Consider the following 174,874-nt stretch of genomic DNA (forward strand, 5'->3'; position numbering starts at 1 on the left):
GTGCTTTCTTATTATATGTCTTAAATTTAGTGTTTTTATTAAAATGCTAACTTAAGCCGTATATAATTTATTGCTGGTTATAGCTCACTTGGGAAATTCCTCCGGAATTTCGCCGTTCGTGTTTTATTTACTAAATTCACTGCATAAACAACGCAACAAAGCTTATACAACAACGTTGTAAAAAATAAACTAGAATAAAAGAAAACTGAAAATTAAATTAAAACAATAACTATGAAAAAAATTATTACATTATTTGTATTTACATTATTAACTATTTTTAGCTTGAGTGCTCAAAAAGAAATAGATTCATTAACTTATGAAAACACTCAGGACATTGAATTTTTTAAAAATATTAAAAATAGAACATTAGTAAAAAAGTATAAAACAATTAATGACAATGTAATTAGAATTGGAGATACAGTTGTATTAGGATATCCAACAAATCAAGAATTAAGTTCGAAAACTTATACTGGTAGTTATGGTAATCAAGCTAGAGGCGGAATTTCAAAAACCAGAAGCACAACCAAGAAAACTTATGAATTTATAAAAATGGGAAGACCAGCTGGATTTGGAAGTATTATGACAGCAATGAATGGAGATGCTCAAGTTATGGCTAGTAATAGTTTGAAAAATACTACAGCAATAGTAAACGAAATAAAAGCTTATCATAGAGGAAGTAAAAAGAAACCTTTATACCTTGTTATGGTATTAGGAGAAATGAATGGAAAAGCATTTGGAATCAATAAATATTTAAGTGTTATGGATACTGAATTAGCAATTGAATCTGGCGAAATTTTATTAAAAAACAGAAAAATGACTAGAGAAGAAGCTATTTTAAAGTTAAAAGAAGCTAAAGAATTAATGGAAATTGATATGATGTCTAAAGATGAATTTGAAAAATTAAAAAAAGAATTACGTCCTATAATAATGAAAAAGGAATAATTAATAAAAAATTACTTTTTACAACACCGTATAAACTTTATTGCTGGTTTTAGCTCACTTGGGAAATTCTTCCGGAATTTCGCCGTTAGTGCTTTATTTACTAAATTCAATGCTTAAAACGCGCTAACCTCATAGAAAAAATTTTCCACAAGCAAAATAACAAGAAAAAAAGACGAAAACTATTTAGTTTTCGTCTTTTTTTTCGATAAATTCTGACTGATATTTTTCTAAAAATTTCTTTTGTTTTACAATCATTTTTTGTCTTAATTTATCAATGTCCATAAAGTCCTTACCAAAATTACTTCCAAAAAAATTATCATTAAAGAAATGTTTGCTAAAAAGTGAATCTTGAGAAAAAACATGATCAAACCCTTGATTTTTAAATCCTGAATAGTTGGAGAAAAATCTTGATTTAAAAGATTGCATCAAACTATCTTTATCAGATAACGAGAGGTTATCGAACCCGTCTTTAGAAGACCAAGAATACAGACTGTCATATCTAATCAAGTTTCCGTTTTTATCAAATTCTTTATCAACTTTCCAAGTGCCTTTAGGCGCTTCAACTACATCCGTTTTATGAGCTCCCTTTTCAACTTTTTTAGTTTCATTTTCTTGTCCTTTACAACCAATACTTAACAGGCTAACCATAAATATTAAAATATACTTTTTCATTACTTTATATTTTAAGTTAAACTAAATTTTGGGTTTGTAGTATCTCTTTTTAACAAACTACAAGTGTCGATTATTTAATCAATTTATTTTGGCAGAAAACTTTCTTATCATATCATTATAATTTTAAAGAATTCAACTTATAATTAAGAGGATGCTGAAAAGAATCAGCATCCATCTTAATATTTTACTCTAAAATTTAGTAAAACAATTATAAAATCTTAATGCTTCTGGCAGGCTTTTGTTTTGCCTCTTCTTTTTTTGGTAATAGAATACTTAAAATACCATTTTCATAATTTGCATTAATCTTTTCATCGTTTACACTTTCTGGTAAATTAAAGGTTCTTTTAAACGAAGAATAACCAAACTCTCTACGAGTATAATTTTCTTCCCTATGTTCTTTTTCTTCCTTCGTTTCTGTAGAAATGGACAATACGAGATTATCGAGGTCAATATAGAAATCTGATTTTTTAAGACCAGGAACAGCCATTTCTACCATAAAAGCGTCTGCCGTTTCCTTAATATTTACTTTTGGTAAAGTAATACCAGTATTAAAGTTTGAAGTAAATACGGATGGTAAGTCTCTATTAAAAATGTCATCTAACCAATTTGACAAATTTGGGAAGTTTTGATTTGAATTGCTGTTCGCTAAACTTCCATTTTTAGGAACAGTTGTTAAATTGCTCATAATTACAAAATTTTAAATTAAACATTATTTCAAATTTGAAATCTCTACGACTTCATGATTAATTTAAACAAATAGAATACCAAAATAGATTCATTAGTTTTTATCGCAATTATTAGAGGTTATTCGCTGTAATTTTGTCATAATTATGAATAATTGTCGGTTTTAGAGACAATAAAATGACATATTTACATTTTATATTTTATATTTAAAACTAGAAATTATCTCTAGAAAACATAAACTGTAGAATCCATATTTAAGATAAGCATACACAAATCAACCTATATAATTTATTGCTTGGTTTTTTAGTTACAAAAAATTCTTGCAGATTTTCTATCTGTTATTTATTTACTAACGTTAGTATTTAACCATGCTCAAACACTTTAGCGGAACAAAACTAAAAAACTCCAAATACTTTTAAAAGTATTTGGAGTTTTTAGTTTTATTATAATTTAAGAATGACTCGGCTTTTTAATATTCAAAAACGCCATACTCAGTTGTAATTGTTAATTTTTTAGTTTCAGAAGCCTCTACTCTACCTACAATTTTTGCGTCTACATTAAACGATTTAGAAATAGCGATGATATCTTCTGCAATTTCTGGAGTTACATAAATTTCCATTCTATGCCCACAGTTAAAAACCTGATACATTTCTTTCCAATCTGTTTTAGATTGCTCTTGTATCAACTTAAATAATGGCGGAATTGGAAACATATTATCTTTTACAATATGTAAATTATCTATAAAGTGTAATATTTTTGTTTGAGCACCTCCAGAACAATGAATCATTCCGTGTACTGTATCCGAAGAAAAATTAGATAGTATTTTTTTAATTATTGGTGCATAAGTTCTAGTTGGTGACAATACCAATTTACCTGCATCAATTGGAGAATTTTCTACTTTATCTGTTAATTTTGTATTACCAGAATATACTAGTTCCTCAGGAACAGCAGCATCAAAACTTTCTGGGTATTTTTCTGCTAAATATTTATGAAAAACATCGTGTCTTGCAGACGTTAATCCGTTAGAACCCATTCCTCCGTTATATTCAGTCTCGTAACTTGCTTGTCCAAAAGACTCTAAACCAACAATTACATCACCCGCTTTTATATTTGCATTGTCAACAACATCTGTACGTTTCATACGAGCAGTTACAGTAGAATCTACAATAATTGTACGAACTAAATCGCCCACATCTGCAGTTTCACCTCCGGTAGAATGAATGGTAACTCCAAAACCTTTTAAGTCTTCGATTAACTCTTCCGTTCCGTTAATGATTGCTGATAAAACTTCTCCAGGAATTTTACTTTTATTTCTACCGATAGTAGATGACAACATAATATTATCTGTTGCACCAACACACAATAAATCATCAATATTCATAATTAAAGCATCTTGTGCAATGCCTTTCCATACAGAAATATCACCTGTTTCTTTCCAATACATATATGCCAAAGAAGATTTTGTTCCGGCGCCATCTGCATGCATGATTAAACAATAATCATCATCATTTGTTAAATAATCTGGAACAATTTTACAGAATGCCTTCGGAAATAAACCTTTATCGATATTCTTAATTGCATTATGTACATCTTCTTTAGATGCAGAAACACCTCTTTGTGCGTATCTTTTAGAAACTTCTTGACTCATGTTGTTGTGTTGTTAGCTGCAAATTTAACTTTCTTTTATCTGCCATCATAAAAAAACCAAATGATTTTTGATCATTTGGTTTTTTCTTATTAAATATTTCCGTTTTAATTACTCCCAATCTGGCATAATTGCTCCTGAAAAAATTTCCTCTCTACTATTATCACCATCAATTGGAGATGTAAATATTTTCTTTTCCGAAATACCATCGTTAGATGTATTTACATAAATTATTTCTGCTTCATTGGGTGAGAATCTTGGATCTAAATCATTAGACCCTGATGGTTTTGAAAGAATCATTTCTGTTTCTATCATTGTTAAAAAATTATATTTAAAAACTTTATTATTCAACCTTCTATAATTTGATGATTGAAAATCACTTACATCTTTGGTATAAATTAACAAGTTGCCATCTACAGATAAATTTAAGCCGCCTAATGCACCAACATTTGCAGAGACAACTGTATTTAGTACATTTCCACTCATATCAATGGTGTAAATAGCACCATCATAACCATCAGAATTATTTGTTCTTAACACTATTTTAGTACCGTCATTACTCCAATCACATTCGGTAATTAAGTGTCCATTTGCCGTTTTATATACCATTTGAAGACCGCTACCATCTTTATTAATTCTATACAACTTATCAAAACTTGGGTAAATAAGTTGATCTCCTGTTGTTGACCAAGAGAAATCTACCTCATTCAAATCAAAAGCATTAACAGGAATATTAGAAGTTACTCTTTTTACCTCCGAACCATTTGGTTTCATGGTAAAAATATGGGCCTCGTTGTTATACAATCTTAAAAAAGCAATTAAATTTACAGTGTTATTTTTTCTAGGCCTCCAAGAATTCGCGCTAGATTCTGTTAATTTAACAGTATTAATTTCATCAAAATCGGCATCTAAACTAGCTGAATAAATTACAGTATTACCTCCTTCAACCTTAACGTAAGTATACCTATTTTCTGGATCACCCTTTACTGTAAATGAATTTGAAGTACTTAACACTTCAGAATTTATATGATCTGTTACTGCTACTTGCCAAAAATATTTACCTCCAAATTTTAAATTAGGAACTACATAAGTTGTATCACTAAGATTTTGAACTTGAATTATATTATTATCAAAATCATTTTTAATCTCTAATCTATACGTTAACTCATCATCATCTACACTAGAAGAAGACCAAACCAACTCTACTGAACTATCGGTATCTAAAGCACCATCCATTGGCATTAACAATACAGGCGTTGTTGGCGGAACATTAAAAGCAGTTTCTACCTGCATTTCAAAAACAATATTTACTGTTGCACCTACTTCTACAGAAACTGGCTCAAAACTATTTAGAAAACCTTCTTTAGAAGCCTCTATAGAGTATTCATTTACCGGAACCTCTTCATAAGAAAACTCTCCATTCGCATCTGTAAATGTAGTATTATTTGTTGGAGATAAGGTTACTTTAGCATTTTCAATAGGTTCAAAATTACTTGTTTCCACCACCTTTCCTGTGATTACTCCAAACGCTACACTATCAATAGTATCGTCTTCTCCACAACTAAAAAATAGGCCTACTATTATAAGAATTAATATTTTTTGTATCGTTTTCATACTAATTTATTTTTTTAAAAATAGAAATTAATTCCTGCTCTAACATTCCAAATTTTATCATTTTTATTTCCCCTAACCAAACCATCTAAATTGTCTGTTGATATAATATTTTGCTCCCCCCTTAAGATAAGTCCCAATTTATCTGTAATAAGATACTCTAAACCAACACCATATTGATATTTAAAATAGTTATCACTTAAGTTTTTAGTTGAAATAGAACCAACACCAACATAAGCATAAGGAGTTATCCTATCATTAGGTAATAAATAGTATTCGAAATTTACATTAGAATCATAAATCCTTTTTTCAAATATATTTTTATTAGAAAGCGTGCTAGAACCTAACCCTAAAGAAAATGCAAATCTAGATTTATTTAGCATGAATTTAAGTAGCATATCTGTTCCCAAACCAAACTCAGCATCAGAATAATCACCAACAATTTTAGACACTCCACTCACAGCCCCAACACTAATCTTACCTCTTCTATATTCTTGTTTTCTATTAAATAATTCTGTTAACTCCGCCTCTTCTTGTTCTTTCTTGTAGTTCTTTTTTACAAAATCTACAACTTCTTGTCCTCCACTAGGTTCCCATATACCATCTATAATACCTTCTGTAATTAATAACTCTACAGCTTTATCTATAGCTTCTTTAACCGCTAATTGAGCAGGCTCATTTTTTGTAATACCTGTTTCTGCCTCTAACAACCTTCTTAAAGATACATACTTAAACAAATTAGCAGAAAGGCCTTGTGACAAAATAGTTTTAGATACGTACACATTTTTAAGAATTTGACCTGTTGATGTAGAAACGACTCTTAAATATACCGTTATTCTGTCTTGTCGATATTCTCCAGAAGCACCAACTCCAAAGTAACGCAAACCAGAACCACCTGTAATAATATTTGAATCATAAGACACAACACCACCTTCTACAATGTAATTTGCAAATAATAATGGTGGCATTTTTATAGGTTTATTATCTCCAGCATATTCTTGTCGAGTATTTCTTATTATTTGTCTTTCATTTAATAAATTACCAATATTCTCTCTTTCAATTGGCTTAAACCAATTAGACTCTTCTAATGATTTTAATAGTATAGAAGTACCTCCCTGTGTAACAGCTGTACTAAAAGTAGAACCATTTTCTACTGGTTTATATTGACCAGTATGATCTCTAAACTTATAAACACCCACTACCGTTTTTTCTTTTGGTAAAAAACTTTTTATAGACATTTCAGGAGATGAATTTTCTCCAATTCTAGCTCTTGACTGATCTAAAGGTTGGTTAAAATAAGTTCCACAACTCGAAAAAAACATTGCTATTAGGAAATAGCATAAAATAAAGTACTTCCTTTTCATAGATTTCAATTAATTGTTTGGAATAGTTATTTGAGTTTGTTCTCCTGTTGATGTGTTTAAAATACTTACGCTCAATCCACCAACACCTGGACTAACCTCTACAACCAAAGAGCCATAAACATAAGTTCCTTCTGTTAATCCCTGACTGCCAATTTGTTCCTGAAATAAGCCCTGTGAGAGTGAGTTTAATAATTGTCTATTTAAAGTATCTGTAAAATTATCTATCTCTGAAGATTGTGTAAATTGATTTGTATTTTCCTCTTGAAAATCATTTTGAGCATTTGCAGAAGCTAACAACTGCTGGTATGCAAATGAATCTCCTCCTCCAAAAAATGGGTTTATTGACTTATAAACCAATTGCTGAGAAAATGAAAAACCAGTAAAACAAACAAATAACACCAATAACAGTACTTTATCTTTCATAACAATTTTATTTTACATTTTACTTTTCTTTCTTAACTCTTCCCTTTGTTTTGCATAAAAGTATAATCGCTCTAATGCAACACCTACATTCAATTTTAAAAATTCTTCATCTGGTCTAGAAAAGAACTCATGTATTTTAATCTCCTCTACCTCTACCAGAATAATACTCGTTCTCCCCATACCTGGTTTTTCTTTTATTTTTATAATAAAAGGATGCTTTATTCCAGACAATAAATACGATTGATAAAAAAGATCATGATAATCTTTACCAATTTTAGTTATAGCCTCATCTACGACTATACCTTTAAGAAAAAAATCTTTCTCATCTGTTTTCTCAGCAACTTCCTGCTGTATATTTTTAGGTAATATCCAAAGTGAATCTTTAGATATTAATTTTTCATTTTTTTTAATAAATAAATAAACTTTTAATTCTTCGTCTTCATTTAAGTTAACTTTTATGATGGAAACCTCCATGTTTTCGTTTGGTTGTATAGAAAATTCCCCAGACTGTCTATTGTTAGAGTAATTACCTCCTTTTCCTTTTTTTAATGCTATTAAATTATAAAACAACTTATCTATATGCAACAAACCATCATTATTTACTTCTGCTTTTAAAGTAATAAAATTGTCTTTTTTATCAATATTAATCTTACCGTAAACATCATTTTTAGATTGACTAAAACTAATGCTACAACTTATTAAACATAAAATAAAAAAATAAATTTTAGCAAAATGCATTTAATAGTTTTTAATAATAAGTGCCTGATTATTGCTGTTTTGAATTATAGCAGCTCCGTTCATCATTGAATTTGTACCATAAATTTGTAACGAATTAGCGTTACCTTGTTGATGAACACCAAAGTTGATAGGATTACTATTATAGTAATTAATAAAACTATAATAGTTTTCATTTCCTATTTGGTTTACATTTTGAGAAGTCTGATTAGAACTCTTTATTTCTGCATTATTCTCAAACCCAACCTGGTTAAGTACTACACTATTTATGTTTCCTGATTGTTGTTTAAATAAGCTATTCAGACCATTCTCATTTGTCATTAAATTATTATTATCCATAAGTAAAGAAGTATTATATGGACCTAACTGAGATAAATTATTTGAAAAATACGTGGGTAACTTTTCTTGTTGCGCAGAAACCTCAGTTACAGATAAACTACAAAAGAATAACAGAAGAAAATACCATATCTTTTTATTTTTTTTCATGATAAAAGGCATTAGAAGAATAAGTAAGGAGAAAAAACCTCCTTACTTATTAAATTAATTAAATAATTTCTTGATTTTTAGTTACCAATTTGCTCTACACAAGCTTGATTACCTCCACCACTTTGCATAACAGTACTCATATTACTAGATAAGTTAGCTGTTTGAGTTACTGTAGCTGAGTTTCCAGGAGTCCAAGCATTTACACCTGCAACATTAGTCTGTGTAATTGAACTTGTGTTATTTCCTGCAACAGATGCTTGTGTAACACAAGCTAAGTTACTACCTAACCATGGAGTGCCAACAAAAGTTTGATCTACTGTAGAAGTATTAGAATAAGCACTACCTGCAACAGATGTTTGGTCTTCAGCAGAAGTATTACCTATACCATTTTGAAGAGAATACGCGTCATTATTACTTCCTCTTTGCTTTTGTTTTGCTTCGTTAAATGAACCAGTTTGGTCTATTTCTGCAACACTTCCTGCTACACCATTAGCCATACTGCTTTGGTCTTGTTCTGCATAATTTGCACCTAAACCAAATAAACCTGTACCTACTTGCGTTACAGTTGCTGTGTTATTATCATAACGTTGTTTTTGAAACGAAGTATTTAAAGTTCCTGTTTGAAAAGCACTTGTAACATTATCTTCCGAGTATCCAACACCAACGTCTTGCTTCGCATAGTTTTCATATCCTCTTTGTTCAACCACACCTGTGTTACGGTCTCCATGCTGCTTAACATCTGAATGGTTTCTTGTACCTTCTTGATAGACTCTAGAATTATTACTATCTCCTCCATTACCAACACCCATATTCTTACCATCTTGATCTATTATAGAGTAGTTTCCATTCCCTATTTGATAAGCATTTGCAGTATTTAAGGTACCATTTTGAGTGATATCACTCGTATTGTCAACAGCTCCTCGTGGCCCAGTAGTCATTTGAGTAAAAGAACAATCGTCACAATTTGCTTGTGGAGTTTGAGCATAAAATGCTCCTGTAGCTAAACACATAGCCATTATTACTAATTTTTTCATGATAAATAATTTAAAATACGTTAGTTAAAAATTAAGCATATCAAAATCCTATTCAATATAAATTGAACATGATATACTACAATAAATTTTTAGGGGTAATTAAAATTATTAGGGATAAAATGTAAAGTTATTAAGGATAACTTTTCATTTTCAGTCAACACTTAAAGTTAAGAGTTGTTGTAAACTATATAGTTTGATCGATTCTTTGTTTAAACAAGTCAAATATAGGTAATTATTTATCTAATTCCAAAAAAAAACAGAAACCACAAACAACATAGATATATAAATAACTAAAAATCAACCACATATAAATAAAAACAAAAGAAAAACAAAATAAAAACAGGGAAAAACACCTATAAAAATAGGGTTAAAAATGAATAATTATCATTATTAACCCTTACTTTTTAACAAAAAAACAATTTAACCCCTATTTATTTAGTAAATAACAACTCCCTATATTTAGTAAGTGGCCATAAATTATCATCAACCAAGGCTTCTAATTGATCACAATGATACCTAATATCTGTAAAAAAAGGTTTTATTTTATTACTATAATGCGTTGCTAATTTAAAACCAGAATATTTATTTACTTTCACTTTTTCTGCTTCCATTTTAACTACCAAAGCATTAATATTTGTAATATGTTTAGAAATTAGCATAATTAATTCTATTTGCTCTTTGGCAATAATTTTATATTCATCACCAAAAATTTCTTTTAAATTCTTAGTATTCTCCAACAAAGTGTTCTGATAAATTATTGCAGTAGGCACTACTTGATTTCTTGCAATATCTGCCAAAACACGCCCTTCTATTTGTACCTTTTTGGCGTATGATTCTAAATCTATTTCATAACGAGCTTCTAATTCTACTTTACTCATTACTTCCATTTCTTCAAATAAAGAAATTGTTTTCTCAGAAACTTTTGCTTTTAAAGCTTCCGGAGTTGTTTTATAATTAGTTAAGCCTCTTTTTTTAGCTTCCTTTTCCCAAGCTTCACCATAACTATCTCCATCAAAACGAATTGCCTTAGAATCTTTAATATATTCTCTTAGAATATTAAAAACAGCTTCATCTTTTTTAAGATCCTTTTCTTCTATTAAAGCATCTACCTCAATCTTAAATTCTTTTAATTGCTTTGCAACAATTGTATTTAAAACGGTCATTGGTATGGCACAATTTGCCAAAGAACCAACAGCTCTAAACTCAAATTTATTTCCCGTAAATGCAAACGGAGAAGTTCTATTTCGATCGGTATTATCCAATAAAATTTCAGGAATTTTACCTATAATATTTAACTTTAAATCGGTTTTTTCTTGCGGAGAAAGCTTCCCTTTAGTTACATTTTCTAATTCATCTAAAACTGCAGATAGTTGACTACCAATAAACACAGAGATAATTGCAGGCGGAGCTTCATTAGCACCTAATCGATATTCATTACTTGCAGAAGCAATAGAAGCTCTCAACAATTCTTCATAATGATATACCGCTTTAATTGTATTGATAAAAAAGGTAAGAAACTGCAAGTTCTTCATTGGGGTTTTACCCGGACTTAATAAATTAGTTCCGTTACCAGTAGACAAAGACCAATTGTTATGCTTCCCAGACCCGTTAATACCTGCAAATGGCTTTTCATGCAACAACACTTTAAAGTGATGTCTTCTAGATATTTTTTGCATCACATCCATTATTAATGAATTATGATCTACCGCTAAATTAGCTTCTTCGTAAATTGGTGCAATCTCAAACTGATTTGGCGCAACTTCATTATGCCTTGTTTTTACCGGAATACCTAACAACATACACTCTTGCTCTAGATCTTGCATAAAACTCATAGCCCTTGCAGGAATGGTTCCAAAATAATGATCATCAAGTTGTTGCCCTTTCGCTGGTGAATGCCCTAATAATGTTCTACCAGTAAACTGTATATCTTGCCTAGCAAGCACTAAAGCTTCATCAATTAAAAAAAATTCTTGTTCCCAACCAAGGGTTGCACTTACTTTATTTGCATTCTTATCAAAATACTTACAAACAGCAGTAGCATGTGTATCTATAGCTTGTAACGCTCTTAATAAAGGCGTCTTATTATCTAAAGCCTCTCCAGTATAAGCAACAAAAATTGTTGGAATACAAAGGGTAGTTTCATAAATAAAAGCAGGAGAAGTTGGGTCCCAAGCGGTATAACCTCTTGCTTCAAACATATTCCTGATTCCTCCGTTAGGAAAACTAGATGCATCTGGCTCTTGCTGAACCAGTTGTTCTCCATCAAATTTTTCCATAGCAAGGCTACCATTTATAGATTCAAAAAAAGCATCGTGTTTTTCTGCCGTTGCTCCTGTAAGTGGCTGAAACCAATGTGTATAATGCGTAGCACCTTTAGACATTGCCCAGTCTTTCATACTTACCGCAACTTGGTCTGCAATTTTTCTATCTATTTTGGTTCCATGATCAATTGCATTCATTACACTTTCGTATGCAGCACGTGTAAGATACTGTTGCATAGCATGTTTATTAAACACATTTCTACCAAAAAGAGTTGATCTTTTTTCATTCTGAACTACTTTTATAGGACTTCTACGTAGTGTTTCTTGTAATGCATTAAATCTAATCCTTGACATATTAGTAATATTTTCTACTTATATTTAACTTAATACAAAGATACCCTTTCAAATTTAGGGATAAAATTATTTTTTAGCTATTTTAAATATTTTACCCCTATTTTTTTTGATATCTAATGAAAATATTTGATTTTTGTAGAACGAACATCACATAAACACATATATATTATGGCAAAAATTAAATTAGAATACATTTGGTTAGATGGTTATTATCCAACTCAGAACATGAGAAGTAAAACCAAAGTTGAGGAGCATGAAGATTTTAAAGGAACAGTTGAAGAATTGGGACTTTGGTCTTTTGACGGTTCATCTACAAAACAAGCTTCTGGAGGAGCATCTGACTGTATTTTAAAACCTGTTGCTATTTATCCAGATCCAAATCGTATTAACGGTTATTTGGTAATGAATGAAGTAATGAATGCAGACGGAACTCCACACGAATCTAATGCACGTGCTACTATTGAAGATGATGATAACGATTTCTGGTTCGGTTTTGAACAAGAATACTTTATTATGAATACAAGTACAGGATTACCTTTAGGATTTCCAAGAGGTGGTTACCCTGCTCCACAAGGACAGTACTACTGTTCTGTAGGAGGTTTATATACACATGGTCGTGATATCGTTGAAGAGCATGCTGATTTATGTATTGATGCTGGTTTAAACTTTGAAGGAATTAACCAAGAAGTTGCTTCTGGACAATGGGAATACCAATTATTTGCTAAAGGAGCAAAGAAAGCAGGAGATGAAATCTGGATATCTAGATATTTATTAGATCGTTTAACTGAAGGAAAAGGGATGTACATTGAGTACCACCCAAAACCATTAGGAGATACTGATTGGAATGGATCTGGAATGCACGCTAACTTCTCTAACTCTATTTTAAGAGAATGTGGTTCTAAAGATAAATATATCGAAATATGTGAAGCTTTCCGCCCAGTAGTAAAAGAACACATTGAAATTTATGGTGAGTTTAACGACCAACGTTTAACTGGTAAGCATGAAACTGCTGCAATTACTGACTTCTCTTGGGGAGTTTCAGACAGAGGAGCATCAATTCGTATTCCAATTATCGTTGTAGAAAAAGGATATAAAGGATGGTTAGAAGACCGTCGTCCATCTTCAAACGCAGATCCATATAAAGTAGCTGCAAGAATTATTAAAACTGTAAAACCAGTTAAATAATTACAAGTAGTATAAAATCTTAAAAAGCACTTACAGCAATGTAGGTGCTTTTTTTATATCATTATTTTGGGCGTTACCAAAGGTCGGGCTATCCGTTATATCTTTTTTCTTTCTGGCTTATCGCCAAAAACAAAAAAGGATGCCACTACTATCCCTAACGCAAAAAAACAGTAAACAATAAACAAAAGCAGTGAAGTGCTTTTAAATATCACCTAAAATAATTACTTTTAATACATGAAAAACACTATAAAAATAGCATACTGCACACAATGCGGCTGGTTATTACGAGCCTCTTGGATGAGTCAAGAATTATTAACCACTTTTACAGATGAAATTACAGAACTCACCTTACAACCCGGTACCGGAGGTATTTTTAACATTACCGCAAATGACCAATTGGTTTGGTCACGTAAAGAAGAAAATGGATTTCCAGAAATTACAGAATTAAAACGACGTATTAGAGACGTTATCGCTCCAGAAAGAAACCTAGGTCATATAGACAGAAAAAAAACGCCAACAAATTAATGCTGGCGTTTTTTATATCTAAATTTTATATGCGTGCTACTTAAAGCACCATATAAATAAACAATGCATATCCTAAAAACAAAAAGACGCCTTTAAACCTGCTTAAAAGAAACTTCTTAGGCAAAAACACTAACAATAATAAAATAGCAGCAAAGCCTAACATCCAAAAAATATCTCTAGATAAAATTTGAGCTTCTGTAACCGGTATTTCTTTAATAATAGCTGTTAAACCTAACACAGAAGCTATATTAAAAATATTAGAACCAATTAAGTTCCCTAAAGAAATTGCTTTCTCTCCTTTCATGGCTGCAATAACAGAAGCAGCTAACTCGGGTACACTCGTTCCAATTGCAATCATAGTTATAGAAATTACACCTTCACTAACTCCCATATTTTGTGCAATATCTTTTGCGCCGTTCACTAAAAATTCCGATCCAAAATACAAAGCAACTCCACCAATTAACAGCCAACCAAATATTTTACCATAACCTATAGAAGCCAAAGCATCGTCTACCTCTTCTACAACCACATCTTCTTTTCTTGCACTTCTTATCAATACAAATAGAAAAACAGCCAACCCAACTAAAAGAATAATACCTTCTAACTGTGTTAAAACACTATCGTTCCATAAAAAGTAATACAAAACCAAAGAGAACAACATCATTACAGGCCAATTAAGCTTATAAAAGTCTTTACTCACCGCAATAGGTCCAATAATAGCCGTAATACCTAAAACCAACCCAATATTAGCAATATTAGAACCAATAACGTTATTTAACGCTATGGCTGGTGAACCATCTAAAGCAGCCTGTAAACTAACTAATAACTCTGGTGCAGAAGTAGCAAAAGAAACCACTGTCATACCAATAACCATTTTAGAGATGTTCAGTTTAAAAGACAACCCTATAGAAGATCTTACCAAAAACTCACCACCTACAACTAACAGTATTAATCCAATAATTACATAAAAAATACTCATACATTTTATTTTTGACGAAGATACATTTTTATCACTTTAAGAAGTAAATAAAAAATGAAAAGCCCAAAATTCTCAATTTAAAAAAGAGAATTTCCTTTGCTTAAAAAAAACAGCAACTAAACACCCTTTATTTACTTATAGTTATTTACAAAAAACACCAAATTAAGTTTCAATAAATAACTTAATTAAAGCAAATAAACCTACACATTATAACTAATACCACTTTATGAGTTATAAATAGAAAATCAATTTAATTAATAGTTATTTATTCATTTGGTAACAAGCCTTTAAGAGCTATATATTGATAAAACAATTTCGAAATTAACCTAAATTACTAACTTTAAAACCCAAACTATTATGATTCTAATTGTAACTAAATTTATTAAAGACCTGTCTGATATTATATTTCAAATATTATTATAACAAAAAAATAACAGTACTATATTATGAAGATAGATAAAAGAAGTTTATCTTTAAACAACTCAATCTTTAAACACTGAGTTGTTTATTTTAGTAAATTTGAAAGCTAATCTACAACTCATGAAAAAACAAGTTTTTAAAACACTTGCAAAGATTAATAAATTAATTTTACCTTCCTTTACAAAGAAAGGATTGGATATTTCTAAAGCCTCTAAACTTCAACTAGCAATTATTGGATGGAGAGCTTTTATAACTAAAAATGCATTAACCTAAAAAATAAAATTATGTCAGAAGATTATACTAAAGTATTTACTGATAACGCTATATTAGTAAACAGATTACATTTCTTATTAAATGAAGCATCTATTAAATCTAGAATATCAGACCGAGTAGAATCGGCAAGATTGGGAGGTTTTGGTGTACCTACAAATTCTGTTGAATTATTTGTATTAAATAACGACCTAGAAAAAGCGCAATCTATCATCGATTTATTTAAGGCAGAAATAAATTTATAAAAAAAAATGACATTTATCTTTCTAAATCAAAAAAAGGAAACTATATTTGCACCCGCTTAACGGCCTCGTGGCGCAACTGAATAGCGCACTTGATTACGGCTCAAGAGGTTGCTGGTTTGAATCCAGCCGAGGTCACCAATAAAACCAGTACTTTACAACGATTTGTAAATTACTGGTTTTTTCATTTTTACACAATTTGCCCACTTTTTTTAGAATTAATCCATTCACTCTAAAATATTTTAGGTGTTTTAAAGAGGCATTTACTACATAACTTTAAAAATAATCTAAGTTTTTCAAAAACAGCTTTTAATTAAACCGCCCTACCTACCGAACAACCACTATTTGATTTTCTGCATCGTATTTATACTCCATTATTTTTTCGGTTATAATGAGTGCTATTACTTGTTCTATCGCTTCTAAGGGTACTATAAACCATTCTCTAGGCGTATGTCTTCTTCCTTTTTCATCAAACACATCTACTTCTAAGCAAGAGTTTCCAAAGAATTTATGAATTAGTTTCTCAAATTTCTGAGCATTCATATTATAGCATTTCCAAGAAGATTCTATTTTTACAGCTGCCATTAAATAGGTGACTTCTTTTTCTGCATTTTTAATACGTTCTTCTACTGAATTTGTAGAATACCCTATTTTATATAAATTTTCTATAGATGCTATTTCTTCTTTTTTACTTTCAGATTTTAAAACATAGATATACCCTGCTTCTTTATCCTTTTCTGTAATATCGCTAAATTTTTCTATAAATTCTTCTGAAATATGGTCCATATTTTCTGTAACAACGCTACCGTTAGCGTATAAGTTTTTTTCTACAGAGCGTTTTAGAATATTAGATTCTGTTCCATTTTCGAAAATACACCTCGTTCTTCCGTCTTCTCTAACTCTTGTTCCATCTTTTCTGTAATGATCTTTTTTAGTATAATTGATGCTTTCTAATAAAAATAAGATGCCATTGTGAACATAGTAATTCCCGATTCTTAAATTCTTCTCTTTAAAGTCTACTAATTTGCGTTTGCCTAAATTCAAATCACTTTGGACTTCTTTAAACAAATCCTCATAATCTTTAAAATTTTTACAAGGAACTCTTTTACCAACAAAATCTGTTTCTGCTCTTTTAAAGTCTTTTGGTGTGTGTTTAAAATCAAATAAACCTTCGGCATCGTCATTAAAAATATCTAAAGCATCATCATTAAAAATATCATCAATAGAGTTAATTTCTTTTTGTTCCGTAGGTAATAAGCCGTATTTATCTTGTGGTTCTAAAGCTAGAATTTTTTCATTATTTTCTCGCAAGCCTTTTAAGGTTGAATACAATTGATACTCAGAAATATTCGTTATGTCTGGTTTTGGCTCTCTTTTGTTTTTATCAAAAAAATCATTGATGGCATCAAAAGAAGACGCTAATCTTTCATCAGAAGTACGAACCGCAGTTCTTACAGGCTTTACAACCAATAAACCTAACGGATCGTCGCTAAATATTTCGTCTAAAATACGTTCCTTATCCATTGTTTTGTGCGGCTCTTTTTTGTTTTTCTGCTTTTAAATAAATAATACATTCTGCCAGTCTTTTTTCTGAACCTATTACAGAATTTATATTTGGCTGGCGATTGTGTGTTTTTACAAACTCATTAATTTTAGGCCACAATATTTTTGCTTCTTCAAAATCCATTTTTATACGAGTAGCTTCAATAGTATCTTGAATTACTTTTAAAGTTTTAGATGATACTGATTTAGACAATACTTCAAATGCTTCTTGAAACGGATTTACACTGTCTATTAAATCGATATGAAGATCGTCTATATCTACAAAGGAACCTGCCATTCTTATAAATCTTTTGTCGGCTACTTCTTTAATTGTTCCGTTTTTAATGACTGAATCTGCTACCACATACTGCCTAACTTCTTCTACTTGCTCTTCTGTTAAATCTGGATACTTCATCCGTATCACCTTTGGTATTAACGACTTGTTTATTACCTTAGGATCTAAAGATTCATCTGGCATTGCTTTTAGCATTTCCTTATCTTGAAATATATCTGCTTTTAAATCGGTTAAATCTGCTTCAATAATATCTTTTACACGTTGAGAAGTAGGTTCTTTTAAACCTCTAATTCGTATTTCTCCTGGCTTTGCCTTTCTACCATCATCAATATCATGTTTGGTTTTAAAGGTCCAATTTGGCGCTAAAACTTGCTCCATTAATAACGATGCTGTTATTGCTTTTAGCATATTATTTACAGAAAGTTTTACCTCATCATCTTGTGCATCTGGTTGTGCGATTAAGTTAGTAAACTGTGCGTGTGTTTTATTAGTACTATCTCTTGTTGCTCTACCAATAATCTGAATTACTTCTGTTAACGAACCTCTATAACCTACGGTAAGTGCATGTTCGCAATACGGCCAATCGAAACCTTCTTTTGCCATTCCTAAAGCAATAATGATGTCTATAGCATCTACCGCATCACTTACACGTAAGTAGTTTTGTATTTTTTCTCTTTCTTTTGAGGTGTCTTCTACTAAATCGGCGATTTTTAGGATTTTACCATCAGACTTTCTTTTTACAAAAATAACGCCTGTTGCTTCATCTTGCTTTACCACATCGCCAATGGCATCAATTATAAAATTGACTTCGTTTTCTTTGTCTTTGGTAGATTCTCCTGAGTTTACATTTGGTATGTGTAATATTGTTTTTTTATCGGTATCTAACACTTCCATGATGGCAGAAGTATATTTACCTTGATAAAAATGATACCCAATACCTAATGTTTTTAGATAATTACAACCATTTAATTGTTCGTAATAATTGTACGTAACTTTTGTAAACTTCGCTTCATCTTCTGGCATTAAAATTGGTACGGAATCTCCTCTAAAATAAGAACCAGTCATGGCAACAATATGTGCCGTAGATGTATTGATGATATTTTTTAAAATTTCTCCTAACTTGTTATCTGCGGAAACAGAAACATGATGAAATTCATCTATTGCCAATAAGGTATTATTAAACTTCGTTTCGTCTAAACCTTCACAAGCAAAGCGCAATGTAGCGTGTGTACAGATTAAAATTTGCTCGTCATTATTCATAAAATTATGAAAAGCAGTTACTTTACTTTTACTGCCATCACTACCTGGTGTACATAAATTGTATGCTTCTTTTGGAGACCAATTAGCAAAAAAACCATAGGTTTTTAAATCTGTTACAGCAAATGAACTACCAATAGAACGCTCTGGCACCGCAACAATTACTTTTTTAATACCTTGATTGATGAGTTTGTCTAAACCCAAAAACATTAATGCTCTTGATTTACCAGATGCTGGTGGCGATTTTAATAGTATATACTGCGCATCTCTATACTCAAAGGCACGTTCTTGCATTTCTCGCATTCCGTACTCATTGGTACTTTTACTATTTCCTGTTTGGTGGTATGCTACGTTTACTAAATTTGGCATTTTCTTTTTTTTAGCTTTTTTTATTCTTGCTTAATTGATTTAAAATATTGCTTAGTAGATTTTTTTGCATGAAATGACGGTATTTTACTTGTACTATACCTGACATAAATGTCTAAATCTCGTCTAAAATGTCTAAAATTAAATTTCATAAATCACTGTTCTTAAACACCTTAATTAACTTTTATAACTAAAACTCAGCTAAAAACGTCTAAAGTTTAACTAATTCTCGTCTAAAAATGTCTAACTATTTTTATTTAGACATTTTCCAAAGTTTGCCTTCAACAACTATAACACCTTGCTTTTTTAATGCTTGAATACTATTTTTTATTTTATTTATTTTTTGAGAAATGTCTAAACCTTCGGATAATTTATTTAATAGAACATTTTCTAAATCACTTCTTTTAGCGCTCTCAAACTTTGTAAGATAATCTGTTATTATTTTTTGAATATAATCATTATCAATCCCTCTCATCTTTATATATTCTCCTTTTTCATCAACTACCGATGCTACTTTAGATGCTATATAAAAATTAGGTTTCCTTCCTTCAATTAATTTTTTTGAATATAAAATACCAGTTGTAAAGTAATTCTTTACAACTGAATTTTCTTCTAACTCTTTTTCTTCTAGTATGTTAGATGTATGCTGACCTATATTTTGTTTAGAGGTGTCAAAAAGTACTGCAAGCTGACTTTGGTTCATCCAAACATTGCCGTCTTTGGTGTATAAACGTACCGCAGTTTTACCATCGTTGGCAGTATGTCGGAAATTCCGACACACTAAATTTTCTTGTAATTCTTGGGTACTAAACAGATTTTTAAGATGTTCTGTAATGGTAGAACGACCTTTTTGAAACAACGCTGCTATTTTTTTTTGAGTTAACCAAAGCGTATCGTCCTTAAAATAAACATCTATATTTACCTTACCTTCTTCTGTACTAAAAATAACAAAATTGTTTACAGGCTGTAGGTTGCTATTTTGTTGGCTGTTTTCCATTAGGCTTTTTTGGTTTTACGTGTTTTTTTCTCTTTGGCAAAAAGGGTTTCTTTTTCCTTTTCTGCTTGTATCATTTTTTCATAGAGTTTAAACAAGTATTCTAAACGTTCTTCATCTGTAGTAAAAGGGGTACTTCTATAACAACGCTCTACCGCCAAATCATTTAAACGATGCGCTTCTTTTAAACCTGCTGGCATTTTATTAGGGTCGTATAATTGAGCCAATGTTTTTTCTGAATGTTTAGATCGTTCATCTAAAATAGCCAACGTACATTGGGTGAGTTCTTCTTTACGTTGTTTTGATATATTGGGGAATGGGAATGTGTTGTAAACAAGTGAAGATGAATATCTAAAATCTGTTTTCAACCTCCCTGCTACTGTTTTAACCCATTCCATATGCATTCGAGATGATAATAAACCCATTATAAATGGTTCTGGGTCATAAATCGCCTGATTAGGAGCGATAATAACACTACTTGTATCAATAAAACTTAATGGAATATATTTTCGCCTTTCAGAAGAAACTGTTGGAACAATTAATGCTGAAATTACACCTTCTTTCATTTCTCTAAATTGATGTGGTTTTTCAGCTAAGCTAATAGAACCTTTATCATTACCTGAAAGTCGTTTTTCCTTTACCTTAGATATTCTTTCTACTACTTCTGGAATTTTATTAGCCTCTTCTAATTGGTCATTTTTGATCCAAAGACAAAATCGCTTGATGCCATTTAAAAATTCTTGGGCTCCATATATTTGTTTAATTATTTCTTTCGCAAAAATATATTTATGAATTAATTCATTCTTCTCTTCTTGAGACAGAATTAAATAACCTCCATCAATAGCCATATTTCCATATTCCATTTTAAAAGGAAAAGAAAGTGAGTGGCTTCGTTTCTGAATAAAAATATTTCTTGAATTAGCTAAATAGTAATTTATATTTTTCACTTCAACTTTAGCCAAATTTGTAAATATATATTTTGGTGCGTTAATAATATTTCTAACACCAACAATAGCAACTGTTACTCCTGCATTATCCTTTGCGCTGTTTTGCCATTTAAAAGAAGTGTATGCAAACCCTATTTCTAATTGAGCGTTTAAAATATGAGGCCATATTAAAGAAACTTGTTCACCTTGGCAAATTGAATTTGTTGTTACAAAGGAATATTTAGAATTTATCCCTCGAATATATTCAGATGCCTTAAAAAACCAACAAGTTATGTAGTCAACCTTTTTAGGTTTCCCATATGGGAGATAAACAATTTCTAAATCAGATTTTTGTTCTTTATTTTGCATTCTCCCTCCCAAATAAGGCGGATTCCCTAAAATATACGTTTCATCATTTTCATTTTTAGGACACACTATTTCCCAATCTAAACGAGTAGCATTTCCTTGTACAATATTTCCTGCTTGCGTTAAGGGTAGTGCAGGGTTTGTGCGTCCGAATTCTTTAAAAAAGGCTACATTCATTTGGTGTTCTACCAACCACAAAGCTAAAATTGCTATTTCATGGGCAAAATCGTCTAACTCAATTCCGTAAAACTTAGATAAGGAAATTTCAGACAATGCCATAGTGCCTAATTCTTTAAAAACCTGCATTTCTAAAGTCCGAAGTTCTTTATAAGCAATAATTAAAAAGTTACCAGAACCACAGGCAGGATCAAATATTTTTATATTTTTTAATCGGAATAAAAGTTCGTTTAGTTTTTTATGATTTCCTTTTGCATCTTCAAACGCTTCCTTTAAATCGTTTAAAAACAAAGGTTCTATCACCTTCATAATATTAGGTACAGACGTATAATGCTGCCCCAAACTACCACGTTGGTCTACAGAAATTACCGCCTGAAACATTGACCCAAAAATATCTGGATTTATGTTAGACCAATCTTGTCGTCCGCTTTCTATTAATACTTTTCGAGATTTACTAGAAAAGGTAGGTACATTTATCTTAGTAGTAAATAAACTACCATTTACATACGGAAACGCATTTAAAAATGTTGGTAAATTTTCTCTTTGATTATTGGGAATGTCTAATACTTTAAAAAGATTTTCTAAGTAGCTATCTAAATCGCTACCATCTGTTTGGGTATGCGATTCAATTGAATTTGTAAACTGACTGTCTGTAAAAATATTGGTATCTTCTGCAAAAAAGCAAAACAATAAACGAGATAGAAATACATTTAACTCGTGTATAAATTCGGGTGAATCGTCTGGATTATCTTTTTTAATTTCATCGAACAAGCGTGCCATTTTAACGGCTGCTTTAACATCTGCAGGATTTTCTTCTTGATGTTGCGCTTTTTCCATTCCTGCCCACGGCAAAAAGAAATCGTAATTTTTAGGAAGATCTTTAAAAGGAATATCCAATCCTGCGCCTGTTCTGGTATCCATTGCCAAAAAGGTTTTATAATCGGTAACAATTACAAACCGCTGGTCGTGCTTTATTTCTTTTGTTATTTTAGAAATAGTAAGATGTAAATCTTCTTTATATTCTTCTCTAAAAAACAACTTTTTCTTTAAAGAGACTTCGCCTTCATTTTCAGATAAATTAGCCGTTCCTTTTTGCAATCTTGTAATGGTTGCTTTTGGCAAATTATACACTAACAATAACTTGTATATAAAGGTTTCTTTGTTAAAGTTACTAATTAAGTCTAGAAGTTTCTTTTCTATTTCTGATGCGTTCATTAATGTCTAAATAATAGTAACTATAAAAATAGAACTATAATTTGGTTTTACATTATGGTTATCCGTATTTCTATTAGGTTTCTATCTTAAAAACAAACCTTAGCTGCAAGCAAACAAAAATTATATATTTATGTAAAACATATTGCTATTTTTTTACCTTAATTGAGTAAATAAAAAAGACCTTGAATAAATTCAAGGCCTTTTCGTCTAACCAAACTTAGTATAAAACTAACTACTACTATCTTTAAGGATCTTTTTAGAACCGTATATTAAACCTAAACTTATTAAAAATGACAAACCAATTAAATTATCTATAGGTAAACCCGGAGGTGGTGGTGGCCCTGCAGGAGCAGGTACATTTTGACCAAACACAATAACCGGAATAATAATAAAAAGTACTAATAGAATATTTTTTTTAACCATCATTTATTTATCTCTTATCTATATGACACCAATTTGTTTAAAAGGTCACTGCAAATAAAAAATAAAATAGGTATTTCTAAAAAATTATTCGGTAAGAGGTACTTTAATGAAGATACTGCTTAATCATTATACGATGAGCGGGAATACTTTTATCGTAGTTTTCTACTAATAACTCTAATATTTCTGGAGCATTCACACCAATATCTTTTTTGTTAAGATATCTTGATACATATAAATTATATGCATCATTATTTTTTTCAAAAATTAAAAAATGAGTATCATTTAATTCAGAATAACAAATTTCATGTCCAGAAAAACTATCTGATGTATCTAAAAAGAAAGGTGAAAACTCGTAATACTTAAAAACATTTTCCATAAACTACAATTTTTCAATTACACTAATTCTGCAGACAAACCTAACTGTAACAACTTAGAACATCTTGGTTCTAAATCTTTAAGCTCACCAGATTTAACAGTACATTTTCCTTTATAATGTACTAAAGTTGCACATTGCTCTGCTTGCTCAAATGAGTGCTCACAAACATTTACAAGAGAATCTATTACATGATCAAAAGTATTAACATCATCATTATGTAACACTATTTCATGCTGAAAAACTTCTTGCTCTAAAACATCAATGTCTTCTTGTACTTTTTCTTTTGTGCTCATAATTACAAAATTACAATTTATTGTATTTTAATGCAACCCAATTATTCCTTTCTATAACAGTATCTAATTTTAAATTGTACTTAGAAACTTCTGCATCTATAATTGGTATATCTTCTTGGTAAAAACCACTTAATAAAAGCACTCCATTATCATTTAAACAACTAGTATACGCCTGCATGTCCATCAACAAAATATTTCTATTGATGTTGGCAATAATAACATCATACTTTTTATTGATTAAAAGTGCCGCTTCTCCTTCAAAAACAGAAATATTTTTACAATTATTTCTCTCAACATTCTCTATAGAATTTTCATAACACCAATTATCAATATCGATAGCATCAATAGGGTTTGCTCCTTTCATTTCAGCAAAAATTGCTAAAATACCAGTTCCACATCCCATATCTAATGTTTTTTTACCTTCTAAATCTAATTGTAATAAATGTTGTACCATCATGTGTGTAGTTTCATGATGACCTGTACCAAAACTCATTTTTGGTTCTATTACAATGTCGTATTTTAAATTAGGATTTTCATGAAAAGGTGCACGAATACTTACAACATCTTCCACCTGAATAGGAGAAAAATTATTTTCCCATTCTGCATTCCAATTTGTTTGTGCTATTTCGCTATGGTTATATTCAATAGAAAACTCTTCAGAATTTAAAACAAAGATGTCCTCTAAAACGCTAGCGTTCCAATCATCTTTTTGAATGTAAGCGGTTACTCCGTTTTCATTTTCAACAAAACTCTCAAAACCAACTTCTCCTAATTCTGCAATTAAAATTTCTGTTCCAGGTACTTTTGGTGTAACTGTAAAATTGTATTCTATATATATATTGTCCATAAACTTCTTGTAAAAAAAATGCATCGAGATTTTAAAATCTCGATGCAAATTTATTGTAAATATCTTTAAGTACGATGCTTAAATAGCTTTAATAATTCCTGTAAAATCATCTACATTTAAAGCAGCTCCACCAATTAACCCACCATCTACATCTGGTTTAGAGAAAATTTCTTCTGCGTTTGCAGGTTTTACACTACCACCATATAAAATAGAAACAGCATCTGCAACTTCTTGATTGTATTTTTTAGCTACAATACTTCTAATAAAAGCATGCATTTCTTGCGCTTGTTCTGCACTTGCAGTTTCTCCCGTACCAATTGCCCAAACTGGCTCGTAAGCTAAAATAATGCTTTTCCAAGCATCTGCTCCTAAATGGAATAATGCATTAGAAATTTGGCTTTCTACTACTGCAAAATGGTTTTCAGATTTTCTGTCTTCTAATAATTCTCCAAAACAAAAAATTGTTTCTAAATCATTTTCTAAAATAGCATCTACTTTTGCTGCTAATGACGCATCTGTTTCATTAAAATAAGTTCTTCTTTCCGAGTGTCCTAAAATAACCGTTTTAATTCCGATTGCTTTTAACATATCTGCAGAAATTTCTCCTGTATAAGCACCATTTTTAGCTTGGTGCATATTTTGAGCAACTACCTCTATAGCAGAATCTTTCGCTGCTTTTAAAGAAGCTGATAAGTTTACAAAAGTAGGAGCAACAATAACACGAGTGTTTTTTAATTTCTCATTTTTAATTGCTTTTTTTAAATCTTTGATAAGTTTTTTACTTTCTTTCTTATCATTATTCATTTTCCAGTTACCTGCTACTATTTTTGTTCTCATAATTCTTATTTTATCACCTAAAAGGTTCTTGTTAATGTTTTTATTAATTTGGATGTAAATTTAAGAAATGGAAAGACAAAAATCACTTAGAAAAGCAAATAGTTACGATAACGTTTTATATGTTTTTTTTTAATGGTATAAATAGGCCTTTAAACCGCTATCGCTGATAAAAAAAACACACACTCAATTATGATTACTATTAAAGTATTTATTCTTTTAATGCTTCAATTATATTTTCATCAGAAGCATCTGTTGCATTAAATAACGCTATTTTTCCGTTTTCATCAACTACAACATATCTAGGAATCCAATTAAGGTTTAAGAAATTAACCAAATCTCCTTTTTTCATTCCTTGTGGTAAATTGTAGTGCTCACCAATAACATCATAACGCTTTACACCTCTTTTCCACGAGTCCTTTTTTTCATCAACCGATAAAAATAAATACACTACTTCTGGAAACTCCTTTTGCAATTCTTTTACTTTTGGCATTCCTACCAAACAATCTCTACACCAAGAAGCCCAAACATCAATGAATATCTTTTTCCCTTTATGTAGATTAATTACTTCTTTAAACGTACTTACTTCGTCGTTTAAATTATATACTTTTTCATTCAGTGCTTTTTCTGAAAATTCAGATTGAGCTTCTAAACTACAACTCGTTAAAAACGATACAAAAACTAAGACTATTATTTTTTTGAACATTACTTATTTTATCTTTTTTGTCATCTAAAAACCCCAAAACTTACAATTAGACGCTTTATTTAAAAACAAAAATACCTACTTTTGCGTAACTTTTAGAAAACAAATGACAACACAAGAACTTATTGCCCAAATTAAACAGAAAAAATCATTTTTATGTATCGGATTGGATGTGGATTTAAACAAAATTCCGCAGCATCTTTTAAAAGAAGAAGATCCTATTTTTGCATTTAACAAAGCAATTATCGATGCTACGCATCATCTGTGTGTTGCCTATAAACCAAATACCGCTTTTTATGAAGCTTACGGAATAAAAGGATGGCAATCTTTAGAAAAAACTATCCAGTATCTAAATAAAAATTACCCAGAAATCTATACAATTGCAGATGCAAAACGTGGCGATATTGGTAATACCTCAACCATGTACGCCAAAGCTTTTTTAGAAGATTTAGCGTTCGATTCTGTTACCGTTGCGCCTTATATGGGAAAAGATTCTGTAGAGCCATTTTTAGCGTTTAAAAATAAGCATACTATTATGTTAGCCTTAACTTCTAATGAAGGTGCTTTCGATTTTCAAACTAAAGAAGTAAACGGTAGAGAACTATACAAAGAGGTTTTAGAAACTTCTAAAGGATGGAAAAATTCTAAAAACTTAATGTATGTTGTTGGCGCAACAAAAGCAGAATATTTTACTGAAATTAGAAAAATTGTTCCTAATTCATTTCTTTTAGTTCCGGGAGTTGGCGCTCAAGGAGGTAATTTACAAGATGTTTGTAAATATGGTTTATCAGAAAATATTGGTTTATTAATCAATTCGTCTAGAGGAATTATTTACGCTTCTAAAGATGAAAATTTTGCTCAAAACGCTGCTTTAAAAGCCGAAGAATTACAACAAGAAATGGCGACTATTTTAGCACAATAAGTTCATGGAATTTCAAGATCAAATAGGGCGGATTTTAACGTTTGATAAAACGCCGAAACGTATTATTAGTCTTGTACCAAGTTTAACAGAATTATTAGTCGACTTAGGTTTAGAAGACTCAATTGTTGGTGTTACAAAATTTTGCGTTCATCCCAATCATTTAAAAGAAACTAAAACGATTGTTGGTGGTACAAAAAATATTCACATTGATAAAATAAAGGCTTTACAGCCTGATATCATTCTTTGTAATAAAGAAGAAAATACTAAACAAATTGTTGGGAGCTGCGAAAAAATTGCGCCAACACATGTTTCTGATATTTTTACAATTGATGATAATTTAGAACTGATAAAACAATACGGAATGTTATTTTCCGTAGAAAATAAAGCGACAGAAATTATTCTAAAAATTAATTCTGAATTAGCAATTTTTAAAGAATTTATCAAAAATAAAAAAGCAAAAAAAGTAGTTTATTTTATTTGGAAAACTCCTTGGATGGCTGTCGGAAACTCTACGTTCATCAATTACTTACTGCTTTTAAACAAGTTTGATAATATTTATCAGCATAAAGAACGTTACCCAGAAATTGATTTGGAAGAAATGAAATTACATGAAGAACTAGATTTCGTGTTTTTATCTTCCGAACCTTATCCTTTTAAAGAAACACATCTTCTAGAAATAGAAAAACATACCCAACAAGCAAAAGCAGTTCTTGTTGATGGAGAAATGTTTTCTTGGTACGGAAGTCGGTTAATAAAAGCATTTGACTACTTTAAAACGCTTCATTAAAAAAAGAACTTTTAAAATAAAATCACAACAAAAAAAACTCTTTGCTTTACAAACAAAGAGTTTTTTAATATCTATTAAGCTTTAATCATAAAAAACCACCTTAAGAAAGGTGGTTTTAAATATTTAATAAAGTTAAAAATAACTTCTTAATTTTGATCTGCTTCCGTTAAATTTGGGTTTGCATCAATTTCATCTTGTGGAATTTTCCAAATCCAAGCATCATTTAAAGAAGGCTTTTCTTGAATAAAACCATCTCTATATAAATTATCATCAGCTCCAGAATTTGTTAAATCGATTCCTTCATCCCAACGGATGTGATCATGAAAACTAAATCCTTCTCCATAAAGCTCTACTCTTCTTTGCCATTTAATATGCGCCATTAAAGCTTCTTTAGAAGTATATACAGAAGCATCATAAGCAGTATCTCTACTAGCTCCAAAAACCTGAAGAACAGCTTGTGCTCCAGTTACATCATCTAACATCGCCTTAGCCTCTGCTTCTATTAAATACATTTCTGAAGAACGCATGTAAAGAACATCATCTGGATCTATTGATCCTGGATTCTTTTGTAAAAATTTAACTGCCATATACGGATGAGTATTATGTGCAGAAGTCATACCATATTTCTCTAAAACTTCTGTTTTAGCAGCAAAAAACTCTTCTGCTGAAGTATAATTTGGATCAGTCTCAAAACTACCACCTTCTCCGTTAGATGCAGAAGAATTTGTATTTGGAGCCAATGGTAACGCCATGTTAACTCTAAAATCTGTAGACGGTATTGCATCGTAAACCTCTTTATTAATTAACTTAGGGTTTGATCTATTTTGACTACCATTAAAAGTTGGTCCAATAAAATAAAATAAAGATTGAAAAAAGTTTGATTCTGCTTCAATAACAGTACCTCCCCAAATTACTTCAGAAAGTTCTACCGTATTAAAACCAGATAACCATTTAGTTTCATCTAACAATGGAAAACCTTCACGTGCTGCTATTGCAGCATCTGCTGCACCTTGCCATTTACCTTGCGTTAAATCTATTCTAGCTTTTAAACCTTGAGCTGCATTTATAGATAAATGAGATTTATTATCTGGTTTAGAGGCACCATCAAAAAAGCTTATAGAATTTGCTATATCTGCATTTATTTGATCATAAACAACCTGAACTGTAGATCTAGGAGCACTTGTATAAGGAGCTCCAGTAATTAACAACAAAGGAACACCTGCATCTGTAGCAGGAGTACCAATTAAATACCCTTTTGCAAATGTTGAAATTAATTGATGATATGCCCAAGCTCTATACGCATACGCTTGACCTAGAATATTTCTTACATCTTCATCTGATTCAGAAAAACCTTTTTCTTCAATTAAATTAATTAGATTATTAGAAGTAGCTATAATATGGTAACGCATATACCAAAAATTATTTACTGTTGTAAAGTTTGCGTTTGTATGTGTTAACCACCTTAATTCACTTCTCATCCAACCATTTCCTGGTGATGAGTGAATCATTTGTCCACCCATAGCATCTAAAGCTGGGATATAAAAACTCTGTCCACTTCTACTTGATGTCCCTCCTGATATAGGATTTTGAGCATACATTACTCTATGCAAACCATTTAACACCAAAAACATATTGTCTACATTTGCAAAAGCTTCTACTTCTGCAATAGAATCTGTTGGTGTTGTTTCTAAAAAGTCATCTTCACAACTGGTAATTAGCATTACTAGTAATCCTAAAATTAATAGGTTAATTTTTCGTAACATAATATAATGTTTTTATTTAATAATTTATATAATTTAATGACTTCTAGAAAGATAGATTTACTCCTAAAGTTACTGTTCTAGAAGGACTATAGTCAGATGCAGTTTGTGTTCCTGATAAACTATATTGAGGATTTAACCCAGTTCTTTCCGTGTTGATAAAAATATTCTCACCAGAAAGAGAAACACGTAAATTACTTAAACCTAACTTCTCTGCAACATCCTTATCAAAACTATATCCTAGGTTTACATTTTTTAAAGCCACATAAGATGCATCTGTTAAAAAACGAGTAGAACCTGCAACTGTTTGGTTAGGGTTTCCGTTTTCTAAACGAGGTACATCTGTAACATCTCCAGGAACTCTCCAAGCATTTTTTGCATCTACATGTAAAGCATTCCCAAAAGTTCCTGGGTGCATTAATGAAGTATATCCACTATCTAAAATCTCTCCTCCAATACCAAAAGTAAATAATAAGTCTAGTGTAAATTGTTTATATCTAAATGAGTTAGAAACAGACCCTAATAAATCTGGAATACTACTAGTATCTGTAAACGCCTCTCCAGCATCCTGAAAATCGTTAGTAGTGGCTTGTGTACCATCTGCGTTTAAAACAGCTACTCTTCCACCATCAACTGCATCTTCAAACATATAATATAGTGCATCTCCATTATCTACATCTACTCCTGCATAATGATAAATATAGTAATCATATATAGACCTACCTTCTTCCCAACGTTTTGAACCGTTATCTGCAGGACTATCAATTTTTGTAATTTCATTTTTAAAAGTACTAGCCTGTACACTTAAATCCCAATTAAAATCTTTTGTTCTTAATAAGTGACCTGTTAAACTAACCTCTATACCTTGGTTGTAAAGATCTCCTAAATTTGTAGGGAATACATCTAATCCTTCTGAAAGAGGAATACCTAATTCATATAATAAATCTTGAGAAGATTTTTTGTAAAATTCTACAGAACCATCTAATACATTATTAAACATACTAAACTCTAAAGCAACATCCCAACTAACTTGGTTTTCCCACTCTAACTTTTGATTTCCAGTATTACTCCAAATAATACCAGGTGTACCCGCATTTGGTATTATTTCATATAATGCTTGAGAAGCATAAAAAGAACCTACTCTTTCATTACCAATTTCACCGTAAGATGCTCTTAATTTTAATCTATCTATAAAAGAAATATTTTCCATAAATTTCTCTTGGTCAATTCTCCAAGAACCACCTACTGAATAAAAAGTTCCCCAACGTGCATCTTTAGAAAACCTAGATGTACCATCTCTTCTTGCAGAAGCACTTAAGTAATATTTGCTATCAAAGTTGTAGTTTAATCTTGCAAAATAACCTTCAATTCTATGATCTGTACTGTTTCCATTTACATTATCTCCTGCAGCAAAATTATCAAATTCATAAATGCCTGCAGCAGCTTGCGTATTAGCAATACCTCCTAATGTAGAAAAACTTCTATCAAAACTTTCATGACCTAAAGTAACATCTATATTATGAATATCCTTAATAGAAGTATTATAAGTTAAAATTTGATTAAAATTCTCTACAACTCTCCTAAATCTATCTTCACTATATCTACCTGTTGGTGCTCCATCTCCTACTGTTTCGTTTTCATAACCTTTAGTGATGTTATCTTGAATATCTCTACCGTAAGTTACCTTAGCCTTTAATCCTTCTGCAAGTTTTACTTCAAGGTAGTTTCTAAACCCATATAAGTTTAACTTATCTTGATCTTCATTTAAAATTAACTCTGCAATACCATGTCTTCCTGGATTGTAAGGTCTTGTTTGAATATTACTATCTGGATACCCTTCTCCTAAATCATATAAAGGATTACCTGATATATCATTTAATATTTTACCATCGATACCTACTTGATAAACTGGGTAAATAGGACCTAAATCATTAGCCCAACTAAAAGGATTTACTGTAGAGTTATCTCCTCCACTAGTTGGCCCATGAGAATTTGTAGCTGTAATATACACACTACCACCAACAGTAATATTATCGGTTGGAGAAAAATCTGCATTTAATCTATTCGTTACTCTTTCATAATCACTTTCTATAACATAGCCTTCTTCTTTTAAATAAGATGCAGAATAAAATATAGAATGATTTTCGCCACCAGAGGCAACATTTACAGAATGACTTTTTCTACTACCAGATCTTTCTAAATAATCGAACCAATCTAAAGACTCATACTTAAGTTTCGCATTAGGATTTAATTTACCATCTGTTCCTACAATTTGATCATTTGCAACATTAAATGGATTATAACCTAATTGATTAAATATTTTTGCAGAAGCTTCAATTTCTGGATTTGCACCACCAATTGTATTCTTATAACCTTCCCACATTAACTCATAATAAGAACCAGCTCCTACTCTATCATAATTAGGTACAGATCTTGTAATAACACTGTATTGAGTTGATGCACTTACAGTTGTTTTATTATTTCTTCCTTTTTTTGTTGTAATAATAACTACACCATTTGCTGCTCTAGAACCATACAATGACGTTGAAGCTGCATCTTTTAAAACTGTCATAGAAGCAATATCATCTTGATTGATAGAACTTAATGAACCATCAAACTGTATTCCATCTACAATGTATAATGGAGTTGAACTACCATTAAGAGTACCAACACCACGAATTACAATTTCTGGAGAAGAACCTGGTTGACCTGATGCCGCAACAAACTGAACACCAGTTGCCTTACCTTCAATAGCTCCAATTGGTGATGTTACAGATCTAAGTGCTAAATCTTTTGCACCTACAACATTTGCAGAACCTGTAAAAGCTTCTTTGGTTGTTGTACCAAAGGCCACAACTATAACCTCTTCTAAGACACTACTATCTTCTTGTAAAACTACATTAATAACAGCCGAAGCTCCTACTTTCTTTTGTGTAGACTTGAAGCCTAAGTAACTAAACACTAACACGTCTCCACTTTTACTAGCAATTTTGTAGTTTCCATCAAAATCTGTTTCTACTCCTGTATTAGTACCTTTTACTAAAACACTTACACCAGGTAAACTCCCTGACTCATCTGAGACTGTCCCAGAAATAGTTTTCTTTTGAGCAAAAGTAACTTGCACAATCAACCCCAAAAATAGTATGAGGGATACCTTAAAAAATTTTTTCATTGTAATATCTATTTGAATTAATTATGTTCCAAAAATCTTAAAATTTTCTTAATATAAAAAAGAAAGATTAACATTTATTTATTTTTTAAATAAAAAACCATAATTTTATTGAATAATATTCAGTATATTAAACAATACCTTAAACATTACTTAACAAATAACTCTTTTTTTTATTTAACAATAACTTAACAGATTTCACAATATTTTTATAAGAAAAGTAAGTAACCAATAATTTTAAAGTTAATTATTTAATGAATTATCGGATTGAGTATTATTATTTTTAAAACCATTAACTTCATTTTTCTCAATTAAAGCAAAAATTTCATGAACATCTTTTTTATTTCATTTTGCTAATTTCTTCTTAAACATCACAAAAAAGACTAATTAGGTTAATACTAAACAGTAACCTACTGAAAATGATAGTATTAAAAAAATATACCCCTTTTAAAATTCATTTTTATAAAGTTGAAACTAAAAGTGCTTTTTCTTTTATTATCACGAAAAAATAGAGAAAACCGCCTAAAAAACTCTTTTTAATACTTTGAAAATTAATGATATTTAGTAAAATTTAGTGATAGAATAGGCACATTATTTACAGGAAAGAAGATAAATAATAAATATGAAGAAAAAAAAAAGACTCACTATTTATAAATAGTGAGTCTTAAATGCCTTTAAAAATATAAAGGGGTATTGTTATTTATTGTCCTGCAACGCAAATACTTGTTTTAATAAAGCAGTACTACGCAAACCTACATTTTCTCTAATTCCTTTTTCTTCTACTTCAATCATTGTATAAACTCCTTTTAAAGCTTCTGCAGTTACATACTGTGTTAAGTCTGGGTTTACACTTTTTACAAAAGGAATAGAATTATATTTTGTAATTAAATTACTCCAAATTTTATCTGCTCCTACTTTAGAAAAAGAATTTTTAATTACAGGGCTAAAACTTGCTGTTAAACTAGTAGTCGTTTTGGTTTGTAAATACGTAGTTGCTGCATTTTTATCTCCTAAAAGAATATTTTTAGCATCTGCAAAAGACATGTCTTTTACTGCATTTACAAAAATAGGCGTTGCCGTTTTAACGGCATCTTCTGCCGCTCTGTTTAAAGCTTTAATTCCTTCATCTGCTAAATTACTTAAACCAATATTACGCAAACCTTTATCTACAGCTTGTAACTCTTCTGGCAACATAATTTTTACCAACTCATTTTTATAAAATCCGTTTGTTGCAGTTAATTTAGAAACTTGGTCCTTTATTCCTTTATCTAAAGCCGCACGCAAACCATTACCAATTTGTTCTTGACTTAAACCTGTACTTTGAGTAACTTGGTTTGCTACTTTTTGTAATTCTGCACATCCTGCAAACTGAATTGCAATCATTAAAATTAAAACTTTTTTTATCATTTTTTCTAAATTTATCTATTCTTATGAAACTCTTTTCTACAGAAAGTCACCTTTTTATTTAAAAGTATCTGTTTTTTTATCATATCCATAAGGACAATGTTTACAACCGCTTTTACAGCAATGACCTCTTTTTAGATGAAACTTTTCTGTAAACACTTTATAACCTTGTTCGTTTACATAAAAATCACCTTCTTCTAATGCTACTCTTTTATTATACACACTGCAAAAATAGTTTTTAATCCATTAAAAAAGCGTTCCTAAGAACGCTTTTTTAACTTTTATTTTTCTCTCTTTGGTGGAAATCTAGAAATAATCTCTTTTACAAACTCTTTAATTCTAGCCTCTTTTTTTTCTCTATTTTGAAGCTTTAAAGCTCCTGTTCCAATTCCTTGCCAAATCAATTCTTTTTGCTGTTTATCAATAAAATCTACAAACAACGTACCTTCTGTATATTGAGAAACACTTATGTTATTTCTTCCTCCCATCATCCAAGGGTTCCAGCCCCAACCGTAACCATAGCCAAAATTTCTATTCTGGTTTACGTCTACTTTTTCTCTAGATTTAGTAAAAATACTCACTAACATATCTGGATTCTCAGATTTTGTGAATCCTTGTACTAGTAATTCTGATTCTATGGCACGTAAAATTCGTTTTTTATCTAAATCAGAAATCTCTGCTTTATCGATTCCTGGTTTATAAAAAGCAAACGTTTTATATTGAGTAAAATCTACTTTATTATCATAATCGGTTGTAACCTTTATAGCACTACAAGATGCTAAAAGTACAGTACTAAACAAAAGTAAAAATGTTTTTTTCATGAGATTTGTTTTATATTATTAATTCAATTAAAGCACTGTCTGCAAAATTGAAAAATAGACCAAACAAGTGTTTTACAACTTGCATTACCTTTCAAATGATATACAAGACTACTTTTTTTTCACCTAACATCTTCTTAATACCACATTGTTTCCTTTCAAAAAAAATGTAATTTCTAAATGCTTCTACACTTCTTATAATCAGCAATAAACATGCCAAAATAATCGTAAAACTCTTATTAACAAGCAAAAATGAATCTTATAACAAATAGAAATACATTCATTGTAAAAAAAATCTGCTTCTAAGTTTGATTGATAATTGCAAAATAAGATTTAAAAAACTCCTTACTTCATTATCTTATGTGAAGAAATTTACCCAAATATATTTATTTTGTAATGAATATTGTTTAACTTTAATTAATGATTCTAATTGCTAAATATTTAATACCAAAAGGTTTTGTGGGCATCACTTTGTTTCCTTTTATTTTTCTAAAAAAGAAAGATTTAAAAGATGATCAAGTTTTAGTAAACCATGAAAAAATACATTTAAAACAGCAAGCTGAATTGTTACTGATATTCTTCTACATTTTTTATATCCTAGAGTGGGTTTTTAAAATTTTAAGACATAAAAACAGTTACCTTGCTTATAAAAATATAAGTTTCGAACGTGAAGCTTATCAAAATGAAAATAATTTTAACTACATAAAAAAACGGAAATTTTGGGCATTTATAAAGTACCTTTAAAACTAATAGGTATTCTTTTTCTCTTCGGATGTTTTAATGGTTGTAAGCCTACACCAAAGAAAATTGCAATACAAACTACTGAAGTTGTTGAGGAAAAAAAATCCATTCCTATATATCCAAAATATCTAAACACAAATTATGTTTTAGGAAAATTTAATTACACAGAAAATTCAGATTTTACAACGGTACCAAAAGAAAACTCATCAAAAAAAATATACTTAAGAAAAGACGTTTTAGAGGCTTTTTTACAAATGAATAATGCCGCTTTAAAAGAAGATATTTCATTTACCATACTATCAGGAACCAGAAATTTTAATCATCAAAAACGTATTTGGGATTACAAATGGAATGATAAATATAAAAGTTTACCTCCATTAGATAGAGCAAAAAAGATTTTAGAATTTAGTTCTATGCCTTCCACTTCTCGTCATCATTGGGGAACGGATATAGACATTAACAGTCTTAATAATGCTTATTTCGGAAATGGAAAAGGACTAAAAGAATACAATTGGTTGTTGCAAAATGCACATATATTTGGTTTTTATCAAGTGTATACTTCCAAAGAAAATGGAAGAACAGGTTATAGTGAAGAAAAATGGCATTGGACTTATTTACCACTGTCATCTCTCTATTTAACATATTATAATGCAACAGTTCGCCTAGAAAATATCAACGGATTTGAAGGTTATTCTTATGCAAAGGAACTGAACGTAGTTAAAGAGTATGTAAATGGAATTAACTCTAAAATCCTTGAAAAACAATAATACATTAAAAAAATATGTATTTTTTTAATAATTCACTAAATTGCAGTACTAATTTTATATAAATTTTACGAATGAAACAAATTACATCTTATAAACCAAAACACAAAGTACGTATTGTTACTGCTGCTGCTCTTTTTGATGGGCATGATGCTTCTATAAATATTATGCGTAGAATTATTCAGGCCACAGGTGTAGAAGTGATTCATTTAGGTCATGATAGATCTGTTGAAGAGGTGGTAAATTGTGCCATACAAGAAGATGTTAATGCCATTGCAATTACTTCTTACCAAGGAGGACATAATGAGTATTTTAAATACATGTTTGATTTATTGAAAGAAAAAGGTGCTGGACATATTAAAATTTTTGGCGGCGGTGGTGGCGTAATCCTTCCTAAAGAAATAAAGGAGCTGATGGATTATGGAGTAACAAAAATTTATTCTCCGGATGATGGTAGAGCTTTAGGTTTGCAGGGAATGATTAATGATTTGGTAGCAACTTCTGATTTTGCTATTGGAGATAAATTAAATGTTGATATAAAAGAATTAGCAAATAAAGAAATTGGTAAAATTGCTAGAGTAATTTCTTCTGCAGAAAATTTTCCTGAAATTGCAAAAGATACTTTAGATAAAATTCATACAAAAAACAAAGATTCTAAAACACCCGTTTTAGGAATTACTGGAACTGGAGGAGCAGGAAAATCTTCTTTGGTTGATGAATTAGTTCGTCGATTTTTAATCGATTTTCCAGAAAAAACTATTGGTTTAATTTCTGTAGATCCATCAAAAAGAAAAACAGGTGGTGCACTTTTAGGTGATAGAATTAGAATGAATGCTATAAACGATTCTCGTGTATATATGCGTTCTTTAGCAACAAGACAATCTAATTTAGCTTTGTCTAAATATGTAAATGAAGCGGTACAAGTTTTAAAGGCTGCAGAATTCGATTTAATTATTTTAGAAACTTCTGGTATCGGACAATCCGACACCGAAATTATAGAACATTCTGATACTTCTTTATATGTTATGACACCAGAATTTGGTGCAGCAACTCAGTTAGAAAAAATTGACATGCTAGATTATGCAGATTTAGTTGCCATTAATAAGTTTGATAAACGTGGTGCTTTAGACGCCGTTAGAGATGTAAAAAAACAATATATGCGCAACAATAATTTGTGGCATATTCATCAAGATGATTTACCTGTTTATGGTACCATTGCTTCTCAGTTTAACGATCCTGGTATGAATACTTTGTACAAAAGTATTATGGACAAGTTGGTTGAAAAAACAGGTGTAGATTTAAAATCTAAAATGGAAATTACCAAAGAAATGTCTGAAAAGATTTTTGTAATTCCGCCTGCAAGAGTTCGTTATTTATCTGAAATTGCAGAAAGTAACAGAGCGTATGATAAAAAAGTAGACGACCAAGTTGTAGTTGCTCAGAAGTTATACGGAATTTATCAAACGATACTTTCTTTAGGAGAAAATGTCTGGTCGAGCACAGTCGAGACCTCTTTATTAATAAAAACAGGACTTGATAATGATGAGATTCTGAAACAAGTTCAGAATGACAAGTTAAATGTCATTCCGACAGAAGGAGGAACGACTGACGAGGAAACTAAAACATTCTTCTTAAAACTACTACTAGCTCAATTCGAAAAAGTAAAATTAAATTTAGATCCTTATAATTGGGAAGTTATTTTGAATTGGCAAGAAAAAGTTCAGAAATATAAAGACCCAATTTACACGTTTAAAGTGCGTGATAAAGAAATTAACATAGAAACACACAGCGAATCGCTATCGCATACACAAATTCCTAAAGTTGCGTTACCAAAATATAAAGCTTGGGGAGATTTATTACGTTGGAATTTACAAGAAAATGTCCCCGGAGAATTCCCGTACACAGCAGGTTTGTATCCGTTTAAAAGAACAGGTGAAGACCCAACAAGAATGTTTGCTGGTGAAGGTGGACCAGAAAGAACAAACAGACGTTTTCATTATGTAAGTTTAGGAATGGACGCAAAACGTCTTTCTACGGCGTTTGATTCTGTTACATTATATGGTAACGATCCTGGAAAAAGACCAGATGTTTATGGGAAAATTGGTAATGCAGGGGTTTCAATTTGTTGTTTAGACGATGCTAAAAAATTGTATTCTGGTTTCGATTTAAGTCATCATATGACTTCTGTTTCTATGACTATAAATGGCCCAGCACCTATGTTGTTAGGTTTCTTTATGAATGCTGCCATTGATCAGAATTGTGAGAAATATATTATAGAAAACAAGTTAGAAAAACGTGTTGAAGCTACTTTTTTAGAAGTTTATGATTTAAAAGGATTAGAAAGACCAACCTACCAAGGGAATTTACCTGAAGGAAATAATGGTTTAGGGTTGATGCTTTTAGGTTTAACGGGGGATTTAGTTTTACCATCAGACGTTTATCAACAAATAAAAAAAGACACCCTAGCACAAGTTAGAGGAACGGTGCAAGCGGATATTTTAAAAGAAGATCAGGCACAGAATACGTGTATTTTTTCTACAGAATTTGCGTTGCGATTAATGGGTGATGTGCAAGAATATTTCATCGAAAAACAAGTCAGAAATTTTTATTCGGTTTCTATCTCTGGGTATCACATTGCAGAAGCGGGTGCAAACCCAATTACGCAATTGGCGTTGACATTGTCTAACGGATTTACCTATGTTGAGTATTATTTAAGCAGAGGAATGGACATTAATAAATTCGGACCAAACTTATCTTTCTTTTTCTCAAACGGAATTGACCCAGAATATTCTGTAATTGGTAGAGTTGCTCGTAAAATTTGGGCAAAAGCGATGAAAATTAAATACGGAGCAAACCCAAGAGCACAAATGTTAAAGTATCATATTCAGACTTCTGGTCGTTCTTTACACGCGCAAGAAATCGATTTTAATGATATTAGAACTACGTTGCAAGCATTGTATGCAATTAACGATAACTGTAATTCTTTACACACAAATGCGTATGACGAAGCAATTACAACACCTACAGAAGAGTCGGTAAGAAGAGCTATGGCTATTCAGTTAATTATTAATAAAGAATTAGGTTTAACGAAGAATGAAAACCCAATACAAGGTGCATTTATTATTGAAGAATTAACCGATTTGGTTGAAACTGCAGTATTAGATGAATTTGATAGAATTACAGAACGTGGTGGCGTTTTAGGAGCCATGGAAACGATGTATCAGCGTTCTAAAATACAAGAAGAAAGTTTGTATTATGAAACCTTAAAACACAATGGAGAATTCCCAATTATTGGTGTAAATACTTTTTTAAGTTCTAAAGGCTCTCCAACGGTTCAGCCTGCAGAAATTATTAGAGCAACGGAAGAAGAGAAACAATTTCAAATTAAGACGAAAGATTTATTGAATAATGCAAACCCTACTGAAGTTGCTGCTCAAATTGCAATTTTACAGGAAGCTGCAATTCAAAATGAAAACTTATTTGAGAAGTTAATGGAAGCAACTAAAATTTGTTCTTTAGGGCAAATTACAGAAGCGTTGTTTAAAGTTGGCGGACAATATAGAAGAAATATGTAGAAGGCAATTTTTCTATAATTTATAAAAATCCACATATAATTTATGTGGATTTTTTGATTTAAATAAATAAAATAAATCTGCCATTTTTGTTGATAGTATGTTCAGCAGAAAATTACTCAAACAAGAAGTTTCAGTCGCTTTAGGGTAAAAAAAAAGGCAGTAATATAAAATCACCACCTTTCTAACTAACTGTAATAAGGATCCCCCAACCCTTAAACAGGGTTTATTAATTATGCATTAAACTCATTATGCATCATCAATAATAGGGTCTATAACAACCAAAATTAAATATATTAGAAGCATAAAAGTCTTTAAAAAAGGCAGTAATATAAAGTCACTACCTTTCTAATTAACTGTAATAAAAGTCCCCCAACTCTTAAACAGTAACTATTTATTTTTTATTAAATACCTTGTGCATCACCAATAACACGATCTATGAAATCTGTATTGATATATAAAAGCCTTGCTAAATTGTACAAAACATTTACTTCACTATCATCTATTTCTCCATCAGCATAAGATATAATAGATAAATCTCTTAAAATGTTTAGCTTCTGCATCACAGACAATACAACATCTAAATCTTTGGTAAGTTGTTGTACTTCGCTAATCATTTCATCTTCTGTAAGACCTTTTATGGTCATCATACAATTGGCAAAAACTTTCGGAGCCACAATACTACTTAAAGCCTGTATTTCTGAATCATCTACAACACCATCTGCATTTGAAATTAAATAGCCTCCTAAAAACATTAAACGTTGTATTTTCTCAGAATGTTCGCTTTCATCTTCTAAGTTTTCTGGTTCCATTAAAGACATAATTCTTTTAATTTCTACCTCCATAGCTTCCTCAGTAATTTCACCTGAAACAGATGTATTAAAAGCAGCATACGTTTCACTTTTATTAAAAAGCTCTAAGGCTTTAATTCTTAACGGACTAAAAGGATGAGTGCTATACCAATCTGAAGGATCTAAATTAGAATCGTTTAAAACTTCTTCTAAATCTACAAATTGTTCTATGTAAGCATTCAATTGAAAATCTAAAGAATCTGTAGTTACGCCGGATGATAATTTAAAGAAAGTACGACCAACAGCTTCAAAATTCTGGCAACATAACAATCCTGCTCTATCGGCACTTATTTCTGCATTTCTGTTCCAAGCATACAATTTCATTGCGTGAATTGGCGCTAAATCATTTTCTCCAGTATCTAAAATTTGTCTTACAGGATAATCAAAATGTTCAAAAAGTACATGTCCTATTTCATGACCAACAACAAAAGTTAATTCCTCTTTAGAGAAACGCTCTAAAATTCCGGATGATAAAATAATGTATAATTTATTATCGTCTGGCGGATAACAAGAAGCATTAAAAGTATCACCTTGGTACACAAAAAACTCAATATCTGCTTTAAGCTTTAACGTCTTTTTACAATGCTCTCCTATTTCATGAAGCATAGGCGCTAAAGTTTTTGTCAACCTTAAACTAGATTTTAATAAATGTTTTCTAGACTTAAATTTACCACTATTCTTATTTACTTTTTCTAACGTTTTTTGTATTAAATCGTCTTGTTGAAAAGCGATCACATAATCTCTATCTCCATCATAAACTAATAGGTTTAGGTCGATATCAGCTCTATTATTTGTATAGATTCCTTCTACGGTTTCTACTTCTGCTTTATGATTTAAAGCATTTATCTCTTCAATACGTTTGGTATATTCTGCCGCTAGTTCTGTTGTTAAATTTTGAAAAACAATACTCGCTTCTTGTATTTTATCGAAATTCCCTGACGCTTGTGCATCATTTAAATCGGTTAACATTTTTTCTTGCGCCGTATTTAAAGCCGCTTGATGTTCTTTTTCTAATTCTGAAAGTGTTTCTGCTATATATGACATACTTTTTAGGCTTGAACTGTTATTTTTGAATTAGAAACTTTCATCAATCGTCCTTTTAAATCAAATATTCCTAAAATTTGATCTTCTCCTTTTTTCGCTACAAGATTATTACCTGGCAACGCTACATCGTAACCTTTAGCTGTTAGATAAAAGTACAGGCTAAACTTCTGCGGAAAAGTATATTCAGATGTTACCTTTAAAATATGAGAACATATTGATTCTGCTGTATTTTTAGCTTTACTATCTGCTTCTTCAGATTTTATGGTTACATAAACTATTACACCTTTAAAAGCTAAGGGTACATAGCAGCTTTCACCTATAGACGCAGTTGCGATGGTAGCGAAAAAAGCACCAGGATCACTTTCCACCTCAAACTTAGGAGTAGTAAAATCAGTTATATTTAATGCTTTACCAAATGCTTTTACTGCTAATGAGGTCTGTAAAAATGTTTCAGATATTCCGCTTTGGGTATTTGCCCATGCCCACATCCAACTTTTTTCATTCTCAGAATACGTACCAAATATTTGAATATCAAACACCTTATCTTCACCGAAAGTCAGTTTACCTTCAGCCATATCACAGCTCCAGTCCAACCCTGATACCATTTCGTTAAAAATCTCTTGTTTCTCCTTTGATGTTACAAAAGATCGGTTGTACATTTCATTAATGTCGATTGTTTTCTTTTGAGAACTTTCAGTGGTTTTATTTTCTGAGCTCTCGGCAGATTCCGAAGTAGTATTTGTACCTCCATTCTCAGCAAATTCTTCTAATTTTTCTTCTAATAAAGAAATAATACGAGCAGATCTACGATCTACTTGATCTGCGTTAACGATAGGACTATGGTCAATTTTTAAAACACCATCTTCAAAAGTAATTGCACGTTCTAAATTATGTTCGTCGTTTTCATTAACAATAATAACTTCTTTTAAACCAGACTTTAAAAGTTCAATTCCCATATCATCTACACAAATAGCTTTAAAAGCTTCTATTAATGGCAGAAAATAGATTTTCGGAAACGTATCATTATATAAATGAGAAAATCGATCTTCCATTAAAGTGTTCCAAGAAATATTTAAAGGAACCGTAAAACCGGCTGCCGTATTAATTTCTGTTTCTAATGCTGGAAATAATTCTTTTTGAAATGCTTGGATAATTCTTTTTTCTTTAAGTCCCATAATTGTATTGTTTTAATTTTATTAATTTTTTATTTACTTTATAATATTTGAAGTAGTTTTTCTTCTAAAATAGTCGCTAATTTTTCTGGTAAAGCTTTATCAATATTTATTGATATGGTTAGTGTTTCTCTCTGATATTTAAGATCTAATTTATCTGCTTGTTGTAGAATAATAATTTCTACACCTTGCCAAGCTTCTTTACCTAATTCGTCTGTTATAACTTGATGTATCGCACTTTTTAATGCTGTAAAAACATCCTGAATATTCAGTCTGGTATTTATTTCACTTAGAGAAATATCATTTATATCAAATTCTTTTATATGACTTCCAAGTAAACTTTTTTCACTTTGCAACCAACGTTTTAGTTGCAAAACAGTTAAATCTTCGTTTTCTGATGATAAAGGCCTGCTTATAGTTCCTTTAGATAGTTCTACAACCATTTTTTTAGGTTGTTTTACAGTAATCATTGTAATATTATGCAGGTTAAAAAAACTTATTTCTTCCTGCTGAGAAAGCATACAAACCGATTTTTGATGGTTATTATCTTCTTTAAAATCTAGAATTATACCTTCTACATAGCCTCCATTATTTAATGAAATAGCAATTAAAATGTCTTCTTCTTTCTTAAAAACAGAGCGTAAGATTTCCTCTGGCGTCTGGGCTACAAACGCTTTATAGTATTGTGTGTGTTTCATGATAAAAAAGGGTGTTATAAATCTGCTATGAGATATTGGTAATCTTGTGGTAATTGTTTTATTAAATAAAGGTAAATACCATCTCTATCTGTAGTTTTGTAATCATAATAGGTTAAAGTTTTCTTTTCTAAATTAGGGTAATTCATTTCAATCAAATACATACCTACTACTTCAGTTAAAGATTGGTCTCGCTCTTGTATTTTTCGTGGTTCATGCTTTTCGAAAGCGATGTAAAAAGAATTTAAATCTTTTTGATTGACCCAAATGTTACTTAAAAAAACAGGTGAATTTGGTTTCGAAAATTCTTTTCTTATAACATAATCTATAGTTGCTGCTTTTTCAGATCCATAATTATTTGCAACAATAGCATTTTGCTTATACCTAAATGATTCTATACTGTCATTAAAGATACTAGGCTTTACAATCAATTCGTAAAAACCCTTTGACTCTCTTTCAATTTTAAAATCTACATGCGCTTCTCTTGTCCAGGTATTTGGATATTTATCTAAAACACTACCTATTTTATTTGAAAAATATTGAAACTTATTAAATGTAGGTTCAGATTCTAAACCAATACTAATAGAGTGATTAAAGACATTTACATCCATACTAAAAACATCATTATCTAACACTTCGTACAGTTCTTCTCTCAATACAATTTCTTGTTTTTGATAATCTGTTAACGCCTCAATACTCCTATCTTCAGAATCATGAAACGGAAGATAAACTGCTTTGTCTTTAGCATTCCATTCAAAATTAATAACAATTTTAGAATTTTCTTTAAGCGCTAATTCTACTCTGTATAAATTAGGATTCATATTGGCAGTATTAAAATTTCTTTTAAAAGTTAGAATTTCATACTTGTTATTATGGTGCTCTCTTAAATACGTTACAAACCCCTTTTTTGCGTTCGTATTAGAAACTCCACAACCAACAAACAAAAATAAAATTCCGATGAAAACACTATATAAAATGATTTTATACATACCAATATCTTTTACCAATTACACTAATTTTAAACGCTGCTTATAAATTATTCTCTAATAACTCTACAAGCACTTTAATTCTACTATTAACGTCTGGTGCATTTATAATAGGACTATGATCTATCGTTAAAACTCCATTAGAAAATGTAAATCCATTAGCAGGATTGTGATGGTCTTTGGTATTTAATATGTGTATTTCTTTTAAGCCTTCAGATAAAGCTTCTTTTCCCATATCGTCTGTAGCAATAGACTTAAAGGCTTCAATAATTGGTAAGAAATATATTTTTGGATACGAATCTGCATAAAGATGTAAAAAGCGATCTTCAAATAAAGTACTCCATTCAACATTTAAAGTAACATCGAAACCTGCAGCTTCATTTATTTGTGCTTTTAATTGAGATAATTGTTCTTCTTGAAATGTTTTTGTAAATCTGTTTTCTTTTAATCCCATGATATTTTAATTTAAAGGTTATTTCTTTGTATACCTCAAAACTAAGATTTGATTAGGATGTTTTTAAAACCGTTTTACATTTGCTATTTTTCGTTTTGTATTTGCACTTATAAGGTGTCTAAAACCTGTTTTAAGTACGATTTTTTACGGGTCGCAACAGGAATTATTTCACCGTTTGTTAAGTAAACAGTGTTGTTGGCGTTAATGGTTTTTATGTATTTTATATTTACTAAATGCGATTGATGTATGCGCACAAAGGTGTGTTCACTTAAAATATTCTCGTAATATTTTAGATTACGAGCACTCATTATTTTTTTATCAACCGTATGAAAAATGGTATACGCACCATCAGACTGACAACGAACAATGTCTTTTGTTTGAAGAAAATATTGTGCATCTGCGGTTTTTATCAATAAGGTTTTATCAATTTCCTTTTTATTAATTTCAGACACTTTGTCTAATGCATTTTTATAAATCTGTTCTTTTTTAAAACCAACTCTAAAACGATCTATACACTCTGATAATTCTTCTGAATCTATCGGTTTTAGTAAATAATCTATCGTATCAAACTTTATTGCTTTTATTGCAAACTCATCATAAGCAGTTGTAAAAATTATTTTAAAATCGATACTATCTAAAGCTTCTAATATCTGAAATGCATTACCACCAATCAACTCTATATCTAAAAAAACTAAATCTGGCGTCTGCTCTTTTAAAAATGAAATAGCATCTGTAACATTGTCTATTTTAGCCACAACCTCAATGTCTTTTTGAGTATAGGTAATCAATTTATCTAATGTATTTAATGCATTAAATTCGTCTTCTATTATAACTGCTTTTATCATTAAATTTTTAATTTAAATACTACTTTTGTTCCTGAAGGTGTGTTGTTTTCATCAAATAAATCTTGGAGTTTAAATGATTTTTCTTCTCCCTTTTTTCTCATTTTTAACCGCTCTTTAAAAATAGTTGTTGCATGCAGATCTTCCGTAACCTCTTCTTGTTTTGCTTTTGCAGACCTACCTACTCCATTATCTAAAATAACAAATAGTAATTCTTGTGCATCCTTTTCTATTTTAAGTTGAAGTTTTCCTCCTTCTTTTTTCTCTTTTAAACCATATTCAATTGCATTTTCTAGAAATGGCTGTAACAACATTGGTGGTACTTGAATTCTAGAAGTATCAATTGAATCATCAATTTCTACGGAATACGTAAAAACATTATTAAAGCGTAATTGTTGTGTTTCTATATAGTTAGAAATCATAGAAATTTCTTTATCAAGTGAAATAGATTCTTTTCTAACATAATCGAAATTTTGTCTAATCAACTTAGAAAACTTAGCAATATAATTAGAAGATTTTATAGCATTTCCTTCTAAAGTTATATTCTGAATAGCAGCTAACGTGTTAAATATAAAATGAGGATTCATTTGAACACGCAACAAACTTTGTTCTAAATTTGAGGCTTTATTTGCCGCTCTTAATTTGGTGTTATATACATAAAAAGCAGTTGCAATACCAAGTAATACAAACAACAAAATAGTACTTATTAAAAGCCATTGATTTCGTGTATTTATTTCTTTTTGATGATTAATTTCTGTCTCCTTTTTCTTTACTTCGTAATTAACATTCGAAAAATTTAAAAGTCTATCTTTTTCTAAACGACTCACTTTTAACTGCAAACTATCTCTAATTATCTGGTTATCTAATGCTTTCACATAATCTTCTTCTAAAATAGAAATAGCAATAAGCTTATCTCTAACCTCTATTTCGTCTTTTACATTTTTATTAGCAACATAAATATCTAAAGCCTTTTTATAATTAACTGCTGCAGAATCATATTCAGATTTCAATAAAAATAAATTCCCTAAGCCTTTATATGGAGCAGCATTTATTGCTTTAATATTCTTATTTAAAGTAGCAGCTCCTCTTAAAAATTTTTCTGCATTTTCATATTTTACTGCATCAATATAAGTGTAACCTATATTATTTAAAATACTTGCTAATAAAACAGGATTCCGTATAGATTGACTTAAACTCATCGCTTCAGAATAACTATTTAAAGCTTTGTTATAATCCTTTAGCTGTAAATAAACACTGGCTTTGTTATTTTTTATTGAAATAATAGAAGTCGTATCAATTCCTTTAGAAAACAAGCTATCTGTTATTTTTATATAAGACAAAGCTTTGTTGTAATCTTTTAATTTAAAATGAAGATTAAATAGTTGATTATAAGCTTTACCTTCTATTCTTTTATCTTCTATTAACTGTGCCAAATGCAATGCTTTAAGCGCATATATTTGAGATGTTTCTACATCTCCCATATGCAGTGCGGCGCCACTTAATGTTATTAAACTACGCCCTTGATTATAAACATCTTTTAAATCAACAAATAAATTATAACACTTTAAATGCGTATTAAATGCTTCTTGATATTTAAAATTTAGATATAAAACCTCTCCTTTTTTAAACAGCACCATAGCATGTTCTAAGGTTGTTAAATCTTTACTCTTTTGTAGCAAACTATCTAATTCTAAAAAAAAGACTTCTGGTTGCGTTGTCGCAATACTATCTAAGCTAGCAAGTTTATTTTTTATATTCGGGTGAATAATATCTTGTTTAGAGCAGGCTAAAAACAATAGTAATAAAGACATCGCAAAACTTAATTGCCATAATCTTTTCTTTTTTAAAATCATAAAAGCTAAAATAGTAAATGTTAGAATAAGCTAAAATAAGCAATCGTCAATACTCTAATAAAAAAATCGTTTTATTTTTGTAAAAACTAACTATTTTATTGGAACAAAATTGGCTTGGTAATAATAGTTTTTTTTGTGATTTTCTGCATCTTTATAAATAATGCTTTGTCTATTAGAAAAACATGAGATTTCAAAAATTAAAATCAGAATTCTATAAACAATTAAACATCGCAAAAATAGCACTAGCTAAAAAGGAATATAAAACAGCTTTTTATCATTTAGAAAACGCACATGTTTTAGGTCAAAATAATTTGTACAAACATACTTTAAGCCACTATTACATGCTTATATTTGGTATTAAAACCAAAAACAGTAAAGAAATTATTGGGCAAGTCTTAAGAATATTTGCAGCTATTTTATTTACAGTAATCTGGGTTCCAAAAGGTAACACAGGGGGCACCAATATATCTCCTGTAAAAATAATACCTATTAGAAAAGAATTAAAAAAAATTTATTAAATTAATGCATCTTTTTAAATAAAACTCAGTCTATTAGATGAACATTAAAATATAATATTATGAAAAATACAAATTGTAACTGTAATTGTGATGGTTGTAAAACCGGAGATTGTAAGAATTGTACTTGTACAAACTGTACATGTAATAATTGTAACTGTTAAATAATAGTCATTCCGAATTAATTTTGAGAAGGAATTTCATCAAAAAAACTTCAATCATTCTTTAATTCGGAATGTCTTTTTAGAAATTAAAACACTGCATGACTACAAAAGAAGTTTGGACTTTATATTCTGAAGATTTAAAACGATTTATTATCAGCAAAGTAAAAGACACTGCTATTACTGATGATATTTTGCAGGATACTTTTATTAAAATTCACACAAAACGGCATACTTTAAAAGATATTACAAAGCTAAAACCTTGGTGTTTTACAGTGGCTAGAAATTCTATTTTAGATTATTGGAAATCTAACAATAAAACTTTTGAAATAGCCAATTTTGAAGCAGAAACGACTATTCTAAAAGAAGAACATACAGAAAAAGATTGTTTAAGAGGCATACTAGAACATTTACCAAAAAAGTACAAAGATCCTTTATTTCTTTCGGATATAAAAGGGATGAAACAACAAGAAGTTGCAGATCAATTAAAACAATCTTTACCAACTACAAAATCTCAAATTCAGCGTGCAAGAAAATTAATAGCACAAGGTTTTATGGATTGCTGTGGTTTTGTTTTAAATGAAAAAGGTAATTTGGTTGGTGAAATTAAAGAAAAAGGAGATTGCAAAGTTTGTAAGTAATTTAACGACAAATTTCATCTTATTATTTATCTTAGTTGAAATTATAATAGCAAAAAACGTACAAAATGGCAGCACTTAAAAAAGAAGATATAAGTCAAGAAGTATTTGACTTATATGATGATTATGCGCATAACAAAATAGACCGAAAACAATTTCTAAAAAAATTATCATTGTATGCGGTTGGGGCAATTACATTACCTGCTTTATTAAGTTTTATTTCCCCTAACTATGTAGATGCTATTTTAGTATCACCTACAGACCCAAGATTAACTTCAGAAACCATTCATTACGAATCTCCTAAAGGTGGAAAAAAAATGACAGGTTTACTCGCCATTCCTAAAGATGCCAAAGGTAAATTACCTGGTATTATAGTTGTTCATGAAAACCGAGGCTTAAACCCATATATAAAAGATGTTGGTAGAAGAGCTGCCTTAGAAGACTTTATTACCTTAGCACCAGATGCACTTTCTCCAATGGGAGGATATCCTGGTAATGATGATGATGGTAGAGATATGCAAAATAAAAGAGACCAAGGAGAAATGTTAGAAGATTTTATTGCTGGCTACAACTACCTAAAAACGCATAAAGATTGTAACGGAAAAGTAGCTGTTGTTGGTTTTTGCTTTGGCGGATGGATTTCTAATATGATGGCAGTAAGAATACCAGAATTAGCAGCTGCCGTTCCATATTACGGAAGACAACCAGAAAAAGAAGATGCTGCAAAAATTAAAGCTCCACTGTTACTTCAATATGCCGCATTAGATAAAAGAGTAAATGAGGGGTGGCCAGATTTTGAAGCAGTTTTAAATGAAAATAATATTGAACACGAAGCTTATTTTTATCCAGATGTAAACCATGGGTTTCATAACAATACAACACCTAGATATAACGAAGCTGCTGCTGATTTATCTTGGAAAAGAACCATCGATTTTTTTAACAAGCATTTAAAAGGATAATTTTATCATTGCTAGCAATAATAGCAAAGCAATATATTTATACACAACCATTTCTCCATTTATATTGAGAAATGATTGATACCTCTGTTTTTTAAATAGATTTCTCTTCATTCTTTCTTTAGAATGACAATTTAATGTTTATAATTATTTACTTTTATCTTTTAAACATTTAAAGTGAAAAACAAAACTCTTATCAGTAAAGAATTAGACAATTTTTACAACAAAGCATCAGAAGAAACCAGACTAGAAAAAGGTATGGGTATTTTTGAATTTGAGCGTATAAAAGACCTCATACAGTTACATATTTCTAACCCAAAATCTAAAATTATTGATGTTGGTGGTGGAACCGGTAAATATTCTGAATGGTTGGCAAAAAATAACCATACCGTTCATTTAGTAGAACCTGTTTTAAAGCACATAAAATTGGCCGAAAAAAGAGCCAAAAAATTAAAAAATCCTTTTTCTGTTGCCATAGGTGAAGCTAAAAATTTACCTTTTGAAGACAATGTTGCAGATTTGGTAATTTTACACGGACCTTTATATCATTTACAAAAAAGAGAAGACAGAGTTGCAGCTATTATTGAAGCGAAAAGAGTCTTAAAAAAAGGCGGAATTATTTTAGGCTTTGCTATTAACGCAACAGCTTCTACTGTTGTTGGTCTAATGAATGGGATGATACATGCCAACTCTTTTTTTAATATGTGTAAAGAAGAATTGACTACAGGAGTTCATGATGCGCCAAAAGATTTTCCTTTTTTATTAGCTGATGCTTTTTACCACAAACCAGCAGGACTAAAAGCAGAGTTTTTAGAGCAAAACCTCAACTTTATAAACCTTTTTGCTGTTGAGGGAATGATCTGGTTAGACAATGAGTATTTTGCAAATATGTTAGATAAGAAAAAATCGAAAACATTAAAAGCATTGCAAAACCTTACTCAAAACGACGAATATTTGTTACCTTTTAGTCCACACATGATGATTGCTGTAAAAAAATAGTGGAAAGTACTGAACACATAAATAATTATTGGAATACTTGCAAAAACTGTAAAGGCACAGGTAAAAAAAGGAAAAGTCTTCCTAAAAAAACACGACTCCTTTATAAAAACTCATTAGAACAATTTGAAAAATCTAATGGAAAAACACCCACTCCAGTTTTACCTAAAGGACAACTACAAACGTGCGGTAAATGTAAAGGAACCGGACTTATGAAATCAAATAATCTTCCGGTTGTTGACACAAAAAACTACCCACATATAGCTATTATTGGTGGTGGAATCGGAGGCGTTGCACTCGCTGTTGCATGTTTACATCGAGGAATTCCTTTTACACTTTATGAACGAGATGTTAATTTTGATACTCGCTCACAAGGTTACGGACTTACTTTACAACAAGCAAGCAAAGCAATGGCAGGTTTAGGTATTGTAAATCTAAAAGACGGAATTACATCTACCAGACACGTAGTTCATACTACTAAAGGAGAAATAATTGGCGAATGGGGAATTAGAAAATGGGGAAGACCAGAAACAAAAGCAGCACCAAAACGAACCAATATTCACATAGCAAGACAATCTTTACGTTTGGCTTTGCTAGAGCAGTTGGGCAATACCGATAGCATAAAATGGGGACATCAATTATTAAATTACAAAGAGCCAGAAGATAGAAACATTCTTCTAAACTTTAACATAAATGACCAAATTATAACAGAAAAAGCAGACCTAATTGTTGGTGCAGACGGAATTAGAAGTACTGTAAGAAAACTGTTAATTGGTGACGATATTTCTCCTTTACGCTACTTAAACTGTATTGTTATTTTAGGCATTTGTCCTCTAAAAAATCTATCAGGAATTGAAAGCCCTTTATTAGATTCCGCTACCGTTTTTCAAACAGCTAATGGTAATGAGCGTATCTACGTGATGCCTTTCGATTCAGAAAGTATTATGTGGCAACTTAGCTTTCCTTTATCAGAAGAAAAAGCAAAAGAACTTAATGTTAAAGGAACAAAAGCGTTAAAGGAAGAAGCGTGTAAAAGAACGCAATGGCACAGCCCTATTCCTCAAATTGTTGCAGCCACCAATGAAGCTCAAATATCTGGTTACCCTGTATACGATAGAGAATTACTAAGTGCTAAATTGTTAGAAAAAGAAACTAAAGTAACACTAATTGGAGATGCAGCTCACCCAATGAGCCCCTTTAAAGGACAAGGTGCAAACCAAGCTTTGTTAGATGCACTTTCACTTGCAAGAAGCGTTGCTAAAAACTGCAAATTATCATCTAAATGGAAAGAAGTTGGAATACGAAAAAGTGTACTCATTAAATTTGAAGATGAAATGTTAACACGTAGTACTTCTAAAGTAAAAAGTTCTGCAGACGCGGCACAATTACTACATTCTAAAATTGTACTTTATAAAGGTGATGGGCCTAGAGGCAAACATAGAAAGGAAAAAGAAGTATAATATTCAACTTTAAAACAGGTTTTATTGCTGATTTTCAACCTCTTGTAAAATTCTTCTAATAAACATGATTCCTTATTCTATTTATTAAAGAAGCTTTCCGTTGCTCACATTTAAATTACCGCTTATCATATTATTAAATTAAAAAGGAACTGTCTTATCTACATTTACAATATCATTAAAAAATAATAAATTATGATTATAATTGTAACAGCAGTAATAGAAATAGTTGAAACAACAATTCAATTCGTTTTTCAAATATTAATCTAATACATCTATTAAAGATGGAAATAATAAATTAGAAGAAAATAATCTTTAATTTAAAATTGTAAGTTTGATTAACAGAACTCATAATACATGAATTTATCTTTAAAAAGATTTTATATACTATTCAACCTCATTGGATGGTTCCTTTTGTTTACCTCTACATTAGCAGGACCAAAACTATTTCTTTCTGGAGAAGTACTGCCACCAGAACGTGTCTTATTTTATTGGCTAGAAACTATTGCATGTACTATATTGGCCTTTATATTTTCATTTACAATCTCTTTTTTTATTGATAAAAAAATAAATTTTAATAGCAACTGGAAAAGAATCACTTGGAAAATTTTTATAATCTTTACAATTGTACAAGCTTTGTATTCATTGTTTATTTGGCCTATACTAGATTTTGTAAAAGCATACACAAAGTATCAACCTACTTCGGAAGTAACTTTTACTGGTAAAATTTATAATGTATTTTATTTTGCAACCTTATTCGTTATCTGGCTGTTTATTTTTTTAACCATTAAGATTTATCATCAATTAAAAACAGTGCAGATTAAACAACTGCAATTAAAAGCCACCTTAAAAGAATCTCAATTAAACACTTTAAAAGGACAAATAAACCCACATTTTATGTTTAACAGCTTAAATAATATACGTGGACTTATGTTAGAAGATGTTACTAAAGCTAGAAATATGCTTACTAGTTTATCTGAAACGTTACGCTATTCACTTACAAAAAGTGATCTAAACGCTATTTCTTTAGAAGATGAATTAGAAATGGTAGAAAATTATATTGCTATTTCTAAAATTCAGTTCGAAGATCGTTTACAGTTCGAAACTCATATTGATAAAGATTCTTTAAGCAAACAAATTCCACCAATGATTATTCAAATGTTAATTGAAAACGCATTGAAACACGGAATTTCTAATTTAAAACAAGGAGGCTCTATAAGCTTATCGACTGCTATAGAAAGTAGTCAATTGCAAATTGAAGTTATAAATTCTGGAACCTTACAAAAAGGTGAAAAAGGAACTCAATTAGGTATAAAAAACATTAAAAAGAGGTTAAAACTACTCTATGGTGAAGCCGCTAATTTTAGATTAGTAGAAGTAGACAATCAGGTCATTGCAACGATTAAGATTCCATTAATATGATAAAGTTAAAAGCAGTTATTGTAGAAGATTCTCGTTTGGCTCGTAATGAGTTAAAAGAGCTCATGAAAGTACACAAAGAAATTGAAATTTTAGGAGAAGCAGAAAATGTAGATGACGGTTTTAAGCTGATAAATGAAACAAAACCCGACTTACTCTTTTTAGATATAAATATGCCTGAAAAAGATGGTTTTGAACTCTTAGAAATGTTAGATGAAGTTCCTCTTACTATTTTTACCACTGCTTTTGATGAGTATGCAATTAAATCTTTTGAATACAATGCTTTTGATTACCTATTAAAACCAATTAATCAAAAACGTTTTTCTAAAAGTATTGAGAAAATAATTGAAAGTATCAATAACAACGCAACACCTATCATTAAAAATGAAAATACCTTAAGTTTAGATAAACAAATTTTTATTAAAGACGGAGAAAATTGTTGGTTGGTAAAGTTAAAATATATTTCGTTATTTGAAATTGTTGGCAATTACACACGAGTCTACTTTGAAGACAAAAAGCCATTAATTTATAAATCTCTAGCACAAGTAGAAGAAAAACTACCAACTGAAGTATTTTTTAGAGCTAACAGACAACAAATAATTAACATTAATCATGTTAAAAAAGTAGTTTCTTGGTTTAACGGAAAGTTAAAAATAGAAATGAATTCTGGCGAAGAAATCGAAATTTCTAGAAGACAGTCCTATTTATTTAAAGAACAATTGAGTTTCTAAAAAAAAACTCCAAAAAAAAGCTTTATTTTTTTTAAAAAAAGTTTTAAATAGGTTCTTTTTCTTAACCTTTTATTAAAGGAGTAGTATTTTCTATAATTAATAAACTAATTTTCAGTACAATTAGAAAAAAGATTACAAACATCTAAACTATCTTTATGTTTTTATGTTACTTTTTATTATTTTATGTGTCTAATAAGTAACAGACATAAAATACAATTATGAAAAAAATACAATCCCTATTAATTTTAATATTTCTTTTTTTAGCAGCAACCTCTTATGCACAAGAAGTAGTCTATAAAGACACCACTTATACTGTTAAAAGGAAATCTATTTATTTATCAAAAATTGATGTAACAAAAACTTTAAAACCAGAAAAGGTAAATGAAATTTTTGTTATTCATAAAATAAATGAAGATAAAATAGATGCTATAAAAAAAGCAGCCAAAGAAAAAAAGGCGTCAGAAAAGAAACTTAAAAAAGCTGAAAAAGCTTTAAAAAACAAGGTAAAGGCACAAAAGAAGTTAAGTAAAGCAAACGACAACTTAAAAAGTGGTATCAAAAAATTTAATAAACTTAAAAAGAAAGGCGACTTATCTCCTAACGACAACCAGAAATGGTTAGAAAAAATAGAGAAACTAAAAAAGAAAGTAGCCAAAGCAGAAAAGAACTTTAAAAAATCATAAGTTCTTCTAATGTTTTAGTCATAATAAAAAGAGCACTGTCTCTTAAAGTGTGTAGGTTTTAAAATCTCAGGTTAATTAATTAACCTGAGGTTTTTTTATTAATTTTAAATTTCACATACTTATGAAACCAGAAAACATTTTAAACGAAGATTTTTTAAAGTACTATAAAAGCGTATCAAACCTTTACTAATTTTCTAGAACAGCTTCATAAACAAGTCATAGAAAAGATCCTTGAAGGAGAATTAGATGCTCACCTAGATTATGATAGACATCAAAAAAGTATATCAACTAATATTAGAAATGGGTATACGAAAAAGAAACTAAAAACAACTTTAGGAGACACAGAAATAAATGTTCCAAAAGACCGTGAAACTTGCTTTAACCCAATGGTTGTTAAAAACAAAAAAAAGAGAAAGTACTACAGAAAGTATAGAAAACATTATAATTTCCCTTTATGCAAAACGGATGAGTAATAGTGATATAGAAAACAAACTCTCGTTCCCAACCAATTAAGCTGTCATGAAATCTGTTTTTTTAGCCCTGAGAAAAAGCACTAAAAAGTGGACAATGCCAATTAGAAATTGGGGAGTTATACTTAATCAAATTTCAGCTATATTTGAAAACAGGATTAAACTATAAATAATTTAACCCTGAGTTTTTAACTTAAACATATTTTAGGATAGTGTCATTATAATTATCATATTTCAATTAATCTTCCTTTTCTAAATACACATACACAGGAAAATGGTCTGAAAAGCCTCCTTGATACCAAGGACCAATATAAGTTCTAAACGGACTGCCTTTTAATTTCCCTTTAAATATTTTTAACCATTTTTTATTAAAAACTTCGGCATGTTTAAAATGGATTTCCCCCTCTTTTTTGTCTAAAAAGTTTTTGGTAATAATTATCTGATCAAACAAATTCCATTTACCTTCATAGGTTAAAGAACCAATAGCATCTCTATCCAATATTTTTTCCATAGGATTGTAAAAATCATCAGTCATTAAATATTCTTTAATAGATTTATTTGTTGGGTCGTCATTAAAATCGCCCATAATTATAATTTTTGCATCAAAATTTTTGGCTTGTAATCCTTCTATAATAGTTCTTGCTAATTTTGCTGCATCAATTCTTTTTGGCTCAGATTCTTCTATTCCTTCTCTTCTAGATGGCCAATGATTTACCAAAACATGGACTAATTCTCCGTTTAAATTACCAGAAACCACTAAAATATCTCTTGTATAATCTCTCTTTCCTTCTTCATCTTCTAAATACAAAGGAAAATGTTCTGAGTCTATTAATTCAAATAATTCTTTATTGTATAAAAGTGCTACATCAATACCTCTATCATCCGGAGAATCATAATGTACAAAACCATAATGGTGCTTTTTTAGATCTTTTGAGTTAGCCAAGTCTTTTACCACTTTTGCATTTTCTACTTCTACCAAACCAACAAGTGCTGGCACAGTATAAGATCTTTCTTTACCTAATTGAGAAATTACAGAACCTAATTTTTTAATTTTATCTCTGTAACGTTTATTATTCCAATGATTTTTTCCGTTGGTGGTAAAGTCATCATCAAATGTTTTAGGATCGTTTACCGTATCAAATAAATTCTCTACGTTATAAAATCCTACAGTAAAAATATTTTTACTCCTTTTTGATGATGAAAAAAATGATTGCATGTATCTTTTTTATTATGAAAAGTAAAAATAAGGAAATAAACCTTTTTTACTGGTAACTTAAATTATATGTTTTGTTAACGTTTACTTATAATCTATTCCTTTTTTCTAATCTAAGTTTGCAATGATAAAAATCTAAACTAATAATAAACCTTTAAAACCATTGCTATAAGAAGAAAGAGTATTGAATATGAATTTGAATTAATTATTAAAATCCTTAATTTTATTGAGGATTTTTTTGTGCATTTACAAATCAAATCTTTGTATTTTTGTAGTCTATGATAGACGAACGCGAAGTAATATCGGAAAAAGCTGTTTTAATTGGAATTATATCTCAGAAACAAGATGAAACTCAATCTACAGAATACTTAGATGAATTAGAGTTTTTAACGCTTACTGCAGGTGGAGTTGCCGTTAAACGTTTTGTCCAAAAGATGGAAAAACCAAATCCTAAAACTTTTTTAGGTGTTGGTAAATTAGAAGAAGTTAGAGATTATATTGAATCGAATCATATTGGAACTGCCATTTTTGATGATGAATTATCTCCTGCTCAAATACGTAATATTGAAAAGGTTTTAGATTGTAAAATCTTAGATAGAACCAACTTAATCTTAGATATTTTTGCACAAAGAGCACAAACAAGCTCTGCAAAAACACAAGTAGAATTGGCTCAATGTCAATACTTATTACCACGTTTAACAAGATTGTGGACACACCTTGACAAGCAAAAAGGTGGTATTGGTATGCGTGGACCTGGAGAAACAGAAATAGAAACAGATAGACGTATAATTAGAGATAAGATTTTTCTTTTAAAGCAAAAATTAAAAACCATTGACAAACAGATGGGTGTGCAACGTAAAAACCGTGGAAAAATGGTTAGAGTTGCTTTAGTTGGTTACACAAATGTTGGTAAATCTACCTTAATGAATGTAATTAGCAAGAGTGATGTATTTGCAGAAAACAAGTTGTTTGCAACCTTAGATACTACTGTTAGAAAAGTAGTAATTAAGAACATCCCTTTCTTATTAACAGACACTGTTGGTTTTATTAGAAAGTTACCTACACAATTGGTAGAATCTTTTAAATCTACTTTAGATGAAGTACGTGAAGCAGATTTGTTGTTACATGTGGTAGATATTTCTCATCCTAATTTTGAAGATCATATTGCCTCTGTAAATTCTATTTTAGCTGATATAAAATGTGCAGACAAACCAACTTTAATGGTTTTTAATAAGATTGATGCATATGCTCATGAAACAATAGATGAAGATGATATTGTTACAGAAAGAGAGAAAAAACATTATACTTTACAAGATTGGGAAAAAACTTGGATGAATGATTATGAGGTAGAATCTATCTTTATATCTGCTTTAAACAAAGATAATTTAGAAGATTTTAAAGAAAAGGCTTACCAAGAAATAAAGAAAATTCACATTCAGCGTTTTCCTTATAATGACTTTTTATATTATGAATATAAAGAGGAAGAGTAAATAATTATGATTTGATAAAATAAACTTCAAAGAGATGAACAAGAGCTCCACAGAATTAGTAGACCATTTAGACAAACACTATATACATAGAAGTAATTGGCTAAGGGCAACTGTTTTAGGAGCAAATGACGGAATTTTATCTACCGCAAGTTTAGCTATTGGAGTTGCTGCTGCAAGCGATTTAAGAGAACCTGTAATTCTAGCAACTTTAGCTGGCTTAGTTGCTGGGGCATTATCTATGGCAGCAGGAGAATATGTTTCGGTAAGTTCCCAAACAGATATAGAGACTGCAGATATTGAAAGAGAAAAAAAAGAACTAGAAGAAATGCCAGAACTTGAGTTACTAATGTTGGCAAGAATCTACGAAGAGAGAGGTCTTAAAAAAGAAACAGCTTTACTTGTTGCTAAAGAATTAACAGAAAAAGATGCGTTAGCCGCGCATATTAGAGATGAATTAGGTATTAATGAAATTAGTCAAGCAAATCCTATACAAGCTGCAGTAGCATCGGGAGCTGCTTTTACAATTGGCGGATTACTTCCTTTTTTAGTAACTCTTTTTCTACCTTTAGAAAGCTTAGAATACTCCATTTATGCTTCCTCAATATTATTTCTGATGCTTTTAGGAGCCTTAGCTGCAAAAGCAGGTGGTTCTAATATTGGAATAGCAATTTTAAGAATTACTTTTTGGGGTACTGCCGCAATGGGTTTAACCGCTTTTGCAGGATACTTATTTAATGTAAATATCTAAAAAACCATCAAAAAAAAATTAAAACACGTTAAAAACAGAAGACTATTCTTCCTTGTTATCATCATTAATTCCCATTTTTTTAACTCGGTTTTTCCAAGATTTTTTAGCATGAGCTTGTAAGTCTGCCACAGAATCGCTTTCATCCATTATCTCTAAACCTAATAAAGTTTCTATTACATCTTCTTGAGAAACAAGTCCGCTTACAGAACCATATTCATCTACAACCAAAGCAATATGTTCTTTCTCTTTAATTAATTTTTCAAATAAATCAGGAATCGATAAATCTCTATCTGTAATTATTATATTTCTTTTTATAGAAGCTAAAGGCTCTGCTCCTTTTCCACTAATTATAGCTTCAAATAAATGGTCTTTTAAAAAATACCCTGTAATTTCATCTGGGTTTTCCGCAAAAACAGGAATCCTAGAATAACGTAATCTTTTATGTTCTTTATAAAAAGCTTCTATCGTTTGGCTTTCATCTGCTATTTCTAGTACAGATCTAGGCGTCATTACATCATTTACTTTAATCTCTTTAAAACCTAATAAATTTCTAATAACCTTACCTTCACTTTCATGAAAAACACCATCTTTTTCAGCCATTTCTGTCATCACCAAAAACCCTTCTCTACTTAAAATACTACCATGTCCTTTGCCTCCAATTAATTTTGTAGTTAATTGTAAAACCCAAATAAAACCTGTCCATTTTAATGGAAAAATCATAATATTTAAAGTCTTAGAAGTAAAGTTTGCTAACTGTCTCCAATAAGTGGCTCCAATTGTTTTAGGTATTATTTCTGATGCTACTAAAATTAAAATAGTCATTATTGTAGACACAACACCCACCATAACATCTTCTGTTAATTTAATACCCAAAATAGTTTTAGTAGAAGTACCATACATTTCTGCATAAGCTACTTTTGCTTGTACACCAACTAAAATAGCACCAACTGTATGTGCAACTGTATTAATTGTTAAAATTGCTATTAAAGGTTTATCTACATCTTTCTTTAACGCTTCTAATTGTATTGCATATTCTAGCCCTTCTTTCTTTTTTAGATTGATAAAAGTTGGCGTAATACTCAATAAAACTGCTTCTAGAATAGAACATAAAAATGAAAAGAAAACAGAAACGGTAGCGAAAATTATTAATAATGTCATCAACAAAGATTTAGAGTGTAAAAGTAAGCAAAATAAAAAACCTCAAGAATTTCTTCTTGAGGTTTAAATAAAATATTATTTGATACTACTTAAAAAGCATAACTCAAACCTAGTAAATAGTAAGATTGTAATTTGTTATCTATATTATCAAAAGTAGCTGCAGGAACAACAGCATTATCTAAAGCATTGTTTAAAGCTTCTTGTTTATTTTGACGTAAACCTAACTCAAAACCAACTCCAATTCCTTTCCAAATTTTATAAGCAAAAGAGTTTGTAAAAGTCCAGTTAGATAAATCTGATGTCTCATAGCTTTGAAACATAGATAAATTAGACTTTACACTTAGTTTACCATATTTCTGTGTGTAATCTGCTACAACTTTAGCACCTAAAGAAGATTCGAAAACTGTATCTCCACTACTAAAAACAAAATTGTAGTTTCCTGGATGTATAACAACCACTAAATTATTTGTAGGTGTCCAAGTTGTACCAATACCTAAATCTAAATATCCAGGGTCGTTAAAATTGTCTATAATAGTGGTTCTATATTCTGCTAAACCAGAAAGTGCCCATTTTTTATTTAATCGCTTACCATATAAAGAGCTAATTGTAAATACATCTGTAGTAGCTTCAAAACCTTCATCTCCAGGAACTCCTTCTTCATCTAGTTTTACCCAACCTAAATTAACCGCAGCAGAGTTTCTCCAGAAAAAATCTTCTTTAATTAAATTAGCAAAACCATTTACTGTAATACCTATATTACCAGCAGTTGCTGTAGGTGCAGTTCTAGAATACCAGTTATTAAAACCAGAAAAACTACCTCCAATGGTACCAAAAGCACCTTTTCTCCATCCTGGAAGTGCATCTATTTTTGCTTGTAAAGCTTTTATTTCTCCATTTAATTTAGCAATTTCTGCTTTTTTAGGAGCTTGTTCTTTTTTTAATTCTTCTGCTGTTTGTCCGTTAATAGATAAACTAGCCAATACCAATAAAAATAAAATTGATAACTTCTTCATTTTTTTGTTTTTTAAATTTAAGCGTGCAAAAATACACCTTTTCTTCTTTAGACCATAAAAAAATTAATAAGTCACTTTTTGGTGGAAACTATAATTTAATCCTAAACCAAATAGTTGTCTAAATTGCACTTTACTAGAAGCATTATCATCTACAATAGTATGAAAAGTCATTTGCATTTTAATATTATTATTTACTTTAAAGCGAATGTTTGTTTGGTTTTCTACATCTACATTTTCTGGCTGATCTAGGTAATCTGAGTAGAGTGCAACAATATTTTCCATTTCTACATTCTCCATTATACTAAACTTAAAATAACCAGATAGGTTAAAACCTAAACTAAAATTGGTATTATCCCCTTCATCTACACCAAATTGACCAGAAAAGAAATCGCTAACCATGGTTAATCTAGCTGTAGCCGGAGCTATATTTATATTTGAATTATCAGACTTTTTCCATAACATACCAGTACCTAAGCTTAAATAGGCTGGTGAAAAAAGATCTGAAACAGGCAATGCAGGTTCTACTTTATAATTATAACCTCTAGAATATTGCGTCTTAAAATTAATAAATTGTGATAAAAACCAATTATTACCCGATTTTATCCCTAAAAGAGAATTTAATTCGAATCTATCATTTGTTTTTCGATACCCTTTGTCATTTAAATGGCTAGATCCATAAGCAGTTACTATTCTAGTATCCCAATTGACATTATTTTTTTTGTAATTAAAATCGTAGTTTACATTTATGTCTCCTGCAACCGTGTTTTCTCCCCCAGATGTCCAATTAGAGAAGGTAGATTGATTGAAAATAAAACCAAACTTTCCATTAATTTTCCATTTAGGAATAGGTAACGTATCTTTTTTCTTTTTTTGTGCATAAAAAGAAGTGGATAAAATAAGGAACAAAAGAAGTAATACTCTTCTCATTTTAAAGTTATTTTATAAAGACAATCTACCCAATAAAGTAAAATTATCTTTTAGTTTTATATAAAGGCACTGTAGAGCAAGCTTCTCCAAACATGATAGACCTTGCTACTGGTTGTAATTTTTCTATTAAAAAGACATACGCAGAATTAGGGATTGGTTTATTTGCGCACCCTTTTATAATAACAGGTGCATCTATAAATTCTTTAAAATCTAAAAAACCAATTAATTCTTGATAAAGTACAGTTTCTAGCAATTCTAAATTACCAATAACCACTTTATTTGCAAACGGAATTAATTCTGATGCAACTAACATAAAAGCCCAAGAAGGAATTATTGCATCTACAGAACAAGAAATAGCTACAAAAGTATTTTTGTACTGAGACCAATCATGGTTTTGTACAGATTCTCTAAAGTCTTTTTCTTTTAAGATTAACTCTTGAAACAACCAATCTTTCACATCAAATTCAACTCTTTTCCCTTCCGGATAGATTTCTTCTAAATCAAAGGTTTTAAGTTTACTATTTGTAACTCTATTTATAATTTCTTCTTGCATTTTTAAAGTTTCAAAGTTGAGATTTCTCAATCGCTTAAAAAAGCTCATTTAGAAATGACATTGGTTGTTTTATTCTAAAATTGGTACTAATAACAGAGAACTGTTTTACAGCATTCCTAATTCTAATTTTGCTTCTTCACTCATCATATCTTGTGTCCAAGTAGGATCGAAAGTAATTTCTACTTCACAGTTTGCAATTTCTTCTAAAGTTTTTACTTTATCTTCAATCTCAACTGGCAAACTTTCTGCTACCGGACAATTAGGTGAGGTTAATGTCATTAATATTTTTGCATTATTATCTTCAGAAACAAAAACGTCATAAATTAAACCTAATTCGTAAATATCTACTGGTATTTCTGGATCGTAGATTGTTTTTAAAACATTTACAATTTTATCTCCTATTACTTCTAACTCTTTATCTGTCATTATATTTCATTTAACAATTAGTTTTAACCAATTGTATTTTAATTTGCTAATTTAGTTTGTTGCGCAATGGCATACATTTTTATGTACTTTACCATAGAAACTAACCCATTTGCTCTGGTTGGCGATAAATGCTCTTTTAAACCTATTTCATCAATAAAATCTGTAGAGGCACCTAAAATATCTACTGGTTTTTGATTTGAATAAACCCTCAATAACAATGCCACAATACCTTTGGTTAAGATAGCATCACTATCCGCAGAAAACTTAATAATATCTCCCTCTAATTCAGAAAATAGCCAAACTTTAGACTGACAACCTTTTATTAAATTTTCATCTAACTTATTTGCTTCCTCTATAATTGGCAACGATTTCCCTAACTCTATAATGTACTCATAGCGTTCCATCCAATCATCAAACATAGAAAACTCATCAATAATTTCTTCTTGTATTTCTTTGATAGTCATTTTTAAAACTTATTTTTGCACTTTTTAAAAAGCATTTTATAAAATGCAAAATTACGTATAAAATCTAAGAAATGAGTAAATTATTAGCAGTTGGTACAGTAGCTTTTGATGCAATTGAAACCCCTTTTGGGAAAACTGACAAAATATTAGGTGGATCTGGAACCTATGTAGGTTTAGCTGCAAGTCAATTTGGAGTAAAAACAGGCGTTGTTTCTGTAGTTGGTGGAGATTTCCCTGCATCCTACTTAGAAATGATGAATTCTAAAGGAATTAATACCGATGGAATTGAGGTAGATAAAGAAGGTAAAACTTTTTTCTGGAGTGGTAAATATCATAATGATATGAACTCTAGAGATACTTTAATTACAGAATTAAACGTATTAGAGACTTTTACACCTGTTGTACCAGAAAACTTTAAAGATGCTGGCATTGTAATGTTAGGTAATTTACACCCGTTAACACAGGCATCTGTATTAGATCAAATGACAGAAAGACCAAAATTAGTAGTTTTAGATACTATGAATTTTTGGATGGACATTGCTTTAGATGATTTACATACTGTTTTAAAAAGAGTAGATGTAGTAACTATTAATGATGAAGAAGCACGTCAGTTATCCGGAGAATATTCTTTGGTAAATGCGGCTAAAAAGATTCATGAAATGGGTCCTAAATATGTAGTGATTAAAAAAGGAGAACATGGTGCTTTGTTATTTAATGAAGGAGATATGTTTTATGCGCCTGCATTACCTTTAGCAGAAGTTTTCGATCCTACTGGAGCTGGAGATACATTTGCGGGTGGTTTTTGTGGTTATTTAGCAAAAACAGAAGATATTTCTTTTAACAACATGAAAAATGCAATTATCTACGGTTCTAACCTAGCATCTTTCTGTGTAGAGAAATTTGGTACAGAGCGCATGCAAAACCTTACAAAAGAAGACGTTAAAAAGCGATTACAAGCTTTTAAAGATTTAACACAATTTGATATAAAAATATCTTAATTTTAATCCGCGGTTTTTTGCTGCGGATTTTTTTTTACAACAACACAACAAAAAAACTATAAATACCAATGAGTGATGCTATTAAACATGAATGTGGAATTGCACTTGTTAGATTAAAGAAACCGTTACAGTTTTATAAAGACAAATACGGTTCTGCTTTTTACGGAATTAATAAAATGTATTTATTAATGGAAAAACAACACAATCGTGGACAAGATGGTGCAGGTTTTGCCAGCGTAAAATTTAATGTAGAACCAGGTACAAGATATATTAGTAGAGTGCGTTCTAACCAATCACAACCTATACAAGATGTTTTTGCTCAAATTAACCAACGTTTAAATAGTGTTTTAGAACAAAACCCTGATAAAAAAGACGATGTTGCTTGGCAAGAAGAAAACATGCCCTATGTAGGAAATCTATTTTTAGGACACGTACGTTATGGTACTTTTGGTAAAAATAGTATAGAAAGTGTACACCCGTTTTTACGCCAAAGTAACTGGAAACATAAAAACTTAATAGTTGCTGGTAACTTTAACATGACTAACTCTAATCAAATACTTGAAGAATTAGTTGAGTTAGGGCAACATCCTAAAGAGTTTACAGACACTGTAACTGTAATGGAAAAGATTGGCCATTTCTTAGAGGACGAAGTTGGAAAATTATACCAAGAAGCAAAGAAAAAAGGACTTAATAAAAGAGATGCTTCTCCTTATATAGAAGAAAACTTAAAGCTTAAAAAAGTGTTAAAAAGATCTTCTAGAAACTGGGATGGTGGTTATGCAATGGCTGGTATAGTTGGTCATGGTGATGCTTTTGTTTTAAGAGACCCGAACGGAATTAGACCTACTTATTTTTATGAAGATGAAGAAGTTGTCGTTGTTGCTTCAGAAAGACCAGTTATTCAAACTGTTTTTAATGTAAAGATAGAAGACGTTCAAGAATTAGAAAGAGGACATGCTTTAATTATTAAGAAAAGTGGCGTAACTTCAATTAAGAAAATTATAGAGCCTAGAGAAAAACTAGCTTGTTCTTTTGAACGTATTTATTTTTCTAGAGGTAGTGATGCTTCTATATATAAAGAACGAAAAGACTTAGGAAAAATAGTGTTTCCAAAAATTTTAGACTCTATTAATAGTGATATTTCTAACACTGTGTTTTCTTTTATACCAAACACTGCAGAAACTTCTTTCTACGGAATGGTAGAAGCTGCTGAAGATTTATTAAACCAACAAAAAACAGCAAAAATTTTAGCTGGTGGAACAAAATTATCAGCACAAAAAGTTACAGAAATTTTATCTGAAAGACCTCGTTTTGAAAAAATAGCGATTAAAGATGCTAAATTAAGAACTTTTATTGCAGATGATAGTAGTAGAGATGATTTAGTAGAGCATGTTTATGACATTACCTATGGTGTTGTAAAACCTACTGATAACCTGGTTATTATTGATGATAGCATTGTTCGTGGAACTACTTTAAAGAAAAGTATTATTAGAATTTTAGATCGATTAAAACCTAAAAAAATAGTAGTAGTTTCTTCTGCTCCACAAATTAGATACCCAGATTGCTATGGTATTGATATGGCAAGAATTGATGATTTTATTGCTTTTAAAGCAGCTTTAGAATTATTAAAAGATACTAACCAATATCATATTATAGACGAAGTTTACAAGAAATCTAAAGAGCAACAAGGTAAACCAGACACAGAAATTATAAATCACGTAAAAGAAATTTACAGTCCTTTTAAAGCTGAAGAGATTTCTGCTAAAATAGCAGAAATGCTAAAAACAAAAGATATTAAAGCAGAGGTAGAAGTAATTTATCAATCTATAGAAGGCTTGCATAAAGCATGTCCAGACAATTTAGGAGATTGGTATTTTACAGGAAACTACCCTACTCCTGGAGGACATAGAGTTGTAAACCAAGCTTTCATTAATTTCTATGAAGGTAATAGCGAAAGAGCGTACTAAATAAATTTCATCACACTTGTGTGATAAAACACTTATCAATAATATCTTGATTCTAGTAATATTTTAATACTAAAGTCAAGATATTATTTTTTTCTTTAACTTCACTTTAACTAAAAGTAACATTTACCATTTCTCTTTAACATCTAAGAAAAATCAGTTAAAAGCACATTTAAACACATTTCCCTTTAACATATCTTTAAGTTTTCTTTAAGACTCCTTTTTTATTGTTTCCCTAAATTGGTCCGTAATTCAAATAACATTTTAATGATGACAAAAAAATTACTTACTAAATTATTTTTAGTTGCTTTTGTTTTTGGTTTTACAACTCAAACAGAAGCCCAATTTTGGAAGAAAAAAAAGGACGAAACTCCTAAAGAAGCTCCCAAAAAGAAACCCGAAAAAGGAGACATTCAACCTTACAGCAAAGTAGTAACCAAAGATTATAAAACAGACGAAGGTTTATTTAAAGTTCACACAAAAGGTGATTCTTATCTTTTTGAAATACCAGATTCTCTTTTAACAAGAGAAATGTTAATGGTAACAAGAATAGCAAAAACAGCAACCGGAATTGGTTTTGGTGGCGGAAAAACAAATACGCAAGTATTACGTTGGGAAAGAAAAAACAAACAAATTCTACTAAGAATTGTTTCTCATGACATTGTTGCAGATACTGTTTTACCAGTTCATAAAGCCGTTGTAAACTCTAACTTAGAGCCTATTCTATTTTCTTTTCCTATAAAAGCAATCAGTAAAGATTCTACAGCTACAGTAATAGATGCTACTCCTTTATTTGCTACAGATATAAAACCTTTAGGTTTTCCTGGTTTTTATAGAAAAGCGTATGGTGTTACAAGAATGGATAAGGACCGTTCTTACATAGAAAGAGTTAGTAGTTATCCGAAAAATATAGAAACGAGACATGTAAAAACATACTCGGCAAGCAAAGCTCCTTCTAATAGTGCATTGGGTTCTATTACTTTAGAAATGAGTAATTCTATGGTTTTACTTCCTAAAGTACCTATGAAACGTCGTTATTTTGACGAACGTGTTGGTTGGTTTGCTCGCGGACAAGTAGATTATGGTTTAGATGCTCAAAAAAGTAAAACAGTTACGTATCTAGACAGATATCGTTTAGAAGTAAAAGATGAAGATATTGAAAAATTTAAAAGAGGAGAATTAGTAGAACCTAAAAAACAAATTGTTTATTATGTAGATAGCGCAACTCCAGAAGAGTGGGTTCCTTATATTATACAAGGTGTAAATGATTGGCAAGTTGCTTTTGAAGCAGCAGGTTTTAAAAATGCAATTGTGGGTAAAAGAGCTCCTACTAAAGAAGAAGATCCAGAGTACAGCCCAGAAGATATTCGTTATTCTGTAATTAGATATTTAGCATCACCAATTCCTAATGCAAACGGTCCTCACGTTAGTGACCCTCGTTCTGGAGAAATTTTAGAATCAGATGTTAACTGGTATCACAATGTAATGTCTTTATTACATAATTGGTACTTTATTCAAACTGCAGCCATTAATACTGAAGCAAGAAGCAATAATTTTAAGACAGAAATAATGGGTGAATTAATCAAATTTGTGTCTTCTCATGAGCTAGGTCACACATTAGGTTTACCACATAACATGGGGAGTTCTGCGGCATATCCTGTAGATTCTTTGCGTTCTGCATCTTTTACTAAAAAATACGGAACAGCCCCTTCTATTATGGATTATGCTCGTTTTAATTATGTTGCACAACCAGAAGATAAAGGTGTTGCCTTAATGCCAAATATTGGTGTGTATGATAAATATGCAATCTCATGGGGATACAGACCTATTTTAGATATAGACGCTAAAGATGAAAAGCCAATTTTAGATGCTTGGATCTTAAAACATGCTGGAGACCCAATGTACAGATTCGGACATCAGCAAGCAGGTAATGTTGTAGACCCTAGTTCTCAAACAGAAGATTTAGGAGACAATGCAATGAAAGCTTCTATGTATGGAATTAAAAATTTACAAAGAATTTTACCAAGATTAGAAGAATGGACTTCTGAAAAAGGTGAAAATTATGACGATTTATCTACGATGTACGGACAAGTTTTAGGTCAGTTTAATAGATATATGGGGCATGTAACAGCTAATGTTGGTGGTGTATATGAAAACTATAAAACTACAGACCAAGAAGGAGCTGTTTATACTTATGTAGACAAAGCAACTCAAAAAGAAGCATTACAATTTGTTATTAATGAGTTATTTAAAACTCCTAATTGGATGTTAGATAAAAACATTTTTAGCAAAACAGAGTTTTCTGGTTCTGTAGAAAGAGTTCGTGGTTTACAAGCAAGAACTTTAAATAATATATTAGATGCTGGTAGAATGGCTCGTATGATAGAAAATGAAACGGCTAACACAACGAGTGCATACACCTTAATTAGCATGATGAGCGATTTAAGAAAAGGTGTTTGGAGTGAAATCTACACTGGTAAATCTATTGATACTTACAGAAGAAATTTACAAAGAGCTTATTTAGATAGGTTAGATTATCTTTTAAACAAAGCTTCAGACCAAAGAGGTGTAAACAGTGGCTATAGAAAAAGTACTGCTATTAACATCAATCAATCTGATGTAAAATCTGTTGCTAGAGGAGAGTTGAAACGTTTACAACGTGATGCTAAATCTGCTTCTAACAGAGGAAACACTTTAACACGCTACCACTTACAGGATGTTGTAGATAGAATTGAGACTATTTTAGATCCTAAATAATATAAACATTATTTTATATATATTTAAAACCTCATCTTAATTGATGAGGTTTTTTTTATGCGTATTAATTTGGATTGTTTCTAAACCCAAAAAACACTAATTTCGTTATCGTCTGATATATCGAATTAAAACTCGGCATATCAATAAAGTTGGCAATAATTATGAAAAAACTACTACTAACAACTTTTTTACTAATATTTACAATTCAATTCTTCGCTCAATCTGACGAGGGGAAAATTGTAAATCAAAAGTTTAATTCAGAATCTTTTGGAACTGAAAGAGAAATAAAAATATTTCTACCAATTGAGTATGAATTAGAACCTGATATGGAATTTCCTGTAATATATTTACTTGATGCTCAAAATGAATCTCTATTTAATTTAGCAAAATCAACAATAGATTATTTAATAGGCTCAAATGAAATACAACCATCAATATTAGTTGGAATTATTTCAGAAAATAGACAATTTGAATTTTTATCAAAAAACGAAAATAAAGAAACTTTGGAAAGATATGAAAAAGTTGGTGGTTCGATTAACTTAATGGAAAGTTTAAAAAATGAAGTGTTTCCCTATATAGATAAAAACTACCGAGTGAAATCCAATCGAATTGGAATTGGACATTCTCTTGGCGGAACATTTCTCACAGAAACATTAATAGACAAACCAAAACTATTTAATGCATTAATTCTTATTAGCCCAAACTATGTTTATGACAATGAGAAAATACTTAAATCTATAGATAAAATTTCTATCAACATAAAAAGCAATAACAATTATATCTACTCAATTAGTGGAACTATTGGAAAGTTTGAGAATGAATTTAATCCTGTCACAAAAAAAGTAGACTCATTATTTAAACTAAACAAATTAAAATCAACACAGTGGAGTTATAGAAAAATTGATAATTATAATCACGGTACTATTTTACTGGAAGGCATACAAAAAGGGTTAATTGATTATTCAAATAATTTCGACTTATCAAAAATCAATAATAATGGATACGAACAATTATCAGTTAATAATTATGAAAAAGCTTTTGAGATTTTTCAACGTGGTATCGAATTATTTCCGAATGACTCTAATATTTATGATAGTTTTGCCGAAGCTAAAGAAAAAAGCGGAAATCGAAAAGAAGCTAAAGAACTTTATTTAATCGCTTTAGCAAATTTGAAAAAGGAGAAAAAAAAATACAAAGAAAAAGAATTTTTGAGACGAAAAAATATTTATAAGAAGAATATAAAACGTGTGAGCAATTAACTATTGCCAACACCGTGTAAAAAAAATTGCTAAATTAGTGCTTTACTAAAGGCAGTTGCTTTTTTGCAAACAACAATTTTCCTACGGAAAATAGCCGTTCACAAAAATCGCAACTTTCATTATACAACAACGATAACGAAACCATAATCCCTAAACAACTTAAAATAAAAAAAGTCAACAAACAACTTGTACGTATTAATGATAATATCTACAACTATGTTTATCAAACGCATTAAAAAGTATTCTATATTTGCAGCACAATATTTTTTATGAGTCAGACACTTTTATCATCTCCTTTACAAGGCTTTACAGATTACAAATTTAGAAACGCATTCAATCATTTTTTTGGTGGAATAGACACTTTTTATTCGCCATACATCCGTTTAAACGGAAAATTAGTGATTAAGAATTCTTACAAAAAAGACATTGAACTCGAGAATAATACGGACTTAGAGGTAATTCCGCAAATTATTACCAATGATGTAGAAGAATTTCTGTTTGTTTCTAAATACGTCAGAGAATTAGGTTACAAAGAATTGAATTGGAATTTAGGCTGTCCCTACCCGATGGTTACCAAACGCGGAATGGGTTCTGGATTAATTGCAGATCCTGAAAAGATAGATAGCATTCTTCATAAAATTCATAATGAATCTGATATTTTAGTTTCTATGAAAATGAGAATGGGCTATGATACTCCTGAAGAAATTTTAGAGGTTTTGCCTGTTTTAGATAACTATCCATTAAAAAACATTGCTATTCATGCAAGAATAGGAAAACAATTATACAAAGGCGGAACAGATTTAGATTCATTTCAAAAATGTGTAGACAATACAAAGCATAAATTGTATTACAATGGAGACGTTACTTCTGTTGCAGCATATAAAAAACTACAAGAACGTTTTCCGTCTATAGATCATTGGATGATTGGTAGAGGACTAATTGCAGATCCTTTTTTACCAAGTATGATAAAAGCAGAAACTACTGAATACCCGAAAAATAGGTTCGATATTTTTAACGAATTTCACGATCGTATTTTTACTGAATATGATGCAGCACTTTCTGGTCCAACGCCTATTAAAATGAAGATGCTTGGTTTTTGGGAATATTTTTCTCAAAGTTTTTCAAATCCTCAGAAAACCTATAAAAAAATTAAAAAAGCAGGTAGTGTAAAAAATTACGAAATAGCTGTTAGAGAAATTTTTAAAGAGGCTAAAAATGGTTAAATAAATTCGTTATTGCGAGGTACGAAGCAATCTGTTTAATTAAAAAGTAGACTGCTTTATGAACACGTAATGAGATTCCTTTTCGTGCCTCATTCGGAATGACACTCGTTCTAAAATTAACTTCTAAGATTGAGGATGCTAAGCTCTAAACAAATCGTAAAAAGGGATAAATTAGATAGAATACATCGCTATATAATATTCCTCCTTGTTCCTCATTCGGAATGACATTCGTTTTAAAATTGACTTTTTTAATTGGCAAAATACACTCAAAGTATATCATATTAAGTGATAATTTATACAAAACTATCACTTAATATGATTTCTCTCATTCCTCATTCGGAATGAAAAATCGTTTTAAAATTAAAGTACCTTAAGAAACAGTTTCATTAGGATTCTCTTTATTAAAATCACTCACAACTGTAGCAATCACAGTATCTATTCTTTCTTTACTAATATCATATTTAGGATTTAATCCTTTTTTCTCTGGAAAATTCTCGATAGTAACCGTTGTAGATGGAAAAGCAAAATCTACACCTAATTCTTTTGCTAATTTTACAATAGCAATATGCAATCTGTGTTTAGAAGATTGCTCTACACCCCAAGTTAAACTCTTAAAATACACGTTAACCATCACCAATAAAGCTGAATCTCCAAAACCTGTAAACTCTACATTATAAGAATCAGATCGTGTTTCTGGGTGTGCAATAATAATTTCTCTAACCCCTTTTACAAAAGCTTCAATTAATTCTGGAGGTGTATCATAACGCAAACCTAAGTTTGTATTATATCGTCTAAATAAACGCAATCCTTTATTATTGATCACCAATTCAGACAATCTACTATTCGGAATTTGAAAGATAGAAGTATCTGCTGCACGTACTTGTGTAGACCTAAACCCTACTCTTTCTACAGTACCTACTACTTCTCCTGCCTCAATCCAATCATCTATATGAAATGGTTTGTCAAGAAAAATCATAATGGTACCAATCAAGTTTTTTACAGTATCTTGAGAAGCCAAAGCAAATGCCAAACCTCCAATTGTTGCACCAGCTATCATTGTTGTTGTATCTACACCAAAAAGCACCAACAATCTTAAAGCACCACCCACAAGAACCACACCTGTTAAGAAGCTGTGTAAAATAGGCACTAATTGATCATCTAACCTGCCATGAGTTCTTTCTGTAAACTCACCATAAATGCGCATTATAACTTGTACCAATTTTAAGAAAACGTAAATCCAGAAAACGGTTTCGGCAATATTTAAAGTTAAAAATACCCACGTATTTGTGGTTAAACCAAATTGTAATGAAGGAAAAGCTTTATCTATAAAAGTTAATGCGACCAATAAACTTATTGGATGCGCCAATTTTTTAATCACTTTATTAACCTCTAAATTGGTGTTCTTTGTAATTTGTTGTTGTAACTTTAATAAAATAAAAAACGCAATCCTCTTTACAATTAAGAAAATAAGATAGGCTATAATAAATAGGATTAACAATCCTATAATTTTCCACAATTCTATATTCAGTATCTTTTTATACCCAGAAAGAGGTATTATATCCTGTATTTTTTGAATATACCAAGGATATACAGATTTGTATAAACCTTCTATTTTAGTAATTGTTTCTGTAGAATAATACCAATTTTCTCCAATTTTTTCTACATAAATTTGTGGCATTCTTTCTGGAAACAATACATATTTAGAATAAGAAGAATAGCCAACTGTATCTTTATAATTAGCATCGGTAGGTATTTTGTCTAAATCTACATACAAACCTTTACCGTCTAAAACCTGCTTTATTTTTATTGCTTTTTCAATAGCTTTCTCTTCAGAGAGACCTAAAATAGTTTTTGCCGCTTTTTTAGGTTCATAAGAATCCGATTGCAAAAAGTATAAATGTGTATAAACAGTAGCGTGAGGGTTACTCATATCTACACGTATACTATCTTGTGCTATGGTACATATTGGTAATAATAAAAGGAGCCACAAAAAATTTTTCATCTTTATTTCTTAAAATCGTGTTAAACAGAAATGCAAATTTAAACCTTTTCATTTTTTAAGAGTCCAAGAAGCGTAATTAAAAAATAACAAAACAAAAAAAATGAAAAACATAGTAACAATTTTAGTACTTGTAATCGCTTTTACATTTACTACACAAGCACAACAAAGAGGCGGACAACAAAGAGGTGGACAAGTTTCTACTGAAAAGATGTTAGAAAAAATGACAACCGATTTGAATTTAACAGAAGATCAGCAAAATAAAATTAAACCTTTATTAGAAAATCAAAAAGCAGAGAAAAAAGCCTCTATGGAAGCAAGAAAAGCTGCAAGAGAATCTGGAGTAAGACCAAGCAAAGAAGAACGCGAACAACTTAACGCTGATAGTAAAGAAAAAGCAACTGCTTTTAATACAGAAATGAAAAATATTCTAGACGAAGAGCAATTTGCTAAGTTTGAAGCAATGGCTAACGAGAAAAAAGGAAATACTGAAAACAGAGGTAAAAAGAAAAAAAATTAATAACATATAGTTTAGGTTAATTTGTTTATTAAAACTCGGTTTCTTTATAGAGACCGAGTTTTTTTTTAACACACACTCTATGTTAAATACTTGTTAAACAAAATTTCACATTAAACCATTCAATTTTATAACTGTCAAAGAAGTATACATTAAAACAATTAAAACATATAGATATGAAAAAATTAGCAAGCATTTTAGTATTAGTATTTGCAATTACATTTACTACACAAGCACAGAAAAAAAGAGGAGGAAACGGTGAAAGAGGTTCTAAATTAACAACAGAACAACACGCTACTTTAACTGTTAAAAAAATGACATTAGCTTTGGATTTATCTGAAAAGCAGCAAAACCAAATTAAGCCTATTTTAATGGCTCAAATGGCAGAAAGAAAAACTATAATGGCAGAGAGAAAAGCAAATAGAGCTGATAAGAAAAGACCTACAGCAGATGAAATGTACGCAATGCAAAACAAACGATTAGATAACAAAATTGCAATGAAAAACAGAATGAAAGACATTTTAAGCAAAGAGCAATTTGTACAGTTTGATAAAATGCAAAAAAACAGAAGCAAAATGGGAATGCATAAAATGAAAGAAAAAAAAGGATCAAAAAACAACAAGGAAGATCAAAGAGGTGGTAGATCTAAAAAATAAAAGTAAACTAGTTTTGGTTGATTAGTTGATTAAAAAAACCCGATTTCTTAATTGAAATCGGGTTTTTGATTTTATAACGAATTGGTTAGCGTTAGGGATTGAGCGGTCTGTTTGAGCTCTTTTTTGTGTTTACAAAAAAAGCGAGTAGCGAAAGCCCGACCTTGTGTAACGCCCAAACCTTATTCTTTAAACCAACTAGAGTATTTTAAATAATTATTGGCAATTCTATCAATCTCTCCAGAAATTAATTCTTGCGAAATATCTTTTACTTTTTTAGCTGGTACTCCTGCATAAATACTTCCACTTTCTACTCTTGTATTCTTAGTAACTACTGCTCCTGCTGCAATTATGGAGTTAGATTCTATAACACAATCATCCATAATAATAGAACCCATACCTACCAAAACATTGTCGTGAATAGTGCAACCATGTACAATTGCATTGTGGCCAATGGATACATTATTGCCAATGGTTGTAGGTGATTTTTGATACGTTGCATGGATAACCGCGCCATCTTGAATGTTGACTTTATCACCAATTTTAATGTAATGTACATCTCCTCTTAGCACTGCGTTAAACCAAATACTGCATTCTTTTCCTAGAGAAACTTCGCCAACAATTGTCGCATTTTCTGCTACGTAACAATCTTTTGGTATTTGCGGATGATTTCCTCTTACTGCTTTTATAATTGCCATAATTTATAAATTTAAATTGTATTTTTAGTATTATAAAATTGTATTACATATAACTTCTTAGAAAAAATTGAAGTTACACCTCAATAGAAACCACCAAACCTTCGTTACTTCTTACATTAAAAACAGTTTCGTCATCAAAAATTAAATATTGTCCTTTTATTCCGACTAATTTACCTTTATAAGTTGGTGTTTTAATCAAGTTTAAACTTTTAGGCTTTTCTGGATATTTAACTACAGGAAAATTAATATGTGTTTCCGTATTATTTTCGATAAAGTATTCTTTTGCTTCTTCTGGAATAAATTCTTTTAATTTTTCTCGCCAAGCTACCAAATCTACATCTTCAATATCATTTTTTAGCATTTTGCGCCAATTGGTTTTATCTGCTACATGGTCTTTTAAAGCAACCTCGGTAATACCTGCTAAATATCTATTTGGAGCTTCCAAAATTTCAATAGCTTCATGCGCTCCTTGATCTATCCAACGTGTTGGTACTTGTTGTTTTCTGGTAACGCCCACTTTTACATTGCTCGAGTTTGCCAAATACACAATATGTGGTTTTAGTTGCACTGCTTGCTCATACGCCAAATCTCTATCTTCTATACCTAAATGTGCTTTGCTTAATTCTGGTTTCATAATCCAATCTGCAGCACTCGGTATTTCAAAAAAACAAGATTTACAAAAACCTTGTCTATAAATAGTCTTTTCTAAATGGCAGTTTAAACATTCGTAGGTAACAAAATTAATTGTTATTTCTTTATTTATTAACTGATTCATATTTATAAAATCAGTTTTCATATCTAAATAATACTGAATTTGTTCTGCTTTTTCAGTCATCATTTTTTTTAAAACTCCTTGGTAAATCATCGCACAAATTTTAGTATTTTTAACAAAAAATTATTCGTCATTACGAGTAGAACGAAGTAATCTGTTTTTTTTTTAAAGAGAGATTGCTTCATGACGCAAAAAAAAGCGTAATTCGCAATGACTTTGTACAAATTTACGAATTTCTATGGCTTTTCAAATTATCAATTCTATAATTTCTTGGTTTTTAAAGAAACGGAAACATCAAATAGAACTCTTTTTAAAATATCCTATTGATGTGCAAGATGAATTACTTTTAAAACTTGTAAATCTTGCCAAAAACACTCAATTCGGTAAGGAATATAAATTTTCTAGCATAAAGAATCATAAAGATTTTACAACAAATGTTCCTATTCAGAAATATGAAACTTTTGAGCCTTTAATTGAACGTTGTAGAAAAGGAGAACAAAATTTATTTTGGCCAACAGACATTAAATGGTTTGCAAAAAGTAGTGGAACAACCAATGCTAAAAGTAAATTTATACCTGTTTCTGATGAAGCTTTAGAATATTGCCACATGAAAGCTGGCAAAGATATGTTGTGTTTGTACATCAATAACAATGAAGATACGCAGCTTTTTACAGGAAAAGGATTGCGCTTAGGTGGAAGCTCTGATATGTACCAAGATAACAATTCTTATTTTGGAGATTTATCTGCTATTATTATAGAAAACATGCCTTTTTGGGCAGATTTTAGCTCTGCTCCTAGTCAAGAAGTTGCTTTAATGAGCGATTGGGAAACAAAAATGGATGCTATTATAGATGAAACCATAGATGAAGATATTACCAGTTTAGCAGGCGTACCAAGTTGGATGTTAGTTTTACTTAACCGAGTTTTAGAACGTTCTGGAAAAGAAAATATTTTAGAAGTTTGGCCTAACCTAGAAGTCTATTTTCATGGAGGCGTAAACTTTAATCCTTATAGAGAGCAGTATAAAAAAATTATACCTAAAGATAGTTTTAAGTACTACGAAATTTACAATGCTTCGGAAGGTTTTTTTGCCATTCAAGATAGAAATAATTCAAAAGAATTGTTATTAATGTTAGATTACGGAATTTTCTATGAATTTATTCCGATGAGTGATTATAAAGGTGAAAACTCTACAACAATAACACTTGCTGATGTTAAAAAAGACATCGATTACGCTCTAATTATTACTACAAATGGAGGTTTGTGGCGTTACTTAATTGGAGATACCATTCGTTTTACCTCTTTAGAACCGTATAGAATTAAAATTACCGGACGCACCAAACATTATATAAATGTTTTTGGAGAAGAGTTAAATATAGAAAATGTAGAGGATGCTTTAAAATTAGCCTGCGAAAAGACAACTGCTACTATTGCAGATTATACAGTGGGACCTATTTTTATGGAAGGCAAAGAAAAAGGTGGACATGAATGGGTTATAGAATTCACAAAAAAGCCTGATTCTATGGGCTATTTCTCTGAAGTTTTAGACAATGCTTTAAAATCTATCAACTCAGATTATGAAGCTAAACGTTATTTAAATATTACTTTAATGGCGCCAAAAGTGCACCAAGCACAAGAAGGATTATTCTACAAATGGCTAAAACAAAAGAACAAATTAGGGGGCCAACATAAAGTACCTAGATTGTCTAATTCTAGAGATTTTGTAGATGAATTAATAGTGTTAATGAAACCTTAAATTTATTGTAATTTTAACTTAATTAGGCATGATTGTTGATAAATAGCTTAGAGATTTATCAACATCAAAAACCTAAAAATGATTAAAAAAATTACTTTTATTTTTTTCCTTTTACTCTTAAACTACACTACAAGCGCTCAAATTCTTACAGTACTTAACAAAGAGACTAAAGAAACCTTAGAGCAAGTAACCATATTTAACAAGCTAACCAATAATTACGTTACTACAAACGGAGAAGGACAAGCAGATATTAGTGATTTTATAAATGCGGAAACATTAGAAGTTCGGTTTCTTGGTTTTAAAACTAAAATTAAAAGTTACGAAGCTTTTAAACAAAATAACTTTCTAGTACACCTAACTCCTACTATTTTAAGAATAGATGAAATTGTAATTTCCGCTACAAAATGGAAGCAAAAAACATCTGATTTAGCTACTAAAATTACTGTTATATCTCCAAAAGCCATAGCATTAATGAACACACAAACGGCTGCAGACTTGCTTACCGTTTCTGGAAAAGTGTTTATGCAGAAAAGCCAACAAGGAGGCGGAAGTCCGTTAATTAGAGGTTTTGCTACCAACAGATTGTTATACACTATTGACGGAGTTAGAATGAATAATGCCATTTTTAGAGCTGGTAATATTCAGAATGTAATTTCTTTAGATCCTTTTGCCATAGAAGAAACCGAAATAATTTTTGGTCCTGGTTCTGTTATTTATGGAAGTGATGCTATTGGTGCTGTAATGAGTTTTAAAACCTTATCGCCAAGTTTGTCTTTAGATGATGAAACATTAATTACAGGAAATGCGTTAACACGTTTTTCTTCTGCGAATGAAGAAAAAACCTATCATGCAGATTTTAATCTAGGCTATAAAAAATGGGCATTTGTTACCAGTTTAAGTTATAATGATTATGGAGATTTGAGAATGGGAAGTGATGGACCTGAAGAATATTTAAGAAACGTATATGTAGAAAGACAGAACAATGAAGATATTATAATTACCAATAAAGACCCAAAAATTCAGACGCCTTCTGGATACACACAAACCAACTTGATGCAAAAAGTGAGGTTTAAACCAAATGAAAAATGGAATTTTGAGTATGGTTTTCATTTATCAGAAACCTCTAGTTATTCTAGATACGATAGACATTTAAGAACAAAAGATGGAAATCCTCGTTATGGAGAATGGAGCTACGGTCCACAAAAGTGGATGATGAATAATTTTGAAATCAACAAAAAAGGAAGCAATTCTTTTTATGATGATGTTACTTTAAGATTAACGTATCAAAAATTTGATGAAAGTAGAATTAGTAGAAATTTTAATGATAATGAAAGAGAAACAAGAACAGAACGTGTAGATGCCTATTCTACCAACTTAGATTTTTCTAAAAGCTTAAGTGCAAAAAGTAAATTATTTTACGGAACAGAGTATGTTTATAATGATGTAAATTCTACTGGAATAAACACAGATATAGATACCAACATTTCTCAAGCAGGACCTAGCAGATATCCAAATTCTAATTGGTCTTCTTTAGGTGTTTATGTTTCTAACCAATATAACCATTCTAAGAAATGGGTTTTACAATCTGGTTTGCGTTATAATTTTTACAGCTTAAACGCTACTTTCGATACTACTTTTTACCCTTTACCTTTTACAGAAGCAAATATAAATGACGGTGCCTTAACGGGTAGTTTAGGTTTGGTTTTTAGACCGGAAGAAGATTGGTTATTAAGTACAAACTTCTCTACGGCTTTCAGATCGCCCAATGTAGATGATATTGGTAAAATTTTCGATTCAGAACCTGGTTCTGTAGTGGTTCCAAATCCGAATTTAAAAGCAGAGTACGCTTATAATACTGATGTTTCTGTTGCAAAAACTTTTGGTGATTATTTAAAAATTGAATTGACCGGTTTTTACACCAATTTAAAAGACGCCATGGTACTAAGAGATTTTACTTTAAATGGTAAAACTGAAATGCTATATGATGGTGAATTAAGCACAATACAAGCAATACAAAATGCAGCTGTTGCTAATGTGTATGGATTTCAAACTGGTTTTGAAGCAGATTTAGGAAATGGCATTGGATTTTCATCAACAATTAGTTATCAAAAAGGAGAAGAAGAGTTAGACAACGGAGAAAAAAGTCCTTCTAGACACGCTGCTCCTTGGTTTGGCACAACACGACTATCTTATAATGCGAGTAAATTAAAAGCGCAATTATATGCAGATTATAGTGGGTCTGTCGCTTATAAAGATTTACCAGAAAGTGAAATAGCAAAAGATTATATCTATGCAATTGATGCAAATGGAAATCCATATTCTCCTTCTTACATTACGATAAACTTAAAAACGTCTTATAAATTTACCGATAATTTATTAATATCTACAGGTTTAGAAAATATTGCAGACAAACGTTACAGACCTTATAGTTCTGGAATTGTTTCTCCCGGTAGAAACTTTGTAATTTCTTTAAAAGCAAATATTTAAAAGTATCCTAAACTATATTTTACGTTTTACCACGTAATCTATCATGGTTAATAGCGAACTTTTATATTCAGATTCTGGGTAATTTTCTAAAATAGCTATTGCTTTATTTTTGTAGTCATTCATTTTAACGGTGGTATATTCTATACCGCCATTTTCTTTTACAAAAGCAATTACCTCTTTTACGCGTTTTTTGTCTTTATTGTGTTTTTTGATAGAATTGATCAACCAAGATTTCTCTTTTTTAGAACAGGTGTTTAAAGTATAAATCAAAGGCAGTGTCATCTTCTGTTCTTTAATATCAATTCCGGTAGGCTTACCAATTTTATCGTCGGTATAATCAAACAAATCATCTTTAATTTGAAATGCAATACCAATATATTCTCCAAATTTTCGCATTTGCTGTACCGTGTCATTATTTGCACCAACCGAAGCTGCACCAATACCACAACAAGCTGCAATTAAAGTAGCTGTTTTTTGTCGAATTATATCAAAATAAATATCTTCTGTAATGTCTAATTTTCTTGCCTTTTCTATTTGAAGCAATTCCCCTTCGCTCATTTCACGAACAGCAATAGAAATTAGTTTTAGCAAATCGAAATCTTCATTATCTATGGATAACAACAATCCTTTTGATAATAAAAAATCACCAACTAGAACTGCAATTTTATTTTTCCAAAGTGCATTTACAGAGAAAAAACCACGTCTTCGGTTACTTTCATCCACCACATCATCATGCACTAAAGTAGCAGTATGAATCAATTCTACAACAGAAGCACCTCTATATGTTCTTTCATCAAAACCACCATCAGAAACCATTTTTGCTACTAAAAAAACAAACATTGGTCGCATTTGTTTTCCTTTTCTACGAACAATATAATAGGTAATTCTGTTTAAAAGCGGAACTTTAGACAACATAGAATCTTTGAACTTCTCTTCAAAGAGTTCCATTTCATTTTTAATGGGAAGTTTAATAAGTTCTACTGGTTTCATTTTACGAAAAATAAATTCGAAGCAAAAATAATAGATTAATAATAAAAACAGAGTTTTAAACAAAAAAACAATAATTTTACACTAAAATTTATCTATTTATTAAGACTAAAAAAACAATGAGAAAAGCATTTATCTATTTTATTATTTTATTTCTATTTCAAAACGTAATTTTTTCGCAAGAAACAATGCTTTGGAGAGATGTTGATATTCAAAAATTTGGAAAAGAAACCATTTACAAAGATTTAAAAGGAGACAAATTAAAAGGTACTTTTAAAATTGCTGAACATGATGGATCTTATTCTGAAATTTCATTTACAGATGGAATTATTTTTAATATGCGCATAAATTATGATAGTAATGGTAACTTACTTTCTGAAGTAAATTATAAAGATGGCCTTAAAGAGGGAGGTTTCACTACTTATTTTGAAGATAAATCTATAGAACAAAAAGGAAATTTCTCTGCTGGTAAAAAAACTGGAGAATGGATTACCTATAATAATGAAGGAGAAAAAATAGAGAAAGAAAACTATAAAAATGATTTAAAACATGGAATCTTTTGGAAAAAATCTAACTACAGAAGAAATACAGAAAAAATTATTATCAGTCAAGAAGAGTATCAAAATGATATTCCTAAAGGAACTTGGTTTAGTAAAATTGAAGGAGAAAACCTTCTTTTTGAAAAAAAATACACTGCACCAAAAACGTATACTTTAAAAGCATATCATACAAACGGAAATCTAAAATATGTCCAAAACTATAAAGAAGGTAAAAAGGATGGTTATTGGTTTGAAAAAAATGATGAAGGTATCTTAAAATGGGAAAAAACATATCTTTCTGAAGGTGATTATACTGAAAAAAGGTTTTATGACGATGGTACTTTACGCTCTAAAAAAACATATAAAGACAGACGTGTTGATGGCGAATATGTTCAATATAATAAAGAAGGAGAAAAAACAAAAGTTGAGTTTTTTAAAAATAACAAAAGACACGGCAAGTGGTTTAGACAATATTCTGGAGGTACTATTTATTTAGAAGAATATAATTTAGGAGAACCTAGTGGTAATTGGGTTGAAAAAGATAAAGATGGAAACGTTACCTACGAAAAATCTTACAAAAGCCCTAAAAGTTATGCTTATAAAAGATATCATATAACAGGAAAATTAAAAGAATCTGGAACCTATGAAGATGGAAAATTAGAGGGAGATTATTTTAAATACAATGTAAACGAAATGGTTTTGGTTAAGCGATTCTATGAAAAAGGGAATCCAATTAATTTAGAATCTTATTTTGAAAATGGAAATAAAAGAGAAATTATAAAAAGAATAGGAAAATCTGACAATGCTACTGTAGAAATATATAATAGTGATGGTGTTTTAATTAAAAGTGGAAATTTTTTCAAGAAATATAAAAACGGATTGTGGAAGTTTTTTGATTCTAAAAAAGGCAGATTACTTGAAGAGATTACCTATGAAAACAATTACAAACATGGCCTTTACAGAAAATATAACGCAGCTAATACCCCTTCTATAGAAGGTAATTATGCAAATAACGATAAAGATGGTATTTGGAAACACTATAGTTTGGCGGGAGATGTAACTCAAGAAATTCTTTATAAACTGGGTAAAAAAATATCTACAAAAACTTTTAATTAAACAATTATAAAGAAGATAAAACTCATTTAATAAGTTACTGATTTTTAATTTTCTACTATCTTAGAGCTAAAAATTTACAAACTAAATTACTATGCAAAACATTCATTTTCCAATTACTTTCGAATTTAAAATATCTACACTAGCCAATGATTTTACCGCAAAAGATAGCAGCGGAAAGCCAATTGCTTACGTGCGTCAAAAAATGTTTAAATTAAAAGAAGATATTCGTATTTATGAAAATGATACAAAAGCGAAATTAAATTATCAAATTAAAGCTGATAAATGGTTAGATTTCTCTACTGCGTATTCTTTTTTTGATGAAAAGGGTGTAGCGTTTGGTAAAGTTGCTAGAAAAGGATGGAAATCTCTTTGGAATGCTCATTATGAAATTATAGATCAGCATCAAAAAAAACAATATGTAATTAACGAGAAAAATCCGTGGGTTAAGGTTTTAGACTCTATGCTTGGAGAAATTCCTGTTTTAAGTTTTTTTACTGGGTATCTTTTTAACCCAACCTATTTGGTAAAAAACTCAAAAGGTGAAACTGTTGTAGAGCTTAAAAAATTAAAATCTTTCTTTGGGAAAAACTTCGAAGTTTCTAAAATAGGCGAACTAGATAGCGATGATGACGATAGAGTTATCTTGTCTTTAATGATGTTTGTTTTACTAGAAAGAAGAAGAGGTTAAATCTGTTTCTTAAAAACATAAAAAAGAGCAAAACAAATTTTAAAAATTTGTTTTGCTCTTTTTTATGTTACACTATATTTTTCTAAAACTTAAGATTTGTTTGCCAACTGACCGCAAGCAGCATCAATATCTTTACCTCTACTTCTTCTTACATTTACAGTAATATCATTCATTTCTAAATTAGAAATATAATTATTAATTGCAGACGCACTAGCTTGTTGAAACTCTCCATCATCAATAGGGTTGTATTCTATTAAATTGATTTTACAAGGCACCGCTTTACAAAACGCAACTAAAGCCTTAATATCCTCTTTTCTATCATTAATTCCACCCCAAACAATATATTCATACGTAATTGCTCTTCCTGTTTTTTCGTACCAATATTCTAAAGACTCTCTTAAATCTTTTAAAGGAAAAGTAGCATTAAAAGGCATTACTTTAGTTCTAATTTCATCGATTGCAGAATGTAATGAAACGGCTAAGTTAAATTTCACCTCTTCGTCTGCCATCATTTTTATCATTTTTGGCACACCAGATGTAGAAACTGTAATTCTTTTAGACGACATACCTAAACCTTCTGGAGATGTAATCATCTCTATAGATTTCATTACGTTTTTATAGTTCATAAGAGGTTCTCCCATTCCCATAAAAACAATGTTGGTTAGTTTCTTGTCATAATACAATCTACTTTGCTTATCAATTACTACAACCTGATCGTAAATTTCATCTGGGTTTAGATTACGCATTCTTTTTAAACGTGATGTTGCACAGAATAAACAATCTAAACTACAACCAACCTGACTAGAAACACAGGCTGTTGTTCTTTTTTCTGTAGGAATTAAAACAGATTCTACAATTAAACCATCGTGTAATTTAATTCCATTTTTTATAGTTCCATCTTTACTTTTTTGCATAGAATCTACTTTGATATGGTTAATAACAAAGTTTGCTTCTAACATTTCTCTGGTTTCTTTAGAGATGTTTGTCATTGCATCAAAGGTATGTAAAGACTTACTCCAAAGCCATTCATATACTTGATTTCCTCTAAAGGCTTTGTCGCCATTTTCTACAAAAAAATCGCGTAATTGTTCTTTAGTTAAGGCTCTTATGTCTTTCTTTTTAGTCAAGTTTTCTAGTTTTTAAAAATAGAGTTGCAAAAATACGCATATAATTTTAGCTTATTACTATATTTTGCTAATTGGCTGCGTTAGTGATTGAAGTGGCATCCTTTTTTGTTTTTTTAACAAAAAAGATATAACGGAAAGCGCGACCTTTTTAGGGAACGCCAAAAAACAGAAAAACTGACAATTAAAATAACTGTCAGTTTTTAGTTTTTAAATTCTTAACGGTTCGTATCTTAAAACTAATCGATTTAAAAGCATCAAATTTTTCGGTAAGCACAGAGTTTAACTCAGCTAAAAACCTTAAACGTACTACTGCTTTGCCTATTTTTATAGATACTTTATTACCTGTCTTCTTTTTTATGTTTCTAAAACTTATACAAGTTTAATCCAGTCTCTTTATCAGAATAACGATCAACAGTACCATCAAAACTTTCTATAACAAACTCTCCAGCTCCATTAATTTTAGCGGTAAGCAAATGTCCTGCTAACGCAGAATAATCGTAACGACCAAGTGTTATGTGCATGTGTATGTAGTGCTTCTCATTTTGTTGAGAAATATTACCTGTTATGTTGGTAATTTCCATTTGTTCAGAAAAAGTTTTATCTACAAACTTTTTAGTCGCTGGATCAAGAATTCGTAAAGTTGCTTCATTTACAGCACCAAGACCAGTAATTGTTCCTGCTTTTATATCTTGTTCTTCAACAAACGCAGTAATTGCTTTTGTAATCTCAGAATGGTTTAGAATACTTATAACATACTTGTTACCAAACTGCTTGTAAGTGTATAATTTAGAATTTGATTGTGCGTTTGCTAAAAAAGATACTGTAAGACACAGTACTATTAAAATTGAACGTTTCATTTTGTATACTATTTTAAGTTATAAAATTAATAACACTCTTTTATGATATCTATTGTTAAACTATCTGCCTTTTTTCCAAGATCATTCTTTAATACTAAAAAATGCGCTGTTTGATTATGAAAGTCGATTGCTTCTTGAGATTTCCATTCTTCTAAAATGATAACCTTTAAGCTGTTATTAATATCTTCATGTAATACATATGAGATATTACCTTCCTCTTTACGTGTTGCATCAGTTACGGTTTGCAACATGCTTAAAACTTCTTCCTTAAACTCAGGTTTTACAATAATTGTAGCTATAATTTTTAATTTACTCATAATAAATACTATTAAAATTAATTTTTACGATATATTTTCTTTTATGCGTCTAAACCAATAATATGAAATTTTAAATAAGGTTAAACAGTTTCCGTTGCCTTTTTTATTATTTCATATTATGTAAGATATTTGTTTACCAACACCCACTAACAGCACTATATAATTAACATAGCATCTCCGTAAGTAGAGAATTTATAACCTTCTTTTATTGCTACTTTGTATGCTTCCATAACAAAATCGTAACCACCAAAAGCAGCTGCTTGCATTAATAAGGTAGATTTTGGTGTGTGAAAATTAGTAATCATTGCAGTTGCAATACTAAAATCATGCGGAGGAAAAATAAATTTATTTGTCCAACCTGTATAACCGTTTAACTCACCTTTAGAAGAAACTGAAGATTCGATAGCTCTCATTACTGTAGTACCAACAGCACAAACTCTTCTTTTTTCTTTTTTAGCTTTATTAATTTTATCGGCAGTAGCATCTGAAATATCAATTTGCTCAGAATCCATTTTATGCTTCGATAAATCTTCTACTTCTACTGGGCTAAATGTGCCTAAACCAACGTGTAATGTAGTTTCTGCAAACTCAATTCCTTTAATTTCTAAACGTTTCATTAAATGTTTAGAAAAGTGTAAACCAGCAGTTGGTGCTGCAACAGCTCCTTCATGCTTTGCGTAAATAGTTTGGTAACGCTCATCATCTAAAGGCTCTACATCTCTACCAATTGCCTTAGGTAATGGAGTTTGACCTAATTCTAATAATTTTGCTCTAAATTCTTCATAAGAACCATCAAACAAAAAACGTAAAGTTCTACCTCTAGAGGTTGTGTTGTCAATAACTTCAGCAACTAAACTATCATCGTCTCCAAAAAATAATTTGTTTCCAATTCTAATTTTTCTTGCTGGATCTACTAAAACATCCCACAATCTATTTTCAGAATTTAGTTCTCTTAATAAAAACACCTCTATTCTAGCGCCTGTTTTTTCTTTATTACCATACATTCTAGCAGGAAAAACTTTGGTATTGTTCAACATCATAACATCACCTTCTTCAAAGTAATCTATAACATCTTTAAAAACCTTATGTTCTATGGTTTGTTCTTTCCTGTTTAATACCATTAAGCGAGACTCATCTCTATGTTCAGCAGGATACGTTGCTAACAATTCTTCTGGTAAATCAAATTCAAAATGCGATAATTTCATATATATATTTGCTTATAACAACTGCAAAGATACGATATCGGGATAGGCGTTGTCAAGTGTTTGCCTAATTATTTACACTTTATCTATTTTAATGCCAATTTGTTGCATGTCATCCCAAAACTTTTGATACGATTTTGTAACCACTTCAGCATTTAAAATTTTAATAGGAACTCTTAGCGCCAAAGGTGCAAATGCCATTGCCATTCTATGATCGTTATACGTTTTAATAGCAATATTAGAATTTATTGTCGAAGAAATATCTAAATGTAAACTTTTATCTGTAACAGAAATTGTAGCACCTAAATTTGTTAATTCGTCATTTAGAGCGACTAACCTATCTGTTTCTTTAATTTTTAAAGTATGTAAACCCATTAAATTACACGCAATATTTTCTGCAAAACAAGTTACAGCAATTGTTTGTGCAATATCTGGTGCATTTTTTAAGTCGATTTCTAAAGTTGCCTTCTTTGTTTCTTTTACTTTTTTTAAGGTGATAAAATTTTCACCGAAAACAGTTTCTACTCCAAAATGTTGATAGATTTCTGCCAAACAAGAATCTCCTTGTAAGCTTTCTTTTTTATACGCTGATAAAGAAATTTCCGATCCTATTTCTGCCAAAGCAGCAATTGAATAAAAATAACTTGCAGAAGACCAGTCTGATTCTACCACAATCGTTTGCTTTTCTACAGATTTCTTAGGCAATACTTTAATGATATTTCCTTCAAAATTAGTTTCTATTCCTAATTGATTTAACAAACTTAACGTCATGTTTATATAAGGAACTGAAGTAATTTTACCCAGCAATTCAATTTTTAATCCGTTTTCTAATTTTGATGCAATTAGCAACATCGAAGAAATATATTGACTACTTACGTTTCCGTTAATTTGGACTTTATCTGTTGTAATTTTAGCACCTTTAATTCTAATTGGAGGATACCCAACTTTATCTTCGTAAGAAATACTTGCACCTAAATCTGATAAAGCATTTACCAAGATTTCAATGGGTCTATTTTGCATTCTTTCAGAACCTGTAAGAACCACTTCTCTACCTTCTTTTACAGCAAAATAGGATGTTAAAAAACGCATTGCAGTACCAGCATGACCAATATTTACAACTTCATCTGTTGTAGAAAGTGCATGTTGCATGTGCACAGAATCATCTGAATCTGATAAATTTTCTATAGAAAGTTCTGGAAATAAATTTTGAAGAATCAACAATCTATTCGATTCACTTTTAGAACCAGAGATTGTTATTTTCTCATTAATCTTTTTATCTCCTAAAACATTTAATAATATATCCATCTCCGTAAGTTCTATAAATTGATTTTTTTAACAAAGTGCCAAAGTTACTACTCAAAAGAGTTTTAACAAAGTTTCTTTGCTTTAAATAAGTGTAAAAATTGAATGCTTTTACTAAGAATTAATAGAGATATCACTCTTTAAATCCAATTCTATTGCATTTTCTAAATCTTGCAAATGTGGTTGTCTTACTTTTAATTTTGTTGCTGCGTGCGCTTTCTTATTCAACTTAGCAAACATGCCTGCTACTTTTATTGTAGTTGGTAACAAATGGTCTGCAGGAACAATTAGGTCTAAAAAACCAGCTTTTACGGCATCTTTTGGGTTGTAAATTTCAGAATTATTTACACTTCTGTTTAAATACACCTCAGACAATCTAGATTTTGCAATCGCAATACCAGCATTGTGCATGGTCATCCCAATCATTACTTCATTTAATCCGATTTTAAAATCGCCTTCTACTCCAATTCTATAATCTGCAGAAAGCAATAAAAAGGCCCCTTTAGCAATAGCGTGACCAGAACAAGCGATAATTATTGGTTGTGGAAAAGACAACATTCTCAAAGATAATTTAGAACCTTTTGTTACCAGTTCTTTTGCCGCTTCTGGTGATTTTGTCATCACTTTTAAATCGAATCCTCCAGAGAAAATTCCGTTTTGTCCCGTAAGAACAACTACTTTATTTTCGGTTGCTGCTTTGTCTAACCCAGCATTCAAACCTTCTATTACTTCATGAGAAATCGCATTTGCTTTTCCGTTATTAATCGTAATTAAAGCGTAATTTTCTTCTGATTGATAGGTAACAAATTCGTTCATTATTTTTATATTTTAAAACAAGTTACAATATAATCTAAAATTACAACATCAACAATTCATCCTTCATCATTCATTTTATTTGGGCGTTACCTAAAGGTCGGGTTTGGAGTTTATCTTGAGCGAAGTCGAAAGGCTACAATCTTTTTATTCGTACCTCAAAAAAAGGATTTCCACTTCACCCCCTAACGCAACCTACTTGCCAACAATCTATAATTGAAGATTTATTAGTTATTATTTGTTTATTTTTGCCAAAAGGAAAGAATTTAAAACTCCTTTTATATACAGAGGTTTAAAACACATGGATAAAATTAAAAAGTTTTTTCTTCAATTTCAACAAAGTTTCTCTTTCGTTTTTCTATTAAAATGGACTTTTATTTGCTTACTTATTGGCGCATTAACAGGTAGTACTTCTGCCGTTTTTCTATGGACTTTAGAATGGGCAACAAATTATAGAGAAGCAAACCAATGGATTATTTGGTTGTTACCTATTGCAGGTTTTGTAATTGGTTTATCGTATCATTATTATGGAGAAAGTGTTGTAAAGGGGAACAATTTATTACTAGAAGAGTTCCACAACCCTAAAAAAGTAATTCCTTTTAAAATGGCTCCTTTGGTCTTTTTAGGTACTATTCTTACGCATTTGTTTGGAGGATCTGCAGGACGTGAGGGAACTGCCGTACAAGTTGGTGGCGCTATTGCAGATCAGTTTACAAAAATTTTTAAATTAAATAATTTAGATCGAAAAATTATATTGATTGCTGGTATTAGCGCAGGTTTTGCTTCTGTTTTTGGAACGCCTTTAGCTGGTGCTATTTTTGCACTTGAAGTAATGGTAATCGGTCGTATAAAGTTTGATGCAATAATACCGAGTTTTCTTGCCGCTGTTTTTGCAACCTATTTTTGCAATGTTTGGCAAATTTCTCATCACACACATTACACTATTTCTACCATTACTGCATTAACGCCTGCGAGTATTTTATGGGCTTTGTTAGCAGGTATTATTTTTGGATTGGCAAGTATGCTATTTTCTAAATCTACGCACTTTTGGGGAGTATTTTTTAAAAAACAAGTTAAATATGCACCACTTCGTCCGGTAATTGGTGGTATCGTTATAGCCGTAATTGTATATCTTATGGGAACTACAAAATATATAGGACTTGGTGTACCAACAATTGTAGATGCTTTTAATATCGATTTAAATTCTTATGATTTTATCTTAAAAATTCTATTCACTTCTTTTACTTTGGGAGCTGGATTTAAAGGAGGGGAAGTAACACCTTTATTTTACATTGGTGCAACTTTAGGGAATGCTTTAGTATGGTTTATTCCTTTGCCAATGGGGTTATTAGCAGGTATGGGATTTGTTGCTGTTTTTGCAGGAGCTACAAATACGCCAATTGCCTGTACTATTATGGGAATTGAATTATTTGGTGTTGAATCTGGTGTTTTTATTGCCTTGGCTTGTATAACTTCTTATTTATTTTCTGGGCATACGGGGATTTATACTGCTCAAGTTATTGGAAGTCCAAAACACTTATTTTCTAAAATTGAAAAAGGATTAACACTTACTGAAATTGAAAATAATAGAAGTAGAAAATAATTTACTTAGAAGAATTAAAGTCAACGGTATAAAATATACCACATAGTCACATAGTAATATATTTTCTATGTGTCTATGTGGTAGTCAAAATAATTTTTACGCTTATAAAAAACTATGTTTTATCAGGTTCTGATTTGTTTCTAACACTTTAATCACCTCGACATTAACCTTTAAACATTCTAAATATTGATAGTTATTTGTAAAATAGATTACAATTCTATCTCATCAACATCTACCCAATTTTTCTTTTCTACAACAGTTCCTTTATCTAAAATAACAACTCCAGGATTTCCTCTAATAATGGTTTTTAGTGTTGTTTCGTCACAGAATAAAAAGTCGAAAGGCAAGTCATACTTTTCTTTTGCAAGAATTAAATCATCAGAAAAAGAAGCCGAAACTCCATAAACTGTATATCCTTTTGCTTTCGCTTTTGTAGCAATATCTTTAATTGCCGGAAAACCATTTTCATCAGCTTTATCTAAATTATAGACAATTACCAACATTACTTTTTCCTTCTTTAATAATTCTGGTGCTAAATCTGCTTGTTCATCTTCTAACATAAAATCATGCACTGGCGGTATGCTACCATCTTTAGGAAAAACCATTCCTTCTGGAATACTCTTACCAATTGCGTATGCTCTAAAATCGATGATTGGTAAATGTGTTAATACATGTTGTACAATAAACAAGAAAACACCTAACGATAAAAACGTAATCATCTTTGGTATTTTACCTCCAAAAATAGGTTGAATCAGTTTTACTTTTACCAATAAAATAATTATCAATGCAATTAAAATAACGTTTTTATAGAAAGTTCCCCAAGTAGATAATTTCACAGCATCTCCAAAACAACCACAATCGGTAACTTTATTATAGTAAGCAGAGTACCAAGTTAAAAACAAGAAGATAAGAGTTAATAGAAACAAACTAAAAACCGTAAACTTTGGTTTGTAACCTATTAAAATCATCACTCCTAATAATATTTCTGCAACAATAAGTAAAACTGCAAACGGTAATGCAAACGGAATTAAAAATTCCATGTTTAAAACATCCGCAGAAAAATATTCTTGAAACTTATATTGAGAACCAATTGGGTCTACCAATTTCACAAAGCCAGAAAAAATAAATAAGGCTCCGACTAATATTCTTGATAATTGTACTAATATTTTCATTTATTCTAATTTAAACTTTTCTTTAAAAACTATTTTTTTTATTCCTATTCTTAAATACAGATTGCTTCGTTACTCGCAATGACTAAGACTCTGTTACTTTTAAGCTTTGAAACTTTGCAACTATTTTTACCCCAAATGAATCATTGCAAAAATTGCGTAATTAATCATGTCTTGATAGTTCGCATCAATTCCTTCAGAAACTAAGGTTTTCCCTTTATTATCTTCAATTTGTTTCACGCGTAATAATTTCTGTAAAATCAAATCTGTTAAGCTAGAAACACGCATATCTCTCCAAGCTTCACCATAATCATGATTTTTATTCATCATTAATTCTTTGGTAATTTTAGCATGTTTATCATACAAAACAGTTGCTTCTTCCGTATTCAAATCTGGGTTTGCAACAACACCATTTTCTAACTGAATTAACGCCATTATAGAATAATTGATGATTCCAATAAACTCAGATTTTTCTCCTTCATCAACTTTTCTAACCTCGTTTTCTTGTAATTGACGAATTCTTTGTGCCTTAATAAAAATCTGATCGGTTAAAGATGGTAAACGTAAAATTCGCCACGCAGAACCATAATCACTCATTTTTTTTATAAATAAACTTCTGCATTCTTCAATTACAGCATCGTATTGTTTAGATGTATCTTGCATTTTCTCTTGTTAAAAAGTATTTGCTCAAAAATACTAAATCCTATAGGCATTTCATTAATTTTACAAAAGAATTTTAAAACTCATAAAGTTGAAAAAAGTTGTTGTTTTTTGTGGTGCAAGTCTAGGTTTTAATCCTATTTATAAAGAAGCTGCAATAGAGTTAGGAAATCATTTTGCAAAGAACAAAATTGGTTTGGTCTATGGTGGCGGAAAAATAGGAATGATGGGCGCAATTGCCGATACAATTCTTGCTCATAATGGCGAAGTTATTGGAGTAATACCCCAATTATTAGAAAAGGAAGAAGTTGTACATGCTGGTGTAGAAGAAATGATTGTTTGCAAAACCATGAGCGAACGTAAGGTAATAATGAGCCAATTAGTAGACGGCTATATTACACTTCCTGGAGGTTTTGGTACTTTAGATGAATTGTTTGAAGCGCTTACTTTAGGCCAATTATATATTGAACAAAAACCAGTCGGACTTTTAAATATTAATGGATTTTTCGATGCTGTTTTAGTACAATTAGACAAAATGATAGCAGAAGGTTTCTTAAAACAGACCAATAGAGATATGTTAATCGTTGGCACTTCTGTAGAAGATTTAATGCAAAAAATGAACGCTTACAAAGCACCAAAAATCACACACGTAATTAATAAAGTAGTTAGTTAAATGACCATAAATTGCAAAGGTACTTTAGTCGATTTAACATCACCAAAAGTGATGGGGATTTTAAATATTACACCAGATTCTTTCTTTGACGGCGGTAAATATAAAAACGAAACCGATATTCTTTCTCAAACAGAAAAAATGCTTTTAGATGGTGCCACTTTTATAGATGTTGGTGCCTATTCTTCTAGACCAGGCGCTAAACATATTTCTGAAGAAGAAGAACTGCAAAGAATTGTTCCGGTAATTAATTTATTAGTTCAGAATTTTCCTGAAATTATTATTTCTGTAGATACTTTTAGAAGTAAAGTTGCCCAAGAAACCATAAATGCGGGTGCAGCAATTGTAAACGATATTTCTGGCGGAAAAATGGATACTAATATGTTTGCAACCGTTGCCAATCTGCAAGTTCCTTATATTTTAATGCATATGTTAGGTACGCCGCAAAACATGCAGAAAAATCCTATTTATAATAATGTAACGCAAGAAATTATTTCCTTTTTTGCAGAACAAATTCACAAATTACATCAACTTAAATTAAACGATATTATTATAGATGTTGGTTTCGGTTTTGGAAAAACAAATGTTCATAATTTTGAAATTCTTAAAAATTTATCACTTTTTAAAAGTTTAAACGCACCCATTTTAGCCGGAATTTCGCGTAAATCTATGTTGTATAAAACGTTGGATATTTCTGCCCAAGAAGCTTTAAATGCAACTACTTCTGCAAATACTATTGCCCTTTTAAATGGCGCGAATATTTTACGTGTTCACGATGTTAAAGAAGCTGTAGAAGCTGTAAAAATTGTAAATCAGGTTAAATAATCGTCATTGCGAGGTACGAAGCAATCTTATAATTATTAAGAATCTTTTTTTTAGAAGCTATTTCCTGCTTTCCACTATATCTTTTTTACGGCTAGTTCTCGATACAATTTTTCTTCCTTCGTCAGAAAAACCACTCGAACTAACAGTAAAAAAGGATACCGTTTCAATCAGGGCTAAACCTGTTTGCGTACTAATAGCCTAAATTAAATTAGCTTGTCATTCCGAAATAAGCTTTTTCAGCGATTGAGAAAACTCATAATAGTAAAATTAAGTTAATCATAAAAAACATCAAATCTTATTCTCTGGTGCAGAATTTAATAATTGATATTGCTGGCAACAAATTTATTAGTAATTTAGCCTAAAATCAGTCAATTTTCATGTTCGATTTTATTGAATTTTCTTTATTAGATGCTTTAGACATTGTATTAGTTGCCACACTACTCTATTACATTTACAAGCTATTAAAAGGTACAGTTGCTATTAATATTGTAATTGGAATTGCGTTTATTTTCTTAATTTGGAAAATTACACAAGCCTTAAAAATGGAAATGCTGAGTGGTATTTTAGGTTATTTACTTTCCGGTGGAGTTATTGCATTGATCATTGTTTTTCAGCAAGAAATACGAAAATTCTTATTAATGATTGGTACCACAAACTTTACCAATAAACGAAGTTTTTTAAAACAACTGAAATTTTTACATACAGAAATAGGTACAGAGATTGATACAGAAACAATTTTAGATGCATGCAAAAACATGGCTAAAACTAAAACCGGTGCTCTAATTGTTATTGAACGTACCAATGCTTTAGATTTTTTAATAAACACAGGAGATAGCATGAATGCTTTGGTAAATGTGGCTATTTTAGAAAGTGTATTCTATAAAAATAGTCCTTTACATGATGGAGCTTTAATTATTAGAGACAATTATATTGTGGCAACAAGAGTTATTTTACCCGTTTCTGACAGTACTAAAATCCCGTCTAGATTTGGATTAAGACATAGAGCAGCAATAGGAGTTTCAGAAAAAACAGATGCCGTTTGCTTATTAGTCTCAGAAGAAACCGGAGAAATTTCTTACATAAAAGATGGTGGATTTGAGTTGTATGCTGATTTTACTGAACTGGATGAAAAGCTGAAAAAAGATTTAATGTAAGCTTATTAAACATAAAAAAAAACATAAAAAAAGGTTCTCAAAATTGAGAACCTTTTTTCATTTATAATGATTATTTTCTAGTTAGCTGCTGCCATCTTAGATTGAATAGCTGCTAAAACACTTTTGTATTTTTCTACTTCACTTTTATCTAACCCAGAAGTTAATTCTTTTCCTTCTTTTAGTAAAGAAGCTCCCTTAGAAGCCATACCTCTAATTTTCACAAAATCACCCTTAGCTTCTATATAATTTTTAGCATATTGCGCATAACCTAATAGATTCTGTGTTACAGCTTCATTAGAAAAACTAGGAATTGTAACTCCTTCTACTGCAGAAGTTAACTCTTTACTAACTTCTTGTTCAATTTCTTCCTCCTCAATTAACTCTAACTCTTCATTAGCAACCGTTTCGGTTTCTACAACTACTTCTTTTACATCTTTCTTTTCAGATTTACAAGAAGAGAATACTAATGCTCCTATTACGAAAATTGATACAACGATTTTTTTCATTTTTTTTTGATTTGTATTATTAGTATTACAAATGTAAATCAAAAAAAATGATTTTAAGAAGCATTTTGTATGCTAAATTGCTTGTCGTACAGGTTTTTATAATACCCTTTCTCTCTCTCTAACAACTCATTATGAGTTCCTTCTTCCACAATTAAACCCTTATCCATAACAATAATTTTATCTGCTTGTTTTATGGTTGCTAATCGATGTGCAATTACAATTGAGGTTCTACCTTTTGTAATGGTTTCAGTTGCATATTGAATCATTTGTTCTGCATAAGAATCTACAGAAGAAGTAGCTTCATCTAAAATTAAAATACTTGGCTTGCTTACATAAGCCCTTAAAAAAGCAATTAATTGTCTCTGTCCAGAAGATAACATAGCACCACGCTCTTTTACATTGTATTGATAACCTCCTGGAAGTGTCATAATAAAGTCATGAATTCCAATTTGTTTTGCTGCTTTCTCCACTTCTTCTAAAGTGATATTTTTATCTTTTAATGTAATATTATTAAAAATTGAATCTGAAAACAAAAAGACATCTTGTAAAACTATAGCAACTTGGCTTCTTAAACTATCTAAAGTGTATTGATCTATAGAAACATCATCAACACAAATAGTACCACTATCTATTTCATAAAAACGGTTTATTAAGTTGATTATGGTAGATTTCCCTGCACCTGTTGCGCCAACAATAGCTACCGTTTGTCCTCTTTTTACATCCAAAGAAATTCCTTTTAAAACTTCTTCTCCTTCAATATAGCTAAATCTAACATCTTTTAAATTGATATCTCCTTTTAAATTTCTAGCTGTAATAGTTCCGTTCTTAACAATACTACTGTGGGTATCTAAAACCTTAAAAACACGTTCTCCAGAAACAATTCCCATCTGTAACTGGTTAAATTTATCTGCAATTTGGCGTAAAGGTCTAAATAACATTTGTGCCATTTGCACAAAAGCCATCACCGTACCAGGACCAGGAACAGCACCTCCAATAATTTGTTTACTTCCAAACCAAACAATTAAACCAATACCAATAGATGATAAAATTTCTGCAATAGGAAAGAAAATAGAAAAGTACCAAATGGTTTTTACGTACGCTTCTTTGTGTTTATTATTAATATCATTAAAATTCTTATATTCTATTTTTTCTCTATTAAAAAGCTGCACAATCTTCATTCCGGTAACTCGCTCTTGTACAAATCCGTTTAGATTTGCAACTTGATTTCTTACCTCTTGAAAGGTAGCTTTTATGGCTTTCTGAAAAATTCTCGTAGCATAAATTAAAATAGGCAAAACGGCTAGCGCTATTAAGGCTAGTTTCCAATTAAAATAAAACATTAAAACAGCTACAGCAAACATTTGTAAAATATCACTTACTATTGTAAAAACACCACTACTAAAAAAGGCTGCAATAGTTTCTATATCTGAAACCACTCTAGTAACTAATTTACCAACAGAATTTTTATCGAAATAAGACATTTTAAACTGTAAAATGTGCCTAAATGTTTTTGCTCTAATATCTCTAATTATATGCTGACCAACCCAATTTGCAAAATAAATAAATGTAAAACGTAGCAACACTTCTACAAGTACAACTACAAGCATTAAAATTATATTATTTACTAGCCCTTGTGCGTCTTTTTCTGTAATGTATTTATCTACCGTTTCTTTTATTAAATAAGGATTTAATAGCGCTACAAGCGATAATAATACAGTAGAAAAAACAGCAATAAAAAAATTTAACTTATAACGTTTTGCAAAAGACATTAATCTTAAAAAGATTTGTAAATCAAATGCATTTCCTGTTTTACCTGCCAAAACTTAATATTTTATATTTGTTAAAAACAATCCTTTTGCAGGAACTGATAACCCTGCGTTGCTTCTATTTTTACTTTCAATAATTTTTCTAAAATCTTCTTTTGATATTTTTTCTAAACCAACATCAACTAAAGTACCTACAATGGCTCTTACCATATTTCTTAAAAACCGATTTGCTGTTATATAAAACACCAACTCCTTTCCATTTTGTTTCCAAACAGCTTCTGTAACATTACAATTATAGGTATACACATCTGTCTTCACTTTAGAAAAAGTCTGAAAATCTGTATATTCTAACAATAATTTTGCAGCCTCATTCATTAAATCTATATTTAATTCTTGTGAATGTATTTGCCACGAAAAATCTAATAAAAAAGGGTTTCTACCCATCCATATTTTATATTCATAACTTCTGCTTAGTGCTCCAAAACGTGCATGTTTTTCATGATCAACGGCAAACACATTATAAACCACAATATCCATAGGAAGTAATGAGTTTAACTTGTGCGGAATATCTCCTTTTAATGTTTTTTCTATATCAAAATGAGCAAACATTTGCGAAGCATGCACTCCGGTATCTGTTCTACCTGCTCCTACAACTTCAATTTTTTCTTGAAATATAGTACTAACCGCTTTGTTTAATTTTTCTTGTACAGAAATTACATCTGGTTGAATTTGCCAACCATGATAATTTTTTCCGTTATAAGAAAGTTCTATAAAATACCTCAAGAAAGTCTGTTTTTGTAGTCATCAAAATTACGGAATTTATTTTGTTATGATTACATTTGAAGCTAATAGAGACGTTAAACTTTTCTAACTATTTCTTTTTATGAAGAAAATCTTATTATTATCTGATACTCATAGCTTTATTGATGCTCAAATATTAAAATTTGTAAAACAGGCAGATGAAGTTTGGCATGCAGGAGATATTGGAAATTTAGAAGTTACCGATACTATAAAAAAATTGAAACCTTTACGTGCTGTTTTTGGAAATATTGATGGAGCTGATGCTAGATCTGAATTTCCATTAGACACAAAATTTGAAGTTGAAAATGTAACTGTTTGGATTACACATATTGGTGGTTACCCCAATAGATATGATCTAAGAATTCGTGAAGAAATAAAAGTGAATCCTCCAAAAATTTTTATCTCGGGGCATTCTCATATTTTAAAAGTACAATATGATAAAAAATTAAATTTATTACACCTAAACCCTGGTGCAGCAGGAAATCATGGTTTTCATAAAGTAAGGACCATGTTGCGTTTTACTCTAGAAAATGGAGAAGTAAAAGATATGGAAATTATAGAATTGGCTAAGCGAGGTTAGTTTTTATTTTTTCTAAAATTGGCAAAACAACTTTAACAACAGTACCATTTTTAAGTGAAGTATCTATATTAAATTCTCCTTGCATCATTTGTATTCTTGCATCAATCTGATTTAAACCGAGTCCTTCTTTACTTATTACCTTCTTTTTATCAAACCCAATACCGTCATCAGAAATTCTTAAATATAACTTTCCATCTGCTTCATCTAACTTAATCATTGCCGTTTCCGCCTTACTATGTTTTAAAATATTATTAATAAATTCTTGAATAATATTATATGCTTTTATTTCAAAATTTTGTTCGTACCTCCTTGTTTCACCTATTCTGGTATCAATCTTAATTTGAGAATTAGAGTATTTATCCGCCATATCTTTTATGGCATATTTTAAACCAAATTTTAACAATACAGACGAAACCAAAGTATGAGATAAATCTCTTATAGTTTGAGATGCTTCCTTAATAATCTTTTGCGTCTTGTCTATTTCTACAGGGGTTTCTCCTTTAAAAAGACCTCTTGTAGCTTGTAAATGAAGGTTTGCAGATGATAAAAGCGCACTTACACTATCGTGTAATGTTTCTGCAATTTGTTTTCTCTCTGACTCTTTACCATCTATTGTCGCATTTAAAATTCTTACTTGAGAATCTGATTTTATTTTTTCTAAATTTTGAAGTTGTACCAATTGGGTTTGCGATAACTGTAAGCTTAAATTTTTTTGGCGAAGTTTATAAAAGTTTAAGGCATATAATAATGTTATAATTATAATTAAGCCACCTATACCAAGTGACCCAAATGTTCTTTGATTTTTTAGGCGTTTATTTTCCTCTTCTTTTAAAACTAATTTTTTAGCAGTATCAACATCATATTCAGCATTAATTGTTTTTACAATTCCTCTAATTTCAGTATCCCTTAACTCATCTTTTATATCATAAGATATTTCTTGAAACTCATACGCTTTGTAATCTTTTAACTTGTACATAGCCCAAGATAAATTAGCATATAAACTTGCTTTAAACCTTATCGCTTTTGCACTATTATCATTCTTAATTAAGTCTAAACCTTCTAAATATATTTTTTTTGCCAGGTTAAAGTCTTCTTTAATTAGGTAAATACTCGCTAAGTTACCTAAACCTGCAGCTTGATTAAGTTTATCGTTATTAGATTTATGAATACTTATTGATAAATTTACATATTTTTCTGCCAAATCATACAAAGAATCATTTATATAAAAAGCAGATAAGTTACTATAAGTTTTAGCTTTAGCCTCTAAAGAACTATTATCTAAATCATTAAAATCTATTACTTTATTGTAGTAATATAAAGTACTATCTCTATACTTTTGTAAAAATTCTCTTTCTTTAAGTTTGTGATAAGAACTGCCTAAGCGTAGGTAGTTTTGAAGTAATAGTTGATTTGAATCAAAATTAAACTTATTAGTATCTAATAATAACGAATCTTTTAACAAACCATTCACATTAGCCCTAAAATATTTAATCCCATCTTTAAAACTTAGAGTTTCATAGAAAATGCTACCTATTAGATAATTTGTTTTATAAAAAATTTCTCTATTATTATTTCTAGAGCTATCTAATAAAACAAATGCCTCTTTTAAAGCTAAGTCAAATTTTTTTTCTTCATAAACTTTATTAATATCCTGTAATTTTTCAATTAAGGTACTATCATTTAATTGCATATAAAAAGAAGCTGTATTAGATACAGCTTCTTTTCTATTTGGTAATGTTTTAAAAACAATCACCAAAAACAAAAACAAAAATATTTTATCTTTAAAATTCAATACTTATTATATTATAATTACTTCTGGTCTTCTTTCTTTTACGTACTTATATTCTTTTTCATCTTCACTATTAGATCTAGCAGAAGTATTATTATCAATAACATATTTTACGAAATCAATTTTTAGAGTTTCACCTTCTATTTTTTCAAAGGTTTTAGAAAAAACTGATTGTTCAGACTTTCCTTCTTCTAAATGAACTTCATATATTTTTAATTCTTCATTAAAAACAAAATCTACTTTCACTGTACTTCTTACACTAAAGTTTAAAGTATAAGTTCCGTCTTCGTTTCCAGAAATACTGTACTCAGATAACATATCTTCATTTTCTGTTCTAGCAAATGTAGCATCTTGATCTTTAATAGTAATTTGTGGGTTCTTACTAGAATTAGTATCTACAAAACCAATTTTAAGTTGGTTTCCATCAATAGTAAAATCTTGAGTAACCTTATTACTAAGACTATTTTCTGATGTGTATAAATAGATATAATTTGTATTAGTAGCCTCATCAACAACGTTTTCTGTTTCTACATTTCCATTTAAGCTATAATCTAAAGAATATGCTCCGTTAATATCTCTTTTAATTGTATGCGTTTTTAACAAATCGGTAGATTGTTCTTCTGGCAATACTGTTTCATTGAATGAGCAAGAAGTTAAAACAAATGTTAACGAAACTAATGCTGCAAATAAGTTAATTTTTTTCATAAGGGAGAGAGTTGTAATTAATTTTATATTTAATTAGGGTTAACTATTCATATTTATAGTAAGCTAGAATGCATGCAACAATTAGTGTTCTTAGGGCTAACTATTAAACTTTTTAGGGGATCGATTTATAAATAAATCAAAGTTTAATCGTTACTTTTTTAGGGGTATAAGAACTATACTATATTGTTTTTTACTGCATACATTGCCAAGCCTACTGCATTTTTTACTTTTAATTTTTTTAACAAACTTTTTCTATATGTTTCTATAGTATTTCTACTAAGATGCATTAAATCTGCCATCTCAATAGTACTATACTCTTTTGTAATTAATTTTAAAACATCTAATTCTCTTTCCGTTAAACTTTCTAACAAGTATTTGTCTGGCATGTCTCCTTTAGGAACCATTTGACCGGATAAAGATTTTAATAACATTTTCTGAATATCATCACTAAAATATTGCTCGCCGTTTGCAACCGCTTTTATAGCATTTACAATATGTTCTCCAGCATTATTTTTAGAGATATAGCCATTACAGCCAAGGGACAAAACTTCTTGAACAATTTTAAGATCATCATAACTAGATAAAACAATAACTTTTTGGTCTATTTTTCTTTTTCTAAAGTGTTTTAACACCTCAAACCCATCTAAAACAGGCATTGTAATATCTAATATTAAAACATCTGCCGAGTTTTCTTTATCATCAAACCAATCAATTACCTCTTGCCCTGTTAAAGAATATCCTTTAATTTCAATCTCTTTATCAGTATTTATTACAGCGATGATACCTTCAATTAAAATTTTGTGATCATCTGCTACGTGAACGTATATTTTTTCTTTCATTATTATATTACAAATTTAGAGTACAGTTTAAAAACCTACAATACCCATTTTCAGTGAAATTTACATCTCACTGTTTTCGGTGAGGCCTCTCACTGAAAACAGTGAGACATAATTTTTATTTAATTGATTAACAAGGAGTTAAATTACGTAAGATTCTATTATTTAAGTTAATAAAAATACAAATTAAACATTCAAATTAGATTTATATTTTAGAAAGATGTAGAAAACAAAAAACCGAGAAATAAATTCTCGGTTTTTTTTCGCACTAAATATACTAATATGTAAGGTTTATCGCAATCTATCTACAGATTTCACAAGATCTTCATCCTTTTTAATAGCTTTATTTGCCAAAACAATAAGCAAAATAACTAAAATTGGTAAGAACATCCCAATACCTTTCTCCGAAATCGAAACTTCTCCAGGTAAAGTTAGAGATACATAAATCAATAATCCTAATAAAAAAAGATTGATCAAAATTACTAAACGCCCTACTACAAATTGTAGCTTTCTATTTTTAAACAAAAAAATAGTTGCAAAAGATACAATTGCGGAAAGCAAATATAACAAAGGAATTACTTTTAAAAGCATAGAATCTCTAGAAAATAAGTCCAAAGCAAAAATTTCTTCTTTAATACTACTCCAAATATCAAATACAAATATTAACCCACCAGAAACTGCGGTTGCTAATAATAAGTATATACTCTGTATTCTTTGAATCATATTAAAAAATAAGACTACAAAAGTAGAACTTTATTTTTTAAAAAGAAAACCTAAAACTTAAAAATTTTGTATATATTTGTAATATTAAGAACCACCTATTAAATATTGTGTAGTACTATATACAATATATAAACTCTAAAAAAATTATAATTAATCTTATCTAAAATAAGGTTTACAATTTAACTTAACATATAACGAATGTTCGAAATCTCAGAACTAAAAGCAAAAACACTTGCTGATTTACAGGTAATTGCAAAATCTATTGGTCTATCTAAGACGAGTCAACTTAAAAAACTAGATTTAGTGTATCAAATATTAGACACACAAGCAGCAAACCCTGTAGATACTTCATCTTCTCCTGTTACTGAAGTAAAACCAAAAACAGAGAAACCTAAAAGAAAAAGAGTTTCTAAGGTCACTGATTCTGTAACAGCAACGAACGAAACTGAAGCAGAACAAACTACTTTAGAAATACCAGAAGAAAAGGTAAAACAAGAAAAACCAGTACAACGTAAACCTAACCCTAGAAAACCGGTTAAGAAAGAAGTTGTACTAAAAGAAGTTGAAGCAGAGACAGAAACGAAACCAAAGGTTAATAAAGAAAGAGTTGTTAAAAAAGTAGATAAACAGGAGCAAAAACCTGCAAATACTCAAAATAAAACACAACCAAATAAGCCTCAGCCAAAAACAAATCTACCAAAGAAAAACCCTAACCAAACTAGAGACAAAAACAACTCTAATAGAAGTAACGGTAATAAATCTACAAATCGTTATAAAGATCCAGATTTTGAATTTGATGGAATTATTGAAAGTGAAGGTGTCTTAGAAATGATGCCAGATGGTTATGGTTTCTTACGTTCTTCTGACTACAACTACCTATCATCTCCAGATGATATTTATGTTTCTCAATCTCAAATTAAATTATTTGGATTAAAAACAGGAGATACTGTTAGAGGTAATGTACGCCCACCAAAAGAAGGTGAAAAATATTTTCCATTAATTAGAGTGTCCAAAATAAACGGTTTAAACCCTAACTTAGTTAGAGACAGAGTTTCTTTTGAACACTTAACTCCGTTATTTCCTCAAGAAAAATTCAATTTAGCAGAAAAAGGAAGTTCTTTATCAACAAGAATTATCGATTTATTTTCTCCTTTAGGAAAAGGACAAAGAGGTATGATTGTAGCACAACCTAAAACGGGTAAAACCATGTTATTAAAGGATGTGGCAAATGCAATTGCAGCAAATCACCCAGAAGTTTATCAAATTGTTTTATTGATAGATGAGCGTCCGGAAGAGGTTACAGACATGAAACGTAATGTACGTGGAGAAGTTGTTGCATCTACTTTTGATGAACCTGCAGACAAACACGTAAAAGTGGCCAATATTGTTTTAGAAAAAGCAAAACGCTTGGTAGAATGTGGGCATGATGTTGTTATTCTTTTAGATTCTATTACACGTTTGGCAAGAGCTTACAACACCGTTGCACCAGCATCTGGTAAAATACTTTCTGGTGGTATCGATGCAAATGCTTTACACAAACCAAAACGTTTCTTTGGTGCAGCTAGAAACATAGAAAATGGAGGTTCTTTAACTATTATTGCAACGGCACTTACAGAAACTGGTTCTAAAATGGACGAAGTAATTTTCGAAGAATTTAAAGGAACAGGTAACATGGAACTTCAATTAGATAGAAATATTTCTAATAGACGTATTTATCCTGCTATCGATTTAATTAAATCTTCTACAAGACGAGACGATTTATTATTAGACGCTAAAACTGTGCAAAGAATGTGGGTTTTACGTAAATATCTTGCAGATATGAACCCTATTGAAGCAATGGAATTTATCAATGATAAAATTAAATTCTCTAAAAATAATGATGAGTTTTTAATCTCTATGAATGGTTAGAAATAACATTTATACTTTTAAATAATACTTTTTACAAAACCTTTTTGAGCAATCGAGAAGGTTTTTATTTTGAAGCTATTTCCTACTTGGAGTTTATATTGAGAGTAGTTGAAAGGCACTCGCTTTTATTATTCAGAAAAAGAATAATAAAGAGCTTAAACAAATGCTTCAATCAAAGCTAAACTTAGTTGCCCTTTCTATTAGTTAAATAAAAGGAGGACTATCTAAATACTCTTTTACAGTATCTAATTAGCTAAATATAGAGCATAAAAAATCCGTTCAAAAGACTTGAACGGATTTTTTATTATTAAATTAAACTTATACTAGTTACTAGTGTATAAGTTTGATCTGTAATCTTCTACATCAGAAGCATTTTTAATAGCCTCATAAATTGCAAAAGTTTTAGTTTTTATAGACTCTGCAATACTTTTTCTTGTAGTTTCATAGTTTGGTAAAGCAGTTGGTAACTCTTTGTTTGTTACTGCAAAAGCATACACACCTCTATTACCTTCTATGTTTTTATACACTTTATTAATTTCTGCATTATACATAGCACCTACAACTTTAGGTTCTGAACCAGCACCAGATAATGTAGGACTTTTTAAATTAATACCGCTTGCATTTCTAACGTCTGTATTGTTATCCTTAGCAATATCAGCTAAAGTACTTCCGTTAAATTTATCTCCAATTAATTTTGCTTTCTTTTGGTTTATCAAAATAGGTTTAACACTATTTGTAGCTTTAGCAGCAGACATTAATCCTTTTTCTGTTTTAGCCGTTACAAAAGCAACAACGTGACTACCTTCTAAATCAAAACGTTTAAAATCTCCAGGTTTAGTATCATTACTAAAAGCCCAAGAAATAATTTGTCTTTGGTTACCTAAACCAGGTACATTTTCATCTAAAACTTTTAAACCAATAGCAGGTCTTGCAACATAATTATTTTCTTTTGCTACATCAAAGAACTTTTTATCTTTAGATGTTGCTAAAGCAAATTGTTCTGATTTTTGAAAAACAGCACTTTCCGTAGCCTCAGAAGCTATAATTTGTCTACTTAAAGTAGCTAACTTTAAAGCTGTTTGCTTGTTCTTTTGTCCATCTATCTTAATAATATGAAACCCAAATGGAGTTTCAACAACATCAATATCACCTGTATTGCCTTCAAAAACAAAATCTCTAAATTCTGGTGTCATTCTATTATAAGTAAACCAATCTAAATCTCCTCCTTTTGCTCCAGAACCAAGATCTGAAGACATTGTTTTAGCTAAGTCTTCAAATTTATTTCTATTGCTTTTTACAACATTTAAAATACTATCTGCTAAAATCTTAGCTTCACCTTGCGTTCTTGTTATATCTGCAGCAGCTCTTTGAGCTCCTAAAAAAGGAATTAAAATATGACTTGCTCTAGCAGAGTCTGGCATGCTAGTAACGTCTGTAATTTTAGATATTTTAAAATACCCTTGTTCTTTATAAGGACCAAAAACATCTCCTTTAGCACCTTTAAAAATTTCTGAAGCTACTGTTGCATTAATCTCTCTTTGAAATTTAAAACTATCATCAATACTAGTATCAGAATCATTTTCACTTAAAAATACGCTTTCATTAGATGTATTTTTAAAATCTTCAATTAATTCAGAAAGACTCGCTTTAATAGCATTTTCATCTTCTGTAGTTGCTGCAATATTAAACTGCACATAAGAAATATCTCTAGATTCTTCTACTTTAAAATCATTAGAGTGTGCTTTAATGTACGCTTCTATTTCTCCTTTAGAAACGGTAACTAAACTATCTGCAATTGAAGTATAAGGAACAAATACAAACTGAGAAGTTAGTTTTGTGTTATCTGCAAAATATTGAGATTCTCCTTCTTTTAAAGAAGCACCAAGACCTGCAGTAACTAAATTATTATATGTATTTCTCTCTCCATTATCTCTAATTTGAGTCATGTAGTTAGACCAAGCTCCCCACATTTCTGGATTATTTAATTTTGTGTCTGCTAAAAATTGTTTGAACTTTACTTCGTCAAAAAAGCCTACTTCATTTTGAAATTGAGGATTGTCTTTAACAGAAGGAGCATTAATTACTTCGTTCCAAACATCTGCTTCACCAACAGTAATACCTGCTTGTGCTAATTGATTTTGATAGATTTTTTTTCTAACAATATTATCCCATACACTTTTAGATGCTTGCATTTCAGTAACTCCGTTACCTACTTGTTGCTTATATGCCTCTAACTCTGCAGTAAACTCTTGTAAAGAGATAGACTCTCCATTTACTTCACCTACTTGATTTACTTTACTTGAATTGAAAAAATCACCTAAAGTAGATGGATCTAATACAAAAGCAAAAAGTGCTAAACCAATTATAATGATTAAGAACATTGAACGTTCTCTAATTTTTGATAAAATTGCCATACGAATTTATTTAATTTTCAGTTTGCGAATATACGATTTGGGTTTTAATATTGCAACCGATTTTATACTTATTAGCAGTAACTAAATTGACTTATAGATAGTTCTAAAAACAAAGACAACTTTTAGGCGTCTTCATCTACAATTTTTAAGCGGACTTCTTCTATTTTAGCACTACTCATTTTTAAGATTTTAATTTCAAAATCTTCAATATCAACAACTTCATTTTCTATAGGAATACTTTCTGTTTGCTCTATAATAAACCCTCCTAAAGTTTCATAAGCTTCAGATTTAGGAATATTCAAACTATACTCTTCGTTTAAATAATCTACTTCTAATCTTGCAGAAAAGTTAAATTCTGTTTCAGATATTCTCTTCTCTAAAAACTCTTGAGTATCGTGCTCATCTTCAATTTCACCAAATAATTCTTCAACAATATCTTCTACAGTTATCATACCAGAAGTACCTCCATATTCATCAACAACAACAGCTACGCTTTTACGCTTTTTCATTAAACTGTTTAAAATATTGTTAATCATCATAGACTCTGGTACAATCTCTACTGGTAATAAAATAGATTTAATTGTTTTTGGTTTCTTAAATAATTCAAAAGCATTTATGTATCCTATTACATCGTCTAAAGAGGTTTTATAAACCAGTACCTTAGACAGTCCAGAATCTATAAATATATTTTTTAAGTTTGCTACTTTTTCATGTAACTCAACCGCAACAATTTCGGTTCTGGGAACCATAACCTCTCTTGCTTTTACATTATGAAAATCGAGTGCATTTTGAAAAATTTGTATTTCAGAATCTACTTCATCATCATTATTACCAGTTTCTAGTTGTTCTGTAATATAATACCCTAATTCTTCTTTACTAAATTCTGTTTGTTGTTCTTCTGCATCTGTTTTAAAGAATACACGCAGAAAAAAATCTGAAATAAAAGAAATAATTTCAGAAAAAAAATGGAATAAAACGTAAAAAAAATAGGCAGGTACTGCAAATAATTTTAAAACCTCATTTGCATAAATTCTAAAAATAGCTTTTGGTAAAAATTCTGCTGTAATTAGTATTACTATGGTAGATATAATTGTTTGTAAAAGTAGTGTAGTAAACTCGTTAAAGGTGTTTTTAGGTAGAATTCTAATTAAGAATCCTCCCATATAATAACTATAAATTACCAAAGAAATATTATTACCAACTAACATGGTAGTAATAAATTTTGATGATTTTTGAGTAATTTTATTAAGAACACTAGGTATAAAGCCTTCTCTTTTCTTCTCTAATTCTATATGCAACTTATTAGCAGAAACAAATGCAATTTCCATTCCCGAAAAAAAAGCGGAAAGAATAATAGAGGTTAATATTATGATAATTTCAATTTCCATTAAGAAATTTATAATCTATTTTTGGTTATTTCTGGTTTCTACTTTTTTTCTAAAATGTCTTTTAAAGAAAAAAACTAAGGTAATAAAAATAGAAGCACCAAAAAACAAATAAGCTTTCTGTCTATCTTCTGCCCAAATAAGAAAACCTTCTACCAAACATATTAAAGCGACTACTAAATAGCCATATTGAAAAAACTTCCAAATTGTATTCATTTTATTCTGTTTCTGATGTTACTAACTTACCTGTTGTTTTCTTTGCTAAATGCTTACTTAAATCTTCTTTACACTCAAACCCAACACCATATATAGTATCTTTTAAAGTGGTTAAAGTAAATGGTTTTTCTGAAAAAAAATACTTAGTGTTTTGATCCCAAAATAATTGTTCTGTTTCTAATTTAGAGTTTTCTTTAGGATTTACGACCACTACATTTCCCTTTATTTCAGAAATTTGAGTATTTGAATATGATAATGCATAATTTCCTGTAATCGTTACAGAATCTATTCCATCAAAATTTATAATTTCAATTCCTTCAGGAAATTCATTATAGGGATGTTGTTTTCTATTACTAAAATCATAAAGTAAAGGCGTAATTAGTTTTGATGTAATTCTACCAGAATCTTTATATACATGAAATGCATTTTTGGCAATACCGATTGGCAAGTTTTTAGACACCAAAAAATCTCTCACTTCTTTTGTATTATTAGAGCAAGAAAAAAGCATTACTGTAACAAATAGTACAGCAATGCTTTTATAAAATATTTTTTTTATGTTTTTCAAAAAATTAATTTGAAGGTACTCTTACTGTTTCACCAATCCAACATTTTATAGTATAGCTACTACCAGGTGTAACACCTGCAGTAAAAATAACTTTAGAACTTGGTACATTACCTCTATAACTTCTAATATAAGAACTTGCAGTAGACGAAATACTTGGATCTACAGATGCAGCTCTTTGTGCTTGGTTTAATGCAGCAACATATACCATTCTCTTTTCAAACTCATTTCCACCACAATTATTTACACTAGATTGGTATAATCTTGCAATAAATAAATATGCTTTACCATAGTTAGGGTTAAAGCTTAAAGCTTCTCTTGCTAAACTTCTAGCTTTACTTAATTGACCTCTAGATTTAGCTGCTTGCGCAAATTTTAATTTATACTTTGCTTTCTTTAATGGGTCTGTTTCTAAATTAAAAGATTTCTCTCTCATTTCATTTGCCCCAGCATTATCTCCATTATCTTCTAAAACACTCGCTAAGAAAGAGAATGCCTCTGGTGATGGAGACGCATGAGCATACGCTCTTACTAATTCTTGGTATAAAGGATCTTCTTGACATCCTTTGTTAAACATTCTAGATACAGATCTTTTTAACCAAACAGCATCATCTTTATTTGCTTCAAAATCTCTTTTGTAAATAGGTATTAATCTTTCACAAGTTGCTATTTCAGAAATAATATTATCTAAACCACCTTCTACAGTACCTAATGCTCTAGAGTTTGTAGAATATGCATGAATCAATCTTTTATTTGCTACAGAATCTTTAGAAAGATCTTTTAATTTTGCTGCATATCCATCTAATTTAGAACTTACAGACTCTAATACATCATCATAAGTATCAAATACTTTTTGAGGATTTGTATCTTTATTTCTATCTGTAACTCCTTGAAAATAAATATATAAGTTTTTTACACCCATTTTAGTAGGGTCTATATTATATCCTTTTTCTAAAATAGCAAATACTTCATCATCAGAAGCCAATTTATTATCTAACAAATAAGTAGCATAATCACTATGTAATTTTGCTGGATTGTCTTTAGGAAAATACTGTAATCTTTGCTCGTAAACTCTTTTTGCTAGAACAGGATCTTTTCTAACATCTTCTGCCAAAGTAGAACCTAATTTGTAAATATTTACAGATAAATCTTTACAGTTATCCATTAAATAAATCCAGTTTGTATAAGCTTCTTCATACTTTTTAGATTGGAAATCTCCTTTAAAAAGATTATACTTAATAGTACATTCTCTTTTTGCATCATCTTGCGCATTTGTTTTTGCTGATGCCAATAACAACATTGCAGCTAGTAAAAACGTAATTTTCTTCATTTTGTTAGTTTTTTGTTAATCTATTTTTCTTTTCTGAAACCAATTAGTATCTGTCAAAGATAAACTTAATCTAAAATTAAAATAATTTTCTTTAATTAAATTATTAGCAGTGGTACCTCTTTGACCAAATTCGAACCCCATATTTACTGAGGATAATTGCTTCAGTGGTAAACCTAAACCAAAAGATATGCCAAAGTCGTCTACATCTGTATAATTTGTGTAAGGATCAGATCCATCTACTAACAATCCTGTCTTTTTTAAACGGACACCAGCTCTATAAGTAACTCGCTCCCAGTAACTTGAAATTGAATTGATTTTAGGAATATAAAATCCACCTAAAGAAACTCTATTCGACTCACCATAAGTATATGCACTGTTAGATGTATTTAAAAAACCTGTAGTTTCTATTGCATCTTGTTTTTCATACTCTAAACCAACATACCATTTATCATCTTTCCCTACTCCTGCTCCTAAAATTGCTTTTAAAGGCAATTTATAATTTCCGCTAATTTCAGATTGAGAAAGAGTATCTCTTCCAAATTCTCCTCCAGAACTAGTAAAAGAAAGAGAGTTTAAATATTCATCTCCAGTAACTTTTAAATCATTCCCCATTTTAACAGTAGCTCCTCCGCTTATAACCAATTTATTTTTAAGCGCTTTTTTATATTGTGCTCCTAATGCAACCGATCCGCCTCTAACAATAGTCGCTTCTTTATATTTTGTAGCTAAAGAAACACCTGCTTTTTCGTTAATAATACTATTATCTATACTACCAAATTTATAATCTACTTCTATACCTAAAGATAATTCTTTATATACTTTTATACCAAAACTACTGTAAATTCTACTTACACCTCCTTCTCCAGAAAAGGACGTTCGCTCTAAAATCGTTCCATTGTTGTCTAAAATAGAATTAGATAAAGAGTATCCTACAGAAGATACTGGTTGTAGTCCAAAAGACATACCTGCTTTATTACCTATAGGAAATGCCAATGCAAAATAACTTAAACTAGTAGAGTTAGAAGATTGTTTTACGCCACCATTCTCTACCGTTAATTTATTATTTAATAAACCAAAAGAATAGGTTGTATATCTTAAGTTAGCGTACGCCGCAGGATTTGTAAAGTTTAAGTATTTATAGTGGCTAAAAGCAACTCCTATACCTCCCATTGCACTTTGTTCTACTGTAATAGGATTAAATTCATCTCCTATACCAAAAAAAGAATATGGTGATGAACTTGTTCTTTGAGCTGTTATAGCTGAAGAGGTTATTAGCATAAAAACTAATAATATGTTTTTAATCATTTGTCTATATTAAATATCAATATTCTATTTAATCCTTTAAGAAGAAAATTTTTCTTGGCAAATATGCTACTTTTTAATTGCTTTGACAAGAAATTTGTGTCTCCTCCTGTTAAAACGACTGTTAAATCTATATATTTCTTTTTATATTGATTAATTACACCTTCAATTTCTTGAACCACTCCATTTACAACACCAGAATTCATACTCTCTTTAGTATTGCGACCAATAAAACTGTTTACTTCATCTTTTTCTAGTAATGGTAAATTTGCTGTAAAATGATTTAAAGAATCAAACCTCATTTTTATTCCTGGAGATATTGCACCACCTAAATATTCCGATTTACTATTCACAAAATCGAAAGTAATACAAGTACCAGCATCAATAATTAGTGTGTTTTTGTCTGGAAACTCATTTACGGCCCCCACCACCAATGCAATTCTATCTACTCCTAAGGTTGTTGGTGTTTTATACAAATTGATAAAAGGAACGTTTGTAGAAGAAGACAAAACCGTCAATTGCATTAAATCTTGAAGCTTAAGTAACGTTTTTTCTGATATAAAACTTACCGATGACAAAATTGCACAGGTAATTTTATATTTTTTTAAAATTTTTTTTATTTCTGATAAAATTTTTTTTCGATCAACAAAAACCACTTCTAAAATGGTATCCCCCTCAAATACAGCTACTTTAACTCTTGTGTTACCTGCATCAATTATTAAATTCATCTTTACAATATTTATAAAAATCAAAAATACAATACATTTTTTAAAAAAATGCTTGCACATGTTAAAAAAGGTTGTATATTTGCCACCGCTAAGGGAAAGATATTAATCTAACTTTCTTTTAAAGTAATGGTACCTTAGCTCAGTTGGTAGAGCAAAGGACTGAAAATCCTTGTGTCCCTGGTTCGATTCCTGGAGGTACCACTTAAAACCCTATAAACATTCTGTTTATAGGGTTTTTACTTTTTCGAATACTAAATAAAAAAAGGTGTACTCTAAAATTCAGAAACACCCTACCCCTATTAATTAAACAAACCTTAGGTTGTTTAATTAAAATAAAACCTGTTACTTTAAAAAATATTAAAGCAAATTTAATCTTCTCATTAATTCACTTTTATTAGATCTACTAATTGGAATAACACTTTTTTGAATAAGTACACTGTTATCCTCAATATCTACTATCTCAGAAACATTAATAATAAAAGACCTGTGTATTCTAAGAAATAAAGAAGTAGGCAGCTTATCTTCTATTTTCTTTAGTGTAGAATGTACAATATAACTTTTACTATCTGTCTTGATATTAATATAATCTCCCTTTGCTTCTACAAAATAAATACTCGGAATATTAATTTTAACAAGTCTTCTCTCTACACTTACATAAATAAAATCAGAATCTTCGTTGGCAGCAACTGTTGTGTTTGCAGTAGTATCTGTTTGCTTTAAACTGGCTAATTTCTGCAAAGACTTGTTAAACCTTACTTTAGCAATAGGTTTTACAAGATAATCTACTACACATTCATACTCAAATGCTTGTAGCGCAAAATTTTTGTCTGATGTTGTTAAAATTATTTTAGGAGGCGATTTTAATGCTTGAATAAAGTCAAAACCAGAAAATGTAGGCATGTGAATATCTAAGAATATTAAATCTACTGCATTTGAATTAAGATATTTCATAGCCTCTATAGCTGAATCAAACTCCTCTAAAACAGTAATTTCCTTAAAATCAGCACATAGCTTCTTAATAATTAATCTTGCAGTTGCATCATCATCTATTACTATACAATTCATACTATTTATAAAAATTATTAGACTTTTAAATATACATGAATTTTGTTTAAAACATTTACAAAATCGTTATATAATTTAGTTTCATTGTTTTTTAAATCTAGCTCAAATCTAGATGCTAATTCAAATCCCTTTTTTAAACCTAAAATACTAATTTTATGTTTTAACTTATGTACTTTATCTGCAGCCTCTGCGTACTCTTTATTCTTAAAATCTTCATTAAAAAGTAAAAATTCTTCTGGAAATTCATTTTTTAAAACTATTAAGATACTTTCTTCAAATTCCTTATCTCCTCCAGAAAGCTCTTTTATATAATTTAAATTTGGTTCTTCCATATCTGTTAATCTTATTTTAATTAATTATATTTATTCTCTTTCCAATAATTTAATAGTGATTCTACTTTTACAGCGTATTTAGAAAATTGTACTGGCTTTGTAAAAAAACCAGAAATTCCAAAATCATAACACTTCTTTAATTCTTCATGATCATCAGAATTAGACATCACTATTATAGGTATATTTTTATACCTAATATCAGCTTTTAAATTACCTAAAAACTCAAGCCCATTCATTTCAGGCATATGTAGGTCTAGAATTATAATATTAAATAAATACTCTGCTTTATTTAGAATACTTAAGGCCTCTTTTCCATTTACTGCTTCCACAATATTAGAAAGGGAATTATTATCATAACAAACCTTTTTAAACTTCATTCTTTCTATCTCATCATCATCAATAAGTAATATGGTGAGGGAATTCATATTTTTTTTACATTTTTGTTTTCGATGATGTAAAAATGAACCAATAAAATTGAAAAAAAATATTTGTTAGCTTACATGAAGCAAAAACACGTTAAGTGGTAAAATTTTAATGTTTAATATAATTCTAGATATGTATTTGTCTATCAATTTGCTGATTGAGAGAAATAAATGTTTCAAATTTAGTAACACCATTAATCATTTTTATCTTGGTATCTAACAAACACATTAAATCTACATTGTCTTTGCACAATACCTTAATAAAAATTGTAAAATTACCAGTTGTATAATGGCATTCTACCACTTCTCTAATCTCTTTAAGTCTTTTTATGATAGATGATAGTACTGCTGTAGTTTCTAAAAACACACCTACAAAAGCAATTGTAGTATATCCCAAAGCTTTTGGGTTTATTACCATCTGATAACTATCTATTAATTCAGATTTCTCTAATTTTCTTAATCTTTGATGAATTGCTGCTCCAGAAATACCAACATCTCTAGCAATGCTTAAAATAGGTATTCTTGCATCTTTTACTAAACTTCTTATAATTTTTTTATCAATACCGTCTATTTTCATCTTTATATCTTAGACTATAAAGGTAAAAAAAAATAGAGAACACAAATTGTGTTCTCTATTTTAATATCAAGTTTAAACGAATGATTTATGTTTTATTTCATAACAAAATCTTCCATAAATTTAGTTGTATAGTTTCCTGCAACATAATCTGGATGATCCATTAATTGCCTATGAAAAGGAATTGTTGTTTTAACCCCCTCTATCACAAACTCATCTAATGCGCGTTTCATTTTATTAATAGCTTCTTCTCTTGTTTGAGCAGTAGTTATTAACTTAGCAATCATAGAATCGTAATTTGGCGGAATCATATAACCAGCATATACATGCGTATCTACTCTTACTCCATGACCTCCTGGAGAATGAAAAGTTGCAATTTTTCCTGGAGCGGGTCTAAAATTATTATATGGATCTTCTGCGTTTATTCTACATTCTATAGAGTGCATTTGAGGAAAATAATTTTTCCCAGAAATAGGCACACCTGCAGCTACTAAAATTTGTTCTCTAATTAAATCATAATTTACTACTTCTTCTGTAATAGGATGCTCTACTTGTATACGCGTATTCATCTCCATAAAGAAGAAATTTCTATGCTTGTCAACTAAAAACTCTACAGTTCCTGCACCTTCATATTTTATAAATTCGGCTGCTTTTACAGCTGCTGTTCCCATCTTTTTTCTTAAAGCATCTGTCATAAAAGGAGAAGGAGTTTCTTCCGTTAACTTTTGATGACGACGTTGAACAGAACAGTCTCTTTCTGATAAATGACATGCTTTTCCGTAAGAATCTCCAACAATCTGAATTTCTATATGTCTTGGCTCTTCAATAAGCTTTTCCATATACATATCATCATTACCAAAGGCTGCTTTAGATTCATGTCTTGCAGAATCCCAAGCTTCTCTTAAGTCTTCTGCTTTCAAAACAGCACGCATACCTTTACCTCCACCTCCGGCAGAAGCTTTTAACATTACTGGGTAACCGGATTCTGCTGCAATTTTTTCACAATCTTCAAAGTCTACAATAACACCTTCACTACCTGGTACACAAGGTACACCGGCAGCAATCATAGTAGATTTAGCATTTGCTTTATCTCCCATTTGATCAATCATCTGACCAGAAGCACCAATAAATTTTATGTTATGCTCTTCACATAATCTTGAAAATTTAGCATTTTCAGACAAAAACCCATAACCTGGGTGAATTGCATCTGCATTTGTAATTTCTGCAGCTGCAATAATATTAGACATTTTTAGGTATGATTCAGAACTTGGAGCTGGACCAATACAAACTGCTTCATCTGCAAATCTTACATGCAAACTTTCTGCATCCGCAGTAGAATATACTGCCACAGTTTTAATCCCCATTTCTTTACAGGTTCTAATAACACGAAGTGCTATTTCTCCTCTGTTGGCAATTAATATTTTTTTAAACATAATTTAAGAGTTATAAGTTATAAGTTATAAGATTTGAGTTAGAAAATCTACACTCAAAATCTAAACTCTTTCTATTACGATGGATCAACTAAGAATAATGGCTGATCAAATTCTACAGGAGAAGAATCATCCACTAAAATTTTAACGACTTTACCTGAAATTTCAGATTCTATTTCATTAAATAATTTCATTGCTTCAATAACACAAACAGTATCTCCTACAGAAATATCTGTTCCTACTTCTACAAAATTAGGTTTATCTGGTGATGGTTTTCTATAAAAAGTTCCTATAATAGGAGACTTTACAGTAATATATTTAGAATCTTCACTTTCGGCTTGTGGAGCTGCTTCAGAAGCTGCAACCGGTTGAGCAATAGGTGCTGCTACTTGAGGCATACCTGCCATTGGAGCTGCTTGTAAAATTGTAGTTTCTGTTTTACCAGAACCTGTTCTAATAGTAATCTTTACATCTTCCATTTCTAACTTTACCTCGCTAGCGCCAGATTTAGCTACAAATTTAATAAGATTTTGAATCTCTTTAATGTCCATACTCATAATTATTTATTTATTGTATTTATGAATTATACGCCCATTTAACGTAAGCTGCTCCCCATGTGAAACCGCCACCAAATGCCGCAAAAATTAAATTATCTCCTTTTTTTAATTGACTTTCATAATCTGCCAGTAAAAGTGGTAAAGTTGCTGATGTAGTATTTCCGTATTTTTGAATATTCATCATTACTTTTTCTGATGGCATCCCTACTCTTTTAGAAATTGCTTCAATAATTCTTTTATTAGCTTGATGCGCTACTAACCATTGAATATCATTTTCAGTAAGATTATTTCTTTCTAATACTTTTCCGGCAACATCTGCCATATTAGAAACTGCATACTTAAAAACAGTTTTACCTTCTTGATATACAAAATGCTTATCTGCTGCAACAGTTTCTTTAGTTGTTGGCATTAAAGACCCGCCTGCCTCAATTCTTAAGAAGTCTCGCCCTATACCATCGCTTCTTAAATACTCGTCTTGTAAACCTAAACCTTCATAATTAGGTTCAAACAATGCAGCTCCTGCTCCATCACCAAAAATAATACAAGTAGCTCTATCTTTATAATCTATTATAGAAGACATTTTATCTGCTCCTATTAATAATACTTTTTTATACCTACCAGATTCTATATAACTAGCTGCAGTAGACATACCGTATAAAAAGCTAGAACATGCTGCTTGTAAATCATAACCAAAAGCATTTATTGCTCCTATTTCTGATGCCACATAAGCCGCTGTAGATGCTATAGGTAAATCTGGAGTTGCAGTACCAATAATAATTAAATCTATTTCTGCAGGATCTACGTTTGATTTTTTTAATAATTCTTCGGCAGCTTTTATAGCCATGTAAGAAGTACCTAAACCTTCTCCTTTTAGAATCCTTCTTTCTTTAATCCCTGTTCTACTGGTAATCCACTCATCATTAGTATCTACCATAGTTTCTAACTCTTTATTGGTTAGAACATATTCAGGAACATATTTCCCTACTGCTGTAATTGCTGCAGTGATTTTTGTCATAATTTTAGTTGTTTTCCATGTGGTTAGGAAGATCAAAAGTAGTGAAATTTATTTCACTTTTTAAGGTAAAAATTATCAAAAGAAATAATTTCTACTTTAAAAACGCAAAAAAACCCTCAATTAATGAGGGTTTTAAAAAAAACTTTTAATTCTTTTATGCTTCTATTGCAGATGCCGATTCTAAGACGATCTGTCCTCTATAGTATAATTTACCTTCATGCCAGTGAGCTCTGTGATATAAGTGAGACTCTCCTGTTGTAGGGTCTGTAGCAATCTGCTGATAAGATGCCTTATAATGAGTTCTCCTTTTGTCTCTTCTAGTTTTGGATATTTTTCTCTTAGGATGTGCCATTTTATGTCTTTTTTTCTGTTATTAAATTCTTTAATTTATCCCACCTTGGGTCTGTCTCTTCAACAGTCTTTACTTCTTTTATTTCTAATTCTCTTAACTTCTTTAATGCTTCAGAGTCCATTGTTCCGTCTAAAACTTTTGGATGAACTCTTTTATTAGGAACTGATAATACAATCATTTCATAAATAAACTGAGCTACACTAAACTCATACGCCTCATGAGGCAATATTAATATCTCCTCATTGTCATCACTAAATTCTGGCCCAAAGTTTACAACTAAAGGTAAAACTGCTTGAACATCTTGTTTATAAAGTTCATTAGAAACATCACATGGTACTTCTACATAACCACTGGCTGTAAAAGTTAAATCTAGTAACGTACTCTTCTTTATAAAATTTAATGATATTTTAATTGATGAACTTTCAAATTCATCAAAATTAAAAACATTAAAGAACGTATTATTAATTTCATATTCAAATAAATGAATTCCTTCTTTTAATCCTACAAACTGTATGTCGAACTCCTTTAAGTCTTTCATTTCCAAATATCAATTAAGCGTGCAAAGATATAAAATTTTATTATTCTACACTCTTTTCTATTAAAAGTTTTTTATTTTACTAAAAGAGGACTTTTTGTAAGCTCTTTATATTCTTTTCTTGTCTTATAAATTTCGATTGCAGCAAACAATGCTTCTTTAAAAGAAGATGGGTTTGCTATGTTTTTTCCAGCTATATCAAAGCCTGTACCATGGTCTGGAGATGTTCTAATTTCACTTAAACCTGCCGTGTAATTTACACCACTACCAAAAGACAATGCTTTAAATGGTGCTAATCCTTGATCATGATATGTTGCTAAAACACCATCAAATTGCTTATATGTTTCCGAACCAAAGAAACCATCTGCCGCATAAGGTCCAAAAACCAACTTACCAGACTCTTTTATTTCGTCTATAGTTGGTTTAATAATTTCATCATCTTCTACACCAATAACTCCTTTATCTCCGCAATGTGGATTTAGTGATAAAACTGCTATTTTGGGTTTATTGATACCAAAATCTTGCACCAACGAAGCATACATTGTACCTACTTTTTCTTTAATTAAGGTAGGAGTAATTGACTCTGCTACTTTAGAGATAGGAATATGACCGGTTATCAATCCTATTCTTAATGCATCTGTCATTAAAATCATCAAGCTCTTCCCTTCTAACTTATCTTCTAAATACTCAGTATGTCCAGGGAAATTAAAAGTATCAGATTGTATGGTTTCTTTATTAATTGGAGCAGTTAATAAAACATCTATCTTTTTTTCTTTTAAATGAGTCGTTGCTATCTCTAAAGATTTTGCTGCATACGCTCCAGATTCTTTAGTTGCTTTGCCTAATTCGATTAAAACATCTTCTTTCCAAATATTTAATACATTAATTTTATTGTGATTAACTTGCTCTAAAGAGGTAATTCCATGAACAGGAGTATCTGACTGCAATGCTTTTTTATGAAAAGTAACTACTTTTGTACTTCCAAAAATAACTGGCGTACAAAAATCTAGCATTCTTTTATCTTCAAAGGTTTTTAGAATTACTTCTAAACCAATTCCATTTAAATCTCCTATTGAGATACCAACTATAATTTTATCAGATTTATCCATAGTAACTATTCTATTATTCCTATTTTTGAATATCACAAAAGTAACTAAATTTTACAAATATGTTTACCGGAATCATAGAAACACTTGGTACAATTACAAATATCACCAAAGAACAAGACAACATTCATTTAACTGTAAAAAGTAATTTTACTAATGAGTTAAAAATAGATCAAAGTGTTGCACATAATGGAGTTTGCTTAACAGTAGTTAATATTAAAACTGATGAATATACTGTAACTGCTATTAAAGAAACGTTAAACAAAACAAATATTGGAAGTTTAACTAAAAATGATTTTGTAAATTTAGAAAGAGGAATGAAATTAGGAGACCGTTTAGACGGCCATATTGTACAAGGGCACGTAGACCAGACAGCAACTTGTGTAGGTATTAAAAACGAAAATGGAAGTACTGTTTACACTTTTAACTATGATGCTTCTAATAAAAACATTACAATAGAAAAAGGTTCTGTTACCGTAAATGGAGTTAGCTTAACAGTCGTAAACTCTAAACACAATGAATTTAGTGTTGCTATAATACCATATACAAGGGAAAACACAACCTTTAAGTTTTTAAAACTAAATGATTGTGTAAACTTAGAATTTGATGTTATTGGAAAATATGTTAGTAGACTAACTAATTCTTAACTTTTTTTATTCCATAAACAATACCTGAAACTACTAAGAAAAGTAAACCTCCATCTATCGCCAAACCAGGTGGCGGTGGTGGTCCTGCAGGTTGAGGTACACTACCTCCCTGTGCGTTAACTACGTATACAAATGCTAGCATTATTATAAATGCAAAATATTTTTTCTTTATCATTTTATATCCCCCCAGATTAAAAATTAATATTAACAATGCTTATTATAACAAATATTTTTTTTTGTTAACAAGAAGCAAAATGAAATAAAGTGGTATCAGTTGATATAATCACATCAAACATAGAAACCTCCTCTATAATTACTTATAAAAATTAGCTATTTTGGGAATCAAAATAGTCTATAATTATTTATCAGGCAAATATATATACTTTTCTTTATTAATAGCAATTTTTTCCTCCCGTTTTAAAAATAATTTTTCCTATGATTAATAATCATCTGAAAAAATGAATTTATTAAAAAAAAGAGTTTAAGCAGTATGCATAGATGCTAGCTCATTCTATTTATCAAATAAGCACTTCATCTTACTTTAAATAAATTTTCAAATACTTGTTTTAACCGATCTTGATCATCTAACGTAAGGGAACGACTCTTTAAATTAAGGTAAAGTAAACTCCATTAAAAGATTATTTAGTTCATTCTTAACAAATAATTCAACAGAATCCTTTTGTCTATGATAACGTATTTTTAAACATGAAACAATATCATAAAATTCTTACCACTTTAATCAATTCTAGTTTCATAATAAATTACGTGCTTTTTCAAGAATTAAAACAGTTTCTTTTCCAATAGAAATTAAGGTTTCTTTCTCCAAACTTATATAATGAGGTTTTAATCATCTATTAAATGTCTTTTTAAAACAAAAAAAAGCCTCTACATTTCTGTAAAGGCTTGCTATTAAATGTGGTCCCACTTGGGCTCGAACCAAGGACCCTCTGATTATGAGTCAGATGCTCTAACCAGCTGAGCTATGGGACCAAAATAATTGGCTGCAAATGTAATACTTTTTATTACATTATTAAATAAAATATTAGTTTTTTTTTTAAACTGTTCTATTCATTAGCCAAAGTCCAAAATTCTTTAAACTTTCTTTGTTTTTTTCTGTGATATCCATTGCGTTTAAAGTATCAAAAGATTTCTCAGTATAACTCTTAATTTGTTCCTTTATTAAAACAGGAATATTATTTTTCTCAAAAATATGTGTTACTTCTTTAATTTTTATTGAATTCTCTGTTAAATTTTGATTGTAAAAAACACTCAACGCATTCTTATCTTCCTCAGAGGCAATATCTAATGATTTTAAATATAAAAAAGTCTTCTTATTCTCTATAATGTCTCCTCCTATTTGTTTCCCAAATGTTTTTGGATCACCAAAAGTATCTAAGTAATCGTCTTGTAACTGAAAAGCTAAACCTAAATTTAAACCAAAGTCATATATTAAGTCCGCATTTTCTTCACTAGTTTCTACTACTATTGCTCCCATTTTTAAAGCAGCTGCAACTAAAACAGAAGTTTTTAAACGAATCATATTAATATATTCTTCAATAGTTACATCATTTCTAGTTTCAAAATCGACATCTAATTGTTGTCCATCGCAAACCTCTAAAGCAGTTTTACTAAATAACTTTGCTAATTTATGAAAAACAATAGGCTCATAATTCTCAAAATACTGATACGCTAAAATTAACATTGCATCTCCAGAAAGAATTCCTGTATTCAAATCCCATTTTTCATGCACTGTCGCTTTTCCTCTTCTCAAAGGAGCATCATCCATAATATCATCATGAATTAAGGTGAAATTATGAAAAACCTCAACAGCTAATGCTGCTGGCATTGCTTTTTCATATTCTCCAGAAAAAATATCTGCCGCCATTAATGTTAAAATTGGGCGCATTCTTTTACCCCCTAATTTTAAAATATAATCTATTGGCTCATATAAATTTCTAGGTTCATTAACCCACTTTTTAGATTCTAAATAATTGATAAAATCTTTCTGATAATGTAAAATCTCCAAATCTGTTATTTTTTTGTAAAAATAACGTAAAGTAATTTTACATCACAATTACAATGTTAAAAAATAAATAAAACTTTGGAAACTTTTTTTGTTTCTAAAGTTTCCATTCGTACATTTGCACCCGAATATTATTTTTTTTTTACAGAATTCAATATTTATATTCCCGTGTTCACGAGAATGACAATTTTAAAGGAAACCTTTAGAAAAACTAAAGGAAACTTTTTTATAATTATGAGAGAAAAAATATTAGAAAAATCCAATGAGCTCTTCTTAAACCTAGGCTTTAAGAGTGTTACTATGGATGAGATTGCTAGCGCATTAGGTGTCTCTAAAAAAACTATTTACAAGTATTACAAGAATAAAACAGAACTTGTAAACGGTGTTACACTCTCTATGTTTAACACTATATGTAGTGGAATTGATGATATATGCGAATTAAACCTAAATCCTATTGATGAATTATTTTCTATAAAAAAGTTAATAATGGATAATTTAAAGGATGAAAAATCCTCTCCACAGTATCAACTACAAAAATATTATCCTAAAATTTACGCGTCATTAAAGCAAAAGCAATATCACATAATGCAAAATTGCGTTGTTAATAATTTAAAAAAAGGGATTGAATCTGACTTGTATAGAAAAAATATTGACCTAGAATTTATTTCTAGAATATATTTTAACGGAATGATCAGTATTAAAGACAAAGATCTATTTCCTTTAAAAAATTATTCTATGAACTCCTTAATGACCTATTATTTAGAGTATCATTTACGCGGAATTTGCACAATTAAAGGAATACAACAATTAGAAAACCAATTAAAACAGAAATAAAAACACATGAAAAAAATAATTCTGGTATGCATAAGTACCTGTTTTTTCTTAATTACAAATGCTCAAGAAAAAACAATGAACTTATCTCTAAAAGAAGCAATAACCTTTGCCTTAGACAATAGTTATAACACCAAAGCTTCTAAAAATGATGTGGAATCTGCACGTAAAAAAGTTTGGGAAACAACCGCTACAGGTTTACCTCAAATTTCTGGTAAGGTAGATTATCAAAACTGGTTAAAACAACAAGTCTCCTTATTACCTGCAGAATTTGTTGGAGGAACTGCTGGTACTTTTCAACCAGTTACATTTAGTCCAAAACAAAACGTAAGTGCATCTGTTACTTTAAATCAGTTAATTTTTGACGGCTCTTATTTAGTGGGGTTACAAGCATCAAAAACATATTTAAAAATATCTAATCAAGCCAATGAAAAAACAGAACTCCTAACCAGAGAAGCTGTTATTAACGCTTACGGAAATGTATTAGTTGCAGAAAACAGTATTACCATTTTAGAAGGAAATATTAAAATTTTAGAAAAAAACCTATACGACGCAAGAAAAATCTATGAAAACGGATTTAATGAAGAAGAAGATGTGGAACAATTAGAAATTACTACAGGAAATCTTAAAAATCAACTAAATAGCGTTAAAAGAATGAAAGACATCGCATATAAAATGCTAAACCTTTCTATAGGAAGTTCTATTGACACAAAATTAGTTTTAACGGATTCTTTAGATTCCTTGGCAGAAGAAAACATTAATCTAGGGTTAATTGCAAGTGAATTTAACATAAATAATCATATAGATTATAAAATTGCAGAGAACGATAGAGAATCTAAACACTTACTGGTTAAATTAGAAAAAAGCAAAGCGTTACCAAGCTTATCTGCTTTTGTAAACTACGGTGCACAAGCTTACGCTAGTGATTTCTCTTTTTTTGAATCTGATAAAAGTTGGTATAACTCTTCTTTATTAGGCGTTAGTTTAAACATCCCTATTTTTAGCAGTTTACAAAGAAGCTCTAGAACAGCACAAGCTAAAATTGCTTTAGAAACCGCAGATATTAGATTAGAAGAAACAAAGCAACGTTTAAAGCTACTAGCAGAAAAAGCAAAAAGCGAATATCAACTAAGTATAGAAAACTACAACACTGCTAAAAAGAATGTTGGTTTAGCTGAGAGAATAGAAAAGAAACAAAGAATTAAATTTTTTGAAGGTATTTCTACTAGCTTCGATTTACTACAAGCACAAAACCAACTATACACACAACAACAAGCGTACATACAATCTATGTTAGATGTAATTGCTAGTAAAGCAGTATTAGAAAACGCATTAAACACACCAATTAAACAATAATTAGGCATGAGAAAAATATATACACTATTAGCATTCACACTTGTTTTAATCTCTTGTGGAGAAAAAAAAACAACATCAGTTGCAGCGATTATTTCTGGAGGAGATTTAAAAGAATTAACTGCTAAAAAGAAAGAAATTACAGAAAAATTAGAAACTATAAATGCAGACTTAGAAGCTATAAATAATGCGATTGCTGAAAAAGATACGCTTAAAAAATTTCCTTTAATAACCACTTTTACTGCAAAAGAGGCCGTTTTTAAACATTATTTAGAAATTCAAGGAAGTGTAAAAACAAAACAAAATATTTTAATTTACCCAGAAATGCCAGGTATTTTAAAAAGAGTATATGTTAAAGAAGGTCAAAAAGTATCTAAAGGACAATTATTAGCAACTATAGATGATGGTGGTATTGGCAACCAGGTTGCACAATTAGAAGCAACCACACAATTAGCAAAAACAACTTTTGAACGTCAAAAACGTTTATGGGACCAAAAAATAGGGTCAGAAATTCAGTTTCTACAAACTAAAACAAATTATGAATCTCAAAGAAACTCTTTAAAACAACTAAAAAGTCAGCAAAATAAAGCATCCATTAGAGCACCATTTTCTGGAGTTATAGATGATGTTATGAAAGAAGCTGGAACCGTAATTGCTCCTGGTCAAGGTTCTGAAGTTTTTAGAATTGTAAATTTAAACAATATGTATGTAGAGGCAGAAGTGCCAGAAAGATACATTACAAGTATTCAAAAAAATAAAGAAGTAAAAATAGAATTTCCTGTACTTGGCACAAGTGTAGATAGCAAAGTAAGACAGGTTGGTAGTTTTATCAACCCAAATAATAGATCTTTTAAAATTGAAGTTCCTGTTGAAGATAAAAGTGGAAATGTAAAACCAAATTTAACAGCAAAACTTAAAGTTAATGACTATACGGATGCAAATGCTATTTTAATTCCGCAAAGCATTATTTCTGAAAACGCAAATGGAGAACAATTTATTTATACCATTAAGAACAAAAAAGAAAACAACGAAGCTACAGCAGAAAGAGTTATTATTAAAACTGGTAAAACTCAAGGAAATCTTATTGAAGTTTTAGAAAACTTACCTGCTGGCACAGAAATTATTGATGAAGGTGCTCGTAGTGTAAACAATGGGCAAACAGTTAAAGTTATCAATAAATAAAAATAGTAACGATGACAAAACAAAAAAAACAAGTCGATAAAGAGTTTAAATTATCTGCTTGGGCAATTCATAATAAAACAACCATTTACGTACTAATGGCTGTATTATTTTTCTATGGTGTTTCTGCTTATTTAAGTATGGCTCGAGAAAATTTCCCAGAAGTTAAAGAAACCAAGATATATATTAGCACCGCCTACCCTGGTAATACCGCAGAAGACATAGAAAAACTAATTACAGACCCTATAGAAGATAAGGTAAAAACAATTAGTAATGTTGTAGAAGTTACCTCAACATCTCAAGAAGATTACTCTATGGTAATTGTTGAGTTTGATGAAAATATTTCTGTAGAATTAGCAAAACAAAAGATAAAAGACGAATTATCTACAGAAACTGCCAGTGAGGATTGGCCTACTTTTAATGGCGCTAAAATAGAACCTAATGTGTTCGATTTAAGTTTATCGGAAGAAGTACCCATCTTAAATATTAATATTTCTGGTGATTACCCTGTGTATAAATTAAAGGAATTTGCAGAATATTTACAAGATGATATTGAAGATTTATCAGAAATTAAAAAAGCTGATATTCGTGGTGCACAAGAAAAAGAAGTAGAAGTAGCAGTTGACATTTATAAAATGATGGCAGCTAAAGTTAGTTTTAACGACATAACTTCTGCTATTAATAATGGAAACGTAACCATGTCTGCAGGTAACTTTATTACCTCCGGACAACGAAGAACGGTAAGAATTATTGGTGAAATTGATAAACCTAAAGCCTTAGAAAGCTTTGTAATAAAATCTGAATTCGACAATCCTATTTATTTAAAAGATATAGCAACAGTATCTTTTAAAGACAAAGACAGAACAACATTTGCAAGAGAAAGAGGGCAAGAAGTTGTAATGTTAGATGTTAAAAAACGAGCTGGAGAAAATATGGTTGCCGCTTCAGAGCAAATACAAGTAATTGTAAGCGATGCTATTGAAAATTATTTTCCGCATGATTTAAGTGTTACCATAACAAACGATCAATCTAACAAAACCATTGGTCAGGTAGATGATTTAGTAAACAACATTATTTTCGGAGTTATTTTAGTAGTAACTGTTTTAATGTTTTTCTTAGGATTTAAAAATGCCGTATTTGTTGGTTTTGCAATACCAATGTCTATGTTTATGTCTTTAATGATTTTAAACTTATTAGGCTACACCATGAACACCATGATTCTTTTTGGGTTAATTATGGGACTAGGAATGCTGGTAGATAACGGAATTGTCGTCGTCGAAAACGTCTATCGTTTAATGGATGAAGAAGGAATGGGCAGAATTGAAGCTGCTAAAAAAGGGATTAGCGAAATTGCATATCCTATTATTATTTCTACTGCAACAACCGTTGCCGCATTTATCCCTTTAGGTATGTGGCCTGGAGTTATGGGAGATTTTATGGTTTTATTACCAATAACATTATCTACCGTTTTAGGGTCTTCTTTATTAGTTGCAATATTCTTTAACTCTGTATTGGTTTCTCAATTTATGAGTGTAGAGGATGTAGATATGCCAATTAAAAAAATTGCTATCGTAACAGGTGTTATGACTCTAATAGGAATTTTAATTTTAATTGCAGGCGGAACTTATAGTGCTATTGGAGCATTAATGATTTTTATAGCTATAATGCTTTGGGTGTACCGTTTATTCTTAAGAGGATGGGCTAATAGTTTTCAAAATAAAGTTTTACCCGTTTTAGAAAAATGGTACGAAAGTAGTTTGCGTTTTTCTTTAAGAGGTAAAACTCCTTACTTATTAGTTTTTGGTACCACTATTCTTTTAATTGCTTCATTCATGGCATTTGGTTGGTCTTTAGGTACTCAAAGAACTAAGGTTGAGTTTTTCCCTGACAATAAACCAAATCAAATAATTGTTTATATAGAATACCCAGAAGGAACGGATATTCAGAAAACAAATAATATAACCAAAAAAATTGAAGAGAAAGTAGAAGGTGTTCTATATGCTGATGAATATATGGACGGCGACTATAACTTTATGGTAGAAAGTTTAGTTTCTCAAGTAGGTGAAGGAGCAGGAAACCCACAAACTGATGGTGGTTCTGCAGCAGAAATGCCTCATAAAGGAAAAGTAACAGCCTCTATGAGAGAGTACAAATACAGAAGAGGCTTAGACAGTGAATTAATGCGTCAGAAAGTACAAACTGCACTGGTTGGTATTTATCCTGGAGTTTTAATTTCTGTTGAAAAAGATGCCAACGGACCACCAGCAGGATCTCCTATTAATATTGAAATTGAAGGTGATGATTATGCAGAATTAATTCATGTAGCGCAAAGAATGCGAGACTTTATCAACACAAAAAGTATTACTGGTATAGATGAATTAAAGATTGATGTAAACCGAGATAAACCCGGAATGGAAGTTATTGTAGACCGTAAAAAAGCCGGTGAATTAGGCGTATCTACAGGTCAGGTTGGGCAACAATTAAGGGCTTCTATTTTTGGAAATAAAGCAGGTGTTTACAAAGAAGATGGAGACGATTATGATATCTACGTTCGTTTTAACAAGGAAAATAGATACAATAAAAGTGCTATTTTTAATCAGAATATTATTTTTAGAGATATGGCTTCTGGTAAAATAAAAGAGATTCCGGTTTCTACGGTTGCAACACAATCTAATAATTCTGGTTTTAGTGCTATTAAGCACAAAGATATTAGAAGAGTTGTTACTGTTTATTCTGCATTATCTCCTGGAGAAACGGATGCTGGTGCTGTGGTTGGTAAGATTAGAGAAGAAATGAAAAACTTTAAAAATTTACCTAAAGGAATAAATATTGATTATACAGGTCAGTTAGAAGAACAAAACAAACAAATGCTATTCTTAGTAGGTGCGTTCTTTACTGGGTTGGCTTTAATTTTCTTTATTTTAATTTTTCAATTCAACTCGGTTTCTAAACCAGGAATTATCATGTTGGCAATTTTCTTAAGCTTTATTGGAGTTTTTGGAGGAATCGTTATTTCTGGTAGTTCTTTTGTTATTATGATGACCATGATGGGAATTATTTCATTAGCCGGAATTGTAGTAAACAATGGAGTTGTTTTATTAGATTACGCACAACTACTAATTGACAGAAAGAAAGGTGAATTAGAAATAGAACATGAAGATTATTTAGACAAACAAATGTTATTTGAAGCAATTGTAAATGCTGGTAGAGCACGTTTAAGACCTGTTTTGTTAACCGCAATTACAACCATTTTAGGATTAATACCGCTAGCAATTGGTTTAAACATTAACTTCTTTAGTTTATTTACAGAATACAACCCGCACATTTATATGGGTGGAGATAACGTTGTTTTCTGGGGACCTTTAGCTTGGACTGTTATTTATGGTCTATTAATAGCTACTTTTTTAACACTAATTGTTGTACCTGTTTTATTTTACTTAGTAACCTTATTTAAAATGTGGATTAGAACCAAAACAACTTCAAATGAAATGGTTACTCAAAAAGTAATTTCTGCGGATAAAAGAATAGATGAAAAGAATCAATTCTAAATTTTAAACATATTTTTTATATAAAAAAGAGATGAAATTCATATAATTTCATCTCTTTTTGTATTTTCGAACCAATGATAAAAAAGAAATCTTTTACGGTAGATGAATTAAAACGCAAGTTAGAGAACTACTGCGTTTATCAAGATAGATGCCACAAAGAAGTGGAGCAAAAAATGCGTGAATTCAGCCTGATTCCTGAAGCTAGGGAAATGATTTTATTAAGCTTAATGAAAGATAACTTTTTAAATGAAGAACGTTTTGCTAAAAGTTATGCGCGCGGAAAATTTAGAATTAAATCTTGGGGAAAACAACGTATTGTAAGAGAATTAAAGTTTAGAGATATTTCTGCTTACAATATAAAAACTGCTTTAAAAGAAATTGATGCAGATGAGTATATAAAAACAATTTACAGAATTACAGAAAAAAGAAACGAAGTAATTTCTGAACCAAATATTTACAAGAGAAAGAAAAAGTTAATTGATTTTTTAATGCGAAAAGGTTTTGAAAATGAGTTGATTTTTAAAGTTGTTGGAGAGGTAGTTTCTTAGTAATCTGCAAAACCTATTAATAACTAACTGCTTACAAACAAGTTTAACTCTGATTGAAACGGCATCCTTTTTACTTTTTCGGCAAAAAGATATAGTCTTTCGACACCGCTCAAGATAAAACCCAAGCAGGAAATAGCTTCTAATAGTACTAGTTAATTGTACTTAAAAAGATAGAATCACTTTTTTTCTTTGCTAAAATAACCGCTTGTATATCATTATTTGGTATTTCTACAGACAAAACATAGTGCTTAATTTTCCAAACATTTTGCTTCTTTTCTAAAACTCCAGAGCCTCTACAAGTCCCCATCCAAGTTGTTAACAACTCATCAAACCAAACAAAATCTTTGGCTTCGTTTACATAAACATTTCTTTCTAAAGGTTTAAAAGACCATGCTTTGCCTTTATCGAAAAAAGGTTTGCTAAATTTTTGAAATTGTGTCTTACTCCAGTTTTCTGTAGCATCTGTGCCAATAAAAACCGAAAGACTGTCCATCTTACCAAAATAACCTTCGTAATTTGCTTCGGAAGCCGCTTTGTGCCATGCATCTAATAAGGTATTCGCATTGGTTTTTATCGATGCAATTGTTCGAGAATCTTTAACCTCTTTTTTAACGCTACAGTTAAAAAAAGAAATAAGTATTACTAAGATTAGAAAACAGTTTTTCATTTATTATTCTTTCTTTAATACCCTTTGCTTTTCTGGCGAAACCTTGATAAAATCTTTTCTTTTTACCAACTTTCTTTCTTTTCGTATTGAGTCTTGTTCTAACTTTTTTAAATTGATAGATTTCTTAGAAATACTATCCATTTGCGTAGAATCTATACCTATAAAATTAAAATCTACATCAATTTCTTCTTCGAAACGTTTTTTGGCAAGTATGCTATTTATTTTTGAATTTACTGTAGAAAAAGCAGCGATTGTTTTATCTACCTGCAAATTAACTTCTTCGGGGGTAATTGCGGGTATAAAAGTTAAATCTGCCAATCTCAACACCTCATTATGCAAAACATTAATTCTCGTTTGAAAAGGAGGAGTATCGAAAATCTCTGGCTTTACACTATCTTTTAAACTGATAACCAAATCTCTTAATTCTAAAGCATTACTTAATGCTTCGTTAGGCGATACTTTATCGAACTTCTTTAAAAAAGAATTTACTGCTTTTAATTCTTTCCAATTTTCTATTTCAGATGCATAAATAGTCTTAACATTTTCTACAGAAATATGCTTTACAGGAATACTTAATTTTGGAGTTTCTTGAAGCTCTTTGTTTGTTTCTTGCTTATTATTACCACAAGAAAACAAAAGAACAGACAGTAATAAGTATATGGTTTGTTTCACGATTTTATATAATAAGTGGTAAAAATAAGCATTTTAGAAACATCTCTTATTTATTTAAGTAAATTGTAACAAAAGTCTTTATTTAATTTAAACGAAGAATGTAAGATATTCATTTTTTCTCGTCTACATTAATAATAAAAAACAAGAGATTTGTAACAAAGGTTACTGCTTTTTACAATGAATAAAAATACCTTTGTATAAAATATTAGGAGATGAAAAAAATTATTAAAAAAAGTTTAGAAAACGTATTATCTTATAGAGAATATAGAGATTTAGTAAGTAACTTATTAGCAGAAGGAAAAGCTACAGGAGTTAATCAATCTGAAGCTTTAACAAATTATAGTTTGTTAAACGATAAAAGAATGAAGCGTTTAGATAAAACAATAAAAATTTCTGAAGAAACAATAACTAAAATGCAAGAAATTAACGAGCCTCAAACTTGGCTAGTACTTGCAGAAGGTTGGTGTGGAGATGCTGCGCAAAACTTACCTGTTATAAATAAAATTGCAGAAACAAATAGTCGTCTTATTAATCTTAAATTGGCTTTAAGAGATGAGCACGAAGATTTAATGAACTTGTTTTTAACTAATGGAGGTAAATCAATACCTAAATTAATAGCTTTAGACAAAGATAATAATGTAATAAATACTTGGGGACCTAGACCAAGTGAAGCTACAAAAATGGTTGCAGATTATAAAGCCAAACATGGTGTTATAGATGCTCCGTTTAAGGAAGGTTTACAAGTTTGGTATAACAAAAACAAGGGACAAAATATACAAGAAGATTTTATAGAACTTGCTACAAAATCTCTTGCAAAAGAAGTATAAAAAGAAATTTTAAATAGGTGTCTTAAAAGAATATTTATTATCACCATAAACTTATTTCAGAATCTTATTATTATTGAGTTTTTAGTAATTTAAGATACTGAAGTAAGTTCTATAAGACAATGTGAAAACTTTTTAAACAACCACTTCTCTTTTCTGTATATTTGCACAGAAAATTATATATAAATGTTTGTAGATTATTCCACAATTACCGAAGAAGCAAAAGTTTGGGTATACCCTTCTAGTAGAAAATTTTATCCGAATGAAATTGAAGGTATTGAAAGTAAATTAAAAGACTTTCTAGAAAGCTGGAAATCTGACGATGAAAACTTTAAAGCTTCCTACCAATTTTTATACAACAGATTTATTGTGCTGTTTGCAGATGACGAAAATTCTACGTTAACAAACTCAGATATAGATGCATCTGTTTCTTTTATCTTAGAACTTCAACAAGAACATGACGTAGAATTGTTAGACAAAATGAATGCTTGTTTTAAACAAGGAGAATACGTACAATACAAAGATTTAAAAGACTTTAAAAAACTACTTAAAAATAAAGCTGTAACAGCAAAAAGCATCATTTTTGATAATTTAATAACTACAAAAGTGGACTTTGATAACAATTGGGAAATTCCTCTTGAAGAAAGCTGGTACAATAGGTATTTATAACATTCTATCTTGTTTACATTGTAAAATCTAATTTGTCTTTATAATGTTATTACAAGTTCCTTTTATAAAAAACTTGTATCGAGGAATAGCTACAATTAATTCTCGATACAAATTTCACTTTCTATAATTGCCTATTTATCTAAAATAGCACCAATATTTGGTTTAAAATAGTTAGGTCCTTTTAACACTTTACCATCTTCTCTGTAAATAGGTTTACCGTCTGCACCCAATTTACTCATATTACTACGCTGAATTTCATTAAACACTTCTTCTATTTTATCTTGCATTCCGTGTTCTATAATTGTGCCACATAAAATATACAGCATATCTCCTAAGGCATCTGCAACCTCAACCAAATCATTATTTTCTGCTGCCTCTAAATATTCTTCATTTTCTTCTTTCATTAAGTTAAAACGAAGTGTATTTCTATCTTTACCAATACTTGCAATTGGTTTTTGATTCATATTTAATTTAAAAGCGGTGTGAAATTCAGTTACTGCTGCTATTTTGTTTTTCATTATATATTCGATTTATTTTATAATTTTATTGTTTATTTTAATTTAGCAAGTAATATTCAATTTTAGAAGTTACACCAAAAACAATGACGTTCTTCATTTAATTTGTAATTTTGCAAAATAGAATTTTATTAATTTTAGTTAGACAATATATAGAAACTTTCTGATAAAATAAAAGCTTCTTGTTTACCATTAACCCACAACTTATAAAGAATACAAATTATGTTTTTAAGTGCTTATTTTACAACAGGAAGAATTGTTTTTATGATCTTATTTTTGATAGCTTTTGTAGCTTTAATGATTTATAGTTATAAAAAAGATATAAAAAACCACCAACGTTATTATAAAGGAACTGGTAAGAAAGTACTTATATATAGCCTAATTGTTATTGCTATTTTTGTTGCTATTAGAATATTATGGGGTCAATAATTTAATTTACACTATTTTACAACATAAAAAAAAATCAAAATAAACCCTTATTATTTGTACTAATTTTAAAACGCCAAAAAAAAATTAAAATAAAAACAAGTACTATTTAAAATATTTTTCTGTACATTTAACAATATATTAATAGAAACATATAATCATTTAATCCCCCAAAGAATGATACCCTTAAATAAAAACAAATACAATATACTTGTATTCTTCATATTTTCTTATCAGTTTGCTACTGCAACTTCTGTAGCTACAGCAGATAATTACATTATAAAAACAAACACCTCATTAACAATTAACAACCCAGACCTTCCGATTAATCACATAGGTCTAAATGAATTTTTTCAGTTGTTAACTAGTTTTTATTCAAGTTACCTTGTTTGTTAAAGACCATAAAAAACAAAACATAATACATTTTACTAATAATTAATAGAAATATTAAAATCATTTAATCCCCTAAGAATGATATCCTCTAAAAAAAACAAAACCAGTACATTTATATTATATGTAGTATCCCTTGCGCTACTATTTTTAGTATTCTTTTTATTATTCAATAAGTTTGCTCTAGCAGATCCAGAATCCAAAAAGGATAATAATGCTGTTCAAAATAACACTACTTTAAAGAAGAACTCTTTATACTTATCTGTTAGCACAACATATTTAGGTATAAATTATTCCCTACCCAAAACATAACAAACTATCTGACAATATTTACACTTTTTTATTAAAATCATTTAATCCCCCTAAAGAATGATACCCCCTAAAAACTATACATATAAAATATTTATATTCTTTTTACTTTTCTATCAATTTACTTCTGCTCAAACAGCACCTGTAGCAATAGATGATAATTATACCACTACATCAAACACCCAATTAATAATTGAAACTCCTGGTTTATTAAGTAACGATACGGATATAAATGACGACGATCTAGAGGTTACAGAATTTACATTAGATAGTATCACATATGCTGCAGGTGACACTGCCAACTTAACCGATGGAACCATTACTATTAATGCAAATGGTAGTTTTATTTTTACACCTGCTACTAATTATAATGATATCTCTCTTGCAATTAACTATGTAATTTCTGATGGCACCTATACTGCTTCTGCAAATTTGACTCTTAAAGTTAATAACCTATATGCGCCAGATCCTAAAAATGACAATTATACTACAGAAACAAACGCAACACTTAATGTTGATGCGCCTGGTATATTAAGTAACGATACTGATAAAGACAAAAGCTTCTTATCCATTACAGAATTTAAAATAGATACTGTTAGTTATCATGCAGGTGAAAAAGCAAGTTTTACTGAAGGATCTATTACCATAAATGAAGATGGTAGTTTTTCTTTTATACCTGCCGCTAATTATAACAACAAAATTCCAACAATTAAGTATACCGTTTCAGACGGAACTTTTACAAGTACTGCTAACTTAACTGTAAAAATTATTAATTTATATCCGCCAGATGCTAAGGATGATTATGATACTGCAAATATAAATACTACTTTAAGTGTAGAAGCTCCTGGTGTACTCGTAAATGACAGTGACCAAGATAATAACGCATTATCAATTATCAATTTTATAGTAAACGGAACAACTTACAACACAGATCAAAAAGCAATTTTTGCAGGAGGAAGCATCTCTTTTAAACCAGATGGTAGCTATACTTTTATCCCTACTAAAAATTACACAGGGAATATTCCTGTAATTAAGTATATTATTTCTGACGGAACTTTTACAAATTCTGCGAATCTATATTTAACGGTAGAACACATAACCGACTTACTAGAAATAAGCTCTTTATCTAGCTGTAACCAAGGCTATACGGTAGACGGAGTCTATAAAATTAAATATAGCTTAACACTTAGAAACACAAGTACTGCAAGAGATTACCATGCAGAAAACCTTATAAAAAACATCAATTTAACAAATGATTTGAATAGCATTTACGGCAATGGATGTGTAGAACAAATAGAAGGCGTTACGGTGAATACAACTGATGTTCATGATTTTATAGACAACCCATACCCTACTGAATTTAATACAGATGCTGTAAATAATGATTTTTTAAATGCTACATCAAATTCTCTTTTTAACAAAGATGCTATAGATAATTTCATTTTATACCCAAGGCAATCTATAAACATTGAATTTTGTGTAACAGTAAATCCTTTTTGTGGTGGTAGACCTACCCCTACTCCTTCTGGTTCTGGAATCGATTTTAATCATGTAGCAGAGGTAACCTCTACAATAGGTAACCATTCTAAAAGTCTTTTACTTAAAGATTTTCATACTACAGAAGCTGTTGTAGCTGGAGGATTATATGTCCCAGAACGAAATCCAAACGTAAACCCAGACGGTACTTTTGATTATACCAATAGAGTTATCTTAACAAATGAAGGTACCGCTACAGCTAATAATGTTAATTATAACATGGGCTTAGGCGATTTCTTAAGCAAAGGTATTGTTTTTAGAAAGCTTAAAGTTACTCAGGTTTCTGGTCCTGATGTTACTGTGAACACTTCTTATAACGGAGGAACAAACACAAAATTACTAATGCCAAATAATTCTCTTGAACCTGGAGAAACTGTAATTTTAGAAATCTATTATTTAACAGAACCTTTCTCCTCTACTAGAGTTAACCATTTTGATCAATTAAAACTTTCACAAACACAAGGTGGTTTAGACGGATTCGATGAGTCAACCTCATCTAACAATAAAAATTTCTCTTTTGTTAATTGGTCTGATGGTTTAGGAAACCATTTAGATAGATATTACCCAACAAATTCATCTACAGCACCAGTAACATCTGCAATGCAATGCAGTTGCGCTTCTAAGGATATGGTGTTTTTATTTACCTCTGCCAATAATAATGAGAAAGCAATTTCTGAGGTTAATAAAATTCCTAATGGTATTCTAGAACATGATGAAATTACGTTTCAACTTACCATAAAAAACAATAGTAACATTGTACAATTAGAAAACTTAAATCTACAAGACGACTTAAATAAAATTTGTTCTGGTAATATTGTTTCTGTTACAACTCCTTTTATAGAGAACTCAACAGCAACAGCAGACCCAATATTAAACCCTAATTACAACGGAACATCAGATATTAATTTTTTTGATGGTACTTCTGGTATATTAATGCGAGGAGAAACTATTACTGTTCAGTTTACAGTGGTTTTTTATGAAGACTGTATTGGCAATAACACTTCTAGTTTTACAGCAACAGACCCTTTAAATAAAATTATAAGCTCATCTGGTTTTGTAGCTGTTAATGCCACGACAGATTCCGATAATGATGGTATTTCTAACGCTGTTGATATTGATGATGATAATGACACCATACTAGATGTTGATGAATACAACGGATTAAATCCTTTAGATGACCATGACGGAGATTTTACACCTAATTATAGAGATACCCATTATGGTATTGATGCTAATACTGATGGTATTGTAGATATTTTTGATTTTGATAATGATGGGGTTCCTAATCACTTAGATTTAGACAGCGATAACGATGGTATTTTAGACATTGTAGAAGCCGGAAATGCATCTACAGATAGAAATCGCTCTGGTAGTACAAATAATAGTGTTGGTACAAACGGCTTTGACAACACACTAGAAAACAATGATACTATCAATGCCTCAATTAAATACATAGTACTTAATACAGATACAACTGGCTACCCTAACTTTATAGATATCGATGCAGATGGAGATGGAATAGTAGATAATATTGAAGGACAAACCACCGCTAACTATAAAGCACCAAACGGTATTGTTAATATTTTAGGTATAGATACTGCCTACCCAAAAGGAATTACTCCAACAAATACAGATCGTGATGCTGAACCAGATTATATCGATTTCAATTCTGATAATGACATTCGTGATGATGCTATTGAAGCTTGGGATTTAGATAATGATGGAATTGCAGAAACGACCCCACTAAATTTAGACATTGATAATGATGGTTTAGATGATGCTTATGACAATAATACTGCATTGGTAAACCCAACAAATAATCAAGTACCTACAGATTTCCCTAATAATGATGACCCTGATACATCAGAAAGAGACTGGAGAGAAATTATAGCGATTGTTGTACTTATTGATAATGTATCCGTAATTGAAGGAGAAGATTTAGAATTCACAATCTTGTTAGTTAAAAAGACAGATCAATCAAAATTAATTCAAAGTGCATCACCAATTACAATTCTTTTTTCAACAAAAGACGGTACAGAAACTGCAGAGCAATACAATATAGCAATTGCGCCTTATGATTATAAACAAGTAACTTCTAAAGCCTTAACAATAGACCCTTTTACAGATACAAATACGTTTACGATAAATTCTTTAGATGACAAGATTGATGAGCTAGATGAATTATTTACTTTAAAAGGTAACATAACTTCTAACAACACAATTAACACAGAAATAAGTGGGGTTGGTACTCTTTTAGATGATGAAGATGTACCATCTATTACCATGAATAACTCTACAACTGATGAAGGTGATGATTTAGAACATAAAGTTACTTTAAGCCACCCATCTTCTAGACCTATTTACATAGACATACATACCACAGACGGAACTGCAATTAGTCCAGAAGATTACCAAAGTTTTTATAAATCTTTAACCATTACCGAAACAACAGATCCTAATAACGCAAATACAGAAAGCACTTTTAATATTCCTACTTTTATAGACAATATAAACGAACCAGATGAATTTATAAACGTTGTCGGCGTTGTAGCGTCTGCTCATATTGGAGCGCAAGATTTAACTAAAACAGGTATAATTTTAGATATAAACCCAGACCCTAAAGTTATAATAGACAATGTTACTGTTATAGAAGGACGTACTTTAACTTTTACAGTTTCACTCGTAAATCCAGATTCGGATGAGTCAATGCAGAACTCTTTACCTATTAACTTTAATTTAGAAACGGTTAATGAAACAGCAAGTGATTTAGAAGACTATAATGCAGAATTTACCACCGCTTCCATACCCGCATTTGAAACATCTACAACTCAAGATGTAAAAACTATAGATGACACTATAAACGAAGATACAGAAACAATGCGCCTAGAGGTTAAAATAATATCTACAGGTGTTTCTAATCATTCATCAACCGTTTTTGGTACGGGAACTATAAAAGACAATGATTACCCAAATCTTTTTTCGCCAAATGGCGATGGAAAAAGTGACCTATATAAAATCTCTGGAATTGAAGAATATCCAAACTTTAGAATAACGATACTTGACCGTTGGGGAGGTCAAGTATTCGATTATAAAAACAATGGTAATGCAAATCCACTTTGGTGGGACGGAACCAACCACGGAAAACCTGTTACAGAAGGCATTTATTATTACTCTTTAGATTATAACGATGGTGTTACAAAACCTAAGAAAAGCTTTATCCAATTAATAAGATGATACAAAAAAGCCCCCAAAACAATTTAAGAATCACAGATAAAACGCTTTTTACATGTGTCTTACTAATTCTTTTCTTTAGCACATTTAACTACGCACAACAGACACCACATTATACACAATACATGTATAATATGCAGGTAATAAACCCTGCGTTTGTAGGTTCTAGAGCAGATTTAAGCATCTCTTTATTAGCGCGTCAGCAATGGGTTGGTGTAGAAGGAGCTCCAGAAACTAAAACATTCTCCATAAACGGAAGAACAGCAGCCGGTTTTGGTTTTGGAGCAACAGTTATAAACGATAAATTAGGTTTAGCAAATAGTAATAATATAAATTTAGACGTCTCTTATACATTGCCTATATCTCGCTATGAAAGACTCTCTTTTGGATTAAAAGGTGGTATTACTTTTTTTAACAACAATTATGCAGGAGGCGTAACACCAGACAATGAAACCTATGCTTCTACAGATGGAAGTTACCCAAATATTGGTTTTGGAGGATTGTATTATACTGAAGAATTTTTTATAGGATTATCCATTCCTAATATATTAAAATCTAGTCAGTTTAAAACACTAGAAAATCTTGATGAAAACTTTGGAATAAGCAACCAAAACTACTTTTTAGCATCAGGATATATCTACGAAATGTCTGAAGAATTAAAATTTAAGCCTTCAACGATTATAAAATACACTCCTAGCTTACCCGTTTCTGTAGATCTAAACGCTAATTTTATTTATAAAGAAAAAGTTGAGGCAGGTTTATCTTATCGTTATAAAGAATCTATGAGTGCTGTGTTTGCTTTAGTTATCAATAAAAAATATAGAGTTGGTTATTCTTATGATGTTAGGTTGGCTAATTATGGAAGTAACTTAAGCTCTCATGAAATTATAGTTACTTTTGATTTAGATTTAAAAAGAAATACGCGCTGGTTGTTTCATAACCGTTGCTATTTTTAAAGCATTCTCATTAACTTAAGACTGTTTATTGTTCACCTAATAAAGGATAAAATAAGCTCACAATTTAATAATCATAAAAAAACCGACTCTCTTCAGAATCGGTTTTTTTTTATGATTATTTAAAGACATTCCTTATCAGGAATAAATGATTTTAATTTTCAGTTCCTAAAAAATTATAATTTTTAGAGTAAAATAACATTTGCTCCTCAAAATCTTTTGGTTGCGTTACCTTCACGTCTAAAATCTGTCCATTTTCATCTAAATCTGGAACTAAAACAGGGTTTACAAAACCACTATAAGGAGCCGATTTAAACTGCTCGTTTCTTTTTAAAACCTCCGCATGAATTTGTTGATCTACTTTAACACCATACCCTTCTACTAAAGCTTTAGCAGCCTCAAAATCACCTTCAGATTTTATACGTTGCGCCTCTTTTAATAAGCGTCCAAATATTTCTCTTAATTTATCATAATCAGTTATATTAAAGTACGTTTTACCATCTCTAACAACCTTCTCTATAACATTGTCTTTTTTACCTTGCTCAAAAGCCCAAGCAGAAACCCATTGTCTGTTTACCATGTGGTCTTCTTCAATATCATCTCCTAAATTAATTCTCACCAATTGTGTCATTAAACCATTTCTAATATATCCATCATAGGCAGCCATCCCTAACTCCTTGTAATTATCTGTCAACCCTAATTCGTCTAATTTGGCATCCATTAAATAATATAAACCAACTAAATCTGCACGACCTTCTTCCATTGTAGAAGCATAATTTTGAAGCGTTTCTTTTGGTTGTCCTATACCTTCATTAATTACACCAGAAGCATGCCCAATAACTTCATGTAAAGAAGTATGTAATTTATCTGCAATCTGACCGTATTTTTCTTCTAAACGAACTTCCTCCTCGTCATTAGCAAATTCTTTTAAACGATCTGTTCCACCTACACTATTATATGCTCCAATAATGTTTCCTAAAGAAACAGATTTAGAACCATGTTGTTCACGAATCCAATTGTTATTTGGTAAATTTACACCAATGGGTGTGCTTGGAGACGAATCTCCTGCTTCACCTGCAACATTTACAGTTTTATAAGAAACCCCAACTACATTTTCTTTTTTGTGAGAAGGATCTAAAGGAGCATTATCTTCAAACCATTGCGCATTGTCCGATAAAACTTTCATTTTACGAGACATGTCAAAATCTTTAATTTGAACAACCGTTTCATAAGAACCTCTATATCCTTTTGGATCGTTATATACTTCTATAAAACCATTTATCCAATCTATATTTCCTTCGGTAGAAGTTGCCCAAGCAACACAATACTGATCCCAAACATCTAAACTTCCTGTTTTGTAATATTCTATTAATAGCTCTAAAGTATGTGCTTGTTTATCGTTTTCTGCAACTCCTTTTGCTTTTTCTAACCAACCAATAACAGCATCTAATGCAGCACCATACATTCCGCCAGATTTCCAAGTTTTTTCTACCAATTTTCCATTTTCTCTTACTAATTTAGAGTTTAAACCAGCTTCAATTGGTTGCTCTTTAGAGCCTTTATAAGCTGTTTTGTAAAAATCAACAACATCTTTGTCTGTAATATCTGGTCCATAAAAATTAATTGCTGATGACAAAATATTGTCAACTCCAGATTTCTTATTTACTTTTTTATTATCAGCATCATTAAATAAAATTTCAATTATTTCTGATGACAATTCTGTGTTTGAATTTTTTAATAAGTCTTCTGTAAAATATTCTTTTGTAAAAGCTGGTTTTAATTTATCATTAGAATAATGATGATGAATACCATTAGAAAACCAAACTCTTTTTAAGAAGGTTTTAAACGATTTAAAGCTCTCACTTTCTCTATCTCCAGTATAATTTTGGTTGATGTTTTCTAAAGCCTTTCTAATACTTAAATTATAGCGATAGTTTTGATCCCACATAATATCTCTACCAGACAAACCTGCTTGTGTTAAGTAATAAACAAGTTCTTTTTCTTTTAAAGTAAGCTCTTCAAACCCTGGGATTTTATAACGCAATACTTTAATATCTGCAAATTGTTCTACAAAATGGTTAAATTCTACTGCTGTTTTCTCTGTTTCTTTTTTGGGTTCTGCAGTACAAGAAGCCAATAATACAGCAACTGAAAAACTAAAAATCGTCTGTTTTATATTCATTTTATTAAGTTTATTATTGATGTATAAAGGTACAAATTTTAAGTACTCTTTCTGCGGATACTTTTTAATCTAGACCATGCTATTTTGTGTCTTAAAGTATACAGATAAAAGCATCCAATATCTAATAAAAAATAAAACAAACTAATACCACTTGGTGGATTATTACTTGGTAAAAATTCTATAAAACCAAAGGCTGTACTTGGCCATTTCCAACATTCAAATGCCGTACCTCCAATTTCTAGAATTGCTACTAAAATATACATTGCATAAAAAAATAATCTATCCTTAGGCCTTTTCCAAAGTAAAAGAAAAACACCTATTGTCATTACAAAACCAAAAACATCATTAAAAAATACTAAATAAATTGTAGACAGTAAAGCTATAAATACTGATAAGAATTGCTCTACAGCTTTATCATATTTTCTAACTATTGGCGCAGTGCTAAATTTAAAAACTCTACCGTATAAAGCTGCATGCCCTATTGGCACATATAAAGGCACGTTTTCTAATCTATAGGTATACATTTGTAATCCTCTAGAAAACAGGTATTCTCCACCAATTCCTAAAAACACAGCATACAGCATTAATTCTTTTACGCGTGGAGTAGATCTAAAGTACAGGGCAATAAAACCCGCAAACATTATTAAGTTAATTGTAATTTGAGAATTCGATACTTTTTCAGAAAAAAAGCTACTATCAAAAAATAAAACAAATACAAAAAAAATAAATAACCCTATTTTTCTATTAAAAACAGAAATTATTTTTTTTAGATCTTCTTTTGGAATCTCTAGTAACTTCATTTTAATGGACATTTAAAACAATCTGTGGTGTGGTCATTTACCAGACCAACAGCTTGCATGTACGCATATATTACAGTAGATCCTACAAATATAAAACCTCTCTTCTTTAAGTCTTTAGAAATTTTATCTGATAGCGCTGTTGTTGCCGGTACTTCTTCTCTATTATCGAACTTATTAATAATTGGTTTGTTATTAACGTAAGACCAAATAAATTTAGAAAAAGATCCAAACTCTTCTTGAATTTCTATAAATAATTGTGCATTTGTAATGGCACTTTTAATTTTAAGTTTATTTCTAATAATTCCAGAATCTAGTAGTAAAGATTCATATTTACTTTCGGAGTAAGTTGCAATTTTTTTATAATCGAATTGATCAAAAGCAACTCTAAAATTTTCTCTTTTATTCAAAATTGTAATCCAACTTAAACCCGCTTGAAAGGTTTCTAATATAAGAAACTCAAATAAAATATTATCATCATAAACGGGTACTCCCCACTCTTCATCATGATATTTTTTATATAAGTCACTGTCTGTTACCCAAAAGCATCTTTGTTTCATTTATTTTTTATTAAGGTTGAAAATTAATGTTAAATCAATTAAAAACCAACCTATTTTAGAATATTTTTCGCAACTTTACTCTAATTAAAATGATTGATTATGAAACTATTAAAACAACTTCTTATTCTTTTTTCTTTTGGATTGTTTCTTTATGCTTGTGGTTCATCACCCATAAAAAAGAATACAACTACAGAAGAAAAACCTGTTGTTATTGCAAATGATAGTTTAGAATACGAAGTAATTATTATAGACCCTGGTTTTAATGCCTTTTTAGCCTCCGTAGCGAAACCAGAAGGTTATTATTCTCAAAACTACCTAGAGGCTAGAAATAGAACTTGGATTTTAGAATGGAATAACAGAGCTAGAAATCCTATTCAGTTCAATGCTAATATCTATGAAAACATCGTTGACTACCAATCTACTATAGATTACGGTTACGAGGTAAACTACAAGTTATTTAATTACTTTTTATTTGCTCAGCAAAAGTATAAAATGAGTTTGGGTGGTGGATTTTCTAGTAGAATTAGATAGTTTTTTTCGTGTAACTTACAAAACTAAAATCAAATTTATTCTTTTCGTCTGCAATAAAATTTTCTCTTGAAGCTTCTTCCCAAATGGTTAAATCTATTTCAGGAAAAAAAACATCTGCTTCAAATTCATGATGTACTAAAGTAATATCTAATCTATCTGCCAATTTTTTCTCTATAGTTTCTTTATAAATTTGAGCACCACCAATTATAAAGATTTCATCTTTATTTTCTACCATCTCTATAGCTTCTTCTATACTATTTGCGATTAAACACCCATCTTTAAAATATTCTTTATTTCTGGTGATAATAATTGTAGTTCTGTTAGGTAAAGGTTTCCCTATAGATTCAAAAGTATTTCTACCCATTAAAATGTGATGTCCAGATGTAACCTTCTTAAACCTTTTTAAGTCTGCTGGTAAATGCCAAATTAAGTCATTATCCTTTCCTAAAGCATTATTTTTTGCAATTGCTGCTATAATTGTAATCATAGAATCCTAAAATTTTAACAAAATTAGAATATTTATACTAAGATTAGACGTTTTAAAGGCACTTTAAATCAATATATCATATTTACGAATACGTTTTCGAACAGAAAACACTGAAAATCAAGCAGAAAGAAATAAGTATTATTTTATATAAACAATAATTTAAATTCCCTTTCATTTTGAATTATCAATAATTTATATAACCATTTTACTAAACTGATAATTCTTTTATATTCTAACAAAATAATGATGTTTATAACCAAGTAGTTACATATTTTTACTTAAAATTTTTAATTATATAATTATGGCAATTAAAAAACAATTTTTGAAAAGCAAACCAGTTTGTAAAGTAACTTTTACGGTACCTGCTGAAGAAGCTAAAAAAGTAGTGGTAGTAGGATGCTTTAATGAGTGGAATGAAAAATCAGCTCCTTTAAAGAAATTGAAAAATGGGTCTTTTAAAGGTACAATAGATTTAGAATCTGGAAAATCTTACGAGTTTAAATACTTAATAGATGGTACTTATACAAACGAACAAGAAGCAGATGGGCTTGCTTGGAATGACTTTGCAGGAGCAGAAAACAGCGTGTTAAATTTATAATAACAGCGTTATTGATATAAAAAAAGAGCTTCCAATTATTATTGAAAGCTCTTTTTTGTTTTGTTATAATGTAAGTTTTATTTCTAAACGGCAACCTTTCCTTTAATATTAGGGTGAGGATTGTAGTCTATCAGCTCAAAATCTTCGAAAGTAAAATCTTCGATATTTTTTATTGCTGGGTTCATCTTCATTTTTGGTAAAGGCCTTATATCTCTAGCCAACTGAACTTTAAATTGTTCTTTATGGTTATTATAAATATGAGCATCTCCAAAAGTATGAATAAACTCTCCTGCTTCATAACCACAAACTTGCGCAATCATCATTGTAAACAATGCATAAGAAGCAATATTAAAAGGCACTCCTAAAAAGATATCTGCACTTCTTTGATATAGTTGACAAGATAACTTACCATCTGCTACATAGAACTGAAAAAAAGCATGACAAGGCGGTAAAGCTGCTTTTCCATTGGCTACATTTTCTGAAAAAGACACAGAAGTATCTGGTAAAACAGAAGGGTTCCAAGCAGAAACCAACATTCTTCTTGAGTTTGGATCGGTCTTTAAAGTAGTTATTACATCTTTTAATTGATCTACCTCATCACTATTCCAATTACGCCATTGGTGCCCGTAAACCGGACCTAAATCTCCATTTTCATCAGCCCAAGAATCCCATATTTTAACACCGTTTTCTTGTAAATATTTAATATTTGTATCTCCTTTTATAAACCAAAGTAATTCGTAAATAATAGATTTTAAATGTAGCTTCTTAGTCGTAACCATAGGGAAACCTTTACTTAAATCGAAACGCATCTGATACCCAAAAACACTTTTTGTTCCCGTGCCTGTTCTATCTCCTTTTTCGTTTCCGTTTTCTAAAACGTGCTTTACTAAATCGTGATATTGCTGCATTATTTATTCCTTTATTTGTTTATTCATGTAAACGTTTAAAAAAATAAACAATTACACGATTACACTTTTTAACCTATAATCATACCTGCAATAGTTGCAGACATTAAAGAAGCAATGGTACCTCCTATTAAAGCTTTAATTCCAAATTCTGACAAAACTTTACGTTGTCCTGGTGCTAAAGATCCAATACCTCCTATCTGAATACCAATAGACGCAAAATTTGCAAACCCACACAACATGTAAGTTGCCATAATTATAGATTTGTTATATGTTAAATGCGTTGCACTTGCAACATTTTTTAATTCTGCTAACTGAATATAACCTACAAATTCACTTGCAGCCAATTTTATACCCAACAACTGCCCCATTAAAGCCATATCTTCTTTAGCCACACCAATAAGCCACATTAAAGGAGCAAATATATATCCTAAAATAAACTCTAAAGAAAGACCGTCATAAAGCGTGTTATTTGCGATAAGTTCGTTTACAGAAACAAAATGCCATTCTAAGTTTAAAAATTCTATTGTAAAACCATCAAAAGATGCAACGGCTCCTAAAATACCATTTAACATTGCAATTATAGCTACAAAAACTAAAAGCATTGCTCCTACATTTACAGCTAAACGTAAACCTTCTGTGGTTCCATTTGCAATGGCGTCTAATATATTTGCACCTATTTTTTCTTGAGAAACAGTAACATCAGAATTTACTTCTTCCGTTTGTGGATATAATATTTTAGAAATTACAATAGCTCCTGGTGCCGCCATTACAGAGGCTGCTAATAAATGTTTTGCAAAAACCAATTCTAATTCTTTATCTCCACCACCTAAAAAGCCAATGTAAGCTGCCAATACTGCACCTGCAACAGTTGCCATACCACCAATCATTACCAATAGCATTTCCGACTTATTCATTTTTTCTAAATAAGCTTTAATTAGAAGTGGCGCTTCGGTTTGTCCTAAAAAAATATTACCAGCTACAGAAAGACTTTCCATACCTGATATCCCTAAAAATTTAGACAATACAATTGCTAAAACTTTTACTACTTTTTGAATAATTCCTAAATAAAATAATAATGATGTTAAAGCAGAAAAGAAAATAATGGTTGGCAATACTTGGAAAGCGAATATGTATCCAAATTTATTCATATCTCCAACAATACCTGCAAATAAGAATTCACTACCTGCTTTTGTATAAGCTAATATTTCAATAAAGATACCTCCTACAAATTCAAATATAGACTGTATAAATTCAACTTTTAAAACTCCAATTGCTATTATTAATTGTAAAAACAAACCAATGGCTACCTTTTTCCAATCGATGGCTTTTTTGTTGGCACTAAATAAGAAAGCGATCAATATTAATGAAAACATTCCTAAAACTCCTCTCCATAAACTGCTAAAAGAAAAACCTTGACTAGGTATAATTTCATTTATAGCTGAAACTGTTTCTGTATTCTGAGAAAAAACGGAAATTGATAACAGACAAAAAACAACAATAAATATTTTTTTCATAATGTAGATGTATACTATTAAGAGCGTTTACTTATTTCGTCTCTAATTTTTGCAGCTAATTCGTAGTTTTCATCAGAAACTGCATTGTCTAATTGGTCATGAAGCGCTTCTAAACTAACGTCAGAAAAAGAAGATTCTTTTTTAATTATTAACGCATCTATGTCTAAAGCGTCTTCTTCAGATTCTTCTGTATCTTCAATACCAAATTCTTCTTCTATCTTTAGAAAAATACCTGCTTTTTCTAAAATATTTTCATAAGTATAAATTGGTGCTTGAAAACGAACTGCTATTGCAATTGCATCTGAAGTTCTAGCATCTAAGATTTCTTCTACACCGTCTTTTTCGCAAACTAGGCTAGAAAAAAATACACCATCTACTAATTTATGGATAATTACCTCTTTTACTGTGACAGAAAAGCGGTCTGAAAATGTTTTAAAGAGATCGTGTGTAAGTGGTCTTGGAGGTTTAATTTCTGTTTCTAAAGCAATTGCAATAGATTGTGCTTCGAAGGCTCCAATAATAATAGGTAAAGTTCTTGTGCCTTTCATCTCACTCAAAACCAGCGCATAAGCACCACTCTGAGTTTGACTGTAAGAAATACCCTTTATAGTTAATTGTATTAAACTCATAAATTTATTTACGTAAAACTAAAATATATTTGCAAAACTTTTTGAAGTCATTTTTACAAACTTTTAGAGGGGCACAATTTAATAAAAATAATAGGTTAATGCTGATATTTCTCAAAAAAGTGAGTTTTACTCTTGCGTGAAGGATTGAAGCACCTGTTTGAGCTCTTTTTATTTTTCTTTTAAAATAAAAAAGCGAGTGCGGAAAGCCTGACGAAATTATTTTGACTTTGATAAAAGTTGATAAAAAAACTTATCAAAATTTTATTTCTGATAAGTTTCTAATATTTCACTTTAAATAATTTGGGCACGCCCAAAAAAGTAATTATTTATAATTAAGATGCTTTAAAAGCTTTTAATTTTTCGATTAATTTTGGTACTACTTCAAAAGCGTCACCAACAATACCATAATCTGCTGCTTTAAAAAACGGCGCTTCTGGATCTGTATTTATAACTACTTTTACTTTTGATGCATTGATACCTGCTAAATGTTGTATTGCTCCAGAAATACCAATGGCAATATATAAATTAGCTGCAACTGGTTTACCTGTTTGCCCAACATGTTCTGAGTGTGGACGCCATCCTAAATCTGAAACTGGTTTAGAACATGCTGTTGCAGCGCCTAAAACCTCAGATAATTCTTCTATCATCCCCCAGTTTTCTGGTCCTTTTAAACCTCTACCTGCAGAAACTACAATATCTGCATCTGCAATAGTTACTTTACCAGTAACTCTTTCTATTTTTTCTGATTTTACTCCTGGTGCTACAATTGTAGCTTCAAAAGTTTCTGTGTTTCCTGCCACTACATTTTCATGAACACCATAAGAATTTTTAGCAACTCCAATAACTTTATATTCTGTAGAAATTACAGTATTTGAAAACGCTTTGTTAGAAAATGTTTTTCTTTTTACTGTAAACGGACTTGTACTTGACGGTATATCTACTACGTTAGAAACACAACCGGCTTCTAAATTTACTGCAATTATTGGCGCTACATACAAACCATCTATACTAGAATCTACAACTACAACAGTGGCATTTTCTGCTTTGGCTACTTCTGTAATTACAGCCGCATATTGTTTTGCATTAAATGTATTAAAAGCATCGTTAGTTACGGAAACTACTTTTTCTGCTCCGTAGGTATATAATTCTGATGAATCGCTTGCATTTATTGTGATTGCAACAACATTAGTACCTAATTGTTCTGCAACCTTTTTTCCATATGAAACTACTTCTAAAGCAGTTTTCTTAAATTTTCCTTCCGATGAATCGGCAAAAACTAAAACAGACATATATTTATTTTTTTTAATTGTGTAATTGATTATTCGTTTAATTGTGTAGTTTTTGAGTAATCTTTTTTGCAGTTACACAATTTAACACTTAAACTGTTACACATTATATTTATATTACTTTTGCTTCGTTATGCAATAAGCTAATTAACTCATCTACATTATCTGCATCTACTAATTTTACTGCTCCTTTTGCTGGTAGTTTTTCAAAAGATTTAATACTTGTTGATGCTTCATTACTAACTGGCTCTACCACTTCTAATGGTTTTTTACGTGCCATCATAATTCCACGCATATTTGGTATACGTAAATCTTTTTCTTCTACCACTCCTTTTTGTCCACCAATTACTAAAGGTAAACTTGTAGATAAAGTTTCATTTCCTCCATCTATTTCTCTAGTTGCAGTAACAGCTGTTCCGTCTACTTCTATACCAACACAACCATTTATAAAATTAAAATCGGTTAACGTCGCTAACATTCCAGGAACCATTTGACCATTATAGTCTGCAGATTCTTTTCCTGCCAATACTAAATCATATTCGCCATTTTTTACAACTGCTGCTAATTCTTTTGCTACTTGAAATCCGTCTGTTGGGTTTACATTTACACGTATTGCATTATCGGCTCCTATTGCTAAAGCTTTACGCAATGTAGGTTCTGTTTCTGGACCACCAACATTTACAATTGTTACAGAAGCACCTTGTTTTTCTTTAAACCACATGGCTCTTGTTAAACAAAATTCATCGTAAGGATTAATAACAAACTGTACACCATTTGTATCAAATTTTGTATCGTTTTCTGTAAAATTAATCTTAGATGTGGTATCTGGAACATGACTAATACAAACCAATATTTTCATAAAATTCTATTTTTATACTTTTTATCTGCAACGAAAATACGTAATTTTTTAAAAAAATACTATGCATGCATAGTATTTTTTTCAATTATTTAACTTTTTCACATTAAGAAGATACATTTATTTAATAAAATGTAAAAAAAGTATGTTCTTTACAGTTAAAATAAAATTAATAGTAAAATAAAATTTCAAAAAAATATCAGCGCTCTAATTTCAAATCAAAAAAGAATAAATTGGATTGACCAAATTAAAGGTTTTGGTATCATTCTAGTTTTTTACGGAGATAGATTTCTTTAATTGAGAATTATATTTATAGTTTACTTTCGTTTTTTTTATACTAGCAGGCATTTTTCATCAAGAAAACTCTAAAAAGCTTAGGATTCATTGGAAAAACACAAGAGTTATTTTAGCTTTAATTCAACCTTTATTAAAAGATCTTATTTTATTATTAATCAACAAATATGTACCCTTTTTAAATGGAAAAAATAAAAGTTTATAAAAAAGAAATTCAGTTTCATTTACTACTAAATATCTTTGTAGCTCTATTTATAACGATTGCCTGTTATGTTCATGTACCTTTTGGTACTGTAAAAGCATTTTTTATCTACGTAATACATTTTCTGTTACTTCAGTTTTCTGTATTTGGTTTTATATATATTTTAAGTTTATTTAAAAGAGTATTTATTCTACTTTTTCCTATTCTATTTTTAATATGTGCTTGTTTATCATTTTGGGTGTACACTCAAGATATTAGTATAGATTTTGGCATGATTCAAGCCATTTCTGAAACCAATTTAGATATTGCAGTAGATGTATTTAGTTGGCTATTTTTAATATATATATACTGCTTGCTATGCTTGCTGTATTTATCATTTTAAAAACATATACAAAACTTAAAAAGAATACTATAAAATCGCCTTTATTTGTTTTATCGATACTTGGAATAATTACATTTTTTATGGTTGAAAATTATCGTTTTGGCGCTCTTAAACGAAGATTACCGTACTCTGCATTTTTTAGTGTGAAACAATATTTAGCAAAAGCAGATTTAATTTTAGAAGATGTAGATAAACATATTGTAAGTACACAAGACGACTTACATATTGTTTTTGTTCTTGGAGAATCGGTAAGAGCAGATCACCTTTCTTTAAATGGATATCACCGGAAAACAACTCCTTTATTAGAGCATCAAAAAAATATAATTAGTTACAAAAATATCTATACTCCATTAACGTACACCGCTATTAGCGTACCACAAATTCTAACAGATAAGTCTATTATAGACACTTTAAACACCGCAACTAGTTTGTATAGTGTACTTAACAAAGCAGCTTTTAAAACAACATGGATTGGAAATCAATCATTAGAAAAAAGCTACGAAGACATAGTGAACACCAATGATAAAATACAAATTATAGATAAATTCCATTCCGTTTTAAGCTTTAAAAAAGAAAAAGATTTAGAAATATTAAATAACATAGATCTTACTAAAAATTTTAAAGGAAATAAAATAACAACCCTTCATATGATAGGGAGTCATTGGTACTACAATAGTAGATTCGATGAAAATTCTACCGTATACAAACCAATAGTAACCAGTAAATATGTAGGATCTTCCTCTAAAACAGCACTTATAAATTCTTACGATAATACCATTTTGTATTTAGATTCTTTTTTAAATAAAATTATCGAAGATTTAAAAAAATCTTCTAAGAATACCATATTAATATACCTTTCAGACCATGTAGAAATTTTAGGTGAAGACGGTAAATGGTTTCATGCTCAAAAACATAAAGCCTCAGAAAATCCTGCAATGTTGGTTTGGTATTCTGAAAATTTTAAACAAAAAAATCCTAAAAAAGTAGAAAATCTTAATTTGAACAAAAACAATTCAATCTCCACAGATTTCCTCTTCTACAGCATCCTAGATTTGTCTGAAATAAAAGGATTTGAATACCCTAAAGAATCCAGTATATTTCATTTTCAATAGAAACCGATAAAAACATAATATTGATATTATTATTTTCTTTTTTTGACTATTTTTTTTATATATAATTCCTTACTTTTGCAATTGAAATTACTAATTACAATAATACTAGATGAAAACAGTTCAATTCAGAGAGGCAATTTGTGAAGCCATGAGTGAAGAAATGCGCAGAGATGAAAGCATTTATTTAATGGGTGAAGAAGTTGCAGAATATAATGGTGCCTACAAGGCATCTAAAGGTATGTTAGATGAGTTTGGTGCTAAACGTGTTATAGACACACCTATTGCTGAGCTTGGTTTTGCTGGGGTTGCAGTTGGTTCTGCAATGAATGGTCTTAGACCAATTGTAGAGTATATGACTTTTAACTTCTCTTTGGTTGGTATTGATCAAATTATAAATAATGCTGCAAAAATTAGACAAATGTCTGGTGGACAGTTTAATTGCCCAATTGTTTTTAGAGGACCTACAGGTTCTGCTGGTCAATTAGGTGCAACTCACTCACAAGCATTTGAAAACTGGTTTGCAAACACACCAGGTTTAAAGGTTATTGTACCTTCTAATCCTTATGATGCAAAAGGTTTATTAAAAGCAGCTATTAGAGATGACGATCCGGTTATTTTTATGGAGTCTGAACAAATGTATGGTGATAAAATGGAAATCCCAGAAGGAGAATACATTATCCCTATTGGAGTTGCAGACATTAAAAGAGCAGGAACAGATGTAACTATCGTTTCTTTTGGTAAAATTATTAAAGAAGCTTATAAAGCTGCTGATGAATTAGCTAAAGAAAATATTTCTTGTGAAATTATTGATTTAAGAACAGTACGCCCAATGGATCATGCTGCTATTTTAACTTCAGTAAAAAAGACAAACAGATTAGTTATTTTAGAAGAATCTTGGCCATTTGCTAGTATTTCTACAGAAATAACTTACAGAGTACAAGAAGAAGCATTTGATTATTTAGATGCTCCTATTAAAAGAATTACTACTGCAGATACTCCTGCTCCTTATTCTCCTGTATTATTTGAGAAATGGATACCAAATTATAAAGACGTTATAAAAGCGGTAAAAGAAGTAATGTATAAAAAATAAGACAACTTCAATAAATTGATAAAAAAGGCTAATAAATATATTTTATTAGTCTTTTTTTTATTTGGCAATTTTACACAGTCAGTACTTCTACAGTATCTAAATCTCACGTATTTTCTACTTCTAAATACTACACAACAAACATTATACCTTTTTTTTAGTAAGGGCGTAAATAATACACCGACTAGGAAATAATTAATGAACGATTACGTTATTTATTCACAAAAAAACATCAAGAATTATTCTTACTAATGAAAATAAAATTCGCTTTAATTTATACTCTACTATTTTCTATTTCTTTATTAGCACAAACAAAGGTAAAAGGAATTATAACAGATGCAGACAACACTCCTCTTCCCTATTGCAGTATACAATTTAAGGGCTCCATAGAAGGAACCACAAGTGATGAAAACGGTGGTTTTTATTTTGAATCTAAAGAAACTTGGAAAGAAATAGAAGTTTCGTTTATTGGTTATAAAACACAAATAGTACCTTTAGAACACAGAATTAGCTACAACTTAAAAATTATACTTGAAGAAGAAACAGATGCTTTAGATGAAATTATAATAGCAACAGGCAAACAACCCAAAAAAAACAATCCTGCAATAGATATTCTTAGAAAAATTTGGGCTCAAAAACGTAAAAATGGTTTAAGTCATTTTAATCAATATAGCTATAAGAAATATCAAAAAGTAGAATTTGATTTAAATACTATTGATGAAAAATTAAAAGGAAAAAAAATATTTAAAGGATTAGAATTTGTTTTTAAAGATATAGATACCTCTAGCATAACTGGGAAAACTTTTTTACCTGTTTTTTTAAACGAAAATCTTACGCAAGTATATGGAGACAATACTATAAATAAAGAAAAAGAAGTTTTAATTGCAAACCAAAACTCTGGTTTTAGTAAAGACCAACAACTTATCGATTATGTAGATGATTTATATGCTAAATATGATATTTATGACAATTATTTAAAAATATTCGATAAAAGCTTTGTGAGCCCATTGTCTAAAACAGGAATCAATAATTACAATTATGTTTTGGCAGATAGCTCTTATATAGGTAAAAAATGGTGCTATAATATTATTTACTATCCTAGAAGACAAAATGAACTTACTTTTAAAGGTAATTTCTGGGTAAATGATTCCACATTTGCTGTAAAAGAAATTAATTTACAAGTCGTAAAAAATGCCAATATAAACTGGGTAAAAGATGTGTATATAGAGCAAGAGTTTGAATTGTTAAACGATTCTATTTTTGTCTTAAAAAGAGACTATTTATTATCTGATTTTGCACTTAGTAAAAAAGATAAATCGAGAGGAGTTTATGGTAAAAAAACTACCATTTATAAAGATTATGTTTTCAATAAACCATTAAAAGATGAAAACTTTTATGATAAAAAAGTTTTTACCCCAAACAACGATTCCATATATAGTAAATCTAGAGAGTTTTGGGACAATAATAGATTAGAAGAACTCAATAAAAACGAAAAAGGAATCTATAAATTAATAGATACTTTAAAAACGGTTAAAAAATTTAAAAACATCAACAAAGCTGTTCAGACCATGTATTCTGGATATTTTGAAATAGAATCTTTAAACATAGATTATGGCCCTATTTTTTCTACTTTTGGATATAATGACGTAGAAGGATTGCGTGTAAGGGTTGGTGCTAGAACTTATAAATCTTCAAATGATTTATTTAGACTAGAAGCCTATACTGCTTATGGTTTAAAAGATAAGAATTTAAAATATGGATTTCAAGCAAAATGGCTTGTAAATAAAAAAAATAGATTTGTAATTACAGGTGGTAAGAAAAATGATATTGAACAAATTGGAGCTACTTTAACCGCAAATACAGATGTTTTAGGCAGAAGTGACGGTTCTTCATCATTAATTAGCACTGGTACAAATGACAAACTAACAAATATTAATATTACTACACTTACAGGAGAAATAGAACCAACTCCAAATTTAATATTAAAGCTTTCTGCAAATTACAAAACACTAAATTCAGCTTCAGATAGTTTTAGTTTAGATTATAATGATGTTACCGCTCCATCTGGAATTTCATCTAACATAAGACAATTAGAAACTGTTTTTTCTTTGGGCTATTATCCTAAAAGAAAAATGTCTGGTTTTGGAGTACAGAGAGAAGCTGCAAACACTAATTACACACAATATTTCACCCAAATAACAAGAGGAACTAAAGATATTTTTGGTAGTGATTTTGATTATACTAAAGTGCAAGTTTCCTTATTTAAATTATGGAAAATTGGTGGTCTCGGAAGGTTAAAAACTTCTTTAGAAATGGGACAAACTTTTGGCGAAGTTCCTTTAGGCTTATTAAGTGTTGCTCCAGGAAATCAAACTTATTTTATGTTTAACAATACCTTTAACCTACTAAATTTCTACGAATTTGTAACAGATAGATATGCTTCCTTTCATTTAGAACATAATTTTAATGGTAGAATTTTTTCTAGAATTCCACTATTAAAAAAGACTAAGTTAAGAACAGTAATAGGTTTTAAAACATTTTTAGGAGATATCTCTGACAAAAACGTTGCATTAAACACAACTCCTAATAGTTTTCAGATACCCTTAACAGCTCCTTCTCAAGAACCTTATTATGAATACAGTGTTGGAGTTGCTAATATTTTTAAGGTATTACGAGTAGATTTTAACTTTAGAGGAAACTACTTTGATAATTCTGAAGCAAGAAAATTTGGAGTAACAGCAGGATTGCTATTTAATTTTTAAAATAAGATATTGATGTCTTTTAAGAACTCAATCGAAATCCTTTGCGTAAATTTACGCCCTAAAAACTGAAATAAAATTTAATTTATAACTATTTTTGTGTAAAACCAAAAAATGAAAGAACCTAAGACAATGAGTAAAGAACCAAAAAACCCAATAACTTTTGATGTACTTATAGAAATACCAAAAGGAAGTAGAAATAAATACGAATACGATTTTACATTACATAAAATTAGATTTGATAGAATGTTATTTTCTTCTATGATGTACCCAGGTGATTATGGATTTATTCCAGAAACTTTGGCTCTAGATTCAGATCCTCTAGACGTTTTAGTTTTAGGACATCAACCAACCTACCCAATGGTTGTTATGGAAGTTAGACCTATTGGAGTTTTTTATATGACGGATGAAAAAGGTCCTGATGAAAAAATAATTTGTGTACCTGTTTCTGATCCTATTTGGAGTAACAAAGAAGATATTGCAGATTTAAATCCTCACAGATTAAAAGAAATAGAGCATTTCTTTCAAGTTTATAAAGACTTAGAAAAGAAAAAAGTTGATACTGGTGGTTGGGGAGATGCTACTGCAGCAATTAAAATTTATGATGAATGTGTTAAACGTTATGATGATAGCGAACACAAGAAAAAAAGAACATTTACTATCTAAGTAAATTTCAATAAAAGTAAAAAGCACCTTAATTTTTTAAGGTGCTTTTTTTTGTTCAAAATTTAAAAACTCAAAACGGTTTATATTGATTATAGTTATTATAACAAGCAAAAGAATATCTAAATTTGATAGAATTTACTAAAAAAGCTGACATAAGTCATAGTATAGATAATATAAAATAAACAACTTTTAAATACATTATCTTTAAATTATATAGTCTTTTTTTATTAAGTTGATTTTATTACTTTTACTTAATAATAATTTAATAAAAACAATTATATGGAATCAATGATGATTTATATGCCAATAGCAATGGCTATTATTGGATTAATCTACATGTGGATTAAACAAAACTGGGTAATGAAGCAAGATGCCGGAGATGGCAAAATGAAAGAAATATCCGATTACATCCATGAAGGAGCACTTGCTTTCTTAAATGCAGAATATAAGTTACTTGCTATTTTTGTAGTTATTGTAAGTATAGCCTTAACAGCAGTTTCGTTTATGGTGCCTACAACACATATTTTAATTGTTGTATCCTTTATTTTTGGAGCATTTTTTTCTGCTTTTGCAGGAAATATAGGAATGAGAATTGCCACCAAAACAAATGTAAGAACTACACAAGCGGCAAAAACTAGTTTGCCAAATGCTTTAAAAATATCTTTTGGAGGTGGTACCGTTATGGGGCTTGGTGTAGCCAGTTTAGCTGTATTAGGATTAACCGTTTTTTTTATCATTTTCTACAATTACTTTATGGGTGGCGCAGAAGAAACTTTTTCTGTAGATAAAATGACAATTGTTTTAGAAACATTAGCTGGTTTTTCATTGGGTGCAGAATCTATTGCCTTATTTGCAAGAGTTGGTGGTGGTATTTATACCAAAGCAGCAGATGTTGGTGCAGATTTAGTTGGTAAGGTAGAAGCTGGTATTCCAGAAGATGACCCGAGGAATCCTGCTACAATTGCAGATAATGTTGGTGATAATGTTGGTGATGTTGCTGGAATGGGTGCCGATTTATTTGGTTCATATGTAGCAACTGTTTTAGCTGCAATGGTTTTAGGAAACTATATTATTGAAGTAAACGACATTGCTATATTTAAGAATTTTGGTTCTATTGGTCCTATATTATTGCCTATGGCAATAGCTGGTGTTGGAATTATTATTTCTTTAATAGGCACCATGTTCGTTAGCATTAAAGATAATAACGCTAAAGAATCTCAAGTAATGGGAGCTTTAAATAAAGGAAATTGGTTTTCAATTGCCTTAGTTGCCATTTCTTGTTACGTTTTGGTAAACTATATGTTGCCAGAAACAATGAAAATGAATTTCTTTGAAACAGGAGGAAATGTATCTAAAAATATATCTTCAATGCGTGTTTTTTATGCAACTTTAGTCGGTTTATTTGTTGGAGGTATTATATCTGCAGTAACAGAATATTATACAGGTTTAGGTAAAAAACCAATTTTAAATATTGTTCAAAAATCTGCAACTGGAGCTGGTACAAATATTATTGCTGGTTTAGCAACAGGAATGATTTCTACTTTTCCTACAGTAATATTATTCGCAGCGGCAATTTGGTCTTCTTATGCATTAGCAGGGTTTTATGGTGTTGCAATGGCAGCATCTGCAATGATGGCAACTACAGCTATGCAATTAGCTATTGATGCTTTTGGACCAATAGCAGATAATGCTGGTGGTATTGCAGAAATGAGCGAACAAGACCCTATCGTAAGAGAACGTACAGATATATTAGATTCTGTAGGTAATACAACAGCAGCAACTGGTAAAGGCTTTGCTATAGCTTCTGCCGCATTAACGTCATTGGCTTTATTTGCTGCCTATGTAACTTTTACAGGAATAGACGGAATTAATATTTTTAAAGCACCCGTTTTAGCCATGTTGTTTATTGGTGGAATGGTACCTGTAGTATTCTCTGCTTTAGCAATGAATGCTGTAGGTAAAGCTGCAATGGAAATGGTTTATGAAGTAAGAAGACAATTTATTGAAATTCCAGGAATTATGGAGGGTACAGGAAAGCCAGAATATGATAAATGTGTTGCTATTTCTACAAAAGCTTCTCTAAGAGAAATGATGTTGCCAGGTTTATTAACAATTGGTTTTCCTTTAGTTATTGCATTTCTACCTATGCTATTTGGCATGGATAATTTAATGATAGCAGAGATGTTAGGTGGTTATATGGCTGGTGTAACAGTAAGTGGTGTTTTATGGGCCATATTTCAGAATAATGCTGGTGGAGCTTGGGACAATGCTAAAAAGTCTTTTGAAGCTGGAGTGATGATTAATGGAGAGATGACTCATAAAGGTTCTGCTGCTCATGAGGCTGCAATTACCGGCGATACAGTTGGTGATCCCTTTAAAGATACTTCTGGGCCATCTATGAATATATTAATTAAACTTACTTGCTTAATTGGTTTAGTAATTGCCCCTATTTTAGGAGGACATTCTGATGCAAAAACTCATAGTGAAGAAATTAAAAAAGAAGTTAAGCTTGATATTAAAAAAACTACTGGAGAATTGTCAATGACTACAAGTAAAACGGCTAAAATTGTTACTACTAAAGGCATTCAAAAAACAGAAATAACTGTTCCTGAAATTGAAAAGAAATCAGAAGAAGCAGGAAAAGTAACATCTGTAAATATCATAAAAAAAGAAAAAGAGGTTACTCTTAAATAATAATTAAAAATTCTCACATCATTTCATAAAAAAAAGCATCCATTCGAAACCTTCGAAATGGATGCTTTCTACTTTTAACAAGTATTATATGCCAATATCTAATTGGAATTAAAATAAGAATTATACTTTTTTTCTTCCTGTAATTAAAGATATTAAGAAAAGAATAATGAAGATTACAAAAATAATTTTAGCTATTCCTGCTGCAGCTCCTGCAATTCCTCCAAATCCTAAAACACCTGCTATTAATGCGATTATTATAAAAGTGACTGTCCAACGTAACATAATTTTAATATTTTAAATGAACGCTTGCTTACTTTAATGATGCCAAACGATGTACATCTATCTAATTTTTTTTCAACTAACTAACTAACTAACTAACTGTTATACAAATATATTCCAATTAAGCTTTAGTTGTGATTGCATATAATCTAAATTTTAACTCATTTAAGTTTTTCTCTAATACTTAATAACTACCATTACAATTTTTATAAGAATAGAGAAAAATATAAATATTGATAAAAAAGTCAACTTTGTTATTAAAATTTAAACTATTTTTATTCTTTGAACTGAACATTAAATAATTGTTCCTTTAAAATACTTTGCTACAATGATTGAGATTGAAATAATTGCTGATAGTGACAAAGATTTACTTGAGCAAATTGCTATAAAAATAGGAGGTTCTGTTAATAGTAATTGGAGTGAAAATGTACTTACAATTAATAATGAAAACGCTATTGGAACTATTCGTTTTATACCTTTCGATTGGGGTGTAAACTTGTTAGATTTTGATCTAAAACTACACAAAGAATTTATTTTTAAAATTCAAGCAGTTCCAGAATTTAATCCTCTTCGATTTATGTACCCTTCATTTGGTTCTTTTAAACACCGATTTGGCATTGATAATAAGGAAAGTAAAATAGACCAATTTCAATCCTTAATTTTCACCAATAAAACAGATGGTTATAATTATATCCATTTACCTAAGAATGAAAAAGTAGAAATTAATCTTATAGAGATTGTTAGAAAGAAATTTTTAAAAAAAAGAACTACAAACGTTTCTACATTAAATGAAAAATTATACGAAGTTTTTGTAGATACCGATCATGATCATAGATTTATAAATTACGGTACTCTTAATTTAAAAATGGCTGACATTATTACGCAAATAAAAAATGTAAAGGGAAAAGGAATGCTGCGTATTCTAAAAATTGAAGCGAGAGTTTATGAAGTATTATCTTTACATATTCAACAACACAATAGACTTCTAGAAGGTGTTACTTTACCTAAGTCTCTTGCCAAGGATGAGTTAAAAATTGTGCGTAAACTAGGTAAAACAATTGTAAAAAATCCTGCTAAAAATTACACTCTAGAAGATCTTTCATTAGATTCTGGATTAACACAAGCCAAACTACAAGATGGTTTTAAGTTTTTATACAATAGAACTGTTACAGAATATATAAGACATATTCGCTTAGAGTCTTCAAGAGATCTTTTAAAAAACACAGATTTAAATATATCTCAAATTGTTTACAGTATTGGTTTTAGTAGTAGGAGTTACTTTTCTAAAATTTTTAGAGAAAAGTATGGTATTACCCCAAACAGTTTTAAGAAAAAACTGTTAACAGTGGTTTAGTTCCCTTATAAAAGGGTGCTATTTAAAAATTTTCTTTATAAACATTAAAGTACCAAACTTACCAAAAAAGCTAAGTCCGTTACTTATTATGTTCATCGGTTTTAAACTTTCTTCAAAATCACTTTTCACTATTTTAAGTTGTTCTAAAGCTATTTGTTTTTCTAGAGACAACTGCTTTAAATCTATTTCTATTTCTTCAAAACTTCTATATGTTTTCATTGCGTGTTGTTTAGGTGCTATTAATTAATCAAAAAATATCTTAGATACTATGGTGATTACTTTTTTATCAAAAGATTTTCTAAGAAAATAAGATAATAAAGAAATAACTAAGAAGAATGATCCAACAATCAAATACCCAAAAGCAACATTGCCAAGGTATTGTCCCAATCCTACTGATGCAGAAATTGCTAAAAATAAAAACCCTAAAACTATCAAACTTCCAATAATAAAAAGTTTGATAATCATACTAAGGGTTAAAGCAGTTACTTGAAAAGCTTTTAACTTTGTATGTTCAAAAGTTTTAGAAATAAACTGCTTGCTTGCATCTGTTCCTGTATCTGCAGAACTTTTTAAATTATCTAATATGCTCATATTAGGCAGATTTTTGTAATTTTTTATTTTGTTCTTTCAGTTCTTTCAATTTTTTCTCTAAGGTAGAAATTACATCTTCTGCTTTATGACTAACATTAGATACTACATTTTCTAATTGCGTGTCTAAACTTTCTTTCTGACCTACTACTGAAGAGGAAACTCTGTCTGTTAAATCACTTGCTGTTTCTACAATTTTATCTTTAGCATGTAAAGCCTCGTCAGAAATTCTTTTTCTTGTTTTTACTCCTTTATCTGGTGCAAACAAAATACCTAAAGTTGCTCCTATTACTGTTCCTGCTAATAATCCTACTACTGTGTTGCTACTATTGCTCATGTCTTTATTTTTTTTAATGTTAAACTAATATGTGTGTTTCACTTGTACAAAGTTACAGTATTAATACCTTTAAGCTTAACTCAAAAAAATCTAATATTAACGCAAACAAAAAAAGCACCTCAAATTGAGGTGCTTTCCTAAAAAACAAAAACTACTAAAATGCGTATCGTTGAGGTCCTCCCCTACGTATGTCTTCACTTGCAGCTTCTTCAAACTGTGTAAAATTATTTCTAAATGCGTTAGACAGTTTAAAGGCTGTCTTATAATAAGCTTCATCATTATTCCATGTAGACCTTGGACTTAACAGTTCTGTTGGCACTCCAGGACAAGATCTTGGTTGTGCAACTCCAAAAACAGAATGTATATGATAATCTTCATATTTATAGCTTCCTAAATCGCCATTTAAAACAGCCGTAATCATTGCCCTTGTATATTTTAAAGGCATTCTTCTACCTACTCCGTATTGGCCTCCAGACCAACCTGTATTTATCAACCAAACATTTACACCAGCATCTTTCATTTTCTTACTTAGCATTTCTGCATATCTTGTTGGATGTAATGGCATAAAAGGAGCACCAAAACAAGCAGAAAAACTTGGTGTTGGTTCCGTAACTCCCGCTTCTGTACCTGCTACTTTTGCGGTATAACCAGAAATAAAATGGTAAGCTGCCTGATTGGGTGTTAATTTAGAAATTGGAGGCAAAACACCGAAAGCATCCGCAGTTAGAAAGAAAATATTCTTTGGATTTTTTCCTATGGATGGTATTTGTATATTCTCTATATGATGAATTGGGTAACTAACTCTGGTATTTTGAGTAATAGAAGTATCTGCAAAATTGATAACTCCTTTATCATCCATAACCACATTTTCTAGAATTGCACCTTTTTTAATAGCTGCAAAAATTTCTGGTTCTTGTTCTGCTGATAAATTAATCACTTTTGCATAACAACCACCTTCAAAATTAAAGACCGTGTTTTCTGCAGTCCAACCATGTTCATCATCACCAATTAAACTTCTTTCTGGATCTGTAGATAACGTTGTTTTTCCGGTACCCGATAATCCGAAGAAAATAGCAGTATCACCCTCTTTACCAACATTTGCAGAGCAATGCATTGGTAATGTATTTTTATAAACAGGTAGAATAAAATTTAAAGCAGAAAAGATTCCTTTTTTAATTTCACCAGTATATCCCGTTCCTCCTATTAAAGCAATTTTTTTACTAAAATTTAAAATTGCAAAATTGTGTTGGCGTGTTCCATCTACTTCTGGATCTGCCATAAAACCAGGAGCATTAATTACAGTCCATTCTGGAGAAAAAGTTTCTAATTCCTTTTCTGTAGGACGTAAAAACATATTATAAGCAAACATATTGCTCCAAGGAAACTCGTTTACAACTCTAATATTTAATTTATAATCTTCATCTGCACAAGCATAACTATCTCTTACAAAAATTTCTTTTTCAGACAAATAATCAACAACTTTTGTATATAAAGCATCAAACTTTTTAGAATCAAAAGGAATGTTAATATCACTCCACCAAACCTCATCTTTGGTTACTTCGTCTTTTACTATAAAACGATCTTTTGGGGAACGCCCAGTAAATTCACCGGTATTTACAGCAATTGCTCCTAAAGAAGACACAACTCCTTGCCCTTTTTTAACAGTTTCATTATGTAACTCATCTGAAGTTAACTGATAACGAACTGTTGCATTCTTGATTCCTAGACTATTTAACGAAATCGATTTCGTACTTGTATCTACCATATCAATGTTTTTAATTTTTATAGATTAATTGCTTACAAAATTACACTTTAATTCTAAACGGCAGTCTATTTGATGTAAAAAATATGAAATCACATATTTTTCCTTAATTTCTTAAAGAATACCATAATCATTAAAAACCAACCAATTATTAATGTTAATCCTCCTAATGGCGTAACAAACCAAATAGATTTTGCTGTGATTGCTGTTAAATGAATCGCATAAATAGAACCTGAAAATAATAGAATTCCTAAAAAGAAAATATAACTAATCTTATTTTTTTGTGAAGTAGTAAATCCATCGTACGTATTAACAAATAACAATACAATTACATGATACATTTGATAACGAACAGCGGTTTCAAAGCTCAATAATTCTGTAGCAGATAAAATTTCTTTTAAAGCATGTGCTCCAAAAGCACCTAAAACAATAGCAAACATTCCTAAAAAAGAAGTAATAATTAAATTTTTAAACATTTTTAATGGTTTTTGTTAAATTTTAAACAATTAACGTATCTTCGTATGCTACACAAAAATACATCTTTTATCTTATGAAAAACATTCTAATTATTGGTGCAGGAAAATCGAGTTCTTTTCTAATAAAGTATTTATTAGAAAAATCTGATGAAGAAAAATTAAAGATAATTATTGGAGATATTTCTACAGTTAATGCAGATAAAATTATCAATAATCATAAAAATGCAAAGAGCATTATTCTAGATATTTTTAATAAAAAACAACGTCAAGAATTTATTGAAAAAACTGACATTGTAATTTCTATGCTACCCGCAAGACTTCATATTGAGGTAGCAAAAGATTGTATTCTTTTTAGTAAACACATGGTTACGGCTTCTTATGTTTCTGATGAAATGAAAGCTTTAGATAAAGCTGCAAAGGAAAAAGGATTGGTTCTTATGAATGAGATTGGCTTAGACCCAGGAATCGATCACATGAGTGCCATGCAAATACTCGATAAAATTAGAAACCAAGGTGCTAAAATGTTATTATTCGAATCTTTTTGTGGAGGATTAGTAGCCCCAGAAAGCGATAACAATTTATGGAATTATAAATTTACATGGAACCCAAGAAACGTGGTTTTAGCAGGACAAGGTGGTGCTGCAATGTTTATTCAAGAAAGTACTTATAAATACATTCCGTACCATAAATTATTTAGAAGAACTGAGTTTTTAAAAATTAATGATAGCAATTTTGAAGCTTACGGCAATAGAGATTCTCTAAAATACAGAAGTGTTTATGGCTTAGATAATATACCTACAATGTACAGAGGAACTATTAGAAAAGTGGGTTTCTCTAGGGCTTGGAACATTTTTGTACAATTAGGCATGACCGATGATTCTTATACTATTGAAGATTCTGAAAACATGAGTTATAGAGATTTTGTAAACTTATTTTTAGCCTATTCTCCTTCGGATTCTGTTGAGTTAAAATTACGTTCTTATTTAAAGATAGATCAAGATGATGTAATGTGGGAAAAATTAGTTGAGCTTGATCTTTTTAACCCGAAGAAACGAATTCTATTAAAAAATGCGACTCCTGCACAAATGCTACAAAAAATATTAGAAGATTCTTGGACTTTACAAGAAGATGATAAAGATATGATTGTAATGCAGCATCTTTTTGGTTATGAAATTGATGGTAAAAAGCATCAAATAGAAAGTAGTTTAGTGGTTATTGGAGAAAACCAAACATATACAGCCATGGCAAAAACAGTAGGCTTACCTGTTGCAATTGCTGCTTTAAAAATTTTAAAAGGAGAAATTAAAACCCCTGGTGTTCTACTACCTATAACAAAAGAAGTTTATGAACCTATTTTAAAGGAATTAGAAATTTACGGAATTAAATTTATAGAGAAAGAAGTTCCTTATTTGGGATATAACCCTAATTATGTGGTTGGATAAAGTTTGTTGTTACACAGAGTATTTTCGCAGAGATTCACGGAGTAAAAGTCATTTTCTTTGCGTCTTTTGCAAAACACTTTGCGCCCTTAGCGTTTAACTAAACTACATTTTCAAATAAAAATCCTTCGTTAAATTAATATAATCCTCTGTATATTTATGACGTTCAATTTCTATAATTAAACTCTCTTCTTGTATTTCAGTTTCATCAAAAGAAAAGGCTAACAAGCATCTTTTTATTTCTGATGTTTTATTGCCTTGAACTCTACAAATTCGATTCAAGAACAAATTATTTTCTTTAGCTAGGTTGATAAAACTTTCTTCTTCTTTAAAAGGAATCACTACAGAAAAGTTACCGTTTTTAGATAATATTTTAGATACACCTACAATCAATTCATCAAAAGACAAAGAAGAAGTAAAACGCGCTTTATTTCTTGCAGTATCTTCAGTTTCAAAATCATCCGTGTAAAATGGCGGATTCGAAACTATTAAGTCATACGTTTCTTCCTCTTCTGCAATTTCTTCTGCAAATTCTGTAAAAGTGGCATTGTAGCAATACAAACGGTCTCCCCAATCAGATTCTTCAAAATTTGCAACGGTTTGTTCATAGGCATTTTCATCAACCTCAACAGCATCAATTGTCATAGCATCGCAGCGTTGTGCAATCATTAAAGCAATTACTCCTGTACCAGCACCAATATCTAGAATTGTATCCGGATAAGCATCCACAGAACACCATGCACCTAATAAAACTCCGTCTGTACCAACTTTCATGGCCGTTTTATCTTGCTGAATTGTAAATTCTTTAAATTTGAATGGTTTTGACATTATGAAATAATTTTAAATAAAAAATTCTGTGCAATTTAACACAGAATTTTTTAACCTATATACTTTTTTCTATAAATACTTTCTTGTAAAAAGTAAGGCATTAGAACCTTTTATATCTTAGAGATTACCACAAAAAAAACTAGGTGATATCTTAATTTAAGTTTAAGTAGCCCTAAATAAACTATTTACTATTCATCTTTTGCATTCTACCTAACACATCTAAACCTTGCTGGTATAAATAGTACAAAACATCAATATATACCCAGTTTTCTGCTAGTTTATTTCCCTCTCTTCTATAGATATCTACAACTCTCATTTCTGCTTTAACATCACTCTTAGGAAGCCCTAAAAAGCCGCCACTATTTTTATTAGACAAGTTTGGCCATCCAAAGAAACCACAATAATTGCCTTCTGCAAAACGTGCAATATGACCATAAAATACTTTCTCTGTTAAATTCTCTCTAAAAGGATATTGATGCTGCTTTTGATATCTCTTAATTGTATAAGAAGCGCCTATACCAGTAGGGCCGTACCAAACCATGTCTTCATTCCATGTTTTTGCTAATAATTCTGGAGGACAATTGTCATCACCAGATTTATTAATTTCATCTAAATCTGCAATCATTTGATTTAGAACGCTCATCGTTTTTTCTGCTTCTTTAGGATCTTGCTCTTCAAAAAGGAGTCCATCATGAGTTCGAGGTCCAGGATAAACAAAAGCAGATCCCGTCATAGGAGGTAATGGATAATGACCTGCATGATCCATAACACTTAATATATCACAAAATAATGCTGTTTCTGCAATTTTATCACCTTCTACTCTATGAAACTCAGCATATCGTAAGAAAATCATTTTACCCGTGTGCGGAATACCTAACCAATCGGCATCAAACAAACCAACTAAATGCCCTACACTAACCACCCACTGAGTTTTTCCTGAATCACAATCGTTATCTCCAGCAAAAAACATATCTTCTCTTCTTTGTAAAGGAGCAAACGATTTTCTAAAGGGTTTCCAAAAACTAGATATTACATCTTTAGCACCATATTGTTCATAGAATGGATGCATTCCTCTCCAATGGTAATCGTTAGTTGTATGTTCTTTTAATACCTGTTCTAAATTGTTATCTGATGCATTATCAAAAGATTCATAATATGCACGAACTACGCTTTTTGCGTGTTGAAAATTATTTTTCATAAAAATTAAGTTAAAGGTCTTCCTCCATCTACTGGAAAAATACAACCTGTAGAAAATGTAAATGATTCTGCAATGGTCACTAAAGCTTTTCCAATATCTTCAGCCTCTGCAATTCTGCCTAATGGTGTTTTGTCTTCTTGTTCTTTAATGTATTCTTTTGGTAAGTTTTTAGCGTAAGCACCATTTACCCAACCAGGAGACAAGGAAACTACTCTTATTTTTGGAGCCAATGCGCGCCCTAAACTCATAGTTAAAGAATCTACAGCGGCTTTTGAAGCACAATATGCAACATTGCTACCAACTGCCGTTTTTGCAGCAATAGAAGATATATTAATTGCAATGGGGTTTTTTCCTTTTTCTAAAAGACTTCTAAAAGCTCTTATGGTAGCAAAAGTTCCTCGAAAATTAACTTTCATAATTTGATCTATAAAATCATCCTCCAAGTCATCTAAATTTTCATGCGGTACTGCTTTAGTAACTCCTGAATTATTGACTAACACATCTAAAAAACCAAAAGTTGTTTTTACAAAATTAGCCATATCAGACAATTCGTTGCTATTTGTTATAGACGCTTTAAATATATGATGTTGCTCAGAATTTTTAAGGCTGTGCAATGTTTTTAAAGCATTTTCTTTGTTGCTGTTATAATTTACAATAACTACATAACCTGCCAATGCCAATTGTTTGCATATTTCTGAGCCAATGCCTCCACTTCCTCCTGTAACTAAAGCTGTTTTTATTGGTTTCATTTTAATTAATAAAGTTTTCAAATGATAATAAAAATATGATTGTTACTACAAAAAAGCCTAATAAATAATAACTTACTTTGTCTAACTTTCCAGGAACAACGTACCAACCATTTTCTTTTTCTGGTTTATTTTCTGATTTAAATTTTGCTTTCTGACCAGGAATTGAATACAGTGACCATTCTGTTTGTTTACCATCAATAATAAGACTTGCAATGATGGAAACAAAAATATTAACTACCCCACCAATAACGGCATACCAAGTCCAAGCAATATCTGTATATTCATGTACAAAATATAACACGATAAAACCAAAAGCGACTCCAACCAACAGTCCTTTTTCTGTTGTTTGTTTAGAATAAAAACCTAACATATACATGCTTAGTTTTGCGCCTACAAAATAAGAACCTATTTTGGTAATCAGTTCTAATATAGAACCTGTAGTACTAGAAAAAGCAATAGCAGGTATAATTATTAAAATAGCCCAAAAAACAGTTGAAATTCTTGCAACCCTTAAATAGTGTTTTGATGATTCATTAGGTTTAAAATACTTTTGATAAAAACCACTTGTAGAAATTGTAGAAAGCGAGTTTAATGCTGATGATAAACTAGACATACTTGCAGATAATACTGCTGCGGCTATAATACCTATAAAACCAGGAAACCCTACTGTTTCTGCAAATTCTAACATAATTGTATTGTCATTATCAAACTCTCTACCTTGGTAATACTGGTAAAACAACACACCTATAAATATGAATAAAAAATAGATAAAAAATGCTGCAAACCCCATTAAAGCCAACGATTTTTTAGCATCGCCTATATTTTTAGCTCCCAATGTTCTTTGCATCATCATTTGGTTTGCTCCATAAATAGTTACGTGATACACAGTCATAGCAATAATACCTGCCCAAATAGTAGTATCTACAGTTGGGTCTGTACTTAAATTTATAGGATTAATCTTTCCTTTTGTTTTTAAGCTAGAAAGCGTATCTATTAAAGAGTCTGGTAATTGATTTATCAGCACAAAAAGGACGATAAAACCAGCTACCAAAAATATTCCTGACTGAAATACATCTGTCCAAATTACAGCCGTAATCCCTCCTAAAGAAGTGTAAACTAATGTAATAATTGATACTACAATTATACTAGTAACTACGTCTATCCCCGTTATATAACCAATAACTAGCGCAGACCCATATAATACAGCCGCAGAAGATAATAATTGAGTGACTAAAAATATCACAGAAATAACTGTTCTTGATGCTTTTCCGAAGCGTTTCTCTTGATATTCATAAATAGAAATAACACCTGTTTGCATAAAAAAGGGAACAAACAAAGACATTACAATTATAATAACTAATGGATAATTAAGATGAATTGCAATAACGGATAAACCAGCTTTATAAGACCAGGCAGGAGCGCCTAAAAAAGTCATAGCACTTACATAAGTTGCTAAAACAGAAATACCAATAGCCCACCAAGGTGTTGTTTTTCTACCAATATAAAAATCGTTAGCAGTATTCACTTTTTTTGATAAAATAAACCCCAATAATAAATTAGCGATTAAATAAACTATAATAATTGACCAATTAAGCACTCCAAACTTGTCCATAATATCCTTTTCTAATTAATAATGAAAATAACCTTTGTTTTCTAAAAAACTACTTAAGAACTAAGCTTATTTACTATATCTCTCAACACGGATATCAGCTTGTTTTTTATGCCCTTCAAAACCTTCTATTTCACATAAACGTGAACAGTAATTACCGACTAAAACACTCGCTTCATCTGTAATTATATTTTGATAAGAACAAGTTTTAATAAATTTACCTACCCATAAGCCTCCTGTAAAACGAGCTGCTTTTTTTGTAGGCAAGGTATGATTGGTACCAATTGCTTTATCTCCATAAGCAACGTTTGTTCTATTTCCTAAAAACAAAGCACCATAATTGGTCATATTGTCTTTAAAATACTGAGGATCTTTAGTATTAACCTGAACATGTTCACTAGCAATATCATCTGCCACCGTTACCATTTCTTCATAACTGTCAACCAAAATAACTTCTCCATAATCGTCCCAAGACTTACTTGCCAAATCTGCCGTAGACAATACTTTTAATTGTTTTTTTACTTCATCTTCAATTTGTAACGCCAAAGTTTCACTATTTGTTAATAAAATAGCAGGAGAATTAGGGCCATGTTCTGCCTGACCTAAAAGGTCTGTAACCACCATTTCTGCATCTGTTGTATCATCTGCAATTACTAACGTTTCTGTTGGTCCTGCTAGTAAATCAATACCTACTCTTCCAAATAATTGTCTTTTTGCTTCTGCTACGTATTGGTTTCCTGGTCCAACAATCATATCTACTTGATCCATACCTACGCAACCATAAGCCATTGCTGCCATTGCTTGGACTCCTCCTAAAATATAAATTTCATCTGCACCAGCCAAATACATTGCTGCTACTGTTTCTGCCGGTGGCACTCCTGTTTTTGGGTCTGGAGGTGTACAAGCGATCACTTTTTTTACACCAGCAACTTTAGCCGTTAGTACACTCATATGAGCAGACGCAACCATAGGATATCTACCACCTGGCACATAACAACCAACACTATTTACAGGTACATTTTTATGACCTAAAATTACTCCCGGAATGGTTTCTATTTCTATATCTCTTAAAGCAGATTTTTGTATTTGAGCAAAACGACGCACCTGTGCTTGTGCCCATTTAATGTCTTCAATTGTTTTGTCTGATACTTTAGAAATGATCTCTTGAATTTCATCTTTTGAAAGTCTAAAAGCTGCTGGACTCCATTTATCGAATTTAGCAGATAATTCTCTTACTGCTTCATCTCCTCTATTTTCTACATCAGAAAGAATACTTTCTACTATTTTTCTTGTTTTTAATTGATCTGCTGCAGATTCTTCTGCTGCCATTCCTTTTTTAATGTATCTAATTGCCATTTGTATTGGTGTTTATTTATTGTTATTGAAAAATGCTAAATCTCTTTATACTGCTGTACTGCTATTTTTATAATTTAAATACTATAATTAACTATTTACAAGAAACCGACGGTTTTACTGAGCTCTATCTAAAATTATAGAACAAGTAAAAAATGAATGATGATTCTATCTCGTTTATTTTTTTCACGAAACCAATTGTGGTGCTTTAGGATAATCTTCTCCTACTACCAAGTATGCGAATCCGTATGTTTTAGCGGTAATATTCCTTACAGATCCTTTTGGAAAAGTAAAAATATCACCATCATTTAACGTTTCCGTAATTTCTTCTCCATTATGTGAACAGAAAATCTCAAACTGACCACGATGTATAAACAAAACCTCTACCTCGTTACGTTTATATTTTCCTGTAGTTCCTGTAGCGTCACTTTGTAAGCCAAATACATTAAAACCATCTCCGTTTGGGTCTCCTTGTTTTACCGAAAATTTGTGATCATTGCTATCTTTAGGTCCCAAAACATCAATCCATCTTAACGTTTCTGGTGTTTTATTTGGAAAACCTTTAAAATTAGATGCTTTATACGTACCAACAAAACCTACATGCTGTTTCATATCTTCTACAGTATATTGATCAAATTTATTTAAGTCACTTTCTGTTAAAGGAGCTATCGCTTTTGATCCTTCAGGAATTTTTTCTCCAATAGTAGTGTCTACTAATTTTCCGTTTTCTAAAAGTATTAAACCATAATCTTTGGCTTCTTCTATTACACGTGGTAACCAAACTACACCTCCACCAGCATCATCATGTCCTAAAACCGAAAAGATCATTCCGTATTCATCACCTACATTTTCAAAACCTCTAAACATGTTGGTTGGTAATGATATAATGTCTCCCGGATGTAAGATAATTTCACTTTTTTCATCATTGTTCCAATAAAATCTCCAATGACTACTATACACAATAAAAACCTCTGCTGTAAAATGAGAATGTGGAGAATTTTTAACTCTAGGTGGTTGCCCTCCAGCACCAATGCAAAAACCATGTTTTTCAGAAAGATTTACCTTTTGATGTGTGCTCTCAGATACTCCACCACCAATAATGCTATAATTATCTTTTAAATGACTCCCTGGTGTTTTAGCATCTATAAATGCGGCTTTACAGGGCATTAAATCGCTATATCTTATTAATCTTTCTTTAAGCATACTGTATATTTTTAGTTCAGTTATTTTGTGAGTTTCCTCTAATTAATGCAATTACTTTAGACTTTAAAAAGATAATTATTAGTCCTTTTTAAGATTTTTAAGTTCTTTAAATACATCAATTCCCAATTGCTTTAATACATGAGGCATATCAATAAATACCCAATTTTCTTTTAAGTGATCGCCTTCACGCCTCCAGTAATCTACTACTCGTAAGGTTATTCTTTTTCCCGTTGCTTTTAACCCTAGCCAACCATCTCCAGTATGGGTACCATACATTGCAGGAAAACCAAAATCGCAAGAATAGTTACCTTCGCCAATTTGTGTAAAGTGATCCTCACCTTGTTTTTCTGTAATTCCTCGGTCTGGAAAAGCGGTTATAAAAGGTACTTGATGATTTTTTTTTTTTTTTTTTAATCCCCTTGTAGTGCCAATGCCAGATGGACCGTACCACATCATATTTTTTTCATCCCAGAACCGTTCTTGGC

161 protein-coding genes and 3 tRNA genes are annotated in these 174,874 nt (G+C 30.3%); 60 read left to right on the forward strand and 104 right to left on the reverse strand.

Annotated features, from left to right (window positions below; all coding sequences use genetic code 11):
• Positions 1–231 precede the first annotated feature (231 nt).
• Positions 232–942 carry a hypothetical protein gene (locus GQS58_RS10320; RefSeq protein WP_166385544.1) on the forward strand — a complete coding sequence of 237 codons (711 nt, stop codon included), beginning with the start codon at positions 232–234 and terminating at the stop codon, positions 940–942.
• Between the two features lie 183 nt (positions 943–1,125).
• On the opposite strand, the gene GQS58_RS10325 is transcribed toward GQS58_RS10320, so the two are convergent.
• The 10 genes from GQS58_RS10325 to GQS58_RS10370 form a co-directional block, all read right to left on the reverse strand.
• Entirely contained in the window at positions 1,126–1,614 is a 489-nt protein-coding gene (locus tag GQS58_RS10325) for a hypothetical protein (RefSeq protein ID WP_166385546.1), read from the reverse strand.
• Between the two features lie 208 nt (positions 1,615–1,822).
• Positions 1,823–2,299: an Hsp20/alpha crystallin family protein gene (locus GQS58_RS10330; RefSeq protein ID WP_166385548.1), complete on the reverse strand. Its 477-nt coding sequence runs from the start codon at positions 2,297–2,299 to the stop codon at positions 1,823–1,825.
• A 468-nt stretch (positions 2,300–2,767) separates the two neighbouring features.
• Positions 2,768–3,946, reverse strand: a complete 1,179-nt coding sequence (locus GQS58_RS10335) for an AIR synthase related protein (RefSeq protein WP_166385550.1) — start codon at positions 3,944–3,946, stop codon at positions 2,768–2,770.
• A gap of 108 nt (positions 3,947–4,054) precedes the next feature.
• Positions 4,055–5,557 (reverse strand): carboxypeptidase regulatory-like domain-containing protein, encoded by a 1,503-nt coding sequence (locus tag GQS58_RS10340; protein ID WP_166385552.1) that lies wholly within the window; start codon positions 5,555–5,557, stop codon positions 4,055–4,057.
• Between the two features lie 14 nt (positions 5,558–5,571).
• The gene (locus GQS58_RS10345; RefSeq protein ID WP_240914591.1) at positions 5,572–6,876 is read right to left on the reverse strand and encodes a CsgG/HfaB family protein; all 1,305 of its coding nucleotides are present in this window, start codon (positions 6,874–6,876) and stop codon (positions 5,572–5,574) included.
• Positions 6,877–6,927: 51 nt separating this feature from the next.
• Positions 6,928–7,341: a curli assembly protein CsgF gene (locus GQS58_RS10350; RefSeq protein ID WP_166385556.1), complete on the reverse strand. Its 414-nt coding sequence runs from the start codon at positions 7,339–7,341 to the stop codon at positions 6,928–6,930.
• 12 nt (positions 7,342–7,353) lie between these two features.
• Positions 7,354–8,079 (reverse strand): CsgE family curli-type amyloid fiber assembly protein, encoded by a 726-nt coding sequence (locus GQS58_RS10355; protein WP_166385558.1) that lies wholly within the window; start codon positions 8,077–8,079, stop codon positions 7,354–7,356.
• A complete protein-coding gene (locus GQS58_RS10360; RefSeq protein WP_166385560.1) occupies positions 8,080–8,562 on the reverse strand; it encodes a hypothetical protein in 483 nt (160 codons plus the stop codon).
• Positions 8,563–8,639: 77 nt separating this feature from the next.
• Positions 8,640–9,596, reverse strand: coding sequence for a hypothetical protein (locus GQS58_RS10365; protein ID WP_166385562.1), 957 nt, complete (start codon positions 9,594–9,596; stop codon positions 8,640–8,642).
• A gap of 431 nt (positions 9,597–10,027) precedes the next feature.
• Positions 10,028–12,211, reverse strand: coding sequence for a glutamine synthetase III (locus GQS58_RS10370; RefSeq protein WP_166385564.1), 2,184 nt, complete (start codon positions 12,209–12,211; stop codon positions 10,028–10,030).
• 168 nt (positions 12,212–12,379) lie between these two features.
• Between GQS58_RS10370 and GQS58_RS10375 the strand changes: the two genes are divergently transcribed.
• Positions 12,380–13,396, forward strand: coding sequence for a glutamine synthetase beta-grasp domain-containing protein (locus GQS58_RS10375; protein WP_166385566.1), 1,017 nt, complete (start codon positions 12,380–12,382; stop codon positions 13,394–13,396).
• Between the two features lie 234 nt (positions 13,397–13,630).
• Positions 13,631–13,921, forward strand: a complete 291-nt coding sequence (locus GQS58_RS10380; RefSeq protein WP_166385568.1) for a SelT/SelW/SelH family protein — start codon at positions 13,631–13,633, stop codon at positions 13,919–13,921.
• 40 nt (positions 13,922–13,961) lie between these two features.
• On the opposite strand, the gene GQS58_RS10385 is transcribed toward GQS58_RS10380, so the two are convergent.
• On the reverse strand, positions 13,962–14,900 hold the full coding sequence (locus tag GQS58_RS10385; RefSeq protein ID WP_166385570.1) for a calcium/sodium antiporter: 939 nt from the start codon (positions 14,898–14,900) through the stop codon (positions 13,962–13,964).
• Between the two features lie 540 nt (positions 14,901–15,440).
• Here GQS58_RS10385 and GQS58_RS10390 point away from each other — a divergent pair.
• The 3 genes from GQS58_RS10390 to GQS58_RS10400 all read left to right on the forward strand — a co-directional run bounded on the left by GQS58_RS10390 (position 15,441) and on the right by GQS58_RS10400 (position 15,973).
• Complete coding sequence (locus tag GQS58_RS10390; RefSeq protein WP_166385572.1) at positions 15,441–15,593, forward strand: SsrA-binding protein; 153 nt, start codon at positions 15,441–15,443, stop codon at positions 15,591–15,593.
• Between the two features lie 11 nt (positions 15,594–15,604).
• Positions 15,605–15,835: a DUF2007 domain-containing protein gene (locus GQS58_RS10395; protein WP_166385574.1), complete on the forward strand. Its 231-nt coding sequence runs from the start codon at positions 15,605–15,607 to the stop codon at positions 15,833–15,835.
• A gap of 61 nt (positions 15,836–15,896) precedes the next feature.
• Positions 15,897–15,973 (forward strand) — tRNA-Arg (locus GQS58_RS10400).
• Between the two features lie 186 nt (positions 15,974–16,159).
• Here GQS58_RS10400 and GQS58_RS10405 read toward each other — a convergent pair.
• The 10 genes from GQS58_RS10405 to GQS58_RS10450 form a co-directional block, all read right to left on the reverse strand.
• On the reverse strand, positions 16,160–17,356 hold the full coding sequence (locus GQS58_RS10405) for a GIY-YIG nuclease family protein (protein WP_166385576.1): 1,197 nt from the start codon (positions 17,354–17,356) through the stop codon (positions 16,160–16,162).
• Positions 17,349–19,295 carry a DEAD/DEAH box helicase gene (locus GQS58_RS10410; RefSeq protein ID WP_166385579.1) on the reverse strand — a complete coding sequence of 649 codons (1,947 nt, stop codon included), beginning with the start codon at positions 19,293–19,295 and terminating at the stop codon, positions 17,349–17,351. Before GQS58_RS10410 ends, GQS58_RS10405 begins: the two co-directional genes overlap by 8 nt.
• A gap of 250 nt (positions 19,296–19,545) precedes the next feature.
• Positions 19,546–20,289, reverse strand: a complete 744-nt coding sequence (locus GQS58_RS17055) for a hypothetical protein (RefSeq protein ID WP_205860416.1) — start codon at positions 20,287–20,289, stop codon at positions 19,546–19,548.
• Entirely contained in the window at positions 20,289–22,970 is a 2,682-nt protein-coding gene (locus tag GQS58_RS10420; RefSeq protein WP_166385581.1) for a class I SAM-dependent DNA methyltransferase, read from the reverse strand. The genes GQS58_RS17055 and GQS58_RS10420 overlap by 1 nt, the downstream gene beginning before the upstream one ends.
• A gap of 228 nt (positions 22,971–23,198) precedes the next feature.
• Positions 23,199–23,396, reverse strand: coding sequence for a hypothetical protein (locus GQS58_RS10425; RefSeq protein WP_240914592.1), 198 nt, complete (start codon positions 23,394–23,396; stop codon positions 23,199–23,201).
• Positions 23,397–23,496: 100 nt separating this feature from the next.
• Entirely contained in the window at positions 23,497–23,769 is a 273-nt protein-coding gene (locus GQS58_RS10430) for a hypothetical protein (RefSeq protein ID WP_166385583.1), read from the reverse strand.
• 17 nt (positions 23,770–23,786) lie between these two features.
• A complete protein-coding gene (locus tag GQS58_RS10435) occupies positions 23,787–24,062 on the reverse strand; it encodes an ATP-dependent Clp protease adaptor ClpS (RefSeq protein WP_166385585.1) in 276 nt (91 codons plus the stop codon).
• Positions 24,063–24,072: 10 nt separating this feature from the next.
• A complete protein-coding gene (prmA, locus tag GQS58_RS10440) occupies positions 24,073–24,909 on the reverse strand; it encodes a 50S ribosomal protein L11 methyltransferase (RefSeq protein WP_166385587.1) in 837 nt (278 codons plus the stop codon).
• Positions 24,910–24,987: 78 nt separating this feature from the next.
• Positions 24,988–25,746, reverse strand: coding sequence for a triose-phosphate isomerase (gene tpiA, locus GQS58_RS10445; RefSeq protein ID WP_166385589.1), 759 nt, complete (start codon positions 25,744–25,746; stop codon positions 24,988–24,990).
• A gap of 208 nt (positions 25,747–25,954) precedes the next feature.
• Entirely contained in the window at positions 25,955–26,449 is a 495-nt protein-coding gene (locus GQS58_RS10450) for a TlpA family protein disulfide reductase (RefSeq protein ID WP_166385591.1), read from the reverse strand.
• Between the two features lie 103 nt (positions 26,450–26,552).
• Here GQS58_RS10450 and pyrF point away from each other — a divergent pair, with 103 nt between their 5' ends.
• Both pyrF and GQS58_RS10460 read left to right on the forward strand, forming a co-directional pair.
• Complete coding sequence (pyrF, locus tag GQS58_RS10455) at positions 26,553–27,368, forward strand: orotidine-5'-phosphate decarboxylase (protein WP_166385593.1); 816 nt, start codon at positions 26,553–26,555, stop codon at positions 27,366–27,368.
• Between the two features lie 4 nt (positions 27,369–27,372).
• Positions 27,373–28,155, forward strand: coding sequence for an ABC transporter substrate-binding protein (locus GQS58_RS10460; protein WP_166385595.1), 783 nt, complete (start codon positions 27,373–27,375; stop codon positions 28,153–28,155).
• A gap of 146 nt (positions 28,156–28,301) precedes the next feature.
• Here GQS58_RS10460 and GQS58_RS10465 read toward each other — a convergent pair whose 3' ends face one another.
• The 5 genes from GQS58_RS10465 to GQS58_RS10485 all read right to left on the reverse strand — a co-directional run bounded on the left by GQS58_RS10465 (position 28,302) and on the right by GQS58_RS10485 (position 35,309).
• Positions 28,302–29,918 (reverse strand): RagB/SusD family nutrient uptake outer membrane protein, encoded by a 1,617-nt coding sequence (locus GQS58_RS10465; protein WP_166385597.1) that lies wholly within the window; start codon positions 29,916–29,918, stop codon positions 28,302–28,304.
• A 43-nt stretch (positions 29,919–29,961) separates the two neighbouring features.
• The gene (locus GQS58_RS10470; protein WP_166385599.1) at positions 29,962–33,087 is read right to left on the reverse strand and encodes a SusC/RagA family TonB-linked outer membrane protein; all 3,126 of its coding nucleotides are present in this window, start codon (positions 33,085–33,087) and stop codon (positions 29,962–29,964) included.
• 693 nt (positions 33,088–33,780) lie between these two features.
• Complete coding sequence (locus GQS58_RS10475; protein ID WP_166385601.1) at positions 33,781–34,491, reverse strand: DUF4197 domain-containing protein; 711 nt, start codon at positions 34,489–34,491, stop codon at positions 33,781–33,783.
• Positions 34,492–34,545: 54 nt separating this feature from the next.
• A complete protein-coding gene (locus GQS58_RS10480) occupies positions 34,546–34,710 on the reverse strand; it encodes a DUF5522 domain-containing protein (protein ID WP_166385603.1) in 165 nt (54 codons plus the stop codon).
• A 59-nt stretch (positions 34,711–34,769) separates the two neighbouring features.
• A complete protein-coding gene (locus tag GQS58_RS10485) occupies positions 34,770–35,309 on the reverse strand; it encodes a DUF4136 domain-containing protein (protein WP_166385605.1) in 540 nt (179 codons plus the stop codon).
• A 716-nt stretch (positions 35,310–36,025) separates the two neighbouring features.
• Between GQS58_RS10485 and GQS58_RS10490 the strand changes: the two genes are divergently transcribed.
• Both GQS58_RS10490 and GQS58_RS10495 read left to right on the forward strand, forming a co-directional pair.
• A complete protein-coding gene (locus GQS58_RS10490; RefSeq protein WP_166385607.1) occupies positions 36,026–36,814 on the forward strand; it encodes a M15 family metallopeptidase in 789 nt (262 codons plus the stop codon).
• Between the two features lie 71 nt (positions 36,815–36,885).
• Complete coding sequence (locus tag GQS58_RS10495; RefSeq protein ID WP_166385609.1) at positions 36,886–40,386, forward strand: methylmalonyl-CoA mutase family protein; 3,501 nt, start codon at positions 36,886–36,888, stop codon at positions 40,384–40,386.
• A gap of 401 nt (positions 40,387–40,787) precedes the next feature.
• Here the strand turns inward: GQS58_RS10495 and GQS58_RS10500 are convergent, their stop codons facing one another.
• From GQS58_RS10500 to GQS58_RS10530, 7 genes are all read right to left on the reverse strand, one after another.
• Entirely contained in the window at positions 40,788–42,278 is a 1,491-nt protein-coding gene (locus GQS58_RS10500) for a M48 family metallopeptidase (RefSeq protein ID WP_166385611.1), read from the reverse strand.
• 5 nt (positions 42,279–42,283) lie between these two features.
• A complete protein-coding gene (locus GQS58_RS17060; RefSeq protein ID WP_205860417.1) occupies positions 42,284–43,453 on the reverse strand; it encodes a DUF6882 domain-containing protein in 1,170 nt (389 codons plus the stop codon).
• A gap of 38 nt (positions 43,454–43,491) precedes the next feature.
• The gene (locus GQS58_RS10510) at positions 43,492–44,148 is read right to left on the reverse strand and encodes a hypothetical protein (protein WP_166385613.1); all 657 of its coding nucleotides are present in this window, start codon (positions 44,146–44,148) and stop codon (positions 43,492–43,494) included.
• A gap of 14 nt (positions 44,149–44,162) precedes the next feature.
• Positions 44,163–45,152 (reverse strand): hypothetical protein, encoded by a 990-nt coding sequence (locus tag GQS58_RS10515; RefSeq protein WP_166385614.1) that lies wholly within the window; start codon positions 45,150–45,152, stop codon positions 44,163–44,165.
• A 22-nt stretch (positions 45,153–45,174) separates the two neighbouring features.
• On the reverse strand, positions 45,175–45,585 hold the full coding sequence (locus GQS58_RS10520) for a hypothetical protein (RefSeq protein ID WP_166385616.1): 411 nt from the start codon (positions 45,583–45,585) through the stop codon (positions 45,175–45,177).
• Positions 45,586–45,692: 107 nt separating this feature from the next.
• Entirely contained in the window at positions 45,693–46,430 is a 738-nt protein-coding gene (locus tag GQS58_RS10525; RefSeq protein WP_166385618.1) for a LytR/AlgR family response regulator transcription factor, read from the reverse strand.
• Positions 46,430–48,238, reverse strand: a complete 1,809-nt coding sequence (locus GQS58_RS10530) for a histidine kinase (RefSeq protein WP_240914594.1) — start codon at positions 48,236–48,238, stop codon at positions 46,430–46,432. Before GQS58_RS10530 ends, GQS58_RS10525 begins: the two co-directional genes overlap by 1 nt.
• A gap of 224 nt (positions 48,239–48,462) precedes the next feature.
• Here GQS58_RS10530 and GQS58_RS10535 point away from each other — a divergent pair, with 224 nt between their 5' ends.
• The 9 genes from GQS58_RS10535 to GQS58_RS17185 all read left to right on the forward strand — a co-directional run bounded on the left by GQS58_RS10535 (position 48,463) and on the right by GQS58_RS17185 (position 56,309).
• The gene (locus tag GQS58_RS10535) at positions 48,463–48,798 is read left to right on the forward strand and encodes a DUF3703 domain-containing protein (RefSeq protein ID WP_166385622.1); all 336 of its coding nucleotides are present in this window, start codon (positions 48,463–48,465) and stop codon (positions 48,796–48,798) included.
• A gap of 259 nt (positions 48,799–49,057) precedes the next feature.
• Positions 49,058–49,597 (forward strand): sigma-70 family RNA polymerase sigma factor, encoded by a 540-nt coding sequence (locus GQS58_RS10540; RefSeq protein ID WP_166385624.1) that lies wholly within the window; start codon positions 49,058–49,060, stop codon positions 49,595–49,597.
• 65 nt (positions 49,598–49,662) lie between these two features.
• Positions 49,663–50,553, forward strand: coding sequence for a dienelactone hydrolase family protein (locus tag GQS58_RS10545; protein WP_166385626.1), 891 nt, complete (start codon positions 49,663–49,665; stop codon positions 50,551–50,553).
• Between the two features lie 174 nt (positions 50,554–50,727).
• Positions 50,728–51,549, forward strand: coding sequence for a class I SAM-dependent methyltransferase (locus GQS58_RS10550; RefSeq protein WP_166385628.1), 822 nt, complete (start codon positions 50,728–50,730; stop codon positions 51,547–51,549).
• Positions 51,549–53,006, forward strand: coding sequence for an FAD-dependent oxidoreductase (locus GQS58_RS10555; protein ID WP_166385630.1), 1,458 nt, complete (start codon positions 51,549–51,551; stop codon positions 53,004–53,006). The genes GQS58_RS10550 and GQS58_RS10555 overlap by 1 nt, the downstream gene beginning before the upstream one ends.
• A gap of 354 nt (positions 53,007–53,360) precedes the next feature.
• Complete coding sequence (locus tag GQS58_RS10560; RefSeq protein WP_166385632.1) at positions 53,361–54,425, forward strand: sensor histidine kinase; 1,065 nt, start codon at positions 53,361–53,363, stop codon at positions 54,423–54,425.
• Complete coding sequence (locus GQS58_RS10565; RefSeq protein ID WP_166385634.1) at positions 54,422–55,153, forward strand: LytR/AlgR family response regulator transcription factor; 732 nt, start codon at positions 54,422–54,424, stop codon at positions 55,151–55,153. Before GQS58_RS10560 ends, GQS58_RS10565 begins: the two co-directional genes overlap by 4 nt.
• 218 nt (positions 55,154–55,371) lie before the next feature.
• On the forward strand, positions 55,372–55,836 hold the full coding sequence (locus GQS58_RS10570; RefSeq protein ID WP_166385636.1) for a glycine--tRNA ligase subunit alpha: 465 nt from the start codon (positions 55,372–55,374) through the stop codon (positions 55,834–55,836).
• 227 nt (positions 55,837–56,063) lie between these two features.
• Positions 56,064–56,309 (forward strand): transposase, encoded by a 246-nt coding sequence (locus tag GQS58_RS17185; RefSeq protein ID WP_317168374.1) that lies wholly within the window; start codon positions 56,064–56,066, stop codon positions 56,307–56,309.
• 235 nt (positions 56,310–56,544) lie between these two features.
• Here the strand turns inward: GQS58_RS17185 and GQS58_RS10580 are convergent, their stop codons facing one another.
• Positions 56,545–57,522, reverse strand: coding sequence for an endonuclease/exonuclease/phosphatase family protein (locus GQS58_RS10580; protein ID WP_166385638.1), 978 nt, complete (start codon positions 57,520–57,522; stop codon positions 56,545–56,547).
• 275 nt (positions 57,523–57,797) lie between these two features.
• Here GQS58_RS10580 and hflX point away from each other — a divergent pair, with 275 nt between their 5' ends.
• Entirely contained in the window at positions 57,798–59,009 is a 1,212-nt protein-coding gene (gene hflX / locus GQS58_RS10585) for a GTPase HflX (protein ID WP_166385641.1), read from the forward strand.
• Positions 59,010–59,043: 34 nt separating this feature from the next.
• Entirely contained in the window at positions 59,044–59,757 is a 714-nt protein-coding gene (locus tag GQS58_RS10590; protein ID WP_166385643.1) for a VIT family protein, read from the forward strand.
• Positions 59,758–59,799: 42 nt separating this feature from the next.
• On the opposite strand, the gene GQS58_RS10595 is transcribed toward GQS58_RS10590, so the two are convergent.
• The 6 genes from GQS58_RS10595 to GQS58_RS10620 form a co-directional block, all read right to left on the reverse strand.
• Complete coding sequence (locus GQS58_RS10595; protein ID WP_166385645.1) at positions 59,800–60,915, reverse strand: CNNM domain-containing protein; 1,116 nt, start codon at positions 60,913–60,915, stop codon at positions 59,800–59,802.
• An 89-nt stretch (positions 60,916–61,004) separates the two neighbouring features.
• Positions 61,005–61,928, reverse strand: a complete 924-nt coding sequence (locus tag GQS58_RS10600) for a DUF3078 domain-containing protein (protein ID WP_166385647.1) — start codon at positions 61,926–61,928, stop codon at positions 61,005–61,007.
• Between the two features lie 63 nt (positions 61,929–61,991).
• A complete protein-coding gene (locus GQS58_RS10605) occupies positions 61,992–62,855 on the reverse strand; it encodes a DUF3078 domain-containing protein (RefSeq protein ID WP_166385649.1) in 864 nt (287 codons plus the stop codon).
• A 43-nt stretch (positions 62,856–62,898) separates the two neighbouring features.
• Positions 62,899–63,408 (reverse strand): DUF2480 family protein, encoded by a 510-nt coding sequence (locus GQS58_RS10610; protein WP_166385651.1) that lies wholly within the window; start codon positions 63,406–63,408, stop codon positions 62,899–62,901.
• A gap of 105 nt (positions 63,409–63,513) precedes the next feature.
• Positions 63,514–63,834 carry a DUF59 domain-containing protein gene (locus GQS58_RS10615; RefSeq protein ID WP_166385653.1) on the reverse strand — a complete coding sequence of 107 codons (321 nt, stop codon included), beginning with the start codon at positions 63,832–63,834 and terminating at the stop codon, positions 63,514–63,516.
• A 38-nt stretch (positions 63,835–63,872) separates the two neighbouring features.
• Positions 63,873–64,298, reverse strand: coding sequence for a SufE family protein (locus GQS58_RS10620; protein WP_166385655.1), 426 nt, complete (start codon positions 64,296–64,298; stop codon positions 63,873–63,875).
• Positions 64,299–64,369: 71 nt separating this feature from the next.
• Here GQS58_RS10620 and GQS58_RS10625 point away from each other — a divergent pair, with 71 nt between their 5' ends.
• The 5 genes from GQS58_RS10625 (at position 64,370) to GQS58_RS10645 (ending at position 72,499) form a co-directional block, all read left to right on the forward strand.
• Positions 64,370–65,296 carry a PfkB family carbohydrate kinase gene (locus GQS58_RS10625; RefSeq protein WP_166385657.1) on the forward strand — a complete coding sequence of 309 codons (927 nt, stop codon included), beginning with the start codon at positions 64,370–64,372 and terminating at the stop codon, positions 65,294–65,296.
• A gap of 68 nt (positions 65,297–65,364) precedes the next feature.
• On the forward strand, positions 65,365–67,263 hold the full coding sequence (locus GQS58_RS10630; protein WP_166385659.1) for an amidophosphoribosyltransferase: 1,899 nt from the start codon (positions 65,365–65,367) through the stop codon (positions 67,261–67,263).
• A gap of 267 nt (positions 67,264–67,530) precedes the next feature.
• On the forward strand, positions 67,531–70,017 hold the full coding sequence (locus GQS58_RS10635; protein WP_166385887.1) for a zinc-dependent metalloprotease: 2,487 nt from the start codon (positions 67,531–67,533) through the stop codon (positions 70,015–70,017).
• A 161-nt stretch (positions 70,018–70,178) separates the two neighbouring features.
• On the forward strand, positions 70,179–71,276 hold the full coding sequence (locus tag GQS58_RS10640; protein ID WP_166385661.1) for an alpha/beta hydrolase-fold protein: 1,098 nt from the start codon (positions 70,179–70,181) through the stop codon (positions 71,274–71,276).
• Positions 71,277–71,545: 269 nt separating this feature from the next.
• Positions 71,546–72,499: a tRNA dihydrouridine synthase gene (locus GQS58_RS10645; protein WP_166385663.1), complete on the forward strand. Its 954-nt coding sequence runs from the start codon at positions 71,546–71,548 to the stop codon at positions 72,497–72,499.
• A 370-nt stretch (positions 72,500–72,869) separates the two neighbouring features.
• Here GQS58_RS10645 and GQS58_RS10650 read toward each other — a convergent pair whose 3' ends face one another.
• Positions 72,870–74,501: a mechanosensitive ion channel family protein gene (locus tag GQS58_RS10650; protein ID WP_166385665.1), complete on the reverse strand. Its 1,632-nt coding sequence runs from the start codon at positions 74,499–74,501 to the stop codon at positions 72,870–72,872.
• A gap of 100 nt (positions 74,502–74,601) precedes the next feature.
• On the opposite strand from GQS58_RS10650, the gene GQS58_RS10655 reads away from it, so the two are divergent.
• Positions 74,602–75,018 carry a Spy/CpxP family protein refolding chaperone gene (locus tag GQS58_RS10655; protein ID WP_166385667.1) on the forward strand — a complete coding sequence of 139 codons (417 nt, stop codon included), beginning with the start codon at positions 74,602–74,604 and terminating at the stop codon, positions 75,016–75,018.
• Positions 75,019–75,191: 173 nt separating this feature from the next.
• Complete coding sequence (locus GQS58_RS10660) at positions 75,192–75,671, forward strand: hypothetical protein (RefSeq protein ID WP_166385669.1); 480 nt, start codon at positions 75,192–75,194, stop codon at positions 75,669–75,671.
• Between the two features lie 179 nt (positions 75,672–75,850).
• Here GQS58_RS10660 and GQS58_RS10665 read toward each other — a convergent pair whose 3' ends face one another.
• Together GQS58_RS10665 and GQS58_RS10670 are read right to left on the reverse strand one after the other, a co-directional pair.
• Positions 75,851–76,366, reverse strand: a complete 516-nt coding sequence (locus tag GQS58_RS10665; RefSeq protein ID WP_166385671.1) for a gamma carbonic anhydrase family protein — start codon at positions 76,364–76,366, stop codon at positions 75,851–75,853.
• A 73-nt stretch (positions 76,367–76,439) separates the two neighbouring features.
• A complete protein-coding gene (locus tag GQS58_RS10670) occupies positions 76,440–77,231 on the reverse strand; it encodes a DUF2797 domain-containing protein (protein WP_166385673.1) in 792 nt (263 codons plus the stop codon).
• Between the two features lie 145 nt (positions 77,232–77,376).
• Between GQS58_RS10670 and GQS58_RS10675 the strand changes: the two genes are divergently transcribed.
• Both GQS58_RS10675 and GQS58_RS10680 read left to right on the forward strand, forming a co-directional pair.
• Positions 77,377–78,894, forward strand: coding sequence for a GH3 auxin-responsive promoter family protein (locus tag GQS58_RS10675; protein ID WP_166385675.1), 1,518 nt, complete (start codon positions 77,377–77,379; stop codon positions 78,892–78,894).
• Positions 78,895–78,972: 78 nt separating this feature from the next.
• Entirely contained in the window at positions 78,973–81,381 is a 2,409-nt protein-coding gene (locus GQS58_RS10680) for a TonB-dependent receptor domain-containing protein (RefSeq protein WP_166385677.1), read from the forward strand.
• A gap of 12 nt (positions 81,382–81,393) precedes the next feature.
• Here GQS58_RS10680 and GQS58_RS10685 read toward each other — a convergent pair whose 3' ends face one another.
• Positions 81,394–82,371: a polyprenyl synthetase family protein gene (locus GQS58_RS10685; protein WP_166385679.1), complete on the reverse strand. Its 978-nt coding sequence runs from the start codon at positions 82,369–82,371 to the stop codon at positions 81,394–81,396.
• Positions 82,372–82,487: 116 nt separating this feature from the next.
• Between GQS58_RS10685 and GQS58_RS10690 the strand changes: the two genes are divergently transcribed.
• Together GQS58_RS10690 and GQS58_RS10695 are read left to right on the forward strand one after the other, a co-directional pair.
• Positions 82,488–84,023 (forward strand): toxin-antitoxin system YwqK family antitoxin, encoded by a 1,536-nt coding sequence (locus GQS58_RS10690; RefSeq protein WP_166385681.1) that lies wholly within the window; start codon positions 82,488–82,490, stop codon positions 84,021–84,023.
• 91 nt (positions 84,024–84,114) lie between these two features.
• Positions 84,115–84,711: a hypothetical protein gene (locus GQS58_RS10695; protein ID WP_166385683.1), complete on the forward strand. Its 597-nt coding sequence runs from the start codon at positions 84,115–84,117 to the stop codon at positions 84,709–84,711.
• An 89-nt stretch (positions 84,712–84,800) separates the two neighbouring features.
• On the opposite strand, the gene rlmN is transcribed toward GQS58_RS10695, so the two are convergent.
• The 6 genes from rlmN to GQS58_RS10725 all read right to left on the reverse strand — a co-directional run bounded on the left by rlmN (position 84,801) and on the right by GQS58_RS10725 (position 90,332).
• Positions 84,801–85,838: a 23S rRNA (adenine(2503)-C(2))-methyltransferase RlmN gene (rlmN, locus tag GQS58_RS10700; protein ID WP_166385685.1), complete on the reverse strand. Its 1,038-nt coding sequence runs from the start codon at positions 85,836–85,838 to the stop codon at positions 84,801–84,803.
• A 362-nt stretch (positions 85,839–86,200) separates the two neighbouring features.
• The gene (locus GQS58_RS10705; protein ID WP_166385687.1) at positions 86,201–86,695 is read right to left on the reverse strand and encodes a PPC domain-containing DNA-binding protein; all 495 of its coding nucleotides are present in this window, start codon (positions 86,693–86,695) and stop codon (positions 86,201–86,203) included.
• Between the two features lie 26 nt (positions 86,696–86,721).
• A complete protein-coding gene (locus GQS58_RS10710; RefSeq protein ID WP_166385689.1) occupies positions 86,722–87,012 on the reverse strand; it encodes a putative quinol monooxygenase in 291 nt (96 codons plus the stop codon).
• Between the two features lie 155 nt (positions 87,013–87,167).
• Positions 87,168–88,217, reverse strand: coding sequence for a tRNA preQ1(34) S-adenosylmethionine ribosyltransferase-isomerase QueA (queA, locus tag GQS58_RS10715; RefSeq protein WP_166385691.1), 1,050 nt, complete (start codon positions 88,215–88,217; stop codon positions 87,168–87,170).
• A 72-nt stretch (positions 88,218–88,289) separates the two neighbouring features.
• Positions 88,290–89,519, reverse strand: a complete 1,230-nt coding sequence (locus GQS58_RS10720) for a 3-phosphoshikimate 1-carboxyvinyltransferase (protein WP_166385693.1) — start codon at positions 89,517–89,519, stop codon at positions 88,290–88,292.
• 111 nt (positions 89,520–89,630) lie between these two features.
• Positions 89,631–90,332 carry a crotonase/enoyl-CoA hydratase family protein gene (locus GQS58_RS10725; RefSeq protein WP_166385695.1) on the reverse strand — a complete coding sequence of 234 codons (702 nt, stop codon included), beginning with the start codon at positions 90,330–90,332 and terminating at the stop codon, positions 89,631–89,633.
• A 298-nt stretch (positions 90,333–90,630) separates the two neighbouring features.
• On the opposite strand from GQS58_RS10725, the gene GQS58_RS10730 reads away from it, so the two are divergent.
• Positions 90,631–91,932, forward strand: a complete 1,302-nt coding sequence (locus GQS58_RS10730) for a voltage-gated chloride channel family protein (RefSeq protein WP_166385697.1) — start codon at positions 90,631–90,633, stop codon at positions 91,930–91,932.
• A 209-nt stretch (positions 91,933–92,141) separates the two neighbouring features.
• On the opposite strand, the gene GQS58_RS10735 is transcribed toward GQS58_RS10730, so the two are convergent.
• Together GQS58_RS10735 and GQS58_RS10740 are read right to left on the reverse strand one after the other, a co-directional pair.
• Complete coding sequence (locus GQS58_RS10735; RefSeq protein ID WP_166385698.1) at positions 92,142–93,104, reverse strand: DoxX family protein; 963 nt, start codon at positions 93,102–93,104, stop codon at positions 92,142–92,144.
• Positions 93,105–93,230: 126 nt separating this feature from the next.
• On the reverse strand, positions 93,231–93,764 hold the full coding sequence (locus GQS58_RS10740) for a DUF1599 domain-containing protein (RefSeq protein ID WP_166385700.1): 534 nt from the start codon (positions 93,762–93,764) through the stop codon (positions 93,231–93,233).
• A gap of 88 nt (positions 93,765–93,852) precedes the next feature.
• Here GQS58_RS10740 and GQS58_RS10745 point away from each other — a divergent pair, with 88 nt between their 5' ends.
• The 3 genes from GQS58_RS10745 (at position 93,853) to cdaA (ending at position 96,410) form a co-directional block, all read left to right on the forward strand.
• Positions 93,853–94,434 (forward strand): TIGR00730 family Rossman fold protein, encoded by a 582-nt coding sequence (locus GQS58_RS10745; RefSeq protein WP_166385702.1) that lies wholly within the window; start codon positions 93,853–93,855, stop codon positions 94,432–94,434.
• Positions 94,435–95,256 (forward strand): dihydropteroate synthase, encoded by an 822-nt coding sequence (folP, locus tag GQS58_RS10750; RefSeq protein WP_166385704.1) that lies wholly within the window; start codon positions 94,435–94,437, stop codon positions 95,254–95,256.
• A 377-nt stretch (positions 95,257–95,633) separates the two neighbouring features.
• The gene (cdaA, locus tag GQS58_RS10755) at positions 95,634–96,410 is read left to right on the forward strand and encodes a diadenylate cyclase CdaA (protein WP_166385706.1); all 777 of its coding nucleotides are present in this window, start codon (positions 95,634–95,636) and stop codon (positions 96,408–96,410) included.
• Between the two features lie 77 nt (positions 96,411–96,487).
• On the opposite strand, the gene GQS58_RS10760 is transcribed toward cdaA, so the two are convergent.
• Genes GQS58_RS10760 through truA form a run of 3 tightly spaced genes read right to left on the reverse strand, consistent with a single transcriptional unit; the run spans position 96,488 to position 99,465 of the window.
• Positions 96,488–96,916, reverse strand: coding sequence for a hypothetical protein (locus GQS58_RS10760; RefSeq protein WP_166385708.1), 429 nt, complete (start codon positions 96,914–96,916; stop codon positions 96,488–96,490).
• Positions 96,917–96,969: 53 nt separating this feature from the next.
• A complete protein-coding gene (locus GQS58_RS10765; protein ID WP_166385710.1) occupies positions 96,970–98,736 on the reverse strand; it encodes an ABC transporter ATP-binding protein in 1,767 nt (588 codons plus the stop codon).
• Positions 98,737–98,739: 3 nt separating this feature from the next.
• Positions 98,740–99,465, reverse strand: coding sequence for a tRNA pseudouridine(38-40) synthase TruA (gene truA / locus GQS58_RS10770; protein ID WP_166385712.1), 726 nt, complete (start codon positions 99,463–99,465; stop codon positions 98,740–98,742).
• A gap of 100 nt (positions 99,466–99,565) precedes the next feature.
• Here truA and GQS58_RS10775 point away from each other — a divergent pair, with 100 nt between their 5' ends.
• Complete coding sequence (locus GQS58_RS10775) at positions 99,566–100,063, forward strand: metallophosphoesterase family protein (RefSeq protein ID WP_166385714.1); 498 nt, start codon at positions 99,566–99,568, stop codon at positions 100,061–100,063.
• On the opposite strand, the gene GQS58_RS10780 is transcribed toward GQS58_RS10775, so the two are convergent.
• The 4 genes from GQS58_RS10780 to GQS58_RS10795 form a co-directional block, all read right to left on the reverse strand.
• Entirely contained in the window at positions 100,050–101,855 is a 1,806-nt protein-coding gene (locus tag GQS58_RS10780; protein ID WP_166385716.1) for a sensor histidine kinase, read from the reverse strand. The genes GQS58_RS10775 and GQS58_RS10780 overlap by 14 nt on opposite strands.
• Before the next feature lie 6 nt (positions 101,856–101,861).
• The gene (locus GQS58_RS10785; RefSeq protein WP_166385718.1) at positions 101,862–102,557 is read right to left on the reverse strand and encodes a hypothetical protein; all 696 of its coding nucleotides are present in this window, start codon (positions 102,555–102,557) and stop codon (positions 101,862–101,864) included.
• A 173-nt stretch (positions 102,558–102,730) separates the two neighbouring features.
• Entirely contained in the window at positions 102,731–103,396 is a 666-nt protein-coding gene (locus tag GQS58_RS10790; RefSeq protein ID WP_166385721.1) for a response regulator transcription factor, read from the reverse strand.
• 288 nt (positions 103,397–103,684) lie between these two features.
• Complete coding sequence (locus tag GQS58_RS10795) at positions 103,685–104,116, reverse strand: DUF4293 domain-containing protein (protein WP_166385723.1); 432 nt, start codon at positions 104,114–104,116, stop codon at positions 103,685–103,687.
• Between the two features lie 198 nt (positions 104,117–104,314).
• Between GQS58_RS10795 and rho the strand changes: the two genes are divergently transcribed.
• Positions 104,315–106,024, forward strand: a complete 1,710-nt coding sequence (rho, locus tag GQS58_RS10800; protein WP_166385725.1) for a transcription termination factor Rho — start codon at positions 104,315–104,317, stop codon at positions 106,022–106,024.
• Positions 106,025–106,347: 323 nt separating this feature from the next.
• On the opposite strand, the gene GQS58_RS10805 is transcribed toward rho, so the two are convergent.
• The 7 genes from GQS58_RS10805 to GQS58_RS10835 form a co-directional block, all read right to left on the reverse strand.
• The gene (locus GQS58_RS10805; RefSeq protein ID WP_166385727.1) at positions 106,348–108,438 is read right to left on the reverse strand and encodes a peptidylprolyl isomerase; all 2,091 of its coding nucleotides are present in this window, start codon (positions 108,436–108,438) and stop codon (positions 106,348–106,350) included.
• A gap of 122 nt (positions 108,439–108,560) precedes the next feature.
• Positions 108,561–109,826 carry a hemolysin family protein gene (locus GQS58_RS10810; RefSeq protein ID WP_166385729.1) on the reverse strand — a complete coding sequence of 422 codons (1,266 nt, stop codon included), beginning with the start codon at positions 109,824–109,826 and terminating at the stop codon, positions 108,561–108,563.
• A 15-nt stretch (positions 109,827–109,841) separates the two neighbouring features.
• A complete protein-coding gene (locus GQS58_RS10815; RefSeq protein WP_166385730.1) occupies positions 109,842–110,039 on the reverse strand; it encodes a hypothetical protein in 198 nt (65 codons plus the stop codon).
• 1 nt (position 110,040) lies between these two features.
• Positions 110,041–110,604, reverse strand: a complete 564-nt coding sequence (gene lptC, locus GQS58_RS10820; RefSeq protein ID WP_166385732.1) for an LPS export ABC transporter periplasmic protein LptC — start codon at positions 110,602–110,604, stop codon at positions 110,041–110,043.
• A gap of 4 nt (positions 110,605–110,608) precedes the next feature.
• Entirely contained in the window at positions 110,609–111,931 is a 1,323-nt protein-coding gene (locus tag GQS58_RS10825; RefSeq protein WP_166385734.1) for a tetratricopeptide repeat protein, read from the reverse strand.
• Positions 111,932–111,946: 15 nt separating this feature from the next.
• Positions 111,947–113,236: a hypothetical protein gene (locus GQS58_RS10830; RefSeq protein WP_166385736.1), complete on the reverse strand. Its 1,290-nt coding sequence runs from the start codon at positions 113,234–113,236 to the stop codon at positions 111,947–111,949.
• Positions 113,233–113,961 (reverse strand): type III pantothenate kinase, encoded by a 729-nt coding sequence (locus tag GQS58_RS10835; RefSeq protein ID WP_166385738.1) that lies wholly within the window; start codon positions 113,959–113,961, stop codon positions 113,233–113,235. The genes GQS58_RS10830 and GQS58_RS10835 overlap by 4 nt, the downstream gene beginning before the upstream one ends.
• Positions 113,962–114,089: 128 nt before the next feature.
• Between GQS58_RS10835 and GQS58_RS10840 the strand changes: the two genes are divergently transcribed.
• A tRNA-Phe gene (locus GQS58_RS10840) sits at positions 114,090–114,162 on the forward strand.
• Between the two features lie 156 nt (positions 114,163–114,318).
• Here GQS58_RS10840 and GQS58_RS10845 read toward each other — a convergent pair.
• The 10 genes from GQS58_RS10845 to pdxA all read right to left on the reverse strand — a co-directional run bounded on the left by GQS58_RS10845 (position 114,319) and on the right by pdxA (position 121,352).
• Positions 114,319–115,026 carry a LytR/AlgR family response regulator transcription factor gene (locus GQS58_RS10845; protein ID WP_166385740.1) on the reverse strand — a complete coding sequence of 236 codons (708 nt, stop codon included), beginning with the start codon at positions 115,024–115,026 and terminating at the stop codon, positions 114,319–114,321.
• Positions 115,027–115,043: 17 nt separating this feature from the next.
• Positions 115,044–115,358, reverse strand: a complete 315-nt coding sequence (locus tag GQS58_RS10850) for an Hpt domain-containing protein (RefSeq protein ID WP_166385742.1) — start codon at positions 115,356–115,358, stop codon at positions 115,044–115,046.
• Between the two features lie 20 nt (positions 115,359–115,378).
• On the reverse strand, positions 115,379–115,783 hold the full coding sequence (locus tag GQS58_RS10855; protein WP_166385744.1) for a response regulator: 405 nt from the start codon (positions 115,781–115,783) through the stop codon (positions 115,379–115,381).
• 124 nt (positions 115,784–115,907) lie between these two features.
• Positions 115,908–116,357 (reverse strand): Lrp/AsnC family transcriptional regulator, encoded by a 450-nt coding sequence (locus tag GQS58_RS10860; protein ID WP_166385746.1) that lies wholly within the window; start codon positions 116,355–116,357, stop codon positions 115,908–115,910.
• 92 nt (positions 116,358–116,449) lie between these two features.
• The gene (gene accC / locus GQS58_RS10865) at positions 116,450–117,787 is read right to left on the reverse strand and encodes an acetyl-CoA carboxylase biotin carboxylase subunit (RefSeq protein ID WP_166385748.1); all 1,338 of its coding nucleotides are present in this window, start codon (positions 117,785–117,787) and stop codon (positions 116,450–116,452) included.
• Positions 117,788–117,861: 74 nt separating this feature from the next.
• The gene (gene accB, locus GQS58_RS10870; protein ID WP_166385889.1) at positions 117,862–118,335 is read right to left on the reverse strand and encodes an acetyl-CoA carboxylase biotin carboxyl carrier protein; all 474 of its coding nucleotides are present in this window, start codon (positions 118,333–118,335) and stop codon (positions 117,862–117,864) included.
• 25 nt (positions 118,336–118,360) lie between these two features.
• Positions 118,361–119,356, reverse strand: coding sequence for a beta-ketoacyl-ACP synthase III (locus GQS58_RS10875; protein WP_166385750.1), 996 nt, complete (start codon positions 119,354–119,356; stop codon positions 118,361–118,363).
• Between the two features lie 154 nt (positions 119,357–119,510).
• Positions 119,511–119,708, reverse strand: a complete 198-nt coding sequence (gene rpmF / locus GQS58_RS10880; RefSeq protein WP_165733114.1) for a 50S ribosomal protein L32 — start codon at positions 119,706–119,708, stop codon at positions 119,511–119,513.
• A gap of 1 nt (position 119,709) precedes the next feature.
• Positions 119,710–120,246: a YceD family protein gene (locus GQS58_RS10885; RefSeq protein WP_166385752.1), complete on the reverse strand. Its 537-nt coding sequence runs from the start codon at positions 120,244–120,246 to the stop codon at positions 119,710–119,712.
• Between the two features lie 71 nt (positions 120,247–120,317).
• Positions 120,318–121,352, reverse strand: a complete 1,035-nt coding sequence (pdxA, locus tag GQS58_RS10890; protein ID WP_166385754.1) for a 4-hydroxythreonine-4-phosphate dehydrogenase PdxA — start codon at positions 121,350–121,352, stop codon at positions 120,318–120,320.
• Between the two features lie 59 nt (positions 121,353–121,411).
• On the opposite strand from pdxA, the gene GQS58_RS10895 reads away from it, so the two are divergent.
• Positions 121,412–121,996, forward strand: a complete 585-nt coding sequence (locus GQS58_RS10895; protein ID WP_166385756.1) for a riboflavin synthase — start codon at positions 121,412–121,414, stop codon at positions 121,994–121,996.
• Here the strand turns inward: GQS58_RS10895 and GQS58_RS10900 are convergent.
• The 3 genes from GQS58_RS10900 to GQS58_RS10910 all read right to left on the reverse strand — a co-directional run bounded on the left by GQS58_RS10900 (position 121,986) and on the right by GQS58_RS10910 (position 124,022).
• A complete protein-coding gene (locus GQS58_RS10900) occupies positions 121,986–122,138 on the reverse strand; it encodes a PID-CTERM protein-sorting domain-containing protein (RefSeq protein ID WP_240914595.1) in 153 nt (50 codons plus the stop codon). The genes GQS58_RS10895 and GQS58_RS10900 overlap by 11 nt on opposite strands.
• A 774-nt stretch (positions 122,139–122,912) precedes the next feature.
• Positions 122,913–122,986, reverse strand: a tRNA-Ile gene (locus tag GQS58_RS10905).
• 64 nt (positions 122,987–123,050) lie between these two features.
• Positions 123,051–124,022 carry a polyprenyl synthetase family protein gene (locus tag GQS58_RS10910; protein ID WP_166385760.1) on the reverse strand — a complete coding sequence of 324 codons (972 nt, stop codon included), beginning with the start codon at positions 124,020–124,022 and terminating at the stop codon, positions 123,051–123,053.
• 231 nt (positions 124,023–124,253) lie between these two features.
• On the opposite strand from GQS58_RS10910, the gene GQS58_RS10915 reads away from it, so the two are divergent.
• The 5 genes from GQS58_RS10915 (at position 124,254) to GQS58_RS10935 (ending at position 131,478) form a co-directional block, all read left to right on the forward strand.
• On the forward strand, positions 124,254–124,853 hold the full coding sequence (locus GQS58_RS10915) for a TetR/AcrR family transcriptional regulator (RefSeq protein ID WP_166385762.1): 600 nt from the start codon (positions 124,254–124,256) through the stop codon (positions 124,851–124,853).
• Positions 124,854–124,859: 6 nt separating this feature from the next.
• Positions 124,860–126,206, forward strand: a complete 1,347-nt coding sequence (locus GQS58_RS10920) for a TolC family protein (RefSeq protein ID WP_166385764.1) — start codon at positions 124,860–124,862, stop codon at positions 126,204–126,206.
• A 6-nt stretch (positions 126,207–126,212) separates the two neighbouring features.
• The gene (locus tag GQS58_RS10925) at positions 126,213–127,385 is read left to right on the forward strand and encodes an efflux RND transporter periplasmic adaptor subunit (protein ID WP_166385766.1); all 1,173 of its coding nucleotides are present in this window, start codon (positions 126,213–126,215) and stop codon (positions 127,383–127,385) included.
• A gap of 11 nt (positions 127,386–127,396) precedes the next feature.
• Positions 127,397–130,930, forward strand: a complete 3,534-nt coding sequence (locus tag GQS58_RS10930) for an efflux RND transporter permease subunit (RefSeq protein ID WP_166385768.1) — start codon at positions 127,397–127,399, stop codon at positions 130,928–130,930.
• Positions 130,931–131,004: 74 nt separating this feature from the next.
• Positions 131,005–131,478 (forward strand): regulatory protein RecX, encoded by a 474-nt coding sequence (locus GQS58_RS10935; protein WP_205860418.1) that lies wholly within the window; start codon positions 131,005–131,007, stop codon positions 131,476–131,478.
• Between the two features lie 148 nt (positions 131,479–131,626).
• On the opposite strand, the gene GQS58_RS10940 is transcribed toward GQS58_RS10935, so the two are convergent.
• Both GQS58_RS10940 and GQS58_RS10945 read right to left on the reverse strand, forming a co-directional pair.
• A complete protein-coding gene (locus tag GQS58_RS10940; RefSeq protein WP_166385770.1) occupies positions 131,627–132,145 on the reverse strand; it encodes a nuclear transport factor 2 family protein in 519 nt (172 codons plus the stop codon).
• A gap of 3 nt (positions 132,146–132,148) precedes the next feature.
• A complete protein-coding gene (locus tag GQS58_RS10945; RefSeq protein ID WP_166385772.1) occupies positions 132,149–132,817 on the reverse strand; it encodes a hypothetical protein in 669 nt (222 codons plus the stop codon).
• Between the two features lie 212 nt (positions 132,818–133,029).
• Between GQS58_RS10945 and GQS58_RS10950 the strand changes: the two genes are divergently transcribed.
• Positions 133,030–133,644, forward strand: coding sequence for a thioredoxin family protein (locus tag GQS58_RS10950; RefSeq protein ID WP_166385774.1), 615 nt, complete (start codon positions 133,030–133,032; stop codon positions 133,642–133,644).
• Positions 133,645–133,827: 183 nt separating this feature from the next.
• On the forward strand, positions 133,828–134,310 hold the full coding sequence (locus tag GQS58_RS10955) for an ABC transporter ATPase (protein WP_166385776.1): 483 nt from the start codon (positions 133,828–133,830) through the stop codon (positions 134,308–134,310).
• Between the two features lie 131 nt (positions 134,311–134,441).
• On the opposite strand, the gene GQS58_RS10960 is transcribed toward GQS58_RS10955, so the two are convergent.
• Positions 134,442–134,828 carry a nucleoside triphosphate pyrophosphohydrolase family protein gene (locus GQS58_RS10960; RefSeq protein ID WP_166385778.1) on the reverse strand — a complete coding sequence of 129 codons (387 nt, stop codon included), beginning with the start codon at positions 134,826–134,828 and terminating at the stop codon, positions 134,442–134,444.
• A 219-nt stretch (positions 134,829–135,047) separates the two neighbouring features.
• Between GQS58_RS10960 and GQS58_RS10965 the strand changes: the two genes are divergently transcribed.
• The 3 genes from GQS58_RS10965 to GQS58_RS10975 all read left to right on the forward strand — a co-directional run bounded on the left by GQS58_RS10965 (position 135,048) and on the right by GQS58_RS10975 (position 141,673).
• Positions 135,048–135,254, forward strand: a complete 207-nt coding sequence (locus GQS58_RS10965; RefSeq protein ID WP_166385780.1) for a hypothetical protein — start codon at positions 135,048–135,050, stop codon at positions 135,252–135,254.
• A 756-nt stretch (positions 135,255–136,010) separates the two neighbouring features.
• A complete protein-coding gene (locus tag GQS58_RS10970; RefSeq protein ID WP_166385782.1) occupies positions 136,011–140,720 on the forward strand; it encodes a cadherin-like domain-containing protein in 4,710 nt (1,569 codons plus the stop codon).
• A complete protein-coding gene (locus tag GQS58_RS10975) occupies positions 140,717–141,673 on the forward strand; it encodes a type IX secretion system membrane protein PorP/SprF (RefSeq protein ID WP_166385784.1) in 957 nt (318 codons plus the stop codon). The genes GQS58_RS10970 and GQS58_RS10975 overlap by 4 nt, the downstream gene beginning before the upstream one ends.
• Before the next feature lie 151 nt (positions 141,674–141,824).
• On the opposite strand, the gene GQS58_RS10980 is transcribed toward GQS58_RS10975, so the two are convergent.
• Genes GQS58_RS10980 through GQS58_RS10990 form a run of 3 tightly spaced genes read right to left on the reverse strand, consistent with a single transcriptional unit; the run spans position 141,825 to position 145,209 of the window.
• On the reverse strand, positions 141,825–143,852 hold the full coding sequence (locus GQS58_RS10980; protein WP_166385786.1) for a dipeptidyl-peptidase 3 family protein: 2,028 nt from the start codon (positions 143,850–143,852) through the stop codon (positions 141,825–141,827).
• 38 nt (positions 143,853–143,890) lie between these two features.
• Positions 143,891–144,652, reverse strand: a complete 762-nt coding sequence (locus GQS58_RS10985; protein ID WP_166385788.1) for a hypothetical protein — start codon at positions 144,650–144,652, stop codon at positions 143,891–143,893.
• Positions 144,649–145,209: a DNA-3-methyladenine glycosylase I gene (locus tag GQS58_RS10990; RefSeq protein ID WP_166385790.1), complete on the reverse strand. Its 561-nt coding sequence runs from the start codon at positions 145,207–145,209 to the stop codon at positions 144,649–144,651. The genes GQS58_RS10985 and GQS58_RS10990 overlap by 4 nt, the downstream gene beginning before the upstream one ends.
• 99 nt (positions 145,210–145,308) lie before the next feature.
• On the opposite strand from GQS58_RS10990, the gene GQS58_RS10995 reads away from it, so the two are divergent.
• The gene (locus tag GQS58_RS10995; protein WP_166385792.1) at positions 145,309–145,740 is read left to right on the forward strand and encodes a DUF6146 family protein; all 432 of its coding nucleotides are present in this window, start codon (positions 145,309–145,311) and stop codon (positions 145,738–145,740) included.
• Here the strand turns inward: GQS58_RS10995 and GQS58_RS11000 are convergent.
• Positions 145,733–146,227, reverse strand: a complete 495-nt coding sequence (locus GQS58_RS11000; protein WP_166385794.1) for a dihydrofolate reductase — start codon at positions 146,225–146,227, stop codon at positions 145,733–145,735. The genes GQS58_RS10995 and GQS58_RS11000 overlap by 8 nt on opposite strands.
• Positions 146,228–146,528: 301 nt before the next feature.
• On the opposite strand from GQS58_RS11000, the gene GQS58_RS11005 reads away from it, so the two are divergent.
• A complete protein-coding gene (locus GQS58_RS11005) occupies positions 146,529–146,825 on the forward strand; it encodes an isoamylase early set domain-containing protein (protein ID WP_166385796.1) in 297 nt (98 codons plus the stop codon).
• Between the two features lie 83 nt (positions 146,826–146,908).
• Here GQS58_RS11005 and GQS58_RS11010 read toward each other — a convergent pair whose 3' ends face one another.
• The 5 genes from GQS58_RS11010 to GQS58_RS11030 all read right to left on the reverse strand — a co-directional run bounded on the left by GQS58_RS11010 (position 146,909) and on the right by GQS58_RS11030 (position 152,021).
• Positions 146,909–147,733, reverse strand: a complete 825-nt coding sequence (locus GQS58_RS11010) for a thymidylate synthase (protein WP_166385798.1) — start codon at positions 147,731–147,733, stop codon at positions 146,909–146,911.
• Between the two features lie 68 nt (positions 147,734–147,801).
• Entirely contained in the window at positions 147,802–149,247 is a 1,446-nt protein-coding gene (locus tag GQS58_RS11015; protein WP_166385800.1) for a NupC/NupG family nucleoside CNT transporter, read from the reverse strand.
• 17 nt (positions 149,248–149,264) lie between these two features.
• Positions 149,265–149,876 carry a bifunctional nuclease family protein gene (locus tag GQS58_RS11020; RefSeq protein ID WP_166385802.1) on the reverse strand — a complete coding sequence of 204 codons (612 nt, stop codon included), beginning with the start codon at positions 149,874–149,876 and terminating at the stop codon, positions 149,265–149,267.
• A gap of 332 nt (positions 149,877–150,208) precedes the next feature.
• Positions 150,209–151,165 carry an electron transfer flavoprotein subunit alpha/FixB family protein gene (locus GQS58_RS11025; RefSeq protein ID WP_166385804.1) on the reverse strand — a complete coding sequence of 319 codons (957 nt, stop codon included), beginning with the start codon at positions 151,163–151,165 and terminating at the stop codon, positions 150,209–150,211.
• A gap of 109 nt (positions 151,166–151,274) precedes the next feature.
• A complete protein-coding gene (locus GQS58_RS11030) occupies positions 151,275–152,021 on the reverse strand; it encodes an electron transfer flavoprotein subunit beta/FixA family protein (protein WP_166385806.1) in 747 nt (248 codons plus the stop codon).
• 473 nt (positions 152,022–152,494) lie between these two features.
• On the opposite strand from GQS58_RS11030, the gene GQS58_RS11035 reads away from it, so the two are divergent.
• From GQS58_RS11035 to GQS58_RS11060, 6 genes are all read left to right on the forward strand, one after another.
• Positions 152,495–152,896 (forward strand): phosphoethanolamine transferase domain-containing protein, encoded by a 402-nt coding sequence (locus GQS58_RS11035; RefSeq protein ID WP_166385808.1) that lies wholly within the window; start codon positions 152,495–152,497, stop codon positions 152,894–152,896.
• Between the two features lie 143 nt (positions 152,897–153,039).
• Positions 153,040–154,008 (forward strand): phosphoethanolamine transferase, encoded by a 969-nt coding sequence (locus GQS58_RS11040; RefSeq protein WP_166385810.1) that lies wholly within the window; start codon positions 153,040–153,042, stop codon positions 154,006–154,008.
• 109 nt (positions 154,009–154,117) lie between these two features.
• Positions 154,118–155,098, forward strand: a complete 981-nt coding sequence (locus GQS58_RS11045) for a pyruvate dehydrogenase complex E1 component subunit beta (protein ID WP_166385812.1) — start codon at positions 154,118–154,120, stop codon at positions 155,096–155,098.
• Between the two features lie 248 nt (positions 155,099–155,346).
• Complete coding sequence (locus tag GQS58_RS11050; RefSeq protein ID WP_166385814.1) at positions 155,347–157,857, forward strand: DUF5686 family protein; 2,511 nt, start codon at positions 155,347–155,349, stop codon at positions 157,855–157,857.
• A gap of 129 nt (positions 157,858–157,986) precedes the next feature.
• Positions 157,987–158,520, forward strand: a complete 534-nt coding sequence (locus GQS58_RS11055; RefSeq protein ID WP_166385893.1) for an inorganic diphosphatase — start codon at positions 157,987–157,989, stop codon at positions 158,518–158,520.
• A 279-nt stretch (positions 158,521–158,799) separates the two neighbouring features.
• Positions 158,800–161,214, forward strand: a complete 2,415-nt coding sequence (locus tag GQS58_RS11060; RefSeq protein WP_166385816.1) for a sodium-translocating pyrophosphatase — start codon at positions 158,800–158,802, stop codon at positions 161,212–161,214.
• Positions 161,215–161,334: 120 nt separating this feature from the next.
• Here the strand turns inward: GQS58_RS11060 and GQS58_RS11065 are convergent, their stop codons facing one another.
• On the reverse strand, positions 161,335–161,496 hold the full coding sequence (locus GQS58_RS11065; RefSeq protein WP_166385818.1) for a DUF1328 family protein: 162 nt from the start codon (positions 161,494–161,496) through the stop codon (positions 161,335–161,337).
• Between the two features lie 325 nt (positions 161,497–161,821).
• Between GQS58_RS11065 and GQS58_RS11070 the strand changes: the two genes are divergently transcribed.
• Positions 161,822–162,847, forward strand: coding sequence for a helix-turn-helix domain-containing protein (locus GQS58_RS11070; RefSeq protein ID WP_166385820.1), 1,026 nt, complete (start codon positions 161,822–161,824; stop codon positions 162,845–162,847).
• An 18-nt stretch (positions 162,848–162,865) separates the two neighbouring features.
• Here the strand turns inward: GQS58_RS11070 and GQS58_RS11075 are convergent, their stop codons facing one another.
• From GQS58_RS11075 to GQS58_RS11095, 5 genes are all read right to left on the reverse strand, one after another.
• Entirely contained in the window at positions 162,866–163,066 is a 201-nt protein-coding gene (locus GQS58_RS11075) for a DUF6327 family protein (protein ID WP_166385822.1), read from the reverse strand.
• A gap of 24 nt (positions 163,067–163,090) precedes the next feature.
• The gene (locus tag GQS58_RS11080; RefSeq protein ID WP_166385824.1) at positions 163,091–163,438 is read right to left on the reverse strand and encodes a hypothetical protein; all 348 of its coding nucleotides are present in this window, start codon (positions 163,436–163,438) and stop codon (positions 163,091–163,093) included.
• A gap of 1 nt (position 163,439) precedes the next feature.
• Positions 163,440–163,772 carry a YtxH domain-containing protein gene (locus GQS58_RS11085; protein ID WP_166385826.1) on the reverse strand — a complete coding sequence of 111 codons (333 nt, stop codon included), beginning with the start codon at positions 163,770–163,772 and terminating at the stop codon, positions 163,440–163,442.
• 154 nt (positions 163,773–163,926) lie between these two features.
• Entirely contained in the window at positions 163,927–165,537 is a 1,611-nt protein-coding gene (gene pckA, locus GQS58_RS11090) for a phosphoenolpyruvate carboxykinase (ATP) (protein WP_166385828.1), read from the reverse strand.
• Between the two features lie 89 nt (positions 165,538–165,626).
• Complete coding sequence (locus GQS58_RS11095; protein ID WP_166385830.1) at positions 165,627–166,010, reverse strand: DUF423 domain-containing protein; 384 nt, start codon at positions 166,008–166,010, stop codon at positions 165,627–165,629.
• Between the two features lie 74 nt (positions 166,011–166,084).
• Here GQS58_RS11095 and GQS58_RS11100 point away from each other — a divergent pair, with 74 nt between their 5' ends.
• Positions 166,085–167,452, forward strand: coding sequence for a saccharopine dehydrogenase family protein (locus GQS58_RS11100; protein WP_166385832.1), 1,368 nt, complete (start codon positions 166,085–166,087; stop codon positions 167,450–167,452).
• Positions 167,453–167,554: 102 nt separating this feature from the next.
• On the opposite strand, the gene GQS58_RS11105 is transcribed toward GQS58_RS11100, so the two are convergent.
• The 7 genes from GQS58_RS11105 to GQS58_RS11135 all read right to left on the reverse strand — a co-directional run.
• The gene (locus tag GQS58_RS11105; protein ID WP_166385834.1) at positions 167,555–168,277 is read right to left on the reverse strand and encodes a tRNA1(Val) (adenine(37)-N6)-methyltransferase; all 723 of its coding nucleotides are present in this window, start codon (positions 168,275–168,277) and stop codon (positions 167,555–167,557) included.
• Positions 168,278–168,458: 181 nt separating this feature from the next.
• A complete protein-coding gene (locus GQS58_RS11110; RefSeq protein ID WP_166385836.1) occupies positions 168,459–169,475 on the reverse strand; it encodes a nuclear transport factor 2 family protein in 1,017 nt (338 codons plus the stop codon).
• 5 nt (positions 169,476–169,480) lie between these two features.
• On the reverse strand, positions 169,481–170,224 hold the full coding sequence (locus tag GQS58_RS11115; RefSeq protein ID WP_166385838.1) for an SDR family NAD(P)-dependent oxidoreductase: 744 nt from the start codon (positions 170,222–170,224) through the stop codon (positions 169,481–169,483).
• Between the two features lies 1 nt (position 170,225).
• Positions 170,226–171,836, reverse strand: coding sequence for a sodium:solute symporter family transporter (locus tag GQS58_RS11120; RefSeq protein ID WP_166385840.1), 1,611 nt, complete (start codon positions 171,834–171,836; stop codon positions 170,226–170,228).
• Between the two features lie 66 nt (positions 171,837–171,902).
• Positions 171,903–173,189, reverse strand: coding sequence for a histidinol dehydrogenase (gene hisD, locus GQS58_RS11125; protein WP_166385842.1), 1,287 nt, complete (start codon positions 173,187–173,189; stop codon positions 171,903–171,905).
• Between the two features lie 183 nt (positions 173,190–173,372).
• A complete protein-coding gene (locus GQS58_RS11130; RefSeq protein WP_166385844.1) occupies positions 173,373–174,389 on the reverse strand; it encodes a cupin domain-containing protein in 1,017 nt (338 codons plus the stop codon).
• Positions 174,390–174,467: 78 nt separating this feature from the next.
• Positions 174,468–174,874, reverse strand: a 407-nt coding sequence (locus tag GQS58_RS11135; protein WP_205860419.1) for an ester cyclase, incomplete at its 5' end; no start/stop codon positions are given.

Source organism: Polaribacter sp. 11A2H (assembly GCF_011379025.1).
GTDB lineage: Bacteria > Bacteroidota > Bacteroidia > Flavobacteriales > Flavobacteriaceae > Polaribacter.

Coding starts and splice junctions, on each gene's coding strand:
- GQS58_RS10955 (WP_166385776.1), top strand. CDS start 133,828: ATGTTTGTAGATTATTCCACAATTACCGAAGAAGCAAAAGTTTGGGTA.
- GQS58_RS10340 (WP_166385552.1), bottom strand. CDS start 5,557: ATGAAAACGATACAAAAAATATTAATTCTTATAATAGTAGGCCTATTT.
- GQS58_RS10825 (WP_166385734.1), bottom strand. CDS start 111,931: ATGAAGAAAATTACGTTTTTACTAGCTGCAATGTTGTTATTGGCATCA.
- GQS58_RS10600 (WP_166385647.1), bottom strand. CDS start 61,928: ATGAAGAAGTTATCAATTTTATTTTTATTGGTATTGGCTAGTTTATCT.
- GQS58_RS10855 (WP_166385744.1), bottom strand. CDS start 115,783: ATGAATTCCCTCACCATATTACTTATTGATGATGATGAGATAGAAAGA.
- GQS58_RS11085 (WP_166385826.1), bottom strand. CDS start 163,772: ATGAGCAATAGTAGCAACACAGTAGTAGGATTATTAGCAGGAACAGTA.
- GQS58_RS10425 (WP_240914592.1), bottom strand. CDS start 23,396: ATGATGGTTAAAAAAAATATTCTATTAGTACTTTTTATTATTATTCCG.
- GQS58_RS10685 (WP_166385679.1), bottom strand. CDS start 82,371: ATGAAACCAGTAGAACTTATTAAACTTCCCATTAAAAATGAAATGGAA.
- GQS58_RS10795 (WP_166385723.1), bottom strand. CDS start 104,116: ATGATTCAAAGAATACAGAGTATATACTTATTATTAGCAACCGCAGTT.
- GQS58_RS10775 (WP_166385714.1), top strand. CDS start 99,566: ATGAAGAAAATCTTATTATTATCTGATACTCATAGCTTTATTGATGCT.
- GQS58_RS10325 (WP_166385546.1), bottom strand. CDS start 1,614: ATGAAAAAGTATATTTTAATATTTATGGTTAGCCTGTTAAGTATTGGT.
- GQS58_RS10830 (WP_166385736.1), bottom strand. CDS start 113,236: ATGATTAAAAACATATTATTAGTTTTTATGCTAATAACCTCTTCAGCT.
- GQS58_RS10520 (WP_166385616.1), bottom strand. CDS start 45,585: ATGGGATTAAAAGAAAACAGATTTACAAAAACATTTCAAGAAGAACAA.
- accC (WP_166385748.1), bottom strand. CDS start 117,787: ATGTTTAAAAAAATATTAATTGCCAACAGAGGAGAAATAGCACTTCGT.
- GQS58_RS10720 (WP_166385693.1), bottom strand. CDS start 89,519: ATGGATATATTATTAAATGTTTTAGGAGATAAAAAGATTAATGAGAAA.
- GQS58_RS10385 (WP_166385570.1), bottom strand. CDS start 14,900: ATGAGTATTTTTTATGTAATTATTGGATTAATACTGTTAGTTGTAGGT.
- GQS58_RS10460 (WP_166385595.1), top strand. CDS start 27,373: ATGGAATTTCAAGATCAAATAGGGCGGATTTTAACGTTTGATAAAACG.
- GQS58_RS10960 (WP_166385778.1), bottom strand. CDS start 134,828: ATGAAAAACAAAATAGCAGCAGTAACTGAATTTCACACCGCTTTTAAA.
- GQS58_RS11115 (WP_166385838.1), bottom strand. CDS start 170,224: ATGAAACCAATAAAAACAGCTTTAGTTACAGGAGGAAGTGGAGGCATT.
- GQS58_RS10570 (WP_166385636.1), top strand. CDS start 55,372: ATGAAAAAAATACAATCCCTATTAATTTTAATATTTCTTTTTTTAGCA.
- GQS58_RS10375 (WP_166385566.1), top strand. CDS start 12,380: ATGGCAAAAATTAAATTAGAATACATTTGGTTAGATGGTTATTATCCA.
- GQS58_RS10645 (WP_166385663.1), top strand. CDS start 71,546: ATGAGTCAGACACTTTTATCATCTCCTTTACAAGGCTTTACAGATTAC.
- GQS58_RS10625 (WP_166385657.1), top strand. CDS start 64,370: ATGAGTAAATTATTAGCAGTTGGTACAGTAGCTTTTGATGCAATTGAA.
- GQS58_RS11050 (WP_166385814.1), top strand. CDS start 155,347: ATGAAAATAAAATTCGCTTTAATTTATACTCTACTATTTTCTATTTCT.
- GQS58_RS11010 (WP_166385798.1), bottom strand. CDS start 147,733: ATGCAGCAATATCACGATTTAGTAAAGCACGTTTTAGAAAACGGAAAC.
- pdxA (WP_166385754.1), bottom strand. CDS start 121,352: ATGGATAAATCTGATAAAATTATAGTTGGTATCTCAATAGGAGATTTA.
- GQS58_RS10740 (WP_166385700.1), bottom strand. CDS start 93,764: ATGCAAGATACATCTAAACAATACGATGCTGTAATTGAAGAATGCAGA.
- GQS58_RS10390 (WP_166385572.1), top strand. CDS start 15,441: ATGAAAAAACAAGTTTTTAAAACACTTGCAAAGATTAATAAATTAATT.
- GQS58_RS10405 (WP_166385576.1), bottom strand. CDS start 17,356: ATGGATAAGGAACGTATTTTAGACGAAATATTTAGCGACGATCCGTTA.
- GQS58_RS10725 (WP_166385695.1), bottom strand. CDS start 90,332: ATGAACGAATTTGTTACCTATCAATCAGAAGAAAATTACGCTTTAATT.
- GQS58_RS11070 (WP_166385820.1), top strand. CDS start 161,822: ATGATTGAGATTGAAATAATTGCTGATAGTGACAAAGATTTACTTGAG.
- GQS58_RS10935 (WP_205860418.1), top strand. CDS start 131,005: ATGATAAAAAAGAAATCTTTTACGGTAGATGAATTAAAACGCAAGTTA.
- GQS58_RS10395 (WP_166385574.1), top strand. CDS start 15,605: ATGTCAGAAGATTATACTAAAGTATTTACTGATAACGCTATATTAGTA.
- GQS58_RS11120 (WP_166385840.1), bottom strand. CDS start 171,836: ATGGACAAGTTTGGAGTGCTTAATTGGTCAATTATTATAGTTTATTTA.
- GQS58_RS10535 (WP_166385622.1), top strand. CDS start 48,463: ATGAGATTTCAAAAATTAAAATCAGAATTCTATAAACAATTAAACATC.
- GQS58_RS10615 (WP_166385653.1), bottom strand. CDS start 63,834: ATGACAGATAAAGAGTTAGAAGTAATAGGAGATAAAATTGTAAATGTT.
- GQS58_RS17055 (WP_205860416.1), bottom strand. CDS start 20,289: ATGGAAAACAGCCAACAAAATAGCAACCTACAGCCTGTAAACAATTTT.
- GQS58_RS10360 (WP_166385560.1), bottom strand. CDS start 8,562: ATGAAAAAAAATAAAAAGATATGGTATTTTCTTCTGTTATTCTTTTGT.
- GQS58_RS10665 (WP_166385671.1), bottom strand. CDS start 76,366: ATGGCAATTATAAAAGCAGTAAGAGGAAATCATCCGCAAATACCAAAA.
- GQS58_RS10920 (WP_166385764.1), top strand. CDS start 124,860: ATGAAAAAAATAATTCTGGTATGCATAAGTACCTGTTTTTTCTTAATT.
- GQS58_RS11095 (WP_166385830.1), bottom strand. CDS start 166,010: ATGTTTAAAAATTTAATTATTACTTCTTTTTTAGGAATGTTTGCTATT.
- GQS58_RS10650 (WP_166385665.1), bottom strand. CDS start 74,501: ATGAAAAATTTTTTGTGGCTCCTTTTATTATTACCAATATGTACCATA.
- GQS58_RS11035 (WP_166385808.1), top strand. CDS start 152,495: ATGGAAAAAATAAAAGTTTATAAAAAAGAAATTCAGTTTCATTTACTA.
- GQS58_RS10655 (WP_166385667.1), top strand. CDS start 74,602: ATGAAAAACATAGTAACAATTTTAGTACTTGTAATCGCTTTTACATTT.
- GQS58_RS10900 (WP_240914595.1), bottom strand. CDS start 122,138: ATGCTAGCATTTGTATACGTAGTTAACGCACAGGGAGGTAGTGTACCT.
- GQS58_RS10705 (WP_166385687.1), bottom strand. CDS start 86,695: ATGAAACGTTCAATTTTAATAGTACTGTGTCTTACAGTATCTTTTTTA.
- GQS58_RS10525 (WP_166385618.1), bottom strand. CDS start 46,430: ATGATAAAAGCAGTTATAATAGAAGACGAATTTAATGCATTAAATACA.
- GQS58_RS10895 (WP_166385756.1), top strand. CDS start 121,412: ATGTTTACCGGAATCATAGAAACACTTGGTACAATTACAAATATCACC.
- GQS58_RS10450 (WP_166385591.1), bottom strand. CDS start 26,449: ATGTTCAAAAAAATAATAGTCTTAGTTTTTGTATCGTTTTTAACGAGT.
- GQS58_RS17060 (WP_205860417.1), bottom strand. CDS start 43,453: ATGGGACTTAAAGAAAAAAGAATTATCCAAGCATTTCAAAAAGAATTA.
- GQS58_RS10675 (WP_166385675.1), top strand. CDS start 77,377: ATGGCTTTTCAAATTATCAATTCTATAATTTCTTGGTTTTTAAAGAAA.
- GQS58_RS10545 (WP_166385626.1), top strand. CDS start 49,663: ATGGCAGCACTTAAAAAAGAAGATATAAGTCAAGAAGTATTTGACTTA.
- hflX (WP_166385641.1), top strand. CDS start 57,798: ATGATAGACGAACGCGAAGTAATATCGGAAAAAGCTGTTTTAATTGGA.
- GQS58_RS10610 (WP_166385651.1), bottom strand. CDS start 63,408: ATGCAAGAAGAAATTATAAATAGAGTTACAAATAGTAAACTTAAAACC.
- GQS58_RS10975 (WP_166385784.1), top strand. CDS start 140,717: ATGATACAAAAAAGCCCCCAAAACAATTTAAGAATCACAGATAAAACG.
- GQS58_RS10580 (WP_166385638.1), bottom strand. CDS start 57,522: ATGCAATCATTTTTTTCATCATCAAAAAGGAGTAAAAATATTTTTACT.
- GQS58_RS10355 (WP_166385558.1), bottom strand. CDS start 8,079: ATGCATTTTGCTAAAATTTATTTTTTTATTTTATGTTTAATAAGTTGT.
- GQS58_RS10670 (WP_166385673.1), bottom strand. CDS start 77,231: ATGATTTACCAAGGAGTTTTAAAAAAAATGATGACTGAAAAAGCAGAA.
- GQS58_RS10630 (WP_166385659.1), top strand. CDS start 65,365: ATGAGTGATGCTATTAAACATGAATGTGGAATTGCACTTGTTAGATTA.
- GQS58_RS10635 (WP_166385887.1), top strand. CDS start 67,531: ATGACAAAAAAATTACTTACTAAATTATTTTTAGTTGCTTTTGTTTTT.
- GQS58_RS10350 (WP_166385556.1), bottom strand. CDS start 7,341: ATGAAAGATAAAGTACTGTTATTGGTGTTATTTGTTTGTTTTACTGGT.
- GQS58_RS10560 (WP_166385632.1), top strand. CDS start 53,361: ATGAATTTATCTTTAAAAAGATTTTATATACTATTCAACCTCATTGGA.
- queA (WP_166385691.1), bottom strand. CDS start 88,217: ATGAAATTATCGCATTTTGAATTTGATTTACCAGAAGAATTGTTAGCA.
- GQS58_RS11000 (WP_166385794.1), bottom strand. CDS start 146,227: ATGATTACAATTATAGCAGCAATTGCAAAAAATAATGCTTTAGGAAAG.
- cdaA (WP_166385706.1), top strand. CDS start 95,634: ATGTTCGATTTTATTGAATTTTCTTTATTAGATGCTTTAGACATTGTA.
- GQS58_RS11055 (WP_166385893.1), top strand. CDS start 157,987: ATGAGTAAAGAACCAAAAAACCCAATAACTTTTGATGTACTTATAGAA.
- GQS58_RS10595 (WP_166385645.1), bottom strand. CDS start 60,915: ATGACATTATTAATAATTTTCGCTACCGTTTCTGTTTTCTTTTCATTT.
- GQS58_RS10590 (WP_166385643.1), top strand. CDS start 59,044: ATGAACAAGAGCTCCACAGAATTAGTAGACCATTTAGACAAACACTAT.
- GQS58_RS10790 (WP_166385721.1), bottom strand. CDS start 103,396: ATGAAAGAAAAAATATACGTTCACGTAGCAGATGATCACAAAATTTTA.
- GQS58_RS10985 (WP_166385788.1), bottom strand. CDS start 144,652: ATGAAGTTACTAGAGATTCCAAAAGAAGATCTAAAAAAAATAATTTCT.
- GQS58_RS10320 (WP_166385544.1), top strand. CDS start 232: ATGAAAAAAATTATTACATTATTTGTATTTACATTATTAACTATTTTT.
- GQS58_RS10485 (WP_166385605.1), bottom strand. CDS start 35,309: ATGAAAAAAACATTTTTACTTTTGTTTAGTACTGTACTTTTAGCATCT.
- GQS58_RS10475 (WP_166385601.1), bottom strand. CDS start 34,491: ATGATAAAAAAAGTTTTAATTTTAATGATTGCAATTCAGTTTGCAGGA.
- GQS58_RS10940 (WP_166385770.1), bottom strand. CDS start 132,145: ATGAAAAACTGTTTTCTAATCTTAGTAATACTTATTTCTTTTTTTAAC.
- GQS58_RS10845 (WP_166385740.1), bottom strand. CDS start 115,026: ATGAATTGTATAGTAATAGATGATGATGCAACTGCAAGATTAATTATT.
- GQS58_RS10420 (WP_166385581.1), bottom strand. CDS start 22,970: ATGAACGCATCAGAAATAGAAAAGAAACTTCTAGACTTAATTAGTAAC.
- rpmF (WP_165733114.1), bottom strand. CDS start 119,708: ATGGCACATCCTAAGAGAAAAATATCCAAAACTAGAAGAGACAAAAGG.
- GQS58_RS11045 (WP_166385812.1), top strand. CDS start 154,118: ATGAAAACAGTTCAATTCAGAGAGGCAATTTGTGAAGCCATGAGTGAA.
- GQS58_RS10680 (WP_166385677.1), top strand. CDS start 78,973: ATGATTAAAAAAATTACTTTTATTTTTTTCCTTTTACTCTTAAACTAC.
- GQS58_RS11075 (WP_166385822.1), bottom strand. CDS start 163,066: ATGAAAACATATAGAAGTTTTGAAGAAATAGAAATAGATTTAAAGCAG.
- GQS58_RS10860 (WP_166385746.1), bottom strand. CDS start 116,357: ATGAAAATAGACGGTATTGATAAAAAAATTATAAGAAGTTTAGTAAAA.
- GQS58_RS11065 (WP_166385818.1), bottom strand. CDS start 161,496: ATGTTACGTTGGACAGTCACTTTTATAATAATCGCATTAATAGCAGGT.
- accB (WP_166385889.1), bottom strand. CDS start 118,335: ATGGACATTAAAGAGATTCAAAATCTTATTAAATTTGTAGCTAAATCT.
- GQS58_RS10660 (WP_166385669.1), top strand. CDS start 75,192: ATGAAAAAATTAGCAAGCATTTTAGTATTAGTATTTGCAATTACATTT.
- prmA (WP_166385587.1), bottom strand. CDS start 24,909: ATGGACAATATATATATAGAATACAATTTTACAGTTACACCAAAAGTA.
- GQS58_RS11130 (WP_166385844.1), bottom strand. CDS start 174,389: ATGCTTAAAGAAAGATTAATAAGATATAGCGATTTAATGCCCTGTAAA.
- GQS58_RS10345 (WP_240914591.1), bottom strand. CDS start 6,876: ATGTTTTTTTCGAGTTGTGGAACTTATTTTAACCAACCTTTAGATCAG.
- GQS58_RS10875 (WP_166385750.1), bottom strand. CDS start 119,356: ATGACAAAAATCACTGCAGCAATTACAGCAGTAGGGAAATATGTTCCT.
- GQS58_RS11015 (WP_166385800.1), bottom strand. CDS start 149,247: ATGAAAAAAATATTTATTGTTGTTTTTTGTCTGTTATCAATTTCCGTT.
- pyrF (WP_166385593.1), top strand. CDS start 26,553: ATGACAACACAAGAACTTATTGCCCAAATTAAACAGAAAAAATCATTT.
- GQS58_RS10465 (WP_166385597.1), bottom strand. CDS start 29,918: ATGTTACGAAAAATTAACCTATTAATTTTAGGATTACTAGTAATGCTA.
- folP (WP_166385704.1), top strand. CDS start 94,435: ATGACCATAAATTGCAAAGGTACTTTAGTCGATTTAACATCACCAAAA.
- GQS58_RS10530 (WP_240914594.1), bottom strand. CDS start 48,238: ATGTCTTTATTACTATTGTTTTTAGCCTGCTCTAAACAAGATATTATT.
- GQS58_RS10430 (WP_166385583.1), bottom strand. CDS start 23,769: ATGGAAAATGTTTTTAAGTATTACGAGTTTTCACCTTTCTTTTTAGAT.
- GQS58_RS10690 (WP_166385681.1), top strand. CDS start 82,488: ATGAGAAAAGCATTTATCTATTTTATTATTTTATTTCTATTTCAAAAC.
- GQS58_RS10995 (WP_166385792.1), top strand. CDS start 145,309: ATGAAACTATTAAAACAACTTCTTATTCTTTTTTCTTTTGGATTGTTT.
- GQS58_RS11025 (WP_166385804.1), bottom strand. CDS start 151,165: ATGTCTGTTTTAGTTTTTGCCGATTCATCGGAAGGAAAATTTAAGAAA.
- pckA (WP_166385828.1), bottom strand. CDS start 165,537: ATGGTAGATACAAGTACGAAATCGATTTCGTTAAATAGTCTAGGAATC.
- GQS58_RS10810 (WP_166385729.1), bottom strand. CDS start 109,826: ATGGAAATTGAAATTATCATAATATTAACCTCTATTATTCTTTCCGCT.
- GQS58_RS10335 (WP_166385550.1), bottom strand. CDS start 3,946: ATGAGTCAAGAAGTTTCTAAAAGATACGCACAAAGAGGTGTTTCTGCA.
- rho (WP_166385725.1), top strand. CDS start 104,315: ATGTTCGAAATCTCAGAACTAAAAGCAAAAACACTTGCTGATTTACAG.
- GQS58_RS10695 (WP_166385683.1), top strand. CDS start 84,115: ATGCAAAACATTCATTTTCCAATTACTTTCGAATTTAAAATATCTACA.
- GQS58_RS11030 (WP_166385806.1), bottom strand. CDS start 152,021: ATGAAAATATTGGTTTGTATTAGTCATGTTCCAGATACCACATCTAAG.
- GQS58_RS10950 (WP_166385774.1), top strand. CDS start 133,030: ATGAAAAAAATTATTAAAAAAAGTTTAGAAAACGTATTATCTTATAGA.
- GQS58_RS11080 (WP_166385824.1), bottom strand. CDS start 163,438: ATGAGCATATTAGATAATTTAAAAAGTTCTGCAGATACAGGAACAGAT.
- GQS58_RS10510 (WP_166385613.1), bottom strand. CDS start 44,148: ATGAAACACACACAATACTATAAAGCGTTTGTAGCCCAGACGCCAGAG.
- GQS58_RS11060 (WP_166385816.1), top strand. CDS start 158,800: ATGGAATCAATGATGATTTATATGCCAATAGCAATGGCTATTATTGGA.
- GQS58_RS10760 (WP_166385708.1), bottom strand. CDS start 96,916: ATGAAAAAAATCGTTGTATCAATTTTCGTAATAGGAGCATTAGTATTC.
- GQS58_RS10495 (WP_166385609.1), top strand. CDS start 36,886: ATGAAACAAATTACATCTTATAAACCAAAACACAAAGTACGTATTGTT.
- GQS58_RS11105 (WP_166385834.1), bottom strand. CDS start 168,277: ATGTCAAAACCATTCAAATTTAAAGAATTTACAATTCAGCAAGATAAA.
- GQS58_RS10925 (WP_166385766.1), top strand. CDS start 126,213: ATGAGAAAAATATATACACTATTAGCATTCACACTTGTTTTAATCTCT.
- GQS58_RS10815 (WP_166385730.1), bottom strand. CDS start 110,039: ATGAATACAATTTGGAAGTTTTTTCAATATGGCTATTTAGTAGTCGCT.
- GQS58_RS10835 (WP_166385738.1), bottom strand. CDS start 113,961: ATGAATTTAATAATTGATGCAGGTAACACAAGAGTTAAAGTAGCTGTA.
- GQS58_RS11100 (WP_166385832.1), top strand. CDS start 166,085: ATGAAAAACATTCTAATTATTGGTGCAGGAAAATCGAGTTCTTTTCTA.
- GQS58_RS10885 (WP_166385752.1), bottom strand. CDS start 120,246: ATGAAAGACTTAAAGGAGTTCGACATACAGTTTGTAGGATTAAAAGAA.
- GQS58_RS10850 (WP_166385742.1), bottom strand. CDS start 115,358: ATGGAAGAACCAAATTTAAATTATATAAAAGAGCTTTCTGGAGGAGAT.
- GQS58_RS10990 (WP_166385790.1), bottom strand. CDS start 145,209: ATGAAACAAAGATGCTTTTGGGTAACAGACAGTGACTTATATAAAAAA.
- GQS58_RS10565 (WP_166385634.1), top strand. CDS start 54,422: ATGATAAAGTTAAAAGCAGTTATTGTAGAAGATTCTCGTTTGGCTCGT.
- hisD (WP_166385842.1), bottom strand. CDS start 173,189: ATGGCAATTAGATACATTAAAAAAGGAATGGCAGCAGAAGAATCTGCA.
- GQS58_RS10370 (WP_166385564.1), bottom strand. CDS start 12,211: ATGTCAAGGATTAGATTTAATGCATTACAAGAAACACTACGTAGAAGT.
- GQS58_RS10620 (WP_166385655.1), bottom strand. CDS start 64,298: ATGACTATCAAAGAAATACAAGAAGAAATTATTGATGAGTTTTCTATG.
- GQS58_RS10915 (WP_166385762.1), top strand. CDS start 124,254: ATGAGAGAAAAAATATTAGAAAAATCCAATGAGCTCTTCTTAAACCTA.
- GQS58_RS10605 (WP_166385649.1), bottom strand. CDS start 62,855: ATGAGAAGAGTATTACTTCTTTTGTTCCTTATTTTATCCACTTCTTTT.
- GQS58_RS10500 (WP_166385611.1), bottom strand. CDS start 42,278: ATGTCATATATAGCAGAAACACTTTCAGAATTAGAAAAAGAACATCAA.
- GQS58_RS10965 (WP_166385780.1), top strand. CDS start 135,048: ATGTTTTTAAGTGCTTATTTTACAACAGGAAGAATTGTTTTTATGATC.
- GQS58_RS10970 (WP_166385782.1), top strand. CDS start 136,011: ATGATACCCCCTAAAAACTATACATATAAAATATTTATATTCTTTTTA.
- GQS58_RS10735 (WP_166385698.1), bottom strand. CDS start 93,104: ATGAAAATATTAGTACAATTATCAAGAATATTAGTCGGAGCCTTATTT.
- GQS58_RS11110 (WP_166385836.1), bottom strand. CDS start 169,475: ATGAAAAATAATTTTCAACACGCAAAAAGCGTAGTTCGTGCATATTAT.
- GQS58_RS10330 (WP_166385548.1), bottom strand. CDS start 2,299: ATGAGCAATTTAACAACTGTTCCTAAAAATGGAAGTTTAGCGAACAGC.
- tpiA (WP_166385589.1), bottom strand. CDS start 25,746: ATGAGAACAAAAATAGTAGCAGGTAACTGGAAAATGAATAATGATAAG.
- GQS58_RS10365 (WP_166385562.1), bottom strand. CDS start 9,596: ATGAAAAAATTAGTAATAATGGCTATGTGTTTAGCTACAGGAGCATTT.
- GQS58_RS10540 (WP_166385624.1), top strand. CDS start 49,058: ATGACTACAAAAGAAGTTTGGACTTTATATTCTGAAGATTTAAAACGA.
- GQS58_RS10805 (WP_166385727.1), bottom strand. CDS start 108,438: ATGGCAATTTTATCAAAAATTAGAGAACGTTCAATGTTCTTAATCATT.
- GQS58_RS10730 (WP_166385697.1), top strand. CDS start 90,631: ATGGATAAAATTAAAAAGTTTTTTCTTCAATTTCAACAAAGTTTCTCT.
- GQS58_RS10470 (WP_166385599.1), bottom strand. CDS start 33,087: ATGAAAAAATTTTTTAAGGTATCCCTCATACTATTTTTGGGGTTGATT.
- GQS58_RS10980 (WP_166385786.1), bottom strand. CDS start 143,852: ATGAATATAAAACAGACGATTTTTAGTTTTTCAGTTGCTGTATTATTG.
- GQS58_RS11020 (WP_166385802.1), bottom strand. CDS start 149,876: ATGAGTTTAATACAATTAACTATAAAGGGTATTTCTTACAGTCAAACT.
- GQS58_RS10930 (WP_166385768.1), top strand. CDS start 127,397: ATGACAAAACAAAAAAAACAAGTCGATAAAGAGTTTAAATTATCTGCT.
- GQS58_RS10435 (WP_166385585.1), bottom strand. CDS start 24,062: ATGAGCACAAAAGAAAAAGTACAAGAAGACATTGATGTTTTAGAGCAA.
- GQS58_RS10410 (WP_166385579.1), bottom strand. CDS start 19,295: ATGCCAAATTTAGTAAACGTAGCATACCACCAAACAGGAAATAGTAAA.
- GQS58_RS10380 (WP_166385568.1), top strand. CDS start 13,631: ATGAAAAACACTATAAAAATAGCATACTGCACACAATGCGGCTGGTTA.
- GQS58_RS11005 (WP_166385796.1), top strand. CDS start 146,529: ATGGCAATTAAAAAACAATTTTTGAAAAGCAAACCAGTTTGTAAAGTA.
- GQS58_RS10640 (WP_166385661.1), top strand. CDS start 70,179: ATGAAAAAACTACTACTAACAACTTTTTTACTAATATTTACAATTCAA.
- GQS58_RS10710 (WP_166385689.1), bottom strand. CDS start 87,012: ATGAGTAAATTAAAAATTATAGCTACAATTATTGTAAAACCTGAGTTT.
- GQS58_RS10785 (WP_166385718.1), bottom strand. CDS start 102,557: ATGAAAAAAATTAACTTATTTGCAGCATTAGTTTCGTTAACATTTGTT.